Genomic DNA, 227351 nt, shown 5'->3' on the forward strand with positions numbered 1-227351 from the left:
CGGAAAAACTCAGCGAAGAAAACCAGCGGCTCGCCAACGAAGACAGCCTGACCGGATTGCCGAATCGGCGACGGTTTTTCTCGCTGCTCGATCAGGGCCTGGCGCAAGCTCGGCTGGACGGGGCGAAACTGGCCATCGGACTCATCGACCTCGATGGCTTCAAGCCGGTGAACGATGTTTATGGGCACAGGGTAGGGGACAAGCTGCTGTTTCAGGTCGGGCAGCGTCTGCTGGAATTCGTGACGGCGGATGTGCAACTGGCGCGGCTCGGCGGCGATGAGTTCGGCCTGCTGGTTCAGCACGTCGAGTCAGAGCAGGACCTGATCGCCGTGGGCGACCGCATAAGCGACGCGCTGCGCGAGCCCTTCATCATCGGCAACATCCAGATCGCGATCAGCGCCTCTCTTGGGCTGGTGATCTTTCCGGACATGGCCAGCGATGCCGTGGAAGCTTACGAATTCGCCGATTACGCGCTGTACGACAGCAAGCGCGCGGGCGCCGGGACACTGTGTCTGTTTTCGACGGCGCACTACCGCGACCTCAAGCGCGACGGCGCGACCGAACAGGGCTTGCGACGGGCCAACATCGTCGAAGAGTTCGATCTGGTGTTTCAGCCCATCGTCGACGTCCACACGGGGCGAACAGTGGCGTTCGAGGCGCTGGCGCGCTGGGTCAGCCCCGATCTGGGACCTGTGGCGCCAGGCCTGTTCATTCCGGTGGCCGAGCGCATCGGCTTCATCAACCGGCTGACGCTGCCGCTGCTGAAGAAAGCCTTGGCCGGTGCTTCGTCCTGGCCCGACGATGTTCGGCTTTCGTTCAACCTTTCAGCCCATGACTGCGGCTCCAGAGACGCCGTGAGCAAGATCATCGGCGTCATTGAGCGCAGCGGTTTCGCGCCGCACCGGTTGGACTTCGAAATCACCGAAACCGCCGTCATACAGGACCTGGATCAGGCCCGCTGTGCGATCAACGCGTTCCGCGAGCTGGGCTGCGGCGTCTCCCTGGATGACTTCGGCACCGGCTATTCCAGCCTGAGTCAGCTTCATGCCCTGGCGCTGACCAAACTCAAGATCGATCGCACGTTCATCAGCGGGATCGAGGGCAATGCCGCCAGCTACAAGATCGTCAAATCACTGATCGCATTGAGCGCCGACATGGCGCTCGAGTGCGTCAGCGAGGGCGTGGAGCGCTTGGAAGAACTTGAGGTGCTCAAGGCATTGGGCTGTTCATTCGTTCAAGGCTATCTGGTCTCCAGACCCATCCCCCTGGAACAGACCGCCGAGTGGCTGGGCAGGCACTGGCGCGCAGAACCTGTCCGTCAACCGGCCTAGGCAACCGGAACCAGCGGCCACTGCGCCACCACGCGGTACTGGCCTTTATGGGATTCGTAAAGCGTGAAGCGGTCCGCTCGCAGCACGAATTCGCAAGGAGTTTCCGCCTCCGGCACCGAGCCCTGATAGTCACGTGTCAGCGTCAAGTGCGGGCGAAATTCCTTGTGCTTCTGATCGCTCGTGAAAGCCAGCATCGCCTGTTCCAGCGCGTAGGACAGGCGCAGCAGCTGGGGAGGGGCATCCTCGGGCGTGAGCACCAGCGCTTTCGATTGACGCCAGGCATCCAGCCGGTCGAGGACCACTGTCAGCGGTGTTCCCGGCACTTTGATCCTGGCTGCGGCGGCGCAAATCTGCGGGATCTGCGCCTTGTCGACGGATCCCAGAAACAGCAGCGTGAGGTGAAAGTTGGCGGTGGGCACCGGCCGACCGCTGCGCAGCGACAACCCTGTTCGCCATTGAGAGATCGACTTCCTCAGCGCCGGCGGGCAACCCAGGGCGAAAAACAGTCGCGATTGCGGTTCATGGCTCAACGTCTTCTCTCCTCACGTTACTGCTGCGGCTCGTCCAGGCCTGTCACCCGTCGAAATGTCATGCGCATGAGATTGACCGCAAGCGGCGTAAATCGTTAACTGTATATACATACAGTTATCCTGCACAAGGCTGCAACATGAGCATCACCTTTCTCGGGCCACTTTCGGCGGGCGGCGAAAAACTGCCGCTCTACTCGTTCCACGTTCCGGCAGGCTTCCCGTCGCCTGCCGCCGATCACATCGAAAAGCATATATCGCTGGACGAGCTTTTCGACATCCGTGCGCCCCATGTGTACCTGGTGAAGATCGACGGAGACAGCATGCAAGGTGCTGGTATCTATCACGGCGACATCGTGATCGTCGATCGCAGTCTCGACGCTGAACATGGCGACATCGTCATCGCCGCGCTCAACACCGAGCCGCTGTGCAAGCGGCTGCACAGGCGTGAGAACGAATTGATCCTGATGTCGGAGAATCCGAAATACCCGCCGCGCCACGTAATGGAGGGCGACGAACTGGTGATCTGGGGCGTGGTGAAATACAGCGTTCGCGATCATGACAAACCCTGAGCCGGTCTTCGCGCTGATCGACTGCAACAGTTTCTACGCCAGCTGCGAGCGGGTCTTCAGGCCTGATCTTGCGAAGACGCCCATCGTGGTGCTGTCGAACAACGACGGTTGCGTCATCGCGCGCAGCTACGACGCCAAGCCTTTCGTGAAAATGGGTCAGCCGTACTTTCAGATCAGAGACCATCTGCGTCGCAACGGCGTGGTCGCGTTCAGCAGCAACTATGCGCTCTACGGCGACATGAGCGAGCGAGTGATGACGATCATCGAGTCGATGGTGCCGGCGCTGGAGGTGTACAGCATCGACGAAGCCTTCGCGGACCTGACTGGCATCCCCGGCGACCTGACGGCCTTTGGACGCAAGATTCGCTCGACCATCTACAAGCGCACCGGCATTCCCGTCGGGGTGGGCATCGCCCGCACCAAGACCCTGGCAAAGCTCGCCAATCACACGGCCAAGCGTCTTCTCGACAAGACCGGCGGCGTGGTGGACATCTGCGAGGCCTTCAAGCGCGACTGGACCTTGCGCAACACTGACGTAGGGGAGGTCTGGGGCATCGGCAGAAGGATGAAGGCTCACCTGGAAGTGATGGGGATCAAAACCGCGATGGATTTGGCGAGGGCGGACGCCTGGACGCTTCGCCAGAAGTTCAGCGTGGTGATCGAGAAAACCGCGCGGGAGCTGGCGGGTACTTCCTGCCTGGAATTGGCTGAGGCGGACGTGCCCAAGCAGGAAATCTGCTGCAGCCGGATGTTCGGCGAGCGCCTGACCGAGATCGCGCCGATCAAGGAAGCGGTGGCCACTTATATGCATCGGGCGGCGGAAAAGCTCCGGGCGCAGAACTCGCTTTGCAAGACGATCCGCGTGAGCATCCGTACCGGCATGTTCAATATGCAAGAGGCCCGGTACGCCAATGGCGCGCTGATAGAACTGCCGTACCCCACCAACGACGTTCGCCTGATGACGAAATGTGCGACCGAGGCCGTCGATCGAGTCTTCCGCCCGGGCTACAAATACAGCAAGGCCGAGGTCCTGCTCATGGATCTGCGCCAGCCTGGCGAGTTCACCGACGACCTGTTCGCCCACGTCCAGACGCAGGCGGCCAGCCGAATCATGAGTGTGCTGGACGGCATCAACGGCCGCTGGGGCCGCGGCACGCTGCGGGTCGCCAGCGTACCCCGAGACCCGGGATGGGCCATGCGCCGGGACCTGATGAGCCAAAGCTTCACCACCCGAATCGATCAGCTGTGGACGGTCAAGGCGAGATGACAGGCGAAGTGGGCAGAGTGTTTTTCATATAACGACAGCGATGCAGGCACTGATCGCTTTTGCGAATCAATAGATGAAAATTCAGCGATTATCGAATGCGTCCGTTTCCCACAGAATCTCCAGTTACAAGCGCTTACAAACACTCTAAAAAACGCTGGAGAACACAATGCAACAGCCAAACCTCGCTTCCAGAGGCGCGTCGAAGGCAGGCATGGTCTTTCGGGTCACGTCCGGAAACTTCCTGGAACAGTTCGACTTTTTCCTTTTCGGCTTTTACGCCACCCATATCGCAGCCGCCTTTTTTCCCGCCTCCAATGAATTCGCCTCGCTCATGATGACCTTCGCCGTGTTCGGCGCGGGGTTTCTGATGCGGCCACTCGGCGCCGTATTGCTAGGGGCCTACATCGATGATGTCGGCCGTCGCAAGGGATTGATCGTCACGCTGGCAATCATGGCCAGCGGCACCTTGCTCATTGTGCTGGTCCCCGGTTACGCCAGCATCGGGCTGTGGGCTCCGGCGCTGGTGCTGCTGGGGCGGCTATTGCAGGGTTTCTCCGCAGGCGCGGAGATGGGCGGCGTATCCGTCTACCTGGCGGAGATGGCGACGCCTGGCCGAAAAGGCTTCTATGCGAGCTGGCAGTCGGCGAGTCAACAGGTGGCCATCGTCGTCGCAGCGGGATTGGGCTACGCCCTGAATCTCTGGTTGACGCCGGTCGATCTGGCGCAATGGGGCTGGCGAATTCCGTTCGGGATCGGCTGCCTGATCATCCCGTTCATTTTCCTGTTGCGTCGCAGCCTGCAGGAGACCGAAGAATTTGCGAATCGCACCCATCGACCGACGATGAAAGATGTGTTCGGCACGCTCTACAACAATGCCAGCATTGTGTTCCTGGGCATGCTGATGGTCGCCATGACCACGACCGCGTTTTACATGATCACCGTGTATGCGCCGACCTTCGGCAAAACGGTCCTGCAACTTTCTACCAGCGACGCGCTGATTGTCACGCTGCTGGTGGGTGTTTCCAACTTCATCTGGCTGCCCATCGGTGGCGCCCTGAGCGACCGCTTCGGGCGCAAGCCGCTGCTGGCGGCCATGTCGTTACTGACCCTGATCACGGCGTATCCCGCGCTGTCGTTCCTGGCTCAAGCGCCTTCTTTCGCACACATGCTTGAGGTCCTGCTCTGGTTCTCTTTCCTGTACGGGATCTACAACGGCGCAATGATTCCGGCACTCACGGAGATCATGCCCGTGGAGGTTCGGGTCGCCGGTTTCTCCCTGGCGTACAGCCTCGCGACCGCGATATTCGGCGGTTTCACGCCCGCCGTTTCAACCTGGTTGATTCACGTGACGGGGGATAAAGCAGCGCCCGCGTACTGGATGATCTTCGCCGCGCTTTGCGCGTTTATCGCGACGCTGGTGTTGTACCGCCGCCTGTCTGCTCAATCTCTTGCAACTGCTTAATCGAAGGAAGTGCTCATGCCATCGTTATTCAAAACTTGCCACGCGTTATTACTGGCTGGATGGGCGTTCAGCGCCGCTGCCCACGCCGAGGAGCTGACCGTGATGACATCAGGCGGCTTTACGGCTGCCTATCAAGGGCTGGCTCCCGCCTATGCAAAGAGCAGCGCCAACACGTTGAACACAGTGCTCGGTCCGTCCATGGGCAAAGCGCCGGAAGCGATTCCCAACCGACTGGCACGCGGGGAGCACGCCGATGTGGTCATCATGGTGGGCTACGCCCTGGATGAGCTGATCAAGCAGGGCAAAGTCGATCCGGACTCGCGCGTCGAACTGGCCGATTCGCGCATCGGCATGGCCGTCAAGGCTGGCGCGGGTACGCCGTCCATTGCCACTGATGCAGAATTGAAAAAGGTGCTCCTCGGCGCAAGATCCGTTGCCTATTCCGACAGCGCCAGTGGGGTCTACATCGAGAACGAACTGTTCAAGAAGCTCGGGATTCAGGATCAGCTTGCGCCCAAAAGCAAGATGATCGAGCGTATCCCGGTGGGCTCGGTCGTCGCGAAGGGTGATTACGAGCTCGGGTTCCAGCAAGTGGCAGAACTGCTTCCGGTGCCTGGCATTACCTTCGTGGGCAAAATTCCGGAAGACGTCCAGTCCGTCACCCGCTTCGCCGGTGGTATCCCGAAAAATGCAGAGCATCCGGCTGAAGCCAGACGGCTTCTGGAGTATCTGGCATCCCCGCAAGCTCAGGTCACCGTTCGCTCCAGTGGCCTGGATTCAGTCCCTCGCTAAGCGCGCAGGCAGTTCGCGTATAAGCCGCTCCAGCGCCAGCGCCGCAGGCGTCAAGGTACGCCCGCGGCGCTTGAGCAATCCCATTTGCCTCACCACTTCAGGTTCCGTGAGGGCGACGCTGGCAAGAATGGGATGGGTCGCCACCGGCATGGCGATGGAAGGCACTGCCGCCAGCCCCAGGCCTGCCTCGATCAGACCGAGGACCGTCGTCACATGACGGGCTTCGCAAACGCTTTCCCTGGCAAACCGGACTGCGGGCAACGCCCGGTCGATGACCAGTCGGTTTCCGGAGGACTTATCCAGGGTGATGTAATCATGCTGATAGGCTTCGGCCCAGGTGATCGAGGTTCTCGAGGCGATCGGGTGATCCTTGCGGCAGGCGATCACATAGCGCTCTTCCATGAGCAGACTGAACTCGATTTCAGGGGCCAGGTTTCCTGTAAAGCTCACGCCGAAATCTGCCTCGCCCGAGGCCACCGCTGCGCTGACTTCATTGGCCGAGGCGTCGATGAGCCTGATCTTGATCCTGGGGTACTGCGAGTGGAAATCCCGGATCGCATGGGGCATGAAGTAGTAGGCGGCGGAGGGGACGCAGGCGATCGTCAGCGTCCCGGTGCGCAAGGCCCCGCCATCACCCACACTCAGCAACGCCAGATCAAGATCGTCGAGCAGTCGTTCCACCTGGGGCAAAAACGCGCGTCCGACATTGGTCAGCGTGACCCTTCGTGTCGTCCGCTCGAAAAGCTTGACGCCCAGCGCAGTCTCAAGCTTCTCGATCCGACGACTCAGCGCAGACTGCGTGATGCGGATCGAGTCGGCCGCGCGCCGGAAGCTGCCTTGCTCGACAACGCCGCGAAAGGCCAACAGGTCGTTTAGATCGAAGTTGATACTCACCGCTTAACCCGCATCTGATCGAATACAGGCATCAATGTTAAAGGGTTGCCGGACAGCTCACCATCCGACTAATCAACAGGGCCCGTTTCAACGCATTGCGGCCGGGCCGCCTTTGGCATGGCCCCAGATGCATGCGGGCGGGGTATAGGCACTGCTTATAGAAAGCATTGTATTTAGGTCTTGGACGTTATAACCGGTGGGGATCACTATCGCTCCAACAGCACATGACACCGAGATCCAACGCCATGAAAGCGCTCATCGAAGGCATCCTGAAGTTTCAGAAAGAAGCATTCCCGCAACGCACCGATCTGTTCAAACACCTGTCGACCACGCAGAACCCTGGTACGTTGTTCATTACCTGTTCGGACAGCCGGGTGATTCCGGAAATGCTGACTCAGCAAGAGCCCGGCGAACTGTTCGTGATCCGTAACGCGGGCAATATCGTGCCTTCTTACGGCCCGGAACCTGGCGGCGTGTCCGCAACGGTCGAGTACGCCGTGGCGGTGCTCGGTGTGACCGACATCGTGATCTGCGGCCACTCCGACTGTGGCGCCATGACCGCCATCTCGCAGTGCAAATGCCTGGATCACCTGCCCGCCGTCGCCAGCTGGTTGCGCCACGCCGACTCGGCCAAGGTCATCAATCAAGGCCGCACGCACCTGTCACCGGCTCACAAACTGAGCTCGATGGTTCGCGAAAACGTGGCGGCGCAGCTGACTAATTTGCTTACCCACCCGAGCGTGCGTCTGGCCCGTCAACAAGGCCGGTTGAACCTGCATGGCTGGGTCTACGATATCGAAAGCGGGGCGGTCGACGCCCTGGATGGCCGCACGAATGAGTTCGTGTCGCTAAGCGCGTATCCCGAAACCTGCGCTTATGGTTCAACGCCGGAAACGGCCGCGGCCTGATTCCCTGAACCGGGCTCCCCATCCACCGATTTCATGCACCACAGCGACACCTCATCTACTTATCGGAGTGAACGACATGACTCAATCCAACGCGTACCAGGATCCATCCCTCGCCCTGACCGCCAGAGTGCTCGACAGCAAGGCCAAGAAAGGCCTCACCTTCGAACAACTCGCCGAAGGCACCGGCCTGAGCCTGACTTACGTGACCGCCGCGTTGCTGGGTCAACACCCGCTGGTGGCAGACGTGGCGACCCTGATCGGCGAGCGCCTTGAACTCGGCGCGGATGAGGTCCGTCAGCTGCAAGCGATTCCTCTGCGCGGCAGCCTGCCGGGCGGCGTGCCGACCGACCCGACCGTCTACCGCTTCTACGAAATGATCCAGGTCTACGGCACCACCTTGAAAGCGTTGGTTCACGAGCAGTTCGGCGACGGCATCATCAGCGCCATCAACTTCAAGCTGGACATCAAGAAAGTGGAAGACCCCGAAGGCGGCTCCCGGGCAGTCATCACGCTGGACGGCAAATTCCTGCCTTACCGGCCATTCTGATCGGCATCATGTCGCGGTGCCTGGCGCTCGCCGGGCGCTGCTGCGGCTGATCGATGCTGTCGGCAGACCTGCTCGAGCGTCGCCATTGCGGCGCTGCTGCTTACAGATCGGCACGGCGCTGTTCGTGGATCAGATCAATCAGCGCTCGCAGTCCAGCCGGGATGTGTCGGTGGCCTGCGTAATAAAGCGAAAGGCCGGGTAATGGCTTGGCCCATTGCGGTAAAACCTCGATCAATCGCCCCTCACGAATATCGTTCTCCACATACCAGCGTGGCATCTGCGCCAGCCCAAGCCCGTTTCTCGCGGCCTCGAGCATCATCAGCGGCGCATCAAGAATCAACGAGCCCTGCACGTCGACGGTGATTGGCCTGTCGTTCTCGCGAAACTCCCAAGGTGAGGCCATGCCACCGGGATAGCGTGCGCGAATGCACGGCAGTGCTTGCAGATCTTCGAGTCGCACGGGCCTTGCATGGGTCGCGAAATAGTCGGGGGAGGCCACGACGGCGATGGGAACACTGTCGGTGATCGGGACGCGAATCATGTCCCCTGGAACGTCCGTGCTCAGGCGCAAGCCGGCGTCGAAACCGTCGGCGACGATGTCCACCCGCTTTTCCTGCGTGGCAATTTCCAGCGTCATGCCCGGGTAGCGGCTCAGAAACTGGCGAACGAGAGGCTGAAACACCATCAGCGCGGCGCCAAGCGAGCTGTTTATTCGTAAGGTCCCGACGGGGACGGGCTTGTGTTCCTGAAGGCTCGTCATCGCCGCGTTGATGTTTGCGACAGCGGGGCGTATCTGCTCGACGAACCGCCGCCCCGCATCGGTCAGTGCAACGCTGCGCGTGGTGCGATGAAACAGCCGTTCACCCAGTCGCGCCTCCAGCCCCCGAAGCGCATTGCTCACGCCGGTGGTGGACATCCCCAGTTCTACCGCAGCGGCGCGAAAGCTCTGCTTATCTGCCACCGCGAGTACGACTTCGAGTTCAACAAGGCCGTGTTTATACATTGTCCCGGTTTTCCAGATGATTCATCCGTATTTGAGCGCGTTATTTCGATTCTCTTCAACTGTTAGATTCAACGCCTTCATGTTTTCGACAGGAGAATCACCGCATGCGCAGTTTCAAGCAGGCTTATATCGACGGGGCATTCGTCCAGGTCCAGGGCAGGGAAACGCTGTCGATCATCAACCCCGCGTCCGAGCAGGTGATTGGACAAGTCACCCTCGCCAATCGCGCCGATGCAGTGCTTGCCATCGAGGCAGCGACGCGCGCGCAGCCCATGCTGGCATCCACCAGCAAGGCGGAACGGATCGACATGCTGCTGGCGTTGCAGCAGGCGGTGCTGTCGAACTCGGACGCCATTCGCGACTCGGCCATTGAGGAGTACGGTGGCGTCCTCTCGCGTAGTCAGTGGGTCAGTCAGTATGCGGCCCAGTGCTTCAAGAACACCGCGCGCGTGATTGACGGATATGAATGGGTCAGAACCATCGGTGAGGCATCGGTCATCATGGAACCTGTCGGCGTGGCCGCGCTGATCGCGCCCTGGAACAGCGTGGCCGGCACGGTCTGCAGCAAGCTGGCCTGCGCCATTGCTGCCGGTTGCGCATCAGTGATCAAACCCAGCGAACTCAGCCCGATTCAGACTCACGTCCTCGCGACGGCCCTCCATGAAGCCGGCCTGCCTGAGGGGGTGTTCAACATCCTGCTGGGCCGGGGGCATGACGTCGGTGACGAACTGACCACCCATCCCGACGTTGCGAAGATTTCGTTCACCGGCTCGACGTCGACGGGCAAACAGATCGCCCGAGCGAGCATCGAGACGATGAAGCGCGTCAGCCTGGCGTTGAGCGGCAAGTCGGCGACACTGTTTCTGGACGACGTCGACCTTGCCTCGGCCGTGCCGCTGGCCATGAACGCGGCGTTCATGAACAACGGACAGGCGTGTATCGCAGGCTCGCGCTTGCTCGTCCCGCGGGCGAGGGTGGGAGAGGTCATTTCTGCCGTTCGGCGACAGGTCGACGCGATGCGCATCGGTGATCCGTCTGACCTGCAGATCGCCATCGGGCCGGCGGTAAGCCAGGCTCACTACGAACGTGTCCAGACCTGCATTCGTCGCGGCCTGGAGCAAGGGGCGACGCTGATTGCCGGAGGCCCGGGTCGACCACAAGGGCTGGAAAAGGGGTACTACGTCAGGCCCACCGTCTTTGCCGACGTCACTGAAAGGATGGACATCGCCAACGAAGAAATCTTCGGGCCTGTGCTTTCCATCATGACGTATGACTCGCTCGATCAGGCCATCGCCATGGCCAACCGCAGCGTCTACGGCTTGCAGGCTTACGTCTTTTCCAGCGATCCGGACATGGCTCGGCGGGTAGCGTCCCGACTGGAGGCGGGAACCGTGCTGATCAACCGTCACACTTCCGAACTGATGGCTCCCTTTGGCGGCAGGAAACAATCCGGGCTCGGTCGGGAATTCGGCGTATTTGGCCTCGAAGCCTTTCTGGAACCCAAGACTGTCGTCGCTGATTAAGAGAGGCGTGGCAAGGCGGGCACTTTCGTCGCGTCAGGCCCGGTTCAGTGAGCACAAAGGGTTTCGCGGACCTGGGCTTCAAACGCTGTGGAGGCCGTGCTCTGGTAAGCGTTTCGCCTCTTCAGCAGGGCCGCCGTGCGGCGCGGCGGGACGTCGGCGAAGTCGATCTTGCGAAGCGAACGGTCGTCGCGGGCGATCGCCTCCGGCAATACCGTGGCGAGAGGAGCGTGCCGGACAATCTCCAGCAATGCATTCACCGAACTTGCTTCGAGGACGACGTTTGGATCGAAGCCGTGGCCGCGACAGTAGTCATCGACGCAGGTGCGTGTGATGAAATTATCGGTCAGCAACGCCAGCGGCAGCGATGCCAGTTCGGTGAGGGTCAACGCCTCCTCGCGGGGGTAGAGCGCATGTGTTTGCCCGACCATGACGGCCAGACGCTCGGTGAACAGGGGCGACCACTCGATATCCGGGTTGCGCACGTCGCTGAATGCGATGGCAATGTCGAGCGAGTCTTCGCTCAGACCCGCTTCGATACTCGCCATGGAGAGCTCGAAAATCTCGAGATGGATACGCGGATAATCGGCAAGAAATTCACGCACCAGAGGACCCGCCAGATAGGCCATGAACGTGGGCGTCATCGCCACCCGCAGATGGCCTCTGGAGAGGTCCTTGACGTCGTGAATTGCGCGCTTTCCTGCCTCCAGCTCCCGAAGTACACGCCGCGCGTATTCGACATACACCGCACCGGCGTCGGTCGGCTGGACCGTCCGCCCGCCACGTTCAAGAAGCTCTGCGCCCAGTGACTCTTCCAGTTGCCTGATCTGTTGCGACAGTGTCGGTTGGGAAACGTAGAGCGCCTGCGCTGCGCGCGTGAAGTTGCCGTGATCGACAACTGCCAGAAGATAACGCAGATGGCGCAGAAGCATCGATGAATACTCACGGGTTGTGTTGACGCGCGCAGCATTGCATATGCGCCGGACAACGAATAGAACCCCTTGCTACTGACAGGGTCTGCTCATTCATCACTTTCGGAATGCAGCCTATGTCAGCGCATCACAGTCTGGTCATCCTTGCACGGGGAGGATATGCCGCCCGCGGCGTGCTTTACCTGATCATCGGCATCTTCGCCTTGTTGGCCGCACAGGACTCGACCAAACCCAAGGACAGCCACAAAAGCCTGGAAGCCTTGCTGGGTCAGCCGTTCGGCTACTTTCTGGTGGGGCTCGTGGTGGCGGGCCTGCTCGCATTCGCTGCGTGGCGCGTCCTGCAGGCGACGCGGGATGTTGACCACCACGGCAAGGATCTCAAAGGGGTGGTCATACGCGCGGGGCTGCTGGCGGGAGGTCTGGTCAACGGCGCTCTGGCGTTTTTCGCATTGGGCCTGTTGGTGAGCGGTATCGGAAGCTCAGGGGATTCCGGAGGGCAAGCCAAAGACTGGCTGGCTCATCTGCTGTCCTGGCGATACTCCAACGTGTTGGTGTACCTGATCGCACTCGTGCCGCTGGGTGTCGGCATCGCTCACATCATCAAGGGGTGGAAGGCGTCGTTCGAGAAGTATTTCGAGGCCGATGAAGAGGTCATGCGCTACGTCCGCCCGGTGTCCAGATTCGGGCTGATCGCCCGTGGCGTCGTGTTCATCGAGATCGCGCTGCTGCTCGCCGTCAGCGGTTCTGCCTACCAGGCCGTGAACCCGCCCGGCATGAAGGAAGCCCTCGACGCCCTGCAGAATCTCCCGGCCGGCTGGCTGTTGTTGATCACGATGGCGCTGGGCCTGATCGCCTTCTCGGTTTACAGCTTTTCCGAGGCTTTCTGGCGGAAGATCAATATGGAAATTCCGGGGGTGACGAGGGGGTAGTGGGGTTGTGAACTCTCCCGGGTACCAACACGCGAGTCCGAGGGTAACTTTCGGTTAATCGGGACCTTGGAGGGCGATTAGGGCGTGAACATCGAGCGAAGGATTGAATCGTAGCGCTCCCGGTGGATGATCATTGCGCGCCGAGCGGTGTGCAATGGTCGTTTGGAGAGCAGCCACGCGCTTGACGACTGCGAGTATCAGCTTTCTCATACTCCAGAATGTGATGCTGCCGAAGACGATTCCGAACATCCTTGGATTGCACTTCACTACATCCTGGACTCTGCAAGAGGTTGGGTCTCGCTTAGATTTCGATGCCGCTGCATTCGCGTACGTATTACCCCGCGCAATGGGTGAGAAATGTCATCCTCGCATCTGCGCCGGGAACGGGCCCCTTGGCTCGCCGACAACAACCACGTTGTGAGTGAGCCGATACAGAGCTGCTATGGTCCCATCCAGCTCCTTCATCGCACGCTGCCTCTGTGTCAAGAGGGATGCTGCGTGTTCTTGAGAAAGGTGAGCGCCAGGAGCAGGAAGGGCAGAGTCAGTAGCCTTACTCCAGCGATCAAACAGATCGCTTCTGAAAAACGATTGCTTAGCAGTCTTGTGCAAGAGGGCGTTCTGTTTTCCCCTGGCCACTACAGAGTTGACATTTGAGTATGTGAAGCGGGATGAGGGGTGGTTCACGACAGCAACAGGTGTGTTGCCAGCGAGCGAGCGAATCCGGCGACCGTTGCGCAGGCTCAGGCACACAATCAAATCAGGAACCAACACGTCCAACACATCAGAAAAGGCATCTTCTCCACTTTTCCAAGAGTTTTCACGTGGAGTAATCCTCTTATCTCTTATGAATTCCTGGATGAAATTGTAATAAGCCACCCGACTCCAAAATTCAGCTTTGTCGTCGCGAGTGGCGTGCCGCCTGGTGTTAGTCACCGCTCTCATGATCTTGGTGAAGTGAGGGTGTCGTCGAAGGCGCTTAGTGGCCAAAGGATGCATTTCACCGAGGGCCAAGGCTTTCACGATTTCAGGTGTCGCCGTCGGGCGCTCGTGTTTTTTTGCCCCATAGTGAGACTCGCAAACAAGTAGGATACGCAAGCCGTCCAGACCATCCACATACTGGCAACCTACCCATGGAGCGAAACGGACGTTGGTGATTTTCATCGTGGACTCTTGTCGTTAAATTTTGCCTCGCGGAAAACAGAATATGGTCGGCAGTTGAATACCGACCTCTTCCCATTTACTAACACCGGAGTGCTCAGTGCTGAGTGCTACGGGATTGCAATCCCCAATGCATTGAGCGTGGGCGTGTCCATGCGGCCGCTGTTGGCGATTCCCGAGTCGGCTTGGAAAGCCATGAGCGAGCCGCGTGTGCCGTTCCCCAAAACTCCATCAATGGCGCCCGAGTAGTATTTTTTAATCATCAATGCCAGTTGCACCCGGCGAACCAGCATGGAGACGTCCGTCGCCGCAGGAGTTGCTGCAACCGGAGCGCTGACCGGCACCGCGCCTCGTGTTGTTGACGCGCGCGGCGCAGTAATCGTGGTAGTGCTCGGTGTGCTAGAGCGATACACGTTGGTAGTCGGGGCAGGAGCGCTGTAATACGACGTGGTAGGTGCAGAGTATCGCGGCGCGCTGTAGCCACCTGAACTGCTGTAGTGGGAGCTGTGCGAACTATGTGAACTGTGCGAGCGATGCGCCGCGTACACGTTTACCGCATCACTGGCGTTCAGAGTGTTTTTGAAAACGGGCGGGGCGCTATTGGGCTGGGGGAGCCAGTCATTCGCTGCGAGCTGCGATTGGCCGGATTCAGCCAGTGGGCTGACGAGCATCGGCGCCAGGGCTAGCGACTGGCCGATCAAAACTTTCCAACGATCAAGCAACTTCATACGGTGCTCCTTGCAGTGTCTCTAATTCTTTTGGTGAAAGCGGATGAATATTCCTGCTCTGCCAACGTGTCGAGTGGGATTTGAAAAAGCCTGCGCACGCTTGCTTTGCCGAGCAGGACTGGCAGGTGTCTATGAATAGGTTTTTCCAGTCAGAGATGCTCTGGCGGTAGAACCGGCCAAGCGTAGGTTCCAGGACGCAGAGCGGAAGATTGTAGACCGATACAGTCAATCCACGAATGTCTAGAAAATGTGCCGCCGATGCCAGCTGAATCTGGTAGTCCGCTGGGTCGATCCAGAGCGCCGCGTAGTTTTTCTTGGCGAGTCCCGTATTTTCGATGCCCATCAGTGCCACGTGGTGGGTAAAGGGCAGATTCCTGAACACGTAGTGGGCCCACTCTGGCAAGCGCGCCACTGTCAGCTTACTCAGGACCATTCTGATTTCGATCCGCTGCCCCGCGCGCTGAAGGTTGTAGAGGCCCGCCATAGTCTCCGCAAAGGCACCCGGCGCATTAACGACTTCGTCGTGGTCTTTCGCGTTGTCTGCGTACAGCGGAATGCCCCAAGTGATGTTGGGGTGGTTGAGTCTTTTCAGATCGGCAATCCAGCTCGCATCGCTCAAGAGGCGGCCATTACTCAGAATGTGCAGCGCCTTTTCGGGCACCGTAGCCGCAGCGTGTCTGATAATCGCCAGCAGGCCATCTCGGTACAAGGTCGGTTCGCCGCCACTGATTCCAAGCTGTTCGGAGCCTGGATCTATAAGGTCCAGCAAGCTCAGGTTCTCATCGATGTGCCAACGGTCATCGACCTCTTTAGGAGGTTGAGAGCACATCAGGCAAAGGCTGTTGCAGCGGTCGGTCATGAACAACAGATTGCTGTTCGCACCTCGACGGTAAACCACTCGAACCACATTCGTATCCGGGCTGACGGCGATCACATCGCCAGGCTGGACGACTTCAGGATCTCTTGGGGAGGCCAGAATGGTTGCGCCGCATGCTGAATATTGCGGAGCAAGCTCTTGGAACAAAAAACCGCCTACGGGCAACGTCATGAGCTGCTCGTGGTGATAATTGTTGCCCGTACCCATCCACAGAATCAGGTCATCAAAATCTGCCTGACCCGCACAAACTCTGGCGCCTTTTTCAATAAGCTCCTCGGGCGTAATGACCTTGAGCAGCTTGGGCGCTGCAACGTAGCGGACATCGAATTGAGTATCTCTACGCAGCATCGTTATCCCCTATACCCAGACGCGGGGAGATCGTACAGCGAGCGGCGGGAAAGCCATGACATCAGCACTTTTTGCGTGACGTCGTCGCCGTCTTTCAACTGGCTGAAGAGGTAGGTGAGCAGTGAGGTGTTCTTCTCGCAGAAGGTGCTGAAACTGCGATGCCCGATGGGGTCTCCTTGCCGTGCGAATTGCTCGATAGGATCGGCACCGCAGTACGGAACCAACGCGCAATCCGAGCAACCGGGCAAGGTCTCTGCGATGCCGGCGGATAGCAGCAAGGCTATAACCGGCGAGCGGAGCAGTTCGTCCAGCGGCTGTTGAACGCTGCCTAATCGCAAACCATCTTCGCCCATCTCCAACAACATGCGTGATTCATCAGACGGATAGACATCGCCGTCGTAGTTGTATACAAGCGTCCCTAGGCCAGCGCCGAGTGGAGATCTCAAATCGACGTAGCCAGATGAAAAGGGTGTCAGCACGCTCGCGAGGAGAAGCGACATGTACCCCTCGGAGAGAAATGTGCCGCTGGCGTTAACGTTGATCAGATGTGCCATTGCCTTCTTATAGAAGTCGATGAAGTCAGCCATGGAATAATCGAGCCGCTTGGCAGACTTTTTTGCAAAACCGTAAGGGCTGAGCGGACGCAGTGAGACGCTTTTGAATCCTTGAGCAATGTACTCGTCGATGATCTCAGTAGGGTGTAACAGACTTTTGGCGGTGAGCGTAGTCAGCGCTGATACCGCTTCATGTCCCAGCTTTGCACGAACCTTATTTATGCCTTCTACGGTCCGCTCGTACGAGTCGCGTCCAGGGGAGGGGCGATTTGCGTTATGCAAAAATGCGGGCCCATCCAACGAGGTCGAGAACTGAATGCGGTGTAGCGCTGCGAAGTCCAGGACGTCATCGGTGAGGTGATGCAACGTGGTTGTGATGACGTATTGGATGTTTCGTTGCTCAGACTCGTTTCGCCGCTCAACCGCCTCAACAACCTGTTTGATCCGCTCAAACGCGAGCAGGGGCTCCCCACCTTGAAACTCAATCGTCAGGACGGGTGACGGCGATTCGAAAACCCGCGCGATGGCATGTTCCGCGTCTTGCTCGGAAAGGTCGTGAGCGCCACCACTGAGAGGGGCACGAGACACCTGGCAGTACTGGCAGGTGTGGTTGCACCGAAGTGTGACGACGAAGATGTGCAGGGCGGGACCGTCAAATATGAAGCTCTTACGGCTTCTGTACTGGGCCGCGATCTCGGGGATTGGATCATGGCCTCCTGGCTCGTAGATAAAATGCCGCGCGAGTAAATCTTTGTACAGGGGCGATCGGTTATCTAGCCGTTTGCTTACCAAAGCTTGCAAAGAGGCTTCAGACACGAACAGGTATTCACCGGTTTCAGCGGTCAGCAAAATGTCTTGCGCGCTGTGGTCGTCCAATCGCAAGAAGCGAAAGGGCAGAAGTTGATAAGCAGTGTCCCGGGCGATGAGGTGTGCGCGCATGATCAGACCCCGGCACCTCGGAGTGCAGCGCTCGCAATAATCTCTCTCAAACCGGAAGTCTCGCGCTGGATCTGTTCTCGGAGGGCAAAGTCGTTCAGATGTCTTTGAATCAACTCGCTGACGGTATCTGACGATAGTGGGGTGTCAGCACCGACAATCACAGTGGGTGCAACAACCATGATAATGCTTGAGCCTGACTGGCTAATGGTGATGTTGAGGCGCGACGCCAGCGCATAGGCGACGCGTTGAACGACATTGAGCGAGTAGACGCTGCTGTCCAGCGTCAGCGTGACATTCAAGTACATGACCGAATCCATTCGTGGCGTTGAGTTTCCAAAGCATGACCTTTGGAAAAGCAAAATGCCACTAACTGTAACAAAAAATTTAATATGGCCGACGATAGGTGTGAGGGGGAGATTGCAGAGGTTGATACCTCCATACGTAGTTGAGTGATTAGCAAGTCTCGACTTTGCCCTGAGCGGCGGAAGCTGCACTCCCGTCCGAGCTTATGCCCTAAGAGTATCCGCACGTCGCCGATCGCTGCATCCCCGGAGAGGCTGCTTTCGAACCGAAGCGGACGCATTGCTGGACTGTAAAAAGGCGAATCCTGGCCTGTATCCAGCGCGGTCCCAGGCTACCGGCTCAGGATCTTTTCCATGATGATCGTGCGCTCGGCGCCGTGAAATGCGTCCCGAACCTTTACGAAGCCTAGAGAAATGTAGAAGCCTTGCGCAGTGATAGAAGAGGGGACACGCAATCGTTCAATGCCCCTCTTGACGGCCACTGACTCGATGGTCGCCATCAGACGACACCCTATGCCTTGTCACTGATAGGCCGGATCGACGAATACACTGCGTACAGTATTTCCTGCAAGACTCCTTGTGGCGACGATATGCGCGTCGATGCAGGCGACGTAAACTTCACGCAGGTTTAGAAATTTCAGGATTTCGGAGGGCGAGAAGCTTTTTACGACCTGGTCAATGACGTTCGGCGGATAATCCTGGGCATTGGATTTAAGCAGCGCGGCCTCGACCACCAGGCTGATCGCTGACGCATCCGTGGTTTTGGCCTTTCTGATCAAGCAATCCATTGAATATCCCTCGCCGATCATAACGATTTCCACATTACTGTAAGTTCAGTAGGTAAGTGTCAGCCGAGAAGTCTTTATCAGAATGCTTTCCATTGCACAGTCCTTCTTGAATAAGCGACAGTCGCCCCAAATCGCTGGGATCACTTAACCACCAGGCTCAACCCGACAACAGCCAGTAACGCGATGTAGATGCGGGCATGCAGTCTGTCGGGGATCTTCCCCGCGAGCGGTAATGCCAGGAGCACGCCTGCCAGGGAGCCGGCGCTGAGCAGTACCAACGCCGGAAGATAGATGTAGCCGAAAAAACCACTGTGCATGCCCGGCATCTGAAGTTGCCCCATCACGCCGTACATCAGCGCGCCTGCCATTGCCACCGGCAGGCTCAGCGGGTTTGCCAGCGCTGACGCCTGGGCCATGCTCAGGCCGGACCTGCGTAGCATCGGCACCGTCATGACACTGCCACCGACACCCAGCAACGCGGCCACGACGCCAATGCCGATGCCTTTCAAGGGCACGCCATGCAGTCGCCGCGCGGTAGGGTCTGACGTGTGCAGAAATCCCTTGCGGAACAGGCAGTCGGCGATGGTCAGCGCGAGATAAGCGATAAACCCTGCACGGACCGCGTCACTGCTCATCGCACTGCCGAGTATGGCCCCAGCCACCGCGCCCAGCGCGATGTACCCGGCGAGTGGCCAGACATAGCCGCCGACCAGTCGGCCTGCGCGCCGCTGTCTGACCGTGGCCACCCATGCGCTGACGACCATGACGGCGGTCGATGTGGCGACCGCGATCTGCATGGCGTTGTCATAGCCGGCGTCGCCGGGGGCATGGCTGGACATCACCAGGTGGTAGACCAGCGGCACCACGACGAAGCCGCCACCGAATCCAAACAGCACCGTGGTGACCCCGGTCATGCAACCCAGCACTGCCAACAACAAAAGGCTCATCCCGTATCATCCATTGCTCAATGTGAATCGAGCGGGCATCTTATTGCCGCGATACAAAACGGACTTTCGCGAACGCGCCTACCGTGTTTTCGTTACGGCCAAGCTTCTGGATCTCGACGATGCGCAACGCTTCTATCTCACTTCTCGACGGCACCCCTCGTTCCGTCGTTGCGATCTGCACCGAGTATGAGTACGGCCATTGTCTGCCGATGCACACCCACCGACGCTCGCAGTTGCTGTATGGATCGAAGGGTGTGATGCAGGTGACGACGAGCCTTGGAACCTGGGTCGTGCCGCCGCAGCGTGCGGTATGGATCCCTCGGGAAGTGCCCCATGAAGTGCTGTTTCTGGGTGTGACGACCCACAGTCTGTACATCGAACACGCGGAGTCAGTGATCGCCGATGAACGTTGCCGGGTGATCGACGTCAGTGTGTTGATGCGCACTCTGCTTCAGGAGGCGGTGGACATGCCGCTGGAGTACGACGAGGAGGGCAGGGACGGCGCCCTGATCAAGCTGTTGCTGCATGAAATAGAGCGCGCGAATCAGCTGGCTCTACAGATTCCGATGCCGTCGCACGAGCGGTTGCTGGGCATGTGCAAAGCCTTCCTGCTGACACCGGACATCAACACCTCGCCGCAGGCGTGGGCTGATGCACTGTTCATCAGTGTACGGACATTCAATCGGCTCTTCAGGGAGCAAACCGGCTTGAGCTTCGGGCAATGGCGACAACGCGCCTGCGCGATCCTGGCCCTTGCACGGCTGGCCGAGGGCCACAGTGTGACAATCATCGCCATGGAAATGGGGTATGACAGCCCCGCAGCGTTTGCCACGATGTTTCGGCGGGTGACCGGCCGGCCGCCTTCCTTCTATCTATCGGCCCAGGACGCAAGGTGATGCCGCCGCGCAGCTTCGCGCCGAGGGACATCTGCGGGCCGATGATTGCCGACCGCCTCACTAGGCGGCAAAACGCAGCACTCACGACATCCGGCCAGTGCGCCGGATGGGATGTGCCTGTCTGTCGGTCACTCCGGGACGCTTTAGACCCGGATAATCGCTAAGATAGAACGCCAAACACCTGCGCAGGCTCTCCAGTGCCATCCATTCAAACTTCTACCGTGCCTGAGAACCGCCTGGTCGTCGGGTTGGGGGCGTCGGCAGGCGGCCTTGAGGTGTTGCAGCGTTTTCTGAGACTGATGCCGGCCGACACCGGCTTCAGCTTTCTGGTGATCCAGCACCTGGCTCCGGCCATGCCGAGTCTGTTGAGCGAAATTCTGGGCCGCGGGACGTCGATGAAAGTGGTCGACGCCCAGCACGGCGTCGCCCTGGAAGCGAATACGGTCTATGTCCTGCCACCCAATCGCGACCTCTGCATCGAGGGAAACACGCTGGTCTTGCAGGCTGCCCGGACGTCAGGCGGTCTGCACCTTCCTATCGACATCTGTTTCGCTTCAATGGCAAGCCAGCTGGGCGCGAACGCCGTGGGCATTGTGCTATCCGGTACCGGGAACGACGGCACTCGGGGCTGCAGGGCTATTCTCGACGCCGGAGGCAGGACGCTGGTGCAATGGCCGGAAGAGGCGACTTACAGCGGCATGCCGAGCAGCGCCATCGAGGCCGGTAACGCCAGTCATGTACTGACGCTGGAGCAGATGCCTGAACTGCTTCTGGGACGTAAGGTCGATCCCGTGGCCAATACTGCAGTGGGCGAGTCGTTGCAGCAGATACTGGTGCACCTGCGCACGGTCACCGGCCACGATTTTACCCAGTATAAGAAAACCACGATCGCCAGACGGATAGAGCGGCGCATGCAGGTCCTGCAGATCGCCAGTGAAGCAGAATATTCGAGCCTTCTGCAGCGTTCTGCGGTCGAGTGCCAGCTGCTGTTCAATGAATTGCTGATCAACGTGACCCAGTTCTTCCGGGACCCGGAGGCGTTCGACGTCATGCGCGACGAGATCCTTGGGCCTATGCTCGATGGCGAGGCGACCGACGACGAGTTTCGCGTCTGGATCGCGGGCTGCGCCAGCGGCGAGGAAGCGTACTCCGTGGCCATCGTGTTGCATGAGTTGCTGCAATCCCGTCAATCCCTGCGCAAAGTGCAGCTGTTCGCGACCGACCTGGACGCGGAAGCAATCAAAGTCGCGCGCGCCGGGCTTTACCCCCCGACGATTGCCCAAGACATGAGCGCCGACCGCCTGAGCCGCTACTTTACGGCGGTCGAAGGCGGCTACCGGGTCAGGAAAGAAATCCGCGAGATGATCGTGTTCGCGGTGCAGAATGTGATCAAGGATCCGCCATTCACGCGGCTCGATCTGCTTTGCTGTCGCAACTTGATGATTTACCTGGGGGCCGCGCTGCAAAACCGCCTGATCCCGACGTTCCATTATTCGCTGAAGCCTCAGGGCGTGCTGTTTCTTTCTCCATCGGAGAGCGTTGGCAGTTACGCCACGTTGTTCAATACGTTGCACCGCAAGTGGAAGTTCTACCGGGTCAACAAGGCCCACAACAACAGATTGATGCAAATGGGCAGCAGTCTGTCCTGGCTTCCTCAAAAAATCAGCCGACCGCCGGACCGTACCTTGACCTTGACCAAAGAAACCAACCTCGCTGAACTGACTCGCCGCGCATTGCTTCAGGATTTCGGGCCCGCGTCGGTCGTAACGGATCTCGCTGGCAACGTGCTCTACGTGCATGGCGATACCGGGAGTTACCTGCGTCCCGCCCCCGGGCAGGCGAGCCTCAATGTGGTCGACATGGCCCGCGAAGGCCTTCAGCTGGAGCTGCGCAGTGCCGTGCGGCGTGCGACGCAAAGCGCAGAGTCGACGTCCGGACACTTGGTCACGGTGACCGGCGATGGCATTGCCCGCCGCGTCAACTTGAGTGTGCGGCGCATGGCGGGGGCTTCGCAGGGCGAACAATTGCTGTTGATCACCTTTCAGGAGACGGCCGACCCGGCATTCGTCGAAACCGACGGGGACACACAATCCGTCGTGGCGCAACCGCCTCCAGACCGTCTGCACCTGCTGGAACGTGACCTGGCCTACACCCGCGAAAACCTGCAAGCCACGATTGACGAGCTGCAGCACACCAACGAGGAACTGGGTGCGGCGAATGAAGAAATGCAATCGACCAACGAGGAGCTGCAATCCTCGAACGAGGAGCTGGAAACCTCCAGGGAAGAGCTGCAGTCGGTCAACGAGGAGCTGGTGACGGTCAATGCGGAGCTGCAGGCCAAGATCGAGCAGTTGGGCGACATGCAGAACGACATGAAAAATCTGCTCGACAGCATAAATATCGGAACTATATTTCTTGACACTCAACTGATCATCCGACGCTTCACCCGGGACGCCGTCAAACTCTACCGGTTGATTCCCAAGGACATCGGACGGCCTCTGGCCGATATTTCCTCGCACATCCAGTCAGTGGATCTGCTCGTTCCCGCACAGGAAGTGCTTGATATGTTGATACCTCAGGAAGTCGAACTGTGCACGGTCTCCGGGGACTGGTTCCTCGCACGTCTGGCGCCGTACCGCACGCTGGACAACGTCATAAGCGGCGTGGTCATGACGTTCCACGACATCAACTCGCGAATTGCCAACGAACGCGCCGTTCAGGCTGCGCGCGAACTGGCCGAGGCCATCGTCGACACGGTGATAGAGCCGCTGTTGCTGTTGGATCAGGACCTGTGCGTCGTGTCCGCCAGCCGTTCCTATTACCGCACGTTCGCCACCAACGAGAGCCAGACCACCGGCCGCCGGCTCTACGAGCTGAACAACGGTCAATGGGACATCGCAGCGCTGCGCATGAAGCTGGGGACCATTCTTGAGGATGACACCAGCTTCGATGGCTTCGAGGTCACCCATCACCTCACGGGCACAGGGCCTCAGACCATCGTGCTCAACGCCCGGCGTGTCACCGGCGAGGGTGCGCGACCGCATCTGATTCTGTTGGCCATGCAGCCTCAACCTTCCATTCTCTAGGCCCTGACCGTCATGAAGCCGACGACTGCCGCGCCCTTTGCTCAGATGCCTCTGGGAGTCGGTGGCCCTGAAGACAGTGATCTTCTAGGCGCGTTGCGGCTTCATCAAGTCGAACTCGAGACGCAGAACGAGGAACTGCGTAGCGCTCAGGCGGCATTGGAGGCTTCGCGGGATCGTTATCTGGACTTATACGAGCACGCGCCGGTGGGTTATCTCACGCTGGATGCCCACGGCGTGATTCAGGCCGTGAACCATACCGGCGAAACGATGCTGGGCTGGCCCAGAAACCGGTTACTGCAGCGTCGTTTCGCCGGACGAATCCTGGAGGCGGATCGCGACCAGTGGCAGCAAGTGTTTGCCAGGCTGTTCAGGGACGGCGTGGCGCAGGAGTGTGACGTGTCTCTGCAGCGTGCCGATGGCAGCCACTGGCAGGCACGGCTCAACTGTATTCGACAACCTGGCGAGGTACCGGCGATACGGCTGACCTTGACCGATCTGACGTCAGGTCGGCTGGTCGAAAGCCGCCTGAAACTGGCGGCCAGCGTTTTCACCCATGCACGCGAAGGGATCATGATCACCGATGCGATCGGGACGATCGTGGAGGTCAATCACGCGTTCAGTACCATTACCGGTTACTCGCGGGCCGATGTCGTGGGAAAAGACCCGCGCCTGCTCGCCTCGGGTTTCACGCCGGCAGCCCAGTATGTGAATCTGTGGGACAGCCTGAAGCGCAAGCATTACTGGCAAGGCGATCTGTGGAACCGGCGGCGCAACGGCGAGTTGTTCGCTGCGCGGCAGACGATCACGGCCATTCTGGACGCTCAGGGCCAGCCTCAGCATTACGTCGCGCTGTTCACCGATGTCACCGAGTCCCACGAACACCAGCGCCAGCTGGAATACATCGCCCATTACGATCCGCTGACCCATTTGCCCAATCGCGTACTGCTGGCGTCGCGCATGCATGAGGCCATGGCCCTTGCGTCAAGTAACGGCACGCAACTGGCCATCGCTTATCTGGACCTTGATGGCTTCAAGGCCATCAACGACGAACATGGTCATGAGGTGGGCGACAGGGTGCTTGCCAACGTATCGCGACGCATGAAGCAAACCTTGCCTGAGGGTTGCACCTTGGCGCGTCTGGGTGGCGATGAGTTCGTTGCGCTGATTGTCGATCTCGATCAGGTCTGCGACAGCGCGCTGGTGTTGGAGCAATTACTGGCCGCAGCAAGCGACACGGTGGGCATCGGTACGTTGAAGGTGACGCTGTCGGCGAGCGTGGGCGTCAGCTACTACCCGCAGGAAGGCGACATAAGTGCCGACCAACTGCTACGCCAGGCCGATCAGGCCATGTATCAAGCCAAACTGGCGGGTAAAGATCGCTTCCATGTGTTCGACGCCAAGAACGATCAGGACATGCGTGGGCACAATGCCCGGCTGGACCGGATCGACAGGGCCATTCGCGAGAACGAGCTGCGGCTTTATTACCAACCCAAGGTCAACCTGCGCACCGGCGAAGTCGTCGGCGCAGAAGCGTTGCTGCGCTGGCAACACCCGGAAAGGGGGCTGCTGATGCCGGACGATTTCCTGCCGCTGATCGAGAGCAATCCGCTGTCGGAAGTGGTAGGCGAGTGGGTGCTGGAAAATGCCCTGATCCAGATTGCGGACTGGCAACGTGAAGGATTGCTGCTGCCGGTCAGCATCAATGTCGGCGCCCGGCAGCTCCAGCGGCCGGACTTCGTCGCCGACCTGATGGATCGGCTGGCCACACACCCGGATGTCGAGCCGCGGATGCTGATCATCGAAATCCTCGAAACGAGCGCGCTGGAAGATATCGAAGGCGTGTCGCTCACGTTGAGCAAATGCGCCTCGCTCGGCGTGCATTTCGCGCTGGACGACTTTGGCACCGGGTATTCGTCGCTGAGCTACCTCAAGCGCCTGCCAGTGGCCCAGTTGAAGATTGATCAGACGTTCATTCACGGGATGCTCGACGCCCCTTCTGACGTGTCGATCCTGCAGGCGATCCTGGGGCTGGCGTCGGCATTCGGACGTGAGGTCATCGCGGAAGGTGTCAACAGCCCTGCGCAGGCGGCTCAGCTCTTACAGCTTGGATGCGAGGTGGCTCAGGGCTACGGCATTGCTCAGCCAATGCCGCCGTCAGCCATTCACGACTGGATAGACCGCTGGTCAATGGACCCCAGACCTTGCTTTTAAATGATCATCGATTGCCCGCGCGTCAGCTTCAATCTTTCGAACTGCAATGCTGGCTGCCGGAACGGCGGTTGTTCTGATTGACGCACTGATTTATTCATCAAACGTCTGTTGCAGCACAATCGTGCAAAGTATCGCGCATGAGTGCTATACCAAGATCTTGAATGGCGAGAGTCTTATGTTCGGTGCAACGACTGGTACTTGCCGGATGTTGCACTGGCGCGCCAGGGATGCCCAATACGGCATGTCGTTCAGCGTGTCTGACTTGCAGTCTCCTCTTATGTTTCATTCCTCATTGACGAGAATGTTCTCGTGACAGCCTGGCACCCTTGCCGGGCTTTTTTTATCTTCCAACTCTCCCTCTTGCGCTTTAACGGGTATCCATGCGCATGCCCAGAATAAGACTCGACTTCAACTTTAAGTAAGTGGTTACTTCATGGATTAACATAATTTGTACGCTTGTGCTTTAGCACATCCGTGCTAGATGCAGCATTTAGCGTTCACTATTGTGGCCGCAACTACTGTTTATTTAATCGCGCGATGATTAATCAGTCATTTATGGCGAATGAGCGTCATTCGCCCATGACGCCCTCTGTTTATTCACGAATTACGGATAGCTGAAATGTCAGACAATTCGAGGCGGAACTTTATAAAAGCCGGTTTGACGCTAGTGCCCGTTGTGACTATCGCGCCTCAGTCCGTGTTCTCGGCGCCCACTGCGCCGCCGCAGGAACTGGTTGAATCCTCAGCCTCCAGCCAGCGATACCTTCCTCGTTTTTTTACTGAATCGGAGTGGGCGTTCATCAATGCTGCTTCGGCGCAACTCATCCCCGAGGATGACATCGGCCCAGGGGCGGTCGCGTGCGGAATTCCCGAATTCATCGATCGCCAGATGGAAACTCCATACGCCCATGGCGCGCTTTGGTACATGCAGGGGCCGTTTCTGACTGACTTGCCTGCGGAGCTCGGGTACCAGCAAAAACTGACGCCCAGAGATATCTACCGTTTCGGCATCCAGGCCAGTAACGCCTGGTGCCAGAAAGCGCATGGCAAGGCGTTCAATGAACTGGCGCCTGAGATGCAAATCGCAGTGCTTCGCCAACTGGAGACGGATGCTGTCGCCATGGACGACATGAAGAGTTCGCTGTTCTTCGGTCAACTGCTGAAGAACTGCAAAGAAGGGTATTTCGCTGACCCTGTCTACGGCGGTAACAAAAAGCTGTCCGGATGGAAAATGATCGGGTTTCCAGGTGCTCGCGCAGATTTTGCGGATTGGATCGATCACCCGAACGAGAAGTATCCGTTGGGCTCTGTGTCTATCGACGGTAAGAGGAGCTGAACCCAATGGCCACTGAACATTCTCCGGTCGATATCGTCATCGTCGGTTTCGGATGGACCGGCGCGATTGCGGCGATGGAGCTGGCTGATTCAGGTCTGGAAATCCTTGCCCTGGAGCGCGGCGAGATGCAGGACACGTCCACCACGGCGAGCTATCCGAACGTGATCGACGAGCTTGCCTACAGCACTCGCGGCAAGTTGCTTCAGGACCTCTCCAAAGAAACGGTCACCATCCGTCATTCCAGCAAGGACGTCGCCGTGCCGTACCGTCAGCACGGGGCTTTTCTGCTGGGGAACGGCGTCGGCGGAGCGGGTTTTCACTGGAACGGCATGTCCTGGCGGGCGTTTACGGCAGACCTTCGGCTGCGAAGCCACTATCAGGAACGGTATGGCAAAGCGTTTATTTCCAGAGAAATGACGATTCAGGACTACCCCGTCACGTATGAAGAACTGGAGCCCTATTTTGCCCAGTGGGAGGATGTTGCCGCCGTTTCCGGCAAAGCAGGGAACATCAACCATCAGATTCTCGCGGGGGGCAATCGCTGGGAGGCTCCCCGCAGTGCCGAGTATCCTTTGCCGCCTCTTCAATCCATTTACGGCGCACAAGTGTTCGGAAAAGCCGCGAATGAGCTGGGTTATCTGTCTTTCCCGGTGCCTGCGGCCAATGCTTCCGGCCCCTATACGAATCAGTATGGCGTGAGACTGGGCCCCTGTAATTTCTGCGGTTTTTGTGAGGGTTACGGTTGCTACATGTATTCAAAGGCTTCCCCCCAGACTTCCATTCTGCCCGCATTGAAGCTCAAGAAAAATTTCACCCTGAAGCCCAAATCACATGTGTTGAAAGTCAATACCGACTCGACCGGGAAGGTGGCTACCGGCGTTACCTATGTTGATCCTCAAGGGCGCGAAATTTTTCAGCCAGCGAAAATTGTTCTGCTGTGTGCGTTTCAGATGCATAACGTCCGGCTTCTCCTGCTTTCGGGTATCGGCAAACCCTACGATCCAGAATCGGGTGAAGGGGTGGTCGGCAAAAATTACGCTTATCACATGAACAGCAGCGTCAACGTGCTGCTGCCCAGGAACACGCAGTTGAACCCCTATATCGGAGCCGGCGCTGCGGGAACCGCGATCGACGATTTCAATGGCGATAATTTCGATCACGGCCCGCTCGGGTTCATTGGCGGCGCCAGCGTCTATCACCTGCGAACGGGCGGCCGCCCCATTGGGCAGAGCAAGGTGCTCAAGGACGGTCCGAACTGGGGGAAGGGCTGGAAGGAAAGCGTGCAGGAAGACTACCAGCGAACGTTGCCTATCTACGCTCAGGGCACTGTGATGTCCTACAGGGACACGTATCTGAGCCTTGATCCCACCTACAAGGATGTTCATGGCCAGCCGCTCTTGAGGATGACATTCGACTGGCACGAAAACGAGTTTGCGATGATCAGGCATGCCATCGACGGTGCTACGCAGATAGGCAAGGCCATCGGTGGCGACATCCAGGTCAACCTTCGTAAATCAGGCACCCATTTCGATACCCGGGCTTACCAGAGCACTCACACCACAGGCGGTGCAATCATGGGGGACAACCCTGCGAGCAGCGTCGTGAATCGTTATCTGCAAAGCTGGGACGTCCACAATCTGTTCGTGATGGGGGCGTGCGCGTTTCCCCAGAACCTGGGGTACAACCCGACGGGTCTGGTGGCAGCGCTGGCTTACTGGTCCGTCGATCACATCAAGAAGCAGTACCTGAAAAGTCCCGGCCCTATGGTTCAGGCTTAAGGAGCCCGACATGACGAAAACGCTTTTCGCAGCGCTTTGTGTCGGTGCGACGCTCTCCGCGTGGGGCGCAACTGATCAGGCATCTCCCGCAGCGCGTGGGGAATACATCGCGCGCGCGGGGGACTGCATCGCCTGTCATACCGTCAAAGGCGGGCAGCCGTTCGCGGGTGGATTACCGCTGGCAACGCCTATCGGGATGATCTATTCCACCAACATCACACCCGATGCAACAACCGGCATTGGTTCCTACTCCTTTGAAGCGTTCGAAAAAGCGGTCCGAAGAGGTATTCGCAAAGACGGGGCGACGCTGTACCCCGCGATGCCTTTTCCGTCGTACGCGCGGATCACCGATGACGATATGCACGCGCTTTATGCGTACTTCATGACCGGCGTCAAAGCGGTGAACCAGCCCAACAGGGACGTGGACATACCCTGGCCGCTGTCGATGCGCTTCCCGCTGGCTTCCTGGCGGTGGTTGTTCGCCCCGGACAAGACGGGTCCCAGTCCAGTGACTACCGATGATCCGGTGCTGCAGCGTGGGGCTTATCTGGTAGAGGGGCTCGGCCACTGTGGTACATGCCATACGCCTCGGGCGATTTCCCTGCAGGAAAAGGCGCTGACGAACGCCGAGGGCGACGAGTTTCTGTCTGGCGGCGCGCCCATCGAAGGGTGGATTGCCAAGGATCTGCGGGGCAGCCCGGTCACTGGTCTGGGTCGGTGGTCGGAGCAAGACATCGTTCAGTTTCTGAAAAGCGGCAGAAACGAACACACCGCTGTGTTCGGCGGCATGAGCGAAGTCGTCGACCACAGTCTTCAGCACCTGACGGACGCCGACCTTACCGCGATCGCCCGTTACCTGAAAACGTTGCCGCCGAGAGCGGGGGAAGCCACGGTGGCTGGAAACGATGACGGCGGGGTGACTCGAAAACTCCATGATCTGCTACCTGATTCGTTGGGCGCGAGGGTTTACGCGGACAGCTGCATGGCGTGTCATCGAAGTAACGGCGCGGGGTATGCGCAAACATTCCCGTCTTTGGCGGGCAACACGGTTCTGAACGATCCCGCGGCCGATTCCGTCATTAAAATCGTCCTCACCGGGTATACCGTTCCGGCGACCAAAAGTGCAGTGACCGAATACACCATGCCGGGATTTGGCTGGAGGTTGGCCGATGATGAAGTCGCCGCTGTGGTGACATTCGTGCGCCAGTCCTGGGGGAACACCGGCAGAGTGGTGACTGCCGAGGAGGTTGCCAGTGTTCGAAAAACGGTCGCCCCGGAAGATATGCAAGCGCCGAATATGTCGGTGCATGATGGTGCGGTTCAGAAGCGATTCAGCAAATAGTGTTGCAACCCGATCTCCATGTTGTTGGAAAGATCAGGCATCACGTTGCGTGATGATCGGGATCGACAGTTTGTAGTGTTGAGAAACTTGATGCCCGAATACGATGGTCCCCAGCGCACGTGTTCAACACTTGATCGCGACTTACCATTGTCTGGCAAGCAGGCAAACATCATTTCGAATAAGGAATGATGGGCAATGGGTATCAGAACCGTTAAATACTTTTTATTGATGTGTGAATGTCCGCTGAGCATCAGCTCTTTCACTCCGATGATACGCGTCTGGACGCTGGGCTCGGAGATTCAACGTAACGCAACTTGAGAAACGATAATATGAAAGCCACCAAGAGTTACACCATTGAGGCAAACGGGATTCGCCAGCACGTCGTCGAGGCGGGTGAGGGGCCTCCCGTCATTTTGCTCCATGGGTTTCCGGAAACAGGTTATGCATGGCGCTTTCAGATTCCAGTGCTGGCGGAAAAGTACCGCGTCATCGTTCCCGATCTTCGCGGTTATGGCGAAACCGATAAGCCGGCCACCGGTTATGACAAGCGCAACATGGCCATGGATATTCGTGAGCTGATGCGTAAGTTGGACATACCTAAAATCGCGCTTGTCGGTCATGACCGGGGCGCCCGGGTCGCCACGCGTTTCACCAAAGACCATCCTGAACTGGTCGACCGCCTGGTGGTGATGGACAACGTTCCAACGCGGATCGTGGCGCGTGATATCAACGCAAAGATCGCCAAGGCTTACTGGTTCTTCCTGTTTCACCTGGTTCCGGATTTGCCGGAAGCATTGATTGCCGGCCGCGAACACATCTGGCTGCGGCATTTTTTCTCCGACTGGTGTTACGACCCGATGGCCATTTCCGGGGAGTCGTTCGACACCTATGTGCGTGCCTATCAGGCACCCGGCGCGGTGAGAGGCGCGATGGCGGATTACCGGGCCAACGCTCAGGACGTGGCTCAGGACCTGGAAGACGGTCACGTCAAGATTGCGTGCCCGACCATGTCGCTGTGGGGGGCCGATTTCTATGCGGTCGGCAAGCTGTTTGACATGGCCCAGGTCTGGTCCGAGATGGCCAGCGATCTTGAAACCCACGCGATCGACCAGTGCGGGCATTTGCCGCAGGAAGAACAGCCAGAGGTGGTCAACGATCTCCTGTTGAAGTTTCTCCAGAACTGGCGCGGTTGATCCTGCCCTTTTGACGAGCCTGTACATCACACATCTGCAACCGCAGTGGAGACATTTATGAAGCTTGTTAGATACGGCGTGCAGGGCGAGGAACGCCCTGCCATCCTGGATGACGATGGCTGTTTACGAGACCTTTCAGAGCATGTCGACGATATTGGCCCACTGACCCTGTCGGCCGCCCAGCTTGCTCGTCTGGCCGCCCTCGACACCCATTCCCTCCCCATTGTGAAGGGCGACAATGTTCGTCTGGGTTCCCCGGTAGGTTTCATTGGCAAGATCATTTGCATAGGCCTGAACTACACAGACCATGCCGCCGAAGTGAACCTGCCATTACCTTCAGAGCCCACCATCTTCATGAAAGGCTGTCATGCCACCGGCCCCAATGATCCGGTCCGGCTGCCGAAGGGCTCGGAGAAAGGAGACTGGGAAGTTGAACTCGGGATTGTCATGGGTAAACCTGGGTTATACATCTCGCAAGACGATGCGCTCGATCACGTGGCCGGGTATTGCGTGGTAAACGACCTCTCAGAGCGTTCTTATCAAATGGACCGGGGAGGGCAGTGGACCAAAGGCAAGAGCTTCCCGGGCTTTGCACCCGTCGGCCCGTGGCTGGTGACGCCTGACGAAGTGGGCGATGTGGGTAATCTTTCCATCTGGCTGGAAGTCAACGGGCATCGTTATCAGGACGGAAGTACACGCAACCTTGTATTCAATGTGCCGCAAATCGTCAGCTATGTTTCCAACTTTTATCAGTTGGAAGCGGGCGATCTGATTATAACGGGGACGCCTGCCGGTGTTGGGCTGGGTCAGAAGCCTCCCGTGTTTTTAAAGCCGGGCGATAGTGTCAGGGCGGGCATCGACAAGCTCGGTATACAACAGCAGGAAATACGGGCATGGAAAGACTGAACGAAGTCAAACGCAGTTTCAGATCCGTATAGACACACATCTCATCCATTCTTGACGGCATCAGGACTTGCTGTTTTTCAGCAGGTCCGAAGCCGCGCGGATACTTCACTCTTTTCTGATTCAGACTTACACGGCGGTGGGTCGGGCTGGCTCGTTGCCGGACAAGATTGTCAAAACTTTCAATGATTCACCGGACAACTATCATGAATGTGCTGTTTTCAGTTGTATTGCCGATATTTGCACTGGTGGCTGCCGGATGGGCTGCAAGACGATACGGCTACCTGGGCCCCGAAGGCGCGCGCGAATTAAACCAGTTTGTCGTTTACCTGGGCATGCCAGCACTGCTCTTTCAAATCATGGCCAATGCAAGCTGGCATGATTTGAACCAGCCGGGGTTTGCCATGGCATTCGGCCTGGGGTGTGCGGTCACCTACGGCGTGACGGTTTACGTGAGGCTGAGGCAGGGGGCGCCGCTGGCAGATGCCAGTCTGGACGGCCTGAACGGAGGCTATGCCAACGTTGGTTTCATCGGGTTCCCATTGTGCCTGGCAGCATTCGGCCCGCAGAGCCTGCCGCTGGTCACCATCACCGCGATTCTGACGGTGAGTGTGCTGTTCGGGATCGCCGTACTGCTCGTCGAAATAGGCATACAGCCCAAGGGCAACATGAAAGCGATCATGGGAAAAGTTGCCATCTCGCTGGCGAAAAACCCCATGTTGCTGGCGCCTGTTCTGGGCGTGCTATATGCCGCATTCGCCCCAGCTCTCCCGGCCGGGCCAAACAGGTTTCTCGGCCTTCTTGCGAGCGCCGCCAGTCCCTGTGCACTGGTATCTCTTGGGGCATTCATCGGCGATTGTCACGGCAGTTTCAACTGGCCACGGGTCAGCGCGCTGGTTGCATTCAAGCTGGTTTTTCAACCATTGGTCACATGGATCATCGCTGCCTTTGTCTTTGGTTTGCCCCACGAGCTGACCGCCATTGCGGTGGTGGTATCGGCGCTTCCGACCGGTACGGGGCCTTACATGCTGGCTAATCTGTACAAGCGCGACGCGGGCACGACTGCCGGCAGCATCCTCACATCGACACTGCTATCCGTAGCCACCATCGCGATTCTGATCTCCCTGTTCAAATGATTCGTCGCAAGGCCGATAGCGCCTGCTTGCGCGCGAACTGACCAGGGTTGACGTTTGAACACGATTCATCTGCTTCGAGATCACGCTGTCGTCGCCACCTGAGTGAGCAATCATGATGTCCGAAAGAACGGCAACCATTCTGATCGTTGATCAGGCAGCTGGAGCGTGCCACAAGATGACAGCGCTGCTGCAACGTCAAGGCTACAAGACGGTGTTGGCATGCAGTGGCGAGCAGACGCTCAACACCGTCAGGCGCACGCCGCCGGATCTGATTCTGCTGTCTCACGCCATGCAGGGACTGAGCGCTCGGGAGATTGCACTTCAACTCAAGAGTTGTGAGTCCAGCGCCCGCATCCCCATCATCATCGTGTCGACCATTGAAGATTGTGAAGCCCGAATCGCCTGTCTGGAGGCGGGGGCGGAAGACTGGCTGTCGAAACCGATAGACAGTCCCGAGCTGCGGTTGAAGATGCGCAACCTCATCAGGCTGAAAGAACTGTCGGATTATTTGAGAAAGCACAGCCTCATGCTGGAAGCCGAACTGCTACAGCGCACCATCGACGTAGAACGTTTTCGCTCTGCGATGGACTCGTCGAGCGAGGCTATTTTCCTGACAAGTCGTACACGCATGGCGTTCATCGAGATCAACGCGACCGCAGCCAGATTATTGGGCTACACCTGCGCCGAACTGCGCTCTATCGGGCCGGCCGAGCTCGGAGAGCTCTCGATACATCAGCTCGAGCAGATTTACGACGCTGTTATCGCTGCACCCGGTAATACGGCTCCCAGTGCGAACAGGATCCGACGCAAAGACGGCAGCTACATCACCGTACAAGTTCACCGCCAGGCTTATCGTTGCGGGGAGGACTGGATCATCGTTGGCAGACTTCGAGAACGTGTCCACGGCCAGTCATTGAGTCACGGCTCACTGGACATGCTCAGCTATGATTTTTCAACCGGGTTACCCAACCGCAAACTGTTCTACACCACGTTGCAGATGGGCCTTTCCCAGGCCTCTCTCAACGGGTGGCGGCTGGCTGTAGTCACCGTCGACATCGATAACTTCAGGATTGTGAACGAAGGTTGGGGACACTTTGTCGGCGATCAGTTGCTCGTGGGGGTGGGTCGCCGGCTGGCCGGTTGCCTTGACATCAGTGACACCCTGGGCCGAATGGACGGTGATGAGTTTGCCCTGATTCATATCATCAGGGACGGCGTGCCCCAAGCGCAGGTGATCGTGGAAAAGATCCGAGAGTCGCTGCGCAAATCTTTCCATATCAACGATTGCACGATCTCAGTGACGGCCAGCATAGGCATCGCGTTTTACCCGGACGATGGATACGAAGCAGCCTCCCTGGTCAGCCACTCGAACGTGGCGCTGAATCGCGCAAAAGGGGCCGGTCAGGATACGTACCGGTTTTATACCGCACAGATGAACAGCAATATTCGTGAACGGCTGGAAATGGAAGTGGCGTTGCGAAAAGCAGTACAGAACAAGGAGTTCGAACTCTTCTATCAGCCCAAGGTGACCCTTTCAAATGGAAGCGTCTGCGGTGTGGAAGCATTGCTTCGATGGCGTCGAGAAGATAATACGCAGACATCACCCGCCGTTTTCGTTCCGCTCCTTGAGAGCCTCGGCCTGATCGAACAAGTGGGGCGATGGGTAATCGTCACCGTTTGCAAGCAGATTTCACTCTGGACACGCTCTGGTCATCAGCCGTACCAGGTTGCAGTCAATGTTTCCGGAAAGCAAATCAGCGAGGGTGATCTCGTCGATGTGATAGGTCACACACTTCAGCTGTACGGAGTGGACGCCCGATGGTTGGAGATCGAACTGACCGAAAGTTCGTTAATGGAAAATACACTGCCGATTATCGAGTGTTTGCAACGTTTAAGGGCATTGGGGATAAAAATTTCAATTGACGATTTTGGCACGGGCTATTCAAGCCTGGCTTATTTGCAACGGTTCCCGATCGATAAAATAAAAATCGACATTGCGTTCATTCGAGACGTGACGACGAATCAAAAGGATGCGGCTATTGTGCGAGCCATTATCGAATTGGCGCACAGTCTGCAACTGCAGGTCATCGCGGAAGGTGTCGAAACGGTGGAGCAGTTGCGTTTCCTGAAGTCCGAATCATGTGATCAGGCCCAAGGCTACTTGTACAGCCGGCCCATACCGCTCTGTGAGCTGGAAGCTTTTTTCGACGATGGCTATCAAATACAGTGGGTGGATGGCGCTTGAGAAAACGTGATGAAGAATGAGCATCAGCCCGGACATCGGGTGCCCTTGGGACAAGGGCACTCATACCGGCTTGCTCGGGTCCGTCACGATCAGCCGTTCTGGCAGCCGTAACCTTCCAGCGTATAAGCGAGGTTATGTTTGACGCCCTTGCTGTCGAGGTAAATCATATGCGCCTCTACCGGGCCGCAGTGGTCAGAAGTCGCAGCGTCGCTTGTCATGTCGATGACTTTGGAAATATCCAGGTGAGTCCCCGGTTGGAGATGTTCAATCGCCGGATTAGGTTCATTGTTCTTACTGTTGGCTGAAGCAAATACACTCACGGCCATCAGTGCAGCGAACGTCAGATATTTCATGATGTTTCTCCAGTGCTTAAGTAGATAAGTAGTTAGAGCAGCGTGTCTGTTGCTCTTGGGACTTATGTTAAGCGCCGTTGAAAGTTTGCAGAAATCCAGCGTGTCAATTCTGACGATCAGCCGCAGTGATGGCTGACCGCTTACCCGTATGTTCGACTGGACGCAGGGGGGAACGGCGACCAGCACGCGGCTTTTACTGTCTCAGCCAGTCAGGCAACTGTGATTCAGGGCAGTATCGATAGCGAACGGCTTTGTCGCCCGTTCCCCAGGTAAAATTCCGGGCGTCATGAACGGTGACGTTTTCCCTTGCGGTGACGCGTGGCCCGTCCCCGGCAGGGGTGTCGATGCACGATTGATCGACGGTGTAGTGATTTCCTTTATGTTCGATCACGGTTGCCAGGCAGAGGTGGGTAGCCGATCCGTGGACGCCTTTACCGTCATAGTGTTTGATACCTGCATTCGCAGGGTCTGCACAACTCTGCCCCTTGGACACGAACACGCCATGCTTGAGCGGGAGCACTCCACGGGCGGAGGAAGAAGTGTCTGCGCTCGCTACGCTCGCTGCCAGCAAAATGCCCAGGCTCAAGCTTCGTACGACCAGACTGACTGTGGAACGAGACATGAGTGGCTCACAGAATTGACGGGTGGATGCGCCCAGTTTAACCACCCTCTAATCAACCGGCCAATGCGCGATGATTCCGATACTCGACGGCGGCCGTGGTGCACTGTTGTGAGGAAGGCCGTCGAGAGGCGAGCGCGGGTCTGACCCGATTGCTGCGTTTACAACGCTGGCATCGGGTGATTTCGACGTGCAACGGTCGTCTCACCCCTCAGCCTCAATCCTGTTCAAATGAATCCCTCGGCCGACTGAAGACCATTTCGGCGTTGTCGTCAGGCTGATAGACAGGTGGGGCGGCGCGGTACTGGGCGCGAAGCGGCAGATCATGTTCCCGCCGTATGCCGTTTTCGCTCAGCGGTTTACCGGCATACCTGCCGATACCGACCGCGCGCTCTTCTTCGATGGCGGCCGGCGTGCCGGACTGGTACCTGTCGCTGCCGTCGCCGCCCGTGTAGGTGCCTTTCATCATGCGATACCCGTGAACAAGTTCGTGCGCCAGCGAAACGAACGCGTGGTCTTCGTCATTGACGAGGCGAGGTCTGCCGTGGGCATCGATGTCCGGATATTCCGACGGATTCCAGTCGACCACCGCAGACGAGCCTTCGGCTTTGCGCCAGCCTGTTTTCCTTGCCAGCGAGGAGGCTGTCCGGTTGTTTTCCTTATTCAGGTCACTGTCCGGAATCCCACGAGCCAATGCCTGGCGGGTGGTCAGCGCTGCTCTGGCAGCGGAGCTTATTTCCGCGCTCGTGACATTGATGCGCAGCGAGCGTCCATGGGTGGAGTATCTGGCGATTTCAGCGAGTAGGTTGGAGCCGTTGGGGCGGCTGGCGATTCGTTGCAAGGCGGTTTCAGCTTTCTGAACGCCTGCCGGGTTGTGAGCCTCGATGCTCACATGAGGAGCGACAGTGCTTTGGATGCGCATGATTTCAGCCCAGTGAGGAAGGGTGCAAGTGCCTGCTCGTCGCACGCTGTTGAAGAGGGTTGGCAAGCGGAGGTCTGCGCACGTTTCTGCCGCAGGCTTCAGCGCGATCGATGCATCGCTGCACGGCCTCGACGCAGTGTGCGAAGCGATCGTACAGATCAACGATCTCGCGCTCGCTGGCCTGAGCGAGATGTTGTTTGGTCCAGACGACAACCTCCCGGGTCTGGGCCACCGCGGCGATGGTGATCGACGGGTTGTGGCTCACGTCCAGATTGGCCTGCAGCAAGTCCATCAACAGGTCCGCAGAAGGCGACGCCGACAGTTTCAGGCTTGCACTGAACGCCACGTAGTCCTCAAGACGCTGGACGTCGGTGGCGACGCCACACTTGAGCGTCAACCTGACTTCGCTCTCGGGCGCTACCGTGGGCTGAGGCTGACCCAATAACCTGAATAGATGAAGAATGACCCGCTCGTAATCCTGCGCTGCTGTCATCACTGACCTCCGATAAATACGCATGTGTGGCACGGGCGTTGGATCAGGTTCCATCGTCCAGCGCGCGCGCAGCGTTATCTGTCGGGGTCAGCGCGAGGCGATTCCGGCCACGCGCTTTGGCAAACCACCACACCGTCCATGCCCCAAGCAAGGTGGCGAGCACGGCGAAGGCAAGGATGACATTGCGGATTCCTAACGGCGCAGCCAGCAACGCCACCATCAAGCCGGCAAATGGCTGGGAGGCGTTGTTGAGCAGCGTGATCACGCCGACCGTCTTGCCGAAATCCTGAGGCGGTATCACCCGCTGCCGGAGGGTGCGCATGTAGACGTTGAACATCTTGTCGAACCCGACGATCAGCAGGAAACCCAGCGCATATCCGGGCAGATTCGGGCTGAGGGCGCAGACGAATGCGCCGATCGCGATCATCGAGTAACCGACACTGCCCAGCAGGCGAAGCGACCACACCTTGCGCGCGAGAAGAAACAGAATCGCGATGGTCGTGACCGCACCGGCCGCTTGCAGCCCGGCGTAAGTGTCCTTGCCGGCGCCGTACTGGCCGATGACCATGGCTGCCGAGGTGGCGAGGGTGACGCCGACGATCAGGTTGACGCCCACCGCCAGTGTGATGATCTTCCTCAGCTCGGCGAAGCTCACGATGTGCCTGAACGCGACACGCAAGGGCTGCAGCCAGACATCGTGATGTTGCTCAAAGGCCGGCAGCGTGATCCGGCTCGAACGTTGCCACGCTCGCAGGCTCAGGTCCGCCAGCAGGAACAGGCCGGCGACCCAGAGCACCACCCAATGCCACGCCCAGACTTCGAGCATCACGGCCGCCAGCACAGGCCCGAGCACCAGCCCGGTCTGGTCGGCAATCTGAGAATAGGACAGGGTCTTGGTGTAGCTGTATTGCTGGAAGATATGTGGCATCACCACTTCGCGCGCCATGATGCCTTGGGTGGTCAACACCCCGCACAGGGCGGACAACGCGATGAGCCAGCCGATGCCGCCCACCATCCCGTAAAGCCCCATCGCCAGCACACAAAGCACTGCTCGATAGATCTGACTGACGTGCAGGATCCTGACCGGCGAGTACTTGTCGCACAGCGCGCCGCACAACGGAAACGCCAGAAATCGCGGCAGCGATTCCACGAAAAAGGCGAGCCCTGCCCACGAGGCGCTGTCGGTCGTCTGGAACACCACCAGCGGCACGATGAATAACAGAATCTGATCCGCCAGCCGCGACAGAAACAGCGAGGTAAAAAAAGCGAGATAATCCTTACGCACATAAACTCCTGTCGTTGAGCGGGCTCGATGCCTTTGGCTGAGCACGCTGGCCGGGCGGTTTCGATGATACGCACTCAAGCACGCCACGGCGGCTCGGGCTGGAATGACTCCTGCAGCAGGCGCATGAAGTTGCGGGTTCGCTCCGGCAGGCCGTCGCGCTGGTGGGTGAGGGCGACGACATCGGCGTCGGGCAGTTTCCAGCCGGGCAGCAGTCGCACAAGCGTTCCCTGCGCCAGGTCGTGGGCGACGTCCCACTCCGAGCGCAGGATGACGCCAAGTCCGTCGCAGCCCCATTGCTTGATGACGTTGCCGTCATTGCTGCTCAGGGAGGCCTGTACCCGCACGCTTTTGCTGTTTCGACCGCGGTTGAAATGCCAGAGGGTGACGTCTTCGTTGTTTTCCCGCAGGGCGATGCATGGCAGCTCGGCAAGCTGTTCCGGAGATTCGATCGGGCCGTGCCGTGCGATGAACGCCGGTGAGGCGCAGACGTACCGGCGGTTGGCTGCGAGGGTTCGACACACCAGGTTCGAGACGCCGAGCTGGCCGATATGGATGACCACGTCGAAGCGATCTTCAACTTCCAGCATCGGCTGATCGGACAGGGTCAGGACGATTTCGACTTCAGGATGCAGGGATTTGAAGGCTGCGACCGAGGGCGCGACATACTGCCGGCCGAAGCCGAACGGCGCATTGATTTTCAGTTTTCCGACAAAGCCCCGGCGGCGTTCCTGCAGGTCTTCGAGCAAGGTATCGAACTGCTGCAACAGGCCTGTGCCCCGCGAGCAGAGCAATTCGCCCTCGTCGGTGAATCGCAGTCGACGCGCTGAGCGGTCCACCAGGCGGACGTCGAGTTTCTTCTCCATCAGCTGAAGTCGCTGAGTGACCGCGGAAGGCGTCAGGCCCAGTTTTCGGGAAGCTTCCAGCAGGCTCTTGCTCTCACGGATGATCAGCAAAAAGCGAATTTCAAAAGCGTCGATCATTAAGAAATACTGAATTATAGAGTGAATGAAACTAACGTTCTGACCGGTAATTTGCGTCTTAGAATAGCGCCATTACCGGAGAGAACACATGCCCGACCTGACTGAAACTCCCTTGCTGTTATTGGACCGTGACCGGCTGGACGGCAACATTCTGCGCATGCGAAACACGTTGGCACCGTTCGACGTCACGTTGCGGCCTCACGTCAAAACCAACAAATGCCTGGAAGTGACCGAGCGCCTGTTCGACGGTGCCAAAGGGCCGATTACTGTGTCGACCCTGCGCGAGGCTGAGTTCTTCTTTGCTGCCGGTTACACCGACATCCTGTATGGCGTGGGCATCGCGCCCAACAAGTTCGCCCACGCAGCGCGCCTGCTGGAACAGGGAGCGGCGCTGAAACTGGTGCTGGACAACCTTCAAACCGCTCGCCTGCTGGCTGACTTTGCCCGCGACTGCGACCCCTCGTTCGAGGTGTTGCTGGAGGTTGACTGCGACGGGCACCGCTCGGGAATCCCGCCGGATTCTCCGTTATTGGTCGACATCGCCCGGCTGCTCGAAGGAAGCGGGGTAAAGGTCAGCGGCGTCATGACCCACGCCGGAAACGCTTATGACAGCCAGTCTCGCTCGGACATCGAAGCTTTTGCCCGCCAGGAACGTGAGGCCGTCGTCAACGCTGCCGGACTGCTGCGAAAGGCCGGCTTCGAGACACCGATTGTCAGCGTCGGCTCGACGCCCACGGCGCTGTTCGCTCAGGACCTGGCCGGTGTCACGGAGGTCCGCGCAGGCGTGTTCGCGTTCTTCGATCTGGTGATGGCCGGGTTGGGCGTCTGTGATGTGCAGGAACTTGCCGTCTCGGTGCTGACGACGGTCATCGGCCATCAGCCGGAAAAGGGCTGGGTCATCGTCGACGCCGGCTGGATGGCGCTGTCGCGCGACCGAGGGACGGCGAAGCAGCGCGTCGATCAAGGCTATGGCGTCGTTTGCGACCTGTCCGGCCGACCCGTCGCAGACCTGATCGTGACGGCGGCGAACCAGGAGCATGGAATCATCACCTCACGCTCCGCGAATCCTGCTGCCGTCCAGGCGCTGCCCGTGGGCACTCAGTTGCGGATCCTGCCCAATCACGCCTGTGCGACCGCTGCCCAGCATGCCGGTTATCACGTCTTGGCCGAGGGGCGTCGTGTCGGTTACTGGCCACGCATCTCGGGTTGGTGAATGGGCGTCTGAAAGCGCTCGTGGCCCGCTTAAACCCATGGCTTTAACGCATGAAGAGGAAAGCATCGATGAAAGTCGTCAACTCAAAAGACCTGCCTGTGCCGGGCGGTCATTACTCGCACGGGGTGGTCTCGGGAAATTTGCTGTTCGTGTCTGGACAACTGCCGTTCAACCCCCACACAGGGACCTTCCCCGAGGGCATGGAAGCTCAGTTTGCCCAGGCCATGGCCAATGTGGAGGCCGTGTTGCAGGCGGGCGATGCAACATTGGCAAGCTTGATCAATGTGCAGATATTCATCTCGGACGTGGAACACTGGCCGCTGGTGAACGCGCTGTACGCCCAGTTTCTCGGCACCCACAAGCCTGCGCGCGCAATCATTCCCTGCGGCCAGTTGCATCACGGTGCCCTCGTGGAAATCACCGCCGTTGCCGAACGCGTCAACCCTGAACAGGAATCGCTGAAATGACTTCCCCTGCGCTGCGATACACAGGTCCCGTCCAGCCCGCCGCGCCGGTTGAACTGGTGCTGTTTGATTTGCTGACCGCCTTGCTCGATTCTTGGACCTTATGGAATTCCGTCGCTGGATCAGAGCAGATGGGGCGAACCTGGCGGATGGCTTACCTGAAAGCGACCTATGGCTGCGGCCGTTATCAGCCCTACGAAACGTTGGTGGAGGAGGCTGCGATCGAAGTGGGTCTGGGCCCTCAGGCCGCTGCCCGACTGGAAGCGCGCTGGGGCGAATTGCAGCCGTGGGCAGAGGCCAAAACCGTGCTGGCAGCGCTCAAGCCTGGTTATCAGTTGGGAGTCGTGACCAACTGCTCGGACAGACTGGGTCACATCGCGGCCGACCTGCTGGGTGTGCCGTTCGACGTGATCATCACCTCTGAGAAAGCCGGTTTCTACAAACCGGATCCTGCGCCTTATCGGCTGGCGTTGGAAACTGCAGGCGTCGAGCCGGCTCATGCCGTGTTCGTTGCAGGTTCAGCCTATGACCTGTTCGGCACGCAGAAAGTGGGGCTGCCGACGATCTGGCACAACCGCATTGGTCTGACGGCGCCCGAGGGCGCTCCTGAACCGCTGATCACAAGGCCCACTCTGGAGAGTCTGCAAGCGGACTTGGCGAGCATCGCGGTGCACGCATAGAACGTACCTTCGGGTCAGCTGTTGAGCGACATCGGTTTTTCGCCGCCCGGCGGCAAGCCAAACACCTTGCGCACGCCGTTCAGGAACGCGCCATAGGGCCGGCCCAGCAAGAGCATCATCAGGGCCGCGCCGAGGGTGCCGCGTACCAGACCGCCTCCCGATGCGCCGCTGAAGGCAATGATGGCCGCGTAGATCGGCACTTGAAAACTGACCAGGGCGATACTGTCCCAGAGCAGCATGGACGCCCGGCCAGGACCGGCGCGCTTCATCAGCCAGTCCCGCCACAGGCCGTAAGGCCTGGCGACGGGAATCATCAGCACGGCGCCGAGCAGGCGCGCATGCAGGACCTGATCCCAGGTCATGCCGGCAATGAAACGCTCATTGATGATCCCGGTGGTCGTGAAAAACAGGATCAACGCCGTGGTGTCCGCCAGAAACGCGGTCCGACGCCGTGTCCGCTCGGTAGGTGGCTGCAAATCCCGTCTCCTTCTGGTTAGGTGCAAGGCGTCAGGCCGGGCGAAACTCGACCGTGAGGTGGCTGACTTCGTGAACCGGTCTGAGCCGTTCGCGAATAGTGTCGGCGGTGGTGGTCGGCTCGCCGATGACGCTGACGATGGCGGCATGGGCTTGGGGCCCCACCCGCCAGACGTGCAGGTCTGTGATGGTGGCGTCCCCCGGCTGCTCGACACGTTCGCGTATTTCCCCTGCGACGTGCGCATCGGTCTGATCCAGCAGCACGCCTGCGGTGACTCCCATCAACGTCCATGCCCAACGCGCAATCACCAGCGCGCCGACGATGCCCATTACCGGGTCCAGCCACACCCAGCCCAGATACCGGCCGGCGAGCAGGGCCGCGATGGCCAGGACCGAGGTCAGTGCGTCGGCGACCACATGCACGTAGGCCGATTTCAGATTGTTGTCGTGGTCGTGCGGCGCATGGGCGCGCTCGCCATGGTCGTGCCCGTGATGATGCTCTTGAGCATGCTCATGGGCGTGTTCGTGAGAATGATCGTGGCTGTGGCCGTGGCCGAGAAGCAGGGCGCTGACGATGTTGACCATCAGGCCGACCACTGCGATCGCGGTGGCGGTGCCGAATTCAACGTGCGCAGGCTGCAACAGGCGCACGACGGATTCGGCGCCGATGCCCAACGAGACCAGGCCGAGAATCAACGCCGAGGCGAAGCCGCCCAGGTCGCCCACTTTGCCGGTGCCGAAACTGTAGCGCTGGCTGCGTGCATGACGTTTGGCGTAGCCGTATGCGGCGGCGGCAATGCCGAGCGCGCCAGCATGGGTCGCCATGTGGAAGCCATCGGCGAGCAATGCCATCGAGCCGGTCAGGTAGCCGGCAGCGATCTCGCCCACCATCATCAACACCGTTAGTGCCACCACCCAGAGAGTGCGTCTGGCGTTCTCGTCATGCGATGAACCCAGGTACACATGGTCGTGCGTGTAAGTAAGGCGGGAATCGTTCATGAGTTTTTACCTTCTGCGCTCACTTGGAGTATCGGCGAATGGCTTCGAGAAGCTCTTCCACGCCCTTGGCCCTCGCTTCTTCACTGAGCGCCGGGTCTGCGACGTGGGCCCGCGCATGCTCCTCGATGATCTCCTCCATCAAGCCATTGATGGCGCCGCGAGTGGCGGCCACCAGGTGCAGCGTCCGGGCGCAATCGAGATCCGATTCCAGCGCTCGCTCGACGGCCTGAATCTGACCGGCGATGCGTTTTACGCGCTTGAGAAGACTGTCTTTGTTGGCTGCTACATGACCCATCGGATAACCCCTGATTCCTGGAGTGACGATCATAGGCATACCCCCTATACCTATGCAATGTCCGCGCATTGGAAACATGGGGCCATTGCGATTGCGTTTCGGGAGCATCAATGCATCAAGTTGGGGCAGCTTCTCCCTCAGACAGTCACCCGTTGCAGGCGTGCCGTAGCAATAGCTTGTCCTTTTATTCACTTTCCGACCCATCAGGACAAGCGACATGTCCAATCGTGACAACGACAAGTCAACTCCAGACAGCGCCCAATAGCTGGTCTGAAAGTGGCAAGTACAGGGTGAAAGCGCCCGCCGATGTGGCGTGACGATACCTTGTAGGAGCAACACGCATGGCCACTGGCAAAATCCCTGTCACCGTCATTTCCGGTTTCCTCGGCGCCGGGAAAACCACCCTCGTGAATCATCTGCTCAGCCAGAACACGCAATACCGGATCGGCGTGGTCGTCAACGAGTTCGGCGAAGTCGGCATCGACGGCGAGCTCATCGTCGCAGAGCAGCAAGCGCTGATCGAGATCAACAACGGCTGCGTCTGCTGCACCGTGCGCGCCGACCTGGTGGCCAGCGTCAAACAAATGCTGACGCTCGCCGGCGACCGTCTGGATCGGCTTATCGTCGAAACGTCTGGCCTGGCGGATCCTGCGCCCGTGCTGCAAACCTTTCTGGCGGATCCGGATCTGCGCAGTCAGGTCGAGCTCGAGTCGGTCATCACGGTGATCGATGCGCTGCACCTGCAGGGCCAGTTGGGCGACGAAATCGTGCGGGAGCAGATCGCGTTTGCCGACACGCTGATCGTCAACAAGGTCGACCTGATCGGCGCCGATACGCTCGCCGACATCAGCGCGCACGTACGCCTGATCAACCGCACGGCTGCGCTGCTACCGGCCCGGCATTCACAGATTGCCGTGGACGTACTGCTGGGGACCAGGCGCTTTTCCCTGCCGAACCTGCTGATGATCGAGCCAGACATCCTTGAAGACGAGGGACATGAGCACGAGCACGATGCCTCGATTTCATCGTGTTCGGTGGTGAGCGGCGGGAGCCTGGATCCCGACCGTTTCAATCGCTGGATCAACCAGCTGGTCAACGACCAGGGCCAGCGCCTGATGCGAATGAAGGGGTTGTTGAATTTCTTGAGCGAAGCCCGACGGTTCCATTTCCACAGCGTGCACATGCTGCTGGAAGCCGTCCCCGGACGGCGCTGGGAAGACGATGAGCCTCGAGACAACCGTTTCGTGTTTATCGGTCGGGATCTGGACAGCGAACAGCTGCGCCAGGGATTCCTCGGCTGCCTGCACGCTGCCTGAATCTTGAATCTGCCCATCACGCCACGCTTCCAACCACAGGAATCATCCCATGAAAAAGCAAGAAGCCTACACCGTCAGTATCGGTCTGCTCGCTGTGCTGGACACCTACTTGACGGCCACTGTCTGGCCGGTTCCGGTCTGGGTCACGTTCATTGCCTGGGCGTCGTTCTTCATCGTCGGCGGCGGCAGCGCCGGGTTTAAGCGCAGCGTCGCGTCCAACCTAACCGGACTGGTCATCAGCTCGCTGGTGCTGCTCGGGATCGCGACGGTCAGTGAAGCGCCATTCTTCATCGCCATCCTCGTCGGGGCGGGCAGTGCGCTGATGGTTCAGGCGTCCAAGGTCCCGTTGCTGAGCATCCTGCCGGCCATTGTCTGGGGGTTCGCTTCCACGGTCGGCACCACGGCGGTTGCCGGCAAACCGATGACCACGCCCGGTCTGGAAAACCCTGCGCTGATTGCCGCCGCCGCACTCATCACAGGCGCGGTGTTTGGCTATGTCTCCGAGCGACTGGGCGACGCACTGACCACCAAGCCGACCACCCAACTGGCCTGATCCACTCATCACACACTGGAGCGCTCGATGAAATTACAACACTACCTCGGCGGCCTTGAAAACCTCGGCCCGGTGGCGTTCGAGAAGCAGGTATTCGTTCAGGAATGGGAAAAACGCATCTTCGGTATCCATACCGTGATGATGGCCGAAAGCGCCCACCTGACCGATGCGCTGCCCAAGTACCCGATCGACACACTGCCCACGGCGTTCAAGAGCGAGTGGACATGGGCATCGCTGCGCACCGGCGCGGAAGGCATGCAGCCGTTCGAGTACTTCAAGTTTCGCTATTACGAGAAATGGCTCGGCGGGATTTCGAGGTTCTTTGTCGACCAAGGCTACATCGAGGGCGAGGAGCTGAAGAACCGCGCCGACTTCTATCGCCAGCAGCCCGATGCGCCGCTGCCGGACAAGCCGAGCGCGCCGTTGAAAGAGCAGATCGTGCGGTACCTGCTGGAAGGCGACTCGGGTCTGCGTCCGTATCAGGGCACTGCGTTATTTCAAACGGGCGACGCCGTGACCATCGCCGATCCGGTGGCGGTGGATCACACCCGCCTGCCGGGGTACCTGCGTCATAAGCCGGGCAAGGTCGTCGAAGTGTATCCCGGCGCCTACGCCTACTTCGTCAACACCGGCGCGGACGGCATTGGCGAGCCGATGCCGGTGTACCGCGTGGCATTCGATGCCGCGGACATCTGGGGCGCCGAGAAGAGCGAACCCAACACGACGATCTACGCGGACCTGTTCGAAGCCTACCTGCAGCCGCCCAAGTGATGCGCGCAACGCTGAACGTCCTTGATAGCAACGGAGCCTTATCATGAGTCAACTGTTCGATTACGAAAAACAGCGCGAGGCCGAAAGCGCGGCCAAAGTGCGTGCCCTTGAAGCGTTGCTGATTGAAAAAGGCGTCATTGGCAGCGACTCGGTAGACACGGTGCTCGCGCACTTCGAGACCGTCGCCGGGCCTTTCAATGGCGCGAAGATCGTCGCCCGCGCGTGGGTCGACCCGCAGTACAAGGCACGCCTGATCGCCGATACCCCCAAAGCCATTGCCGAACTCGATCTCGCTCAGGGCATGGAGGGCGCCGAAGGTGAGCACATGCTCGCCGTCGCCAACGGCCCCGGCGTGCATAACCTGATCATCTGCACGCTGTGCTCCTGCTACCCGTGGCCGATACTCGGTCTGCCGCCGTACTGGTACAAGGATCCGGTGTTCCGCGCCCGGGGCGTGCGTGAACCACGAGCGGTGTTGCGAGAGTTCGGCGTGCCGGTCAGCGAAGACACCGAGGTCAAGGTGTGGGACAGCAGCGCGCAGATTCGTTGGTTCGTGCTGCCCGAGCGCCCGGCCAATTCGGAGCATCTGAGCGAAGAACAACTGGCCGCGCTGGTCACGCCAGAGTCGATGATGGGCGTTGCGTTAGTCCAGTTGCCCGCCGCCTGAGGATCGTCCGATGTTTACCCGATTCGAAGAGTTCGCCGCCAACAGCATGCTGGGCAACAAGGATTCCCCGCCGCGCGCCCAGGGCCGTCTGCACTTCACTCAGGACTGGCAGCGCAGCCTCTACGGCCTCGCGCTGGCGCTGTCCAAAGCGGGGCATTTCGAGTGGGAAGCCTTTCGCCAGAACCTGATCGGCTCCATTTCCAGCTGGGAACAGTTGCCCTGCGATAACCAGCCACCCTGGGATTATTACGAGCGCTATCTGGAGGCCTTGATCCAGGTGCTGCAAGAGCACTCGTTGCTTGACACCGACGAACTGCAATCGCGCTTGAGCGCATTGACACCCAACACCCAACACCCAAAACACTGATTCGAGGAGCATCCTATGAGCAGCACAGTACTGACACACGCCCCCAGCCGCAGCCGTGGCAATCGTCTGGTGGTGACATTCGGATCGATTCTGATGGGCCTGTCGCTGGTCTATTTCGCCGGGTTTTCGCACCTGGAAGTCGTTCATAACGCCGCCCATGACACCCGTCACAGCGCGGGCTTTCCTTGCCACTGATGGACTGATTGCGGAGCACCCGACCCATGTTCAAGCGAATGCTGACCACTGCCTGCTACACCGGCGCCATGGCGGCGCTGCTGCTCACGCTGTTGCAAAGTGCGTGGATCTCTCCATTGATTCTGCAGGCTGAGGTCTACGAGTCAGCCCAGACCGCCCACGAGCCGGCGCAAGGGCAGGGTTCTCACGAACACGCTGCAGGTGCGCACGGGCACGAGCACGACGCGCAGGCCTGGGCGCCGGAAGATGGATGGCAACGCACGCTTTCGACGTTCGGCGGCAATCTGGTGGTCGCGATCGGCTTCGCGCTGCTCCTGAACGCCGTGTATAACCTGCGCGCCCCGCTCAGGGCCTGGCACGGGATCCTGTGGGGGCTGGCAGGTTATGCGACGTTCTGTCTGGCGCCGGCGGCAGGGCTGCCGCCCGAACTGCCGGGCACGCTGGCGGCGGATCTGGGGTCCCGGCAGGATTGGTGGGGCGCAACGGCACTCGCCACCGCACTCGGTCTGGCGCTGCTGGTTTTCGCCCGTCACTGGCTCTGGCGTGTGGTAGCGTTGCTGTTGATCGCAGCGCCACATCTGTACGGCGCGCCACAGCCCGCAGAGCATCACGCTCTGGCGCCGGACGCGCTCCAGGCGCAGTTCCGTGTGGCATCGCTGATGGTCAACGCGGTGTTCTGGATGGCCCTTGGCGGACTGAGCGCCTGGCTGTTTCGCAAGGAGCAATCCGCCGCCAACCAACGCGCCGGGCTGAATGCCCTGACTTGATCGCCGACGCCTGCGTGAATCACCCGGCAAGTGGCGCCCCAGCGGGCTGAGGTGAAGAACCTGAGTGACTCGCGGCCGATCACGATCGGCCGCACAGGCTCGAATCAGCGTGTTTGCAGGCCATTCGGTTTTCCCACTACTGAGTCAGATAACGAGACGGTACTTGATGCGAAAAATCATCGTCGGCATGGTTCTATTTCCCGGTTTCCAGCTGCTGGACATCGCCGGTCCCAAAGATGCCTTCGCCCAAGTCAAAGTCCTGACCGACGGGGCCTGCGAGTATGAAATGCTCACCGTGGGGACGACCCGCAGCCCGTTGTTGTCCTCCAGCGGACTGACGGTGATACCGGATCGCACGATTTTCGACCCGTGTCCCGAGTTCGACACCCTCATCATGCCCGGCGGACTGGGCATCTTCGACGTTTACACCGATTCGGCGTTGTGCGACTGGCTTCGCGTGCAGTCCACGCGTTGCCGGCGTCTGGCGTCGATCTGCAACGGGGTGTTTGCCTTTGGCGCGGCCGGTCTGATCGATGGCAGGTCAGTGACCACCCACTGGATGGACGCGGCGCACCTGAGCGAGTTGTTTCCCACCGCTCACGTCGACCCCGATCATATCCACGTCAAGGACGGCACGATCTACACCACCGCCGGCGTGACGGCGGGGATCGATCTGTCGTTGCTGATGATCGAAGAAGACTTCGGCAAGCGTCACGCCATTGATGTCGCCAAATATCTGGTGGTGTACCTGAGAAGGGCGGGCGGCCAGTCGCAGTTCAGCCCGCTGCTCGACGTGCAGGGCGATGTCGACTCTCAGGTCGAAGCGGTGCAGGAATACCTGTTGGCCAACCTTGAACTGAACCACAGCCTGGCGTCCTTGGCAGCGCGGGTCCACATGAGTCCTCGTAACCTCTCCAGACTGTTCACCAAGGAGGCGGGCATGCCGCCCATGACGTTTCTGGCAGACGCGCGCATCGATGCGGCGCGGCGGTTTCTGGAAACCACGGAGCAATCCATCAAGGAAATCTCCAACCGTTGCGGCTTTGAAAACGCCGACGGCCTGCGCCGGGTCTTCGTCAAGCGGCTGGGCATCAGCCCTGGCGAATACCGCTCCCGATTCCGCTCAGGAACCGCCGGGCCCGCGCCTGCCGATGAAGCTCAGTGGGCGATGAGCGAGTGAATGCCGAGCGGGTTCGCCATTTACTGATGGCAGCGCGTGTCATTCAGACCTCGTTGGAGTCCTTAAGACAGCAAGCGGCGGTAGTCAAATGCACCTGTTTATTTTGCAGGTTATTGATTTATCTAAACTTTAATAATGGCACGCTTCATGTAATCACCCGGTAAGCATTCTGACTACCGAGGTGAAGAAAAATGAAGAGCGAGTTCGGCAATCGTCTGGCAGTGGTCACGGGCGCAAGTTCGGGAATCGGCCTTGCGCTGGTGCAGCGTTTACTCGAGAGCGGCGCATCGGTCGTGGCCATGGCGCGAAGTCGTGGCGGGCTAGCGCCGTTGGAGGAAGTCGCGGGAAGTCGACTTCACGTCATCCAGGGCGATGTGAGGGAGCCTGCCGATCTGCAAAGGGCCGCGTCTTATACTCGAGCCCTCGGCCCGGTGGACTTTCTGGTGCCCAACGCTGGCGTGGCGGTGCTGCAAGACACCCTGGACACGAACGGCTTTGACCGTAACTGGTCAGTCAACGGAGCCGGAGCGCTCAACACGTTGTCGGCTTTTCGGACTCAGCTGGCGTCGCCGGCATCGGTGGTGTTCATCGGCACGTTTCTCAGCGCCCTGGCGTTCCCCGGCCTTGCTGGCTACATCGCCTCGAAAACCGCGTTGACCGCCCACGCCCGCACGCTGGCTGTGGAACTGGCGGGCGCCGGCATTCGTGTGAACGTGGTGTCGCCAGGCCCGACGGCGACACCGATCTGGAGGTCCCTCGGCCTGGACAACGTCAAGCTGACCGCGGTGGCGCAGGCCGTCAACGAGCGGTTGCTCGACGGCACGTTTCTGGAGCCTGAGGCGGTGGCGGATGTGATCATGTTTCTGCTGTCCGGCAGCGCCCGCAGCATCTACGGCCAGGAAGTCATCGTGGATGGCGGGTACACGCTGCGCTAGCGCGTGAACCATGAAGGACCGGCACGGTGCGTTCGACGTCTTCGATGCCGAGTGCCGGTCTTTGATTAATGCTCGAAGGCCAGCGGTCAACCCGCAGCCTTCTGATGCGATGCATGTTGTGCCCCCCGCAACAAGGCCGGGCTCAGCGTCCTCCCTTGATTCGCGCATCGGTCATGCCCGCTGCCTCAGGCCGTGGGCCTGGCTTCCTGAAACCCATGGTCACGAAGAGGATGCCGCCTGCGATCGCGATCACGCCTGCCGTCAGCGATGGGGTCAGGTGCTCGCCGAGCATGGCAACCGACATCAGCAGCCCCACGATCGGTACGCCAAGCATCGCCGACGCCATGCTGGTGCTGGAAAGCCACATGCTTGCCGCATTCACGGCACAGAAACAGAACGCGGTCGCCAGTGGCCCGACGAACAGGATGACCTCCCAGAAGGTGCGTGAGCCGTCCCCTGAAAACGGGCCTTCCACTGCTCGGGCGAGTATCAGCAATGGCGCCGACGCGACGAGCATTTGCCACGGCGCCAATTGATACGCACTGGAGTCTCCCTTGTAGTAGCGCAAGTGGAGAATGCAGATGGCCCAACAGAGTGACGCGCAGAGCAGCAGCAGATTCGCGCGGATGATCAAACCGTTGTTCCAGTCGAGCGCCATCGGATTGAACAGCACCGCCACGCCGGCAATGCCGAGCAACGTGCCGATCAGTTGGGTGCGAGTGAGTCTTTCACGAAAGAACAGCACAGCGGCCGGCAGTACCCAGAGCGGCGTGGTGTAAGCGAGCACCGCTGAACGTCCGGCCGGAATGTCCGCCATGGCCACCGAGCCCAATACGGTGAACGCCAGCATCTGCAAAAGGCCAACGCTCAAGAGCAGCGGCAGATCCCGGCGAGTCGGCAGGCGCAGGGTGCCGGTGATGAGTTGTAACGCGAAGAGGCAGGCGGCGCCGGTGACGAATCGACTCGCGGAAAACCAGATGGGCGTGATGTGAGACAGCCCGGTTTTCATCACTGGCCAGTTGGCCCCCCAGATCAGGATGGCGATCAGCAGCAAGGCCAGGCCGTTGGCTTGTCTGGACCTGAGGTTGAATCGGGTTTGTCCGCCCTGAGTGCAGGCTGCCGCGCCGGGACATTGATCGCTTGCGTTCCCCATGATGCTCACCTCATTAGTTGATGAGGTCATTTTAAATGATGGGTATCAGATTATTTCTCTCAAGATCCTTGCCAATCGCCGCTGCGCAGTATAAATATTCTTCAAAAACGTCCATTTGAAGAGTAAATACCCTATGCATCGTTTGGATCGCACCGATGTGAACATCTTGAATCAGCTTCAGGCAGACGCCCGGATTACCAATGCCGAGCTGGCGCGTGCGGTCAATCTGTCGCCGACGCCTTGCTTCAACAGGGTCAAGGCCATGCAGGAAAAAGGGCTCATTCGTCAGCAGGTGACGCTGCTCGATCCAGAGCCGCTGGGCTTGCACCTGAACGTCTTTATTCACGTCAGCCTGGAGAAGCAGGTCATCGAAGTGCTGGCGCGATTCGAGGCGGCGATTGCCGAGCGCCCGGAAGTCATGGAGTGCTATCTGATGTCCGGCGATGCGGACTATCTGATCAGGGTGCTGGTGTCGTCCATTCAGGCGCTTGAACGGTTCATCCTTGACCATCTCAGCAAGATTCCCGGCGTTGCGAACATTCGTTCCAGCTTTGCTCTCAAGCAAGTGAGGTACAAAACCGCCTTGCCGCTGCCGCCCAACGGAATGACCCTGATTGAAAAGACCTGATCAAGTGGTGCGCATGTTTCAACACGACGCTGAGCTGGCGTCGCCTTAACGGAGGTGCCAGGGCCGTGGGACAGGTGAGGTGCCAGCGCGTGGGAGGCAAGTTGAAGCGATGGACACGCTGCCCGGGTGGCGGACAGCGTGGGAAGGGGGCTGGCTGACTGGCAATTTACCGGGTGGAAGGTTTCGAGACCTCCAGTCTGAATACCTTGAGCGGCCATTGGACCTTCGACGTTCCTCCGTTGAACAGGCCGACCCGATCGACTTGAGCGGCCGGCAGGTATATGCGGCCTTGCGGGTCGAATGCGGGGGCGTCTACCCAATGCAGTGCAGGGTCGGAAACGATGCTTTCAATGTTGCCTGAAACGCTGATGCGCTTGAGGGTATCGGTTGCCAGGTCGCTGAAATAGAAATTGCCTTGCTTGTCCATCGCCGTGCCGCCCACTGGAGGCAGGTCACGCCAGAACTGAACGCTGGCGGAGAGTGACTCAGGCGCCAGCGCGGCATCGTTGAGCAAGCGTGTTTCAACCTTGTACCACGGGCCTTCGAGCGCGGCGAAGTACAGCCATTTGCCGTCGATGCTGGTTTCCAGCGGGTCGGAATGAACGCGCAGTGCCGTGCCATCGGGAGCTCTGACCACCTTGCCGCTCAGGATGATATCTCTGTCTGCCGGTGCGTGGGTCGCCGGGCTGTCCTCCAGAACCCGGCGCATCGAACCGTTCTTCAGGTCCAGCACAACGATGCCTGGCACGCCCGCATCGCTCAAGTAAGCGTGATCGCCGTTGAAGCGGATGTCATCGATATAGCTGCCGTCTTTGGCGATCGTGGAATCGAGCACGATCACTTTGACCGTTTTGCCGGACTGCACATCGACGACCACAAGCTTTGCGCCGCCGGGGATGACATGACCGCCGAAACCGGTGACGCCGGCGTCGACGATCCACAACTGCCCCCGGTCATCCTGATGCAGGGCGTTGACGTTGATGAACCGCTGCGACGCGGGAATCGATGCATCGTCGCTGTTCCAACGGGCGTCTGGAAAAGCAATGGGCTCGCCGCTGGCATTCAGTCTGGATACCGATGGTCCCTTCATCCCTGTCCATTTGGGACCTGATACGTAGACCTTGCCGGCGCCGTCGACAGCGACGGCGTTCCACACCGCCTGCGAGGTATGAGCGACCACCTCGAGCGCACTGTCGGCGGCATTGGCATTGGCATTGGCATAAGCGGCGAATACGCTCATGGCCACGGGAACCAGCCAGCGTTTCCTGAAGGTTGTCATCGGCGAAACTCCGTTGAGAGTTGAAAGTAGAAGACGATGATCGCGTTTCCCGAATATCCTGATAATCACGTCAATACTGGAAAGAATTTCGTCGGTATGAAGAAGATCATCCGTCTGGACGACCTGCACATGTTCGTGACAGCCGCCAAGTTGGGCAGTTTTTCAGCGGCGGCGCGTGCGCTGGACACATCCCCCGCATTCGCCAGTGCGGCCATTCAGAGGCTCGAGGGCCAGCTCGATGTGCGCCTGTTTGTGCGCTCCACCCGGCGTCTGCGCATTTCAGACGAAGGTGAGCGCTACCTGCCTCATGCCGAGGCGGCATTGATTGCGCTGACCAGCGGCGAAAGGGCGCTGGATGAGGGGCGTGACGAGTTGTCGGGGCCGATACGGTTGTCCATGCCGTCGGACCTGGGACGCAACGTGCTGCTTCCGTGGCTCGAAGCCTTTCAGGCCGAGCATCCACTGATCCAGTTGCAACTGCGCATCAGCGACAGCGTGGTCGACTTCTTCACTGACCAGATCGATGTCGGCATTCGCTATGGCCTGCTTGCGGATTCAAGCCTGATCTCGCTGCCTCTGGCGCCGTGGAACCGGCGCACGCTCTGCGCGTCACCCGATTACCTGGCCAGGCATGGCGTGCCGGAAAGCCTGGATGCCTTGGCCCGGCACAATTGCCTGCGCTACGTCATGAGCGAGCAGACCCACGAGCGGTGGACCTTCCATACCAGAAATGGCCCGAAAACCGTGGTGGTGACAGGCGATCGGGTGAGTGATGACGCGGATGTCGTGCGTCGTTGGGCGGTGAGCGGAGCGGGTATCGTTTACAAATCCCGGATCGATGTCATGGCCGACCTCAAAGCCGGACGGCTGGTCGAAGTCTTCGCCCAGGAAGTGGGTCAGCCTGCTCCCTTGCAGATGGTCTGCGCACACCGTCACTCGCTCACGCCTGCCGTGCATAAGCTGCGCACATTTCTCGCGGCGCGGTGCAGCCAGTTGCACGATGTCCCGCGCGACAGCCAGGACATCGCGCACCCGCCGCTGGATCAAGAGGCGGGCTTGATGTAATTGGCCGTACCGTCGATCCAGTCCTGGCGGGCTGGAGTGAAGACATCGACGTCGACGGTGCCGTCCTCCAGCGAACGAAACTCATGGGGCACATTGGCCGGAAACACGATCACTTCCCCGGCGCGGACCACGAAGCGCTTTCCTTGCGAGAAAACTTCAACCGATCCCGCGGTAATCCAGGTGATCTGTTCGTTGACGTGGTGGTGCAAAGGTAAGACAGCGCCTTTGGCAAAAACCCATCTGGCCAGCGTGCTTTGGGCGTTGTGAACGGTTTGACGGGTGATGCCGGCACCCATGTTCTCCACCGGAATCTGACTGAAGTCGTACAGGTCCGGCAGGGCATGCCGGAAGGGCGATATCGTCGGTTGCTGGCCTTTTCCGGGCGCATCGGCGATCGACGGCTCAGCCGCGATGGACTGACCGCTCAGGAGAACGAGTGAGGCGAGGAGCGGAAGGGCGAATGCTTTCATGTTGAAACCCAATAAGTTGCTGCAGGCGCCGAGACTGCGGTGGCGCCCGGCGCAGTGTTCAAGGAATGGCGGTCAGTCTCATTGCACGAGGTCGAGCACTCGGACGTCCAGCGGGGCGGCCAACAGTGGTTCCGCCGTTTTCAGGAACTGCTGGAAGTGGCCTGAAGCGGCGTGCTCGTCGAGTGCTTTTTGATCCCGCCAGATCTCGTAAACGATCAGCACTGTCGAGTCGGCGCGATCGACATGCAGGTCATACCGAATGCAACCCGGCTCCTGCCTCGAGCGTGGGACTAACGTCTGCAGTGCATTCAATAACTGCGTTTGCGCGCCTTTGACCGCCTGCAGTGTGGCAACCAGGTAGAGCGGTGTGGCTGGGCTGGATTGGCTGTTCATCAGATGACCTTCCGGCAGAGTGTGTGAGGTGGCGATCAGCGGGCGATCACGATTTTTCCGATGGCTTGGGCGGATTCCAGTCGATCATGGGCCGCCCCGGCGCCTTCTCGGGTAAACGCAAAACGCTGGTCGATCAGCGGCCGTATCAGACCTCTGTCGACGAGCGCCGCGACCCTGCGAAGGATGTCGCCATGATGCTTTCGTTCGACGTTGTGAATGATCTGAATGGGCATGAACACCAGATCGAGCTTGAGCCCTTTGAAATGCATGTCGGTCAGGTCATAGGTGTCGTAGCCGATGATAGAAACGACGTGACCTTTGAGTTTTGCGGCTTTGAGCGAATTCTGCAGAACCTTGCCCCCGAAGGTGTCGAACACCGTGTCGAAGCCCCTGGAACCGGTAATGCGTTCGCTGTATTGCTCGGGTGTTTCGGCGTTGTACAGCGCGATTTCATCGGCGCCCAGTTTTTGCGCGATGGCCGCCTTTTCGGACGTTGAGACAGTGGTGGTCACCCGTGCCCCCATGGCCTTGGCCAGTTGAATCGCAATATGCCCCACGCCACCGGTGCCGCCCTGAATCAGCACATTATCCATCGGCTTGATCGACGCGCGATCAACCAAGGCTTCCCACGCAGTGATCGATACCAGCGGCAGCGCGGCAGCGTCGGCGAAGGACAGCGACTCAGGCTTGAGAGCGATCAGGTCCGCATCGGCCTCCATCTGCTCAGCCAGTGCGCCCGGAATACCGACGACTCCGCCGGCACAGCCATAAACCGCGTCGCCTGCCTTGAAGCCGGTCACGCCTTCGCCCACGGCGCTGATGATGCCTGCCACATCCATATGCAGAACCGCCGGAAAGGTGAGACCTGCGGTCCCTTCGCTGCCTTGACGGATCTTGGTGTCGACAGGGTTCACACTGGTCGCCTGCACGTCGATGACCACATGGCCGGGACGGGCCTGAATGTCCGGCAGGTCCATGTCTTCGAAGACTTGAGAGTCCCCATGCCGGTTAATGACGATCGCTTTCATCGTTGCTCCAGAAGTCAGTTCACAATGGCTGAAAATTATCATCGAGCATCTGGAACGAATAGGCGATAATCGTTGCGACTTACGGTCCCATTGGTTGCTAATTCATGCTTGATTCCATCGATGACCTGCGGTTCTTCGCCGAGGTCTATGCCAGCGGCTCCATTCGTGCCGCCGCAGAAAAACTCGGCATCAGCCCGGCCGGTGGCAGCAAACGGCTGCTGGGACTTGAAGATCGCATCGGTCATCGCCTGTTCAATCGCACGACGCGCCGCCTGAGCCCGACGACCTACGGCGAACACTTTCACCCCCATGTGCTGACCATCCTCGAAGGCGTCGATGCCGCTCAGCGCGTGCTCGCCAACGATGCCGACATCGCCGGCAGACTGCGCATCACTGCGTCGGCGACGCTGGCGCGCAGTTACCTGTCAGAGGTGGTGAGCAGTTACCTGAATCGCTACCCGAAGGTGTCGGTGGAGCTGGATCCCACAGACCGCATGGTCGACCTGATCGCCGAGGGCGTGGACCTCGCCATCCGCTACGGCGCGCTGGAAGACTCAACCCTCATCGCCCAGCAGATCACGCCCTGCAGACGGCTGGTCTGCGCGTCCCCCTCGTACTGGCGCGACCACGGCATGCCTTCGAGCCCGGCGCAGCTCAGCGCGCACACGGCCTTGATCATCGGGGCGCAGCGGCGTTGGGTCTTCGCCCGTGACGATGTCCAGGAGGCTGTGCGCATGCGAGGACGGTTCGCGGCCAGCATGGGGGAGGTCGTGAAACAGATGGCCCTCGACGGACATGGCGTTGCACTGCTCGCCGACTGGCACGTTGCCGAGGATTTGAGAGCAGGGCGTCTGGTCGAGGCGCTGGCCGACTGGAGCGTAGAGCCTCCGATCGGCATCTTTGCGGTCTACCCGTCGCGAGAAAACGTTTCGCCTGCCGTGCGCAGCTTTATCGCCCACCTCAAACAGCAGGTCAGCGAAAAGCCGTTGGCATGACGTGATGGCCGAGGCCTGTTCAGCCCACGCACTCCAGGCCTGAGCAGGCGCTGCGTGGCAAGGGCCGTCGACCGTCCGGCGTTCAGACACCCGGCGGGAAATCCGTGGAGAAAGCAAGTTCGCGTTGAGCTTCCAGGTCCGCCAGGCGCTTGCCGATTTGCTGATGCATCGCGTTGAAAGCGTCACTGCCCAGCGCAATGCGTCGGGGCGCCGGATGCTGGTCGACGCTGTCGATCATCACTCGCACCATTTTTTCGGGATCACCCTGAGGGACCGCGGTGGCGGCCTCGATCATCTTGCGTGCGAGGTTGGCCGGAGAGTCATCGTACGCCGCAAGCGGCGGCGTGAGCTGCGAATTGGCATATCGAAAACGGGTTCGCGCGCTGCCCGGTTCGATCAACGTGCAGCCGATATTGAACGTGGCGACCTCCATTGAAAGTGCGTCGACGAAGCCTTCAATGCCCCACTTGGCGGCGTGATACAGCGAAGCGCCAGGAAACGCGGCTTGCCCGCCCACGCTCGACAATTGAATGATTCGCCCGCCGCCGGTGTCACGCAGATGAGGCAGCGCCGCGCGAATGACCTGCATCGAGCCGATCAGATTGGTGTTGATCTGATGGAAAAGTTGTTCATCCGTCGCTTCTTCCGCAGCCCCGATAAGCCCGTAGCCGGCGTTATTGACCACAACGTCGATCCGGCCGAGCGCTGCGAAGGCACGGTCGACGACGGAGCGCACGGTCAGCGTCTGGGCCACGTCGAGCTCGGCCAGCCATAAATGTTCAGGGTAACGCGCTTGAAGATCGGCGACGCTGGACAGCGTTCGCACGGTTCCCGCAACCCGGTCGCCGCGGGTCAACAGCTGCTCAGCCATGATGCGACCAAAGCCGCTGCTGATTCCGGTAATGAGCCATGTACGTTGCATCTGGAGTCTCCTTGGAAAAACAGGATGTCCATTTTAGGGGCGGGTATTGTCCGATTGATGAGGTATCCTCTCGTTTTCATGCGCGAAAATCTGATATGCACGCTGATCCCTTTTCTGACCTGTTGTGGATGATGAACGCCCGGACAGTTGCCTCGGGTGGATTGATGGCCGGGGGCAGGTGGGCGCTCGACATTCCCGCTCCGGATAACGTGAAGTTCTGGGGTGTGGCACGGGGCAGTTGCTGGCTGAAAATCAAGGGGGTCAGAAAGCCCATTCATCTGCAGTGCGGTGAAGTCGTGCTGATGACCGCCGCGCAGCCCGTCATCATCGCAAGTGATCTGAAGGCACCGCGGATGGCGCTGCGAGATTTGCTCAGCTCCCGCCAAGGCGCCATTGCTTACCTGGGCAGCGGTGAAGAGTTTTTCATGATCGGCGGTAACGTTCAGCTGGCTCACGCAAACGCCGATCTGTTGTTGAACGCGCTTGCCGGACACGTGCATATCAGCGCCGAGTCAAGGAGAGCGCCAAGCTTGCTCTGGTTGTTGAACCGGATGATCGAGGAGCGCGAAGAGGACATGCCCGGTGCGTCGGCGGCTTCGTCGCAACTGGCGCATCTGCTGTTCATCCAGATCCTGCGCGCCCACCTCGAAGGGGGAGGGAGGGTCGATCCCGGTTGGCTGAAAGCAGTGAGCGACAAGCGTCTGGCTCCCGCCCTTCGTTTGATTCACAGCGATCCCGGACGCACCTGGCCGCTGGAGACGCTGGCCCGCGCGTCGGCCATGTCTCGCGCGGCGTTCTCGGCGTATTTCAAAAGTGTCGCGGGCATATCCCCCGTGGCGTATCTGACGGCGTGGCGAATGAAACTCGCCGAACGAGCGCTGCGCGAGGAGCGGGTGTCACTCAGCGCACTGGCCCAACGACTGGGGTACGGGTCCGACAGCGCCTTCAGCAACGCCTTCAAACGGCTCACCGGCGTTTCACCCAGCCACTACCGGAACGCCCACGCAATCGACGGCGAGGGATGATCGAGCGTTGCTCCGTGATCCCGCTGATCCTGCGCCTCGCCCATACCCCAAAGCACCGCGACGCTGAATTCAGCACGAACCTTCAAGACCCTGTTCCTGCACGGGCGATCATTCCCGCAACACCGCTGTTGCGACGGGCGCAAAGCTTCGTTGCGCGGCGGGGCCATTCTGGCGAGTCGCACGCTCCTCTACGCTGGCATGCCGCTCCAGGCCAGATCCAGCGAGATTGCTGATACTCAACGGCGCCTCAACTGTCTGGTTGGCGGCGCGTCCGGAAAGCTCGTCACAGGGAGAAGGCGTCCTGATGAATCGCAGAACACTTTACGGTGCGTTGCTGGGTGCGGGAGTCCTGGCCGGGGTTTGCGCGTTGCTGATCCTTTGGCGTCCTGCCATCGATCCCGTCACCGTCGTCCCCACGTTCGATGCGCAGCAGATTGCGCGGGGTGCTCGGGTGGCCGAAGCGGGCGACTGCGCCGTCTGCCACACTCGCCCGGGCGGCAAGCACCTGGCGGGCGGTCTGCCGCTAGTGACGCCGTTCGGCACGCTGTACACCACGAATATCACCCCAGACGCTGAAACCGGCATCGGCCAATGGTCGCCGGACGCTTTCACCAGGGCGATGCGCAAAGGCGTCGCCCGTGATGGTCACTTTCTCTATCCCGCATTCCCCTATCTGCACTACAGCCAGATGAGCGACGGCGACATTGCCGATGTGTACGCGTACCTCATGAGCGGGCCGCCGGTTCATGCGCCGGCGATGGAAAACCACATGAACTTCCCGATGAACATCCGCCCACTGGTTGCGTTCTGGAACCTGCTGTTTCTGCACACCGATCCGATCGTCGCCGACCCGAGCCGCAGCGAGCAGTGGAACCGTGGCCGTTACCTGGTGGACGGCGCCGGGCATTGTGCGGGCTGCCATTCGCCGTTGAATTTCATCGGTGCCGAGAAGTCGGGCGAGTACCTTGCCGGCGGCAGCGTTGACGGATGGGACGCACCGTCGCTGCTGGGAATGGCGGCCCGCGCTCAGCCGTGGACCAAGGATCAACTGGTCGGCTATTTGCGCGGCGAGGTCGTGGCACAGCACGGCACGGCAGCCGGACCGATGCGGCCGGTCAGCCTGAGCCTTGGACGTCTTCCGGCCACTGACGCCGAATCGATCGCGGAATATGTGCTCAGCCTGACCTCGAGCGAGCACGTGGCCGAGGTGACCGCGGCGCGTCAAGCACCAGCCGCGCAACAGTCGCTCGGCGAATCACTGTTCGCTGGCGCCTGCGCGGGCTGCCATGCCCAGGCGGCGCCGATGCGCGTCATCGATGGCCGTCCGGGGCTGAATCAGACGTCTGCACTTCGTGCGGCCAGCCCGCGCAATTTCCTGCAGACCGTGCTGCAAGGCATTCCGGCGCTGCCGGGCAAACCGGGTCCGGCCATGCCGCCCTTCGCGGCAAGCCTGGACGATGACCAGATCATCGCGCTCGCCGCCTTCCTGCGTGCGCAATCGAACCCTGCCCAGCCATGGCCAGACCTTTCTGCCACCCTCCACGACTTGCGCCAGGAGGCGAAATGACTCACCTGACTTTGAACGTCAACGGCTCTGCCCATGCGCTGGACCTCGAGCCGGACATGCCGCTGCTGTACGCGCTGCGCAACCATCTGGGCCTCAATGGCGCGAAATATGGCTGCGGCCTGGGCCAGTGCGGCGCCTGCACGGTGCTGGTCAACGACAAGCCGGTGTTCTCCTGCCTCACGCCGTGTGCCGGCATGGAGGGCAAACGGATCCGCACGGTCGAGAGCCTGGGTACCGCGGAGGAGCCGGGCGAACTGCAGCAGTCCTTCATCGAGAGTCAGGCTGCGCAGTGCGGTTACTGCATCGCCGGCATGCTGATGCGGGCGCAGGCACTGCTCGAGCATGACCCGCACCCCGACGAGGAGGCGATTCGTGCGCACATGGCGACCAACCTGTGCCGCTGCGGCACGCACTTGCGCATCATCGACGCGATCAGTCGAATCGCCCGGCGGGAGGTGCCCCATGAGCAACAATGACGCAGTGGGCTTCAGCCGCCGGGCGTTTCTCAGGGGCAGCACGCTGCTGGTCGCTTTTTCCCTGATGCCCGTTGCCCGGCGGGTGCTCGCCGACACCGAGGTCGATACGTTGGGGACGGTGATACTGGCGCCTGATCTGGCGGGCAGTCTGCGCACCAATCCCTACCTCGACGCGTGGATCAGAATCGACCCGCAAGGCATCACGGTCTACACCGGCAAGGTGGAACTGGGAACGGGGGTCAAGACGGCGCTGCTGCAAATCGCGGCGGAGCGACTGGAGGTCTCGCCCAAGGCGATCAACCTGCTGACCGCCGACACCGCGCTGACGCCCAACGAGGGTTACACGGCCGGGAGCCACAGCATCTTCGACAGTGGCACGGCGTTGTTCAACGCTGCCGCGCAGGTTCGCCAGTTGCTGCTGGAATCAGCCGCGCACCGCTGGGGCGTCGACCTGGCATTGCTGAAAACCGTCGAAGCGACCATCCACGCACCGTCGGGCCAGACGATGAGCTACGCCGATGCCGTCGTCGGAGTCGATCTGCATCGCTATGCCCAGCAGCAATCCCCGGCGATGGCGCCTCAGGCTTTCAAGCTCATCGGGCACTCGATACCGCGTCTGGACATCCCGGCCAAGGTCAGTGGCGGCGCGGCGTTCGTGCAGGACATGCGGCTGCCCGGCATGCTGCATGCCCGGGTGATCCGTCCGCCGCGTCCTGGCTGCCGGCTGGAGACTTTCGACAGCGAGGCGATCGCGCAACTGGCCGGCGTGGTCAATGTCATCCGCGATGGCAACTACCTGGCGGTGGTCGCCAAAGACGAGTGGCAGGCGGTCAAGGCGATGCGACTGGGGTACGAGTCGGCTCAGTGGAGCGGCGGCGAGGCTGTGCCGGATTCGGCCTCCATCCACACGCTTTTGAAGCAGCTGCCGGCCCGACGTTATCCCATCAGCCATACGGGCTCATCTTCCCCGGGCGGCGCGAAGACTTACCGCGCCAAAACCACCAAGCAATACCTCATGCACGGGTCGATCGGCCCTTCGTGTTCGGTGGCCTGGTTCAAGGACGGCATGCTGACCGTCTGGACCCACACGCAGGGCGTGTATCCACTGCGCGCCGGTATCGCGCAAATGGTCGGCCTGCCGCTGGAAAAGGTGCGCTGTATCCACGTCGAAGGTTCCGGTTGCTATGGGCACAATGGTGCGGACGATGCGGCGGCCGATGCGGCGCTGATTGCGATGCGATCCTCGAATCTGCCGGTGCGCGTGCAGTGGATGCGCGAGCAGGAGAACCTCTGGGAGCCCTACAGTTCGGCCATGGTCACCGAGCTTGAGGCGAGCCTGGATGCCAATGGCCGCATCGGGAATTGGGCGTATGAGCTCTGGACCACGCCCCACAATGAGCGAATCGTCAATGCCGGGCGGCTGATTCCCGCACGCCTGTTGGCGCGTCCTTTCGCGTCCGCGCCCTCGGTGCCCATCGCGCAACCGGAAGGTGACGGTGATCGCAACGCCATTCCGTTGTACGAAGTGGGCGCCACCCGGATCGACATGAATTTCGTGACCCAGATGCCGTTTCGCACTTCCGCCATGCGCTCGCTGGGTGCGCATATCAACATTTTTGCCATCGAAGCCAGCATCGATGAGCTGGCCCGGCAGGCCGGTGTCGATCCCGTGCAGTTCCGTCTCAGCCACTTGACCGACCCGCGTGCACGCGCAGTCGTCGAACAGGCCCGGGACGCATTCGGCTGGCTGGGCAAACCGGCGGCTGCCGGCTCCGGTGTGGGTTTCGCCTTCGCGCGTTACAAGAACATCATGGGCTACTGCGCCGTGGCCGTTCAGATCAACGTTCACCCGCAGACCGGTGAGATCAGCGTCGAACGGGTCGTCACTGCGGTCGATGTCGGCCAGATCGTCAGCCCTGACGGGCTGCGCAATCAGGTGCAGGGCGGCATTGTCCAGTCGATCAGCTGGACGCTGTTCGAGCAGGTCGACTACGACGCTGGCGGCGTGCGCAGCTACGACTGGAGTGGATACCCGATCCTGCGGTTCCCGCAGCTTCCCCAGGATGTACAGGTCCATCTGCTGGATCAGCCTGGCGAGCCGTTCCTCGGCGCCGCCGAGATCGTGCAGGGCCCCATGGCCGCGGCGCTCGGCAATGCCCTGGCCGACGCAACCGGCAAACGCTGCCTCGACTTGCCGCTCAGCCGCGCGCGCCCGGTGGCTTGAGTGGCTGTCAGCCGGAAAGGTCTGAAGCGGTCATGTCGCGCTGTCGAGAAGGTGCACGCGGCGACGACCGCGCAGGTTTTTGTGCGGGACAAGCTGACAACGTTGGAACCTGCGCAGGAGCGATGTGTCTCAGCGCAATAACCCGATTGGCTTTTGAACTATGACGACTTGGTACAGCAGGTCCCTCGGCACTTCGTCGACGATCTATGCCGCGCTCCATGACTTGAACACGCTATGTACGCGCATATGCCCCACCTTGACGGTTCCTTACCTGCTGGTCATCGATACGGTGACCGTCGAAACCATCGCCTTTTTTGCACCCGAAGACGCCGCGCTCGGCGTAGCCTTTGGCGCAACGCCTTGCGCGGCGCCGGTGATTGACGGGATTCGATTCGTGGATCTGGGGTATTCGCCGTTGCCGCCGTTCGAACTGCAATCCGGGCTCGGGACCACGGGGCAGTCTGGCGGAGCAGGCGAGGCGGGGGTTGCCGCGTCCAGGGCCTCTGCCCACTGCTGAGAGGAGGCCTGATCGCCGGCTTTCGCCGGCGATCAGGGGGTGCTGCCCGAACCGTTTCGGGCAGCAGGTTTTCAGGTCAGAGCGACCATTTCACCGAGAACATCAGATTGCGCGGGTCGCCATAGACACCCGTGCCCGAGGCGTTGGGGATGCCCTGCCAGTAGCGGGTGTTGAACAGGTTGTTGACGTTGACGCGGCCGTCCCAGTGCTCGTTCAGCTTGTAACCGGCCATCAGGCCGACGATGCCGTAGGCGTCCTGGTCCGCAGTGCCCGTTCCAACCCGGTTGAAGGTCTTGCTCTGCGCCAGAACGTCGGCACCGACGCGCCATTTATGCAGCTCGCCAGGCAGCGTGTAAGAGGTCGCCGCTTTGAACAGGTGCTTGGGCTGTTCCGGAGCGAAGAGCTTGCCTTCGTTGTTGTTCGGGTCTTTCTGGAACTGACTCAAGACGTAGGTGTAGGACGCCGAGAATTGCCAGTCAGGCGTCAGCGCACCGCTGATCTCTGTGTCGATGCCGCGACTGCGGACATTACCGGCCTCCGAACAGCTTCGGGCAGGGAAGCCCGGGCAGTTGGCCGAAGTCTGATTGTCGAGCGCGTAAGCACGGTCTTCCTGCTCCAGCTCGAACAGCGCCACCGACGCCTTGAGCGCGCCATTGAAGTACTCACCCTTCAGGCCGATCTCGTAGTTCTTGCCGGTGGACGGCTTGAGCACGCTGCCTGCCGCGTCCAGCTCGCTTTGCGGCTTGAAGATCTCCGTGTAGCTGGCATAGGCAGAGTAGGTGTCGTTCAGGTCGTAAATGACACCGGCATAAGGCGTCACTTCGCGCACGGCTTTGTAGTCGCTGTCGCCCTTGAGGTCGTTGTAGTCGTACCAGCTGACCCGGCTGCCGATGATCACGTGCAGCGGATCGATCGGGTTCAGGCGCGCTGCGGCGTAGATGCCTTCCTCGGTCGCAGTGTTCTGCACGTTGTACAGGCTGGTGTCGACGTCAGGCTTGGGCACCGAGTGAGTCGGGTTGTAGAGGTCGATCGGCGTGCCGTCGGTCCAGCCGCCCCATTGGTGAAACTTCTCCTGGCGATGGCTGACGCCCACGACCAGTTCGTGCTCGCGGCCGAACAGCTGGAACGGGCCGGTCAGCGATGCGTCGAGGTTGGTCTGATCGTCGTCGTCGCGGTATTTGCCGTGGTACTGCTGGAAACCCAGTCCGTCATAGTTGCCGACATAGCTTGAGAAGGTGTCGGCCTCGGCCCAGATTTTCTGTGCGGCGATTTTCGCGGACCAGCCATTGTCGAACCGGTGGGTGAGGTCAGTGAACAGGCTGATGTTGTCTTTGTTCCAGTACGACCAGTCGTTGCTGAGGAAGCTCGAACGCTTGAGGTGCAAGTCTTCGCCGTTCGGGCCGCTCGGCAGTCCGCCCCAGTCCGACGTGTTGTCGTCGCGCTGCTTGGATGCGCCGATTGTCCAGGTCGTCGAATCGTTCAAATCGGCTTCCAGGATGCCGTAGAACGTCTGACGCTGATTTTCGCGAATGTCGGAGAAGCTCTTGTCGTCTTCGTAAGCTGTGACGACGCGCCCGCGCACGGTGCCGGATTCGTTGAGTTTGTTCGAGGCGTCGATCTCGGTGCGATACCGGTCCCAGCTGCCTGCGCTGGTGGTAACGCTGACCTGCGGCGTCGCGGTCGGACGTTTGCGCACTAGGTTGAGCGTCGCCGCCGGGCTGCCGGCGCCGGTCATCAAACCGGTGGCGCCACGCACCACTTCAACGCGGTCGTACATGGCCAGATCGGCACCGGAAATCACGTCTTGCGTGTAGGTGCTGATGCTCGTCGGCAGGCCGTCGTACATGATGTTGTCGATCTTGAAGCCGCGCGACAGGAACTCCTGACGGTCAGACGCGGTTTTGTGCAGCGTCACGCCTGGCGCGTACTTGACCACGTCGTTCAGGTCGTTCATGCCCTGATCTTCCATGCGCTGGCGCGTGATGACGCTGACCGATTGTGGCGTCTCGCGGATCGACAGCGGCAGCTTCGTCGCCGTGTTCATGGAACCCGTCGTATACGAGCCCGAGTTCTCGGTCGTGGCCATGCCGGCGATACCGTAGTCGGCATTGATGTCCACGCTCTGCAATGCAACCTGGCCCTGGCCTGCCGCAGCCGTCTGCGCTGACGGAACGACCCGCGCGGTGTTTCCTTCGATGGCCATGGTCAGCCCGCTGCCCGCCAGCAACTGCTGCAACGCCTGCGCCGGCTCAAGGTCGCCGCGAATGGTGGGCGCCTGCTTGCCCGCGACGGATTTCGCGTCGAAGACCACCTGCATACCGCTCGAATTGCCGACTTGAGTCAACGACGTTGCCAGGGATTGGGCAGGCATATCGAAATGAACAGGTGCAGCGATCGACATCGGGGTGAAGCCGACTGCAACAGCAGTGGCCAGAAGCGAGAAAACTGGGCGGTGCATGAAGAAGCTTCCTGAGGTTTAAAGATCTGCTCAGCTTCCCTGCAGGTGTTGTAAAGCGTGCTCCGTCACGCATAGCAAAGCGCCATGAGGGCCGGATGTTAACAAAAATTTCACATATTACAAATGCAAATCGTTCGCGATCAAAAACAGGAGAGATTCATATTTGATTTTCGGTGTAAGTCTGAAATGCGGACATTCAGACACCCACGGTGCCACCACCGCGGCCTGTCCACGGATCTCGGCAAAGTTATTGGAGCTGCGGCGGGAATCGCGCCGTCAGGCATTCATCAGATTGGCGCGTGCCAGGTCGATGAAGGCTCTGAGCGCAGAGGAGGGATTGCGGCGGTTGGCGTAGTACAGGCACAGGTTGTCGCGAGGAGGCGTCCAGTCTTCCAGCACTCGCTCGAACTGCCCGGCTTCGATCTCGGGAATGACGTCCTGCTCCATGAGAAACCCCAACCCGACGCTCTCCTGCACCACAGCCTTGGCCACGCTCGACTCATCAAGGGTAAGGGGTCCGGTGACATCCAGCCGGGTCGTTTCTCCGTTCTTTTCGAAGTGCCACGGGTAGATCCCGCCGTTTGGCAGACGGATTCGCAGGCAGGGGTGCTTGAGCAAATCGGCCGGTGTATGCGGGCGTCCATGGACCTTGAAGTAGGCAGGCGTGCCCACCACGGCGTAGCGCTGCGACTGGCCGAGGGAGACCACGATCATGTCGCTGGGGATCAGATTCGCCGCCCTCACGCCCAGGTCGAACCCGTCGGCGACAATGTCGACCAGGCGGCCTTCGGTGACCAGGTCGATGTGCACCTGCGGATAACGCCGCATGAACTCCAGCACCAAAGGCAGAAGTGCGGCGCGGGCAGCGGTGGCGAACGCATTGATGCGCAGCACGCCGGCAGGACCGGCATTGTGGGAGCGGACCGCGTCCAGACCGGCGCGCAGGTCCTGTAGCGCAGGCCCGACGTGCTGAAGAAACAGTTCGCCCGCATCAGTCAGCGACACGCTGCGGGTGGTGCGATTGAACAAACGCGTTTCCAGGCTCGCTTCCAGCTTCGCGATGGTATGGCTCAGCGCGGTGGTCGAGATGTCGAGGTCGATGGCCGCCTGGCGAAACGAGCCTCGACGCGCAACCGCCATGACGGCGTCCAGTTCGTTGAGGCTGACGCGAGGATCGGGCATTTGATTGTCCTGAAAAGCGGGATAGGTCGTTAACGATTGGCCCAGTTGAGCAAATTATCCTACAGGCGGCAAGATGGATCGGGCGAACAACACATCAACCTGATCCGGGAAAAACCGCTTATGAATCTTCGACTTCCTGACGTCCAGCAGACGTATTTCGACATCGGTAACGGCTCACTGGGAACCACGCCATGAACCTCGACCTGAACGGCAAGCGAATTCTGGTCACCGGTGGCACCAAGGGTGTGGGGCAGGCGGTGGTGAAGCTGTTCACCGAGCAAGGCGCCCGCGTGCTCACGTCAGCCCGTCAGCCGACTCCTGAACTGCCGGACGAGATGTTCGTGACGGCTGATCTGTCGACGCTCGAAGGTTGCGACGCGCTGGTCGCCGCGACCCGGCAACGCCTTGGCGGGGTCGATGTCATCGTCCACGTGTTGGGCGGCTCATCCGCACCCGGCGGTGGTTTTGCCGCGCTTGACGAAGAGCAGTGGCAGCGCGAGCTGGCCCTCAATCTTTTGCCCGCCGTGCGTCTGGACCGCGCGTTGCTGCCGGACATGCTGCCGCGAAAGGAGGGCGTCATCATCCATGTGACCTCGATTCAAAGTCGGCTGCCATTGCCTGAATCCACCACGGCGTATGCCGCCGCAAAGGCGGCGCTCTCGACCTACAGCAAAAGCCTGTCCAAAGAGGTGTCGCCAAAGGGTATTCGTGTGGTGCGAGTGTCGCCGGGCTGGATCGAAACCGAAGCGTCGGTGGCATTCGCCCAGCGTCTGGCCGATCAGGCAGGCACCGACTACGAAGGCGGCAAACGCCTGGTCATGGACGCCATCGGCGGCATTCCACTGGGTCGACCCTCGACGCCCATGGAGGTGGCGCAGCTCATCGCCTTCCTGGCGTCACCTTGCGCGTCCTCCATTACCGGGAGCGAATTCGTGATCGATGGCGGAACGGTGCCCACGGCCTGGTAAACATCCCGCACGACCCGGCATGAGTTCAGAAAACGAACCCATGCCCCAGCTCACCTTCCATCCACTCGAGAAACCGTCGCACCCGGGGAAAGCTTGAGTGGGCTTTGGGGAACACCAAGTGATGGGCGGCGACCGGTGCGCTGAGCGATTCGGGCGAGACCTCCACCAGTTCCCCCGAGGCCAGGTATTTTTGCGCCAGCAGCGAGCTTTCCAGTGCGAAGCCCAGCCCATGGCTTGCGGCTTCGAGGGTCATGTAGGAGCGATCGAAACTCAGCGCGTAAGGATGTTCCGGGCGTGCCAGGCCGTGTTGGGCGAACCAGGCAGGCCACTTCAACAGCGTGGCTTCTGACAGGATCAGGTCGCGGTCAAGCAGATCCGCGGCCTCCCGGACCGGCCTGCGTGCGAGCAGTTTCGGCGCCGCGAGTACCGCGAACGTTTCGTTGCGCACGGTGCGCACCTCATAGCTGGGCCAGTTGGGCACGCCGTGACGAATGTCGACATCGATCTTGTCCCGGCTGAAGTGCAGCGACTCATACGAGCAGGAGAGGTTGATCTGAATGTCGGGATGAGTCAGGCGAAAGGCTTCCAGCCGCGGCATCAGCCACAGCAGTCCGAAACTCGGCGATGAGTGCAGGCGCAGACAATCGAGACTGACGTCGCTGCTCGCGCGTTCGGTGGCCACGGCAAGGCTGTGCAGCAGGCCGGAAACGTCCTTGAGGTATTGCTCGCCCACCGGCGTCAGGGTCACGCCCCGGGCATTGCGCACGAACAGCTGGCGACCAATCATCGCCTCCAGATTGGCCAACTGATGACTGACCGCAGACGGCGTCAGGTCCAGCGCTTCGGCCGCTCTGGCGACGTTGCCGAATCGCGCGGTCTGCTCGAAGGCCTGAATTGCTCTCAACGGTGGCAGGGACGGTGCGACGTCGGAAGGGGTGGACATACCCGCAAACTCCTTGTTGTTCTTGTTTTCCAGCAGCCTGTATTCAAGCACCGCGCGGGTGGATTTGACGAGAGCTGAATTTCTTTCAGCATCCAATGACTTTTGCGCCATTGCTCGACCTGTCCGTGAGGCAGAAGCTGAGCCCATCGATTCCACAGAATCGAACCCATAACAATAATCAGAGGTTTCGCTCATGCTTCTTCAAGGCAAAGTCGCAATCATCACAGGCGCCGCATCCGCACGAGGAATCGGCCGCGCCACCGCTGCCACCTTCGCCCAGCACGGCGCCCACGTGGTCATTCTGGATCTGGACGAAGCCGCCGCTCGGGATGCTGCTGCATCGCTCGGCGAAGGCCATCTGGGCCTGGCTGCCAATGTCGCCGATCAGGCTCAGGTCAACAAAGCGATCGCGCAAGTGATCGAGCGTTACGGCCGCATCGACGTGCTGGTCAACAACGCCGGAATCACTCAACCCCTCAAAACCCTCGACATCGGCGCCTCCGATTACGACCGCGTGCTGGACGTCAGCCTGCGCGGCACGTTGCTGATGTCTCAGGCGGTCATCCCGCTGATGCGCGAGCAATCCAGCGGCAGCATCGTGTGCATGTCTTCGGTGTCGGCGCAGCGTGGCGGCGGGATCTTCGGCGGACCTCACTACAGCGCGGCGAAAGCGGGGGTGCTGGGTCTGGCCAAGGCAATGGCGCGTGAACTGGGGCCAGACAATGTGCGGGTGAACTCCATTGCGCCCGGGCTGATTCACACCGACATCACCGGTGGCCTGATGCAGGATGAGCGCCGCCACGCGATCATCGACGGCATTCCGCTGGGCCGACTCGGTGAGGCCCAGGACGTCGCCAACGCGGCGCTGTTTCTGGCCAGTGATCTGTCGACGTACCTGACCGGCATCACGCTGGATGTCAACGGCGGGATGCTGATTCACTGAAGACAAGTGGCCGGGCGAACTGCCCGTACTGTTCTGGATCGATGATCTGCCGGGCGACTCGCCTGGCGGTCTATAAAAACAAGAGATCGGACAATCATGATCACCACCATGACGCTCGACGCGGCTTCGACCGTGCGCTCCAACGCCTATCGCAAAACAGCCTGGCGCCTGATGCCGTTTCTCATGCTGTGCTACCTCTGCGCGTACCTGGATCGGGTCAACGTCGGCTTTGCCAAACTGCAAATGATGAATGACCTGTCGCTCAGCGAGACCGTCTACGGGCTCGGCGCTGGCATGTTCTTTCTGGGCTATTTCCTCTGCGAGGTGCCGAGCAACCTGATCCTGCACAAGGTCGGGGCGCGTCGCTGGATCGCCCGCATCATGATCTCGTGGGGCATCATCTCCGCGCTTTTCGCATTCGTCGAAACCGCCTGGCAGTTTTATGCCTTGCGCTTTCTGCTGGGGATCGCCGAAGCCGGACTGGCCCCAGGCCTGCTGCTTTACCTCACTTACTGGTTTCCGTCGTACCGGCGGGCAAAGATGACGGTCCTGTGGTTCGTGGCGATCCCGCTGTCCGGCATGGTCGGCGGTCCGCTCTCGGGCTGGATCATGAACCATTTTGCCGGCATGCACGGGTGGGCGGGCTGGCAGTGGATGTTCGTCCTGGAGGCGATTCCTACCGTCATCGTCGGGCTGTTGGTGCTGACGTATCTGAAGGACGGCGTGCATCAGGCGACGTGGCTCACTGACGACGAAAAGGCGTTGGTCAACAAAGAGCTGGCGGACGACAACAGCCGCAAGGTGACCCATGCATCACCGCGCGAGTTCATCCGCGACCGGCGCCTCTGGTTGCTGGCCTGCATCTACTTCTGCGTCGTCATGGGTCAGTACGCAATCACGTTCTGGCTGCCGACGCTGATCCGCAATGCCGGTGTTTCCGATCCACTGCACATCGGCCTGCTGACCAGCCTGCCGTACATCTGCGCGATCGTCGCGATGCTGTTGATGGGGCGAAGCGGCGATAAACACCGCGAGCGGCGCTGGCATCTCGTGCTGCCCATGATCGCCGGTGCCATCGGCCTCACGCTGGCGGCGCTGATGGGGGGCAACTTGGTGTTCTCGGTATTGAGCCTGTGCCTGGCCGCCGCCGGCGTGCTCTCGGCCTCGTCGTTGTTCTGGATGTTGCCCACCACGCTGCTGGGCGGTGTTTCCGCAGCGGCCGGTATCGCCGGGATCAACAGCTTCGCCAACCTGGCCGGTTTCTGTTCGCCCTATCTGATCGGCTGGATCACCACCAGCACCGGGTCCAGCGCCATCGGCATGTACCTCATCACCGCGGTGCTGTTCGTCGGCGCATCGCTGGTGCTGCGCATTCCGGCCGCGTCGGTCAATCGTTGAGTCAATGGAGTCTTCTCAAATGACGGTTCATGCATCACACACCAGTCTGGCGCCGCTCGCCGAGCGCGCTTACAACATCCGTCGTCATGCGCTGCGCATGGGGCAGGTTCAGGGGCAGGGCTATGTCGGGCAGGCGCTGGGCGCCGCCGATCTGCTGGCCGTCTCGTACTTTCACGCGTTGCGCTATCAGCCGGAAAATCCTGAGTGGGAAGGGCGTGACCGCTTCTATCTGTCCATCGGTCACTACGCGATTGCGTTATACGCCGCACTGATCGAGGCCGGCGTCATACCGCTGGACGAGCTGGAAACCTACGGCTCCGACGACAGTCGCCTGCCGATGTCAGCGATGGCCGCCTACACCCCGGGCATGGAAATCACCGGCGGCTCGCTGGGCCACGGGCTGGGCATTGCGGTCGGTGCTTGTCTGGGCCTCAAGCGCAAGCAATCCGGCTCGTTTGTCTACAACCTGTTGTCCGACGGTGAGCTGAACGAGGGGTCGACCTGGGAAGCCGCGATGTCGGCCTCGCACTGGAAGCTCGACAACCTGATCGCGATCATCGACGTGAACAATCAGCAGGCCGACGGACGCTCAAGCGAAATATTGGCCTTCGAGCCCATCGTCGACCGTTGGCAGGCGTTCGGCTGGTTCACGCAGCGTGTGGACGGCAACGATCTGCAGGCACTGGTCACCGCCTTCGATGCCGCCCGCCAGCACACCGGCAGTCAGCCCCGGGTGATTATCTGCGACACCCGAATGGGCAAGGGCGTGGACTTCCTGGAAAACCGCGAGAAGACGCACTTCATTCGCGTCGATGAAAACGAATGGGATCTGGCATTGGAAAACCTTCGGATCGGGAGCAGCAAATGAGCACAGTCAATACTCCGGCAGGCACCAAGAAGCGTCTGACCACATCGGCCATGATCGCCTCCATCGCCTCGGAAGGGCAGGCCACGCGCTCTGCACCGTTCGGGCACGCGCTGGCAGCGCTGGCCGAGCAACGCCAGGACATCGTCGGCCTGTCCGCCGACCTCTCCAAATACACCGACCTGCACATCTTTGCCAACGCGCACCCGGAGCGTTTTTATCAGATGGGCATGGCCGAGCAGTTGCTGATGAGTGCCGCCGCCGGCATGGCCCGCGAAGGCTTCACGCCGTTTGCGACCACTTACGCAGTGTTCGCGTCGCGTCGCGCGTATGACTTCATCTGCATGGCCATCGCCGAGGAAAACCTCAACGTCAAAATCGTCTGTGGTTTGCCTGGCCTGACCACCGGCTACGGCCCCAGCCATCAGGCGACCGACGACCTGGCGATCTTCCGGGCGATGCCCAATCTGATGATCGTCGATCCCTGCGATGCGGTGGAAATAGAGCAGGCGGTACCCGCCATCGCCGCGCACCAGGGCCCGGTGTACATGCGCTTGTTGCGTGGCAACGTGCCGGTCGTGCTCGACGAGTACGGCTACACGTTCGAGATCGGCAAGGCGAAAACCCTGCGCACCGGCAACGATGTGTTGATCATTTCCACCGGCCTGATGACCATGCGCGCCCTTGAAGCGGCAGAGAAACTCAGAGCCGACGGCGTCGATGCGGCGGTGCTGCACGTGCCGACGGTCAAGCCGCTGGACGAACAGACCATTCTGGCCGAAGCGCGGAAACCCGGCAGGCTGGTGGTTACTGCCGAGAATGCCTCGATCATCGGCGGACTGGGCGAAGCGGTGGCCGGGTTGTTGATGCGCAACAGCGTGACGCCGACCTTCCGGCAGATCGCGCTGCCCGACGCCTTCCTCGATGCCGGCGCGCTGCCGACCCTGCATGACCGCTACGGTATCTCCACTGACGCGGTCGCCGCACGGATCAAAGCCTGGCTTTGAGGCAAACCGGCCCGCGCGGAGCTGCCTGTGTCGGCGGTTCCGCGCACCCGCCACTGAATCAATGGGTATGCCTGTCGTGGGCGCTGCGGGGTTTGCCGCGCTTGCCTTGAACGCCCCAATATCGCTGCATTTCGAGGAACAGAAACGAGGCGGTCCAGGTAATCAGCACCAGCCCGGTCAAGGCTTCCAGGCCGGTCAGAAACTTCAGCGGCCCTGTCGGGGTGATGTCGCCGAATCCGATGGTGGTGAACGTCGTGAACGAGAAATACACCGAATCCATCAGACTGCCGTCGTAGTTGCCGGTCAGCTGCCCCAGGCTGCCGGATGCGTTCATGGCGTAGTACCCCAGCGCGAATATCCACACCTCGATGGCATGAGCGCCCAGCGCGCCCAGCACGCCGAACACCAGGGTGAAGCGGTGCCACAGGTTCAGTCGGGGCATCAGCAGGTTGAGTCGCATCAGGCACTCGTAATGGACGATGACCGCAGTGGTGATGATCAGAACGTTGATCAGGGTGATGAGTAACATGGCAATGCCCTCTGGCAATCTCTGAGTGCGCCTCGCCCCGACAGGCCGAGCGTGCTAAATCCTTGAGCCGGGCGGCCGATACGCTGGTATGACTCTCTGCTGCTTCAATGCCTGGCGATCGCCCATGTCCGAACCTACAGCTCCTATCGTCAGCCTCGCGCTACGCCGCTCAAGTGTCACGATCATTCGTGCATCGCTGTTCAAGTTCGTCGGCCTGCTGACGGGCGTTTTCCTGCTGACCGGTTACCTGCTCGTCTACCTGGCCAATGACCTCGACCAGACCGAGGAGGCCGAAAGCGCGTTCTACACGGAAAAGGCCGTGCGGGCGCTTGAGAAGTCCATTAGCGCCACGGTCAAGGACTACGCGTTCTGGGGGGACGCCTATAAACACCTGCATCTCACCGTCGATACCGACTGGGCGTACGTGCGTCAGAACGTCGGGCCGACACTGTACGCAGACTTTGGATTTCAAGGCGTGTTCGTCGTCAATGATGCGGATCGAACGGTCTACTCGGTCATCAACGGCGAGCTGAAATCCTCGGACGCCTCCAGTTGGCTCAAACAGTCACTGGCGGGTGTGCTGAGCAAGGCGCGCGCCGGCGCAGAAGCGGAGACGCCAACGACCACGTTCGTCAACATAGGCGGACATCCGGCGCTGGTCGGCGCCGCCGCTATCACGCCCGGAACCGACCCGGCGGTGGAGGCCGACGACCGAACCCCTTCGGTCCTGCTTTTCATCGACGTGCTGGAGGGACCGCGCCTGGACACCATCGGCAGGGACTTCGGGGTGGATCGCCTGCGCGTCGCCGCCCCGGACGAGCTTGGCGGCCGATCCGTTTTTGCGCTGGGCGACAACGGCGCTGCCGGCAGCCTGCACTGGAATCCGCCCAAACCGGGTGAACGCCTGCTCGGCATGGGCTTGCCGATGGTGGGCATCGCGGCGCTGCTGGTCTACCTCATGGCGTGGGCAATTTTGCGCCGCACCACGGCCAGTGCCCAGGCGCTGGATGCCAGCTACGAATCCTTGCAAACCAGTCAGTCCGCTCTGGCGATCAGCGAAGCGCGCTTTCGCGATGTGGTTGAAGCCAGTTCTGACTGGGTCTGGGAGATCGATCGCCAAGGGCGGTTCACTTACCTGTCCGAACGGTTCGAAGGGGTGACCAGGCTGTCCAGACAGGCGTGGCTCGGCGCTTCGATGGACGATCTGCTGTGCACGGAACTGGGCTCGGTGTCCCAGTGGTTGAGCATTCCCAATCGTCGGCCGGACATCAGCGTGCAGTGCCGCTTCGTCGACACTCAGGGCCAGCAACGCATCACCCGGCTCTCTGCCAGAGCGATGGGCGAGCTTGGCTTTCGCGGTACGGCGACGGATGTCACCGAGGAGGTCGAATCGCGTCGGCGTATCGAATTCCTGTCCCAGCACGACGCGCTCACTGGATTGCCCAACCGGACCCGGCTCAGAGAGTTTCTGGACGGCAAGCTCAAGACCCTGCCGACGGTCGAGCGCCCGCTGGTCATGCTCAGCCTGGACCTGGACCGCTTCAAGCCGGTCAACGACCTGTTGGGGCATGCGGCCGGCGACGCTGTCTTGAACAAGATCTCCAGCCGTCTGGCCAGCTGTGTCCGGCATGGGGATCTGGTCGCGCGCATCGGCGGTGATGAGTTCGTGCTGATCCTGACGGACGTCAGCGGTCAGGAGGAGGTCGAGACCCTTTGCCAACGCCTGATCGACTCTGTCGAGCGACCGATCCGGATTGGCGAGCAGGAGGTGTTCGTCAGCGCCAGCATCGGTATCGCCATGGCGCCGACCGACGCCAACGAGGCCACCGAACTGCTCCGTTACGCCGACATCGCCTTGTACGAGGCCAAGTCCGGCGGGCGTAATACCTGGCGTTTTTATGCCGGCGACATGAACTCGAAGATAGTCGAACGTCGCCGCCTGGAGAGCGATCTGCGTTTCGCGATCAAGCACGGCGAGCTGCGCCTGCACTTCCAGCCACGCTTTCGCATCGCTGACGCGAAAATGGTCGGTGCCGAAGCGCTGGTGCGCTGGCAGCACCCGGAACGCGGCCTGATTGCGCCGGATACGTTCATTCCCATCGCTGAAGAAACAGGTCTGATCCTGGCCTTGAGCAACTGGGTCATGGAGGCGGCTTTCCGCTACGCGGCCAGCTGGCCGGAACCGCTGTTCGTTTCGGTCAACCTGTCGCCTACGGAGTTCAAGCGGGGCAATCTGGTGGAGCGTGTTCAGCGGGCGCTGCACGATTCAGGGATCGAGCCTTCGCGGGTGGAGCTTGAGATCACCGAAAGCGTCATGCTCGATGATGCGCCCGGCGCGCTGGACGTCATGCGCACGCTCAAGCGGCTGGGCGTTCGCATCGCCATGGACGACTTCGGCACGGGTTATTCGTCGCTCAGTTACCTGCGCACATTTCCGTTCGACGGGCTGAAAATCGATCGCAGCTTCCTGTCCAGGCTGGGAGCCACCGAAGATGACCGGTCCATTATCGAAGCGATCGTCGGGCTGGGGCACGCGCTGTCGCTGACGGTCACCGCCGAGGGGATTGAAACCCCGGAGCATCTGGCGATGCTCAAATCGGTGCTGTGCGACGAAGGCCAGGGGTATTTCCTCAGTCGCCCGCTGGACACTGACGGCTTCAGCGCGCTGGTGCGGGTGACCGAGAGCGCTCAGTCGCCCGACAACGCCTGATCGACGGCGTCGTCGGTCGAGACTGACAGGGCGGGCAGCCGAGGTTGCCTGAGTGCGAGCTCGGGCGTGCTTATTGTTCCGGCGACGCGGCTTTCAGGCCTTCGTTGATCAGGACCATGCTTTGTGGCGAAGACAGCGGAATGCCGAGCTCACGCAGACGCCCCAGGACCGTGAACAGCAGATCGCTTCTCGCACCGCCCACCGAACGCGGGCTGTTGACGTAGCCGCTGACGCTGATGATCACGCCGGTGTTGGTCAGGTCCTTGAAGGTCACCGACGGCGCCGGCGTGTCGAGGATTGCTTCGTGTTCGGTGAACGCGTGCAGCAGCAGCTCGCGGATTTTCAGGACATCGGTGTCCAGCGGCAGGGTGAGGGAGATCCCGACGACGCCCAACGCATTGCCCATGGTGACGTTGCGCACGTTCTGCGTGATGAACTGCGAGTTCGGCACGATCACCGTCGAGCGGTCGGACATCTGGATTTCCGTGGCGCGGACATTGATGCGGCGGATGTCGCCCTCGACCCCCGCCAGGCTCACCCAATCGCCGACCTTCACCGGCCGTTCGGTCAGCAGGATCAGGCCGGAAATGAAGTTCTGCACGATAGCCTGCAGACCGAAACCGATCCCCACCGACAGCGCGCTGACCACCCAGGTCAGGTTGGTCAGGCTGATGTGCAGCGTGGACATCACCACCGCCACGACCAGGACGAAGCCGATGTAACCGATCAAGGTCACCAGCGAGGCTTGCATGCCGGCGTCCATGGTGGTTTCGGGCAGCAGTCGCTCGCTGAACCAGCGCTTGAGCACGCGCACGCCCAGCAGCCCGACCACCACGCAAATCAACGCCATCACGATGTCGCTGGGCACGATGTTCAAGTTGCCCAGCGATTTGGACGTGACGTCGAGTTGCGCGAAGCTGTCGAGCAGATCGCCAGGGCTTGAACCCGAAGGCAGGAACGCGAGCAGCACGGCCGTAAACAGCAGCAAGGTACGGCCGATCCCGGCCAGTACCGTGCTGGCTTGCGCCTGGTGGCGGGGCGACAGGCCCAGTGCCGAACCCAGCGCCATGCCACCGGGCTGCTTGGGCGACAGAAGCGTTTCGCAGATGTCACCGAAGCAGGCGATCAGCAGATAAGCAGTGGCTGAAACCACGCTGATCCAGAGCAGCTTGACCGCCAGAAAATACGCCAGCGTCAGGTAGCCGCCCAGCAGGGCCAGCAGACTCAATCCGGCCCAGACCGCCACGACGAACGGAATCAGCCCGGCGAAACCGGCCAGCCGTTCCAGCTCGAAGCGACGACGCACCCGGCGGTAACGCACCAGCGCCAAAACGAACACCAGCGAGATCACCAGCGCGGTCAGGCCGTTGACTGCAACCGTCAGCGCGAGGCTGCTGGCGATCACGCTGTTGATGCGCTCCTGGGTGCCGATGATCATCAGCGCCAGCGCCAGCACGACCGGGAAGCGGCCCATCGCCGTGGCAATTTCGTTGGGAATCTGTGGCAGCCGCCAGGAAGGGTGGGGCAGCATCAGCAGCGCCCGACCCATGCCGACGATGAAGGCACAGAAGGTGATCAGCGTCTGCACCTGATCGAGCAGATTGACCACGTCGTTGCTGAGCACCGCACCGCTGACAATACCCCAGCGCAGCAGGGAAGTGGCAGTGGTGATGGTGAGAATGGTCGACAGCCCGACGGCCAGTGCCAAAGCGCTTCGACGCAGGCGACCTTCCGGCAGCCAGCGAATCATTGCCCAGATCAGCAAGCGCTCCAGCAACCGCCGCACCACGACCCAGATCAGTACCGCGCCCAGCACGACGCTGAACAGAAACACCCGATTGCCCGGCGCCAGCGCCGTGTTGAATACGCGGCGTACGTCGGTCAGCAAACCATTCATGCGGCCCAGATCGTCATCGGTAGGACGAATCAGCGTGGACCAGAACGCCGAGCTCAACGGGCTGGCCGTCCGTGTGCTGATCTGCGAGTCGAAAAGGCTGCGGCGCAGGCTGAAGATCTGCGTCGCCAGATCCCGCGCGGACTGGCTCAGCGTGTTGGCCTGACGTTCATCGTTGACCAGCGCATTCTTCTGGTTGGTCAGGGTCTTGCGCTGGGCGGTCAGGGTCGACGCTTCGTCGGGTTGCACCGGCCCCAGAATGTTGAGCTGATCGTTCAGGTGCTCGATGTCAACGCCTTGCTGAGCGATCAGCGCATCGGCCTGTTTCTGCACCTGCAACGCCGCCTGACGCAAATTGGAGAGCAGGTCATCGTTGGCGCTGCCCGTGACTTTTTGCCGGATCTGATCCAGTTGCTCATTCAGGTCATCCAGGCTCGGCGCCTCGACGGCCGGCGTCGCGCTGTCAGCGTTATCGACCGAGGGCGCCTGCGCTGGCGCCGATTGAGCCATGGCAGGCGCGATGATGCACAGCAGCAGCGCGAGCAGTCCGGCATAAAAACGGTTGGACGAGACGTGCAGCATTCTCTTTCCTTCTTGCGTTAAGCGGCTCGACCCTGTCCCTGCGTGAAGCCATGAGTGTGAACGTCAGGCGGCGACAGTCGCGCGGCAGCCCGGGCGCGTCAAGCCGACGCCAGGGACAGCGGGCGGCCCAGGCCTTTTTCATAGTGCGACAGAAAATACTGCCACTCCACATCGCTCCAGTAGGAATGACGACGCAACTGCGGAATGTCGTGCCGGGCGGCGCGCAACGTACTGGCGCGACCGTGGGATTTCTCGAGATCCAGCAGCGCCAGCTCGAAATCCGCGCCGTGCTCGGTGTCCAGCGCCTTGATGAAAATATGTTTGGAGCGCATGCAGCCATGCTGCCAGCGGCCCAGGTGCATGCGCGACAGCAGCACGGCGAGCTTTTCCAGGACTTTCAAATGCTCTTCCTGAGTCAGCTGCGTGCGAGCGCCCTGGTCATACCAGGTGTCCAGGTCCTGAAAGCCGTTGAGGTCTTTGGTGACCAGAACGCCGTGCCAGACACCTTTGACTTTTTCTGCGCCGTAGTAGATCGGCTGAGGGGCAGTGACACCCAGTTGCATCAACCTGGAAAGCGCCCGGCCTTCACGCATGACGGTCGGCCGGCCGAGCGGGTATTTCAGGCTGCGGAAAAGGTGGCCGGTCTGACGCTTCACATACACGGTCTTGCCATCATGAACGACACGCTGAACACCACTTGTGCCACTGCGGCGCACATTGGGCTCTTCGACCCACGGACCCGAGGTGCTCCACCAATACGAAAAATCCTGCTCACGTTGGCGCATTGCGCACTCCCGTTTCAAATTATTGTAAATAAATATTCAGGCTGTTATGCCGAACATGGGTGCGAAAGACCGTCACGGTTGCCCCATGGCTTCACGAAAATCGTCCCCTACGCCGCTTTCTGCAGAAGACCCTGCAGATTCGCCAGAGCCTTTACGCCGAGGCAACACTGCGGGCGGTTCAGAGACCTTTGCCGACATCAATAGTTGCACCATCTTAAACTGTAACACGCTGTTGCACCTCATCCTCGACTTATCCCCAGCGCAGGACCGGCTTTAACTGGGAAGGCATCTGACGTCCTGCCGGAATATTTCAGGGTGATCACACGGTCTTCTTCCCGGCTGAAGCCGGTCCTACAACGCGATTCCTGCACACATCGCATCCCCGCGTACACCGCGTACGCCGGTTACGCCGCATTCAAACCCGTAGGACCGGCTTTAGCCGGGAAGGCGCCGGACGCCTCACCGCCAAATCAAGGCGTCAATGCGCGGTGCTGGGAAATGAGCCGCAGTGCTCAAAATCAGAAAGAATCGGATCCAATAGGGAATTAATTCGTCAGCGAAGGCTCTAGGTCGTGGCGCATGGCTTGTCCGTGCGCCAGCCTCACACGCTACAGCGCCGTCTGACGGCGAAGCCAATCCGGACGGCGCTGCTTAATCCACACTGACAGGGATGCAACCTCTTCATGCCAACTACTTCTTCGACGGTGCCCGCCAGCGGCGAACTCCTCGCCACGTTTCGTTATGGCAAAGGCTTTTTGATTTTTCTGTTGATCTTCGGCGCCGTCATGCTCGCCATGGCCGGCTTCGTTCTGTACCTGAGCACCATCCTTCCAGACGCAGCTTCCGGGCCTGTCGCCGTGACGACACGAAGCACAGGCACGGTCCAGTTCTCCAGCACCGTGATGCTGGTCTATGCCACCAGCGCGTTCCTGGCGCTCATCGGCATCGGCGCGTTCGGTGTGCGTGCGTGGCACAAGAAGATGCGTCTGAGCCAGTACGAGCTGTATGAACACGGCATCGCCGAGACTACTCAGGGGAACACGACCTACCTGCCGTACACCGAGATCGAGGACGTCTACCTGTTCAGCTCGGGTCAGGCGGGGTTCTCCGGGCTGATCACCAACCTGGCCTATCGTCGCAACGCCTCCGAGCCGTTGCGTCGGGTCAATGAAGCGTTGAAGGGTTTTCACGACTTTCAGCAACGGTTCCGCGAGTTGTATCTCAAGGCTCGCCAGCCAGTAGTGCTGGAGACCCTGCGCGCAGGCGGCAGCGTAACGTTCAACTGCATCGATTCCGCGCAAGTCTGGCGTAAACGCGCGGCCGGCAATTTCCTGGAGATCAAGACGCTGCCGATCATGGTGTCCGGCGACGTCTTGCAGGTGCAGGGCAGCAGCGTGCCGATGTCCTTCCTTGGCAGCGTCGACCTCAGCGCCTGGAGCGAGAAAGTGGTGATCAAGGACCAGGCCGGCAACGTGGTGCTGTCGACCGTGGCGACCGGCATTCTGAGCCATGACCTGTTCCTCTCCACGCTGGCCTTGCTCAAAGACGGCCAGGCGCAGGAACCCTCCCAAGCTGCGCCTTTGACGGCCTGATCACTGGCTTGAACTGAAACAAACGGAATGGCGGATCAATGTCGGAACACACCATTTACAGCGTCAAAGGGGAAAGCGAGGAACTGAAGGCGGCCGTGGCCAGCGCCCGGATGACCTTCAAGTTCTTCTGGCGAGAGTTGTCGTGGGAATCGCGCAGGATCGTCAAGTGCCTGGATCTGGCGGCGGTCAAACTGTCGTTCACTCTCGACCTGGACGACCCTCAGATACCCGCAGTCGAAAACATGTGGGTGGGCAATGTCGAGTTCGACGGCCAGACCATCACCGGCGTGCTGATGAACGAGCCTCGCTGGGCGACGTCATTGCAGGCGTCGGATACGGTCTCGTTGCCCTTCGAGGCCCTCAATGACTGGATGTACGTACGCAACGGCCACGTCTATGGTGGATTCACCGTGGACGCTTTGCGCGCGGGCATGAGCGAGGACGCTCGCGATGAGCATGACAGGGCGTGGGGGCTGGATTTTGGCACGCCGGGCCTCGTTGAAGTGGTGCCCGCCCCGGATGATCAGCAACCCTGGCTGCTGTCCCGAAACCTGGACAGTGCAGAGGATCGGCAGACGCTCGCGACTCTGGAACACACCGAACACCCAATGGCGTTGAACATGCGCGAAAAGGTGGAGGAGGGATTGCAGGAGCATCCGCACGTCATTCACGACTACGATCCGGCGGGCTGGCTGATGCTGCACCGCGAAGTGCTGGCAGGGAATTATCCGGTGGTTGCTGCGCTGCTGCGCCACGGCGCCGATCCGCTGGCACCCAATGTTCATGGGCAGACCTCACTGGCGCTGGCAAGCGCTGCGGGCTGGCCGCGAATCGTCGACTTGCTGCAACGCAGCGACCCGGAATATCACGGTCAGGTCCCGTCCCGCGGGTTCCCTCTGTGGCCGATCGGCTTTGCACTCATGGCACTCGGGCTGGGCTGGCTGTACTACTTGGTGATTCACCCGCTGCAGGAGACCTGGGGCGGGCGCTCGGTCGAGATCGCCCGTTCATGGGATTTCCTCGGCGCGGTCATGGTGTTGGGTTATGGCATCGTATCCGGCACAGGCCCTTGGTACTTCAGGTTGCGCATGCGCACGCCGCAATGGGGCGGCTCGCGCGTGCTGGATCTGATCGCGCTGCTGATTGGCGCGGTTATCGCCTTCACGCTGCACGACCAGCTTCAACATTATGTGATCGGCTTCCACAACAGCACTCGCTAGTGCCACTCAGACCTGTCAGGCCTTCGATTCCTTGGTCCCCAACACATCGCGAATGCCATCCACCACGTTGCTGTCCTTGATCACGTCGTTCAGCCAGCCTTCCAGCGGCATGTTGCCCCATTTGATCGCGCGCTCGATCAAGTAGGGCACAGGGCTTTGCGGCTCGGTCTGTTTGAAGAACTGCGCCACGCCCGCCAGCAGGGTAAAAGCCTCGTCGCGGGTCAGCGGGGTAGTGCGCAATGGGGCTGGTGCGGTGTCTTTCGCGGTCATGGTCATGGCGCCACCTGAAGTATTCGGGGCCTCGATCGCGGCCGCAGGTTCGGATGGCGCCTGCGCTGCGGGAGCGTTGAGTTCGACGCCACGGTCTTTGAGCAGTTTTTCGGCGAGTTGCGCGGCACGGGAAAGGATTTCGATCAGCGCGGCGAAGCTCGGTGCTTCATGGCCGAACAGTTGATCGGCAGTGGCCTGCAGCTGACGACAGGCGTGCAGGCTGTCGTTGATTTCAGCAGCCTTGCGGACGAAGTGTTCAGTGTCGGTAAGGACCACCGAGCGCTGGAAGATTTCCGCATTGATCTTGCCTTCGTCCAGCGCGATGCGCATGGCCTGCTGATTCTGCAGGGCAAGGTTTTCAATGTGGCGCGACTCGTCGTAGCGCAACAGGCCGAAGCCGTCGCCCTGAGTGATGGGCAGGCCACCGACCACATCGGCCAAGGTGGTTTTCAGCCAAGCCAGACGGGCGGCGCGCTCCTCCAGGCCCTCATCGAGCGCCGGATACAGGCCATCCCAGAACTGCCGCAGGATTCGCTCGGCCAGGGTCAGGCCGAAGGTGATTCCCTGGAAATGGTATTTGTGCGCCAGCGCTTCACTGAGCCAGGCGACGAGCATCAGGTCCTTGCTCTGCTGAGCAAGTCCCTGTGCGGCCAGGGTGATCGTCAGGTCCCAATCCGATGATTTCAGATCGGTCTGCCAGTCACCCTGGGTAAGGTAATCAGGGTCTGCTCGACGAGCCTCTTTGACGTTGTCGAACAGCGTGGAAAAGCTCAGGTCTTCGCCGCTGCCTCCATTGATCGGCGCTGTCAGTTCGGTCAGTGAAAGGTCGTTGAGAAATTCAGACATGGTCAACTCGGAAATGAATGAAAGAACACCATGCCGATCGGATCGGCATGGTGTTGAACAAGGGCCATCGCCATCGGCGGTGGCCCAGGGTGCTTACGCGATCACGCGAAAACCTTGTTGGCGGTACGGTCCCAGCCGCCAGTGACGTTACCGCCACCCTGGCCGTCGGCACGGCTCTGCTGGGTGTAGGTGGTTTTGATGCGTGCGAAGTTGAAGCTGATTTCTTCGATCGGCAGATCGCTCACAGCCTTGTCTTCGCCATCCTGGTTGCCACCGGCGATGGCCTTGACCGACGACACGACAACCTCTTCCAGGTTGATGGTCAGGTAGGTCAGCTTGTCGCCGCCGGCACGGTTGACGTTCAGCTGGATCTTGGCGATGTGAGTGCCTTTGCAGCAGGCTTCGAACAGCTTCGCCGACGCCTTGTCGACGGCTTTGCGAATGCTGAAATCGCTCAGCGCGACGCGCTCGGACGACGCACCACCCGAGGAGCTTGCAGTCGCCGAAGTCGCTTGAGTGGCGCCGTATTCGTAGCCCAGAACTTCGATCCAGTCCTTGTGCTTGTCGTCCAGCACTTCACCTGGAATCCCGTCGATCTGAATATATGCGTCAAATGCCATTTTTTACGTCTCCATTTTCTTACATTTAAGGGCCAGCCTTACCTGCGGCCAGATCTCAGCCCCTTGATTTGACCTCCTTGATCATTCAAGAGAGGTCTGTTGCCGCTGCCTCAGCCTCCGCACGCAGAGGCTCAGGCGCCGGTTTCTTCTGAGCGGTACGCCCACTCAGTTGAGCGCGCGCACCTCGATTTCCACCCGTCGGTTAGGCTCCAGGCATTGAATGAGTTGCGGCCTTGGCAACTGCATGTCGCACTTGACCAATGGTTTCTCGCTGCCTTCGCCCACGGCCTCGACCAGTTCGGCGGGCACGCCCTTGCCGACCAGATAGGTCTTGATGGTCTGAGCACGTTGCCTGGACACCTGCAGGTTGCCTTGCGGGTCACCCAACTGGTCGGCGTGGCCGGCGATGATGATCTTGCCGATGTTCGGGGTGCTCAGCAGCTTGCCGGCGATTGCGCTCAGCTGGCTCTGGCCCTCGGTTTTCAGGCTCTGGAAATCAGCGCGGGCAAACGCGAACAGCGTGTCCGACTCAAGGGTGATCGTCTCGATCGAACGCAGCGACTGCGACAGCAGGCTGTTGATGTAATTGCGCGAGCTGGACGTCAGGAACGCGTTGTCGAGGATCCTCGGCACGTCCGGTTCGTGGATCTGATCGCTGTAGAAATTGACTTGGCGGCTGGCGAGCTCGTAGTCGGTTCCCGCATTCGGGGCGACCGCGTAGGCCGTCATGTTTTTGCCCGTCTGTCGTGCGATGGCGGGGTACCAATAATCCGGAATTCTGGCTTTGAGGAACGCCGGGTCTGCCTTCTCGCGCTGGGAGCGTGACAACATCACGTAGGTCTCCAGCGTGGCCTTGCCGAAGTCGGCAATCGACTGAGCGCGGTTATCGGCCGGCAGGGCTCGGGGCTCGACGCTGTCCACGCCGGTGACCGGCATCAGGTCCTTGGCGTTGCGCTGATACACCTTGATCGTGGTCAGCAGATACAACGACCGGGTCAGGTTGTCGGCGGTCGGCTTGAGCATCACGGTTTCAAGCCGGCTAAAGTAGCGGCTGCGCAATGCTGGCTCGATTTTGTAACCCTGGTACAGGCCCAGACGCAGGCGCAGCGGAACGCCCTGATCGTGATGCCGCGCGTAATAATCGGCGGTCCAGAAACGCAGCCGGTCAAGGGTCTGCCAGGACGTGTACTGCTGCGGCGTGGCTTTGTCCTGCGCCGCTGCTGCGGTTAATTCCGACGACAATGTTTCGATGGCGGACGCGTTGTTCCAGTACGACCAGCCCCACAGACTGCACAGCAGCAGCGCGACCAGACTGGCGCCGCCCACCCACGCCGCCTTGCGGCGACGCTCGCGGAAATTGGTGGTGTACAGCGCGACCAGATGCTGGTCCGGAATGATGACCTTGCGAAACAGGCTGTTGATGAACAGCGGCTGCGGTTGCGCGTTGCCGCTGGCGCTCGCCAGCTCGGCTTGAAGGTGAAAACGCTCGCTGACCTGGCGAGTGTGGCCGCCCAGTTCCGGCGCGTCGGCGTCCAGCGCGCTGGTGAAATAGAAGCCGCGCAGCAGTTCCGCGTTCTGGTACGGGTTGGCGCGCAACAGGGCATCGACGAACTGCTGCAGCCTGGGCTTGAGCGCCGCCAGTTCCAGCGGGAAACGGTAGACGGCGGAGTCCTGCCGAGTGATCTGAATGTCCTGCAACACCAGTTGCTGACTGGCCACTTCCTGCCAGTACCGGGTCAGTTCGTCCATGGCGACGCCGAAGCGCTGACCCCAATCGGCCTTTTCGTAATCCTTGTGCGTGAAGGTCTTGCCCATCACCTCGCCACGGGCGACCTCGTCCAGGCGCCGGTAGAAGGCGCTGAAGCCCGGCACCAGGTCGCATTTGGTGAACACCAGATAGACCGGCAGGCGCACTTCCAGCAACGAGTGGGTTTCCTGAATGCGCTCGCGCAGACGTTTGGCAAGGCGCTCCTGATCCTCCACCGAGCTCTGCAGGATGTCATGAATGCTCACCGTCACGATCAGCCCGTTGAGCGGACGCCGCTGGCGATGTTGACGCAGCAACTGGAGAAACGCGCGCCACTTGCCGGCTTCTTCCTGGTTGTTCATGTAGCGCCCGGCAGTGTCAAGAAGCACGGCCTCGGAGCTGAAAAACCAGTCGCAATTGCGCGTGCCGCCCAGCCCGGCGACCCGCACGCCTTCGCGTTCGGCATACGGGAAATTCAGGCCGGACTGATACAGCATGGTGCTTTTACCCGCGGCCGGCTGGCCCACCACCAGGTACCACGGCAGTGCGTACAGCGCGTCCTTGCTGGCGGTGCCGCGGGGCTTGTTGCTGTGCAGGCGGTCGATGCTCTGCAACAGACGTTCGCGCAGCAGGCTGACTTCTTCGCGGTCGGCAGGGCTGGCGTTGAGCACCGCCTGATCGGCGTCATCGCGCAGCAGGCCTTCCAGGTTGTGGTGCCGCGAAGCGCCGCGATAGAGCAGCAGCACGTAACCGGCGGACAGGACCAGGAAAAGACCGATACCGGCCAGCAGGCTGTGCAGGGAATTGAAGTCCAGCGCGCGCCCGATGGCCCACACCACGAAGATCGTCAGAAAGAAACAGATCCCCAGAATGTAGGGCTGATAACGCAGAAAGTAATACTTGATCTTGTTCATACAGACTTCACATCCGGCGCGTCGACAAAACGGTCGATGACGTCATAAAGGGGGCATTCGGAGTCAGGAAATTCCGGCGGCCGATGGTGTTCGTCGAAGGTCGCGAAGTTCGCCAGTACGTCATAGTTGCCCGTGCTGTCGCCGTTGCCGGTCAGCACGGCGTACAGGCTGTGGGCGCTTCGGGACGGAAAGCAGAACAGCTTCGGGCGCATGAAGTCATCGGCCAGCACGCTCACCTGCGGCGATACCCGGTTCACACTCAGGCGTGTCAGCCAGTCGACCCACAGATCCGCGGTGGGGTTTTTCAGGCCGCGCTCGGCGGGCAAGGGCAGGCACACGCTCGGCGCATCGGCGTGATGCAGCGGGCGGCGCAGAGCATGCAGCCGGGTCAGCACCGCGTGGGTAATGAACTCCGGGTAAGAGTTTTTCAACGCGTCGCTGATGTCGCGCAGGTTGAAGTTGCGCAGAAACTTTTCATGCACCTGGCGGAACAGCGCGAAGTCCTGACCTTGCAACGGGCGCAGCGCCCGGATTTTTTCGAACAGCAGCGCCGGCTGTTCACCCTGCACGCCAAGGTGCAGCAGCGACTTGATCTGCGCGCAGAACAATTCGCTCAGCGTGAACGGGTTGATCAGACGTTCATTTTCCACCGCCTTGAGCGTCTGGAAAATGAAGAACGGATAGCGTCGCTGACTGGCGTCCATCGAGCTGATCAGTCCGCCCAGCAGCCAGTTGCCCGACCGCGCACGGTAGGAAAAGAAACACACCGGCAGGCGATCGAACAGCTTGCGCCAGTCCTCGCGCGGATGAATCGACGCCAGCGAATCCTGCAGCCAGCCGTCGAATTCGCAGACCTCGTCAGCGGCGCCATGCAGGCTGACGAAGTCGGCGCTGGCCGGTATTTTCCCGAAGCAACCGATCATCGGCCAATCCTCAGGTTCAAGGCGTGCCAGCTCACTTGGTTCGCCCGTCCGCAACGTTGACCGAGGTGTTCAACGCGCTGAGCGCCTTGACGTTGGCAAGGTCGGTCAGCTTGACGCCGCCGTAGTTGCGCACGGCAAGGCTCACCTGACCGTTGGCGGTGCTCCAGCTGAAGCGTTGTTGAATGCCGTCCAGATCATCCACACGGGCGCTGTCGTTCATCCGCAGCAAACCCCAGCGGCCCGGGTAATCGAACACGGTGATGCGCTCGCCGGTCAGCGTGACCACATCCAGACGTGCGCCCGGTGCCGTGGTCGTGCCCGGCCAGGAGAAACGGCTCCAGCTGGTTTTGCCGTTGCGGTAATGCTGCTCCTGACCATCCAGGGTGAAGATGATGTCGGTGAAGTAGGCCGACGGTTCGAGCATGATTTCGAAGCCGTTTTCCTTGTCCGACAGGCTGGCGATCACTTCGCCCAGAGAACTGGCCTTGTCGATACTGTTGACCATGTTCGGATTGACCAGCGGTGCAGCCTTGGCGCCGCTGCTCATGCCCAGGCCTTCACCGCCGGAGAGGTTGCCGATTTCGTTGCGCTTGAAGTTCGGCAGCAGGCCGGATTCGGGATCGACGAAACGCTGCAGGTCTTTGACCGAGGCTTCGTTGCGGCTGCCGGCGGCAATCGGGTAGCGGTGCGCCATGACCTGTTCCCACGGCTTGGCGATCTGCTGCGCCCAGGCTTTGGCGATCTGCTGGCCGGCCGGATCGCGCAGGGTTTCCCAGGCGAACTGGATCGGCAGGCTGAACAGGCTCTGCAGCGAAGCCGACAGGCTGCCCTGGCTGGTGTCGACAGTGGTTTCAACGTAGTTGCGTACGTTAGTCACTTCGCTTGGCTGGCCTTCCAGGGTTTCGCTGATCAGCTGCTTGCTGCTCTTGCCCACATCCTGCGAACGCTGGATGTTGTTCATCCGCACCTTGAGCTTGCGCAGTGCCGCCAGATAGCGATCCATGATCGTGCTGTCGGCACCCTCGGAGTTCTGCGCGGCGAACACGCGGGACACCGGCTCGAAGCGTTTCGACAGGCTGCCGTCGTCTACCGGCGGCAGCGGCGACAGCATCGCCATCGACGACTTCTGCGGATCATCGAACAGCCCGGTCACCTTGCCCCAGAACGTGTCTTGCGGCGTGCTGCCAGGTTGCTGCGTTTCACGCGGGGCAGGCAGGTCCCATTGCGTGTTGTCATTGACCGCCGAGAGCAGGATCTTGACCGGCGAGTTCTGCACGTCACTGAGCAACGACAGCTGTTCGGTGGCGTTGGCCATGTCGGTGAAATGCCGAACGCCGACACCGTTGAGCAGGGCGTACCAGACCTGCGCGTAGTCGCGTTTGTAACGCGCCATGAACTCACGCATGAAGTTGGCTTTTTGAACGATGCTGTCGCCGCCCTCGCCATCGAGCACCCAGTCGGATTCGTTGCGCAGATTGCCCGAGACCAGCTTGATCAACTCCGGTTTGACGAAGCCGTCCCAGCCTTGCCGGGTGAAGATGGCCGGCACCGCTTCACTGCCGTAGAGCAATTGGCGGCCGGGCAGTGGCACCAGATCGTTGAGGCTGATGGCCGGGAACTGACGGCTGGATTCCAGCTGCAGGCGAAGGTATTCGCGGTCCACCAGCGAGCTGGAGATCATGAACGACTTCAGGCTCTTGCGCGTGCTGTCGACCAGTTGTTCGTTGCGCGGCAGGGCAGGGGCCTGACCGTTCTTGAGCAACTGCACGTACATCGGCGCGTTGTCCTGGATCACCTGATCGCTGACCGGGCTGGCCTCGGTCGAGGTGCTGGCCCAGGCGACCGGCAGCGCGGCGCTGACGAATTCAGGGTCCGGATGGGCACCGGGCTGCGTCAGCATCAGGTACAGCTTGAGCGAGTTGTACGATTCGATGATCGACGCCACCTGCTGCTCATCCAGACGCCCGAGCATTTCCTCGGACAGCGACAGTCCGCCAGTGGTCGCCGAAAGTTCGGCCGCGTCACTGGCGGTCGCAGGGTTGCGCAGGTCGGCCATGGCGCCGTCGCGGGTTTTGCTGGCGGCGCCTCTGGCCATGCCTTTGAGCCGGTTGCCCGCATCGCCGGCACTGCGCGGAATACTGCTCAGCGTCGGTTTGCCTGCGTTGGCGGCAAGGTTCTGCACGCCCCGTTCGATCAGTTTCTGGCCCTTGCCGGCTTTACCGGTCGCCTTGCCGGCGGTGGCCGGGAAGTCGTTCTGAGGGTCCATGGACTTGGCGAACTCGTTGAACGTGCGCATCTGCATTTGCAGCTTCAATGCCACTGGCTCCAGCGCCTGAGTGCGCAGTTGCTGGAGGTACGCCGACTCGGCGGCAGCGAAGATATCGTCGCCGCGGTACAGGCCTGCGCTCAGTTGCAGCGGTACGCCTTTGGCGCGATGTTTTTCGATCAGCGTCAGTTGATCGCGCAGCAGCTCCAGGCCTTCGCCTGCCGCCATGCGCTGGTCACGATCGGGCGCTGCGTTCAGGTCGCTGATTTTCTGTTCGAGCGCTGCGATCCACGCGCGATTGTTCTGAAATGCCAGCGCCTGCCAGCCGATGAAGGCAAGGCCGGCCAGTGCCGCCAGCGCGATCACGGCCGGGCTCAGCGAGGTGTCGCGGCCGGTGCGCGACTGATAGCGGGTCAGATCACGGTCGGCAAAAATGACGCGACGGAAGGTGTCGGTGATGAAGTAACTGCGGTCGCCGACCTTTTTGCCGCTTGCCTCGCCGACGGTCAGAGGATCCTGACCCGGCAGCAGCGCGAAGGACTCCGCCAGATCGTCCTCGTACACCTGACTCAATTGCTGGTCGGTCTGCAACGCACTGGTGAAATACAAGCCACGCAGCAACAGCGGGCTGCCGTGACTGGCCGGTTGAGTGAAATGCTCGAGGAACTGCTCGAGCACGCCCGACAGCTCGGCGAAATAGTTCGGGAAGTTGAGCAACGCGCTGTTGGCGTCCGCGCCCAGGTGGATCATCTGCGCGTCGACGTGACGCTGAATGCCGTTGTGCAGATTGGCCAGTTTGCTGTCGAGCACGGCGCGCAGGCCGAGGCTGCGGATCTCCGACAGGCCGAACGTCATGCCCAGCGGCTGCTGCCGTTCGGTGAGGTCCAGACCGTCGAACGCCTGATTGAAGCCAGGCAGTTGGTCAGTCTTGCTCAGCATCAGGTAGATCGGCGGGTTGGCGTCCAGGCAACGTGCATATTCTTCGATGCGCGAGACCAGCTGGGTGGCCATTCGCGCGCGCTCATCGGCAGTGGCCGCCAGCAATTCGGGCAGGCTCACGACCAGCACCAAACCGTTGACCGCCGCCTTCTTGCGCTGCTTTTTCAGCAGCTGCAGGAACGCGGTGAATTCGCTGGCCGACTGATCGTCGCGAAGGTAACGCCCGGCAGTGTCGATCAGCACCGCATCGGGGCTGAAGTACCAGTCGCAGTGCTGCGTCCCGCTGTCGTTGTCGTTCTGGCTGCTGGCAATGCTGGCAGACAGGCCCGACCGGGTGAGCAGGGAGGTTTTGCCCGCCGCCGACATGCCGATGACCAGATACCACGGCAAGTCGTACAGGGCCGAAGAACCGCCGCCGCCTGCAGAGCGGTCGGCACGCAGCATGGCGATGGCGTGCTTGAGCCTGTCTCTGAGCACCTGCTGGTCGCGGAATTCGCCATTGGATTTCAGCGAGCGATCGACTTCGATCTGCACCAGGTTTTCGAGGTTGCGCTCGATACGGATGCGCTTGTACTGACGCAGCACGATGATCAGCACGTAGAAGGTGCTGACGATCAGCATGGTTTCGAGCAATTGCTCACGCGACCACTGCACACGCGGGGCGACGAACCCGCACACGACCAGGCTTGCCGCCCACAGCGCGAGGATGAGGAACCAGAAGCTTTTTAACGCACGAAGTAATGTTTTCATGTCTTCCTGACTCGGTTAACTGACCATTGCTCAGGCACTGAACAGCTGGCTGATGTGTTCTGACAGTACGGCGACGTCTTTGCCCAGCAGCCAGTCCAGCGTCAGGTAAACACACACGCAGACCAGCGCGATGAGCGCCAGATAGAGCCAGACCGGCACCTCATGGCGCAGCATCTGCGAGACCTGATCAGGCAGCGCCCAGTCGGGCGACAGCGCTTTGGGCGTCTTGCGGTACCGTGCGATGTCCTGACCGAGGGTATTGGCCAGATAGCGCAGCTGATCTTTCTCGCTCAGGCCGAACTTGCCTTCAAAGCCCAGCGCCAGACACAGGTGGTAAACCTCCAGCACATCGAGATTGTTTTTCACGTCGGCACGCAGCGAGTCGATCTTCTCGAAGAAGCCTTGACCGGCCAGGTGCACGCCGAAATAGCGGAACTGCAAGGGCGACAGTTCGAAGTGGCGGCGCAGCTCGTTGTCACCCGAGCGCAGCACGCTTTCATCAAGGAACGCGCAGAGCGCGTACTGCGTGTCCTTGACTTGGTCGACGCTGTAATTGGCGCTGCGTGCGTCACGCTCCAGCTGGGTGAAGAACCCATCGACGCTGGCTTCGAAAGCGCTGATCGACGTCACCTGGCGACCACGACGCACGATCAGCGCCATGCTGATGAAGTCCTGCACCAGATCTTTCAACGTGGGTTTTGCGACAGTGGCGGTCGTTGCGCCTTGCATCACGGCTTCGTTCATTTGAGGACCGCCATCAGTTCAAGCTTGAGATTGGTGAAGGCACTGGGTGCGTAGAAAGATATGGCCTGGGCGCTCATCATGCGTTCGTAGACGCGGCCATGGGGCTCGATGGAGAAGTAGTGGTTGTCCAGTCGCACCGGGATCGCATTGGGCAGGCGAGTGGAGTGATTGAGCGTGACGCCGGGCATCGCGCTGTTGACGACCACTTCGATGTCTTCCGGCGAGCCGACCTTGAAGGCCCGTGGCACCAGTTCCAGCAGGCTGGAGCCGGGCATGTCGGCGTGCACCGAAATATAGAAGTCGGCTTCGGCGAGGCGCGGATCGTGCAGCTGGCCCTGCCAGTACGATGGCTTGGTCTGGGTCAGGTTGATCATGATGCACTGGTTCGGAATGACGTTATCGAGCAGCACCCGGATCATCTCGTCGAGCTTGACCAGCGAGGCCGCCGGATCGTGATGGTCGTATTCGGGGATATCGTTGAGCTCGGTGTCCAGCGAGAACGTCAGCAGTCCGCCCGCGAGCTCCGCCAGAAACAGATAAAGACGTTCCGGGTGCAGGCGTGGGTGGGCAAGCAGATGCGCCAGGTTCGGGTACGCACGGTTCACGGTATTGAGCAGCCAGAACAGCGTGACATCGCTGGAGCCGAACTCGGCGATCTGGTCCGCACGTTCGCGACGCCGGCCTGACAGTGCCTTGCTTTTGGATTGCAGCGCGCCGAGCAACCGTTTGCCCAGACCGATCAGCGTCTCATGATTGCCCAGGTGCAAGGTGGGGTGCACGAAGTGCGTGTCCAGATTGAAGCCGCCGATGTTATTGCGCGACAGTCGCGCCACCGGGCAGTAGCTGTAGCCGTCCAGCGTGTCGCCGTCGACCAGCATCACCACGTTCAGCCGCAGGCTGGTGATCTCGTTTTCCAGATCCCCTTCGTTCAGGTCGGGCAGGGTGTCGAACTGCTTGCGAAACCGTCGCGCGCTTTTCTGCTCCTGACCGTCCTCGACGTAATTCAGACCGAATGGCTCGGGCAGTTTCAGCGCCGCGTAGACCTTGAAGTCATTGCCCTTGAGCAACTCCCTGAGGTCCCTGGCGGCCGGCAACGGGTCGTGCTGAGGTGCATCGAACAGGCTGCCGTCAGGAAACACCAGCTTCAGTCGTTTGAGCTGCAACGAGCCGTTGGCCAACGCTTCTTCATCGATCTGCAGCGTCTGCACGCCCCAGTGAAACGGCGTGCCGCGCAAGGTCGACTCGGCGAGCTGGTGCTGGTGGAACTCGTCCTGATATTGAAAATGCTGCGGCAGAAGGAACATCCCTTCGGACCACATCACACGGCTCTGCTTACTCATGAACGCCTTCCAGGAGTGAATCGAATTTTGACTGCATGCCTTTCTGCGCGGAGTCGGCGGCGCTGTCCTCGGCTTTCTGAACCACCGCGTCCTGCATTTTCTGCGCGAGGGTCGGGTTGGCCGGGTCCTGCGGCAGGGCGTTGTTTCGGGCGATCTGGGCTTCGGTTGGCGTCTGGCGCAACACATCGGCGCCGCGTACGGCCACCACCTGGTTGTTGTCGACCAGCACACGCAGACCATCGGATGAGAACCAGATCCCGTCCTTGCGCAGCGAGTTAGCGTCGAAGGCGACTTTCCACCGGCTCTTTTCTTCCGAGCGGAAGAAGGCGGCAACGCCGACATAGCCGGTGGCCTTGTTCAACGGCCATTGGTTGTTCTGACCCATGCCCGGCAGCAAGGTGATTTCCTGGCTGTCGATCAGCGTGTTGCCGAGCGCGCGTTGCGGGTCGTCCCACAGGGAGTCGGCGTCGGTGGACGCAAAGCGCTCAAGTGCCGTGAGTTGATAGACCCGCAGCACCACCGACAGCGGTCTTCCCGAGTCGTCCGGGTTGAGCTGATTGCCGCCGTCGGAGGTCAGGATCACCTTCTCTTTATCGCCGAACAGCATGTCGCCCGCCCAAGTGTCGTCGACGCGCTTGCTGGCCCGGTCTGTAATGCCGCAGGCGGTCAGCGCCATCACCATCGTCAGAACGGTGAAACCCTTGATCCAGCCTGCGCTGGCACGTTCCATGTTGTGCATCTTCATGACTACTACCTATGAATGCTCGAATCAGGTCAGGCGGTAGGCGAAGTCGCCGTCGCTGCCCAGTTCGATGTCCAGCCGTTGAATCGGTTTGTCCTGAGCCATGCGTTCGAGCACGTGCTGGGCAAGCTCGGGCATGAGCGTCTTGGACAAAATGTTGTCGATGTTGCGCGCGCCGCTGTCGACCTCGGTGCAACGTGCTGCAATGGCCGCCACCAGCGACTCGTCATAGCCGAGCACGGCCTGATGATTGCGCTCGAAACGCTTGCGGATGCGCTCCAGCTTCAGGGCGACGATGCGTTGCAGAATCGCGTCCTTGACCGGGTAGTAAGGGACGATGGACAGGCGGCCGAGGAACGCCGGCTTGAACACCTGATTCAACTCGTCGCGCAGGCCCTCGACGATTTCGTCAGGCGTCGGCTGCTCGGTCGCGTTCAGGCACCACTGCATGATCCGGTCAGTGCCGGTGTTGGAGGTAAGGATGATCACGGTGTTGCGGAAGTTGATCTCGCGGCCTTCGCCGTCGTCCAGCACGCCTTTGTCGAAGACCTGGAAAAACAGCTCCAGCACATCGGGGTGGGCCTTTTCGACTTCATCGAGCAGCACGGCGCTGTAGGGTTTGCGCCGTACCGCTTCGGTCAGCACGCCGCCTTCGCCATAGCCGACATAACCCGGCGGCGAGCCTTTGAGGCTGGAAACGGTGTGCGCTTCCTGGTACTCGGACATGTTGATGGTGATGACATTGCGTTCGCCGCCGTACAGCGTGTCGGCCAGCGCCAGTGCGGTTTCGGTCTTGCCGACGCCGCTCGGACCCAACAGCAGAAATACGCCGATGGGCTTGTTCGGGTCTTCCATGCGAGCGCGGGAGATCTTGATGCGTTTGCCGATTTCCAGCAGCGCGTGGTCCTGGCCCAGTACGCGCTCGCCCAGAAGGTCCGGCAGGCGCTGCACGGTCTCGATTTCGTCACGCAGCATCTTGCCCAGGGGAATGCCGGTCCAGCCGGAAATCACTTCGCCGATGGTGCCGCCGTCGACCAGCGCGTGAACCAGCGGCTGTTCGCCTTGAACGGCTGCGAGTTCGGCGCGCAACGCCGAAATCTCCTGGGCGTCGGGCGTTTCGCTGGCGCTGGTGCGGGCAAGTTGCTCGACCAGTTCCAATTCGCGTTTCCATTGGTGCTCAAGGGCTTCGCGTTGCTCCAGGGCGGTTCCCAGCTCCTCGTTGAGTGCCGCGAGGCGACGAGCATGATCGCTGCCTTTGGACGCTTCCTGCTGCAATACGGTGATTTCCGCCTCGACGTTTTCAATGAGGCGTTTGCAGTCTTCCAGCGCGCCGGGTTGGGCCGATTGCGCCAGCGCCACTCTCGCACAGGCGGTGTCCAGCACGCTGACCGCTTTGTCCGGCAGCTGGCGTCCGGTGATGTAGCGATTGGACAGGCGAACGGCCTGCACCAGCGCTTCGTCCATCACCGTCACCTTGTGGTGCTCCTGCATTTTGCCGAGCAGGCCACGCAGCATGTGAATGGCTTTGTCTTCGTCCGGCTCTTCGACCTTCACCACCTGGAAGCGGCGGGCGAGGGCGGCGTCTTTCTCGAAATACTTCTTGTACTCCGCCCAGGTGGTGGCCGCGATGGTGCGCAATTCGCCACGGGCCAGCGCAGGTTTGAGCAGGTTGGCGGCATCGTTCTGTCCGGCCTGACCGCCTGAGCCGATCAGCGTATGGGCTTCGTCAATGAACAGGATGATCGGGTGCAGGCTGCGCTTGGTTTCTTCAATGACCGATTTCAAACGATTCTCGAATTCGCCCTTTACGCCGGCGCCGGCCTGCAACAGGCCCAGGTCCAGCGTGTGGATCGCCACGTCCTTGAGCACCGAAGGCACGTCGCCCTGCACGATGCGCAGCGCCAGACCTTCGACCACCGCGGTCTTACCGACGCCCGCTTCGCCTGTGAGGATCGGGTTGTTCTGCCGACGGCGGGTGAGGATGTCCACCATCTGCCGCACTTCAAATTCGCGACCCAGCACCGGATCGATACGGCCTTCGCGGGCGCTCTGCGTCAGGTTGACGGTGTACTGGTCCAGCGCAGGCGTCTTGCCGTTGCCGGCGAGTGGGCGAGCGGCGCTCGCCTCGGACGTGCCCAGTGGCTTGGCCAGTCGCGATTCCGGGCTTGATTCGACCAGCGCTGCAAGGTTGACCCGCAGGTCGTCGGCGTTGATTTTTTCCAGTTCGGCGGCCGAGCCGATCACGACGCGGCGCAGCTCGTCGTCGTCCAGCAGTGCCTGAACCAGGTAGCCGGTGCGAATCTGGCTCTGACCGAACTCGATCGAGGCCAGCAGCCACGCCTGTTCTATCATGCGGGTGATGTGCGGCGACAGAGCGGGCGTGCGGGTGTTGCCCTTTTTGAAGGTGCCCAGCGCCGTGACCAACTGCGCCTGCAAACGCTCAGGCACGACGTCGTAATGCCGAAGAATGGCCGGCAGGTCGTTGTCGTTGCCTTCAAGCAGTTGCAACAACAGGTGCTCGACTTCAACGTCGTAGTGATGCTCGGAAAGGCACAGTGCGGCGGCGGCTTCCGTGGCTGTACGACTGGTTTCGTTGAGCTTGGCGAACAGCGACTTCAGGTTCACAGGGAGACCCCATCAAAAGGAATATGGAAAACGGCACAGCGGGAAGGCTCGACCTCGACGTCCGGGCGTTTGAGCCAGCCCAGCCAGCCCAGCGCAACGTTGCCCTGACGACCCAGGCGGGCGAGGGGCACGGCCTGGCGCGCGAGGGTAGGCGCAATCTGAAAGTCCAGTTGGGCGCCGACGTAAAAACGCACCAGCTCCACCAGTTTTCGGTAGTCCTGTGTGCCTGGCTGGAAGCGCTGGTAATCGGCCAGTTGCAGCGGGCCGATGTCGATGCGCACGCACGACTGATAATCCCAGACGCGATTGCCCGCCACCGCGCTCTGACCGAGGACGGCATTCTTGCGGCCCAGTTGCGTCCACTGGCTGACATCGAGCTTCAGCCAGCGCCCGGCAAACTGACTCACCTTGAACGGCAGCGAGAAATAAAAGCCGAGCATCACCTGCAGGTTCAGTGCGTTGCGCGGCTTCTGCGCGAACATCCCGGAGAAGTAGCTGAACAGCTCCCGACGCAACGGCGAGCCGTTCGGGGCGAACTTCTGTTTCTGCGCCTGAGGCCCGAAACCCACCAGATTGAGCAGGTAACGGTCGAAGTTCGACGTGCCGGTGCGCTCGTACTCGATGTAGAACTTGTACTTTTGCCAGGCCTCGTAAAACAGCGTGGTCATGCGATGCGAAAACAGATCGAGAAAAGCGTGCGCAGCGTCGTCGCGGTATTGAATGTGCCGCTCCATCAGCAGTTCGGTGTAAGGACGCGGCAAGACGCCGGAAGGGCCGACCAGCCCCATGAACGTCACCTGCACCTCCGACAGCGGCAGGCCGGCGGCTGATACATTGCCTTCGCGCTCGAATTTCAGGTCGCTGACTTCACTCGCCGGAAAGTTGAGCGACAACTGCGAACGAAAGCGCAGCGGATCTTCATGCGGCCGCGTCTGCAGGTCCATGCGCCCGTTTCTGCTGTAATGCAGGCGGAGCAAACGCACCAATTGAAAGAACTCGAATCGGTGCGGCTCAGCCCGTGCCTGGTCAATCAGACCAGGGGTTGATCGCCGGTTCGCGGGGGCCATTGGACCACTCTCTTTTCGCGCTGCAAGGTGCGTAGGGTTAATTGGGTAAAGCTGTTGATCGAGCAGTACTGACCGAAGAAATGGTCCAGCACCATGCCGAACAGGAACACACCGCTGCCGGTGTACTGGCTTTCGTCGAAGGTGAGGGTGATGCCGACGCCGCGAACGAAATTGGGCCGCGGATGGCCGATGCGCGCCACCACCGGCTCGCTGGCGACCGAGACGATGCCATTGATCTGCTTACGGATCGCCGAGGTGTTGCGGTAGTTGTACAACGACAACAGTTCCAGCAGCACTTCACGGCCTTTGGACACCAGCGACATGTGGTTCAGCGACAGGTGCGAGATCAGCTTCCAGATCACGCCATTGCCCAGCGGCACGCGAACCGAAGCGGTGGGCTTGCGCAGGCAGCGGATGTCCTTGATCACCGAGCTGGCCGGAATGTTGAAATCGCCACGCGCGCCGCCGAAGGGCAGCATCAGCGGCATGTCGCGGTTGCTGCAGGTCAGTCTGAGGCTCAGCGTGTCGTTGCTGGAGTCGATCAGTTCCAGATCGCGGTCGACGACCCGGATGAACATGTTCGTGCCATCGTTCTGGCGGTTTTGCACCGGGCGACGGCGGGCGATCCAGAAACTGTTGCCTGGCCCTTGCTCGGCCCGCGGCTCGAAGAACGGATGGCAGGTCGCAACCTGATCGATGCCGCCGATATTCTTGACCCGGCGCACGCGATCGATGGACACCACTTCGGCGGATGACTGCAGGCGCACATCGGGGGTGACGGCATATTCGTGCTGCGCGTGGGTCAGCTTGATCGGCTCGGCCTGTTGGCGGAACAGGTTGATGATCGGCGTACAGTTGAGCTTGAAGTTGGTGCGCCCGATGTTCTGCGTCAGCCGCGCCAGGCGGTCGTTCAGGTCGTAGTCGGAAAAGTAGAAGTTGATCTCGACCTTTTCCAGCGCCTTGCCGGCGAGGATGCGGCCAAAGCCGGACAGGTCGAAAAACATGAATTTGTCCGGGAAGGTGAAGTACTCGTGCAGCAGGCGATAACCCAGAAACGACCGTTCCGAGTAATCCACCAATCCTTCGTCCAGCCCATAACCCACGGCCTTGAGCGCACCGGCCGGCAGCGCCACTTCCCGGCTGCGACCTTCGTCCTCGAAGGTGACCGTCGCCTTGGCGAGGTTGTTGAACAGCAACTCATAGAGCTGCAGCATCAAGGTGCTTTCGCCATCGAGGAAGAAACGCAGGCTGTCCATTTCCATCTGGCCGAACAGCGCGTCGGTGGTCGTGCCCAGACTGACACGCAGACGGGCCACCAGATCGGCGCTGTGGCCGTTGAAAGCCGAACGTTCCATCTCGACGAAGGAGGCCTGTTGCACCTCGATTGGCCAGAGCTCCACCGGGTAGCACGTGCGGAATTTGCACACCACGCCGTCCACCGGGTTGGCGTGAATCTCGGTATGCCGGGCGACGCGGTACGCTTCAGTGACATTTTTGCTCTTGCCCATGCTGAACTCGACGATGGACATCGACGGGGTAGGGCGCAGGTAGTGCGGGTACAGCACCTCGAGGAACGACTCGACGATCTCCGGAAACTCGTCATCCAGTTTTTTGTGGACGCGGGCAGCCAGAAACGAAAACGCCTCGATCAGACGTTCGGTATGCGGGTCTTCACAGTTATCGCCCTCGATGAGCAACCGTGAAGCGATTTTCGGATACTGGCTCGCGAACTCCTGGCCCAGAAAGCGCAGGTGCGACAGTTCCTTTTCGTAATAGGGGAGCAGGTCGTCGAGCATCAGTTGAGGTTCTGTACTTTGTATTCCTGGGTGTTGACCTGCAGCACCGCGTCAAACGAAACCTGACGCGACACATCCTGCAGGCGCAGTACGGCGTCGACCCGAAAGGTCAGCATGCGTTGGCCGGTCTGTTGGGCCAGCAGTTGTACTTTCACGCTGCGAAAGCGCCGGTCGCCCACTGAAATCGCCTTCTCCAGCTGGCGCTGAATCAGCAGGCGATCCTGCGGGTCGAGCACACTCTTGCTGGTGAAATCGGGCATGCCGTAATCGAGGATCGTGCCGCTCAACTGGGCAAAGCCGTCGAGCTCTTCGGCGACCAGAGACTGGCGAGTGTTCACCAGAATCTCCAGGTCACGGACGATGCTGGCCTTGTAATCGGCCAGCGAACACAAGCGTTGCGATGACGCTTCGATGGACTGGTGCGGACGGTCGTCCAGCAACCGGTCCAGCAGTGACGGCAACAGCTTGTGTTGGCTACTCATATTGCCTCCCTGGCAACGACATCGATCAGCCGCGTGTGGATTGCGGCAACTCTGCAACCAGGCGCAGGGACGCGGTCAGTTCGTCCAGTTGATAGTGCGGGCGCAGGTACGTCACGGCCTTGTAGACGCCCGGCTTGCCAGGCACTTCAAAGACCTCGGCACGCGCTTCGCGCAGCGGGAACTTGGCCTTGGCTTCCTGGCTTGCGGTGTCGTCGAGCAGTACATAGCTGGACAGCCACTTGTTCAGGAACAACTCGACGTCCTTGCGCGAAGCGAAGCTGCCGACCTTGTCGCGCATGATCGCTTTCATGTAGTGAGCGATACGCGAGGTGGCGAAGATGTACTGCAACTGTGCCGAAAGCCGCGCGTTGGCGTTGGCGATATCGGTGTTGTACTGCTTCTGTTTCTGGGTCGACTGCGTGCCGAAGAACGCGGCATAGTCAGTGCCCTTGCAGTGCACCAGCGGAATGAAACCCAGGTCCGACAGCTCTTTTTCACGGCGGTCGGTGATCGCGATTTCGGTTGGGCACTTGAGGGCGATTTCGCCATCGTCGGTCTTGAATGTGTGAGTCGGCAGGCCTTCCACCAGACCGCCGCCTTCGACGCCGCGAATCGCCACGCACCAGCCGTAACGGGAGAACGCATCGGTCACGCGTGTGCCCAGGGCGTAGGCGGCGTTCATCCACAGGTATTTGTTGTGGTCGCGACCGTCGACGCTTTCGACGAAGTTGAATTCCTCCACCGGCGTGGTATCCGGCCCGTACGGCAGACGACCCAGCACGTGAGGCAGGGTCAGGCCGACATACCGCGAGTCTTCGGAGTTGCGGAAAGATTTCCACTTGGCGTATTCGACGGTGTCGAAAATCTTCGCCAGGTCGCGCGGGCCGGACATGTCGGTGAACGAGTCCCAGCCGAACAGCTCAGGCGATGCTGCGGAAATGAACGGCGCATGGGCCGCTGCCGCGACGTGGGAAATCTCTTCGAGCAGGTACATGTCTTCCGGGTTGCGATTGAACTCGTAATCGCCCAGCAGCATGCCGAACGGCGCGCCACCGAAGGTGCCGTACTCTTCTTCGTAGATCTTCTTGAACAGCGCGCTCTGGTCGAATTCCGAGGACGCCTTGAGGTCGCGCACCAGGTCTTTTTTCGAGGCGTTGAGCAGGTGAATCTTCAGCGTGGTGCTGGTTTCGGTCTGATCGACCTGATATTTCAGGCCGCGCCACGATGCTTCCAGCTGCTGGAATTCGCGAGCGTGCATGATCTCGTTCATCTGCTCGGAGAGCATCGAGTCGATTTCGGCGATCCGGGCATCGAGCACGGCAATCAGGTCTTTGCTCGGCGTCATCTCGCCTTCGAGGACCTGACCCACCAGCTCACCGATCAGGTCGCGGGTGCGGGTGCGCTCGGTTTCGGAACGGGCGACGCGGCTTTCGGAAATGATGCTGTCGAGCAGCGAGGACTGTGGCGCGAAGTTTTCCACTTCAACCAGATCGGCGTCCTGCTGAGCTACGGTTTGTTTATCGTTCATCGTCGTGCTCCTGCTTACTCTTTGGCGTCGGTGGCTGGCACAGCGGCTTCACGGCCGAATTCCTTGCCCAGCGTTTTCAGCTTTTCGGTGTTCTGCAACACGTCCATCAGCAGCTCTTCGAGCTTGTCGTTGCCGCCCATCTTGTTGCGCAGGTCGGCCAGTTTGTTGCGGACCTCCAGCAGCTTGCGCAGCGGTTCGACCTGCTTGACCACGTTCTGCGGTTCGAAGTCTTCCAGGGTGTTGAAGTTGAGCTCGACGCCCAGCTGCGTGCCGTTTTTGGCCAGCGTGTTGTCGACCCGATACGCCAGACGCGGCTTGATGCCCTTGAGCACGCCGTTGAAGTTGTCACGGTCGATGAAGATGAACTTGCGGTCCTTGAGCTTTGGCAAAGGCTCCAGCGGATTGCCGGAGAAATCGCCCAGCACGCCGACGACAAAGGGCAGCTCTTTCTTTTCCTGAGCGTCGCCGATGTCTACGTCGTAAGTGATATGAACCCGAGGGGCGCGAACGCGGTCGAGTTTGTGCTGGGTACTTTCCTTCTTCGCCATCGTGATCTCCTGTGCGAGTGACTCGCTGCAATTCGTTTGCGTGTCGGCCCGACGATGAGCCGGCCGCGTTACAGTCCTTCGATCGTCATCAGCAGGCGCTGACGAATCTCATCTTTCATTTCCATGATGCTGTCGTGGCCCACCAGCTCCTCGAAACTGGCGTTGCCGGCGATCTGGGTGCTGCTGCGAATGACCGAGTCGTCCGGCAGCGTCGAGCGCACCGGCGAGCTGATCACGCAGAAGGGCAGGTCGCCGAAATCTTTCAATCGCTCGAAACTGACCGGGAAGCGCAGCCCTTCGAACAGGCGGCCGAGGCCCGGTGATTTACTGACGCAATAGAACAGCACCAGGTAATGCACGACGAAGCGATACAGCTCGGCACTGCTGCGGTTCGGGTCCTTGATGACCTTGCGGAACTGCGCCAGATCGAACGAGTTGAACCCCACCACCCAACGTGTCGGGCTGGTGATTCGAATGGTCTGGCCGCTGTGTTCCAGCACCTTGTCGTATTCGAGGGGAAACAATTCGGGGGTGGTGCTGATCAGGTTCAGCGGCACTTCCATTTCATTGACCAATTGGAACGGAGACGCCGCGCCAATTCTGTCGTACAGCTCTTTGAGTTCTTTGAAGTGATGCTGGGTTTCACGACCACTGCTGCGCTGGGCGCCTTGCAGGTATTCGCCAAACAGCGTTTGCGGGCGTATCAGCAATGACAGCGTCGCCAGATAATCAGAAGCCTGCGCTTTGAGCACATCGGAAATGGCCCGCGTCTGGCTTCGCAGCTTGATCAATGCTTCTACATCAAACGTTTGAGTCATCGATACATCATCCTTGAACCCTTTCTCCAAACTTGCCGACCAACAACAGGGCAATGAAAGGGCTACACATTTCTCAACCGGCACACCTGCTCGAGAAGTCAGACCGGACAACAACGTCGCGGAAACTGCGTCGCACAATAGGTGGAAGTGGGGTGCTAGCAAATCGATATTGACTAGCCAGTAGCGTCAGCTCAGGCACCATTTTGCGTAGGAAAGTTCCTACAGACGCCAAGTTTTTCTCGTTTCTGTTACACATCGCAATGATGTCCGAGTGCTACTAGTTACGATTTCGATACACATGAACATCGCTGCAGGCCTTATGAATCAAGGGCTGCGGCGGTTTTTTGGATCCCATAACGATTTGGGAATAAAAGATGAAAAAGGTGAACCGGTTCACCTCGCGCGTCACGGATGAGCGTCAACTAAGGGCTGAACTTGGTTTTTTGGGAGGCGTTGATGATGGCAATGGGGGCGGTGGCGAGGCGCTCGGCCGGTCGGACGACAACCGCATTCGAGTCAAAAAACGAGCGTTATTGCCAGGTGCGGGTTACGCAGGGATTGGCATCAAGGTATAACGCCGCCATCGAGCTGGCTGGTTTTGCGTGTTGGGTTGAAGCCCGCCAGAGAGCTCGTTGAAGCCTCGGCATGGATCGACATCGCCGGGTAGCAGCGAATACTTCACAGGAGTTTTACCCATGCAATGGTTGCGTCGCGTCAGCGCTTTTTTGAGTCGCAAGGAAGCTGTCATAGCGTCGCAGGCGAACCGTGTGCAGGAGAACTTGAGCGGGTTACCGGCGTACGAGGTGCGGCAGCCCTTGTTTGTGCCGCCGCCCGGGTGCCCGCCGCTGCGCCGGGAAAATGAGGCGTTACGCAGTCGCTATCTGGCGTTCATCGACCACGCTCAAGCGCATTATCCCAAAGCGCTGACCGATGTTTGCCGTGCTCAGGGGCATGAACTGGCGCAGGCGTTACATTCAAAAGCGCTCGACCTGAGCTATGCCAGAGGGACCGATGGCTCCCTGGACATCTATTGGTTCATGCAGTGTGCGGCATTGGTTTCACTGTTTGCCGATGGCGCCGCGTCGGAGGCGTTCAGCCGTTACAGACAGGACGTGCATGCCTACACGAACAACGAATTGACTCATGGTCAGATCCAGTCTTTTGACTTCTACGTGCGTGCCTTCACCCCTGAACTGCAATCTGGGAACGTGCTGTTGATGCGCCGCATGCAGGACGTCCGGTTGCCCAGTGAGCCCATCCCTCAGCGTACAGACATGGACGAATTGCTTTCGTTTTTGCCACGCCTTTACCCCAAAGGCGTTGCCATCAAAACCTACACGGTCCCCGAAGGTACTCATTGGCCTCTTTACGCTGCAGTGGTAGAGGATTTTTATCGCGCCGTCGCCAAGGAATGCTGGAATGACTTCGATTACTTGAAACATGGCGCCGGATTGATGATCGAAAATGAACGTTATATCGCCCAGGCGAGCCTGGCCGACATACAAAGCATGTTGACCTGGTGCCTCAGAGGCGAGCGCTTTTGCGATGGGCACAACGGCTCGGTGATCGAAGAGGGTCATGTGCTGAATATCTTGCGCAGGCTTCAAGTGCTGCGTGCCGAAATCAAATGACAGTGAAGCGTCGAGAGCAGTCGATGAAGTTCGTCAGTCTCTTTTGTCAGCGGGCGCCCGTCGATGCTTGGTCCAGACATGCATCAAGTGTTGCGATGCCCCGCCAGCTCAGGTTTTGAGCCGCCTAGCGATGGTTCGAGAGGCTTTCTGGAGGCTGGCCATCCGGTAGCTGGATTTTCAGCCCGCGTGCGATCTGGTCACGGATGTGGTCGACGATAGCAAGTGCATCTGAATGCTCCGGATCATCTCGATGGAAATCTTCTGCCGGCCAGACACAGATCTTGAGCCTGTGCAGTTGAGCTTTGTCTGCCTCGACGCCCAACACCACTTTCGTCAAAAATTCAAGGTTGTAGAGCAGGCCGGAATACACGGCGTCCCTTGAGCCCGTTTCCAGTCTCGACCGCGTGATGCTGATGGCTTCGTCGATGTAATCGATGGCTTTTTTCAAGTCGTAAGTTCCTTGGTGTTAGTCGTGCATTCAAACGCTAGATGGCAGTGCCTCTGTTCCATCCTGGTTTCTGTATCAACAGCTCGTCGAGTTCATGTCGGCGGCATCGGTTTACGAATTCGACAGCGGCGTCCACATCGTTCTGGAAGCATTCGAACGTCTGTTGGTCTATTGCGTAGTACTCTTCGTAATCGGTTAACCGGTTGCTTACCGGAAAAGAAACATAGAATCTGCCGGACGTTTCCTGAATGCCGAGAGAAAAGAATTCTTTGGGGTTTACATAAGTGTCAGTGAATTTCATGCTCGACCTTCAAGTCTTCGCCACGCCACGAGTGTAGCAATGGTACGGGGATGTATCGTGGTGATCGAGCTAGCCCGACAACTAAATGCCAGAGTTTTGTTAAATTTTTGGCCGAAGTGCAATCGGTAAGCGTCAGCGCTATGCGAATACATCCCATAGCTTTCGTCTGATTTCGTCAAGCCTGGCATTCGCAGCGACGCGCTGTGCAGCGGTGTCACCATCAACATACACGTCAGAGAATCCCGACTTCGACCCCGCCATACCTCGGTAGATAGAAGAGGCTTGGTTCCATTCTAGGCTATGAAGATCGGGTTTATTTGTATCATACGAATGATCGCATCCATTCCGTTGTCAAATTCTTCACACCGTTGGTGGTGGTAAATTTGTTTCAGCTCAATCAATAATCTAATGTCTCACTGGATTCATAAGATCTGTCCCTCTGTCTTTGCGGCGTGCAAGGTTACTTGTCAAACGCATAGACTGTTATCTTTCCATTGTCTGGGTCGATCAAATAGTTGACGCCGTTCCAGTTTGCTGCGAGCAGCGCTCCATCTGTGTTTATAAGTATGTTGATATAGGGCTTGTCCTGTTGAGTCCCGTGCTCGCTTTCTTGAATCTGCCAGCGGAGCTCACCATTTTTGGAAAAACCGAATACGTTTCTATTGAAGATAGTTCCTGCTGGTGATTCGACCTTCACGATAATCAAGTCTAGATAGGTTATGGCCTCGGTTACCGGGTGGGGAAGGAAAAGCACTTTTCCTAGGACGGATATTTTTCCATCGGATATTTTGAAGGTGTCTGTAGTCATCGCTTAGCTGCTGCAAGCAGGAATCGGTCGAGAAAAGGGTGGGCCATATTGACATCCCTTGGCGATGTTTCGGTTAGGTTTCGCTGGCCTAGTCATCCTGAGACCTGAATTCACGCATCCATTTCAGAGCTGGCGTCTCACCTCCCGTGAGCTCAATGCAAAAAGTTGCAAACGCCTGCTCTAACTGTTCGTACGCCTGAAGCCCTCTTTCGCTGAACCGGTATCGTCCTGGAATCTGTCCCCACTGCCAAGGCGTGGTGATTACCTCATCCTTGACAAGTTTCAGCAACGGCTTCAAATCAGCATATAGTGCTGAGGCCTCGACGTCTTTATCTGCAAATGCAATGAGTAATTCTTCTAATCTAAGTGCTGAAATTTGAAGATCTGTTGTGTTCACTATCCGTTTCCTATGCTGTCGATCTGTTTCAATCGCGTCCATCAGCTTAGTTTGGAACCAAATCTTGCATTGCGTCGCACGTTCGTTCCATGATGCGCTGCCGGGCCGAGCTTAATCGTCGACGCTTGGAGGCACGCTCGGCGCCCCCCCCAAAAAAACTGCGTCATTCACAATAAGAACGTCGCATCTGCTCCCTGTCGTTCGTTCAGAATTCAAAATCTGCCAGTTGTTTAGAGTGCTGGTGACTCTGTATTCAAATTGCTTTATAAGCTTGCTCCGCCTCAACAATAGTCGCGCCGAGGGCGAGGCTGTAAGGCCATTGGTCTGTAATTAATTTCGCGATGCCGAGTTCGCGATAATCACGATCCGGCACGTTGTCTTCCATAATTTTCACTAACGCTTCTAACAAACGCTCTTTGAAATGCTCTAGCTGATTTTCGCTCGTGACGCTCAATATTTCTATCGAGGGCTGATGTAGGGCGTCGTCAATAGCACGGATTGCTTGTTCGGTTTTTCGTCTGGCTATGTTTTGGCGGCTCATGGTATTGTCAGATCCGATAAATTTAAAGCGTATTTTTGAATGTGTCCGCCGGACAGTTCCACTCCTTGGGATGATGCGCGTCCTTCCATAGCCGGATTTTCCCAAAATTAGTCGCTATTTGTCGAAAAAACGATCCATTAATCGCGCATGTGCCGATTTTCCACACAGTTTCCCGTGTTATGCGCCTCGGTGCGGCATGTTGATCGGAGCATCCTTAAGCGCACGTACCAGAGACGAAGGTATTGCTACGATTGTGTAGATATCAAAAAAGCCGATTTCGGATTCGTCACATTTCGCTAAATAGAGGAAGCTTCGCATCGTTCAACGCTGTCGAGGGGCCTTCTAGAAGTATTCGGCGATGGCGGCCAAGCCTAAATCCATAGGATTCGTAGCGCTTCAGTGGCTTGCTCGGGCTCGAGGGTGATCAAACCCAATAATAGGGAGTACGGTCGCCGCCTGCAATGATCCTAACCATACCGAGCTAGCGATAACTGCTAAGGCGTCATTTCTGATCGTACACTCTACGCTTTGCTCGGCACCGTCCGGGCTTATATGGTCTAGCTGCACATATTTCCTTAGTATTAGTGCCCTACGAAATCATTGCCCCAAATTGCGGGAAACCTACCTTCAAACGCGCTTTTAGAAGATGACAAAGTCATCATTTGCACGATGGCTATCCCGACATATGTCGCATTGTCATTTTCTGGATTCTCGGAATAATTTAAGTGCCGGTGGCTCGCCTCCCGTCACTTCAATCGCGAACTTAGCAAAGGCATCTTCTAATTCTTCATATTGTTGAAGGTTCCTCTCCGTAAAGCGATACCGCCCGGGAACGTCCCTCGTTTCAAGTGGAGCCAATATCTTTTCAGCTTTCGCTGCCTCCAATAAAGGTTTGAGATCAGAGTGCAAACCTATTGACTCTGGGTCTATCTTTGAGTGTGCAACAAGCTCCTGCTCCAATCTAATTGCTAGTTCTTTAATTTTGAAGATGTTCATGGCTATTTCCTATGAAACCTATTGGTTTTGCTGGAGTCCAGAGACCTCGGTTTGGTACAACATAATGAATCGCTTCACCTGTGCGTTCCACTATTCCACCTAGCTCAATCGTTGGCGCAATGCTCTCCATGCTGTTCATCAAGCCGACATTCATCTGCCCGCGTGTCAGGTACGTCACGATGGCTGTCAGCAGCAACAACACCAGTTGCTCTTGCCCGCGAGCGAGTTGCCGGGCAGCACGTTCGGTTCTTTCCTGGATAACCGCTGCCGTGCCGCCAGTAGGATCAAGCCCCACGGGCTTACGCCAGCCTCGGCAGTTCATGCCGTTGCAAGACCTTCCTGCAATGTGGACAGGCAAGCCGGGAGGCCTTCGTAGAAATATTCGGCGATGGCCGCGAGTCCCAGGCCCATGACCATCACGCCCGGTCCAGCGCCAACACAGAAAGCGAGTGAGCCCACAGCGCCCCGATGGCGCTCTAAACGGCCACACTCCCCCTAAAATCAGCACCTGCCGGCCGCCTGGAACTTGATACTGCCACAATTTTTGCCTGCGTTAATTTTAAGCATTTGTGGGTACGTAATCAGGACCGCCTAACTTGTCGCGCACGTGCAGGGCAGTACGCACCAAAGGCTCCCATAGGCCATATTTGCTATTCCAAGTAGCGCCAGCCCAGCGAGTGTCCTCAATGAGTTCAGCTTTGTTAGCTTCCATTTGTCGTTTCAGTACGATGGAAGGGGCGGTTAGATCTATGTCCGGGAGGGCGGCATAGACTCCTTGAGGTTGGGCGTTTCGTTTTGATATGCAGAACCTGTAATACCAGATCCAACGCTGAGCCATATAAATTGCTCGATCTCGGTCCGGATAAGTTTCAAGCATTTTAACTAGAGAAGTGACAAGCGTCGCCTGAAACAGTTTATCGCCTGAGCGAAAGTAAGGCATGAACAAAAGATCGAATGCCACAACGACATTTTGAGGATCATCATTGTCGTCTTTGGTCTCAAAAAAATAAAATGGTTCGCCTACCAGAAACTTATCAAGTTCACCATTGGCTAGCGCAATCGCTAGGATGTCATCCGGATCATTGCTCATTGAATTTTCAGTACCTTTTGGCTACGCATGATTGTATCTATACTATTGTTGTGAGGGATAGATACGTTGTCTAACACTGCTTCACGCATCCGCCAGGAAAAGTTAATCCCCCAGGACGCCGTAGCGAGACCTTCCTGCAACGTGGACAGGCAAGCCGGGAGGCCTTCGCAGAAATATTCGGCGATGGCCGCCAGTCCCAAGCCCATGAGGATCAGGTTGCCGACTTGCAAACCGATTTTGCCGCCGACCATCACGCCGGGGCCAGCGCCGACACCGAAAGCGAGAGAGCCCACAGCGCCCCCGATGGCACCGCCAACGGCCACGCTCCCCCCGAGAATCATCACGACTTCCTGCACCAGCTTGAGCAACACCGGCAAGATGCCCGCGATGTTGATCGGCGCCCATTTGCGGAAAATGGTAAACGGGAGGATAAATGAACGCGTATTGGCAGCACGCGCGCCGGTATCTATAAGCCAGTGCTCGGGACCTTTATACCAATTATCTGTCCTTTACACTGTGCTCGGGCACTTTGCAAGCTCAATCTTTCTGAAACTGAAATATGACTGCGTCAGAGTACGGGCCGCGTCAGTGTTGCATGCAAAGCTCGAATAACTGTGTTCGCAATTTGGCAAGCTCATTGTTTTCACTAATTTGAGGCTGTCCGTTGTGGTACAAAACAATATCGGTGAGAGACCCCATTCCGCCATATAATCTGATTATGTGCGAGAGTGCGAAGTCATAGTCGATAGATAATTCTGCACGGTAGTCATCAAGTCGTTCGGCCCACGATTCTTTGTTTCCAGCACGCAGCAGGGCAGACATCCGGATCATAATGACATTTATTTGGCTTAGATTTTTCATTTTAAAGGACTCGAACTTATTACTTGAACCCCTTCGATCATCCATGGATTAACTACCACGATTTGCGGGGTGCCGCCCATATAAAAACCTCACTGTGATCCTACCTCACCAATGTAAACCTCCGTGCCTGCGGGGCAGTGATCCCAAAAATGCCTGCGTCTGCTAAGTCGGAGAGCGTCAATTGTATAAAATGGCCGCTTCCAAGTTTGCTCTGGAGAACTCTCTACGGCTGATTAGATTGGCATCCGGCATGATTATAGATCCGATCCAACGGCCGAACCCTACCATAGCTTATTTTTGGCTCCTGAACGCTTTTATCATGTCCTCCATCATTTTATATGACTCTGAGCCACGGACTCCGATAAGTTCGATATAGAAGGTGCTGTAAGCCTCCGAAAGGTCTTGATATTTTCTAAGGTTTGACTCATCCATAATCTTACTACCTGGTATGTCTCTAGGCTCAACTGGAATGGTAATTTCGCCTCGCTCCGCCGCAGATATTAAATGCTCCAAATTCTCATGCAGGGCCACCGCTGCTGGCTCTTTTTTCTTATAAATTTCCAGATTTTTCCGCAGCTCTACTGCGGATTTTTTTAAGGCCAGAATGTCCATGATTCTCCCGGTTATCTGCGGAAATGCGTGTCATCGTCGAGATTGTTGGAATGGTATCTGTCATATCGAGGGTTCTGAAATTGTAAATGCCTTTTCATCGCAAGAATCACCAATTACATTTTTGGACAGGTCTCCGGGCCGAAGGTTATCTCGGTAATCGGCTCTGCCTGGGTGCTGGAGTAGCTGTAGGTGATCGTATTCCCAAGCTCAAGCAAGAGTAGATAGGCCGTCTGGCTACACAGCGCTTTCTGGATCTGCTGAGTCAGGTAGCTCTCGTAGTACACCCGCTCGCCAGGGCGATTTTTATAGTTATAAAGCGAAATTTTGTACATCACGTTGTGATTGGCGTAGCTGATGTTGTCGATCCGGGTTATCGGGTCGAGCATGATGGGAAGCTGTTTTTGTTGTTCGGCAATGACGCTGCGGAGCGTTCGTTCGCTGTCCCGAGCATAAGTCGGTGTGATGCAGAAGAGGGTAGCTGCTAATGCAAGCAGGAGTCGGTTTAGGATGGGCCTGGCCATATTGACATCCCTTGTCGGTTTTTAGTTGGGTTTCTCTGACCTAGTTATCCTGAGACCTGAATTCACGCATCCATTTCAGAGCTGGCGTCTCACCTCCCGTGAGCTCGACGCAGAAAGTTGCAAACGCCTGCTCCAACTCTTCGTACGCCTGGAGCCCTCTTTCGCTGAACCGGTATCGTCCTCGAATCTGTCCCCACTCCCAAGGAGTGGTGATTACCCCGTCCTTCACAAGCTTCAGCAACGGCTTCAAATCAGCATAGAGCGCTGATGCCTCGACGTCTCTTTTCGCAAATGCGATGAGTGATTTTTCTAACCTAAGTGCTGATATCTGAAGATCTTTTGCGTTCACTATCCATTTCCGATGCTGTCGATCTGTTTCACTCGCGCCTACCAGCTTAGTTTGGAATCAAATCTTGTATTGCGTCGCGCGTTCGTTCCGTAATGCCGCTGCCGGGCCTAGCTCAATCGTCGGCGCTTGGAGGCACGCCTTGCGCCCCACCCCAAAAAAAATAAGCTGCGTCTTTCACGATAAGAACGTCGCATGTGCTCCCTGCCGTTTGTTCAGGATTAAAAATCTGCCAGTTGTGTAGAGTGCCGGTGGCTCTGTATTCATATCGCTTTATAGGCATGCTCCGCCTCAACAATAGTCGCGCCGAGGGCGAGGCTGTAAGGCCATTGGTCTGTAATTATTTCGCGATGCCGAGTTCGCGATACTCACGATCCGGCACCATGTCTTCCATAATTCTCACCAACGCTTCTAACAGCCGCTCCTTGAAATGCTCTAGCTGATTTTCGCTCGTGACGCTCAATATTTCTATCGAGGGCTGATGGGTGTCGTCAACAGCACGGATTGCTTGTTCGATTTTTCGTCTGGATAAGTTTTGGCGGCTCATGGCATGGTAGATCCGATAAATTTAAAACGTATTTTTGAATGTGTCCGCCAGACAGTCCCACTCCTTGGGATGATGTGCGCCTCGGTGCGGCAAGTTGATCGGAGCATCCTTAAGCGCACGTACCAAAGACGAAGGTATCGCTAAGATTGGGTAGATATCAAAAAAACTGATTTCGGATTCGTCCAATCTCGCTGAATAGAGGAAGCTTCGCATCGTTCAACGCTCTCGAGTTATGAAAAGCTATCATCCGCTTTAGGGTTGTTTTCTAACATGTCTTTAATGATCTGATAAGCCTTGGTGTTGCGGCCGTCTGTAAGTTCCAAATAAAATTTGCTGTATGCCTTTGACAAGTCGTCATATTGTTGCAGGCTGGTATCGACTATCAATCTATAGCCCGGAATGTCTCTCGGTTCGAGTTTATCTTTAATGAGCCCCTGTTCGGCCGCCAAGAGTAAGGGTTCTAAATCAGCGTATAGAGCTACCGCCGCACGATCGGTTAATTTATAGAAGTCAAGCCTTTCACGTAGGTGCTTGGCTGCTTGTTTAAGAAGGTTGGTGTCCATAATGGTTCCTAATTGTCAATTTCGCCAATGAGCTTTGCGGCGGACCATTCCTTCCGGTTTGGCACCAGAAATTGCGTACCCCCGCCTGTTCTCGCTATATTACCTCCGAATTCTGTTGTTGGTGCAATTTCGTTAACGAAGACCTCCGTTGGACTCAGGGGCGTGATTTCATAAATTTTATACTTTGCATCTTCACTTATTAATGGCAATCCAAGTGAGTCTGCGAGCGTTTTATCAGAGCTGGCTGCAGCCTTCAATTCCTTCATCGTCGTAAAGAAGGGAGAGAAATCACTGATTTTTTCTTCCGTTACAGGCGCTATTTTTACTAGTGGGCTGTTCAAATTGACAACTTTCGGAATTGTACTGCCTGACCCTATTTGTCCATATGCCCTTGCATATATTTCTTCTAGATTTGCCTTGGGATCTGCTGCAATAAGCTTGGCTAAGTATTTTTTTCCGTCTGAGGTGGCTAAGTAATCATCGATTTGCTCGCCGCTAAGACCAATTGGTTTAAAAGTGATGGTTTTCTTGCGCAACGTATCCGTTGATACGAAACCAGGATCTTGCTTCGCGTAGTGTTCCCGCATTGCCTCGAGTTCAGGGTCTATCTTTCCTAATGGCGTCGCATTCCTGATCTGCAACTCCGGCTCCGCCAGAATCCTGCTCTGATTCTTACCCAGCCAGCTCGCAAACTCCTTGTTCGAAATACTCGCCTGAAGCGTGGCACTGCGCGTCGCAATGCTCTCCACGCTGTTCATCACGCCCGCCTTCATCTGCCCGCGTGTCAGGTACGTCACGATGGCTGTCAGCAGTAGCAACACCAGTTGCTCCTGCCCACGGGCGAGTTGCCGGGCAGCACGTTCGGTTCGTTCCTGGATAACTGCTGCCGAGCCGCCAGTGGGGTCAAGCCCCGCAGGCTTTACGCCGTTTTCGGCATTCCATGCGGTGGCGAGACCTTCTTGCAGCGTGGACAGGCAAGCCGGTAAACCCTGATAGAAATATTCGGCGATGGCCGCCAATCCCAAGCCCATGAGGATCAGGTTGCCGACTTGCAAACCGATTCCACCGCCGACCATCACGCCGGGGCCAGCGCCAACACCAAACGCAAGTGAGCCGACTGCGCCCCCGATGGCGCCACCAACGGCAACGCTCCCCCCGAGAATCATCACGACTTCCTGCACCAGCTTGAGTAACACCGGCAAGATGTCCGCAATGTTGATCGACGCCCATTTGCGCGAGAGGTCCGACTGCATGATCGGGTAGGAGAGGGCCATCGCCTGCCGGACATAGTCTATCCGGTGGCCGCCCATGGCGCCGTACGCCTGGCTTGCGCCGTTACTGACTCGGCGGGTGAAACCGTCCCAGCCGTCATGGGCGCTCTGCAAACCGTGGCTGACGCTCTGGTTCAGTTCGCTGAATTTATGGTCCAGATTTCGTTCGATGTCGTCCCAACTGGGCACGTGGGCTAAAAGATCCATTTACACATCACTGTCCTTGGTTGAGAGCCGGTCGTAGAGACGGGTCGCGATACGGCGAATGACTCGATATCAGGTAGCCACTAGTGCCGGTCAGACCGCTACTTGAACATTAAATTTCCAGAAGCGCTGCATTTTTCTCAAATGCGTTACACTCGGCAATGATGTCATATGGATAGCACTTCTCTCATATAGCCCGTTAATCCGCTGTTATGGCTCGAATTATTCTGCTTTTGCCAGACTGAATATCCGGCAATCTCACCACATCAGTGAACGGGTGCACTGCGAATGACTTCGCAAAAACCGGTCAGCGGGTTGACATGACACCGCCCGGGAGTGTCTCCTTCCTCGCTTTCGGACACTTGTAACAATTATGAGACTGTGACCCTGTTCGCTTTTCTGGCGCGCTAGTGGCACTTTCACATTGTTTCGCGGTCGCATTGTCCAGCGTGTACGCAGAGCGTCGAAGCGTCGAGACGAATGCAGCCTGCCAGTGGTTTTAATTCATCGTTATTCGCAGTTCGCCGGCGAATCTTGCGCTGACATATGGATTACACATTCGGGTAGTTAATGTCCTACGAAGCGTTCGGAACAAGGCTACCGGAGTCGGTGCATGTTGCAGTACTGCGCAGTCGGTGAATCAGCGATGGTGCTGCAGGGGTCTTGATCCCTTGTTGCTCGTAACCTGTTGTTGCTGAGCATGGCGGTAGCGTTGTCCCCCATGCCCCAAGGAGATACACATGTCGATGGACCTTGCCGCGTTGCTCTCGCCTCAGAACCGGCGTCTGTTCAAGTTCAACAACCTTGCCAATCCTGAGCAGCAACTGCTCATCGAATCCTTCAAAGGGCGCGAAGGCTTGTCGCAGGCCTACAGCTTCGAACTGCTGCTGGTCTGCGAAGATTCCGGGGTTGAGCTCAAGTCCATGATGGGCCAGTTGGTCACCATCGAAATCGAGCTCGCCTCTGGTTCGCCACGTTATCTGGCCGGTTATCTCACGCGCTTCGCCAGCATCGGCAGCGACGGCGGCATGGCCCGCTATACCGCAACGCTGAATCCCTGGTTCTCGATGCTCAAAAACCGCTTCGACACGCGGATTTTTCAGGGCAATACGGTCGAGGAAGTCGTCACCCAGGTATTCGCGCTTTGCCCGGCGTTCTCCCGCCATGAGTTCCGTCTGACCAAGCCTCAGAAGCGCTACACCTACATCACCCAATACCGTGAAACCGACTTCAATTTCGTCCAGCGCCTGTTGGAAGAAGAAGGGATGTTTTACTACTTCGAGCACACCGCCGAAGGCCACACCATGATCATCTGCGATGACTCCAGCACGCTGGTGCCATTGCCTGAACAGCCGCAGATCCGCTTCCACACCGCTTCCGTCACCGAGACCGCAGACTCCATTACTCAATGGAGCGGCAACCGCCAACTGCAGTCCGGCAAGATCGCCGTTCAGACCTTCGATTACCGCCAGCCGAACAACCGGCTGCCGGTGACGATGAACAGCCTGAACAAACAGGGCGATGTCCAAAACTTCGAGATCTACGACTTCCCCGGCCAGTACACCCACGGCACCTACGACGAGGGCGAGGCGCTGGTGCGTCTGCGGGTCGAAGCGCTGGAGCTCAAGGGCAAAAGCTTCAGCGGCGCGAGCAACTGCCGTGCGATGAAGCCTGGTTACACCTTTGAGTTGTTGCAGCATTACGACCACGATCAAGGCTCGGCCGAAGACCGTCAGTTTCTGCTCATGGGCGTTGAAAGCGAAGGCCACAACAACTACCTCAACGGCCACCCCGCGAGCTACTACAACACCTTCACCTGCGTGCGCAAAAAGATCTCGTTTCGTCCGCAACTGTCCACGCCGCGCCCGACGATTCCCGGTCCGCAGACCGCCATCATCGTCGGTCCGCCCGGCGAAGAAATCTTCACCGACGAATTGGGTCGGGTAAAAATCCAGTTCCACTGGGATCGCAACGGGCAGTACAACGACCACAGCTCCTGCTGGGTGCGCGTCGCCCAATCCGGCGCCAGCGGCGGTTTCGGCAGCATCCAGATCCCGCGGGTGGGTGACGAAGTCGTGGTCGTCTTCCTCGACGGCAACCCCGACCGCCCGCTGATCATGGGCAGCCTCTACAACAGCCAGAACACCCCGCCGTGGTCGCTGCCGGCGAACAAAACGCAGAGCGGGTTCTTGACGCGGTCGATGAAGGGCGACGGCGGCACTGCGAACTTCTTCCGTTTCGAAGACAAGTCTGGCGCCGAGCAGATCATCATGCACGCCGAACGCAACATGGACACCGAGATCGAGGTCGACGAGAGCCATCACGTCGGCGCGAACCGGACCATTACCGTGGGCGGCACTCACACCGAGACGATCAAGAAAGACACGGTGATGAACGTGCAGGAAGGCTCGTTGACGATTCAGGTCGACAACCAGTTCATCCAGGTCAGTGCCAAGCAGCACATCATTCTTCAGGTGGGCGAGAGCAGCATTACGCTGACGCCTGATGGAATCGAGATCAAAGGCAACGCCATCGATATTCTCGGCAAAAACACCTTCGTTAAAGGTGATCGAGTCGATATCAACAAGTGAGAAGTCCGACGATGGCCAGAACCAGTATTTATGACCGCATCTCCGAAAAGCGATTGGCAGCCGAAGCCCTCGCCCGTCAGCAAGCAGAAGAAGCCGCTAATGCTCCTGCTGTGGTGATCGAACCTGAGCCGGTACCCGTGTTGCCTCTGCAACCTGCCCGCAATGAGTTGAAGGTTGCGGGGTTAGCGCTCCTGATGCCGCAAGGTTTCAACTTTCGGGATATCGACACCACGCTGGAGAGAGACGGCCACCCGGTCACGTTCGGCGCCAAGCGTCGCCCGGCACCTGAAGGCCTTACCTTGCAACGCTCGGCAGATATTTACGTGGATAATCTTCGTAAATACCACCCCGACATCACTATCGTCCGCCAGAGCGATTGTCTGCTGGCCGGAAATCCGGCGATCTCCGTGGACTACATATTCGCCGCCAATCAGGAGCGCCGTCATGGTCGGGCGATCAGCGCGATCATCGACTCGGCGAACGGCAGCGAACGGCAATGGTTCAGTGTCTCCACGGTAATCAATCCCGATCTTCCAGCGCTGGCGAGTTGGCTGATCGACTTCGACGAGATGCTCAGCGACATCGTGGCCGGCTGAACCTTTCACCCACTTCACTCATGGAACACGTCTCCAATGGACTACCAACTTCAGGAAGGATCTATCGTATTGCCAGAGGGTTTTCAGGACCGCACGGTGAATATGTTCGTGCTTGGCAACACGATTCCTGCGCCCCTGAATGTCACTGTTTCCCGTGACAATATGCTCCCGGCTGAAGATCTCAAGGCATACATTGATCGCCAGGTAAAACTGATCGCTTCAAAACTGCGCGGCTACACACTGCTCGGTAAACAATCCGCTACGTTGTCAACGGACCAACCCATCGCGGGCGTTCAGGTGGATGCTTACTACATGAATGAAGGTCGTCCGGTTTATCAGCGCCAGGCCGCCTTTGAAATCGAGTCGGGTCGGATCCTGGTTTTCTCGACGACAAGCCAGGCTGATTTTGGCGCTTCTCAAAACGAAAATTGGCTTCGACTGCTCGCCAGCTTCCAGCCGCGTCACCGTGCTGCGCCACCCGCCGAAACATCCGGGCAGGAATAAGCTATGTTCGAAGCCGCGCGATGGAACGACGGAATTGAACACACTGGTGCCTTGGGCGGATTTCTGGCTGGTGCGGTAATCGGGTTAGCTATTGCGACATACGCCGCATTCTCGATTTGTACTGCGGGCATAGGCGGCTTGTTGCTGGGGCTCGCAGTCGGGCTGATTGCAAGCGCGGTACCTATGGCCGGCGAGTGGTTAGGAGGGCTTTTAAGTTCACCTTCTGGAGGGATAGAACTTTCGGGGTGTTCGACCGATGTATTCATCAACAGTCGCAATGCTGCTCACGCCACTTTAAGCATCGGCCGGTGCGAAAAGCATCCGGCACCGGTGATGGTGGCGGAAGGTTCATCCAACGTTTTTATCAATAGCGTGGCGGCGGCGCGTAAGGGCGACAAGCTGACCTGCGGAGCGAAGATTTCAACGGGCTCGAACAATGTTTACATCGGTGGCGGTACTTATCGCTACCTGGATGTCGATGAGGAAATTCCCGATAAGCTTCGTATCGCCGTTGACGTCTTGATGATCGTCGCTTCGATGGGGCGCGCGGCACTTTCGGTCGCCAAGTTAGGCTTGATGCAAGGCCTGAAGGCCGCAGGACCCTGTGCCTTGAAATTCGGTGCGACCGTTGCCGGCAGCTATCTCGCCGGACGCTTCATCGTTGGGCCAGCCATCGAGCGTGCCATTGGTGGTCTGACGGGCCACCCGGTGGACCTCACTACCGGGCGCAAACTTCTCCTCGACTCAGGCGAAACTGATTTTGTCCTGCCGGGTTTGATGCCCATCGAGTGGTCACGTTTTTACGCCAGTGATCTGACCGTGGACAGCGTTCTGGGCCGAGGCTGGGTGCTGCCGTGGGAGCAGAGCCTGCGCCGGAGTGGCAGTTTCGTCTACCTCACCGACAATCAAGGCCGAAGCGTTCCGTTTGTCGATCTGGAACCGGGTGAGCGTATCTACAACCCCTATGAGCAGATCTTTCTGGTTCGAACCGAAGGTGGCCACTATCTGCTGCAAACCCTCGACAATATCTTTTTCTATTTCGGGGAAGTGCCCCACGACAATACAGCGGTCCCTCTTCAAAGACTGGAAAATGCATTAGGTCATTACCTGCATTTCACACGCAGCGAGGGTGGGAAACTGACGGACATCAGTGCCCCCGGTGGTGTGCGCGTTCATTTGCATTACGACAATCCGTTAGGCCGCCTGACCGACGTGAAGCGTGTAGTCGACAACGAGGCCGTTGAGACGCTGGTCCAGTATCGCTACGACGACAACGGCCAGTTGATCGAAGTCATCAACCGCAATGGCGACTCGATGCGTCGTTTCAGTTACGCCGAAGGTGTCATGGCGACCCATAGCAATGCGTTGGGGCTGAGCTGCAACTATCGCTGGGAAACCATCGACGGCCAGCCGCGCGTGGTCGAGCACTGGACCAGTGATGGCGAGCATTTCCACTTCCGCTACGACTTCAGGAACCGCACATCCTGGGCAACCGACGTGCTGGGCCGCGAGCTGGAAATTCATTACAACGAAGACCGACGAGTGACTGCCAGCCGAGACTTTGGCGGCGAGCGCTACGGCATTGAACTCGACGAAGCTGGCAACATGACCGGGATCAGCCTGCCAGACGGCAACCGACTGATCTTCAAATACGACGATTTCTCCCGCCTGATCGAAGAAACCGACCCGCTAGGCCGCATTACCACATACAAGCACCACCTTGGCACCACGCTGATTACCGAGACGACATTTCCGGACGGCAGCGTCTGGCAGGCGCGCTACGACGACAAGGGCAACCTCATCGCCGAAACCGACGCCCTCGGCCACAAGACCGAATACCTCAACAGCGACGACGGCCTGCCGCATACCATCATCGACGCGACGCGCAAGTCGAAATATCTGTGGTGGAATGGCTTGGCTCAGGTCGAGCGCTTTCAGGACTGCTCGGGGAAAAGCACCTTTTACACCTACGACGACCGCGCTCACTTGGTGGCCGTCACCGATGCGTTGAATCAGACCACCAGGCTTGAGCGTAAGCCTGACGGCGAAGTACTGCGCATCGATCACCCGGACGGTACTGCCGAGTCCTTTACCTACAACGCCCTCGGTCAGGTGCTGACGCACACCGACGGCAAAGGCCAGGCCACGCGTCTGCTGCGAACCGCGCGCGGATTGCCGAGCAGTCGCCAGGACGCCAAAGGCCAACGAATTCGCTACGAGTACGACAAGGCCATTCGCCTCACTGCACTGGTCAATGAAAACAACGCCGCCTATCAGTTCGCCTACGACGCCTCGGATCGTCTGATCGAAGAAAAACGCATCGACAACCTGACGCGTCGTTTCAGCTACAACCTTGGCGGGCATCTGACGCGCGTCGATGAAATCGGCTACGGCGAACGGGCGGAACGACCACAGCGCAGCACCGAATTCGAACGCGATTCGATAGGCCGTCTGCTCGCCAAACTCAACCAGGATGCACGTCAGGATTACACCTACGACGATGTGGATCGCCTGCTGTCGATTGCGCGGCTGCCTACATCGATCGGCAAGAAACTCGGCATTGGGGAAGAAACGCTCGCGTTCGAGTACGACCTGCTGGGCCGTCTGATCAAAGAGACCACGCCCCAAGGCGCGCTGGACTACGAATACGATCCGCTGAGTAACCTCACCACGCTGACATTGCCGACAGGCCAGCACCTCAACCATCTGTACTACGGCAGCGGTCATCTGCACCAACTCAACCTCGATGGCCTGCTCATCAGCGACATGGAGCGTGACGACCTGCACCGCGAGGTGCTGCGCACCCAGGGCAAACTCACCAGCTGCTTCGGCTATGACGCAATGAGCCGCAAGAGCTGGCAGTTTGCATCGACGATGCCGGCTGACAAGCTCTCGCAGATTCACAATCCCGGCGACAACAGCCTGTTGGTTGAACACGGCCAGAACCCGATTCATCGCCGCCACGAATACGACCCGGCTGGCGAATTGATCCGCACCCTCGACAAACTGCGCGGCGAGATCAAGTACGAATACGAAGCCAACGGCCAGCTGCACAGCCGCGATACGGGCAGACTCGTCGACAGCGAGGAGTTCCGCTACGACGCGGCCGCCAACCGATTGAACTTCAACACCAGCCAGTTCGACCAGGTCAAAGACAACCGCATCAAACGCTGGCGCGATCAGGAATATGCCTACGATGCGTGGGGCAATCTGATTGAAAAGCGGGTAGGGCTGAACACGCTGCAGACGTTCGCCTATGACTGCGAAAATCGTTTGGTTCGGGCTGAAACCCTCGCCAATGGCAGACTGGAGAGTGTCGGCACCTACCGCTACGACAGCCTTGGCCGACGCGTTGGCAAAACGTCCGAAATCAACGGCCAGACCGAACACAAACACTTTTTCTGGCAAGGCCTGCGGATGCTGCGGGAAGAAACGCCGTGGCAGAGCAGTCTTTACATATACGAGCCCGGCAGCTACGCGCCCCTTGCGCGAGTGGACCAAAACGAAGGCGAGTCCGAACAGAAGCTCTACTACTTCCACACCGACCAGATCGGCACGCCGCTGGAAATGACCGACGTTGAGGGCAGCATCGTCTGGCAGGCGACGTACAAGGCGTGGGGTGAGATTGAGGCGCTAGTCGTCAATGAGGTCGAGCAGAACCTGCGGTTCCAGGGTCAGTACTTTGACGACGAGACGGGGCTGCACTACAACACGTTTCGGTATTACGATCCGCAGGTAGGGCGGTTTTTTACGCAGGATCCGATTGGATTGGTAGGTGGATTCAATCTATATCAATACGCGCCTAGTGCTACCGGTTGGATAGATCCATTTGGATGGATGGGCACGCGGATAGATAATGTCTACCATTCCTTCGACAGTTTTGCCGTCCCTTCAGATCTTCGCTACTCGAGTGACGGAGTGCAATTCAACCGTGCAAACCAAAACTTCATCGGCAAAATGAATACAGACGCGTCCTTCCGCCGAGACATGCTCGGACGATACCCTGAACTGGACACGTGGATGAAAAAACCTAATATGGCTGGCAGCCCGGCAGGGCTCACTTGGCACCATCATGAGGATGTTGGCGTGTTAAAACTCGTGGATCGAGCTGATCACGCATCGAAGCATGGGATCTACCATCCCACAGGTAAGGGTGGGCGTGATATATGGGGCGGAGGCAAGGATGGGAGAAAAGGTAAACTCAACGGTAAAACTGGGCAACCACTAAAAGGATCTTGCGGATGAGTAAACTTAATATTCAAGAGCGGGCGGAAATTGGCTTAATTATTCAGGCTGTACTTGCAGGGGACATCGTTATGGATGATCTTTGTGTCTATGCCGAAGAGGATGTTGGTGAAATATCGCAAAGTCTTGCCTGTTATTTAGATCGATATCCAGAAATTGTTGATGACACCGAGGTCCACAGTGATTTTGTGTGCAATAATAATCTGGAGCTACTTTATTACGGTCAGCAATTTAAAGATGTTGTAGATCATGTTTATGATCAGAAACCATCTGCGACTCTGGGGGATGTCATTGCGGCACTAAATTATTATATGGATCATGATGACTTTCTAGGCTTTGACTGATGGTTTGATGACTAGTCAGTCTATTGAACAGATATTTTTATTAAGTCCTGTTTTAGCTCGCATGTCAATATTCTACTGTATAACTGGTATTTCAAATATTTGACGAGGTCAAAGACAACCGCATCAAACGCTGGCGTGATCAGGAATATGCCTACGATGCGTGGGGCAACCTGATTGAAAAGCGGGTGGGCTTATCCAAGCTGCAGACATTCAGCTACGACTGCGAAAATCGGCTCGTCAAAGCTGAAACGTTGGTGAACGGCAAACTACAAGGCATCGGAGCCTATCGTTACGACAGCCTTGGACGGCGCATCGGCAAGACGTCCGAGATAAACGGGCAGACCGAACACAAGCATTTTCTCTGGCAAGGTCTGCGGATGCTGCGCGAAGAGACGCCGTGGCAGAGCAGCCTTTATGTTTACGAGCCCGGCAGCTACGCACCCTTGCGCGAGTGGATCAACAGGAAGGTGAGGCCGAACAGAAGCTCTACTACTTCCACACTGACCAGATCGGCACGCCGCTGGAAATGACTGACGTTGATGGCAGCATTGTCTGGCAGGCCACCTACACGGCGTGGGGTGAGATTGAGGCGCTAGCAGTCAACGGGCTCGAGCAGAATCTGCGGTTCCAGGGGCAGTATTTCGACGACGAGACGGGGCTGCACTACAACACGTTTCGGTATTACGATCCGCAGGTAGGGCGGTTTAATACCCAGGATCCGATTGGGTTGATGGGGGGCTTGAACCTATATCAATATGCATCCAACCCGATGGTATGGCTCGATCCTCTCGGATGGGCCTGCTGGAGCCCCAAAAATGTCGCCGGTAGGAAGGTTTATCAAAGGAACGATATTTTTGACCCCAATCATGTAGATGATTTCGGCAGGACAAATATTCAGCGTATGAAAAAGGGCGATGCTCCGATAGGAAAGGATGGTAGCGAAGTGAATCTTCATCACCTGACTCAGGATGAGCCTGGATCAATGGCAGAAATTCTTAGTAGTTTCCATTCTAAGAACGACCGCGTATTGCACATGTATTCAAATCAGTGGGATAAAAGCTGGGTAGGTTCTGATGGATTAAGGCGAGTTTATAATAGCGCGCCTCCAAGCATGAATCGCGGTCCGTTTAATACGTGGAAAAAAACTTACTGGAAAGAAAGGTCTTTAGATTTTTAATGGGGGTTTTATGAGTTATATCGAGGTTCTCGATGCCGAAATAAAGGCGAGTGGTGAAGATCCGGCATTCTCGGGTCCTACCAGCGAGCAAGCTATCGCTGAGTTTGAAATGGCATTAAATTTGATATTTCCAGAAAGCTATAAACTTTTTTTGAGAAAGTACGGTGCGTTGTCTTTTGCAGGAGATACTTATTATGGGATTACTAAAAGCGGAGTGGCGGCTACAGCAGTCCCAAGCGTGCTATTTGCTACAAAAGCCGCGCGGGATCAGGGCGATGCTGATAGCGGGATGATTGTAGTTAAAGCGTCAGGGTATGGCCCGATTTACTCTATAGATACCGCATGCCTCGGTCCGTCTGGCGAGCCGGTTGTGGTAGAAACTGAGCTTTCATTTAAACGTGATGGAGCCAAAACTGTGCTGTATCAAAGCTTTGGGGATTTTCTATGTGCTAGCGTCAGACAAGCAATTGCAGAACTGTGAAACATTGCTCACTGGTGACTCGTGTTGAGCAACAATACCCTTCGGTCAGGCGGGGCTTTAGAGTAATGATCGCCCCAAATTTGACAGGTCAAGACAACCGCATCAATCGCTGGCGCGATTAGGAATATGTTCACGACGCTTAGGGGGACCTAATTGAAAAAGCGGTAAGGGGCTGAGCCAGCTGCAAATCTTCAGCTACGATTGCGGAAACCGGTGGGTCCAGGCTGAAACGCTCACCAACGGCCGGCTTGAAAGCATTGGCACCTATCGTTACGACAGCCTCGGGCGATGTGTGTTGGCAAGACGTCCGAGATAAACGGCCAGACCGAACACAAACACTTTCTCTGGCAAGGCCTGCGCATGCTGCGGGAAGAGACGCCGTGGCAGAGCAGCCTGTATGTCTACGAGCCGAATAGCTACGCGCCACTGGCCCGAGTCCATCAACAGGAAGGTGAGGCCGAACAAAAGCTCTATTACTTTCACACTGACCAGATCGGCACGCCGCTGGAAATGACCGACGTTGAGGGCAGCATCGTCTGGCAGGCGGCGTACAAGGCGTGGGGTGAGATTGAGGCGCTAGCAGTCAAAGGGGTCGAGCAGAACCTGCGTTTTCAGGGGCAGTACTTCGACGACGAAACGGGGCTGCACTACAATACATTTCGGTATTACGATCCGCAGGTGGGGAGGTTTGTAACTCAAGATCCGATTGGGTTGGATGGGGGGATGAACCTCTATCGATATGTTCCCAACCCAACAGGGTGGATTGATCCCTGGGGCTGGGAATGCTGGAGCAGTGCGCGTAAGAACTACTGGAAGGCTGAGTCGAATGCGCCGAGTCAAGTGTACTCCCCTGCCAATATGGCTCGGATGGCCGAGGGTCAGGCTCCGAAAATGACCGTTGAGGTAATGAGTCGTAGGACCTTTGAAGTAAGTCAGAAAGATGTTTCTATGGAACTGCACCATAACAGCATACCTCAGTGTGTAGGTGGGGCTGGTGTACATGACGCTTCAAACTTGCTCTCACTAACTCCGTGGGAACACGAGGCCGTAGATTCATTCCGACATGTAGGCTCAAGTTTAATCAGGATTGTTAAAGGGGTAGACGTTTGGTAACTACAAATCCGGAGTTGGCGAAGCTAATTGTAAATTCAGCTTATTATGATATGTTGGTGGGTGAGCTTAGGGCTGAGTTGAACATAAAGGTATTAGATGCTTATGAGGAGGTGTTTGCGACTATGGATAGTGCTTCAATCAGTCGCTTAGACTTGAAGCCTGATGAGTTGGAGAAAATATTTGTCGAGGATGGAAAAAGTTTGAAAGCGTTCTCTGTTTTAAAGTATAGAGCGCTAAATAACTTGCCAGACGAGCAGGACTATCTTCCAGGAGAAGAACCTGATGAGTCGGATAAAGATAGCAACATTATTTCTAAAGGATACGCGCGCGGTTTTCTGTTGGGCAACGCTATCGAGTTTCTGCTTGCAAAAAAAAGCAGGAATATTTTAGAGGCGTATCTGAAGTCTTCTAGAGTCCCTAAGGCAGCCGCGTATGCGAAACAAGTGATGAGTTGGATACCATAGGACATATAACAACATTGGTTTCGCATCTGATGGCATGAAAAAAGATGTCGGCATTTTTGACTGACATCTTATTTTCATCGCTTATTCAACTTTCTGGTTGCTCAAGCGTGCGGTAAAATTTTGGGAATGCTGCAATGGCCGGCCCATTGAAAAAAAGCGTTGGAGGGTTTCATCTGAAGGGAAAGCTATACAGCCAGCATTACCTACTACTTATTGAACGCTTCTGGAGGCATATGAATGCGGCGATAAAAAACGCTGTGAAGTATGCTCAACCAGCAGCAATGGAGCCGTTGGTGCGCGCCGATCAGCAAGTGTGTGAGGCTGAACAAAGAGTTTATTATTTTCACGTCCCTCAGATCGGCGCGTCGCTACAAATAATATGCTTCTAACCCTATAAATGGATAGATCCCGCTAGGTTGGTCTGACTGAGAAGAAACTAAGCCTTTAGGTGTATTTGATGTTTTTCATGAGAAAACTCTTGTGGTTTCCGAGTGTACGCTTGGCGATGTTGAAAATTTCAGTAGGGTGCACAAATCACTTTATGAGCGTATGAGTGTTGATCCTGATTTCAGAGTTACTTTAGAGGCTAAATGTCCCAGAGTTGTTCAGCATGTCCAACCAAGAGTGGATGATTCCTTTTCAGAAGCTCTCCGCCAAAGTGAACTTGGCATCATGGGGACAAACCCTGTTTCTCCAGCTGGTCGATAGACTAGATCACAGAACGTACCACAAAGTTTACCCTTTAGGTGGTACAGGTGGTGGCCGCAATAAGTGGGGCGGTGGCTCCGCATGTAGATGATGGATAAATATGAAAGTATACAATGGGTTTTGCGAGCTTTTGCAAGAAAGAGAAGTGCTTCCAGAAACTGGTTGGGTTTTTGTGGATAAGGGCCAGGATATCGATTCTTTAGCGGTAGCTCGTGATGCCAAATATTACGTTGCTGAAACCGAACTAGAGGAGATTGAGTTTGAAGGAAGTAAACGAACCTTTGTGGAGTGTCCTTCACTTATGGATGTCGTATCTGTCCTAGAAAAACGGCAGTTGAAAGCTAGTGCTGAAGCCTATTTGGACGCGGTTATCTTTTACCGTAAAAATGACTCCTTCAAGGAGTAGTATTGATTGGTGAGGTTTGACCAAGACTGGGTAGTGATGCCGTACGTTTAGATGCGCTTTGCCACCCTCGACAAGCTGCGTGGCGAGATCAAGTACGCATACGGAGCCAATGGCCAGTTGCACAGCCGCGATACGGGCAGACTCGTCGACAGCGAAGAGTTCCGCTACGACGCTGCCGCCAACCGACTGAACTTCAACACCAGCCAGTTCGATCAGGTCAAAGACAACCGCATTAAGCGCTGGCGCGATCAGGAATATGCCTACGATGCGTGGGGCAACCTGATCGAAAAGCGGGTAGGGCTGAACAAGCTGCAGTCCTTCAGCTATGACTGCGAAAATCGCCTTGTCAGAGCCGAAACCCTCCTCGACGGCAAGCTTCACAGTACCGGCACCTATCGTTACGACAGCCTTGGACGACGCGTCGGCAAGACGTCCGAGATAAACGGCCAGACCGAACACAAGCATTTCCTGTGGCAAGGCCTGCGGATGCTGCGCGAAGAGACGCCGTGGCAGAGCAGTCTTTATGTCTACGAGCCGGGTAGCTATGCACCTCTGGCGCGAGTGGACCAAAACGAAGGCGAGTCCGAACAGAAGCTCTACTACTTCCACACCGACCAGATCGGCACGCCGTTGGAGATGACGGACGTTGATGGGAGCATTGTCTGGCAGGCGACATACAAAGCGTGGGGTGAGGTTGAAGGGTTTGCCGTCAATGAGGTCGAGCAGAATCTGCGGTTCCAGGGGCAGTACTTCGACGACGAGACGGGGCTGCACTACAACACGTTTCGGTATTACGATCCGCAGGTGGGGCGGTTTATAACGCAGGATCCGATTGGGTTGGCAGGGAGTGTCAATCTTTATCAACAATCACCAAATCCTGTCGGGAGGGTCGATCCATTAGGTTGGACCTGCTCTACGACATTGAATGTTAACAAGCCCAAAATACTTAGCAGCCCTGATCTGTCGAGCGCAGAACGTTCGTTTCTTCAAAGACAGTTTACAAAAAAACAGAATGCACTGATCCGAGCAGCCAATCGAGGCGAGTTGGTCTGGTCACCGGGCACGCATGACGTTAGGATATCCTCGCTCCAAGGATCATATAGGAAAGCAGTTGCAGCGCGTTTTGAAAGAATGTTTGGACATGCCCCAGATTTGACTAAGCTCAATGCAGATCACCCAGTCGATCTAATCGTAGGTGGATCAGCGACACAAAGGTTGCAGATGCTTGACGAAACTATCAATAAAAGCGTAGGTAGCTCTATAAAGAATGCTGGTAGACGAGCGGGTCTAAGCCCCGGCGATAAAATTAGTGCTATTATTTTTAACTGAGGTTTTAAGATGACTCAATATATTTCCGTTATAACCGATACAGCGACAATCGTGGTTTTCGATCTGATGGCCATCAAGCACAGGATTTCTGACACTCCGGATTGGTGGAGTATTCAACAGGATGAGGTGGATGAGGTGAATAAGGGTAATATCACCTTTTTAAATGTTGGTCAAGATGGTGTATACAGTATAAGCATTGTTGACAATATAAGTGATGAGGATGGGAGTGTGTATATAGGATTTCCCTCCGGTCATATCTTTATTGGTGCAGGTGAGGATACCACTGGAGGGGATTTGGAGCCTGATGGGTCGGACGCTATTCAAGGTAAAGTGATACAATTTACTCCCGGTAACTACAAGTTGAAATATAAAAAAATTGGCAATGATGTAGTTTTGTCGTTTTCATCCTCAGAAACAAAGTATAACTCTATTGTGGAATCCATACGGATTTAATTCTTTTGATAGATGTCAGGTGGGTTTATCTCTTAGAGTTCGACGTCGGGTAAAGTCGTGCGGTGTGTGCTGCTTCTATGAGAGTTTATTTTACTGAATTGGTTGCGGAGCTGCCCGCGACTTAAATTCTTTTAAGACCTGCCCTGTCGTTCGACCTGCGACTTCGGCTGGCATCTGACCCGCGTCTATTATATCGGCTACTGAGAGCATGCCGAACGTTCACAGTTCAGTGACGAATTCGAACATGACTCAATTAGCCGCTTGTTGGCGAAGTTCAATCAGGATGCGCGTAAGATTACGCCTACGGCGAAGGCGATCGCCTGCGATCGATCGCGCGGCTGCCTGCATCGACCGGCAAGAATCTCGGCGTTGGTGAATAAACGCTCTAATTGTTCTATGATTCGGTTGATCGGATACTTCGAGAGACCACGCCTCAGGAACTCTGGACTACGAATACGACCCGCTAAGTTAGCGGCAAGCTGCCGATGGTAAGGTCCTACCGTTACGACAGCTTGGCCTATGTATTGGCAAGTCAGCCGAGATAAGCGGCCAGACCGAACACAAGCATTTTCTCTGGCAAGGCCTGCGCATGCTGCGGGAAGAAACGCCGTGGCAGTCTAGCCTTTATATCTACGAGCCGAATAGCTACGCGCCACTGGCCCGGGTCGATCAACAGGAAGGTGAGGCCGAACAGAAGCTCTATTACTTCCATACCGACCAGATCGGCACGCCGCTTGAGATGACGGACGTTGATCCTTGGGGGCTGGAGCGCAAAACCTTCTCACTCTCCAGATTTGTCTAAATGGTTTGAAAAAGGCGGCTCCGTTCATTCGGAGATAGAGGGACGGACTTGGGTATATAGTGACTGGGAAGGCAATACTGTGAGATACCCTAATGGGCATCCAGACTTCACTCCTTTTGAACGTCAGCAGATAGACGTGCCTGACCTAAAGGGGAACCATGGCAAAAATCCTGGTGGAGACTTTGGGAAAGCCGATGCTCTTGCGCCTAAAGGGCCTGCAGATTACACCAAAAATACTTGGCACCGTCATGAAAATATGAAAACAATGCAAGAAGTTCCTAAGAAGATTCACAACAGATTTACCCATTCAGGTGCGGTAAAGAATATGAAGTCTACATGTTGAATGAGGTGAGTTATGCCGATTTTATATAAGAAAGGTCTCGTATCTACTGTTGTTGATTTTATTGAGGTGGAAATCGGTAAGAAGTTACCTTCTGGCTGTCGAGATTTTCTCTATAAAATGAACGGACTTTATTTTTCCTCCCCGCATTATGCTCAGATACCGTTGAAGGCTGTTGATGAAGGTGTTATCAGTTTTGATAGGTTTTTTGGATTTTTGCCCGATGAGGAATGCAACGACATTGTTAGCTTCAACAAAGAATTTATTGATGAGCTTAGGTTTCTTCCGAATGCCATCGCTATCGGCGAAGATGGTGGTGGGAACCCCTATGTTCTTATAGGCGGGGACAAGAAGGGCGTGTACTACTGGGATAGAACGCATTTGCATGAGTCTGACTCTATAAATTTCTATGATATCGCAGAGCAGGAAGATAGCGGAAATCTCTTCTTAGTTGCATCAACGTTTAGTGAATTTTATTCGCTTGTTGTAGAGAGTGCGAATGGTAATCCAGATTTTGTAGAGGAAATTTGATCTGCTGCTGATGTAAACCTAGATAGATAGGCATATGTCAGCGGGTTTTTATTTTGGATTTGTACCGGGTGCCTGGTGGTATGACCGCCTTTGGGTATGGCAATAGCAACTACTAGTCTATAGGGGGTAGATTATTAAATGAAAGGGTAGTACGGCACTTCAACAAGCAACAGCGTACGGGCCCCGGGCGGGCATCTGACGCGCGTCTACGAACTCGGCTACGGCGAACGGGCCGAACAACCACAGCGCAGCACCGAATTCGAACGCGATTCGATAGGCCGTCTGCTCGCCAAACTCAATCAGGATGCACGTCAGGATTACACCTACGACGATGTGGATCGCCTGCTGTCGATTGCGCGGCTGCCTACATCGATCGGCAAGAAACTCGGCATTGGGGAAGAAACGCTCGCGTTCGAGTACGACCTGCTGGGCCGTCTGATCAAAGAGACCACGCCCCAAGGCGCGCTGGACTACGAATACGATCCGCTGAGTAACCTCACCACGCTGACATTGCCGACAGGCCAGCACCTCAACCATCTGTACTACGGCAGCGGTCATCTGCACCAACTGAACCTCGATGGCCTGCTCATCAGCGACATGGAACGTGACGACCTGCACCGCGAGGTTCTTCGCACCCAAGGCAAACTCACCAGTTGCATCGGTTACGACGCCATGGGCCGCAAAAGCTGGCAGTTCGCATCGACGATGCCGGCTGAAAAGCTTTCGCAGATCCTCAACCCCGGCGACAACAGCCTGTTGGTCGAGCACGCGCAAAACCCGATCCACCGCCGCTACGAATACGACCCGGCCGGCGAACTCATCCGCACCCTCGACAAACTGCGCGGCGAGATCAAGTACGAATACGAAGCTAACGGCCAGTTACACAGCCGCGACACAGGCAAGCTCGTCGACAGCGAAGAGTTCCGCTACGACGCGGCCGCCAACCGACTGAACTTCAACACCAGCCAGTTCGATCAGGTCAAAGACAACCGCATCAAACGCTGGCGCGATCAGGAATATGCCTACGACGCTTGGGGCAATCTGATTGAAAAGCGGGTAGGGCTGAACACGCTGCAGACGTTCGCCTACGACTGCGAAAACCGTTTGGTCCGGGCTGAATCCCTCGCCAATGGCAAACTGGAAAGTGTCGGCACCTACCGCTATGACAGCCTTGGACGGCGCATCGGCAAGACGTCCGAGATAAACGGCCAGACCGAACACAAACACTTCCTCTGGCAAGGCCTGCGCATGCTGCGGGAAGAAACGCCGTGGCAGAGCAGTCTTTATATCTACGAACCGAATAGCTACGCGCCCCTTGCGCGAGTGGACCAAAACGAGGGCGAGCCCGAACAGACGCTCTACTACTTCCACACCGACCAGATCGGCACGCCGCTGGAAATGACCGACGTTGATGGGAGCATTGTCTGGCAGGCGACATACAAAGCGTGGGGTGAGGTTGAAGGGTTTGCCGTCAATGAGGTCGAGCAGAATCTGCGGTTCCAGGGGCAGTACTTCGACGACGAGACGGGGCTGCACTACAACACGTTTCGGTATTACGATCCGCAGGTGGGACGGTTTATTACGCAGGATCCGATTGGGTTGGATGGGGGGATGAACCTCTATCGATATGTCCCTAACCCAACAGGATGGATTGATCCCTGGGGCTGGGAATGCTGGAGCAGTGCGCGTAGGAACTATTGGAAAGCTGAGTCGAAGGCGCCGAGTCAAGTGTATTCTCCTGCCAATATGGCTCGGATGGCCGAGGGTAAGGCTCCGAAAATGACCGTTGAGGTAATGAGTCGTAGGACCTTTGAAGTAAGTCAGAAAGATGTTTCTATGGAACTGCACCATAACAGCATACCTCAGCGTGTAGGTGGAGCTGGTGTACATGACGCTTCAAACTTGCTCTCACTTACTCCGTGGGAACACGAGGCCGTAGATTCATTCCGACATGTGGGCTCAAGTTTAATCAGGATTATTAAAGGAGTAGACGTTTGGTAACTATAAATCCGGAGTTGGCGAAGCTAATTGTAAATTCAGCTTATTATGATAAGTTGGTGGGTGAGCTTAGGGCTGAGTTGAACATAAAGGTATTAGATGCTTATGAGGAGGTGTTTGCGACAATGGATGGTGCTTCAATCAGTCGCTCAGACTTGAAGCCTGATGAGTTGGAGAAAATATTTGTCGAGGATGGAAAAAGTTTGAAAGCGTTCTCTGTTTTAAAGTATAGAGCGCTAAATAACTTGCCAGACGAGCAAGACTATCCTCCAGGAGAAGAACCTGATGAGTCGGATAAAGATAGCAACATTATTTCTAAAGGATACGCGCGCGGTTTTCTGTTGGGCAACGCGATCGAGTTTCTGCTTGCAAAAAAAAGCAGGAATATTTTAGAGGCGTATCTGAAGTCTTCTAGAGTCCCTAAGGCAGCCGCGTATGCGAAACAAGTGATGAGTTGGATACCATAGGACATATAACAACATTGGTTTCGCATCTGACGGCATGAAAAAAGATGTCGGCATTTTTGACTGACATCTTATTTTCATCGCTTATTCAACTTTCTGGTTGCTCAAGCGTGCGGTGAAATTTTGGGAATGCTGCAATGGCCGGCTCATTGAAAAAGAAGCGTTTGAGGGTTTCATCTGAGGGGAAAGCTATACAGCCAGCATTACCTACTACTTATTGAACGCTTCTGGAGGCATATGAATGCGGCGATAAAAAACGCTGTGAAGTATGCTCAACCAGCAGCAATGGAGCCGTTGGTGCGCGCCGATCAGCAAGTGTGTGAGGCTGAACAAAGAGTTTATTATTTTCACGTCCCTCAGATCGGCGCGTCGCTACAAATAATATGCTTCTAACCCTATAAATGGATAGATCCCGCTAGGTTGGTCTGACTGAGAAGAAACTAAGCCTTTAGGTGTATTTGATGTTTTTCATGAGAAAACTCTTGTGGTTTCCGAGTGTACGCTTGGCGATGTTGAAAATTTCAGTAGGGTGCACAAATCACTTTATGAGCGTATGAGTGTTGATCCTGATTTCAGAGTTACTTTAGAGGCTAAATGTCCCAGAGTTGTTCAGCATGTCCAACCAAGAGTGGATGATTCCTTTTCAGAAGCTCTCCGCCAAAGTGAACTTGGCATCATGGGGACAAACCCTGTTTCTCCAGCTGGTCGATAGACTAGATCACAGAACGTACCACAAAGTTTACCCTTTAGGTGGTACAGGTGGTGGCCGCAATAAGTGGGGCGGTGGCTCCGCATGTAGATGATGGATAAATATGAAAGTATACAATGGGTTTTGCGAGCTTTTGCAAGAAAGAGAAGTGCTTCCAGAAACTGGTTGGGTTTTTGTGGATAAGGGCCAGGATATCGATTCTTTAGCGGTAGCTCGTGATGCCAAATATTACGTTGCTGAAACCGAACTAGAGGAGATTGAGTTTGAAAGAAGTAAACGAACCTTTGTGGAGTGTCCTTCACTTATGGATGTCGTATCTGTCTTAGAAAAACGGCAGTTGAAAGCTAGTGCTGAAGCCTATTTGGACGCGGTTATCTTTTACCGTAAAAATGACTCCTTCAAGGAGTAGTATTGATTGGTGAGGTTTGACCAAGACTGGGTAGTGATGCCGTACGTTTAGATGCGCTTTGCCACCCTCGACAAGCTGCGTGGCGAGATCAAGTACGAATACGAAGCCAACGGCCAGTTGCACAGCCGCGATACGGGCAGACTCGTCGACAGCGAGGAGTTCCGCTACGACGCGGCCGCCAACCGACTGAACTTCAACACCAGCCAGTTCGACCAGGTCAAAGACAACCGCATCAAACGCTGGCGCGATCAGGAATATGCCTACGATGCGTGGGGCAATCTGATCGAAAAGCGGGTAGGGCTGAACACGTGGCAGACGTTCGCCTATGACTGTGAAAACCGGCTCGTCAAAGCTGAAACGTTGGTAAACGGCAAACTGCAAGGCATAGGCACCTATCGTTACGACAGCCTCGGGAGGAGGATCAGTAAAACCTCCGAAATGAACGGCCAGACCGAACACAAACACTTTCTCTGGCAAGGTCTGCGGATGCTGCGCGAAGAGACGCCGTGGCAGAGCAGTCTTTACATATACGAGCCCGGCAGCTACGCGCCCCTTGCGCGAGTGGACCAAAACGAAGGCGAGTCCGAACAGAAGCTCTACTACTTCCACACCGACCAGATCGGCACGCCGCTGGAAATGACTGACGTTGAGGGCAGCATCGTCTGGCAGGCCACCTACAAGGCTTGGGGTGAGATTGAGGCGCTAGCAGTCAACGGGGTCGAGCAGAATCTGCGGTTCCAGGGGCAGTATTTCGACGACGAGACGGGGCTGCACTACAACACGTTTCGGTATTACGATCCGCAGGTGGGGCGGTTTATAACGCAGGATCCGATTGGGCTTGGCGGTGGAGTTAACCTGTATGAGTATGCCTCCAATCCTGTTGATTGGATTGATCCGCTCGGATTAAGCTGTGAAAGCCTAAAGGGAAGTTATACTGAAACCGAAAAGGCTTCACTTCCAAGTTGGGTGGCAGAGTCATTTACTAACGGTGAATATAAGACGGTCATAACCACAAAAGATATTTACGCATATCGAGTGTTTGGGGGTAATGCCAAGCCAGGCGGTGCTTTTGTATCTACCTCTCCAGCATCTAGTCGTATACAGGCGAAATTAGATGCAGCCCTTTTGCCTGAGTGGAAAAACACAAGGCAATTTGAAGCTAAAATACTTATACCAAAGGGAACTACGCTAAATATTGGATCGGTAGCCCCGCAGATTACCAAGTCCGGAACGATATTCGAGGGTGGTGCAGACCAGATCCTCATGCCGCAAAATTGGCCTCGGTTGTTGGTGTCAGGAATATAGGTTCTATATAGAGAGGTTGTGATGGGTAAAAATGAACTGTTGTGTTTGCTGAAGGACGTGCTCGCGGGTTTGAGACTCGTAGAGATTGAGCGCGCTGAAAACGTTTTGCATTCAATTATAAAGAATTACGAGTTAGCAATATGCAAGTTGATGAGTGATGATTTAACTGAAAACCTGATAAAAAATTCACCACGTGAGTATCTGGAGATTTATAGTGATTATGAGAATCCGCTGCTTCAAAAGATGGACGATGCACAAAAGGAATTAAACATGTTTATTGTGGCTAATCCCTGAGTTTTAAAGATTGTCACCCAGTTCGATTGCTTTCAGGACTGTTCGGGCAAAAGTACCTTCTACACCTACGACGACCGCGCTCACTTGGTGGCCGTCACCGATGCGTTGAATCAGACCACCAGGCTTGAGCGTAAGCCTGACGGCGAAGTACTGCGCATCGATCACCCGGACGGTACTGCCGAGTCCTTTACCTACAACGCCCTCGGCCAGGTGCTGACGCACACCGACGGCAAAGGTCAGACCAAGCGTCTGCTGCGAACCGCGCGCGGATTGCCGAGCAGTCGCCAGGACGCCAAAGGCCAACGGATTCGCTACGAGTACGACAAGGCCATTCGCCTCACTGCACTGGTCAACGAAAACAACGCCGCGTATCAGTTCGCCTACGACGCCTCGGATCGCCTGATCAAAGAAAAACGCATCGACAACCTGACGCGCCGTTTCAGCTACAACCTTGGTGGGCATCTGACGCGCGTCGATGAAATCGGCTATGGCGACCGGGCGGAACGACCACAGCGCAGCACCGAATTCGAACGCGATTCGATAGGCCGTCTGCTCGCCAAACTCAACGAGGATGCACGTCAGGATTACACCTACGACGATGTGGATCGCCTGCTGTCGATTGCGCGGCTGCCTACATCGATCGGCAAGAAACTCGGCGTCAGCGAAGAAACGCTCGCGTTCGAGTACGACCTGCTGGGCCGTTTGATCAAAGAGACCACGCCCCAAGGCGCGCTGGACTACGAATACGATCCGCTGAGTAACCTCACCACGCTGACATTGCCGACAGGCCAGCACCTCAACCACCTGTACTACGGCAGCGGCCACCTGCACCAACTCAACCTTGATGGCCTGCTCATCAGCGACATGGAACGTGACGACCTGCACCGCGAGGTGCTGCGCACCCAGGGCAAGCTCACCAGTTGCTTCGGCTATGACGCAATGGGCCGCAAGAGCTGGCAGTTTGCATCGACGATGCCGGCTGACAAGCTCTCGCAGATTCACAATCCCGGCGACAACAGTTTGCTGGTCGAGCACGCCTACAACCCGATTCATCGCCGCTACGAATACGACCCGGCAGGCGAACTGATCCGCACCCTCGACAAACTGCGCGGCGAGATCAAGTACGCATACGAAGCCAACGGCCAGTTGCACAGCCGTGACACGGGCAGACTCGTCGACAGCGAGGAGTTCCGCTACGACGCGGCCGCCAACCGATTGAACTTCAACACCAGCCAGTTCGATCAGGTCAAAGACAACCGCATCAAACGCTGGCGTGATCAGGAATATGCCTACGATGCGTGGGGCAATCTGATCGAAAAGCGGGTGGGGCTGAACACGCTGCAGACGTTCGCCTATGACTGTGAAAACCGGCTCGTCAAAGCTGAAACGTTGGTGAACGGCAAACTGCGAGGCATCGGAACCTATCGTTACGACAGCCTTGGACGGCGCATCGGCAAAACGTCCGAGATAAACGGCCAGACCGAACACAAGCATTTCCTGTGGCAAGGCCTGCGGATGCTGCGCGAAGAGACGCCGTGGCAGAGCAGCCTTTATATCTACGAGCCGAATAGCTACGCGCCCCTTGCGCGTGTGGACCAAAACGAAGGCGAGTCCGAACATAAGCTCTACTACTTCCACACTGACCAGATCGGCACGCCGCTGGAAATGACTGACGTTGATGGCAGTATTGTCTGGCAGGCCACGTATAAGGCTTGGGGTGAGGTTGAAGCGTTTGCCGTCAGTGAGGTCGAGCAGAATCTGCGGTCGCAGGGTCAGTACTTCGACGACGAGACGGGGGGCTGCACTACAACACATTTCGGTATTACGATCCGCACGTGGGACGGTTTATAACGCAGGATCCGATTGGGTTAGATGGAGGGATGAACCTCTATAGATATGTTCCTAACCCGACAGGTTGGATAGACCTTGGGGGTGGTGCAAGACAAAGGGTATGGGAGTCTGCAAGTCTGGCCACCACGTCCCCGCTGTTAGGAAATCCGTTGGTCGGCCATGATTGTCAGGGTTATTTTCCAAAATTGGCTCAATTCAATAAGGTTGAACAGACTGTCGCCGATCCGAAAGCGATCAGAACTTTCAAGCCAGATGTACCGTCGAAACCATTTTGAGGTCAGAATGAACGAGAAGTCCGAACTATTAGTTGAAAAGCTTCTCGATGAGGTTAAAAGGTCATCTTCCGGTGAGCTAGGACTTCCTTTGAGGCGACTGTTGTGGAGCACAATTACAACAGAGAAGTCGGATGCTGAAAAAATAATAATTTTGACGACGCTTGATGTCATATGCGTGAAACACGCGGGAGCAGTCTGGTCTAAAAAGTTTGGGAGTGAAGACGGATTGGTTTCGATCTTGTCAGTTGCGTCTAGTGTCGCTGCGAAAACTATCCCACAACACAAGGCGTTGAGTATCCGGGACGAATTCTATGTATTCGTGATGGAGGACCAAGAATATGAGGATGATGAATATCCAGCGATGTTTGTCGGCCACGCAGCTGCAAATAGTATCTCGACCGCAATAGATGATTTTTCATTTGATCCTTCTGACCTCAGAAATGACCAGGATCTTGATCCAGAGGCGTTTGAGCCTAGTTATTTAGTGGCTTCTGCTTTTGCCGGTGGCTTAGGCGATGATGGAGACACCGAGCGTCGTCGGCATTTTTGGGAATGGTATCTAAATATCGCTGTTCCGCAGGTTGTCTGAACAAAATTCTTTTTGTTGGACGATTTTGAGGGGAGAAAACTCACCATTTGTCTCGCCGCAGAATAATTGTGATCTAGTTTGTCAGATCCGATATCGCTACGACGACAACTGCTACCTCATCGAAGCAATTAGCCGCAATGGCGACTCGACGCGTCGACTCAGCTAACCCGAACGCGTCATGGCGATCCATAGCAATCCGTTGCGGCTGAGCTGCAACTGCAGCTGGGAAACCATCGGCGGGCAGCCGAGACTTTGGCGGCAGGCGCTACGGCATTGAACTCGACGAAGTTGGCAACATGACCGGCATCAGCCACGATTTCTCCCGCCTGATTGAGGAAGCCGACCCGCTAGGCCGCACTACCACGTACAAGCACCACCTTGGCACCACGCTGATTACCGAGACGACATTTCCGGACCGCGACGTCTGGCAAGCGCGCTACGACGTTGATGGCAACTCCATCGCTGAAACAGATGCCCTCGGCCGCTAGACCGATTATCTCAACAGCGACGACGCGCTGTCGTATATCATCCTTCCCCGAACGTTGCACTTCGAATACCCGGGATGGAACGGGTCTGCGCACATCAAAAGCTTTCATACTGTTAAGGCAAAAGGATTATGGCTAATGATTTTCGACTCCGATTATCTTAAACGCGGTGCTTGGGTATGTTTCAGTGTGCTTGTATTTGCCATGATTCTCGGCCTCTCTGTTGTACCGTTCTTCTGGTCTGTCTATTTATTTATTTTTATCTTGAAGCTAAGTTGGTTTCTTTACTTGATCTATTTTTGTGAGAGGTTCACATTTTATCTGTGGTCAGTATTAGCCAGTGTGCAGGGTTTTCTGATCATACCGGCGAGCAGCATGGCCTATTCTATCGCCGCTGACGTATGGGGGGCGGTAAGTGCTGGAGCCTCAATTGCAGGATTGTTACCTGCGGCTTTAGTGCTTCTGGTTTTTTATGTAATTGCTCACACAGAACCGACGTTTCATCCATTTGAATACAGCGGAAACAAGGTGAAGGTGGTGCCGAAAGTTAGCAAGGATTCATCGGCAAGGTATTTTGTTGCTTTGTCGGCTGGTGCATCTACGCTAGCCGCGAGTGTCTTTATTAAATTTTTTGGAGTTTCGGCGGCGGGGGTCATTGGTGCGATTGTTCTAACCATCTGCGCCTTAGTAATTCTTTACCATATGCGTCATACAGTGAGAGCGCTGCGCACTTTAAGCATAAAGCAAAACACCACATCAGTGGCCTACACATTTATGGAGATCGAGGAAATTCGCCAAGCGCGTAGTCGCTGGTGGATCAGCAGATTTTTCAAGTGGGTAGGTTTCCGGCGCAAGTCCCCGAGTGCTTGATTGACGCTGATTCTGGCGCGCAGGTTTGTCCCCTGATCGCGTGCTACTGGTTTAAGGAGTAGTTGAAACGATGGAGCTCTCGTCGCTGTTTTCTGCACAGAACAGGCGCCTGTTTAAGTTGACCATGGCCCTCAAGGGTGGCCAGGAGCTGTTGGTTGAGTCCTTTGCGGGGAGTAAAGGGCTGTCGACGGATTTCGGGTTTCAGCTTGAACTCATTTCCGATGACACTGGCGTGAAGCTAAAGTCCGCGATTGGGCAGGCTGCGACCATCGAGATGGGACTTGCCTCGGGCGGCCGCCTATCCATCAATGGTCACGTGGTGAGCTTCGGCAACAATGGCATTGACGGTGACATGTCTCGCTATTCTGCCTACGTGGGATCCCGGCTAGCCGCAATGGCGACCCAACACGTCGATTCAGCTAACCCGAAGGCGTCATGGCGACTCATAGCAATGCGTTGCAGCTGAACTGCAACTGCAGCTGGGGAACCATCGACTGCCAGCCGAGACTTTGGCGGCGAGCGCTACGGCATTGAACGACGAAGCTGGCAATATGACCGGGATCAGCCTGCCAGACGGCAACCGACTGATTTCAAGTACGTCGATTTCTCCCGCCTGATCGAAGAAACCGACCCGCTAGCCCGCACTAATCACGTACAAGCGCCACCTTGGCACCACGCTGATTACCGAGACTACATTTCCGGACGGCAGCGTCTGGCAAGCGCGCTACGACGACAAGGGCACTACACTCCCGCCCAACTCAGTACCCCACCTCCATCAATCAAATCCAACCGACCAAACCCCAAACAAAATTGTCCCCTCCACCCGTCGGCGCCAAGGCACTTGCCTGTGAATGTCGTCTCACATCTATACGCGCAGACATCCTGCGCCGTAGACGGGAGAATCGTTATGGCGATTGAAAACAACGGGCCGGAAGCCGCGTATCCTGGGCCGGATGAAAAAAGCCCGGACACGGGCGAAGACCATGATTCGGGGCTTGAGCGCACCAGTTCCGAACCCAAGCAGGGCACTGGCGAAAGACCGGTGGACTGGAATCCGCCGCCGGGTAATCCGGGTTCTGATCAGGATGCTCAGGTCCCTCGGGAGAACGGCAGCGCCAGGACAGACAGCCTGATCGATTCCGAGTAGTGCCGCTGTCAACCTCAAAGCCCAGGCATGCACCTGGGCTTTTTATTTGGCTCGCCGGTCAAGACACAGAAACGATGCCAGCCTTTGCTCAGGCGAGCGCGCTTGCAGGGACATAGCGCTGGTGATCTGGGCATCAGCCTTGATACCCGTGATTGCACATCAGGTAGGCGGGCGGTCTGGGTTGAACGCCTCGACCAGGTATTCGATGACTTTACTCACGCGGGCGGTGTGGCGCAGGTCTTTGTGGGTGACGAGCCAGACGTCGTAGGTCTGCGTGCGGGTGCGTTGCGGCCACACTTGCACCAGTCCGTCGCGTTCGCCCATGGGGATCGGGATTTCCCCCAGCCCGAGCCCCGCTGCGAGCGCCGTGCGCACCAGCAGGCTGCTGTTGGCGCTGGCAACCACGCGTGCGGCCTGAACGGTTTCCTGTGCCAGGTTGTAGCGTTCGCCAGCGTCGACATGGGCCTGGAACCCGACGATGTCATGCCCGGCGAAGCCGCTGCCGATGTGGGGCGTGCCGCGCTGTTCGAGGTATTGCTGTGAGGCGAACAGGCCGATTGGCCAGCTGGCGAGGCGACGGACGAGGAGGTCCGGGTTGTCCGGTTTGACGGTGCGCAGCGCGATGTCCGCTTCACGCTTGGCCAAGTTGAGCATCTCGGTGCCGGCTTTGATTTCTACCCGAACGTCAGGGTACGTGTCATGCAGGCGGGCAATGGCGGGGATCACGAATTCGATGGCCAGCGAGTCCGTGGAGGCGATACGCACGAGCCCGACAGGCCGGTCATCCAGCCCCTCGATGCGCCGCTGCAGTTCATGACTGGCCTGTTCCATCTGCTCGGCGGCGTCCAGGGCGGCCTCGCCTGCGTTGGTGAGCGTATAGCCCTCGGAGGTGCGCAGAAACAGCGTTGCGTTCAATGCCTGCTCCAGCGCTGCGACCCGTCTGCCCACCGTTGCCTGATCGACATTGAGAGCGCGCGCCGCGCCGCGCAGGGTCGCCACCCGCGCCACTGCCAGAAAGAATCTTGCGTCATCCCAATTCATAGCGTCCACGCCTGCTGCAAATATGCATCGCCAGTATGCTGAATCGCTGCATTATTTCCTACGCCGGTGTGGTTATCCTGAATGCCTTTCACGGGCCGGTGTCACAGCCTGTACCGATCACTCCTACGAGGTGCTCCATGAATTTGCCTGAACGCATGAACTACATTCAGATCACTCAACCCGGCGGTCCGGAGGTTCTGCAACTGGCGCAGGCCGACGTGCCTGTTCCGGCTGAGCGCGAACTGCTGATCAAAGTCCACGCCGCTGGCATCAACCGCCCGGATGTGCTGCAGCGCGCCGGCAAGTACCCGATGAAGCCCGGCATGAGCGCAGTGCCCGGCCTTGAAGTCGCCGGTGAGGTCGTAGGCGTGGGCAGCGCAGTGACGGATTTCAAGGTTGGCGACCGGGTGTGCGCGTTGACCAATGGCGATGGCTACGCCGAATACTGCACCGTCATCGAAACCCAGGCGCTGCCGATCCCTGACGGCGTGGACATGATTCATGCGGCGGCCATACCGGAAACGTTTTTCACAGTCTGGGCCAATCTGTTCGAACTGGGACAGGCGCGGGAGGGCTCGACGGTGTTGATCCACGGTGGCACCAGCGGCATCGGCACGACCGCGTTGATGCTCTGCAAAGCACTGGGTATTCGCGCATTCGCCACGGCGGGCAGCGAGGAGAAGTGCGCACAGATCCGCGCCCTGGGCGGTGAAGCGATCAATTATCGCGAGGCTGACTTTGCCAAGGTCATCGCCGAGCGCACTGACAACAACGGCGTCGACGTCATCCTCGACATCATGGGTGGCAGCTATTTCGCCGGCAACGTGGCGTCCCTCGCACGCCGCGGCCGGCTGGTCATTATTGGCTTCCTGGGCGGTGCGTCGGTGAAAGACTTCAATCTGCTGACCCTGCTGGACAAGCAGGCATCGGTCACCGGCTCGATGATGCGTTCACGCAGCGCGCAGGAAAAGGCCGACGTGGCGCAGGGCGTCAGGGACAATGTCTGGCCGTTGCTGCAAGCGGGTCAGTGCCTGCCGATCATCGACCGTGTCTTCCCCCTCGCTGACGCAGCCGGTGCCCATCAGCGCATGGAGCAGGGCGACCACATCGGCAAGATTGTGCTGAAGGTCGTTTGATCCGGACGCACATTGCCGACGGGACCCTGCGTATCAGCCCCTCAGCGGCCTGAAGAATGCCCTGATTTCCTCAGCCAGCAGCTCAGGCTGTTCGAGTGCCGCGAAGTGGCCTCCACGGGGCATGTTTTCCCAGCGGTGGACATCGAAGACTCGCTCGACCCAACTGCGCGGGGGCATCGGCAGCTCCTTGGGGAAGACCGCCACGCCCAGCGGCGTCGCAACCCGCTCGTCAGCCTGAAACACCAGCGGGTTCTGGCGGTTTTCCTTGTACAGCCGCAGGCTGGCGTCGAGCGTGCCGCCGAACCAGTACAACGCGATGTCGCCGAGCAGCGTGTCCAATGGCACCACGGTTTCAAGGTCGCCTGGGTGATCGACCCAGGCGTGAAATTTTTCGGCGATCCAGGCGGCCAGGCCGGCGGGTGAGTCGGTCAGCGCAAACGCCAGGGTCTGCGGCTTGGTGCTGTGCAGCGCAGCATAGGCGCCTTCGGACGCCGCGAACTGACTGCTGCGGGTGAGGAAGTCCTGCTCCTGCTCAGTCACTGCGTGTGGGCCATCGTCGGTGTGCGGCCTGAAGCTGCCGGGAATGTAATTGACGTGCACGCCCGAAAGCATCGCGTGGTTGTCGCGGGCCAGCCACATCGACACGCCCGCCCCGATGTCGCCGCCCTGCGCGCCAAAACGCGTGTAGCCCAACGTCCTCATCAGCGACGCCCAGAGCCCTGCAATCTGCCGGGAACTGACGCCCGGCCTGGCAGGCGCAGGCGAGCAGCCGTAGCCCGGCAGCGACGGCACCACCACATCAAAAGCGTCTGCTGCATCGCCGCCATGGCTGGCCGGATCGGTGAGCAGCGGCAACAGCCGCTCCAACTCCAGAAAAGAGCCCGGCCAGCCATGGGTGATGATCAGCGGCATGGGCTTGGGGCCGTTGCCGCGCTGGTGCACGAAGTGGATCGGCTGGCCGTCGATGTCGGCAATGAATTGCGGCAACTGGTTGATGCGCCGCTCGACACTGCGCCAGTCGAAGCGCTCGCGCCAGTGATTCAACAGCCGTTGAACGAACGCCGTCGCGGTGCCGTCGTCCCAGCTGTGCGGGTCCAGGCCTTCCGGCAGACGCACGCTGCGCAGGCGCCGTTGCAAATCTTCCAGCTGTTCGCTGGGGACGGCCAGGGTGAACGGGCGGATAGGCATGACGATGTCCTGTGCAGTGACCGGATGCGGTGGATGTTCAGGTTGGCTGAATCAACGTTGCTCCACAAGGTTGAGAAAGCGCCGCGTGCGCTCGTTGTCGGGGTTGACGAGGATCTGCTCGGGCGAACCGTCGGCCACGATCTTGCCCGCTTCCATGAACAGCACGCGGTCGGCGATATCCTGAGCGAACTTCATTTCGTGAGTCACCAGCAGCATGGTCATCTGCTGCTCGTGGGCAATGGCACGAATCACCGCCAGCACTTCGCCGACCAGTTCGGGGTCCAGCGCTGAGGTAACTTCATCGAACAGCATCACCTGCGGACGCATCGCCAGCGCCCGGGCAATCGCCACCCGCTGCTGCTGGCCTCCGGACAGCTGCGCTGGCCAGGCGTTGGCTTTGTGACCGAGGCCCACCCGTGCGAGGTACTGGTGGGCGCGCTCGTGCGCCTCCTCGCGGCTGAGCTTCAGCACCCGAAACGGCGCCTCGGTGACGTTTTCCAGCACCGTGAGGTGCGGAAACAGGTTGAATTGCTGGAACACCATGCCGATCCGGTGCTCCACCGGCGCCTTCTTCGTGCCAGGCCAGCGCCAGCCCGATGAACGCGCCGGCACCGATGCGCCCGCCACTTCGATGCTGCCTTGCTGGTAAGTCTCAAGCCCTTTGATCAGTCGCAGGACCGTGGATTTGCCCGAGCCGCTGGGGCCGATCAGCGCGACTTTCTGGCCTTGTGGAATGCTCAGGTCCAGATGGTCGATCACCCGGTTGGCGCCGAATTGCTTGACCACCTGTTTGAGGACAATCTGCGGCGCACTCAGAGGTGAGCCGTGTGCGAGATCAGACATGACTGCGCCTTTCGAAGTATTTGAACAAGAGAGAAGTGGGGATGCTGATCGCCAGAAACATCAGCGCCATGACCGTGTACGGTTCGTTGTAGCGATAGGTCATGCCGGCGATCTGTTTGGCCGCCTGGAACAGTTCGGGAATGGTGATCACGGCCAGCAGCGGGGTTTCTTTGAACATGCCGATCAAGTAATTGCCAAGCACCGGCAGCATCGGCTTGAGCGCCTGCGGCAGGATGATGCGCTGCCACGTGGTGGCGGCGTCGAAATCCAGCGCACACGCCGCTTCCCATTGTCCCGCCGGCACGCCGTCGATGGCGCCGCGGAACGCTTCAGCGATGTAAGCGCCGTAATACAACCCCAGACCGATTACCCCTGTGGTGATTGCCGGCAACGTGATGCCGGCCGACGGAAAGGCGAAGAACAGCACGTACAACTGCACCATCAGCGGCGTGTTGCGAAAAAAGCTCAGGTACGCGGCGCTCAGGCGACGGACCGCGGCAAAGCGCGTGCGTTGGGCCAACGCCAGCAGCAGGCCGACCAGCACGGCGAGCAGGAATCCCAGCACGACCACCTGCACGGTGACCACCAGGCCGGCGAGCAGGTCCGGAACGATCGACCAGGCGAATGCGTAATCGAAGTTCATGCAGCCACCCCGCGACGCCAAGAGGTAACGCGTTGTTCGTAGCGTCTGACCAGCCAGCTCAGCGGCCAGGCCATGGCGAAATAACACACCAGCACGATGCTCCAGATCAGTGTCTGCTGGCCCAGCGTGGTGATCAGTTGACCGCCGGAGAAGGTCAGGTCGCTCAGGGTGATCAGCGACACCAGCGACGTGGTCTTGAGCAGTTCTACCAGTTGGTTGCCCATGGGCGGCAGCATGAAGGGCAGCGCTTGCGGCAACACGATGCGGCGCAACGCAGTCAGCGCGTCGAAGTCCAGCGCGCGAATCGCATCGCGCTGACCGCGACTGACGTTGCTCAGCGCCGAACGCACGATTTCCGAGCCGTAGGCAGAGAACGTCAGGCCAAGCCCGAGAATGCCGGTGACCATCGGCGACAGGCTGATGCCGAACAGCGGCAGGATGAAAAACAGGTAGAACAGCAGGACCAGGGCAGAGATACCCCGCAGGATTTCCACGTACGCCGTGGCTATCCAGCGCAGTGCCCGCCAGGGCGACAGGCGCATCAGGGCGATGACGAAGGACATCACCACCACGATCAGTTGCGCGAAAAACGTGATCTGCAGCGTCACCAGTGCGCCGTTGGCAAGCTGACGAGCAATGAAGCGTGCCGTTTCCACGGCAGAAGGATCGATGAACATGGCCGTACTCGTGTGGGTCGGGGCCGGATCAGGCGTGCGGATGGTTGAACTTGCCACTGAGGTAGAGCGGACACAGGCGTTCTGTGGGAGTGAGCTTGCTCGGGGCCGCCATCGGACGAAGACGGGCTGCCAGGCTTTGCATTTGCAGTGCATGTCCCGGCCCCTTCGTGAGCAAGCTCACTCCTACAGTGGAGGGTTCGTCAATCCAGCCACTGTCATTTTGCTGATGGGCCTTAACGGTTGCAGCGTTGCTCGGCGGTGACGTCAGCCGGTGGCAGCTCGTTTTCGGTGTAGCCGTATTTCTGCAGAATCTTCAGCAGCTCGCCGGAGGCGCGCAGTTTGGCCAGTTGCTCGTTGAACGCCTGGGTGAATTCCGGATCGTTCTTGGGCAGGCCGTAGGCGTGGTAATTCCAGGTCGGCTTGCCTTCAGCATCGGGAATCTGGTCGAACGGCAGCGCACGCTCAATGGCCGGGCTGTTGGCTTTCTTGACCAGGCTGATGATTTCCGCATCCGGGAAATACACCACGTCGACGCGATCGGCCTGCAGCGCCGCGAGGGCTTCGGTGTCCTTGTCGAACAGCACGACGTTGCCGGTGGCAATGCCGCTGTCCTTGGCTTCCTGAACCTGATTGCTGCCGGGCTGGGTGGCCAGGCGCGCCTTGCCGTTGGCAGCGACGTCTTTGAGGCTGTGCAGCTTGAGCGGGTTGCCGGCCTTGACGATGAAGGCGCCGCCGGAGCGGGTCACCGGGTTGGAATAGCCGATCACCTTGCAGCGCGCCGGGTTGATGAACAGTCCGGCGCCAATCAGATCGAAGCGGCCTGCGGCCAGCCCCGGCACCAGCGAGCCGAATTCGGTGATGGGCGTTTCCACCTTGGTGATCCCCAATTGCGAGAGGATCGCCTGGAGAATCTCGACGTTGGCGCCCACGGTCTTGCCATTGGTGTCGATGTACGCGTAGGGCTGCTCGTTGGCAATCCCGGCGGTCAGGCCCTGAGTGCGACCTTTTTCCAGCAGACCGGCGCTGGCGGAGGAGGCAAGGAGGGCGTTCAACAGCACGGCGGAGCCGATTAAAGCAGACAGCGATTTAAGGCCTTTCATGGGAATGCTCGAAGTCAGAGGCTGAGGTGAGGGTAAGGGGTCGATGCCAGGTTCAGGGTTTCCAGATGCCGACGTCCTTGGCGTCCACTGCCTTGGGCAGCAGGCCTGCGGCGAAGAACGCGTCGGCGATCTTCTGCTGTTCGCCCAACTGGTCCGCTTTCACAGGCTCCACCTGATAACTGCGGTGGGCGTTGGCGGCTTCCACGGTTTGCACATCAAGGTTGCCCCACAGCGGGCCAAGCACCTGAGCGGCGTCGCGCGGGTTTTTCTTGATCCAGTTGCCCGCTTCCTGAAGCTGCTGATACACAAGCTTGAGCACCTCAGGATGCGCAGTCGCGTAGGCGGTGCTGGTCAGGTAATAGCGTTTGTAACTGGCAAGGCCGGCGCCATCGGCGAGGGTTCGGGTCGGCAACTGGCGCTGAACGCTGGTGAGGAAGGGTTCCCACGTCACCCACGCGTCGACCTTGCCGTTCTCGAAGGCAGCGCGGCCATCGGCAGGCGTGAGGTACGCCGGCTGAATGTCGGCGAAGGTCAGTCCGGCCTTGTTCAGCGCGGCGATCAGCAGGTAGTGCGTGCCGGCGGCCTTGGTCACCGCGACCTTCTTGCCCTTCAGGTCCGACAGTTGCTGAATGGGCGAATCCTTGGACACCACGATCGCTTGCGCACTGGGCGACGGTGATTCTTCTGCGAAATAGGTCAGTTTGGCCTGCGCGGCCTGGGCGAAGATCGGCACGGTGTCGGCGACATCGGCGCTGATGTCGACATTGCCGATGTTCAGCGCTTCCAGCAGCGGCAGACCGCTGGGGAACTCGTGCCAGCTGATGTCGATGTTGTCCTTGGCGAGGGCCTTTTCCAGCGTCCCCTGAGCTTTGAGCAGAGTGATCAGGGTCGACGATTTCTGGTAGCCGATGCGCACGGTTTCCTGCGCCTGCGCCAGGAGGGGCAGTGCAGAGGCCAGTGTAAAGACCAGGGCAATCGCCAGGCCTGCGAACAACGGACGACGAAGCATCGATGAGGAGCGGTCAGGTGCGAAGTGCATGGTTGAACTCACGATCGGTTGATGGCTGGCTGGCGGTAAGCCATCGATCATAGAGTTCTAAAAAATATTCTTTAAATACCTTATGGCTATTAGCTTATGCAGGCTTGTACAGGTTCGCCATTTTTGGGGGTCACGGTCAGCCACGTCCTTGAGCCGTCGGTGGCTGTAAAGCGTCGACCGGCCTCTCTCAGATCGGCGACGAGACGCTAGCGCTTCTCGTGCTGCTTGCGATAAGCGCCCGGCTGCACGCCCTCGGCCTTGGTGAAGGCGCGTGTAAATGCCGACACCGATTGGTAACCGACTGCGCCGGCGACATGCTCCACGGTCTGGTTAGACTTGAGCAGTTGCGCGGCGTGGCGCATGCGCAGGGCGAGCAAGACGTTGCCCGGTGACTGCCCGGCGATTTCGTTGAAGCGTTTGAAGAACGCCGAACGCGACAGACCGGTACACGCCGCCATGCTTTCCAGTGTCCACGGCTGCTCAGGCCGCTCGATCATCTGTTGCAACAGTGCCGCGAAGCCGGGCTGGCGGGCCAGTGCCACCAGCCCGCCGAGCGTGGGGTTGTCGCCCACGTGCTGGCGCAGCACGTACAGAAACAGAAGATGGCTCAGGCGTTCGAGCAGAGCAGAGGACGGGCCGGGCACTCGCTGGCATTCCTGCAGGATCAGTTCGAACACGCTGCGGGCCGCGCTGGATGAAGGCTCATCGGCGCGCAGGATGATGAAGTCGGGCAGGGCGTCGACGATCAGCGAGGACAGCCCCGAGTGAAAATGAAAAAAACCGCAGACCAGACCCACGCCGTCGCTCGCGCCATTGTCCAGTGCGAGCATTTCCATGCGTGGCTGACGTTGGGCGGCGTCCGCACCGGCTTCACTGGAAAGACGATACGGCAGGTCGCGCAGCAGGAACACCGCGTCACCGGTGTCCAGCCGTTCGGCATCGTCGTGGCCATCGACGTGCAACCAGCACCGCCCTTGCACCAGCACATGAAAACTCGAGCGTGCCAGCCCGTGCGTGCTGGCATGCCAGCCGCCGCAATAGCGGCCCACGTGGAAAACACTGGCGTCGAGTTCAAGGCTTTCTAATAACCAATCAATAAGCGGGCTGGCTGAATTCATCTAAGGGAAACACTCTGGAGCAAGTAATCGCTACTTTAGAATATGGTTCGGAATTTTTATAACCAACACACTTGCCGGACGCCCATCAACAGGAGTCCACCATGTCGCGCGTCACTGTTCAAACCCTGGAAAGCGCCCCGCAAGCCGCCCGGCCGTTTCTGGAAAACGCCCTCAAGGCTAACGGTTACCTGCCCAATCTGCTCGGCGTGCTCGCCAATGCGCCGGCGGCGCTGGAAACCTACCTGACGGTGTCGGCCATCAACGGCAAGGCTGAGCTAAGTCTCCCGGAAAGGGAAGTGGTGCAACTGATCGCCGCCACTCGGCATGGCTGCTCGTTTTGTGTCGCCGGTCATACCGCCGTCGGCCTGAACAAGGCACGCCTGCCGGTCGAAGTGGTCGACGCACTGCGTGCCGGGACCGAACTGCCCGAGGCGCGGCTCGAAGCACTGGCTGAATTCGCCCGCGAAGTGATCGCCACCCGCGGCAATGTTTCTGAACCCACGTATCAGGCGTTCCAGGCGGCGGGTTACAGCGAAGGCAACGCACTGGAAGTGATTCTGGGCGTGAGCCTGGCAACGCTGTGCAATTTCGCTAATGTCTTTGCTCAGACCACCCTCAACCCCGAGCTTCAGAAATACCAATGGCAACGCCCGGCGCAGTGAACGACGCAGACCCGGCACTGGATTGACAGACAAGGAGAAGGCTCATGGTTGACCCGGTACTCGGCAACTGGCTGGACGCACATGCACACGGGCTGGACCTGGGCAGCGACGACCCCGAATCGGTGCTGCCGCAACTGGCACGCTCAGGTGCCTTGCGCACAGGCATCGGCAGGGAAGACGGAGGCTCGGGGGGCACGCTGGCCGACGCGGTGGAAACGGTGGCCGCCATCGCCCGCCATTCGGTAACGGCTGCGTTCGTCTTCTGGGGCCAGCGCGCGTTCATCGAGTACCTGCTGCACAGTCCCAACGTGCGCCTGCGCGAGCGTCTGCTGCCGGAATTGCTCGATGGCACGCTCGCCGGCGCCACGGGACTGTCCAACGCGATGAAGTTTCTGTCCGGCATCGAGTCGCTGCAAGTACGGGGCGCCGAGGGAGCGGAGGGCTGGTCGCTGGAGGGGCGCCTGCATTGGGTGACCAACCTGCGCAAGCAGCGTTTCGTGGTCGCCGCCGCCATCGAGTCCGAAGCGGGCGGCAAGCCCTTCATCATGGCGATCCCGTCGACGGCCGATGGCCTGCGGCGCTCGGACGATCTGCAGCTGATGGGCCTGCAGTCGAGCAACACGGCGGCACTGGATTTCGATCGTGTCGAGCTGTCCCGCGACTGGCTCCTGCACCACGACGCACGGCAGTTTCTGCCATCGGTTCGCCCGGGTTTTCTGGGCTTGCAGTGCGGGCTGTCGATCGGCCTGGCACGCCGTTCGCTGGAAGAGGTGCAGCGTCATCTAGAAGGTACCCGCTCGGTCTTGAACGATGAATACCACGAGCAGCGACAGCGTCTGGAGTCGGTGGTCGGCGATCTCGAGGCCGGTCTGCTCGATGGCCGGTTTCTGACCCAGGCCGCCAGCTTGTTCCGACTGCGCATCGCCCTGGCGCAGTCGGTCAGCAGCGCCGTTCAGCTGGAATTGCAGGCCAGCGGCGGCAAGGCATTTCTCAGCGAGCACGGCAGTGGCTTTGCCCGACGCTGGCGTGAGTCGGCGTTCATTCCGATCGTCACGCCGAGCCTGGTGCAGTTGCAGGCCGAGTTGCAGCGTCAGGCCCGCGAGTCCGCCGCATGAGTGCACCGGCGAATGTGGCATTGAGTGCCACCGGCATCAGCCTGGGATACGTGCGCGAACACGGCTGGCAGAGCGTGCTGGAGGGCTTCGACCTGCACGTGCGGGCAGGCGAGGTGGTGTCGATTCTGGGCCCCAGCGGCGTCGGCAAGTCGAGCCTGCTGCGCGTGCTCGCCGGTCTGCAGGGCGCGCATGCGGGCCAGGTGAAAGTGGCCGGCGAGCCGCTCACCGGGCCGCACCCTCGGGTGGCGGTGGCGTTCCAGGACCCCAGCCTGTTGCCGTGGCTGACCCTGGAAAAGAACGTCGCGTTCGGTCTGGACTTCGCCAGCCAGCCATCGTTGAGCGCGGCCGAGCGTCAGTCCCGGGTCGATCAGGCCATCGCCGAAGTGGGCCTGACCCACGCGCGGACCTATCACCCGGCGCAGCTGTCCGGCGGCATGGCGCAACGCACCGCGCTGGCTCGCTGCCTGGCGCGTCAGCCATCGGTGCTGTTGCTGGACGAACCCTTCGGCGCGCTGGATGAAGTCACCCGTGCCGACATGCAAGACCTGCTGCTTGAGGTGACGACCAGGCATGACACCGCCGCGGTGCTGATCACCCACGACATCGACGAAGCCTTGCTGCTCTCCAATCGTATTCTGCTACTGGGCGATTCCCCGGCGCGGACGGTGGGCGAGTGGCACATCGATCTGCCGCGGCCCCGGGCCGAACTGGTCGAGGAAATGGGCGCGTTGCGTGTCGACATTCTGAAAACCCTTCGGCGGGCGAGCCGCAACCCACACCCTCGAACTGAATCGCTGGAATCGCCGGAGAATGGCCATGTGCCTGGACGACTTCAATCACACCCGTCGTGATTTTCTCAAACTGAGCGCCATGCTCACTGCTGCGGGCGCCTTGCCGCTGCTCAACAGCCTTCAGGCCCGCGCGGCCGCCGAACCCGATGCGCCCGTGCGCATCGGTTACCTGCCGATCACCGACGCCACGCCGCTGCTGGTGGCGCACAACAACGGTCTGTTCGAAGCCGAGGGCATCCAGGCCGAACGCCCGGTGCTGTTGCGCAGTTGGGCGCAGGTGATCGAGGCGTTCATTTCCGGGCAGGTCAACGTCATCCATCTGCTGTCGCCAATGACCGTCTGGGCGCGTTATGGCAGCAAGGTCCCGGCCAAGGTCGTGGCCTGGAACCACGTCGGCGGTTCGGGTCTGACGGTGGGCCCCGAGATCAGTGACGTCAAACAGCTGGGCGGGCAGTCGATTGCCATCCCGTTCTGGTATTCGATTCACAACGTGGTGGTGCAGCAGCTGTTGCGCGACAACGGTCTGACCCCGGTCAGCAAGCCGGCAAGCGCGCAGCTGGCGTCCAGCGAAGTCAATCTGGTGGTGCTGCCGCCATCGGACATGCCGCCAGCGCTGGCCAGCAAGCGCATAGCCGGGTACATCGTTGCCGAGCCTTTCAACGCCTTGGCCGAAGACCTCAAGGTCGGTCGGGTTCAGCGTTTCACCGGCGACATCTGGCGCAACCACGCCTGCTGCGTGGTGTTCATGCATGAACATGACCTGAACAACCGTCCCGAGTGGTCGCAGAAGGTGGTCAACGCCATCGTCAAGGCGCAGGTCTGGACCCGTGACAACAGGGCCGAAGCCGCCCGACTGCTTTCCAAAGAGGGCAACAACCGCTACACGCCTCACGCGCAGAGTGTGCTCGATCGCGTGCTGTCGCCTGCGGCGAGCGAGCGTCAGGGGTATCTGGCCAGCGGCGCCATCCAGCATGCGCAATGGGACGAGCATCGCATCGATTTTCAGCCTTATCCGTTTCCCAGCTACACCGAAGAACTGGTACGCCGCCTGAAATCCACCCTGATCGAGGGTGACAAGGGCTTTTTAGCCGGACTCGACCCGCAGCAGGTGGCCAGCGATCTGGTGGACGACCGGTTCGTGCGCAACAGCATCGCGGCAGTGGGCGGCCTGAAGACTTTCGGCCTTGCCGAGAGCTTCCAGCGCAGCGAGGAGTACAGCGCTTGATGCCGCGCAAACGGGCCTCGTTGCCGCATTGGCCGCTGGGGCTGGCAGGTCTGTTGTGCCTGCTGGTCCTCTGGTGGCTGGGGATTCGACTGCTGGGGGATGCCAACGGTTTATCGGCGCGGTTTTCGCCTCAGGCGACGTTTGTCAGTCTGTGGAGCCTGCTCGGCAGCCCGGAGTTGTACGGCCACGTGCTGGTCAGCCTCAAGCGCATTCTGGTGGGGCTGTTGCTGGCGTTGCTGATTGGCGTTCCGTTGGGTCTGCTGATTGGCAGCTCGCGTAACCTGGAAGCCGCGACCACGCCTGCGTTTCAGTTTCTGCGCATGATCTCGCCGTTGTCCTGGATGCCGGTGGTGGTGATGCTCATGGGCGTGGGCGATCAGCCGATCTATTTCCTGCTGACCTTCGCGGCGGTCTGGCCGATCCTGTTGAACACCGTGGCCGGGGTCAAACAGCTCGATCCGCGTTGGCTGCAACTGAGCCGCAGCCTAAGCGCCAGTCGCTGGGAAACCCTGAGCAAAGTCATCGTGCCGGGCGTACTCGGCCATGTGCTGACCGGTGTGCGCCTGTCGATCGGTATCCTCTGGATCGTGCTCGTCCCGTGCGAAATGCTCGGCGTCAGCGCAGGGCTTGGCTACTTCATCCTCGACACCCGCGACCGTTTGGCCTATTCGGAACTCATGGCCATGGTCCTGCTCATCGGCGTACTCGGCTTCCTCCTCGACGCGTTGGCACGCGGACTTCACCGCCGCTGGGCGCATTGAACCGAGGTGTCGTTTTTTTCGTGAGCACACTCCCACAGGGATTTCCGGGCGTTCTTGAATATCTGGTATGCCACAAATCCTGTATGACGAGTTTGCTCGGGGCCGCCATCGGAGGAAGACTGATTTCCAACCACTGCCCTCCACAGCATGCACCGGCCTCTTCCCGGCTGAAGCCGGTCCTACGGACGCCGCAAGTTTTTCGTAGGACCGGCTTCAGCCGGGAAGAGGTCGGTGTTACGCCAAAGAGGGCCGCATGCACCGGCGTATCGTGAGCAAGCTCACTCCTACAGGAATTTCCGGATATCGCTCAGCGGGGTTTTCGCAGTTCGCTTGGGGTTAAGCCCATGTGGCGTTTGAACAGACGGGCGAGGTAGGAAGGGGAGTCCAAACCGACGGCGAGGCTGACTTCCAGGGCCGTCAATGACGTGCCGCAAAGCAGCGCGGCGGCGGTGTCGACGCGGGTACGGTTGGTGAAATCCAGCAGCGTTTCGTTGGTTTCCGCCTTGAAGATCCGGGTCAGGTGCCGTCGCGACAAGTGAAACTGATGACCGATCGATTCGATGTTCAGATCCGCGTCCAGATTCTCCCGTACATAACGCTGGATATCGCGGACCAGCAGCGCCTGCTGGCGGGATTCACCGACCGGTTGCCGGGCTGGCTGGCAGGCAATGACCCGTGCGCACTCCTCGAAGAGCAGCGCATTGAGATGAGGCAACTGACGCTGGAAGGCTTCCGGTGCGGCCTGCTGTTGCAGCTGATCGTGCAGACGCAGGATGCTGTCGAGGGTTTCGCTCGTCTGCCAGATGCCCGTCCGGTCGACCTGATTGGCGAAGTTCTGAAAACCCAAAGCATGACCCTGGTGCTTGACGTAATCCGGGTCGACATACAGCGTCATATGCTGCTCGCGGCCGGGCGCGGCCTGGGTCGCGTGCGCGAAATCAGCGGGAACGAAGGAGATCGACTGTCGCGCCACATGGGTGGTCCGGCTGCTTTCCGTTGACAGCAACAGCCCGCCCTGACGCGGCAACAGCAACATGTGGCAGTCATGGGCATGCCAGTCGACGGCGTAGCCGGTGGTGTCGCTGGTTTCTAGGAGGAAGACGTCCGCCGAAGGACCGTTGAACTTGGGCGACATATAGGCCATCGAGCAATTCCCTGAGTATCAGCGCCGCAGCATGGTAGTGATAACGTACCTCATTATCATACCTGCGTTGCGCGAGTACCGAGAATGCTCCATCCAACGGTCAATGCCGCTGACCGCGCATCGGCGAAGATTTGCCAGTCTGCATTCAGCTCCCTCAGGCCGGCTGCTTACTCAACGCGCGCGCTTTACCCGGCGTCATCCCGAACTGCTGCGAGAACATCCGGGTGAAGTGCGGCTGATCGGAAAACCCGCACTCAAAGCCCACCTGAGAGATCGCGACATCGGTCTGTTCCAGCAGGTCTCGAGCGCGGGACAGTCTGGCCCGTTTCAGCCAGTCGCGAGGTGCCTGTCCGGTCGTATTCTTGAAGGCGCGGGAAAAATGGCTGCGCGACAGCGCACATTCCCTGGCGATGGTCGCGATCTGGATGCTTCGGTCGAGGTTGTCCAGCATCAGCTTTTTGGCCGTTCGTTCCTGCCACGAACTGAGTGTTGCCGGCTCGCGCTTCAGCTCGAACAGCCGCAGGCAGGCGCGGGCGACGGTGGTGAGCTGATCTGTGCTCAGCCCGGCGGCGTCTCGTCCGAAAACAGCCGTGACGATGTCTGCACGATGCGCTTGGTTCATGGTTGACCTCTGAATACGGGAGCTGAGGTCATTCTGGCCAGATCCTGTACAGGCAGGTCGCACGATCGGGCCGCTCAGGCGTCCGATCGGGCCATGAAGCACGGATTTCGTCCTGCGGATGTGAAAAATAGTTGCCGTGGGCGCGCGACTGCCCAACGCACCCGCAATAAATCTGGACGAGGCGGGCGGCCGTCTGTAGCGTTCGATTGAGCATCGCGGTGCCGCAACGGTCACAGGCAGCAGGGTCGGTGACGGAAAAGGCAGCCGTGGATCCTCGGCCGCGGCTATGCTCCGCGTGTCTGCTCGCGCGACGTATCGCGTCAGGCGTGAGGGCGACGGTTTTACCAACAGGGAGGTGAGTGTGCAGATGCAAGCCCAGGCGCTGGAAATCCTGGTGGTCGACGACCAGGAGGAAAACCTCGCAGAAATGCAGGAATTACTCGAAGAGTTGGGCCGCACGGTCCGTTGTGCCGACTCAGGCGCCGAGGCGCTGGCCTGCCTGACGGCGGGCAATATCGGGCTGGTGCTGATGGACGTGCAGATGCCCGGCATGGATGGCTTCGAAGTCGCGCGCAGAATGCGTGCCGATCCCGCCACGCGCTTCACACCCATCATTTTCATCTCGGGGATGCGCCAGACCGAGGAAGTGCTCAACCAGGGTTACGCGGCAGGCGCCGTCGACTTCATGACCAAGCCGGTGCACCCCAATCTGCTGCTGCACAAGGCGCGTGTGCTGCTCGAACACGATCACTATCGGCGGGACCTTTTCCAGACCAGCCAGCAACTGGAGCGCGAACGGGCGTTCAACGCGTCGATTCTGAACAACACCGCCGAAGGCATTCTGGTGGTCGACGACGCAGGTGTGATCCGCTTTGCCAATCCGGCCATCACGCGCCTGCTCGGGTGTTCGGATGATGAGCTGAAGGGACGCGCGTTGCTCGACTGGATCGAAACCCCTCACGACGACGACTGGCAGAGCTCGGTCTGGCTGGACCATTTCAAGCGCGGCGAAGGCCTGCGCCTGCATGACGCCAACTTGCGCAACCGCGACGGGCAGAGCATTCCGGTGGCCCTGTCGGCGTCGCCTCTGCCTGAGGGGCAGGCCGCGATGACGATTCTGGCGCTGGACATGACCTCCGTGCGCGAACTGCACCACAAGCTTGAAGTCATGACCATCACCGATGCGCTGACCGGCCTGCTCAATCGCCGGGGCTTCGTTCAGGCGCTGCAGGGCGCCATTTCGCGCAATCAGCGCTCTGGCCGTCTGAGCGCGCTGCTGTATCTGGACCTGGACGGTTTCAAACAGATCAACGATCAGTTCGGCCATGACCGCGGCGACGAGGCATTGCGCTGGGTCAGCAGCCAGTTGCAGATGTGCCTGCGGCCTTATGACCGGCTGGCGCGGATCGGCGGCGACGAATTCACGGTCATCATCGAAGGCGTCAACTGCCCGGACGATGCGGCTGCGGTGGCGGAGAAACTGATCGCGCAGGTTTCGGCCGATCAGGAGCGGTTTCGGCTGGGCGCGAGCATCGGGATCGCCTGTCTGCCTGCCAACGGCGGAACCGTCGAAGACCTGATGCGCGCAGCGGATGCGGCGATGTACCAGGCCAAGCGCGGCGGCAAAGGTCAGTATCGCTTTGCCCCGGACCCTTGACCGGCTTCATCTGAACGGCGCTCTACCGGCGCGAGGGAGTTGGACGGCGCATCCAGCGCCAGACAGGGGGACGGGCAAGCCGTCCCCCTGGACGATCACGTCGTGCGTGCTCCCCATTCTTGCGCCCGGGCAGTGCGCTTACCCTTCGGCGGTCTTGTTGGCCTTTTCAGGATTGAAGCCGTCGAAACTGTCGAACACGCCCATGAAGCCCGGAACAGTGGCTTCACGCGCCCAGTCGCGCTGCAGCTCGCAATACATCTGCACGCGGCTGATGAGCTTCACACCCGCTTGCTCCATGCGCCGCAGCGCCGCCTCGTGCGCGGCGACCGACGTGCCGCCCACCGCGTCCACAGGCACATAGACTTCGTAGCCTTCCTGAATCGCATCCAGGGCAGGGAAGGTCAGGCACGCTTCGGTCCACAGCGCGGTGATGATCAGCTTGCGCCGACCGAGCGCCTTGACCGCCTGCTTGAATTCGGTGTCTTCCCAGCTGTTGATCGAGGTGCGATCGTACGTCGGCAAATGCCCCAGCACGTCTTGCAGCTCCTGGATCGGCGGCTTGTTGCGGCCGGTCTGGACGTTGACCGTGGAGTGGATGATGGGGAGGTTGTAGTTCAGCGCGGCCTTGGCGACGCTGGTGATATTGAAGACCAGCTCCTGACGCGGCATCGAGCGGATCGATGAGACCTGGATCGGCTGGTAATCGATGATGATCAACGCCGAATTGTCGGGCGACAACAGCTGATCGGTGAGGGGATTGCGGAGAGTTTCGCTCGCCATTACGAGGTCCTTTTTTGTGGTTGCGATGCGCGCTTGCGCGGCAATTGGATGGGGCTCTTCCCTGGGCGAAGGTCGCTCGTCAGCGCTGCGGCCAATGGCGACCCGGACCTTGCGGGTCTGGCGTTACCGGGCGACCTCGCTTGAGGAACGACATTGTGCTGTTGCTCCACATGCTCCGGTAGTAGCATTCCGAGGCAAGCTGTGTTGCCAAAAGGGGAACAGTGATTTGGATATCGAAGAGCTCCGCACGTTTGTAGAGGTGGCCGATGCGGGGGGCGTTTCGCCTGCCGCGCTTCGGCTGGGTGTCGCCAAGTCGATCGTCAGTCGCAGGCTGGCCAGGCTGGAAACCGAGCTGGGCGTGCAGCTGCTTGCCCGCTCTACCCGCAAGACCGCCCTGACGGAAGCCGGCGCGACGTTTCGTGATTACGCGGCGCGGGTCTGCGCCGAAATGGACGTCGCCAGAGAAGCGATCCTGCCGGCCGGTGCCTTGCGTGGCCGCCTGCGTGTTGCCGCGCCGCTTTCTTTCGGACCCACCCATTTCGCGCCATTGCTGGCGGAAATGGCCCGGCGTCATCCCGAGTTGCATGTCCAGACCTGCTACAGCGACCGCTTCGTCGACCTCATCGCCGAGGGCTACGACTGCGCGATCCGGGTGGGCTACTTGCAGGATTCCAACCTGATGGCGCGCTGCATCGGGCCGATCAACACCCGGCTGGTCGCCAGTCCGCGCTACGTCCAGACTCACGGTGCGCCGCAGTCGCCGGACGAACTCATCGCCCATGAAGCGTTGATGAAGGGCACCGAAGCCTGGCAATTCATGGACGGCAACAAGGTGATTTCGGTTCGTCCGCAAGGGCGGTTCAAGGCCGACAGTGGCGTGGCTCTGGTCGCCGCGGCCGTGGCGGGGCTGGGCGTTGCCTACCTGCCCGATTGCCTGACATACGACGGTATCGCATCAGGCGCCCTGGTGCCGATCATGCCGGACTATCCGCCGCCGCCTGCGGGTGCGTACGTCGTGCGCCCACCGGGCCAGCATCCGGCACAGAAGATTCGCGTCCTGACTGAACTGTTGATCGAATACTTCGGGGAGTCGCCGCACTTTGCCGCGGATCTGGCCGCCGGGCCCGAGGTGTAACGGGGCTGTCGACGAAGGGTAGAGGGCACAAGCAACGAACGGCCTGTCGGTGAGCGACAGACCGTTCAAGTCACACGGGATTGTTTGATCCCCGATATCAGAACAGCAGCTTGAACACTGCGATGACGACGATCAGGCCGATCAGAAAAATGATGCCAACGGTACCGCCCAGAAACTTCAGCATAAAACTTACTCACGACAAATGGATTCATAATGCTTGACCGTCCGGGCCGCCGCTTGGTTCGGTTTTTTTCGTTCTCCATGCCCGTCCTGAGTGCCACATCGCGTCGGGCTTCAATCTCTTGATCAAGGCGTAAACCATGCAGCGACTGATTTTTCTGGCAGGGATGTTGTTAGGCACGCAAGCGATGGCCAATGGCGCCGTTGAACCGGTGGTGAAGTGGACCCTTCTCGATCAGAACGACAAGGCCTATACGCTGGACAGCCAGGCGCACGTGCTGCTCGTGGCGCGGAGCATGTCGGCGGCCAAGCTCGTCAATGCCGCCGTCGGCGACGCCCCTCAGGGATACCTCGAAGAGCGGGGTGTGGTTTACGTGGCGGATATCGAGATGATGCCTTCGCTGGTCAAGATGGTCGCGGTGCCGGCGATGCGCTCGGCCAAATACCGGATTCTGCTGGACCGCGACGGCAGGGTCGCCCGGCAGTACAACGGCGACAGAGACTCGGTTCAGTGGCTGACCTTGCAAGACGGCGCCGTTGTGCAGGAAAAGCGTTTCACCGACGGCGCAGCGCTCAAACAGGCGGTCGCGCAGCAGGCGCAGCCCTGATCAGGCACAGACCGCCGCGCGCTCGAAGATCGTCTTCATGTAGCCGGAGATCATCGTTGAGTCGCCAAAGATCTCCCGCAGGCTGAGCTCGGCGTTGGCCAGGTGCAGGTGCAGTTGCTCCTTGACTCGGGCTTCGCCGTACAGGGAAACGAACGTGCTTTTGCCCGCGTCCTTACCCTGATCCTTGTCGCTGTCGGGGCAGCTGTCTCGCAGATCGTCATACATCTGAAAGGCCTGCCCCAGTTCCACGGCAAACACCTGCAACTGCGGCCTGACACTTTCGCCTGCGTCGCTGATCAGCCAGGCCATGTCGACGATGGCGCCGAACAGAACGCCAGTCTTGAGGTTGTTGGTCACGGCAATTTCTTCAGGGCTGCGCGGGTGCTGACCGTCGCGCAGGTCCTGGAACTGTCCGCGCACCAGCCCTTGCATGCCGACGGCATTGGCGGCCAGTTCGACCAGCTGGGTCCGGGTCGCCGGCGCCAGGTCGCTGATCGAGGCGATGACCCCGAACGCGCGGCTCAACAGTGCCACGGCGGTGAGGATGGCAACGTCTTCGCCGAACTTCAGATGCACCGTGGGCCGGCCGCGCCTGAGGGCAGCGTTGTCCATGCACGGCATGTCGTCGAGCACCAGTGAAGCGGCGTGGATCATCTCCACCGCGCAGCCCAGGTCCAGCCCGCACGTGCCGTCATGCCCCAGGCCCTCGGCCGCGAGCATCAGCAGAATGGGGCGCATGCGTTTGCCCGGCGCCAACGTACACTCACGCATGGCCAGGGCGACCAGATCGCGTTCGTTGCCACTCTCCGGCAGCAACTCATCGAGTCGCTTCTCGATGGATGCACGTACGTGAGAGAGACGCTCAGTGAAGCCGTGATCGAGGGAAGCGTCTGTGTCGATGGTCATCGGGAGGTGCACCTCAGCCTGTTGCGAATGAACGTAGCGATTGAACGCTGCTACCGGATCCTTTGACCTGCAGCCTGAAAAACGCGGAACGACTCAACGTTCCAGCTGCCTGAGTCTGGGTAAAACTTGTACAAAATATGCGTCGATTGGCATTCTTGTACAAGTTCCGTCAGCTAGATGACCACGCCGGGTGCGAAATGATTCAAGAATGTGGGGCTTGTGATGAGTGACAGCGATCTGAGTCGACGCAAAGACGATCATCTGAACATCGTGCTGGACCGGCGCGCAAGCGGTCACGGCGCAGGTACCGGCTTTGACGCCTGGCAATTCGAACACTGTGCGCTGCCTGAACTGGATCTGGCTGCGATCGATCTGCGCAGTGCGCTGGCGGGCAAGCCGCTCAAGGCGCCGCTGCTGATCAGTTCGATGACCGGCGGGGCGCAGCGGTCGACCGCCATCAACCGTCATTTGGCCGAAGCGGCTCAGGCGCTGGGCATTGCCATGGGCGTCGGCTCGCAGCGCGTCGGCCTCAGAAGCGGCAACGATCAGGGGCTGACCCGCGAGCTGCGGCGCCTGGCACCAGACGTTCCGCTGCTGGGCAATATCGGCGCTGCGCAGTTGCTGGAGCGCGACGGGCTCGATCTCGCACGCCGCTCGGTCGACACGCTGCAGGCAGACGCCCTGATCATTCATCTCAATCCGTTGCAGGAAGCGGTGCAGACCGAAGGTGACCGGGACTGGCGCGGCGCGCTGGAGGCGATTCGCCGCACCGTTGAAACCGTCGGCGTGCCAGTGATCGTCAAGGAAGTCGGCGCGGGGATCTCCGCCGCCGTGGCCCAATCCCTGGCCAGTGTCGGCGTGCAGGTCATCGATGTCGCCGGCATGGGCGGCACCAGTTGGGCGGCGGTCGAGGCCGAACGGGCGGTGTTGCCCGCCGACCGCGCGGTGGCGGCGGCCTTCACCCACTGGGGCATTCCCACGGCTACCAGCCTGCGCAGCGTGCGCGAGGCGCTGCCCCAGATGACGCTGATCGCCTCCGGCGGCATCCGCGACGGCGTCGACGCGGCCAAGGCGATCTGTCTGGGCGCCGACCTGGTGGGCCAGGCGGCGGGCGTGCTGCGCGATGCGACGCTGTCGACCGCGGCGGTGATCGAGCATTTTGAAATCATGATCCGCCAGCTGCGGATTGCCTGCTTCTGTACCGGGTCGGCGGATCTGGCGGCGCTTCGTAACGCACGCCTGTTGCCACGCGAGCCATGGCGCATGACGCCTCCATGAGCCACTTCGGCGTGGTGGCTCCCGCGTTCTACAGTCATTTCCAGACCTTTCAGGCGTTGGCGTCAGCCCTCATCGATCGTGGCCATCGCGTCACGTTCTTTCAGCAGGCCGATGCCCGCCGCTGGCTGGCGGATCCGCGCATCGCGTTTCATGCGCTGGGCGCGACCAGCCATCCGCCCGCAAGCCTTGGGCCGGTATTGCAACGCGCCGCGGCGTCCAATCACCCGTTGCGGCTGCGCGGTGTGATCCGCGACCTGTGCAACAGCACCCGCATGCTGTGCGCCGAGCTGCCCGACGCCCTGCGCGAACGGGGCGTCGATGCGTTGCTGTGCGACCAGATGGAAGCGGCCGGCGGCCTGGTTGCCGAGGCGCTCGGGTTGCCGTTCATCTCGGTGGCCTCAGCGCTGCCGGTCAATCGCGAGCCACGGATTCCGTTGGCGGTCATGCCGTTCGCTTACGCCGAGGACGAGCGTAGCAGGCGCATGTACGAAGGCAGCGAGCGGGTCTATGACTGGCTGATGCGACCTCTGAGCCGGGTCATCGGCGACGCCTGCCGACAGCTGTCCATCGAGCCGCGCGGCGGGCTTCATGAGTGCCTGTCCCCGTACGCGCAGATCAGCCAGACCTTCGACGGCTTCGATTTCCCGCGAGCCCGATTGCCCGCCACCTTCCATGCCGTCGGGCCGTTGCGCACGCCGGGGCAGCAGGCGGCAGGCGAGTGGCACATCGATCCTGACCGGCCATTCGTGTTCGCCAGCCTGGGCACGCTTCAAGGCGGGCGCATGGGCATGTTCACCCAGGTGGCCAAGGCCTGTGCGCGCCTCGACGCGCAGCTATTGATCGCCCACTGCGGTGGCCTCGTCCCGGCGCAGGAACAGCAGCTCAAACGGATCGGGGCGACATGGGTCACCGATTTCGCGGCACAGCAATGGGCGCTGGAGAAAGCCAGCGTGGCCGTGACCCACGGAGGCCTGAACACGGTGATGGATGCGATCAAGGCACGCACGCCCATGCTGGTCATGCCCATCGGCTTCGATCAGCCGGGCGTTGCCTCGCGGGTGGCTTACGCGGGCGCCGGGCTGCAGTTGAGCCGTCGCGCGCGCGCGGGCACGATCCACGAGGCGCTGAGGCGTCTGCTGGATCATCCTCCCGAGCCACTGGAGCGTCTGGCGGCAGAACTGGATCGGGCCGGCGGCACCCCGCGCGCCGCTGACATCGTCGAGTCGGTGATCCGCAGCGGCGCGCTGACAGCGGCGCGGGAGACCCCATGACTTACGACCTGATTTTCGCCGGAGGCGGCCTGGCCAACGGTCTCATTGCCTGGCGGCTCAAACAGTTGCGTCCCGAGCTGAATATTCTGTGCATCGAAGAGCAGCCGAACATGGGCGGCAATCACACCTGGTCGTTCCACGCGCAAGACCTCAGTGCCGCTCAGCAGCAGTGGATCGCTCCCTTGGTGGTGCAGCGATGGCCTTGCTACGACGTGCATTTTCCCGGCGGCGCGCGGCGGCTGTCTTCGGGGTACGCCAGCGTCACGTCCGAGCGTTTCGTGCAGGTCATCGAAACCGCGCTTGGCGATGATGTGCGCACCGGACAAACGATCGCCGAGGTCGGTCCCCGTTCATTGCGGCTGGCCAGCGGCGAGACGCTTCATGCCAGCGCCGTCGTCGACGGGCGAGGGGTCAAAGACAGCCCGCACCTGGTGCTGGGCCAGCAGGCGTTTCTCGGCCAGTTGCTGCAATTGCAGGCGCCTCACGGGCTCGAGGCACCAATCATCATGGATGCGCGGGTGGCGCAGGGCGACGGTTACCGGTTCGTCTACGTGCTGCCGTTTTCAGCCGATACCGTGCTGGTTGAAGACACCCATTATGTGGATCAGCACGTGCTGTCCATCGAGCAACTGCGTCGCCACATCGACGAGTACGCCCAGGCGCAGGGCTGGACCGTCGCCGCGTGCCTGCGTGAGGAGCAGGGCGTGTTGCCCATTACGCTGGCCGGCGACTTCGATCGCTTCTGGGCGCAGGGGCAAGGGCAGCCGCGATCCGGCCTGCGCGCCGGGCTGTTCCACTGCACCACCGGTTATTCCTTGCCCGACGCCGTCAGGCTGGCCGACTGGTTCGCGTCGCAGCGCAATCTGCAAGCGGATGCGCTCGCCGACGGTATCCAGACATTCGCTCGGCAGGCCTGGCGCCGTCAGCGCTTTTATCGCCTGCTCAACCGCATGTTGTTTCTGGCGGGACGACCTCAGGACCGCTGGCAGGTCATGCAGCGTTTTTACCGCTTGCCGGAAGGATTGATCAGCCGGTTTTACGCCGGCCACAGCCGCCTGGCGGACAAGGTTCGTATCGTCTCCGGCAAACCGCCCGTTCCTGTGGGCGCGGCAATACGCGCGATGCTCCGTTTCCTGCCCAGCCACTACGAGAACCGAGAATGACCGAAGCGAAGAAAGCCATCGTGATTGGCGCAGGATTTGGCGGTCTGGCATTGGCCATCCGTCTTCAGGCCGCTGGCGTGCAGACCACGTTGCTGGAAAAGCGCGACAAGCCCGGCGGACGCGCCTACGTGTACCACGACGAGGGGTTCACCTTCGACGCAGGCCCCACGGTGATCACCGACCCTACCGCCATCGAAGAATTGTTCACCCTGGCGGGCAAGTCGATCGCGGACTATGTCGAGCTGCTCCCGGTAGCGCCGTTTTATCAGCTGTGCTGGGAGGACGGATCGCGATTCGATTACGCCAACGACCAGGCCTCACTGGACCGTCAGATCGCCGCGTTCAACCCGCAGGACGTCGCCGGCTATCGGGATTTTCTGGCGTATTCCAAAGCGGTCTTTCGCGAGGGCTACCTGAAGCTGGGCACGGTGCCGTTCCTGTCGTTCCGCGACATGATCCAGGCCGGTCCGCAACTCGCCCGATTGCAGGCCTGGCGCAGCGTCTATTCGATGGTCTCCAGATTCATTCAGGACGACAAACTGCGGCAGGCGTTCTCGTTTCATTCGCTGCTGGTGGGCGGCAATCCGTTCGCCACCTCGTCGATCTACACGCTGATCCACGCCCTTGAACGGGAGTGGGGCGTGTGGTTTCCCAAGGGCGGCACCGGCGCGCTGGTCAATGCACTGGTGAAGCTGTTCGAGGACATCGGCGGGCGCATCGAACTCAATGCCAACGTCGCGGGCATCGACATCGAGGTTAATCGCGCCACCGGCGTGCACCTTGAAGATGGCCGCCGGATCGCGGCCGACAGTGTCGCCTCGAATGCCGACGTCGTGCACACCTACGCCCGATTGCTCGGTGACCACCCGCGCGGCGTTCAGGAGAGCGCGCGGCTCAAGGGCAAGCGCTACAGCAATTCGCTGTTCGTCATTCACTTCGGCCTGAAGCGGCCGCAGCCGCAGTTGCAGCACCACACGGTGTGTTTCGGGCCTCGTTATCGCGCGCTGATACAAGAGATCTTCAAAGGCGATGCGCTGGCCGAAGACTTTTCCCTGTACCTGCACGCGCCCTGCGTGACCGATCCAAGCCTGGCGCCCGCTGGATGCTCCAGCCATTACGTCCTGTCGCCGGTGCCCCATCTGGGCAATGCGCCCATCGACTGGACGACCGAGGGGCCGCGTTACCGGGACCGGATCTTCGACTACCTTGAAAAGCACTACATGCCTGGCCTGCGCGACGATCTGGTGACGTCGCGGATCTTCACGCCCGACGATTTCCAGAGCGAACTGAACGCTCATCTCGGCTCGGCATTTTCCCTGGAACCGATCCTGACTCAGAGCGCCTGGTTTCGACCGCACAACCGCGACGCCAGCCTGCACAATGTCTATCTGGTCGGCGCCGGCACTCATCCCGGCGCGGGAGTGCCCGGGGTAATCGGCTCGGCCAAGGCCACCGCAGGCGTGATGCTGGAGGATCTGCACCGTGAACGCCCATGACGCTGACGATCAGCATTTGCTTGACCACGCCACCACCAGCATTGCCGTAGGCTCGAAGAGTTTTGCGGCGGCGTCGCGCCTGTTCGACCCGCTCACGCGGCGCAGTGCCGTGATGCTCTACGCTTGGTGTCGGCATTGCGACGATGTCATCGACGGGCAAGAAGCGGGGCATTCGGCCACGCTGGTCGGGGAGCAGGAAGTACAGCGCCGACTGGCCGATCTGGTGGCCCAGACCCAAGGCGTTTACGCCGGGCTGCCGGTAGAGACCGAAGCCTTCGCGGCGTTCCGCGACGTGGTCATTCGCCACCGGATCAAGGAAACCTATGCGCTGGAGCACTTGGCCGGTTTTGCGATGGATGTTCAACAGCGCCAGTACCACCGCATCGACGACACGCTGGAATATTGCTACCACGTGGCGGGCGTCGTCGGGCTGATGATGGCTCAGGTCATGGGCGTTAGCGACGAAGCCACGCTGGACCGGGCGTGTGATCTGGGCATGGGGTTTCAGCTGACCAACATCGCCCGCGACATCGTTGAAGACGCCGGCGTCGGCCGTTGTTATCTGCCTCAGGACTGGCTCGACGAGCTTTCGATCCCTCGCGAGCGGCTGGCCGAGGCGCAATACCGCGACGCGCTGGCGGTATTGGCCAGACGACTGGTCGACATGGCCGAGCCTTTTTACATCAGTGCCGAGGCAGGTCTGACGTCCTTGCCCTGGCGCTCGGCGTGGGCAGTGGCGACGGCCAGCGGCGTCTACCGCGAGATTGGCGTCAAGGTCCGCAAGCAGGGCAGTGGCGCCTGGGATGCGCGGGTGTCCACCAGCACCGTCGACAAGCTGCGTCTGGTGCTCGCCGGACTCGGGCGGGCGATCAGCTCCCGCGGCCGTCGCTGGCCTGAGCGCCAGGCTGAGCTTTGGCAGCGTCCGCGTCATGCTTCTTCAGAGAGCCGCCATGAAGATCGCGCAGCTGCTTGCGAAGGCTCGACGTAGAGGGCGCGTAGAGAAAGCCGAAGGACACGCAGCGATCCTTTCCCGATACGGCGTGGTGCATCAGGTGCGCCTGATAGAGCCGCTTGAGGTAGCCATTTCTGGGCACGTACTTGAGCGGCCAGCGCTTGTGGACCAGCCCGTCGTGCGCCAGAAAATACAGGAAACCGTACGCCGTCATGCCCGCACCGATCCACTCCAGTGGGTGCATCCCTTGTGTGCCAAGGGCAATCAGCACGATGGCGAAGCCTGCGAAGACCACCGCGTACAGGTCATTTTTTTCGAACCAGCCGGTTCGGGGCTCATGGTGGGACCGATGCCAACCCCAGCCCCAGCCATGCATCACGTATTTATGCGCGACGAACGCGAAGCCTTCCATGCCGATGACCGTGGACAGAAAAACCAGTGCGTTCAACATCATTCGAATCGCTCGAGGGAAGCCAGACTATTCAGACCGTCCCGGGCGATGGAACGTTCTGAGTTTATGCGCCGCCGCGCCGCCCGGCTCACGCGGGTTCGACCACAAACACCAGGCTGGGCGGCCTGCCCGGAACGTCATCCAGCGTCCCGCTGCGGTGCATGCCGATTTTTTCCAGCACCCTGATGGAGGCCAGGTGGTCCGGCCGGACCACGGCCCAGACACGCTCGATGCCAGGCTGAGCGAACGCCGCCTGCAGCGCGAACCTGCCCAGTTCTGTCGCATACCCCTTGCCCCAAGCGTCGCTGGCGAAGCGATAGCCGATGTTGAGCCGCGGCTCGCCCAGATAATCGTAATGACCCACGCCGCCAAAACCTGTCAGCCGGTGCGGCGCCACCTTTTCCGCGATGGCCCACCAGCCGAAGCCGTGCTGCTGCCAGTGTTCGATCCATGTACGCACGAGGGCATCGGCTTGCGCCAAGGATGTCATCGGTCCGGCCGGATTGAAGCGCTGGGTGTCGGGATCGCTGTAGATGTCGAACAGACGGGCGGCGTCGCCCGGTTCAGGAGGGCGGTAGATCAGGCGGTCACTTGAAACGGGCATGGTATCGGCTCGGCAGTGGCGTGGGTTCACGCCGCGCAGTATAAGCGGTGCGGATGCCCCGCGCCCGGCCGTATCGCCGGGCCTGATGGCTGCCCGGACTGCCAGCCGGATGCAGGCTCAGTGAAGGGGCCTCACAGTTTTTCGTGGGCCAGTTCGATGTCGGCCGGCGCGACCGGGCGAACGCCGCCTGCGCGGGTGATCGCATGCAGCACAACCCCGACGAGAAGCAGGGCACCGGCGCGCAGCCAGGTGTCCAGACTCTGCTGACTGAGCAGCAAAAGGCAAGAAGCGATACCCAGCACAGGCACCCAGGTCGGCACCCGAAAGTGCGGTGTCTGCACTTTGTCCTTGCGCAGCACCAGCACCGCCAGGTTGGTGCTGATGAACACGAAGAGCAGCAACAGCACGACGGTCTGCGCCAGCGTGGCCAGCGAGCCGGTCAGCGTCAGGATCACAGCCAGCACCGAGGTGACCAGAATGGCCACGCCGGGCGTGCGCCGCGTCGGCAGCACATAGGTCAGCGGCCCTGGCAGCAAGCCCTGACGCGCCATGCCGTACGCCAGCCGACTGGACATGATCATCGTCAGCAGCGCGCCATTGGCCACGGCGACCAGGGCGATGAAGGCGAACAGACGTGGCGGTATGCCCAGCCCCGACGCTTTCACCACCTCCAGCAACGGCGCCGAAGAATGCAGTAATTGCTCGACAGGCATGACAGCCGCGGCGGCGATGGCCACGCCCATGTAGATGGCGCCGGCGACCAGCAGCGCACCGAACAGCGCTCGCGGATAAGTGGTGCGCACGTTGCGAATTTCTTCCGCCAGGTTGGCAGACGTCTCGAAACCGACGAACGAATAAAACGCCAGCAACGCTGCGCTGAGCACCGCGACGGCGGGGTCGATCCCGGCCTTGAAGGTCATGGCCCTGCCAAGGTCCGCTTCACCCGAGCGGAAAAACCAGGCCGCTGCGAATATCACGATCAGCAGCCCGGAGATTTCGATCAGCGTCATGACCAGATTGGCCGACAGCGATTCCTTGATCCCGCGCGCATTGAGCAGCGCGATCACCGCCAGAAACGCCAGCGCCGCGTAATGAGGCGAAACCTCGATGAACGGCGACAGGTAATCCCCCGCGAACGCCAGAGACAGGCCGGCGGCGCTGGTCACGCCCGCAGCGAGCATGCAGAAACCGACAAGAAACGAAATCAGCGGTGATCGGAACGCCTTGCCGGCGAACACCGCCGAAGCGCCAGCGTGAGGGTATTTGGTCACCAGCTCGGCATAGGAGCCTGCGGTCAGCAAGGCGAACAGCAAGGCAATGAGCAGCGGCACCCAGACCGCGCCGCCGACCTGGCCGGCGATGGTGCCCGCCAGCGCGTAAACGCCTGCGCCCAGCACGTCGCCGAGGATGAACAACAGCAACATCGGGCCTGAAACGGCCCGCTTGAGTGCTGATGAGGATTGACTGATTGCGCTCGCCATTGCTGCTCCTTGCCCTTTGTCTGGTCCGTGGTCGGGTGTCGCCGACGCGTTGCGCCTCACCTCACGGCTATTCAAAGGATCGTGGGGGCGCAAGAAGATTCAGGACATTTGTCAAACCCTGGACCACGGACTGTTTCGTTGCAGCCCAGCGCGGTGGGCGAAGTGGCAGGCGTATTGCTGCAAAAAGATGACTGCTCGGCGCGGTGTGACCTATCTTTTCAAAGGATCGACTGGCGACCACGGGCAGGGCGCCCACAGGCAGTGTTCTTTCAGAGGTTGAATATGGTCGGGCTTCGTGGGTGCAGAATCATGTGTGTGGCGGTCACGATGCTGGCGCTGCCCGGCCTCGCGCTGAGCGAGCCGGCGTGCGAGCACCTGACAGCCACGGGCAACGCCGAGTACCCACCTTATCTGTGGCGCGATCCCCACGACCCCGGTCGCCTGATCGGTGCCAACGCCGACCTGATCAAACATCTGGGCACGCTGTTGGGGCTGCGGATCGATGTAGTGTACGGCGGGCCGTGGTCTCGGGCGCAGGAAGAGGTGAGGGCAGGACGTATCGACATGCTCGCCGGGTATTTCCTCACGGCCGACCGTGAGCAGACGCTGAGTTTCGTCAAACCGGCGTTCCTGTTCACGCCCAGCATGGTCTGGGTCAGGCGCGACGAGGTCTTCCCCTATAAGCAATGGTCTGACCTCACAGGGCGCAGCGGCGGAACGCTGGTCAACAACAGCTTCGGTCAGGCCTTCGATGATTACGCCAGGGCCAATCTCTCGCTCGAGGAGGTGCCCACCGCCAGCCAGGCGTTCCAGAAGCTCATCCTCAAACGCAACGATTACGTGATCTTCGAACAATTCCCCGGCATGGCGCTGGCCAGGAAGCTCGGCATTGAAGGCGATGTCGTTGCGCTCGAGCCGCCGATCAACAGCGAAGGGCTCTATCTGGCGCTGTCAGCCAAGGCGCCCTGCATCTCGGCGTCGCTGCGCAAACAGATCGACAGCGATATGCAGAAGATTGTCTCGAGCCCTCTGGCGCAGGATCTGGTGAAGGCTAATCTGGCGCTGTGGAACGCCCAGCAGAAGGCTGGTCTGAACCCTTGAAGCGCACCGACATGGCGTGGTTCAAGCACCTTCACGGTGCGCAGGATCCGCATCGCGCAATGCCCCCTGAATCAAAACGGCAAATGATGCGATGGCGTCATCCATGCCATAGCGACCTCGAACCAACGCGCCCGCCAACGCTTCGCCCGCGCCGACCAGACCGGTGCAGCGTCGCTCCAGTTCATCTGCCGAAAACGCCGCATGGGGTTTCAGCACGGCCATGAACATCTGCACGCAGTTATCAAGCAACTCCTGAAAGACAGCGGCTTTCTCCTGACTGCCTGCCAGCGCGGCGCCCACCGCGTGGAACTCGTCGGTGTTGTCGGCCGCGCACTGGATATAGGCGCTGGCCAGCACCTGTGCGGTCTCCTGCAACGTCCGCGTGCCGTTGGACATGGCGTCACGGAAAGCCGCGACGCGTTCGGTATCGATCCATGTGTACAGCTCGATCAGCAGGCTGGAGCGCGTGGGGAAATGATCGTAGACCACCGGTTTGGAGACGCCGGCGCGGACGGCCAGATGGCCCAGCGTCAGCCGGTCTGCGTCCTCTTCGCGCACGATCAGCAGGGCGGTGTCCAGCAGCTGTCGGCGCCGCTCGGCTTTTGAAAGCCGCCGCGATGATGGCTGGGCGGCGGTGTCGTTACTGTCTTCTTGCACGGCATGTGTCCCTGAATAATAAAACCTACCAATGGTAGGTTACGGTGCTAAAGGGGCGTGTTAGGGTGCCTACTAGTAGTAGGTTGTTACCGAGAAAACAAGGAGAACAGACGATGTCCTTGCATCCAATTCTACTGATGGGCGGTTCTGGCGCCATTGGCCACCAGACCGCACGGGCTTTGCGCGCCATGTATCCGGACGTGCCGTTGCTGATCGGCGGCCGCGACCTGAGCAAGGCCGAGCAGGCCGCCGTGCAGATGGGCGGCGCCGAAGGTGTGAAGATCGACGCTGGCGCAGACGATCTCGGCTTGGGCGAGCGTCGCATCAGCGGCGTCGTGGTCTTCTACATGGATCACGCCCTCGCGGGGCTGCGTTATGCGCAATCGCGCGGCGTCCCGCATTTGAGTATCTCTTCTGGCGTGTTCGAAATCGCACCGGAAATCGCCACCTACATGCACCGGCCTGACGCTGCCGCCATCGTACTCGGTTACGAGTGGATGGTCGGCGCAACGACGGTCTCGACCCTTGAACTGGCGCGGGCGTTCGGTCGCGTCACTGACATCGCGATTTACGCGCTGGTCGACGAGCAAGACACGGGCGGCCCCACCGTCGCCAGCGATTTCGAGCACCTCAACCGCATGCTGCCTGCCGCGCTGACGCGTCGCGATGGCGTGTTCGGATGGCGCGAAGGGGAGCAGGCCAACGTCAGCTTTGACGCGGTGGACGGTACGCCGATCCAGGCGTCCGGATTTTCGTCCATCGACGTCACAGGCCTTGCTGCCGCGACCGGCGCCGCCAATGTGCAATTCAATCTGGCGACGGGGGTGAGTTCGAGCCGACGGCGGGGCGGGCCGATGTCGACCGAAATCATCATCGAGCTGGCGGGTGAAGACCTGCGGGGCAAACCGCTGAGCACGCGTCACGCGGTGGTGCACCCGGCGGGTGCCGCGGCGCTTACCGGCCTGAGCGTCGCCATGGTGCTGGAGCGCCTACTGGGGCTGGACGGCCAGCCGGCAACGCCCGCGGGCCTGTATTTCCCCTATCAGGTATTGAACGCAGACAGGTTTCTCAAGCGTCTGACACAAGAAGGCGGAGAGCTGCGCGCGCTCTGAGCAATTGCTTCGTTGAGCACGGTCGGCACACGCGCTGGCCGTGACCCTTTGTCCAGTCGCTTTGAATGGCGCACGCCAGACTGCCTGCCGTTCACTGTCGATCGCGCCGATGCGAGATTTTTTTCAAGTTATTTCCTTACTTCCCATGCCCCCAGACGCCGCGCGCTGCAGGCCTGACAACCGGGCACGTTGTCGCAGGTCGCGGCCGCTCAAGCGGTTGTGCTGAATCGGTTCAACTGGCATAAAAGAAAGGGCGTCGGGCTGCAACACCCGGAAATACACGGGTGGCGGGTCGAGACAAGCCTTGTAACGAATGACCCGCACTGACGACACCGTGGCGAACTCGCCCTGTCATCCGATGCACCTGCCAATGCGGCAATCTGCGCTATCCAGCCTGCCTTTCAACCTCATAGAGGCCATTCATTCGGCGTGCCCAAACGCCGTGCTGCAAAAAAGGAACGGACCATTGAGCGATCAATCCACTCCGAACTCTTCACTCGCCAGACTCTGCGACAAAATCGGTATCCCTTACCCCATGTTCTGGGGCTTCGTCGGCCTGTTGATCTTCATGATCGGCGACGGCGTCGAACTCGGTTACCTGTCTCCCTTCCTCAGCCAACGCGGCATGCCCGGTGATGAAGTCGCCATGGTGTTCACCCTCTACGGCGTCACCGTCGGGATCTCTTCCTGGCTCGCCGGCGCGCTTTCCAACATCTGGGGCCCCAAGCGGGTCATGTTTCTGGGCCTGATCATCTGGAGCGTGTTCGAGGTGCTGTTTCTCGTCTATGGCCTGCAGAAACTCAGCTATTCGATGATCCTGCTGACATACGGCCTGCGTGGCTTCGGGTATCCGCTGTTCGCCTATGGCTTTCTGGTATGGATCGCCGCGGCCACGCCGCCGCGCAAGATGGGCATGGCGGTCGGCTGGTTCTGGGTCGCGTATGCGGCGGGACTGCCGACGCTGGGTTCGCTGGTGGCGAGCGTCAGCATCCCATTGATCGGCGCGTTGCAGACATTCTGGCTGTCGTTCGGCCTGGTGGTCATCGGCGGCGCGATCGGCCTGATCGGCATGCGCGACGCCGCGGGCCTGCGTCGCCTGGCGCCGGAGGGGGAGCGGCCGATGGTGTCGATGGCCAAGAACATCACCATCATGTGGACGCGCCCGAAGGTGTCGCTCGCAGGGCTGGTGCGGGTCATCAACACCTCGTCGATGTTCGGCTTCCTGGTGGTCATGCCCGGTTTCTTCATGCACACCGTCGGCTTCACGCTGGAGCAGTGGCTGCGCCTGCTGACCATCGTGTTCGTGTTCAACATCATCGGCAATCTCACCTCCAGCGTGATCAGCACCCGGATCGGCTATCGCAACACCATCCTCTGGCTGGGCGCGGTGGGCAGCACGATCAGCACGCCGCTGTTCTTCTTCATGCCGCAGATGTTCCCCAATAACTTCCTCATCGCCTCGGTCTTTGGCGCGTTCTACGGCCTGACGCTGGCCTGCTTCGTGCCGCTCTCGGCACTGGCGCCGGCCCTTGCCCCGCAGAACAAGGCCGCCGCGCTCTCGGTGCTGAGCCTGGGTGCGGGGGCTTCGACCTGGGTGGGGCCGGCGGTGGTGGCGATTTTCAACGATCGCTTCGGGCTTGAGGGCGTGGTCTGGGCGTTCTGTGGGCTGTATGCGCTGAGCGCGGTCATGACGGCGTTTCTGCGTGATCCAGAGCCGGTGCATGAGCCGATCCTCATCAAGATCAAACGCAAGATCAAAATCCGCGCACCGCGTCTGGACTACCGCTGGGCCCACGCCGAAGAGCCGAAATAGCCCGCTTCGGTCAATCCGGTCGAGCCCTGCGTGAAGAGGGCTTCGACCGCACGCCCGCGTCAGCGGCAGCGCGGGCAGCGGGTTCAGGCGGTGATTGAACGCTGGTCGGAAACGCTTCGCGGTAGAAGGTTTTCAGCGTGTCGATGAACTCCTCCGCGAGCCGGGTGCGGGCAGCCAGGGGCGGCCAGATGACGTAGGTCGGGAACAGGACGTCCGGCGCGAAGGGCCGGATCGCGATCTCGCGGTGACGGTAATCCTGAGCCACCAGCGGGTGGGCGAGGGTGATGCCCATGCCCAGCGCCACCATCTCGCAATTGATCGCGCTGTATTGCGCCTCGACCGCCATGACCCGCTCGACCCCCGCCTGTTCGAACAACCCGTCGACCAGCGAGCGAGTGCCATCGCCGTGGCAGAGCGAGACGAAGGTCTCGCCTTCGAGATCGGCGAAGGTGATCTGCTCGCGGCCTGCCAGCGGGTGAGCGGCGGGCAGAACGCACACCGCCGGAATCATCGCCAGCAACTCGATCTGTTCGCTGCTGACATCGCCGGGGTGGACCACGATGCCGATGTCGCAGAACTGCGATTTGACCCACTGCTCCACCGTCGGCGAGGAGTTCACGTGCAGCGACACCGTCAGTTCGGGTCGCGACTGGGTGAAGGTCTTCAAGGCTTTGGGGATCACGCTGAGCCCGGTTGAAGGCACGGCCGCCACCCGTAAACGGCCGGTGCCGAGATTGCGGATGTTCTTCGCCGACAGGCGCAGGCTGTCCATGCCGACATACGCGCGCTCGACTTCCTGGAAAAACGCCTGGCCCTCTTGCGTGGGGATCAGTCGCACCCCGGCACGCTTGAACAGCGTCAGTCCGGTGCTCAACTCCAGCTGTGAAATGAGCCGGCTGACATTGGGCTGCGAGGTGTACAGCACCTCGGCCGCCGCGGTCATGGAACCCAGCCGCATGACGCTGCGGAACGCTTCGATCTGTCTCAGATTCATGCTGCCTTCCATATCAAATATGAATAACTAACCCGCATATCCGTATTTGACCATATGGGAGGGGCCTCGCAATACTCGGGTCAGCCATTCATAGCGCACATGAAGATGCGCCACCCCGCGATGGATTCGCCGGGAGCATGCACCGTGCATGCATGGCTCCGGTTCAGGCCGGAGCGACTGACGCATTGTTCGATCTGCCCCATGCACTTCGGAGATAGTCTGTGATTAGCCTTAACTCGTCCCCCGCAGCACAGCCGTTTCGTCCTTTCAACCGTCTCGCCTTTGCCGTCAGCCTGACGCTCGCCGGCCTGTGCAGCAGCCCGGCGTTCGCCGAACCCACGCTGTACGTCGCCGGCGTCGGCGGTTCCACCGAGCAGATGTACAAGACCAAGGTCATTCCGGCTTTCGAAAAACAGCACAACGTCAAAGTCGTCTACGTCGCCGGCAACTCCACCGAGACGCTGGCCAAGTTGCAGGCGCAGAAAGGCCGTCAGCAGATCAACGTGGCGATGATGGACGACGGTCCGATGTACCAGGCGTTGCAGATGGGCTTGTGCGAGAAGCTCAGCGACGCGCCGGTGTACAAGGATCTCTATCCCGTGGCGCGCTTGAGCCCTGAAGCCACCGGCATCGGCGTGGTCGCCACCGGCATCGGCTACAACGAGGAGGCTTTCAAAAAGCGGGGCTGGGCAGCACCGGACTCATGGGAAAACCTCACCGATCCGCGTTACCGGCAACTGCTGGGCATGCCCCCAGTGACCAACACCTACGGGTTGCACACGCTGGTTGAAATGGCCCGCTTGCGCGGTGGCGGCGAGAAGAACATCGACCCGGGTTTCAAGGCTCTGAAAGATGAGATCGGCCCGAACGTGCTCGCCTGGGTGTCGGCGCCGGGTGAGATGGACGGCATGATGCAGAACGGCGACGTGGTCATGGCGGTGTATGGCAGCGGGCGTGCCGTGGCGTTGCAAGGCACCGGGTTCCCGCTGAAATTCATTTACCCCAAGGAAGGTGGCATCGCCCTGCAGATTGCCGCCTGCAGCGTGACGCCGAACGCCCAGTCGGAGCTGTCCCAGGCGTTCATCCAGTACGTGCTTTCGCCTGAGGTTCAGCAGATTCAGGCGCAGGAGAACGGCTTCGCCCCGGTCAATCAGACCGTCACCCTGACCCCCGAACTGGCCGCGCGGATGCCCTATGGCCCGGAGAAGGTCAACGCGCTGATCAAGGTGGACTGGGACACGATCAACCAGCAGCGCGGCGAGTGGACGACCCGCTGGAATCGCACCGTCGAGCGTTGATCGCGATGGCTGATCGTTGATCGGGCCTGGCCCGGTCACTCCGATAACCTTTCTGGAGACGCAGGTTCTCCTGCGTGGCACGCCCATGGCATTCCTCACACTCGAAGGCATCGTCAAAGAGTACGGCAGCTTCAAGGCCATTGACGGTCTGAATCTGGAAGTCCGGCATGGCGAATTCGTCGCCTTGCTCGGCCCGTCCGGCTGCGGCAAGACCACCACGTTGCAGTCGATCGCCGGTTTCGTGCAGCCCACCCACGGGCGAATCATCCTCGACGGCCGGGACATCACCCACGTGCGGCCTGAGCAACGCGGGCTGGGCATCGTGTTCCAGAGCTACGCGCTGTTCCCGCACATGACCGTTGCGCAGAACATCAGCTTCGGTCTGGAAATGCGCGGCGTGGCCAAAGCCGAGCGCGCCGCGCGGATCGACGAGGCGCTGGATCTGGTCCGGCTCGTCGGGCTCGGTGATCGTTACCCCAAGGCGCTGTCCGGCGGGCAGCGTCAGCGCGTCGCCATTGCCCGGGCACTGGCCATCCGGCCGAACCTGTTGTTGCTCGATGAGCCGATGTCCAACCTGGACGCCAAACTGCGCGAAGAGATGCACATCGAACTGCGGGCGATCCAGCGCGAGTTGGGCATCACCACGATTCTGGTGACCCACGATCAGGTCGAAGCGATGACCATGAGCGACCGCATCGCGGTGATGCAGAAGGGCCGGATCGTGCAGATCGACACGCCGTTCGAGGCCTACGAGCGGCCGCATTCGCCATTCGCCTCGGCGTTTCTGGGCAAGACCAATGCCTTTGCCGGCGCCGTGCAACTGCGCAACGAACGCTGCTGCCACGTGCAGGTGCACGACACGCTGCTGCACGTGCCCCATGAAGATCGCTCGCTGGGCAACGACGTCAATGTCTACATCCGCCCGGAGAAAGTGCGCCTCACGGCAGTCGGCAGCGGTCGTCTGAGCGGGCGGATCCGTGTGCGGGTGTTCCTCGGCAATCTCTGGCTGATCGCTGTGGAAAGTCGTCTGGGGCTGGTGCACATGACACAGCCGAACCTCGGCGCGCCGCCGCCGGAAGAGGGGACCGAGGTCGGTCTGGACTGGTCGGACGACGATCTGCGCCTGCTCGATCGGGAGGTCGCCCATGGTCAGGTATGACGCCGAACGCGTGGGCGCTGCGCCCTGGATGTTGAGCGGGCCGGCGCTGCTGGTCTTCGGCGCGCTGCTGCTGGCGCCATTGCTGCTCACTGCCGTGTTGTCCCTGAACCTGTTCAGTGACAGTGCCGGCGTGATGCCGGGCTACAGCCTGGGTAACTACGTGGAGGTTTTCCGCGACAGCTATTTCCACGAAATCTTTCTGCGCACCGGCGCCATGGCGCTGGCCGTGACGGTGCTCTGCGTGCTGCTCGGCATTCCGGAGACCATCATCATTGCGCGCATGGCGCCGCGCTGGCGTTCGCTGTTCTTGATGGTGGTGCTCGGTCCGTTGCTCATTTCGGTGGTCGTGCGCACCCTCGGCTGGGCCATTCTGCTGGGCAACAACGGCCTGATCAATGATGCGCTGCAGGCGCTGGGCATCGTCGATCAGCCGGTGCGGATGCTGTTCACCCAGGTCGGCGTGATCATTGCGCTGACCCACGTGCTGGTGCCGTTCATGGTCATCGCGGTCTGGGCGACGTTGCAGCGCCTGGACTTGCAGGTCGAATGGGCCGGGCTGTCGCTGGGGGCATCGCGCCTTACGGTGTTCCGCCGGATCATCCTGCCGCAGATCATGCCCGGCGTGCTGTCGGGGTCGATCATCGTCTTCGCGCTGGCGGCGTCTGCCTTCGCCACGCCGGCGATCATCGGTGGCAGACGCTTGAAGGTGGTCGCGACGGCGGCTTACGACGAGTTCCTCGGCACCCTCAACTGGCCCCTCGGCGCCGCCATCGCGATGCTCCTGCTGCTGGCGAATCTGATCATCATTCTGGGTTGCAGCAAGCTGGCCGAGCGCCGCTTCAAGCAAGTGTTCGAGTAAACCGCCATGCACAAGAACGGATTTTTCTCGCTGTTTTTCCACACCGCGTTCGTCATCTTCATTGTCGCGCCGCTGGTGGTGGTGATCGCCATGGCGTTCACCAGCAAGGGCTACCTGTCATTGCCCACCGATGGCCTGTCGCTGCGCTGGTTCAGCGCGCTGCTCGACAATCAGGAAATGATCGACGCGTTCACGCTGTCGATCCGGCTCGGGCTGGCGTCGGCGACCCTGGCTGCGTTGCTGGCCATCCCGGCGGCGCTGGCGATCAGTCGCTACGACTTTCCGGGGCGCGGCGCGGTGACGGGTTTTCTGCTCTCGCCGCTGATGATTCCCTCGGTGGTGCTCGGCATCGCGTTTCTGCGTTTCTTTTCGCTGGCGCAGATCGGCGGGTCGTTCTGGGCGCTGACGCTGACCCACGTGATCGTCGTGTTGCCCTATGCGCTGCGCCTGACCCTTGCCTCGACCATCGGCCTTGAACGCGATATCGAGCAGGCCGCGATGTCGCTGGGCGCCAGTCGCTGGACGGCGTTCTACCGCGTGATCCTGCCGCGCATCCGCACCGGTGTCATCGGCGGCTGGATGCTGGCGTTCATCCAGAGCTTCGACGAACTGACCATGACGGTGTTCGTCGCCACGCCCGGCACGACCACGCTGCCGGTGGCGATGTACAACCAGATTTCGCAGACCATCGATCCGTTGATTACGGCCGTTTCCACGGTGCTGATCATCGGCACGCTGCTGTTGATGCTGATACTCGACCGCCTGGTCGGACTTGACCGGGTTCTGATCGGAGAGGGCAAATGAAGCCGCACACGCAGGGCGACACACACGCGGACGTCATCGTCGTCGGTGGCGGGCTGGTGGGCACAGCCGTCGCGTACGGCCTGGCACGGCTGGGCACCGACACGGTGGTGCTCGATCAGGGCGACGACGCCTTTCGCGCCTCGCGAGGCAACTTCGGTCTGGTCTGGGTACAAGGCAAGGGCCACGACTTGCCGGATTATTCGCGCTGGACACGTTCGTCCGCGACGCGCTGGGCCGGGTTCGCCCAGGCACTGCTCGCGGACAGTGACATCGACGTTCAGCTCAGGCAGCCCGGCGGATTTCACATGTGCTTCAGCGACGAAGAACTGTCCGAACGCCAGTCGCGCCTGCAGTCCTTGCAGGACGCGCTGGGCGATTACCCCTTCCAGATGCTCGACGCCGCCGACCTGAAAGCGCGGCTGCCGCTGATCGGCCCGGCGGTGGTCGGCGCCAGTTACACGCCACAGGACGGCCACGTCAATCCGTTGAAGTTGCTGCGCGCGCTGCACACCTCGGCGCAGGCCAAGGGCGCCCGGTTTCACAACGGCATGCAGGTGGAGCGGATCGACTGCGCGGCAGGCGAGTTCAGCGTCACGGCGGGCGGGCGCCGGTTCACGGCATCGCGCATCGTGCTGGCCGCCGGTCTTGGCAATCCCGGACTGGCGCGTCAGGTCGGCCTGCACGCGCCTGTCGCGCCCAATCGCGGGCAGGTGCTGATCAGCGAGCGGGTCCGGCCGTTTCTCGATTACCCCACGATCAACGTGCGGCAGACCGACGAAGGCACGGTGCAGCTGGGCGACTCGATGGAAGAGGTGGGCTTCGATGATAGCACTTCCACCCAAGTGCTCGCGGCGATTGCCCGGCGCGGGGTGTCGACCTTTCCGCTGCTGCGTGACGTGCGCCTGATCCGCGCCTGGGGCGCCTTGCGCGTGATGAGCCCGGACGGCTTTCCCATTTATCAGCAATCGGCCGCTCATCCCGGCGCTTTCGTGGTGACCTGCCACAGCGGCGTGACCCTCGCCGCCGCCCACGCCCTGCGCATCGCACCGTGGATCCTGGGCGGCGCGATGCCTGATGAACTGGGCGTGTTTACCGGCGAGCGTTTTCTGACTGACAAGGTGTTTTCCCATGCGCACTGATCCGCTTTTCACACCGGTCGCCAGCGAGGTCAGCTCGACGCGAACCGTGGCCCTGACCTTCAACGACCAGCCGCTCAATGTCCCGGCGGGCAGCAGCGTTGCCGCCGCGCTGCTGATGTCCGGCATCACCCGGTTCCGCGGCACGCCGGTGAGCGAATCGCCCCGTGCGCCGTATTGCATGATGGGCGTGTGCTTCGAATGCCTGGTGGAAATCGACGGCGTTCCCAACCGTCAGAGCTGCCTGATCGAAGTCGTCGACGGCATGCGCATACGTTCGCAGGAAGGCGCCCGCGACCTGATTTTCCAACCGGTCAGCGTGCTGACTCTCGAGGTGCAGTCATGAGCGTTATCAACGTCGATGTCGCGGTGATCGGCGCGGGCGCCGCGGGCATGTCCGGGGCGGTGGCGCTTGCCGGTCTGGGCCTTGAGGTGGTTTTGCTGGACGAGCAGGGCAGTCCTGGCGGACAGATCTACCGCGGGATCACGCTGGCGCCGTTGTCCCGGCGCGACATGCTCGGCGCCGATTACGCCCATGGCAACACCCTGGCGCAGGCGCTGGCTTCGTCCACCGTGCGCTATGAAAAAGGCGCCGCGGTGTGGCAGGTGACCCGTGATCATCAGGTCAGTTATCTGCGCGACGGTCGCCTGCACACCTTGCAGGCCAAGGCGGTGCTGCTGGCGACCGGTGCGATGGAACGGCCTTTTCCGATTCCCGGCTGGACCTTGCCCGGCGTGATGAGTGCGGGTGCCGCGCAGATTCTGCTGAAGAGTTCCGGCCTTGCGCCGTCCGAACCCGTGGTGCTGGCCGGTTGTGGTCCGCTGCTCTATCTGCTCGGCTGGCAGTACCTGCGCGCCGGCGTGCCGATCAAGGCACTGGTCGATACCACGCGGCCTGAAGATTACTGGCGTGCGCGTCGTCATCTGTTCGCCGCGTTGCGGGCCTGGCCTTATCTGCGCAAGGGCCTGGAGCTGATGCGCAGCCTGCGCAGCGCCGGCATCGCGCATTACACTGGAGCCGAGCAGCTGGCTGTCGAAGGCAGCGACGCGGCGAGCGCGCTGACGTTCAGCGTGGCCGGCAAAACCCGACGCATTCAGAGCCGCTGCGTGCTGTTGCATCAGGGCGTCGTGCCGAACATTCAGTTCAGCCAGTCGCTGCGGGCTCGACATGACTGGGACGACGAGCAGTTGTGTTTCAGCCCGGTGGTCGATGCCTGGGGCGAACTCGATGTGCCCGGCATCTTCGTGGCCGGTGACGGCGCCGGCATTGGTGGGGCTCAGGCGGCTGCGTTGCAGGGCGAACTGGCGGCGTTGGGGATCGCCGCACGGTTGCACCGCATCGATGAACAGCCGCGCGACGCCCGGGCTGCGGCCCTGCGCAGCGGTCTGGAAGCCAACCTCAGAATCCGGCCGTTCCTCGATGCGGTGTACCGCGCCAAAGACGAAAACCGTATTCCTGCGGACGAGGTCATGGTCTGTCGCTGCGAAGAAGTCACCGCAGGCGAGCTGCGCAAGTTCGTGGCGCTGGGCTGCTCGGGGCCGAATCAGGCCAAGTCGTTCGGCCGCTGCGGCATGGGACCTTGCCAGGGGCGCATGTGTGGCTTGACCGTGACCGAGGTCATCGCCCACGCGCGCGGCGTGTCGGCGCAGGACGTTGGCTATTACCGGATTCGCCCGCCGATCAAGCCGATCACCCTGGGAGAGCTTGCCGGTGAGTGAATCGAGCGCGCAGCAGCGTGACGTGCTGGTGATCGGTGGCGGCATTCACGGCCTGAGCACTGCGTTTCATCTGGCGCAGCGTGGGGTCACCGTCACGGTCCTCGAGGCCGACTACTGCGGACGCCACGCTTCCGGCGTGAATGCTGGCGGGGTGCGCACCCTCGGGCGTCACGACGCCGAGATCCCGCTGGCATTGTCTTCCCGCGCACTCTGGCACCAACTCAAGCATACGCTGGGCGACGACGGCGGCTTCGTGCCGAGCGGCCAGTTGAAACTGGCGGAAAGCCAGGCCGAACTGGACGAGTGCCGCGCGCGGGTGCAGCACCTCCAGGCGCTGGGCTTCACTCACGAAACACTGATCGATGACCGGCAGGTGTTCGAGATCATTCCCACCGTAGCGCGGCACGTGGTCGGCGGCATCTGGGTCAAGGACGACGGCTACGCGGTGCCCTACAAAGCCGTCACGGCGTTTCGTCTGGCCGCCGAAAGGCTCGGCGTGCGGGTGCTCGAAGGCACGCCGGCGCGGCGCATCGAGCAACGCGGCAGCCGGTGGCAGGTGGACACAGAGCGCGGCCTGTTCAGCGCCGAGCATCTGGTGATCACCGCAGGCGCATGGGCCAGTGAACTTGCGGCGCAGATCGGTGAGACGGTGCCTGCCCATCCGGAGGGCCTGATGCTGATGGTCACCCACCGTGTCGCGCCGTTCTGCGGGCCGGTGCTGGGTGCGACCGGCCGCTCGCTGTCGTTCAAGCAGTTCGCCAACGGCACCGTGTTGATCGGCGGCAAACTCATCGGCTCGCTGGACTTTGCAGCGCGTCACGGCGAAGTCGACATGGCGCGCCTGGGCACCAGCGCGCGCACCGTCACCGACCTGTTCCCGCACTTGAAGCATCTGGGCGTCAATCGCGTCTGGGCCGGCGTCGAAGCGTTCACCGCAGACGACCTTCCGGTCATCGGCGCCAGCCGCAAAGCCAGCAATCTCAGCTATTCGTTCGGTTTCTGCGGCAGCGGATTCCAGATGGGCCCCGGCACGGGGAAGCGTCTGGCTCAGCAGATTCTTGGCGAGCATTCGGACATTTCCCTGGACGCCTTCGACATCGGCCGCTTCGCCGCCATAGCCGGCGCGTCGGCCGCTTTTCCTCAACCCGCTGTTTCCATTCCCAACCCTCAGGAGTTCCCATGCTGGACATCACCCGAATCGAAACCAACCAACGCATGAGCCGTGTCGTGCAGTGCAACGGCTTTACCTTTCTGGGCGGGCAGACCGCCACGGACCGCACGCTGGACATCAAGGGCCAGACGGCGCAAGTGCTGGAGAAAATCGACAATTATCTGGCCAAGGCCGGCCTGGACAAGACACGCATCCTCAGCGCGCAAGTCTGGCTCTCGGACATCCAGGCCAATTTCGCAGGCATGAACGAAGTCTGGGACGCCTGGGCGCCGGAAGGGCATGCACCGGCGCGCGCGACCGTCGAGTCGCGACTGGCAGCGCCTGAATTGCTCGTCGAAATCACCGTTGTGGCGGCGGGCTGAGAGGCTTCGGGCAGCCCCGCCGCGCAGGGCTGCCCGTCTCCGACGTCGACGTCGGGTCGATTCATCGGCCCGCTCGACGTCCTCCACAAATGACTGAACTGTTGCGCAGGTTCGGGGCCTCAACTTAACCCCAGCATGCGGAGACCGTCAGATGAACAACGATCAATTCAATCAATACGATGCCGAACGCCTTCACCAACGCGTCGCGGCCGAACTCGGCCTGACCCCGGACGAGCTGAAGACCTGGATGATCAACGACATCGAGCGCGTGACCGAAGGCGGCGAGGAAGTGGGCCACATGGTGGTGTTCCGCGAATCCACCCCGGCGGACATCCTCGACAAAGTCCAGCACAAGCAAAGCACGTTCACGGCCATGACAGGCGTGATCAAGCCTGACTGAACGGGCGTCGGCCTCAGGGCGACAGCAGCGACGAAAACAGCTCTGACTGCGTGTTGATGCCCAGCTTGCTGTAGATGTGACGGCGATGGGTTTTCACCGTGTCTACCGAAATCACCAGCAAGTCTGCGATGCGCTTGCTCGAATGGCCGCTGAGCATCAACTGACAGATATCGAACTCTCTGGGCGTCAACGTCGCGCGCAGGGTTTCCAGACCATGATGCGACGGCGTGCGCAGCGGTGGCTCGGCCTGCGGGCTGCGGGCAATGTGCTGGTCGATCAAGGCTTCCATCCACGGCTGAAACAGCGCCAGGTGCGCGACTTCATCGTTGCTGATGGACGTGCGCGACCCAAACGACAGACACACCAGGCGGCGTTCATCGATGCGGCAGTTGAACTGGATTTCGTCGGCCACCACGTTGAGGTGGAAGTAGCGCTGGTAATACTCGGTCTGCTCGAAGCAGTCGGGGGCCACGTCGCGCAACTGAAACAGCCCGCTTTGCGCCTGCTCGCAATTGACCCGGTAAAACGGATCGATCAGATAAATGCCGCGCAGGTAGTCCTGAAACAAGGGGTCCGGACCGCCATCCTCGGCAGGTGATTCGTCCAGCAGGTAAGGCCGCCCGTCTTCGAACAGCAGCGCGACCCAGTTATCGAAGTGCAAGACGTCGCTCACCCTTCTCACCACCGTCTGCCAGAAGTTCGGCTGGCCGATGGCGCCAATCAGAATTCCAAACGTTCGATGCCAGGCAATCTCCTGCAGCGTCGGCGTCATTGTCACTCCTTGGGATTACCCTTGATGTGTGATTACCCCTCGGGCGGCAGGCATTGATAATACCCTACGGAATGAGGCCGGCAGCAGCCGGAATTTTGTGGAGAGCCATGCATGAATGTAGAACTTGCCCAGGTCACCGGCCGCGACGGGGATGTGCCATACAACCTTGCGCGCACCCTGGCGCTGATCGAAGCCTGTGCCAGCGACACCGAGCTTCTGGTGTTGCCGGAAACCTACCTCACGGGATTTCCTACCCGCGATAACGTCGCCCGCCTTGCCGAGCCGCTGGACGGGCCGATGCTGGCGCAGGTCCATCAGGCGGCGAAGGCGCGTAACATCGCCGTCGCCGTGGGCTTCGCCGAGGTTCATGAGGGCCGGTACTTCAATACCACGGTGCTCATCACCCCCGAACACGGCGTCGCGCTGCATTACCGCAAGACGCATCTGTGGTCGGGCGAGCGCGATGTCTTCGAAGCCGGCGACCGGATGTCCACGGTGCTGTGGCGGGGCGTGCGTGTCGGCTTGCTGATCTGTTACGACATCGAATTCCCCGAACCTGCACGCGCACTGGGTCAACTGGGTGCGCAACTGCTGCTTGTCACCAACGGCAACTTTGATCCGTACGGGCCGACTCACCGCACTTGTGTGATGGCGCGGGCGCTGGAAAACCAGGCATTTGCCGTGATGGTCAACCGTGTCGGCGCAGGCGATGACAACCTGGTGTTTGCCGGTGGCAGTGCGGTGGTCGACCCGTTCGGCGACCTGTTGGTCGAAGCCGGCCGTGACGAAGCCACCCTGCGATTGACCCTGGACATGAACCTGCTGGCCAAGGCCCGCGAGCCCTACATCTACGATCGCCATCAACGCATGCGCCTGCGTGGCGAGGTCATCGAAACCGGCGACCGCCGCGACCTGCTGATTTCACCCTGAGCCTGATTGCCGTCGTTACCGAGCACCCGCAGCGGGCGCGCCTTGCGCACGCTCCGTCGAATAATTACAAGCTGTTGACGCCTTGCCACTGCCCACTATCCGGCTCGCCTCGTGCGGACGACTAAAAATATCATCGGAGACGCTAATGGCTCATTTGAAACGCACGTTGTCACTCGGCACCCTGGTCATCTTCGGCGTAGGTCTGATGACCCCGATCATTGTCCTGGGCACCTTTGGCATTCTCGCGCAGTCCAGCGACGGGCACGTGCCCATGGCGTACCTCGCGGCGCTGGTGGCGATGCTCCTGACCGCCATCAGCTACGCGCACATGGCCAAGGCTTTCCCGGTGTCGGGCTCATCGTATACGTATGTGAGAAAAGCCATCGATGCCCGGCTTGGCTTCATGACCGGCTGGGCGATCCTGCTGGATTACCTGTTCCTGCCCATGGCGATCTGGCTGATCGGCACCGCGTACCTGAACTCGGCATTCCCGGCGGTGCCGCAGTTCATCTGGTTGTTGGCGTTCATCGCGCTGACGACGCTGATCAACATCCTGGGGCTGAAGATCGCCACGGCCGTAAACGTGCTGCTGTTGCTGGTGCAGGTGCTGATTCTCGCGGCCTTCATCGCACTCTGCATCCACTACACCCTGGGGGATCCTTCCAGGCCACTGTTCACCCTGACGCCGTTCGCCAGTGGCGGCGTGCAGTGGTCGATGATCATGAGTGGCGCGGCGATCGCCTGTTATTCCTATCTGGGTTTCGACGCCGTGAGTACGTTGACCGAGGAAACCCATGACCCGGAGCGCAACATGCCACGGGCGATTCTGTGGGTGACGCTGATTGGCGGGCTGATTTTCGTCGGCACTTCCTACGTGGTGCAGGTCGCTCAGCCCTCGCTGCAGTTTGCCAATGTCGATTCGGCGGCGTACGAGATCGCGAAGAACATCGGCGGCGATGTCTTCGTGTCGATCTTCCTCATCGGCCTGGTGATCGGCCAGTTCACCTCGGGCATCGCTGCTCAGGCCAGCGGATCTCGCCTGCTTTACGTGCTGGGTCGGGACTCGGTCTTGCCCAAGGGCTTCTTCGGCTATCTGTCGCCACGCTTCGGCACGCCGGTCGGCTGCATCCTGCTCAGCGCGGTGGTTGCATTGCTCGCGCTGAAGATGGACGTGACGACCTCGACCTCGTTCATCAACTTCGGCGCGTTTCTGACCTTCATCCTGGTCAACCTTTCAGTCATCTTCCATTACTGGATCGGGCAAAAGCGACGCGGCCTCAAAGCGCTGGTTCTTTACGTCCTGTTGCCGCTGGCGGGGATGGCGGCGGACCTGTGGCTGATGTTCAGCCTGGACGCCAACGCCGTCGAACTGGGCCTGTCGTGGTTGGCCATCGGCTTCGTTTACCTGATTTACCTGACCGGTGGGCTGCGCCGTCAACCGCCGGAGCTGACGCTGGAAGACGCCATCTGAGAAAATACAGTCGGGCGGTAGGTCGGTGCTGACCGCTTACCGCCCGCGTGGTGCGGATGCGACCGGACGAATGCGCAGGTTCAGTGACAGGATGTCGACTGACCTGCGCATTTGTCTTTTCATGCGTCTGCGAACAGGGCGCTGAGGTTTCGTGCGGCTTTGTCGAACGCCAGCTTCATCGCTTCGATCACTTCATCGTCGTGCTCGAACGAGATGTAAATGCGCCCATAAGGGGAGGGCATCATCAAGACACCGGCCTCGCGCAGGGCCAGGTGCAGGGCTTTGCTGAAGGCAGGATTGGCAATACGCGATGCCTGTTCGTAGGTAACCGGTGCAGTCGCGGCACGCCAGATGCCGAAAACATTGCCATAGCCGCTGGTGGTCACCGTGATGCCTTGGGCTTTGAAAAGACTTTCCACGGCGGCACGCAACGCTTCACCCCGGCGGATCAATTGCGCATAGTCGCTCTGATCCAGTAACGCCAGGGTGCTGCTCACCGCAGCGCAGGCCAGCGGGTTGCCACTGAAGGTTCCCCCCCGGGCCACGCGCCCTTCCTCGAACCCCGCAAGGATGTGCGGCTTGCCGACCACTGCTGAAACCGGCACGCCGTTGCCGATGGCCTTGCCGACGCTGGCCAGGTCAGGGTCCAGACCGTCCAGCAGTCCGGCCAGGCCAGCGTGCAGGCGAAAGCCCATCAGCACTTCATCGCAGATCACCAGGGCACCGTGTGCGTGGGCGATCGCCTGTACGTGTTTCAGGTAACCCGGCAGCGGCATGATGCAGCCAGCGTTCGCCAGCATCGGCTCCAGTATCACCGCGGCAATGTCGGCGTCCTCGGCGAACAGCCGCTCGACATCGTCGAAGTCGTTGAAGCGCAGCAAGGTGGTGCGTGGGGTGGAAGGGCGTTCGCCGTCTGCGAAATGCGCCTCGTCCGAGGTCACGTTGCCGAAACTCACGTCGTCGAACCAGCCATCGAAACCGGCGGCCATCTTGGCGATCTTGCCGCGACCGGTGTAAGCGCGCGCCGCCCGACACGCCAGGTGCACCGCTTCGCTGCCGGAGTTGGTGAACATCACTTTCGTCAACTGGCCGGTGTGCGCCGCCAGTGCCGTGGCGGCCGCATGTTCGCGCACGTGAGCCCAGGAGGGCGCTGCGCTGTCGCCGAGCGCCTCGGTCACCGCAGCGTTGACCCTGTCATCGGCGTGGCCGAGCAATACCGCGCCAAAGCCCAACGCGGTATCGATGTACCGGCGCCCGTTGTCGTCCCAGAGCCAGGCGCCCTTGCCCTTGCGAATGAACAGTTTCTCGCCGTTCAGCTCCGGCAGGATGCGCGCGGCACTGGATACATCGCCCACTAGATTAGCCATTCTCAACCTCTGAAATCCGGACAGTAGTGCGCCGTCCGGGAATGGCCCGGAAGGCAGCATGTGATGTTTCAATGCGTCCAGAGGGACGCGATTACCGATTTATTGTTGTTTGACCTTGAGCTTCTCATTGCGCCGGCGCAGCACCTCCAGCGTCAGCAGCATCAGCACGGACAGCACGACCATGATGGTGGCGACCGCGGCAATGTTCGGGCTGATGTTTTCCCGAATGCCGGCAAACATTTGCAGCGGCAGGGTGCGTTGTGAGGGGCTGGCGAGGAACAGCGTCACCACCACCTCATCGAACGAGGTGGCGAAGGCGAACAGCCCGCCTGAAATGACCCCCGGCGCAATCAACGGCAGCACCACCCGGAAGAACACCGTCAGCGGCGGTGCGCCAAGGCTGGCCGCCGCGCGACTGAGGTTGGTGTTGAAGCCCTGCAGGGTGGCGTTGACGGTGATGACCACGAACGGCACGCCGAGCATGGCGTGGGCCAGCACCAGGCCCAGGTAGCTGTTGAGCAATTGCAGTCTGGCGAAGAAGAAATACAGCCCGACCGCGACGATGATCAACGGCACGATCATCGGCGAGATCAGAAAAGCCATGACCACGCTCTTGAAGCGGAAGTTGCCACGGCACAGACCCACCGAGGCCATGGTGCCGAAAATCATGGCCAGCAGGGTCGCACCCGGGGCGATGACGAAGCTGTTGCTGAACGCTTGCCGCCATTCCGCGGAGGCTATCAACTCCTGATACCAGCGCAGGGAAAACCCGTCCATGGGGTAGGTGAGGAACGAGGATGCGTTGAACGACAGCGGAATGATCACCAGGATCGGCACGATCAGAAACAGCAGGATCAGAATCGAGGCAGACACCAGCCCAAAACGGGCGAGTTTTTCGGCAGGGGATGCGTAGGGTTGCAGCATGTCGATTACCTCGCCTGAGTCGTGTTGGTGAGCTTGCCGTAAACACCGTAGAGCAACAGGGTGGCGATCAGCAGCAGGCTGCCCAGGGCGGAAGCCATGCCCCAGTTCACGGTTTTATTGGTGTAGAACGCGACGAAATAACTGACCATCTGATCGGCCGCGCCGCCGACCAGCGCCGGGGTCACGTAATAGCCGATGGCGAGGATGAACGTCAGCAGTCCGCCGGCGGCCAGTCCTGCAAAGGTCTGCGGCACGTAAACGCGCCAGAACGCCACGAACGGGTGCGCGCCCAGCGAAATGGCCGCACGCACGTAATTGGACGGGATGCTTTTCATCACGCTGTACAGCGGCAGGATCATGAACGGCAACAGCACGTGGGTCATGGCGATGATCACGCCGGTGCGGTTGAACACCAGTTGAAGAGGGGAATCGACGATGCCGAAGAACATCAGCGTGCGATTGATCAGCCCGTCCGATTGCAGCAGCACGATCCACGCCGCCGTGCGTACGATCAACGAGGTCCAGAACGGCAGCAGCACGCAGATCATCAGCAGATTGCTTTTGCCTTCCGGCAGCGTCGCCAGCCAGTACGCGACGGGAAACCCGAGCAGCAGGCAGAGCACCGTGACGATGGCGCCGATGTAGAACGTACGGGCGAAGATATCGACGTAGATCGACTGGTTGGCATCCGCCTTGACGAGGCTGCCCGAGGCTGGGTCGATGCGATGATCGAGCGAGGCCAGCAGGTAATAAGGTGTCAGTTTGGCCGAAGCCTGTTTGAGTGCCTTCCAATAGGTGAGATCGCCCCAGGCTTTGTCGACGTCGATCAGGGCCTGGCGTTTCGACGCGACGTTTTCATCTGGCAGCTTGCGCAATGTCTTGGTGATGACCGCGCGGTAGTCGGGAATTTCATAGCTCAGGCGTTTGCTCAGCGCCAGGATCTGACCGTTTTCCCTGGCGTCGGCCAGGTCCTTGATCAGCGCGGCGTAGGTGCTTTCATCCGGCAGGGCATTGCCCTTCCATGCGCTCAACGCCGCAGTTGTGGCCGGCATGGCCAGGTTCACGTCAGGGTTGTCGACACTGCGACTGAGCATCGTGCCGATCGGGAACGCGAAGCACACCAGCACGAACAGGAACAGGGGGGCGATCAACGCCAGCGATTTGAACGTATACGCGCGTCGGGACCGTTTCAGCTTCGCCATCAGGTCGGCGCTGTCCTCGTCGTGCTGCTGCAGAATGGCGCTCTGGCTCATGATCGGCGCCTCAGTGAGCAAGGACGTCGAGCGCACGGATGTGCTCGGGCGCCCACGCAAGGGAAATGCTGCTGCCCACGGTCCAGCCGGGGTCCATCCGGGTCGCTGGCAGCTTGATCATGAAGTCCGGCTGGCCGGCGATTTCGGTGATCATGCGCACGTGGTCGCCCAGGTAGATGTATTCGCGAATGCGCGCGGTCAACGGCGTGCTGCCGGCGGGGCTGACGAGGACCCGCTCAGGACGGATGCACAGGGTTACGGACTCACCCGGCTTCGCTGCGGTGACGGTGATGGCCTGCACCACGCTGCCGTCCTTCAGGCGCACGCTGGAGTGGCTGGCATCCTGCGCAAGCACCGTGCCGTTGAGCGTGTTGTTCTCGCCGATGAATTGCGCGACGAAGATTTTCGTCGGGTTTTCATAAATGGCGGCGGGGCTGTCGATCTGCTGGATCACGCCGTCGTTGAACACCGCCACACGGTCGGACATCGTCAGCGCTTCGCTCTGATCATGGGTGACGTACACCACGGTCAGGCCCAGCTGTTTGTGCAGGTGTTTGATCTCCAGCTGCATATGTTCGCGCAGCTGCTTGTCCAGCGCGCCGAGCGGTTCGTCCATCAGCACCAGCTTGGGCTCGAAGACCAATGCGCGAGCCAGCGCGACACGTTGCTGCTGACCGCCGGACAATTGCGCCGGATAACGCTTGGCAAAGGCTTCAAGCCTGACCATGTCCAGCGCGCGACGGACTTTTTCCGCACGCTCGATGCGGTTCATCTTGCGCACCGACAGCGGAAACGCGAGGTTTTCCTCGATGGTCATGTGCGGAAACAGCGCGTAGTTCTGGAACACCATGCCGATGTCGCGCTTGTGCGGCGGCAGGTTATGCAACGGCTTGTCTTTGAGAAATATCTCGCCCTGCGTGGGCGTTTCGAACCCGGCGAGCATCATCAGGCTGGTGGTCTTGCCTGAGCCGGAGGGACCGAGCAGGGTGACGAACTCGCCTTCCTTGATGTCCAGGTTGAGGTCTTTGACGACAGGTCGGAAGCCGTCGTAGGTCTTTTGAATGTTCTTGAAACTGACCAGATGTTGCATGTCGCGGCCTCATTCAGGGAGTAGGCAGGGTCTGTCGTCGCTGCTCATCTGCCTGTTCCCGCAAAATGAAGAGCAATCCGAAGTCGCACTTCGCGAGCGACGCGAGGTGACAATCCTTCAAGTGTGAAGCCGCCGCCCTGAAACGGGCGGCGGCGAATCGAGCGTTACTTCTGGGCGATCCAGGCGTTGAAACGCTCGGTCAGCGACTCGGTGTTGTCGACCCAGAACTCGACGTCCAGCGGCAGCGCAGCGGCCAGGTTGTCCGCAGTGGTAGGAAGATCGGCCTTCAGGTCCGCAGGCACCAGGTCATTGGCTTTCTTGTTGGGCAAGCCGTAGGCAATGAACTTCGGCAGTTTCGACAGGTTTTCCGGCTTGCTTGCAAACGCAATGAAGTCCATCGCGGCGGCCTTGTTCTCGCTGCCCTTGAGCACGGTCCAGGAGTCGATCGCCGAGACACTGCCGTTCCAGAGGAACTGGAAGTGCTTGCCTTCGTTGCGGTTGAAGCCGGTGATGCGACCGTTGTAGGCCGAGCTCATGACCACGTCGCCGGCGGACAGCATCTGCAGCGGCTGGGCGCCGGCTTCCCACCAGACGATGCTGGATTTGATGCTGTTCAGCTTGTTGAAGGCGCGGTCGACGCCTTCGGGCGTGCGCAGCACCTTATACACGTCTGCAGGCTTCACGCCGTCCGCGATCAGGGCGAATTCCAGGGAGTATTTCGGGCCTTTGCGCAGGCCACGTTTGCCGGGGAATTTGCCGGTGTCGAAGAAGTCGGCCCACGAGGTCGGCGCGGTTTTCAGTTTGTCGGCGTCCCAGGCCACCCCGGTGTTCCACACGATGGCGCCGACCCCGCAATCGTTTACCGCTTCAGGAATGAAGTCGGCCTTGTTGCCGATCTTTGCCCAGTCGATTTTTTCATAGAGCCCGGAATCGCAACCCAGCGCGAGGTCCTCGGCCTCGACTTCGACAACGTCCCAGTTCGGGTTGCCCACTTTCACCTTGGCGTCGAGCACTCCAACGCCACCGTCCCAGCTCTGGTCGAGGACTTTCTTGCCGGTCTGCTCGCCAAACGGTTTGAAGAAGATCTCCCGCTGTGCGTCCTGGAAGTTTCCGCCCCAGGACACGATGGTCAGGTCGCGAGCGCTTGCAGACTGGGCAGCGGCCAGCCCGGCAACGGCAAACGCGAGAGCGGCTAGAGCGTGGCACGGCTTGTGCTTCTTGTGCATTTGAAACCTCGACGCAGATGATGTGTGTGTGGGTGGTAAAAATATTTACCACTGCAAAATCCGCGAAGCAAGTTTTATTTGCTGGCGCCATCCTGAAATCCGAACTGCCTGCGTTCGGTAAGCGATTGATTTTCCTCGCCCGACACCCGATATTCACCGGGGCCATCCTGCGCGTCCGGTTTGTCCGCGCTTTTTGCGGGGCGCGCCACGGGCACATCGCCCGGTCATGGCTTGTTACTTTTGCGCTTGTCAGCCGAGCCGTGTTGGTGCGAAATACCCAACAAGGTGCGCCGCTGGCCGTTCATTCAGCCTTGCCGCCTGCACATCCAGACGCCGCACGCCGTACCGGGCAGCGTTCATTCGAGGAAAAATCCGTGACCGATACACCGGCGATCATCCGCAACCCCCACGCGCCGGAAGAGCCGCCTGAAGAGCCGATAACCCCTGAAGACAGCGCCTCGGTGGGCGAGCGCCTCAAGGCCCTGCGCCAGAGTCGCGGTCTTTCGATCCGTGGCCTGGCCGAGCTGGCGGGCGTACCGCATGCCACGTTGTCGATCATCGAACGCGACAAATCCAGCCCTTCGGTGAGTATCCTCAAGCGCCTGCTCAAGCCGCTGAACGTCACCCTCAGCGTGTTCTTTTCGGATTCGGCGGTGGTCGACCGCGCGGTGTTCTACAAAGCCAGCGAACTGGTCGAACTCGCGGACGGCAAGATGCTGTCGTACCGACAAGTGGGCGCTAACCTGGCCAACAGCTCGATGATGATCCTGCACGAGCGCTACGAACCCGGTGCCGACACCGGTCAGGAAGGCGAAGAGCTTTACTCTCACGAAGCCGAGGAGGGCGGCATCATCATCGAAGGCCGGCTGGAAATGACCGTCGGCGATGAGGTGCGCGTGCTGTCGCCCGGCGACGCCTATTATTTCGACAGCCGCTTGCCACACCGCATGCGCAACCCGTTCGATGAAGTGTGCGTAGTGGTCAGCGCGGTCTCGCCTCCGACCTTCTGATGCTCTCGGCCCATGCTCATGCCCACCGCTGCGCCTTGAGCCGGTCTTCCAGAAAATCACGAAACACCCGAATGCGCGGGCTCAAGTGTTTCCTGTTCGAATAGATCAGATAAATCGGCTCCTGGTCAGGCAAGCTGAAGTCAGTCAGCAGAGGGATCAGACGGCCGTCGCGGAGATCGGCGCCGATGTGAAACTGCGCCAGCCTGACGATTCCTGCGCCGCTCAAGGCCATTTCCCGCAGCAGGTCACCCTGCGAGAACACGGCCTTGGGCGTGATCGGCACCGTGCGGATCACGCCCTCCGGGCTGAGGAATTGCCAATTGTTCCACGCACTGTGGAAGCCGAAATTGAAGCAGTCATGCCCGAGCAGCTCGTCAGGCCGGGTTGGCGTTCCCCGGCGCGCCAGATACTCCGCTGACGCGCATGTGACCCACGCGCTTTCCCCGATCTTGCGCGCGACTCTCGAAGAGTCGGGCAGGCCGCCGCTGTGGATGGCGATGTCCAGGCCCTGATCGAACAGGTCAACGTATTGCGGGCCAACCTGCACATCGACGGTCAAGCCGGGGTAGGCCGCCAGAAAGTCAGGCAGCCAGGGCAGGATCTGATGCTTGGCGAACGTCGTCATCGTGTGGATACGCAAGGCACCGCTCACGCGATCCGGGAACGCCTGCGCCAGCGAGTCGGCCTCGGCCATGGCGTTGATCACCGCCCGCGCGCTCACCCGGTAGGCTGCACCTTCGTCGGTCAGCGTCAGGGTTCGGTTGCCTCGCTGGAACAGTCGCACCTGCAGCCGGTCCTCGAGCCGCGTGATCAGCTTGCTGATGGCCGAGGGCGTCAGGCCGTTGGCCCGTGCAGCCGCTGAAAAGCTGCCATGTTCGGTCGCCCACATGAAGGCCAGCATCTGAGAATAATTGTCCATTTGCACGCTCGTGACAGACTGCGATCGTCACGCAGCCTGCCAGCAATCAACCCTTCGAACAACCGGCTCGCCCTGCGCTCCGGACGCAGATATCAGCGAATGAACCGCTGGATGTAGTCGTCCGGCAAGCCCAGCGAGGCGTAATGCTTGCGCGCCGCTTCCAGCTTGGTGAACACGTCTTCGAAGCCCACCGCGACACCTTGCGGATCGACGTAGGTGTAGCCGCCCTGAACGTGAAACCAGGTAATCATTTCATCTACGCCTTCAGGCACGAACAGGGTGTGGGTTTCGCCCGGCGGTTCGTAGGCAAACGAACCCTGTTCGGCGACCCAGTCGTGCTCCAGGTAGTACCAGCGGCCCTTCAGCACCAGCGCATGAACGCCGCCGCTGTGACGATGGCGGGACAGCACACCGCTCTGACGGACGCGCAGCAGGTTGATGTAGTAACCGCCGGTGGTGCTCAGCAACAGTGGCTTGAAAGACACCGATGCGGTGACCGGCACCCAGAGCGCGTCATCTTCCAGCCAGTCGGTCAGGACGCCGGGGTGAACCATGTCCGGCGTCATGAACGGCACTTGTGGCAGTTGATAGGGAATCGCGAGTTCGTCTGGCTTGGTGGGCGTGCTCATCGGTCTGCTTCCACGGTCGGTTATCGAAAGTCCCGGCGACTTGAATGGCCGGGTCGAGAACAGAGTAGGCCAGCAACGTCTTCGGGAGAACCGTCCGGCGGGCACAGTGGCTGTGAACCTACGTCACAGCAGAAGGGCTGATCAGGTTATGGGTTTGCCGGATGAGCGCAGCCAGCGAGCGGACAGATACAGCGCTAGCTCAGGCCCGACCCCGGCTTTCCTGGACGATCCTTCCGGCATCGCGTCCCGGCGGCACGCCAAACACCTTGGCGTAATCCCGGCTGAACTGTGTCGGGCTTTCATAACCCACTTCATACGCGGCGGCCGTCACGCTTCTGGCGCTGCCCACCATCAATGTGCGGGCCTGAAGCAGGCGCACGCGTTTTTGATATTGCAGCGGACTGAGCGTGGTCACGGCCTTGAAGTGGCGATGAAACGCCGACACGCTCATGGCCGCGCGCTGCGCCAGATGCTCCACCCGGAGCGGCTGAGCGAAGTCCCGGCGAATCCACTGAATGGCCTTGTTCACGCGGGCCATGGCGGTGTCCGGTGCCGCGATTTCCCGCAGCATCCAGCCGTGCGGGCCCTGCAGAACGCGAAACAGGATTTCGCGTTCATAGGCCGGCGCCAGCGCCGTGATCCCATCGGGATCGCCCATCAGGCGCAACATGCGCACCCAGGCGTCCATCAGTTCCGGGGTCACTGCCGCCACCGAGAATCCGGGGTCGCTGTCGTGGCGTGCGGCAGGTTCAGGCAGGTCCGCGAGCAACGTCGCGAGGATCACCGGATCCAGCGTGAGGCTGACCGCCAGATAAGGTTCACCGGTCGCGGCAGGGTGCACCGTGCCGATGGCCGGCAGTTCGATGGACATCACAAAGTAGGTGGCCGGATCGTAACGCAGGGTCCGGTCGCCCACCGTCATGCTCTTACTGCCCTGCAGAATCAGGTTGATCATCGGGTCGTACACCGCAGCCAGCAGGTGTTCCGGGATCTTCCCCTGGACCATGGCGACACGCGGTATGCCGGTCTCGGTGAGACGGTTCTCAGCGGCGGCAGTCAGTGTGCGAAGTTCATTCAGTTGATTTTCCATGGCCGCCATGCTGACGGCTGCGTGAGCACAGGCGCAAGTGAAAAGCAGAAACAGGCAGGATCGGGGCAGGAACGGTTGCGTCCGCCGGTGCCGATACGCCTACCGTGAACGCTCTTTCAGCAACCCTCGTGGAGAGCATCATGGGCGTCATCGTCATTACCGGAGGCAGCCGTGGCATCGGCGCCAGCACCGCCAGACTGGCCGCCCAGCGCGGCATGGGAGTCATCCTGACGTACAACGATCAGCCAGAGGCGGCGGCAGATGTCGTGCGCAGCATCGAGGACGCCGGTGGCAAGGCCGTCGCGCTCAAACTCGATGTCGCCGACACCGGCAGCTTTGCAGCGTTTCGTGCAACGCTCGTCGGCACATTGAACAAGCATTGGGGCGTCGACAGCCTGACCGGGCTGGTCAATAACGCAGGTTACGGGCTGTTCAATCCGCTTGAATCGGTCACCGAGGCGCAATTCGACGGCCTGTTCGGCGTGCACCTCAAGGGCCCGTTTTTCCTCACGCAGGCCTTGCTGCCGTTGCTGGCGGAGCAGGCCAGCATCGTCAACCTCACCAGTGCCACGACGCGGGTGGCCACCGCAGGCGTCGCGCCGTATGCGGCGTTCAAAGGTGGACTGGATGTCCTCACCCGGTACATGGCCAAGGAGTTCGGCGAACGACGCATCCGTGCCAATGCCGTTTCACCGGGTGCCATCCGCACCGATCTGGGTGGCGGACTTACAGACGAATTCGAAGCCTTGCTGGCTTCGCAGACGGCACTCGGCCGTGTCGGCGAGCCCGATGACGTGGCGCGGGTCATCGTCATGTTGTTGAGCGAAGAGGGCGCGTGGATCAACGCGCAGACCCTGGAAGTCGCGGGCGGCTACATCATCTGATAACAAGGGGAAACACATGCTGGATCATATTTTTCTGACGGTCAGCGACATCGCCCGATCCGTTGCATTTTACGAAGCGACGCTGTTGCCGCTGGGCATCACTGCCCGGCTGGATTACGACGGCAAGGATGGCCCACCTGGCCATCCGGACCTCAAGGGTTTCGGCGCCAACGGCCGGATGTTTTTCTGGCTGCGCGAGGGCGTGGTGGAAGGTCGCGCCGCCCACGTGGGGTTCGTCGCCGACGGCCAGGCGCATGTGCAGGCCGCGTATGCCGCCGCCATGGCGAACGGTGCAACGGACAATGGCGCGCCCGGCGCGCGAGTGCATTACGACCCGGATTATTACGCCGGCAATGTGCTCGACCCGGACGGCTACAGCCTGGAATTCGTCTACAAGAAATGGCAGCACGGCGCATGAATACATTGCTCATTTACGGAGCGACCGGCTACACCGGGCGCATGGCCGCCCGTCGCGCCAAAGACCTCGGGCTGGCGTTCGAAATCGCCGGTCGCAATCGCCAGGCGCTGGCGTCTCTGGCCGAAGAGCTGGGCGTCGGCTACCGCGTCTTCGAGGCCAGTTCCGGTGCCACGCAGGCCCTCGACGGTGTTCGGGTATTGCTCAACTTTGCCGGTCCCTTTGCCCATACTGCGCCAGCCCTGATGCAGGCGTGCATCGAGGCAGGCGTTGATTATCTGGACATCACCGCCGAGATCACTGTCTACCGGCTGGCTGAGCGACTGGGCGACCTGGCCAGCGAAGCCGGCGTGATGCTGATGCCGGGTGTCGGCTGGGATGTCGTGCCGACCGACAGTCTGGCGGTGCGGTTGGCCCGGCGAACGCCCGATCCGCGGGCACTGCGCATTGCCCTGCAGGTTCCGGGTTCGATGTCCCGTGGCTCGGCCATGAGCGTGGGCGAGATCGTCGCCGCCGGTGTGATGGCGCGGGTCGACGGTGAACTGGTGGCCACCCCCGATGCAGCCGCGCAACCGTTCGATTTCGGTGACGGTCCGGTTCTCTGCGAGCCATTGTCGTTCGGCGATCTGGTGACGGCCTGGCATTCGACGCAGATTCCTGACATCGCCATGTACGTGCATATTGCCGCTGACGCGTTTCCCCAAGGCGACCTTGCGTTGCTTCCCGACGGGCCGACGGCCGCCGAACGCGAAGCCCATCGCGCTCGCGCAGTGGTCGAAGTGACGGCGGCAGACGGCGCGGTTTCGCGTTCGGTGATCGAGACCGTCAACGGTTACACCTTCACGCCGCTGTCGGCCATTGAAGCGGCGCGCCGCGTCTTGATCGGCGAACGGCAGCCTGGCTTCGAAACCCCTGCACGGGTATTCGGCAGCGATTTTGCCGAATGTATCGAAGGGACCGTTATCAGCGACGATTAGCCCTGGCGTGCGCGCTCACGTCGGGGTGGCACCTCAATGCCCGGGCGTGATGTCGCGGCCGGGATCTTGAATCGCGCGGCGTCGCGCGCAGGTGGCAGACCGAACAGGCGGGCGTATTCACGGCTGAACTGCGATGCGCTCTCGTAGCCCACGGTGTAGGCGATAGATGTGGCGTCCAACGTGTCGAACAACAGCAGCCAGCGAGCCCTTAACAGGCGCAAGCGCTTCTGATACTGGATCGGTGTCATGCCGGTCACCGATCTGAAATGCCGGTAAAACGCCGCGACGCTCATGTCCGCCATGCCCGCCAGCGGTTCTACCCGGAAAGGTTCGGTGTAATGTTCGCGAATCCAGTGCGTGGCGCGGCGGATCTGCGCCAGGCGACCTTCGGGCCGCGCCATGTCGCGCAGCATTTCGCCCAACGATCCCTGCAGTGCGCGAAAGAGGATCTCCCGCTCGATCATGGGCGCGAGCACGCCAGCTTCATCGGGACGGTCCATCAAACGCATCATGCGCAGCCACGCGTCGATCATTTCCGGTGACGCCGTCACCGCGTCGAAACACGCATCGCCCGGCGCGTTCGAGGCCTTGCCCTCGTCCAGCAACAAAGCGGCGATCACCTCGCTGTCCAGGGTCAGGCTGACCGCAAGGTAAGGCTGGTCTTGATCTTCGGCGTGCACCTGCCCGGTCGCCGGCACATCCACTGAAACCACGAAGTAGCTGCCTGCGGGATATCGCCGCACGTCATCGGCGATCGACAGGGTTTTGCGGCCTTGCAGCACCAGATGCAGCATCGGCGGATAGACCTGATCGGCGCACGCCTCAGCGCGGACCATTGCCACGCGCGGCAGTCCGGTGTCGGTCCATTTGTCATTTGCGCGCATCACCAGACTGCGCAGTTCCGCCAGTGCATTTTCCATGTCTGCGACCATGGGCCAGTTGCCGGGGCCGCGCAAGCGTTTGAGAAGAATAGGCAAGGATGCGCGACAAACCGGCACGCTGCACCAGAGCGATGAGCGAATACTGGGTCAATGCGCTGCGTCGATTCGCGACGGCAGGTGCAGGGCGGCCACGGGCCGCTCTCGGGTACTCTCACTTAACAGAAGGTCGTTGCCATGAAGCTTCAAGGAAAAACCGCATTAGTCACCGGGGCCTCCAAAGGCATCGGCGCAGGCATCGCCCGAGCACTGGGCGCGCAGGGTGCGACAGTGATCGTCAATTACGCCTCCAGTCGACGTGAGGCCGAGGCGGTGGTGGCTGACATTGCCTCGAACGGCGGGTCGGCTTTGGCGATGCAAGCGGACATGAGCCGCGAGGCGGACGTCGTGCGCCTGTTCGAGACCATCCGGGGCGAATTCGGCACGCTGGACATCCTGGTCAATAACGCTGGCGTTGCGGTGTTCCAGCTCATCGATGACCTGACCGAAGAGGCATTCCACAAGCAATTCAATCTCAACGTGCTCGGCTACTTGCTGGCGATTCGCGAAGGCGTGAAGTTGCTGTCGTCCAAGGGCAGTGTGATCAACATCAGTTCCATCCTCAGCACTGACCCGTACCTGGCGTCCAGCGTCTATTCCGCGACAAAAGGCGCCGTCGATACATTGACCTTCGCGCTGGCCAGAGAGCTGGGGCCGCGCGGGATTCGGGTCAATTCAATTCTGCCGGGGCATACCAACACGCCTGCGACCGACGGACATTTTGCCGGTGAGCTGGGCGAGAAGTTGATTGCTGGCACTCCGTTAGGGCGCTTTGGCGAGCCTGAGGACATCGCAGGGCTGGCGCTGTTTCTGGCGTCGGATGATGCGCATTGGGTGACCGGCGAATCCATTCGCGCCTCCGGCGGCGTTCGGGGCGTGGGCTATTGATCGCGTTTGGTTGATCGAAGCAGAGGCTAGTCGAAGCAAAGGCTAATCGAAGCAGAGGCGAATTCGAGCAGGACGACAGGCAAAGCAGCTGACTGGCCAGCGTCAGGCAGAACGTCTGGCCAGTCTGAGCGCTGAGTCAGGAACCGCTGCCGGAGCGGGTGCCGGAAGTGCCCGTGCTGTCGGAACTCGATCCTGCGCCGGACGGTGTCTTGTTGCCCGGGCTTGAGTTGCCGCCGCTGCCAGCTTCGCCGCCGGAGCCGGGCAATGCGGTGCCATTGGTGTTGGCGCCGTTGGTGCCACTTGGACGCGAGGAACTGTCAGACGTCGAGCCGCTCGTGCTGCTGCCACTGGAAGTGCCCGAGCCGGTGCTGCTGGTGGCGGCCATCAACGGCATTGACAGCGCGCAGGTCAAGCCGGCGATCGCGAATGCAAAACTCATCTTGTTTTTCATCTAGTAAGCCTCTTCGCAAGAATGAACAAAGGTCAAAGCTGGCAGGGTTGCCAGTTGCTCTCAGTGTGTGACTCATCCGGTGTGCAGAAGAGTTTGCAAAAATAAATAATCCGCGATGAACGGTCAGGTGCCGGTGTCATTGAGTGAATGTTTCCCGGCGTCGCAAAAACCGTGATTGATATATGCACCACTGATCAACTAGAGTTGTGGGTACTCATCGATATCAGGAGCTACACATGTCCCGCCTTGCCGAATTCCGTAAACTTGAACAGCAGCTCGCCGCGCAACTGGCCGAGCTTGAAACGCTGAAGAACGATTCCGGCCTTCAAAAGGAGATCGAGTTCGAAACCAAACTGCGTAACTTGCTGGGCGAGTACAACTTCAGTCTGCGCGAAATCGTCAGCATCCTCGAGCCGCAGTCCGGCAGCCGCAAGGGCGCACCTGCAGTCGCCGAGAAGTCCACGCGCAAGGCGCGTTCGGTCAAGGTCTACAAAAACCCGCATTCTGGCGAGCTGGTAGAAACCAAAGGTGGCAACCACAAGACGCTGAAAGCCTGGAAAGCCGAATACGGCAGCGCCGAAGTGGAATCTTGGTTGTCCAAGTAACGCCAAGGCTTTCGCCATCGCTTCGAGGACAATAGTCCCCGACGATGTAAAACCTGCCAATACCAGTTGCAAAAGAGGCGCTCTAAAGAGCGCCTCTTTTTTTGCCTGACCCATGGCGCGTGTCTATCTGGCGCAGGCAGGCCCTGCATCGCGTCTTCATGGCAGTGAACTTTCGCAAGTAAACCGTTCGTCTCCGGGTGCATTCCCGGACGAAATTATCCGGTTCTCGCTGCCTCGAAACTTCTGTTGCATCAGCCTTGCGTCTTTTCAAGTCGCCCATCAACAGTTACCGAGGAGTTCAATCATGACCCACTGCATTCGTCACCTGGCGCTTGCCGCAGTTTGCATCTTCAGCAGCCTGAGTTACGCGGCAGAGGAACCCAGCGTCACGCTCGATCGTCCTGGCGCGGGCGTGAAACAGATAAAGGCGGGCGATAATGTGCCTGATGAGTATCAGCGCGAGAGCCTGGCACTCAAGGATTGGCAACAGCGTCACCTGAGTGCGCCGGGCAAGAATGAGCAATGGGTGGAAATTCAGGATAAATATGCGCTGGTCACTATTCCGACCGGCACCATCAAGCAGATGGTCGACAAATCGAAGGTCAAGCCGTAATCCGATGTATGCGTTCCGAACGCCGTGGCCCGAAAAGGACAGGCGTTCGGAGGCAACTTACCCGTGTGACACTGGTTAAATCAATTGGCGGCATTACCACCGTGGGCTTTGGCCAGCGCCTTGGCTTGCTCAAGGTGCGCTTTCAGCTTGGGTAGCGTCGCAGTCGCAAATGCTTTCAGGTCGGCATCCTTGCCATTGTTGGCTTCTTCTTCGAACAGTTTGATCGTCGCTTCGTGAGCATTGACCTGATTGTTGGCGTACGCCTGATCGAACGACTTGGCGCTGCGCAACTCGAGAATCATGGATTTGGCTTTGTCCATTAACTGCGCGTCAGTCGACACTTCGAGCTTTTTCGAACCTGCCAGCGACTTCAACTTTTCATTGGCGGCGGTGTGGTCTTTAACCATCATCTCGGCAAACGATTTCACATCGGCCGAGGAGCCTTTTTCCTGCGCCAGTTTACCGGCCTCGACTTCGGCCACGCCTTTGGCTGAGGCATCTTCAACGAAGTCGTCGCTGTCTTGAGCGGCATAAACGGCTTGAGCACTGAGGGCGATGGCAAGTGCAAGTGCGGAAGTCTTAATGAAATGGGCCATGGGGTCGTTCCTTATTCTGGTGTTGTTTTATGAAGGGTGTTTTTGGGCAATGGCTGCCTTCATGGTTTCGGACTGGGCCCTGTCGGGTTCGTTCAGCGTTTTTGCCGGGACGCGCGTGCGCGGGGGCCGCATAGGGCACTCTGACGCTTGCCCGCCTGCGTATCGACTGCTCGTCCTGTTCGCGCATCAACTGAATGAACTTCATCAATGGCCGCGCATTCTCAAGAGGACACAGAGCGCTTATGACCCTTCGCTGCTTGAGGTCGTTATAGGTAATAACGGGATGCAGTGGAAAAAGGTCTGACACCATGCGATCAGCAGCAGAATGCCAGGTGGGAAAAAATTTCTGCGTAGTGTTTCGACCCCGGTATCCAGAAGCGTGTGGAATATGAAAACCGTTCTGATCGTTGACGACGAATATCTGATCGCCGACATCCTCAGTTTTGCCCTCGAGGATGAGGGCTTCATGACGGTCACGGCCACCAGCGCGCTGAAGGCGCTTGAAATATTGGGGCGTGAGCGCCCGGACCTTATTGTCACCGACTTTATGATGCCCGGGATGACCGGGCTTGAGTTTGCCGAGCGAGTCAAGCAGAACGCCGCGTATCTGCCGACGCCGATCGTGTTGATGAGCGGCGCCCAGGCGCATTTGGGTACGGCGCGGCCGGATCTGTTTCTGGAGGTGTTCGAGAAGCCCTTCGATATCGCCGCGATGGTCGCCAGGATCAAGGCATTGCTGCATGCCTGACGTCCATCACGACGTCAGCCCCTCAGCCCTTGCTGTGCTCCTGAGAAGTGGGGCCTTTGACGATGCCTCTCGGGCCGTACAGGCCCCAGATGATCCAGCCCACCACTGGCAGCGCAAACACCAGGACGATCCACCCCAGCTTCGTGGCCGCCGTTTTCTGGCTGCGCGACACGCTGTAGGCAATCCATGCATCGATCAACAGGACGACGATCACGACGCCCAGGGCAAACATTGTCATTTCCATCACAAAGACCTCCGCAGGTTGCGATACCTGTTGAGAGTCATCGCCAGGCCGGCGGTTTGAAATACCGGCAGCAATGCTGACAGGCGGCCGCCGCGTCGCCACAGCCACCTCGGTGCCCTGGCAGATATCGGCAATCGCCTGCAAATAAATGGAACTCGCCTCAGCACCTGCTGACAAATTGCCACTAGTACTCAGCAGAGGCGAGTTCCATGCTTGAATCCCGTGCCGTGACGCTCCTCGTGACCTTCGTCGATGAACTGGCGTACACCGTTGCGCCGCTGGATTTCACGGCACTTCTGTATTTGCGGGATCAAGGCTACGTGGACGTCTCCATCCAAGGAGGCCGCGTGGTTGCGAGGCGCACCCCTCAGGGCAATCGGTTCGTCAGCGAACGGACGTCGGTTCGCGCGGCGAGACGCAACAGCTGACCCACCTCACACCGTCATCGCAAGCGCCGCGCCTGGAGCAGCGCGGCAAAGGGTGGATCACATCGTGCCCAGCGGGTCACGGCTGGCGACGGTCTGGTCCACCAGCCGAATGCTGTTGCGTCCGCCGCGCTTGGATTCATACAACGCGGCGTCACTCTGTTCAATCAACGCCGCGAGACTGGCGGGCGGCTGCACGAACAGATTCGCTCCGATGCTCAGGGTCACCGGCTCCGGCGTGCTGAAGGCCTGCGATGCGGCTTTGTGGAACTGCTCGCGCAACGTGTCGCTCAATCCCAGAATGCGTTCGCTGGAGGCGTGGCTCAGCAGGATCACGAACTCATCGCCACCCAGGCGCGCCGCCAGCGAGCCTTCGGGCAACACCGCGCGAATCATCTCGCTCAGGGCAATCAACAGGCGGTCGCCTGCGGTGTGGCCATACAGGTCGTTGACCGGCTTGAAGTTGTCGATGTCCAGCAGCAGCAACGCGCCGGGCCGATCGGCACTGACGTCTTCCAGCAGGCGCGGTGCCCGGACTTCCAGCGCGCGGCGGTTGTACAGCGCCGTCAGCGGGTCGCGAGCGGCCAGGCGCGCAATGCGTTTTTCCCGCCGATAGCGCTCCGAGCCTGTCATCGACAGCGCGATGAGCATGATCGCCATGGCGCCTTCGACCAGCGAAATCTGGATGATCTCGCCCCGAAACGCCGCCAGGTCGATCAATGTGCCCGGGATTACGGCCGTCACCGCCTTGGAAAAATAGAAAATGCCGTGGGCGAGCAGCACGTAGCGCAACTGCACCGCGCCTTCGCTCAGCGAACGGCCATGGGGCCGCAGCAGAAAGCTGGCGCGCAACATCAGCAGCGTGATCAGCAGCGAATTGGCGACCAGCATGACCTTCGACCACCAGGGCTGATCCGGCAGAAACAGCAAGCCCAGCCAGACCACGAAGATCAGGTACCAGGCCCGCGACAGCCGCGCCTCGGTAAAGCGCGCCACGCCCAGCAGGAACAGAAAGTGGGCCGTCACCAGCAAGCCGTTGGCGAACCAGATGCCGATGATCAGAATGCCGCTGCTGCGTAACAGCGCCAGTACGCAGCCGACGCTGATCGTGGCGAACCCGGCGCTCCAGAAAAGCAGCGAGGGCTCGCGGACATTGCGCCATTCCACTGCCAGATACAGCGCGGCGGCTGCGGCCAGGGCGATCGAGAGAGTCAACATCGTGGTGGGATCGAGCGCCATAAACTGCCTGGTTAGTCTGCTTGCGGTAAAAAGTGGCGATTGTAAGCGTTTGAGCAGGTTTTTCGGAGCGTCCGTTTGTCTCTTTACCGAACGCCTGCAAGTGGCACCGGAACATTCGATAGAATGACGCTCCTATCCGGCCGGGTGCGATCCGGGACGCAAGCGAGGCGGCATTGATCGAACGAAGAGAATTCAGCGGATGCATGAAGGGCAAGAACCTTCGTTATCTGGATGAGAACAAGCAGCCATCGGCGCAGACCCGGGCGGGATTTCTCCTGCTCGAGCATTTTTCGCTGCCGGCCTTCACCCAGGCACTGGATACCATCGTCACGGCGAACCTGCTTCGTCCCACGCTGTTTTCGTCACGCACGTTCGGTCTGCAGGACGGCGAGGTCACCAGTGATCTGGGCCTGATCATCCGCCCTGACGCGCGGCTCGATGCGCAGGCCCTCAAAGAACTCGACTTGCTGGTGATCTGCGGCGGCTACCGGACCGAACTGAAGGCCAGTGAAGAGCTCATCGATCTGCTGGCGAACGCCGCAGAGCTTGGGCTGACCCTGGCCGGTCTGTGGAACGGGGCCTGGTTCCTCGGGGCGGCGGGCCTGCTCGACGGCTACCGTTGCGCCATTCACCCCGAGCATCGGGCGGCGCTGGCCGAGATATCCAAGGTCGCCCGCGTGACCAGCGAAGCCTTTGTGGTGGATCGCGACCGCCTGACCGCCTCAAGCCCCGCAGGGGCTTTCCACATGGCGCTCGAGTGGATCAAAGGGCTGCACGACAAGGCATTGATCGAGGGCATCGAAGACATTCTCTCCTTCGAAGAGTCGCGCTACAGACGTATCAAGCCCACCCGCCACTTGTCTGTCAGTGCGCCGCTCAGGGAAGTCGTCAATCTGATGGATGCCAACCTGGAAGAACCGCTCGAACTGGAGCAACTGGCCGCTTACGCAGGGCGTTCGCGGCGACAAATCGAGCGCCTGTTCAAGGAGCAACTGGGCACCACGCCCCAGCGCTATTACATGGAACTGCGCATCACCGAAGCGCGGCGTCTGCTGCAGCACACCGAGTTGTCGCAGGTTGAAGTGCTGGTTGCGTGCGGCTTCGTCTCGCCCAGTCATTTCAGCAAATGCTACAGCGCCTATTTTGGCTATCGGCCCTCCAAGGAAACGCGTCTGGTGAAGTGAAGATCCGGCGGGCAGGAATCAGCCGTGTTCGTTGAGGGGTTTACGGCGCAAGCGTGTAGGCTTGGCGCAGTCTGGATCGTGAGAGTACTGATGAGTGAAATGAGCACCAAGATCATTACCGTCGAAGGCCATGCCGCTCTGAAAAAAGAGCTGGATTACCTGTGGCGCGAACATCGTCCGGACATCACCCAGAAGGTGACATGGGCGGCTTCGCTGGGTGACCGCAGCGAGAATGCGGATTACCAGTACAACAAGAAGCTGCTGCGCGAGATCGATCGCAGGATCCGCTACCTGCGCAAACGCCTCGAGGACATGCGCGTCGTCAGCTATTCGCCCGAGCAGGACGGCCGGGTGTTCTTCGGCGCCTGGGTGGAAGTCGAGGACGAGGAGGGCGAAACCAAGAAGTTTCGCATCGTCGGGTATGACGAGATCTACGGGCGCATGGATTACATTTCCATCGATTCACCAATGGCCAGGGCGCTGCTGAAGAAAGAAGTCGGCGACGAGGCGGCGGTGCCCGTTCCCGCAGGCACCAAGCTCTGGTGGATCACCCACATCGAATACCCGAAATAACCCGCCAGCGTGCCAGGGCAGGCGCGCAAGCATTTACAGCCCAGGCGCGCTGGCAATTACAGCCCAGACGCGCTGCCCTGGCGCAATCAACCCTCGCGAAGCACGGTCAGGGGACTTGCGTTGAGCGCCCGGCGCGTGCCGAACACGCCCGCGCCGCCCACCAGCAGTGCGCCGATCAGCGGCAGCAGCAGCAACCAGGCGTGCGGATGCCATTGCAGATTGAAGGCGTAACGGTAGAGCACGAAGCTCACCAGCTCGCATCCCAGTGCCGCCAGCACGCCACTGACGGCGCCCAGCAGTCCGAACTCAATGCGTCGCGCTTTGGTCAGCAACGCGCGGTTGGCGCCCAGTGCCCGTAGCAGCGCGCCTTGGCGGATACGTTCGTCGAGCGTCGCCTGCAACCCGGAGAACAGCACCGCAAGGCCTGCCGCCAGCACGAACAGCAGCACGTACTGCACGGCGAGCGTGACCTGATCGAGAATGCTGCGCAGCTGCTCGAGCAACGCCTCGACCTGAAGGATCGTCACGGCCGGAAACGCCCGCGACAATTCAACGATCTGTTGATCGTTGCCCGGCGCCAGATAGAAGCTGGTCAGGTAAGTGGTGGGGACATCCTCGAGGGTGCCCGGCTGGAAGATCACGAAGAAGTTGGGCTGGAAGGTGTCCCAGTTGATGTCGCGCAGGCTGGTGACCTTGACCTCCCGACTGACCCCGCCGATCACGAACCCGAGGGTGTCGCCCAGCTTCATGTTCAGGCTGGCGGCCAGCTTGGCCTCCACCGATACGCCCGGTGTGACGCCCTCGGCTGGCAGTTGATCGTTCCACCACTGGCCTTGGGTGATGCTGTTGCCTTCCGGCAATCGTGCCGACCAGGTCAGGTTGAGGTCACGCTGGGTCGCGTTTTCGCCACGGGAGTCCTTGGTGACGAATTTGCTCACCGGTTCGCCGTTGATGCTCATCAGGCGGCCCGGAATCATTGGGTACAGGGGCGCGCTGTGGCTGGACAGGCGGCCCATTTGGCCGGCGAAGTTGTCTTTGTCGTTGGGCAGGATGTTCAGCGCAAAATAGTTCGGCGCGTCCTTGGGCAACTGGTTCTGCCAGGTGTCGAGCAATTCGCCGCGCAGCAGCGCGATCAACCCCATCGACAGCAGGATCAGACCGAACGCCAGCGATTGACCGGCCGCCGCCATCGGGTGGCGCAAGAGTTGACCCAAGCCCAGACGCCAGGGCAACGAGGCGCCCGCCAGCAAGCGACGAAGACTGCGCAGGGCCAGCAGCAGGACCGCGCCAAGCACGAGCGCGGCAATCACGCCACCGCCGAGCAGGGCGAAGGTCAGCACCAGATCCAGACTCAAGCGCCACATGATCAGGCCCAGTGCAAGCAGGGCCGCGCCGTAGACCAGCCAGGTGCTCGCAGGAATCGGCAGCATGTCGCGGCGCAGCACGCGCAGCGGCGGAACGCGCCCGAGCGCCGCCAGGGGCGGCAGGGCGAAACCGGCGAGGGCGACGAGCCCGGTGCCGATCCCTGCGAGGGCCGGAAGCCAGCCGCCGGGAGGCACGGCAGCCGGCAGCAGACTGTCGAGCAGGTAAAACAGGCCGAGTTGGGCGAACCAGCCCAGCAGGGCGCCGACGACACTTGCGGCGATGCCGAGCATGGCCAGTTGCAGGCTGAACAGCAGCAACGCTTCGCTGCGCGATAATCCGAGGCAGCGCAGCAGTGCGCTGGCATCGAAACGCCTGACCGCGAAGCGCGCCGCCGAGAGCGCCACCGCGACACCCGCCAGCAACACCGCCACCAGACTCGCCATGTTCAGGTAACGCTCGGCCTTGCCCAGCGCACCGCCGATCTGCTGATTGCCGTCGCGAGCGTCGTCGATCTTCTGATTCGGCGCCAGGCCTGGTTCCACGGCCTTGCGGTACGCCGCAAGCGCCTGCGGCGTGCCGCGCCAGAGGTCCCGATAGGTCACGCGGCTGCCGGGCTGCACCACCTTGGTGGCCTCAAGATCAGCCATGTTGATCATCACCCGCGGCGTCAGGCTGTAGAAATTACCCGCACGATCCGGCTCGTAGGTGAGCACGCGGGTCAGCTTCAAGGTTTTGGAGCCGACGTCGATGCTGTCGCCGACCTTGAGGTCCAGCGCCACCAGAACCCGCGCCTCGGCCCAGGCCTCACCCGGCTGCGGCTCGCCGCCGCTGACCTCCGGCTGATACGGCGCCTCGGCGCTTTTCAACTCACCGCGCAGAGGGTAAGCCGCGTCGACGGCCTTCACGCTGGCCAGTTGAATGCCGCTGTCGGTGGCAACGACGCTGGAGAAAATCACGATGTGCGAATGATCGAGCTTCAGTGCAGTGCCTGCCTCGATCTGTTCGGGTTTGGCCGGCGTGGAACCGCCAAGGATGAGGTCAGCGCCAAGAAACTCCGTGGCGCGCAGCAGCATGGCGCTGTTCAGGCGCGCTCCGAAATAACCGATGGCGGTGCTCGCCGCGACCGCGACGATCAGGGCGAAGAACAGCACCCTCAGTTCTCCGGCGCGGGCATCGCGCAGAAGCTGGCGGGCGGCAAGACTGAGCAGGCGGGCGAACGGCAGGCGTGCCATCAAGGCTCCAGAGGGGCGGCGAGTCGGCCACCTTCAAGTCGGATCAGGCGCCGGCAACGATGGGCCAGGCGTTCGTCATGGGTCACCAGCACCAGCGTCGTATTGCGTTCCTGGTTCAACTCGAACAACAGGTCGCTGATGCGCTCGCCGGTGTGGCTGTCGAGGTTGCCGGTCGGCTCATCGGCAAACAGTACGTCGGGATCGGCGGCAAAGGCACGAGCGATCGCGACCCGTTGCTGTTCGCCACCGGACAGCTGGCGCGGCGTGTGTGTCAGGCGCTGACCCAGCCCGACCCGCTCAAGCAGGTGCCGGGCGCGATCCCTGGCGTCCTTGCGACCTTCCAGTTCCATGGGCAGCATCACGTTTTCCAGGGCATTGAGGCTGTCGAGCAACTGAAAGGACTGGAACACGAATCCCACGTGTTCGGCACGCACTCTGGCGCGTTGGTCTTCGTCGAGCTCGCTCAGGTTGCGGCCCGAGAGCATTACCGAACCGGCGCTGGGCAGGTCCAGACCGGCGAGAAGGCCCAGCAGGGTGGACTTGCCCGAACCCGATGCGCCCACGATGGCCAGCGTGTCGCCCTTGTTTAGTTCCAGGGAGAGTTCGTGCAGGATGGTCAGGTCACCTTCGGTGCTCGGGACCACTTTGCTGAGGTGCCGGGCACTGAGAATACTTTCGCTCATGGAGAATCCGATGCGTGCGTGGTTTTTAAGTGCTGGCCTGGGTTTGCTGCTGTTGTCTCAAGGAGCCATGGCAGGCACGGTGCTGATCGTTGGCGATAGTATCAGCGCCGCTTTCGGCCTGGATACCCGCCTGGGTTGGGTCAGTCTGCTGGAGCAGCGCCTGGCGGATCAAGGTTACAAGGACAAGGTCGTCAATGCGTCGGTCAGCGGCGACACCAGTGCCGGCGGCCAGGCGCGGCTGCCGGCGCTGCTTGCAGCGCATAAACCGGACCTGGTGATCCTCGAACTGGGCGGCAATGACGGCCTGCGCGGCCAGCCGCCGGCGCAATTGAAACAAAATCTTGCATCGATGATCGACAGCTCGCGGGCCGCCGGTGCGAAAGTGCTGTTGCTGGGCATGCAGATTCCACCCAATTACGGCGCCCGCTACACCGATGCGTTCAAGCAGGTATACGCCGACCTTGCGGCCGAGAAGAAGGTCGCGCTTGTGCCGTTCATGCTGGAAGGCGTAGGCGGCCATCCCGAGTACACCCAGGCCGATGGTCTGCATCCGGCGGCCAACGCTCAGGGCAAATTGCTCGAAAACGTCTGGCCGCAGCTAAAACCGCTACTTTAAAGGGCTGCAGGCCTTTTCTGGACGGGGGCTTTCGGCTAATGTGGCGCCCCCGAACTGGAGCCCCCGATGCCGCGCCGTCCCGCCTGGTCACTTTATGCCTATCAACTGATCGAGCCTGACGAGCAGCTTGACCTGTTCGCCTGCCAGGAAGTGCTTGTGCATCTGGTCGCGCGGCAGCTGGAACTGGCAGGTTCCGCCGACCGTACGCTGTGCGGCACGCTGTTGCCCGCTCAGCCACGCTGGTCGGGGGTCGAGCAGGCGATCTACCAGGACGAGCGCCTTTGTCCGCTGTGCCGCGCGATCATCGATGCGCAGCGACGTGGCATGCACCCCATCTGGCCTGAGCTCGAAGCAGGCGTGTAAGCCGTCGCGCCCACTCCCGAAGCCGTTGGCGTGCGTGTACAATCGCGCTCATTCAAGCCTCCCGTTTACCCAAGGATTCCCGGATGTTGTCGCGCATTCCAGCTTTCGCCCGCTGTCTGTCGCTTGCTGCACTGTGTGCGGCCGGCCCTGTTTCTGCTTTGGAATTCCCGCTGCCGCCGCCGGGCGAGGACATCATCGGGCAAGTCCAGACCGTGACCGCCCGCTACGAAGACACCTTCGCCGATCTGGGCACCCGTTACGATCTGGGTTATCTGGAAATGATCGCGGCCAACCCGGGTGTCGATGCCTGGCTGCCGGGCGCCGGTACTCAGGTGGTCCTGCCGACGCGTTTCATCCTGCCGCCGGGCCCGCGCGAGGGGATTGTCATCAACCTCGCCGAGTACCGTCTGTATTACTACCCGAAAGGACAGAACGTGGTGTACACGTTCCCGCTGGGTATCGGCCGCGAGGGCTGGGGGTCGCCGGTGTCCACCACCAAGGTCACGGCCAAGACGCCAAACCCGACCTGGACGCCACCCGCGTCGGTCAAGGCCGAGCACGCCGCAGACGGCGACATCCTGCCCAACGTCGTGCCGGCAGGTCCGGACAACCCGCTGGGGCCGTTCAAATTCGGCCTCGGTCTGCCGGGCTACCTGATTCACGGCTCCAACAAGAAGTTCGGCATCGGCATGCGCACCAGCCACGGCTGTTTCCGCATGTACAACAACAACGTGTTGGAAATGGCGGACATGGTGCCGGTGGGCACCACGGTGCGGATCATGAACGAGCCGTACAAGTTCGGCATCAGCGGCGGCAAGGTCTATCTTGAAGCGCACACGCCGCTGGACGAAAGCGGCAACCCTTCGGTGGTCGACAAGCACACTGCCGTCATCAATGCGCTGCTCAAGCGTGAAGACCTGGCCAATAACCTGCGCATCAACTGGGATGAGGTGCGTGACGTGGTCGCCGCCGAAGACGGCATGCCGGTGGAAATCGCCGTGCCCGGCACGCCGGCTCCGGTGGTCAGCAGCGCGCCTATGACCCTGCAGTAACGACGCCGCGCGCGAGACCCGGCCATCAGGCTTCGCAGCGGAGCAGGGTGGTCGGGTTTTTTGATGCCTGAATGCGTCATGCAGGCAATAAAAAAGCCGACCCGTAACCGGGTCGGCTTTTTAATAATCCCGAAGGGACTATTACTTGCGGCTTGCCTTGTCCAACATGCGCAGAGCGCGCTCGTTGGCTTCGTCAGCAGTCTGCTGAGCTTTCTGAGCAGCAGCCAGAGCTTCATCAGCCTTGCGATAGGCTTCATCAGCACGAGCTTGTGAACGAGCGGCTGCGTCTTCAGTAGCAGTCAGACGAGCTTCGGTTTCTTTGGATGCGCTGCTGCAACCGGTAGCCAGAACTGCGGCCAGGGCCAGAGCAGAGAATTTCAGAACGTTGTTCATCGTGTTCCCCTTAAAGGACTTCTATCAAGTTAGTCATCTCTCGAAAGTGAGAAAATGACCGGCGTACATAGTACCCATTGTTTGTAGTAAGTAAACGGACCCAACGCAAGAACTGCATAAAATTCTTTGCTTTGAAAGTGTTCCGAGCAACTCCTCACGTTTTTTATCGGAAAAAAACCATCGCTGTCAGGCGCAGTCGCCTGTCAGGGATTCGGGCGCAGTCGGTGACGCTTAAATGTGCCCATGGTTGCCGAAGTCGGTCCGCAGTGCCTGATCAAATCCCGAAAGGGATTACATCGAATCGCAGGCGACCTTTTTTGTATAGACGATGATCGTTACAGGCGCATCCTTGACTGTGTTTAAAGTGACTTTGCCGTGAGCAGGGCGTCTCAATGGACATTCGTCGGCGACGTCAGGTTCAACCGAAAGAGCGGTCAGATGTGCGGCAGCGCATTTTGCTGTTGATTCCCTTGAGCAGATTCGACAATGGTGCCTACTATTTGCAGGTGCTCATTTGTTTGAGAACAGCAAAGCTCTTCTCGGTGTCCAAACAGGCACAGGGTGGCGTAGAGGTTCCTTCGCCGGACAAACATCGGTAAGGTAGGGGTCAAAATCCAAGACCCGCGAGGAGTAGTGATGAGCGAGGCGTTGTCCATCCACCATGACGAGACCGGTCACCAGTTCGAGGTGAACATTGACGGTCATCGTGCCTATCTGACGTATATGGACCTGGGGAAACAGACCCTGGATATCTACCGCACCTTCGTCCCTAATGCGTTGCGTGGACGCGGTATTGCAGCGGCACTGACCGAAGTGGCGCTCGATTATGCGGACAGCATGGGCTACACCGTGATCCCGTCGTGCTCGTATGTGGAACGTTACATGGAGCGCAATCAGCGTCAGGCCGCGAAGATCTGACCTGAGACTGAATGAAAAACGCCGAGCATTTGCTCGGCGTTGTCGTTTCTAGCGTCCGGATCAGCCGCGCTGGCGCTTGGGCAGGACGTCCTTGAGCTTGGCGTGCATGCTGCGCAAGGTTTTCTCGGTGCTGTCCCAGTCGATGCAGGCATCGGTGATCGACACGCCGTATTGCAGGTCGGCCAGATCCTTGGGAATGGCCTGGCAGCCCCAGTTCAGGTGGCTTTCGACCATCAGGCCGATGATCGACTGGTTGCCTTCGAGAATCTGGTTGGCGACGTTTTCCATGACCAGTGGCTGCAGCGCCGGATCCTTGTTGGAGTTGGCGTGGCTGCAATCGACCATGATGTTGGCCTTGATTTTCGCCTTGTCCAGCGCCTGCTCGCACAGGGCGACGCTCACCGAGTCGTAGTTCGGCTTGCCATTACCGCCGCGCAGCACGACGTGGCCGTAGGCGTTGCCCTTGGTGGTGACGATGGACACGCCACCTTCCTGGTTGATGCCCAGGAAACGGTGCGGATTGGAAACCGACTGCAGGGCGTTGATCGCGACGGTCAGGCCGCCATCGGTGCCGTTCTTGAAGCCGACGGCGGAGGACAGGCCCGAAGCCATTTCACGGTGGGTCTGGGATTCGGTGGTGCGCGCGCCGATGGCCGACCAGCTGATCAGATCCTGCAAATACTGCGGGGAGATCGGGTCGAGCGCTTCGGTGGCGGTCGGCAGGCCTTTTTCGGCCAGATCCAGCAGTAGCTGACGACCGATGTGCAGACCGTCCTGAATCTTGAAAGAGTCATCCAGGTACGGGTCGTTGATCAGGCCTTTCCAGCCGACGGTGGTGCGCGGCTTTTCGAAATACACACGCATGACCAGATACAGCGTGTCGGACACCTCCGCCGCCAGTGCTTTCAGGCGGTCGGCGTATTCGTGGGCGGCCTTGATGTCGTGGATCGAGCAAGGCCCGATCACGATGAACAGGCGGTGATCCTTGCCATCGAGAATGTCGCGGATGACTTCGCGGCCCTTGCTGACAGTGGCTTGCGCGGCTGCAGTGAGGGGAATTTCGCGTTTGAGCTGATCCGGAGTGATCAGTGTCTCGTTGGAGGCAACGTTGAGGTCGTCAATCGGTAAATCAGCCATCGTGTTACTCATCAGGTCACGGATGCTGGCCGCCAGCGTCCCCGTGCGGCGGAGCCGAGCATTATTGAGCGCAACGGGGGAGCGGAACCTTAGCGCGTTAGCCGGTACTTCGACAATGGGTAATGGCCGCTTTCGACCAACAAACACGGCTTTGCAGGGCGCACCGGGCAACCGGCGGCCGCGAATGAGCGGAATTTGCAAAGCCGGCCTCCGGCAGCGATATAGTGTGCAGCCTGAAACGGGGGAATCACGTGGATCAATTGCAACTGACAGACTTCGACGTCGATCGGCAGCTGTTGTCATTGCCGGGGACGTCGCTGCTGATTTTCACCAGCATCGGCTGTGCCAGCTGCCGTTGGGCGCGGCATCATCTTCCCGGGCTGAATCTTCCCATCGAGCGAATAGCCTGGATCGACGCCGAAGAAAATGGCGGTGCGGTACAGCGCTATGGCGTGTTTCATCTGCCGGCGATGTTTGTTGTGCGTGACGGCGAGTTCTACGGCGCGTTGCGCACGCAGATCGCTGTCGACGCGATCATCCGCGGCCTTGATCAGGTGCTGTCCGGCGAACCTGACGAATTACCATAAGGGGCGTCCATGAACGAAAGCACCACCCAACCCCGTATCGGCATCATCGGCACCGGCGCCATCGGCGGTTTCTATGGCCTGATGCTGGCGCGCGCCGGCTATGACGTGCACTTCCTGCTGCGCAGCGAGTTCAGCGCCGTCTCGCAGAACGGCCTGCGCCTGGACAGTCAGGTGCATGGCCTGCTGACTCTGGAGCATGTTCAGGCGTACGCAAGCGCTGCGGACATGCCGCCTTGCGACTGGCTGCTGGTGGGGGCCAAGACCACCGGAAATGACGGCGTCGCCCCTGCGATCGTCCAGGCGGCTGCGCCCGGCGCCAACGTCTTGCTGCTGCAGAACGGCCTTGGCGTGGAGGACGATCTGCGGGGGCTGCTGCCGGATTCGCTTCATCTATTGGGCGGGCTGTGCTTTATCTGCGTCCACCGCAGCGGTCCGGGCGAGATCGTTCATCAAGCGTTCGGCGCCGTGAACATCGGCTATCACAGCGGCCCGGCCGAAGACGCTTCGGCAAGCCTGCGTCGGGTCGAGCAGGGCGCGGCGTTGTTCCATGCCGCGGGCATCGAGTCGGTGGCAATGGACAACCTCGACAAGGCCCGTTGGCAGAAACTGGTGTGGAACGTGCCTTACAACGGCCTGTCGGTGCTGCTAAAGGCGAGCACCACGCCGTTGATGGCCGATCCCGACAGTCGTGAACTGATTCAAGGTTTGATGGCCGAAGTGGTTCAAGGCGCCGAGGCTTGCGGGCATTCGCTGCCGCCGGGATATGCGCAACAGTTGTTCAGCGTGACCGGGCAGATGCCGGATTATCGACCGAGCATGTACCACGACTACGTCGAAAAACGCGCGCTGGAGCTGGAAGCGATCTACGCCAGACCATTGGCCGCAGCGCTGGCGGCGGGTTGCGACATGCCGAAGATCCGGGCGCTGTATCACGCGCTGGCGTTTCTCGACCGCAGCAATCGTTGAGCGCACGGCGCAATAGAGGCAGGGCAACTCTGTCGTTGAACTCAGTCGTTGAAGGGAGATACCGATGGCCAATGATCTGAGCATGAAATCCGCTGGCGGGAAATTGGTGCTGGCCATTTCTTCTCGCGCGTTGTTCGACCTTCGGGAAAGCCATGCCATTTACATGGCTGACGGCGTCGCAGCCTATCGGCAGTACCAGATCGATCACGAAGACGAAGTGCTGGAGCCGGGGGACGCGTATCTGCTGGTGGAAAAGCTGCTAAGCCTCAATGCCAGCCTTCGCCAGTCCCGCGTCGAAGTGATTCTGGTGTCGCGCAACAGCGCCGACACCGGGCTTCGCGTATTCAATTCGATTCAGCATTACGGCCTGGATATTTCGCGCGCCGCGTTCGTGGGCGGGCGCAGCCCTTTCCCTTATCTGGCGGCGTTCGGCAGCCATCTGTTTCTCTCGACCCACGCCGAGGACGTGCGCAGCGCGCTGGATGCCGGGTTTGCGGCGGCGACCATTCTCTCGGGCGGCGCGCGACGGGCCGCCAGCGCCGAGCTGCGCATCGCGTTCGACGGCGACGCGGTGCTGTTTTCCGATGAGTCGGAGCGGATCTACCAGTCCGGCGGCCTGGAGGCGTTTCAGGCCAGCGAGCGCGAAGCTGCGCGCCAGCCACTGCCCGGCGGGCCGTTCAAACCGTTTCTGGCCGCCTTGAACCTGCTGCAGAGGGAATTTCCCGAAGAGTCTTGCCCGATTCGCACGGCGCTGGTCACGGCCCGGTCAGCGCCGGCCCATGAGCGGGTGATCCGCACTCTGCGCGAATGGGACATCCGTCTGGATGAGTCGCTCTTTCTGGGCGGGCTCGAAAAGTCGGCCTTTCTGGAAGCATTCGCGGCGGACGTGTTTTTCGACGATCAGCCCGGGCACTGCGAAAAGGCCCGCGAAGTGGTTGCCACCGGGCATGTGCCTCACGGCATCAGCAATGAGCTAAAACCTTGAACCTTTAGACCCGAAAGCTGTATCAGACCGGCCGATTCGTCGTCTCGCTGCTACGCTCAATCGTGACTGCGCCTGTGATGGCTGCCTGGAGGTCACATGATCCGCTCGATGCTGTACGCCACGGACCTCGGTCTTTATGCGCCTTACGTGCTGCAACATGCGCTGGAACTGTCGAGGAATTTCAAGGCAGAGCTGCACGTCATTCACGTGGTCGAGCCCATGGGCCTGTTCGCCGAGTCCGTCTTGCAGAGCTATCTGGCCGAGGACGTGCTCAGGGAGTTGCAGAACGAAGGCATCAATACCGTCATCGATGGCATCGAGTCCCGGGTGCTGCGCAGCTTTCGCGAGGAAATGGGCAAGGACAACAAGGATCTCGAGCTGATCTGCAGTCTGCGCGTGGTTCAGGGCGATCCATCCAATGTGATACTCGAACAGGCGCGCAGAATGCGCGTCGATCTGCTGATTGTCGGCAGCCACAGCCACGGCGCCCAGGGGGATACGCTGATAGGCCGCACGGCGGCGCGGGTGCTGCAGCTGTCCGAAGTGCCGGTGTACATGGTTCCGATGGTGCAAAGCCGTTCTGGCGCATGAGCGTGGGGGAGCAAAACGTCGCCTGCTGAAAAAAGCAGCGTGCCATTACCGTTCAAAAGTGATAAAAAGTTCTAGCTTTGTCTTCCTGACCATTAATCCAGTTATATACCGTTGCTGATGCCCGTGGCGTCTTCCGGCTTTGAGGGATACATATGAAGCTTCAACAATTGCGCTACATCTGGGAAGTGGCGCACCACGACCTCAACGTTTCAGCAACGGCGCAGAGCCTGTATACCTCGCAGCCAGGTATCAGCAAGCAGATCCGGTTGCTCGAAGACGAGCTGGGTGTCGAGGTTTTCGCCCGCAGCGGCAAGCACCTCACGCGTGTGACGCCAGCTGGGGAACGGATCATCACCACCGCAGGGGAAATCCTGCGCAAAGTCGAAAGCATCAAGCAGATTGCGCAAGAGTTCTCCAACGAGAAGAAGGGCACGCTGTCCATCGCCACGACGCACACTCAGGCACGCTACGCGCTGCCGCCGGTGATCAGCAATTTCATCAAGCAATACCCCGATGTGGCGCTGCACATGCACCAGGGCTCGCCCATGCAGATTGCCGAAATGGCCGCAGACGGCACGGTGGATTTCGCCATCGCGACCGAAGCGCTGGAGCTGTTCGGCGACCTGGTCATGATGCCGTGCTACACGTGGAACCGCTGCGTGGTCGTGCCTCAGGGACATCCGCTGACCAAGGTGCCGAAGCTGACCTTGGAGATCCTCGCCGAATACCCGATCGTGACCTACGTGTTCGGTTTTACCGGTCGCTCCAAGCTCGACGAAGCGTTCAGCCATCGCGGCCTGACGCCGAAAGTGGTGTTCACCGCGGCCGACGCCGACGTCATCAAGACCTACGTTCGACTGGGGCTGGGTGTGGGTATCGTCGCGAAAATGGCCGTTGACCCCAAACTCGACAGCGACCTGGTCGTCCTCGACGCCAGCGAGCTGTTCGAGGCCAGCATCACCAAGATCGGCTTCCGTCGTGGCACGTTCCTGCGCGGGTTCATGTGCGATTTCATCGAGAAATTCGCCCCGCACCTGACCCGTGAGGTCATGGCCAAGGCTATCCAATGCCACAACAAGCAGGAACTCGAAGAGCTGTTCGAAGGGGTCGTGCTGCCGGAGCATTGACAGCCGGCAGACGCAAAACCTGCATGAGCGCGCTGGCCCGCGATCGCTGACTGTCAGTCACCTGAGTGTGACCGTTGCAGCGCAATCGCGGGCCAGCGCGCTTCTGTATCAGGTCTGTGTCGAATCAGGACTTCGTAATCAGGTTCCCGGCGTGCAGCCCGCATTCCTTCTGCGTGGCTTCTTCCCACCACCAGCGACCTTCGCGCTCGTGCTGATTCGGCAGAACCGGGCGGGTGCAGGGCTCACAGCCGATGCTGATAAAGCCGCGCTCGTGCAGGCTGTTGTAAGGCAATTCCAGCATGCGGATGTAGTTCCACACGTCGGCGCTGCTCATCTGTGCCAGCGGATTGAATTTATACAGCGTGCGCTCCGGCGTCGAAAAGGCGCTGTCGATCTCCACCGCTGCGACGTTGTTGCGGGTGCTCGGGCTCTGGTCGCGGCGCTGACCGGTGGCCCAGGCCTTGACGCTGCCGAGCTTGCGACGCAGCGGCTCGATCTTGCGCACGCCGCAGCATTCGCCATGGCCGTCCCGGTAAAAACTGAACAGGCCCTTTTCCTTGACGAACGGCTCGAGCTTTTCCCGGTCCGGGGAGACGATGTCGATGGCGATGTTGTATTGCTCGCGGACCTGATCGATGAACCGGTAGGTCTCCGGATGCAGACGTCCGGTGTCCAGGCTGAAGACTTTGACGTTCTTGTTGAGCTTCCAGGCCATGTCCACCAGCACGACGTCTTCGGCGCCGCTGAAGGAAATCCACAGCTCATCACCGAAGTGCTGGAAGGCGAATTTGAGAATGTCCTGCGCGGACTTGTTGGCGTAGGTCGCGGCAATGGCGTCGACGTCGAAAGGGTGGCTCATCAGGCGGCTTCCTAATCATGGGCGGCGCTTAAGCGCTCGTAATGGCGCAGATGGTAACAAAAACCTTCCGCCCTTTGCCTGAAACCTGCGTTCGCCCGCTGCTCGCCACGCTGAGAAAGCGTGCCTGGCCGCTGCGTAATCTGCCCGTGCACACGGAACGGGTGACTGCCCGGCAGCCCCCGTTCCTGCGTCAATCAGCTATTTTTTTATGTCCTCGCTCCAGACGTCATACAAGTTCGACGGTGCATCCAGTTGCACTTCGAAACTCAGACCATGCAACGTGTCTCGCGCCGCCAGTTGATAGTTGGGCGCGAACAGCGGAATGAGAAACGCCTGATCGACGGCGCGCTGCTGGATCTGATCCAGTATCGGTTGACGCTGCTTGAGGTCCGAGGTGGCGCGCGCCTGATTGATCAGCCCGGTGATCTGTTCATCGGGCTGAGCCACGCTGCGGTACAGAAAACCGGTGGCGCCAAGCACATCACGCAGCGACAGCGCCGTGTCGGATGGGTTGAGGGTGTTGGGGTAGATGTGCCACGAACCGTCAGCCGTGGACTTGACCCATTCGCCGGTACTGATCAGGCGCAGATCCAGGTCCAGCCCCAGATTCTTGCGCACGGCGGCCTGTATCTGCTGGATCAGCAGGTCACGGTTGTCACGCACGTAGGTCTGCGGATAACCCACCTCGACGCGCAAGCGCTGGCCGTCGCGGGTGCGATAGCCTTCAGCGTCGCGGCCGGTCCAGCCGGCTTCGTCGAGCAGCTTGTTGGCACCGGGGACGTCGTTGCCCCAGGTGTTGACCAGGGCCTTGTTGTAACCGGTGTTGTCCGGGCCGATGTTCGACCACGCGCGCGGCACGGTGCCCAGGTAGATGTTGTTGACGATGGCCGCCAGATCGAAGCCGTCACGCAGGGCGCGGCGCACCCGGACGTCATCGGTGGGCGCCTGGCGGTAATTGAGGTTGAGCGTGAATGAGGTTTCCGCCGACGGACCGGTCAGGAACTGGAAGCCCTCGGCATGCTCGAACAGCGCACGATCGGTGGGCTGCACGCCTTCGATGAGGTCCACTTGCCCCGAACTCAATGCCCCGGCCCGTACGGCGTACTCGGGCAGGAAGCGATACGTGACGGCGTCCAGGTACGCCGGTCCTTGATGCGCGGCATACGCCGGTGGCCAGTGGTAATCGGGGTTTTTCACGAACCGTGCCGACTGGCCCCGGTTGTACTGGTTGAAGATGAATGGCCCGGTGCCGACCAGGTTCGGCCCGCCCTGGCAAAGATCGCCTCCGGCCGCGAGGGTCTTGGGTGACAGAAAGCCCAATTTGACGCTGGACAATGATTCGAGCATGGCTGAGTCAGGCTTGTTCAATACGATGCGCACCTGATGCGGATCGATCACTTCGGTGCGATCGTAATATTCCAGGAAGGCCGCGGCGTTGGCGGTGTGCGCCGGATCTTTGGTGTAGTCCAGGTTGGCCTTGACCGCGGCGCCGTCGAACGGTGTTCCGTCGGTGAAGGTCACGTCATCGCGCAGGACAAAGGTGTACTCGCGGCCATCGGGCGAAACGCTCCAGCTTTTCGCGAGCCACGGGGCGAAGCTGCCGTCCGCCTGTTTGCCGATCAGTGAGTCGACGTAATTGCGAATCACCAGAAAGGCGTTTTGCTGAGAAGAGTTGTGAGGGTCGAAGCAGGCGGGTTCGGTGGTCACGCCGAACGTCACCTCGCCGCCACTGCGCGGTTGCAGCGACGGCTTCTGGCTGGCGCCGTTGCTGGCGGCCGTGGCCGGCGGTGAGGCGTTGTTGTCGCAGGCGCACAGCAGCGGGGCGGCCACGATGGCCAGGCAGAGCAGGGAACGGTGAGCTTTCATGGTGTCCTTATCAAGCGGCGGGGTGCGCGCTCAGTAGTTGCCGGGTGTAGGGATGAGTGGGTGCTTCGAACAGCGGGCCGACCGGGCCTTGCTCCACCAGTTGGCCCTGATGAAACACCAGGACCCGGTCGCAGATGTGGCGAATCACCTCCAGATCATGGGAAATGAACAGCAGAGCAATGCCGCGGCTGGCCTGCAGTTCGCCAATCAGGTCCAGTACTTGCGCCTGCACGTACACGTCGAGCGCGGAAACCGGTTCGTCACAGATGATCAGCGCAGGTTCTGCGGCCAGGGCGCGGGCGATTGCAATGCGCTGCCGTTGGCCGCCCGACAAGGAGCGTGGGTGACGATCGAGGAAGTCGGCATTGAGCCCGACCTGTGTCAGCAATGCGCTGGCTTGCTGGCGGTCGTCACCGCCGGGCAGCAGGTTTTCGGCGATGATCTGCGCCACGGTGTAGCGCGGATCGAACGAGCTCAGCGGGTCCTGCGGAATGTATTGCATCTGCCGGCGCAGAGGCCGGCGTTGCGCTTCCGGCACATGACTCCAGCGTTGACCGAGCAGATGCACGCTGCCGCTATCGGGCGCCAGCAGGCCGAGGACGATGTTGGCGCACGTGGTTTTCCCGGAGCCTGACTCGCCGACGATGCCCAGCACTTCGCCCGCGTTCAGCGTGAACGATGCGCTGTGCAGCGCCGTAAACGCCTGACCCTGCCGGCCGAAGCCGCGACGTCGATAGGACTTGCCGATGCCTTCCACCCGCAGCACTTCCCGGGGCTCGGCGGGCAGGCGCGACGGCAGCGGATCGCGCTCGATCACCAGCGGGTCTTGCTCCCGGACACCGGGTCGCACCCGTGCCGAACTCAGGCGGGTACCACGAGACGCTGCGCCGGGACTGGCGGCCAGCAACTGACGGGTGTAAGCATGGCGCGGTTGCGTCAGCACCTGCTGCGCGCTGCCGGAATCCACCACCTCGCCGTTGTGCATCACGTGCACCCGGTCGGCGATCTGCGCCACCAGGTTGAGGTCGTGACTGATGATCAGCAGCCCGGCCCCCTGAGCGACACGCTCGGCCAGCACGGCGATCACCTGCCGTTGCACGCTGACGTCCAGCGCCGTGGTGGGTTCATCCGCGATGATCAGCCGCGGCCCGGCGGCGATGGCGGCCGCAATCAAGGCTCGCTGACGCAGGCCGCCGGACAATTGATGGGCGAACTGAGTGCTGCGCCACTGCGGATCGGGAATTCCGACCTGGCGCAAGGTATCGAGCACCTGCTGCCCGCGCGCCGCTTCATTCAGCATTCGATGGGTGCGCAGCACTTCGCCGGTTTCCTGCCCGATGGTACGCAGCGGGTCAAGCGACACCAGCGCGTCCTGCATGACGAGGCCGGCAAAGCGGCCCCGAAGCTGTCGCCAGTCCTGAAGGTTGAAGCGCAAGGCGTCACGGCCGTCGATCTGCAGACGCCTGGCCTGAACCTGAGCATGTTCGCCCGCCAACCCCAGCAAACTGCGCGCCGTGAGGCTTTTGCCGGAGCCGGACTCGCCAACCAGCGCCACGCATTCGCCCGGATGAATCTGCAGGTTCAGCCCGCGTACCAGCGGCGCGCCGTGATTGACGTCGGCGAAGCTGATGCGCAGGTCCTCGACGTCGACCAGAGGAGCGCCCGGTTCACTCACCACTCGTGCGCTCATGCTGGCTGCCTCCCTTCGAAGCGGCGCTGGCAGTAGCTGCCCAGCACGGTAAAGCTGATCACGGTCAGGGTGATGGCAAGACCGGGAAACACGCTCGGCCACCAGGCCACGCGCAGCACATCCCGGCCCTCGGCGAGCATCACGCCCCATTCCGGTGTCGGCGGCTGCGGGCCCAGCCCCAGAAAGCTCAGGCCTGACACCGCCATGATCGAACTGCCGATGTCGATGGTCGCCACGATGGGAATCGCCATCAGCACGTTGGGCAGCAAATGGGTGACGAACGTCTGCAGGCGGGAACGGCCGTAGAGCACGGCGTGACGCACGTAATCCGCCTCGCGCACCAGCAGGGTCTGGCTGCGCACCAGCCGGCCGAATTTAGGAATGCCGGCGATGCCGATGGCCACCGCCACGTTCATCAGTCCCGGGCCGATCAGCGCGATCACCAACAGCGCCAGCAAAACGCTCGGAAACGCCGAAAGCACATCGAACAGGCGCGAGGCAACCTCGTCCAGCCAGCGATTTTTCATGCCCGCCACCAGGCCCAGCAGGGTGCCGATGACGAGGCTGATGAGCATGCCCGACAACCCGATCAACAGGGAATAGCGCGCGCCGTAGACCACGCGGGCGAACACGTCCCGGCCCAGCCGATCGGTACCGAACCAGTGAGCCGTACTCGGTGCCTGCAGGCCGACGCTGACATCGCCGGCCAGCGGATCGTAATGAGTGATCCAGAAGGGCACCGCCAGCACTACCGCCAGAACCAGCAGGAACAGGCCACTCACGGTGATGCCCAGGGGAAGGCGGTTGAAGTGGCGCGCGGCGACACGGCTGTCGAGCACCGCATCGGCAGCAGCGGCCAGCGTTGAGGAAGGCAGGGTCATTGGGTTCTCAGCCTCGGGTCAATGAACAGGTAGGCGACGTCCAGCAGGGTCGAAATCACCACATAAATGAAGGCGGCCAGCAGCACCACGGCCAGCACCACCGGCACGTCCTGGCTGGTGATCGCGTTGAGCGTGATGGTCCCAAGGCCAGGGCGGCCAAAGACCTTTTCGGTGATCACGGCGCCGCCCAGCAAACCGCCGATCAGCCAGCCGCCGAGGGTGACGATGGGCAGCAATGCGTGGCGTAACACATGACCGGTGCGCACTTGGGTTTCGCTCAGGCCCCGCGCTCGAACGGTCGTCACGAACGGCTGCTCCAGTGCTTTTTCCATGGCCTCTCGAAGCACCTGCGCGAGAATGCCGGCGGTGGGCAACGCCAACGTGATCGCCGGGAGTACCAGAGCATTGAAGCCATTGGCTCCAGAGACTGGAAACAATCGCCAGTGGAAGGAGAATGCCATCAGCAGCAGAATGCCAATCCAGAACACCGGGGTGGAGGTGAGTACGAG

General features: G+C 59.9%; 216 protein-coding genes and 11 pseudogenes (2 of these 227 only partly in view). 127 read left to right on the plus strand and 100 right to left on the minus strand.

Features of this window, described 5'->3' with window-relative positions:
- Nucleotides 1–1331 carry the 3' portion of an EAL domain-containing protein gene (locus tag AAGQ88_RS11030; RefSeq protein ID WP_342655331.1) on the plus strand. It extends 625 nt beyond the left edge of the window, so 1331 of the gene's 1956 nt are visible here — the last part of the coding sequence; its start codon lies off the left edge, out of view; the stop codon is at nt 1329–1331.
- On the opposite strand, the gene thpR is transcribed toward AAGQ88_RS11030, so the two are convergent.
- The gene (gene thpR / locus AAGQ88_RS11035; RefSeq protein WP_342655332.1) at nt 1328–1861 is read right to left on the minus strand and encodes an RNA 2',3'-cyclic phosphodiesterase; all 534 of its coding nucleotides are present in this window, start codon (nt 1859–1861) and stop codon (nt 1328–1330) included. The two genes, AAGQ88_RS11030 and thpR, sit on opposite strands and share 4 nt — an antisense overlap.
- 137 nt (nt 1862–1998) lie before the next feature.
- Between thpR and umuD the strand changes: the two genes are divergently transcribed.
- From umuD to AAGQ88_RS11055, 4 genes are all read left to right on the plus strand, one after another.
- Complete coding sequence (gene umuD / locus AAGQ88_RS11040) at nt 1999–2430, plus strand: translesion error-prone DNA polymerase V autoproteolytic subunit (protein ID WP_093458193.1); 432 nt, start codon at nt 1999–2001, stop codon at nt 2428–2430.
- Nucleotides 2417–3697, plus strand: coding sequence for a Y-family DNA polymerase (locus tag AAGQ88_RS11045; RefSeq protein ID WP_342655333.1), 1281 nt, complete (start codon nt 2417–2419; stop codon nt 3695–3697). Before umuD ends, AAGQ88_RS11045 begins: the two co-directional genes overlap by 14 nt.
- A gap of 166 nt (nt 3698–3863) precedes the next feature.
- Nucleotides 3864–5159, plus strand: a complete 1296-nt coding sequence (locus AAGQ88_RS11050; protein WP_342655334.1) for an MFS transporter — start codon at nt 3864–3866, stop codon at nt 5157–5159.
- Between the two features lie 15 nt (nt 5160–5174).
- Entirely contained in the window at nt 5175–5951 is a 777-nt protein-coding gene (locus AAGQ88_RS11055; protein WP_342655335.1) for a substrate-binding domain-containing protein, read from the plus strand.
- Here AAGQ88_RS11055 and AAGQ88_RS11060 read toward each other — a convergent pair.
- Nucleotides 5937–6845 carry a LysR family transcriptional regulator gene (locus AAGQ88_RS11060; protein ID WP_342655336.1) on the minus strand — a complete coding sequence of 303 codons (909 nt, stop codon included), beginning with the start codon at nt 6843–6845 and terminating at the stop codon, nt 5937–5939. The two genes, AAGQ88_RS11055 and AAGQ88_RS11060, sit on opposite strands and share 15 nt — an antisense overlap.
- Nucleotides 6846–7090: 245 nt before the next feature.
- Between AAGQ88_RS11060 and AAGQ88_RS11065 the strand changes: the two genes are divergently transcribed.
- Nucleotides 7091–7753 (plus strand): carbonic anhydrase, encoded by a 663-nt coding sequence (locus AAGQ88_RS11065; RefSeq protein WP_342655337.1) that lies wholly within the window; start codon nt 7091–7093, stop codon nt 7751–7753.
- 76 nt (nt 7754–7829) lie between these two features.
- Entirely contained in the window at nt 7830–8300 is a 471-nt protein-coding gene (gene cynS, locus AAGQ88_RS11070; RefSeq protein ID WP_342655338.1) for a cyanase, read from the plus strand.
- Nucleotides 8301–8400: 100 nt separating this feature from the next.
- Here cynS and AAGQ88_RS11075 read toward each other — a convergent pair whose 3' ends face one another.
- Entirely contained in the window at nt 8401–9303 is a 903-nt protein-coding gene (locus AAGQ88_RS11075) for a LysR family transcriptional regulator (protein ID WP_342655339.1), read from the minus strand.
- A gap of 104 nt (nt 9304–9407) precedes the next feature.
- On the opposite strand from AAGQ88_RS11075, the gene AAGQ88_RS11080 reads away from it, so the two are divergent.
- On the plus strand, nt 9408–10826 hold the full coding sequence (locus tag AAGQ88_RS11080; RefSeq protein ID WP_342655340.1) for an aldehyde dehydrogenase family protein: 1419 nt from the start codon (nt 9408–9410) through the stop codon (nt 10824–10826).
- A 44-nt stretch (nt 10827–10870) separates the two neighbouring features.
- Here the strand turns inward: AAGQ88_RS11080 and cynR are convergent, their stop codons facing one another.
- Nucleotides 10871–11755: a transcriptional regulator CynR gene (gene cynR / locus AAGQ88_RS11085; RefSeq protein ID WP_342655341.1), complete on the minus strand. Its 885-nt coding sequence runs from the start codon at nt 11753–11755 to the stop codon at nt 10871–10873.
- A gap of 116 nt (nt 11756–11871) precedes the next feature.
- On the opposite strand from cynR, the gene AAGQ88_RS11090 reads away from it, so the two are divergent.
- Nucleotides 11872–12684 carry a DUF1206 domain-containing protein gene (locus AAGQ88_RS11090; RefSeq protein WP_342655342.1) on the plus strand — a complete coding sequence of 271 codons (813 nt, stop codon included), beginning with the start codon at nt 11872–11874 and terminating at the stop codon, nt 12682–12684.
- Between the two features lie 360 nt (nt 12685–13044).
- Here the strand turns inward: AAGQ88_RS11090 and AAGQ88_RS11095 are convergent, their stop codons facing one another.
- From AAGQ88_RS11095 to AAGQ88_RS11125, 7 genes and pseudogenes are all read right to left on the minus strand, one after another.
- Nucleotides 13045–13845, minus strand: a complete 801-nt coding sequence (locus AAGQ88_RS11095; RefSeq protein ID WP_342655343.1) for a hypothetical protein — start codon at nt 13843–13845, stop codon at nt 13045–13047.
- A gap of 107 nt (nt 13846–13952) precedes the next feature.
- On the minus strand, nt 13953–14570 hold the full coding sequence (hxsA, locus tag AAGQ88_RS11100) for a His-Xaa-Ser repeat protein HxsA (RefSeq protein ID WP_342655344.1): 618 nt from the start codon (nt 14568–14570) through the stop codon (nt 13953–13955).
- A complete protein-coding gene (gene hxsC, locus AAGQ88_RS11105; RefSeq protein ID WP_342655345.1) occupies nt 14557–15795 on the minus strand; it encodes a His-Xaa-Ser system radical SAM maturase HxsC in 1239 nt (412 codons plus the stop codon). The genes hxsA and hxsC overlap by 14 nt, the downstream gene beginning before the upstream one ends.
- Nucleotides 15796–15797: 2 nt before the next feature.
- On the minus strand, nt 15798–17288 hold the full coding sequence (gene hxsB, locus AAGQ88_RS11110; RefSeq protein WP_342655346.1) for a His-Xaa-Ser system radical SAM maturase HxsB: 1491 nt from the start codon (nt 17286–17288) through the stop codon (nt 15798–15800).
- A gap of 2 nt (nt 17289–17290) precedes the next feature.
- Nucleotides 17291–17593: a His-Xaa-Ser system protein HxsD gene (gene hxsD / locus AAGQ88_RS11115; protein ID WP_342655347.1), complete on the minus strand. Its 303-nt coding sequence runs from the start codon at nt 17591–17593 to the stop codon at nt 17291–17293.
- A gap of 329 nt (nt 17594–17922) precedes the next feature.
- Nucleotides 17923–18378: pseudogene (locus tag AAGQ88_RS11120) on the minus strand (GNAT family N-acetyltransferase).
- A 140-nt stretch (nt 18379–18518) separates the two neighbouring features.
- Entirely contained in the window at nt 18519–19325 is an 807-nt protein-coding gene (locus AAGQ88_RS11125) for a sulfite exporter TauE/SafE family protein (protein ID WP_342655348.1), read from the minus strand.
- A 119-nt stretch (nt 19326–19444) separates the two neighbouring features.
- Between AAGQ88_RS11125 and AAGQ88_RS11130 the strand changes: the two genes are divergently transcribed.
- The 10 genes from AAGQ88_RS11130 to AAGQ88_RS11175 all read left to right on the plus strand — a co-directional run bounded on the left by AAGQ88_RS11130 (nt 19445) and on the right by AAGQ88_RS11175 (nt 35451).
- Nucleotides 19445–20221: a helix-turn-helix transcriptional regulator gene (locus tag AAGQ88_RS11130; protein WP_342655349.1), complete on the plus strand. Its 777-nt coding sequence runs from the start codon at nt 19445–19447 to the stop codon at nt 20219–20221.
- A gap of 197 nt (nt 20222–20418) precedes the next feature.
- A complete protein-coding gene (locus tag AAGQ88_RS11135) occupies nt 20419–23307 on the plus strand; it encodes a chemotaxis protein CheB (RefSeq protein ID WP_342655350.1) in 2889 nt (962 codons plus the stop codon).
- Between the two features lie 12 nt (nt 23308–23319).
- Entirely contained in the window at nt 23320–25518 is a 2199-nt protein-coding gene (locus AAGQ88_RS11140) for an EAL domain-containing protein (protein ID WP_342655351.1), read from the plus strand.
- Between the two features lie 619 nt (nt 25519–26137).
- Nucleotides 26138–26854, plus strand: a complete 717-nt coding sequence (locus AAGQ88_RS11145; protein WP_342655352.1) for a gluconate 2-dehydrogenase subunit 3 family protein — start codon at nt 26138–26140, stop codon at nt 26852–26854.
- A 5-nt stretch (nt 26855–26859) separates the two neighbouring features.
- Complete coding sequence (locus tag AAGQ88_RS11150; protein ID WP_342655353.1) at nt 26860–28632, plus strand: GMC family oxidoreductase; 1773 nt, start codon at nt 26860–26862, stop codon at nt 28630–28632.
- Between the two features lie 10 nt (nt 28633–28642).
- On the plus strand, nt 28643–29974 hold the full coding sequence (locus AAGQ88_RS11155) for a cytochrome c (RefSeq protein ID WP_342655354.1): 1332 nt from the start codon (nt 28643–28645) through the stop codon (nt 29972–29974).
- A gap of 329 nt (nt 29975–30303) precedes the next feature.
- Entirely contained in the window at nt 30304–31167 is an 864-nt protein-coding gene (locus tag AAGQ88_RS11160; RefSeq protein WP_285424733.1) for an alpha/beta hydrolase, read from the plus strand.
- Between the two features lie 57 nt (nt 31168–31224).
- Nucleotides 31225–32073, plus strand: a complete 849-nt coding sequence (locus AAGQ88_RS11165; protein ID WP_342655355.1) for a fumarylacetoacetate hydrolase family protein — start codon at nt 31225–31227, stop codon at nt 32071–32073.
- 203 nt (nt 32074–32276) lie between these two features.
- Complete coding sequence (locus AAGQ88_RS11170) at nt 32277–33206, plus strand: AEC family transporter (RefSeq protein ID WP_342655356.1); 930 nt, start codon at nt 32277–32279, stop codon at nt 33204–33206.
- A 115-nt stretch (nt 33207–33321) separates the two neighbouring features.
- A complete protein-coding gene (locus AAGQ88_RS11175) occupies nt 33322–35451 on the plus strand; it encodes an EAL domain-containing protein (RefSeq protein ID WP_342655785.1) in 2130 nt (709 codons plus the stop codon).
- Between the two features lie 89 nt (nt 35452–35540).
- Here the strand turns inward: AAGQ88_RS11175 and AAGQ88_RS11180 are convergent, their stop codons facing one another.
- The 6 genes from AAGQ88_RS11180 to AAGQ88_RS11205 form a co-directional block, all read right to left on the minus strand.
- On the minus strand, nt 35541–35804 hold the full coding sequence (locus AAGQ88_RS11180; RefSeq protein ID WP_285424737.1) for a DUF2790 domain-containing protein: 264 nt from the start codon (nt 35802–35804) through the stop codon (nt 35541–35543).
- 193 nt (nt 35805–35997) lie between these two features.
- A complete protein-coding gene (locus AAGQ88_RS11185) occupies nt 35998–36426 on the minus strand; it encodes a hypothetical protein (RefSeq protein ID WP_342655357.1) in 429 nt (142 codons plus the stop codon).
- A 214-nt stretch (nt 36427–36640) separates the two neighbouring features.
- A complete protein-coding gene (gene xopG, locus AAGQ88_RS11190) occupies nt 36641–37264 on the minus strand; it encodes a XopG/HopH/AvrPtoH family type III secretion system effector (protein ID WP_342655358.1) in 624 nt (207 codons plus the stop codon).
- Nucleotides 37265–37349: 85 nt separating this feature from the next.
- On the minus strand, nt 37350–37838 hold the full coding sequence (locus tag AAGQ88_RS11195) for a hypothetical protein (RefSeq protein ID WP_285424739.1): 489 nt from the start codon (nt 37836–37838) through the stop codon (nt 37350–37352).
- Nucleotides 37839–37881: 43 nt separating this feature from the next.
- Complete coding sequence (locus tag AAGQ88_RS11200; RefSeq protein WP_342655359.1) at nt 37882–39123, minus strand: MFS transporter; 1242 nt, start codon at nt 39121–39123, stop codon at nt 37882–37884.
- Between the two features lie 74 nt (nt 39124–39197).
- Complete coding sequence (locus AAGQ88_RS11205; protein ID WP_342655360.1) at nt 39198–40103, minus strand: LysR family transcriptional regulator; 906 nt, start codon at nt 40101–40103, stop codon at nt 39198–39200.
- A gap of 88 nt (nt 40104–40191) precedes the next feature.
- Between AAGQ88_RS11205 and AAGQ88_RS11210 the strand changes: the two genes are divergently transcribed.
- The 3 genes from AAGQ88_RS11210 (at nt 40192) to AAGQ88_RS11220 (ending at nt 42460) form a co-directional block, all read left to right on the plus strand.
- Complete coding sequence (locus tag AAGQ88_RS11210; RefSeq protein ID WP_342655361.1) at nt 40192–41316, plus strand: alanine racemase; 1125 nt, start codon at nt 40192–40194, stop codon at nt 41314–41316.
- A 68-nt stretch (nt 41317–41384) separates the two neighbouring features.
- Nucleotides 41385–41783 carry a RidA family protein gene (locus AAGQ88_RS11215; RefSeq protein WP_342655362.1) on the plus strand — a complete coding sequence of 133 codons (399 nt, stop codon included), beginning with the start codon at nt 41385–41387 and terminating at the stop codon, nt 41781–41783.
- Complete coding sequence (locus tag AAGQ88_RS11220) at nt 41780–42460, plus strand: HAD-IA family hydrolase (RefSeq protein WP_342655363.1); 681 nt, start codon at nt 41780–41782, stop codon at nt 42458–42460. Before AAGQ88_RS11215 ends, AAGQ88_RS11220 begins: the two co-directional genes overlap by 4 nt.
- A 14-nt stretch (nt 42461–42474) precedes the next feature.
- Here the strand turns inward: AAGQ88_RS11220 and alaE are convergent, their stop codons facing one another.
- Genes alaE through AAGQ88_RS11235 form a run of 3 tightly spaced genes read right to left on the minus strand, consistent with a single transcriptional unit; the run spans nt 42475 to nt 44228 of the window.
- Nucleotides 42475–42936, minus strand: coding sequence for an L-alanine exporter AlaE (gene alaE, locus AAGQ88_RS11225; protein WP_342655364.1), 462 nt, complete (start codon nt 42934–42936; stop codon nt 42475–42477).
- Between the two features lie 31 nt (nt 42937–42967).
- Nucleotides 42968–43933, minus strand: coding sequence for a CDF family Co(II)/Ni(II) efflux transporter DmeF (dmeF, locus tag AAGQ88_RS11230; RefSeq protein WP_342655365.1), 966 nt, complete (start codon nt 43931–43933; stop codon nt 42968–42970).
- 19 nt (nt 43934–43952) lie between these two features.
- A complete protein-coding gene (locus AAGQ88_RS11235) occupies nt 43953–44228 on the minus strand; it encodes a metal/formaldehyde-sensitive transcriptional repressor (RefSeq protein WP_342655366.1) in 276 nt (91 codons plus the stop codon).
- A 341-nt stretch (nt 44229–44569) separates the two neighbouring features.
- On the opposite strand from AAGQ88_RS11235, the gene AAGQ88_RS11240 reads away from it, so the two are divergent.
- The 9 genes from AAGQ88_RS11240 to AAGQ88_RS11280 all read left to right on the plus strand — a co-directional run bounded on the left by AAGQ88_RS11240 (nt 44570) and on the right by AAGQ88_RS11280 (nt 50979).
- Nucleotides 44570–45544 carry a GTP-binding protein gene (locus AAGQ88_RS11240; protein WP_342655367.1) on the plus strand — a complete coding sequence of 325 codons (975 nt, stop codon included), beginning with the start codon at nt 44570–44572 and terminating at the stop codon, nt 45542–45544.
- Nucleotides 45545–45593: 49 nt separating this feature from the next.
- On the plus strand, nt 45594–46097 hold the full coding sequence (locus tag AAGQ88_RS11245) for a DUF1097 domain-containing protein (protein WP_093458239.1): 504 nt from the start codon (nt 45594–45596) through the stop codon (nt 46095–46097).
- 27 nt (nt 46098–46124) lie between these two features.
- A complete protein-coding gene (gene nthB, locus AAGQ88_RS11250; RefSeq protein WP_342655368.1) occupies nt 46125–46868 on the plus strand; it encodes a nitrile hydratase subunit beta in 744 nt (247 codons plus the stop codon).
- 43 nt (nt 46869–46911) lie between these two features.
- Entirely contained in the window at nt 46912–47535 is a 624-nt protein-coding gene (gene nthA, locus AAGQ88_RS11255) for a nitrile hydratase subunit alpha (protein ID WP_342655369.1), read from the plus strand.
- 10 nt (nt 47536–47545) lie between these two features.
- Entirely contained in the window at nt 47546–47902 is a 357-nt protein-coding gene (locus AAGQ88_RS11260) for a nitrile hydratase accessory protein (RefSeq protein ID WP_342655370.1), read from the plus strand.
- A 15-nt stretch (nt 47903–47917) separates the two neighbouring features.
- Nucleotides 47918–48097, plus strand: coding sequence for a CbtB domain-containing protein (locus AAGQ88_RS11265; RefSeq protein ID WP_342655371.1), 180 nt, complete (start codon nt 47918–47920; stop codon nt 48095–48097).
- 26 nt (nt 48098–48123) lie between these two features.
- Nucleotides 48124–48864, plus strand: coding sequence for a CbtA family protein (locus AAGQ88_RS11270; RefSeq protein WP_342655372.1), 741 nt, complete (start codon nt 48124–48126; stop codon nt 48862–48864).
- Nucleotides 48865–49030: 166 nt separating this feature from the next.
- Nucleotides 49031–50044 carry a GlxA family transcriptional regulator gene (locus AAGQ88_RS11275; protein ID WP_093458245.1) on the plus strand — a complete coding sequence of 338 codons (1014 nt, stop codon included), beginning with the start codon at nt 49031–49033 and terminating at the stop codon, nt 50042–50044.
- 191 nt (nt 50045–50235) lie between these two features.
- Nucleotides 50236–50979: an SDR family oxidoreductase gene (locus AAGQ88_RS11280; RefSeq protein WP_285424746.1), complete on the plus strand. Its 744-nt coding sequence runs from the start codon at nt 50236–50238 to the stop codon at nt 50977–50979.
- 142 nt (nt 50980–51121) lie between these two features.
- Here AAGQ88_RS11280 and AAGQ88_RS11285 read toward each other — a convergent pair whose 3' ends face one another.
- Nucleotides 51122–52132: a DMT family transporter gene (locus AAGQ88_RS11285; protein ID WP_342655373.1), complete on the minus strand. Its 1011-nt coding sequence runs from the start codon at nt 52130–52132 to the stop codon at nt 51122–51124.
- Between the two features lie 133 nt (nt 52133–52265).
- Here AAGQ88_RS11285 and AAGQ88_RS11290 point away from each other — a divergent pair, with 133 nt between their 5' ends.
- Complete coding sequence (locus tag AAGQ88_RS11290) at nt 52266–52760, plus strand: Lrp/AsnC family transcriptional regulator (RefSeq protein ID WP_285424748.1); 495 nt, start codon at nt 52266–52268, stop codon at nt 52758–52760.
- A 166-nt stretch (nt 52761–52926) separates the two neighbouring features.
- Here AAGQ88_RS11290 and AAGQ88_RS11295 read toward each other — a convergent pair whose 3' ends face one another.
- Nucleotides 52927–54168 (minus strand): L-dopachrome tautomerase-related protein, encoded by a 1242-nt coding sequence (locus tag AAGQ88_RS11295; protein ID WP_342655374.1) that lies wholly within the window; start codon nt 54166–54168, stop codon nt 52927–52929.
- On the opposite strand from AAGQ88_RS11295, the gene AAGQ88_RS11300 reads away from it, so the two are divergent.
- Nucleotides 54136–55104 carry a LysR family transcriptional regulator gene (locus AAGQ88_RS11300; RefSeq protein WP_342655375.1) on the plus strand — a complete coding sequence of 323 codons (969 nt, stop codon included), beginning with the start codon at nt 54136–54138 and terminating at the stop codon, nt 55102–55104. The two genes, AAGQ88_RS11295 and AAGQ88_RS11300, sit on opposite strands and share 33 nt — an antisense overlap.
- Here AAGQ88_RS11300 and AAGQ88_RS11305 read toward each other — a convergent pair.
- From AAGQ88_RS11305 to AAGQ88_RS11315, 3 genes are all read right to left on the minus strand, one after another.
- Complete coding sequence (locus AAGQ88_RS11305) at nt 55083–55574, minus strand: cupin domain-containing protein (RefSeq protein WP_342655376.1); 492 nt, start codon at nt 55572–55574, stop codon at nt 55083–55085. The genes AAGQ88_RS11300 and AAGQ88_RS11305 overlap by 22 nt on opposite strands.
- Nucleotides 55575–55652: 78 nt before the next feature.
- Nucleotides 55653–55967, minus strand: a complete 315-nt coding sequence (locus AAGQ88_RS11310) for a putative quinol monooxygenase (protein WP_285424752.1) — start codon at nt 55965–55967, stop codon at nt 55653–55655.
- Between the two features lie 35 nt (nt 55968–56002).
- A complete protein-coding gene (locus tag AAGQ88_RS11315) occupies nt 56003–56995 on the minus strand; it encodes a zinc-dependent alcohol dehydrogenase family protein (protein ID WP_342655377.1) in 993 nt (330 codons plus the stop codon).
- Nucleotides 56996–57099: 104 nt separating this feature from the next.
- On the opposite strand from AAGQ88_RS11315, the gene AAGQ88_RS11320 reads away from it, so the two are divergent.
- Entirely contained in the window at nt 57100–57990 is an 891-nt protein-coding gene (locus AAGQ88_RS11320) for a LysR family transcriptional regulator (protein ID WP_342655378.1), read from the plus strand.
- Nucleotides 57991–58072: 82 nt separating this feature from the next.
- Here the strand turns inward: AAGQ88_RS11320 and AAGQ88_RS11325 are convergent, their stop codons facing one another.
- Nucleotides 58073–58912 carry an SDR family oxidoreductase gene (locus AAGQ88_RS11325; protein ID WP_342655379.1) on the minus strand — a complete coding sequence of 280 codons (840 nt, stop codon included), beginning with the start codon at nt 58910–58912 and terminating at the stop codon, nt 58073–58075.
- A gap of 11 nt (nt 58913–58923) precedes the next feature.
- Between AAGQ88_RS11325 and AAGQ88_RS11330 the strand changes: the two genes are divergently transcribed.
- The 5 genes from AAGQ88_RS11330 to AAGQ88_RS11350 all read left to right on the plus strand — a co-directional run bounded on the left by AAGQ88_RS11330 (nt 58924) and on the right by AAGQ88_RS11350 (nt 64721).
- A complete protein-coding gene (locus AAGQ88_RS11330) occupies nt 58924–59937 on the plus strand; it encodes an AraC family transcriptional regulator (RefSeq protein WP_342655380.1) in 1014 nt (337 codons plus the stop codon).
- Between the two features lie 304 nt (nt 59938–60241).
- Nucleotides 60242–61504: a cytochrome c gene (locus AAGQ88_RS11335; protein WP_342655381.1), complete on the plus strand. Its 1263-nt coding sequence runs from the start codon at nt 60242–60244 to the stop codon at nt 61502–61504.
- Complete coding sequence (locus AAGQ88_RS11340; RefSeq protein ID WP_342655382.1) at nt 61501–61980, plus strand: (2Fe-2S)-binding protein; 480 nt, start codon at nt 61501–61503, stop codon at nt 61978–61980. Before AAGQ88_RS11335 ends, AAGQ88_RS11340 begins: the two co-directional genes overlap by 4 nt.
- Complete coding sequence (locus tag AAGQ88_RS11345; RefSeq protein ID WP_342655383.1) at nt 61967–64204, plus strand: molybdopterin cofactor-binding domain-containing protein; 2238 nt, start codon at nt 61967–61969, stop codon at nt 64202–64204. Before AAGQ88_RS11340 ends, AAGQ88_RS11345 begins: the two co-directional genes overlap by 14 nt.
- Before the next feature lie 256 nt (nt 64205–64460).
- The gene (locus AAGQ88_RS11350) at nt 64461–64721 is read left to right on the plus strand and encodes a hypothetical protein (RefSeq protein ID WP_342655384.1); all 261 of its coding nucleotides are present in this window, start codon (nt 64461–64463) and stop codon (nt 64719–64721) included.
- A gap of 76 nt (nt 64722–64797) precedes the next feature.
- Here AAGQ88_RS11350 and AAGQ88_RS11355 read toward each other — a convergent pair whose 3' ends face one another.
- Together AAGQ88_RS11355 and AAGQ88_RS11360 are read right to left on the minus strand one after the other, a co-directional pair.
- Nucleotides 64798–67179, minus strand: a complete 2382-nt coding sequence (locus tag AAGQ88_RS11355) for a TonB-dependent siderophore receptor (protein ID WP_342655385.1) — start codon at nt 67177–67179, stop codon at nt 64798–64800.
- 276 nt (nt 67180–67455) lie between these two features.
- Nucleotides 67456–68361, minus strand: a complete 906-nt coding sequence (locus AAGQ88_RS11360) for a LysR substrate-binding domain-containing protein (RefSeq protein ID WP_342655386.1) — start codon at nt 68359–68361, stop codon at nt 67456–67458.
- 191 nt (nt 68362–68552) lie between these two features.
- On the opposite strand from AAGQ88_RS11360, the gene AAGQ88_RS11365 reads away from it, so the two are divergent.
- Nucleotides 68553–69329 (plus strand): SDR family oxidoreductase, encoded by a 777-nt coding sequence (locus tag AAGQ88_RS11365; RefSeq protein WP_342655387.1) that lies wholly within the window; start codon nt 68553–68555, stop codon nt 69327–69329.
- A 25-nt stretch (nt 69330–69354) separates the two neighbouring features.
- Here the strand turns inward: AAGQ88_RS11365 and AAGQ88_RS11370 are convergent, their stop codons facing one another.
- Nucleotides 69355–70272: a LysR substrate-binding domain-containing protein gene (locus tag AAGQ88_RS11370; RefSeq protein ID WP_285424764.1), complete on the minus strand. Its 918-nt coding sequence runs from the start codon at nt 70270–70272 to the stop codon at nt 69355–69357.
- Between the two features lie 193 nt (nt 70273–70465).
- Between AAGQ88_RS11370 and AAGQ88_RS11375 the strand changes: the two genes are divergently transcribed.
- The 4 genes from AAGQ88_RS11375 to AAGQ88_RS11390 all read left to right on the plus strand — a co-directional run bounded on the left by AAGQ88_RS11375 (nt 70466) and on the right by AAGQ88_RS11390 (nt 74485).
- Nucleotides 70466–71215: an SDR family NAD(P)-dependent oxidoreductase gene (locus AAGQ88_RS11375; RefSeq protein ID WP_342655388.1), complete on the plus strand. Its 750-nt coding sequence runs from the start codon at nt 70466–70468 to the stop codon at nt 71213–71215.
- Between the two features lie 96 nt (nt 71216–71311).
- Complete coding sequence (locus tag AAGQ88_RS11380) at nt 71312–72613, plus strand: MFS transporter (RefSeq protein WP_342655389.1); 1302 nt, start codon at nt 71312–71314, stop codon at nt 72611–72613.
- A gap of 19 nt (nt 72614–72632) precedes the next feature.
- Nucleotides 72633–73481: a transketolase gene (locus AAGQ88_RS11385; protein WP_285424767.1), complete on the plus strand. Its 849-nt coding sequence runs from the start codon at nt 72633–72635 to the stop codon at nt 73479–73481.
- Nucleotides 73478–74485, plus strand: a complete 1008-nt coding sequence (locus tag AAGQ88_RS11390) for a transketolase family protein (protein ID WP_342655390.1) — start codon at nt 73478–73480, stop codon at nt 74483–74485. The genes AAGQ88_RS11385 and AAGQ88_RS11390 overlap by 4 nt, the downstream gene beginning before the upstream one ends.
- Before the next feature lie 58 nt (nt 74486–74543).
- Here the strand turns inward: AAGQ88_RS11390 and AAGQ88_RS11395 are convergent, their stop codons facing one another.
- On the minus strand, nt 74544–75014 hold the full coding sequence (locus AAGQ88_RS11395; RefSeq protein WP_342655391.1) for a potassium channel family protein: 471 nt from the start codon (nt 75012–75014) through the stop codon (nt 74544–74546).
- A gap of 124 nt (nt 75015–75138) precedes the next feature.
- Here AAGQ88_RS11395 and AAGQ88_RS11400 point away from each other — a divergent pair, with 124 nt between their 5' ends.
- Entirely contained in the window at nt 75139–77724 is a 2586-nt protein-coding gene (locus AAGQ88_RS11400) for an EAL domain-containing protein (protein WP_342655392.1), read from the plus strand.
- A 70-nt stretch (nt 77725–77794) separates the two neighbouring features.
- Here the strand turns inward: AAGQ88_RS11400 and AAGQ88_RS11405 are convergent, their stop codons facing one another.
- Entirely contained in the window at nt 77795–80200 is a 2406-nt protein-coding gene (locus AAGQ88_RS11405) for a DUF3772 domain-containing protein (protein ID WP_342655393.1), read from the minus strand.
- Nucleotides 80201–80298: 98 nt separating this feature from the next.
- On the minus strand, nt 80299–80985 hold the full coding sequence (locus tag AAGQ88_RS11410) for a lipopolysaccharide kinase InaA family protein (RefSeq protein ID WP_342655394.1): 687 nt from the start codon (nt 80983–80985) through the stop codon (nt 80299–80301).
- Nucleotides 80986–81668: 683 nt separating this feature from the next.
- Here AAGQ88_RS11410 and AAGQ88_RS11415 point away from each other — a divergent pair.
- Complete coding sequence (locus AAGQ88_RS11415; protein WP_342655395.1) at nt 81669–82577, plus strand: hypothetical protein; 909 nt, start codon at nt 81669–81671, stop codon at nt 82575–82577.
- Nucleotides 82578–82615: 38 nt separating this feature from the next.
- The gene (locus AAGQ88_RS11420; RefSeq protein WP_342655396.1) at nt 82616–83797 is read left to right on the plus strand and encodes a DUF2314 domain-containing protein; all 1182 of its coding nucleotides are present in this window, start codon (nt 82616–82618) and stop codon (nt 83795–83797) included.
- Between the two features lie 15 nt (nt 83798–83812).
- Here the strand turns inward: AAGQ88_RS11420 and tssA are convergent, their stop codons facing one another.
- From tssA to AAGQ88_RS11495, 15 genes are all read right to left on the minus strand, one after another.
- Entirely contained in the window at nt 83813–84913 is a 1101-nt protein-coding gene (gene tssA / locus AAGQ88_RS11425; protein ID WP_342655397.1) for a type VI secretion system protein TssA, read from the minus strand.
- A gap of 101 nt (nt 84914–85014) precedes the next feature.
- The gene (locus AAGQ88_RS11430; protein WP_285424777.1) at nt 85015–85533 is read right to left on the minus strand and encodes a type VI secretion system tube protein Hcp; all 519 of its coding nucleotides are present in this window, start codon (nt 85531–85533) and stop codon (nt 85015–85017) included.
- 165 nt (nt 85534–85698) lie between these two features.
- A complete protein-coding gene (tssM, locus tag AAGQ88_RS11435; protein WP_342655398.1) occupies nt 85699–88194 on the minus strand; it encodes a type VI secretion system membrane subunit TssM in 2496 nt (831 codons plus the stop codon).
- Nucleotides 88191–89117 (minus strand): type VI secretion system-associated protein TagF, encoded by a 927-nt coding sequence (gene tagF / locus AAGQ88_RS11440; RefSeq protein WP_342655399.1) that lies wholly within the window; start codon nt 89115–89117, stop codon nt 88191–88193. The genes tssM and tagF overlap by 4 nt, the downstream gene beginning before the upstream one ends.
- 31 nt (nt 89118–89148) lie before the next feature.
- The gene (locus tag AAGQ88_RS11445) at nt 89149–93072 is read right to left on the minus strand and encodes a type VI secretion protein IcmF/TssM N-terminal domain-containing protein (protein WP_342655400.1); all 3924 of its coding nucleotides are present in this window, start codon (nt 93070–93072) and stop codon (nt 89149–89151) included.
- Nucleotides 93073–93102: 30 nt separating this feature from the next.
- On the minus strand, nt 93103–93816 hold the full coding sequence (gene icmH, locus AAGQ88_RS11450) for a type IVB secretion system protein IcmH/DotU (protein WP_342655401.1): 714 nt from the start codon (nt 93814–93816) through the stop codon (nt 93103–93105).
- Nucleotides 93813–95156, minus strand: coding sequence for a type VI secretion system baseplate subunit TssK (gene tssK / locus AAGQ88_RS11455; RefSeq protein WP_342655402.1), 1344 nt, complete (start codon nt 95154–95156; stop codon nt 93813–93815). Before tssK ends, icmH begins: the two co-directional genes overlap by 4 nt.
- Nucleotides 95149–95886 carry a type VI secretion system lipoprotein TssJ gene (tssJ, locus tag AAGQ88_RS11460; RefSeq protein ID WP_285424817.1) on the minus strand — a complete coding sequence of 246 codons (738 nt, stop codon included), beginning with the start codon at nt 95884–95886 and terminating at the stop codon, nt 95149–95151. Before tssJ ends, tssK begins: the two co-directional genes overlap by 8 nt.
- Before the next feature lie 39 nt (nt 95887–95925).
- Entirely contained in the window at nt 95926–98523 is a 2598-nt protein-coding gene (gene tssH, locus AAGQ88_RS11465) for a type VI secretion system ATPase TssH (RefSeq protein WP_342655403.1), read from the minus strand.
- Nucleotides 98520–99590 carry a type VI secretion system baseplate subunit TssG gene (tssG, locus tag AAGQ88_RS11470; protein ID WP_342655404.1) on the minus strand — a complete coding sequence of 357 codons (1071 nt, stop codon included), beginning with the start codon at nt 99588–99590 and terminating at the stop codon, nt 98520–98522. The genes tssH and tssG overlap by 4 nt, the downstream gene beginning before the upstream one ends.
- Nucleotides 99554–101386, minus strand: a complete 1833-nt coding sequence (gene tssF, locus AAGQ88_RS11475) for a type VI secretion system baseplate subunit TssF (protein ID WP_342655405.1) — start codon at nt 101384–101386, stop codon at nt 99554–99556. Before tssF ends, tssG begins: the two co-directional genes overlap by 37 nt.
- Nucleotides 101386–101868 carry a type VI secretion system baseplate subunit TssE gene (gene tssE, locus AAGQ88_RS11480; RefSeq protein WP_285424787.1) on the minus strand — a complete coding sequence of 161 codons (483 nt, stop codon included), beginning with the start codon at nt 101866–101868 and terminating at the stop codon, nt 101386–101388. Before tssE ends, tssF begins: the two co-directional genes overlap by 1 nt.
- Nucleotides 101869–101893: 25 nt before the next feature.
- A complete protein-coding gene (gene tssC, locus AAGQ88_RS11485; RefSeq protein ID WP_093458282.1) occupies nt 101894–103396 on the minus strand; it encodes a type VI secretion system contractile sheath large subunit in 1503 nt (500 codons plus the stop codon).
- Nucleotides 103397–103410: 14 nt separating this feature from the next.
- On the minus strand, nt 103411–103944 hold the full coding sequence (tssB, locus tag AAGQ88_RS11490) for a type VI secretion system contractile sheath small subunit (RefSeq protein WP_093458283.1): 534 nt from the start codon (nt 103942–103944) through the stop codon (nt 103411–103413).
- A 68-nt stretch (nt 103945–104012) separates the two neighbouring features.
- Nucleotides 104013–104762 carry a hypothetical protein gene (locus AAGQ88_RS11495; protein WP_342655406.1) on the minus strand — a complete coding sequence of 250 codons (750 nt, stop codon included), beginning with the start codon at nt 104760–104762 and terminating at the stop codon, nt 104013–104015.
- A gap of 374 nt (nt 104763–105136) precedes the next feature.
- On the opposite strand from AAGQ88_RS11495, the gene AAGQ88_RS11500 reads away from it, so the two are divergent.
- Together AAGQ88_RS11500 and AAGQ88_RS11505 are read left to right on the plus strand one after the other, a co-directional pair.
- Nucleotides 105137–105337, plus strand: coding sequence for a hypothetical protein (locus AAGQ88_RS11500; protein ID WP_342655407.1), 201 nt, complete (start codon nt 105137–105139; stop codon nt 105335–105337).
- 120 nt (nt 105338–105457) lie between these two features.
- Nucleotides 105458–106393, plus strand: coding sequence for a DUF6508 domain-containing protein (locus AAGQ88_RS11505; protein ID WP_342655408.1), 936 nt, complete (start codon nt 105458–105460; stop codon nt 106391–106393).
- A gap of 124 nt (nt 106394–106517) precedes the next feature.
- Here the strand turns inward: AAGQ88_RS11505 and AAGQ88_RS11510 are convergent, their stop codons facing one another.
- From AAGQ88_RS11510 to AAGQ88_RS11575, 14 genes and pseudogenes are all read right to left on the minus strand, one after another.
- Nucleotides 106518–106841, minus strand: a complete 324-nt coding sequence (locus tag AAGQ88_RS11510) for an immunity protein Tsi6 family protein (RefSeq protein WP_342655409.1) — start codon at nt 106839–106841, stop codon at nt 106518–106520.
- 37 nt (nt 106842–106878) lie between these two features.
- Nucleotides 106879–107142: a hypothetical protein gene (locus tag AAGQ88_RS11515; RefSeq protein WP_342655410.1), complete on the minus strand. Its 264-nt coding sequence runs from the start codon at nt 107140–107142 to the stop codon at nt 106879–106881.
- A 460-nt stretch (nt 107143–107602) separates the two neighbouring features.
- Nucleotides 107603–107950 (minus strand): hypothetical protein, encoded by a 348-nt coding sequence (locus AAGQ88_RS11520; protein WP_342655411.1) that lies wholly within the window; start codon nt 107948–107950, stop codon nt 107603–107605.
- 88 nt (nt 107951–108038) lie between these two features.
- Nucleotides 108039–108347 (minus strand): hypothetical protein, encoded by a 309-nt coding sequence (locus tag AAGQ88_RS11525; protein ID WP_342655412.1) that lies wholly within the window; start codon nt 108345–108347, stop codon nt 108039–108041.
- A gap of 253 nt (nt 108348–108600) precedes the next feature.
- Nucleotides 108601–108888: a hypothetical protein gene (locus tag AAGQ88_RS11530; RefSeq protein ID WP_342655413.1), complete on the minus strand. Its 288-nt coding sequence runs from the start codon at nt 108886–108888 to the stop codon at nt 108601–108603.
- A gap of 696 nt (nt 108889–109584) precedes the next feature.
- Complete coding sequence (locus AAGQ88_RS11535) at nt 109585–109884, minus strand: hypothetical protein (RefSeq protein ID WP_342655414.1); 300 nt, start codon at nt 109882–109884, stop codon at nt 109585–109587.
- Between the two features lie 115 nt (nt 109885–109999).
- Nucleotides 110000–110354, minus strand: a pseudogene (locus AAGQ88_RS11540) (DUF6861 domain-containing protein); the annotation flags it as partial.
- A gap of 89 nt (nt 110355–110443) precedes the next feature.
- Nucleotides 110444–110974 (minus strand): hypothetical protein, encoded by a 531-nt coding sequence (locus AAGQ88_RS11545; protein WP_285424793.1) that lies wholly within the window; start codon nt 110972–110974, stop codon nt 110444–110446.
- Nucleotides 110975–111090: 116 nt separating this feature from the next.
- Nucleotides 111091–111390: pseudogene (locus AAGQ88_RS11550) on the minus strand (DUF6861 domain-containing protein); the annotation flags it as partial.
- Between the two features lie 736 nt (nt 111391–112126).
- Nucleotides 112127–112447, minus strand: coding sequence for a hypothetical protein (locus AAGQ88_RS11555; protein ID WP_342655415.1), 321 nt, complete (start codon nt 112445–112447; stop codon nt 112127–112129).
- A gap of 113 nt (nt 112448–112560) precedes the next feature.
- Nucleotides 112561–112968 carry a hypothetical protein gene (locus AAGQ88_RS11560; RefSeq protein ID WP_285424796.1) on the minus strand — a complete coding sequence of 136 codons (408 nt, stop codon included), beginning with the start codon at nt 112966–112968 and terminating at the stop codon, nt 112561–112563.
- Between the two features lie 686 nt (nt 112969–113654).
- A complete protein-coding gene (locus AAGQ88_RS11565; protein WP_285424797.1) occupies nt 113655–113861 on the minus strand; it encodes a hypothetical protein in 207 nt (68 codons plus the stop codon).
- 230 nt (nt 113862–114091) lie between these two features.
- Entirely contained in the window at nt 114092–114424 is a 333-nt protein-coding gene (locus AAGQ88_RS11570; RefSeq protein ID WP_285424798.1) for a hypothetical protein, read from the minus strand.
- Between the two features lie 8 nt (nt 114425–114432).
- Nucleotides 114433–115902 (minus strand): DUF6861 domain-containing protein, encoded by a 1470-nt coding sequence (locus AAGQ88_RS11575; protein ID WP_342655416.1) that lies wholly within the window; start codon nt 115900–115902, stop codon nt 114433–114435.
- 737 nt (nt 115903–116639) lie between these two features.
- On the opposite strand from AAGQ88_RS11575, the gene tssI reads away from it, so the two are divergent.
- The 27 genes and pseudogenes from tssI to AAGQ88_RS11710 all read left to right on the plus strand — a co-directional run bounded on the left by tssI (nt 116640) and on the right by AAGQ88_RS11710 (nt 142379).
- The gene (gene tssI / locus AAGQ88_RS11580) at nt 116640–118490 is read left to right on the plus strand and encodes a type VI secretion system tip protein TssI/VgrG (RefSeq protein ID WP_342655417.1); all 1851 of its coding nucleotides are present in this window, start codon (nt 116640–116642) and stop codon (nt 118488–118490) included.
- Between the two features lie 11 nt (nt 118491–118501).
- Nucleotides 118502–119086, plus strand: a complete 585-nt coding sequence (locus tag AAGQ88_RS11585; protein ID WP_342655418.1) for a hypothetical protein — start codon at nt 118502–118504, stop codon at nt 119084–119086.
- Nucleotides 119087–119122: 36 nt separating this feature from the next.
- Complete coding sequence (locus AAGQ88_RS11590) at nt 119123–119590, plus strand: DUF1795 domain-containing protein (RefSeq protein ID WP_342655419.1); 468 nt, start codon at nt 119123–119125, stop codon at nt 119588–119590.
- A 3-nt stretch (nt 119591–119593) separates the two neighbouring features.
- Complete coding sequence (locus tag AAGQ88_RS11595) at nt 119594–123835, plus strand: RHS repeat-associated core domain-containing protein (RefSeq protein ID WP_342655420.1); 4242 nt, start codon at nt 119594–119596, stop codon at nt 123833–123835.
- Entirely contained in the window at nt 123832–124179 is a 348-nt protein-coding gene (locus AAGQ88_RS11600) for a hypothetical protein (protein WP_285426624.1), read from the plus strand. The genes AAGQ88_RS11595 and AAGQ88_RS11600 overlap by 4 nt, the downstream gene beginning before the upstream one ends.
- Nucleotides 124180–124277: 98 nt before the next feature.
- Nucleotides 124278–125356 (plus strand): annotated as a pseudogene (locus AAGQ88_RS11605) (RHS repeat-associated core domain-containing protein); the annotation flags it as partial.
- A 10-nt stretch (nt 125357–125366) separates the two neighbouring features.
- Nucleotides 125367–125837 carry an SMI1/KNR4 family protein gene (locus AAGQ88_RS11610; RefSeq protein WP_342655421.1) on the plus strand — a complete coding sequence of 157 codons (471 nt, stop codon included), beginning with the start codon at nt 125367–125369 and terminating at the stop codon, nt 125835–125837.
- Between the two features lie 89 nt (nt 125838–125926).
- A pseudogene (locus AAGQ88_RS11615) lies at nt 125927–126950 on the plus strand (RHS repeat-associated core domain-containing protein); the annotation flags it as partial.
- The gene (locus AAGQ88_RS11620) at nt 126944–127414 is read left to right on the plus strand and encodes a hypothetical protein (protein ID WP_342655422.1); all 471 of its coding nucleotides are present in this window, start codon (nt 126944–126946) and stop codon (nt 127412–127414) included. The pseudogene AAGQ88_RS11615 and the gene AAGQ88_RS11620, both read left to right, overlap by 7 nt.
- Before the next feature lie 808 nt (nt 127415–128222).
- A complete protein-coding gene (locus tag AAGQ88_RS11625; RefSeq protein ID WP_342655423.1) occupies nt 128223–128528 on the plus strand; it encodes a hypothetical protein in 306 nt (101 codons plus the stop codon).
- 63 nt (nt 128529–128591) lie between these two features.
- Nucleotides 128592–129857, plus strand: a pseudogene (locus AAGQ88_RS11630) (RHS repeat-associated core domain-containing protein); the annotation flags it as partial.
- Nucleotides 129858–129866: 9 nt separating this feature from the next.
- Nucleotides 129867–130310 (plus strand): DUF6386 family protein, encoded by a 444-nt coding sequence (locus AAGQ88_RS11635; protein WP_342655424.1) that lies wholly within the window; start codon nt 129867–129869, stop codon nt 130308–130310.
- Between the two features lie 589 nt (nt 130311–130899).
- A complete protein-coding gene (locus AAGQ88_RS11640; protein WP_342655425.1) occupies nt 130900–131112 on the plus strand; it encodes an RHS domain-containing protein in 213 nt (70 codons plus the stop codon).
- A 79-nt stretch (nt 131113–131191) separates the two neighbouring features.
- Complete coding sequence (locus AAGQ88_RS11645; protein ID WP_342655426.1) at nt 131192–131455, plus strand: HNH endonuclease; 264 nt, start codon at nt 131192–131194, stop codon at nt 131453–131455.
- Between the two features lie 12 nt (nt 131456–131467).
- Nucleotides 131468–131983, plus strand: coding sequence for an SMI1/KNR4 family protein (locus AAGQ88_RS11650; protein ID WP_342655427.1), 516 nt, complete (start codon nt 131468–131470; stop codon nt 131981–131983).
- Nucleotides 131984–132169: 186 nt separating this feature from the next.
- Nucleotides 132170–133984: pseudogene (locus AAGQ88_RS11655) on the plus strand (RHS repeat-associated core domain-containing protein); the annotation flags it as partial.
- Nucleotides 133978–134448, plus strand: coding sequence for a hypothetical protein (locus tag AAGQ88_RS11660; RefSeq protein WP_342655428.1), 471 nt, complete (start codon nt 133978–133980; stop codon nt 134446–134448). The pseudogene AAGQ88_RS11655 and the gene AAGQ88_RS11660, both read left to right, overlap by 7 nt.
- Before the next feature lie 809 nt (nt 134449–135257).
- Entirely contained in the window at nt 135258–135563 is a 306-nt protein-coding gene (locus AAGQ88_RS11665; protein ID WP_342655429.1) for a hypothetical protein, read from the plus strand.
- Between the two features lie 63 nt (nt 135564–135626).
- A pseudogene (locus AAGQ88_RS11670) lies at nt 135627–136478 on the plus strand (RHS repeat-associated core domain-containing protein); the annotation flags it as partial.
- Nucleotides 136479–136889: 411 nt separating this feature from the next.
- Nucleotides 136890–137162, plus strand: a complete 273-nt coding sequence (locus tag AAGQ88_RS11675; RefSeq protein WP_342655430.1) for a hypothetical protein — start codon at nt 136890–136892, stop codon at nt 137160–137162.
- Nucleotides 137163–137174: 12 nt separating this feature from the next.
- A pseudogene (locus AAGQ88_RS11680) lies at nt 137175–139087 on the plus strand (RHS repeat-associated core domain-containing protein); the annotation flags it as partial.
- Between the two features lie 208 nt (nt 139088–139295).
- Nucleotides 139296–139877 (plus strand): Imm5 family immunity protein, encoded by a 582-nt coding sequence (locus tag AAGQ88_RS11685; RefSeq protein WP_342655431.1) that lies wholly within the window; start codon nt 139296–139298, stop codon nt 139875–139877.
- Between the two features lie 296 nt (nt 139878–140173).
- Nucleotides 140174–140365: a hypothetical protein gene (locus AAGQ88_RS11690; protein WP_342655432.1), complete on the plus strand. Its 192-nt coding sequence runs from the start codon at nt 140174–140176 to the stop codon at nt 140363–140365.
- Between the two features lie 135 nt (nt 140366–140500).
- Nucleotides 140501–141232, plus strand: coding sequence for a hypothetical protein (locus AAGQ88_RS11695; RefSeq protein ID WP_342655433.1), 732 nt, complete (start codon nt 140501–140503; stop codon nt 141230–141232).
- 124 nt (nt 141233–141356) lie between these two features.
- Nucleotides 141357–141578, plus strand: a pseudogene (locus AAGQ88_RS11700) (contractile injection system protein, VgrG/Pvc8 family); the annotation flags it as partial.
- 41 nt (nt 141579–141619) lie between these two features.
- Nucleotides 141620–141972, plus strand: a pseudogene (locus tag AAGQ88_RS11705) (RHS repeat domain-containing protein); the annotation flags it as partial.
- A gap of 167 nt (nt 141973–142139) precedes the next feature.
- The gene (locus tag AAGQ88_RS11710; RefSeq protein ID WP_285426615.1) at nt 142140–142379 is read left to right on the plus strand and encodes a hypothetical protein; all 240 of its coding nucleotides are present in this window, start codon (nt 142140–142142) and stop codon (nt 142377–142379) included.
- Nucleotides 142380–142538: 159 nt separating this feature from the next.
- Here AAGQ88_RS11710 and AAGQ88_RS11715 read toward each other — a convergent pair whose 3' ends face one another.
- Nucleotides 142539–143420, minus strand: a complete 882-nt coding sequence (locus AAGQ88_RS11715) for a LysR family transcriptional regulator (RefSeq protein WP_342655434.1) — start codon at nt 143418–143420, stop codon at nt 142539–142541.
- A 137-nt stretch (nt 143421–143557) separates the two neighbouring features.
- Between AAGQ88_RS11715 and AAGQ88_RS11720 the strand changes: the two genes are divergently transcribed.
- Nucleotides 143558–144556: an NAD(P)H-quinone oxidoreductase gene (locus tag AAGQ88_RS11720; RefSeq protein WP_342655435.1), complete on the plus strand. Its 999-nt coding sequence runs from the start codon at nt 143558–143560 to the stop codon at nt 144554–144556.
- A gap of 33 nt (nt 144557–144589) precedes the next feature.
- Here AAGQ88_RS11720 and AAGQ88_RS11725 read toward each other — a convergent pair whose 3' ends face one another.
- From AAGQ88_RS11725 to AAGQ88_RS11755, 7 genes are all read right to left on the minus strand, one after another.
- A complete protein-coding gene (locus tag AAGQ88_RS11725; RefSeq protein WP_342655436.1) occupies nt 144590–145744 on the minus strand; it encodes an epoxide hydrolase family protein in 1155 nt (384 codons plus the stop codon).
- 51 nt (nt 145745–145795) lie between these two features.
- Nucleotides 145796–146587 (minus strand): amino acid ABC transporter ATP-binding protein, encoded by a 792-nt coding sequence (locus tag AAGQ88_RS11730; RefSeq protein ID WP_342655437.1) that lies wholly within the window; start codon nt 146585–146587, stop codon nt 145796–145798.
- Nucleotides 146580–147230 carry an ectoine/hydroxyectoine ABC transporter permease subunit EhuD gene (gene ehuD, locus AAGQ88_RS11735; RefSeq protein ID WP_342655438.1) on the minus strand — a complete coding sequence of 217 codons (651 nt, stop codon included), beginning with the start codon at nt 147228–147230 and terminating at the stop codon, nt 146580–146582. The genes AAGQ88_RS11730 and ehuD overlap by 8 nt, the downstream gene beginning before the upstream one ends.
- Nucleotides 147227–147907, minus strand: coding sequence for an ectoine/hydroxyectoine ABC transporter permease subunit EhuC (gene ehuC / locus AAGQ88_RS11740; protein WP_342655439.1), 681 nt, complete (start codon nt 147905–147907; stop codon nt 147227–147229). The genes ehuD and ehuC overlap by 4 nt, the downstream gene beginning before the upstream one ends.
- A 233-nt stretch (nt 147908–148140) precedes the next feature.
- Entirely contained in the window at nt 148141–149007 is an 867-nt protein-coding gene (ehuB, locus tag AAGQ88_RS11745) for an ectoine/hydroxyectoine ABC transporter substrate-binding protein EhuB (protein WP_342655440.1), read from the minus strand.
- A gap of 52 nt (nt 149008–149059) precedes the next feature.
- Nucleotides 149060–150046: an aliphatic sulfonate ABC transporter substrate-binding protein gene (locus AAGQ88_RS11750; RefSeq protein WP_342655441.1), complete on the minus strand. Its 987-nt coding sequence runs from the start codon at nt 150044–150046 to the stop codon at nt 149060–149062.
- 206 nt (nt 150047–150252) lie between these two features.
- Nucleotides 150253–151164, minus strand: coding sequence for an AraC family transcriptional regulator (locus AAGQ88_RS11755; protein WP_342655442.1), 912 nt, complete (start codon nt 151162–151164; stop codon nt 150253–150255).
- Between the two features lie 101 nt (nt 151165–151265).
- Here AAGQ88_RS11755 and AAGQ88_RS11760 point away from each other — a divergent pair, with 101 nt between their 5' ends.
- The 5 genes from AAGQ88_RS11760 to AAGQ88_RS11780 are packed head-to-tail and all read left to right on the plus strand — an operon-like array spanning nt 151266 to nt 155718.
- Nucleotides 151266–151826, plus strand: a complete 561-nt coding sequence (locus tag AAGQ88_RS11760) for a carboxymuconolactone decarboxylase family protein (RefSeq protein WP_342655443.1) — start codon at nt 151266–151268, stop codon at nt 151824–151826.
- A gap of 44 nt (nt 151827–151870) precedes the next feature.
- Nucleotides 151871–152941: an acyl-CoA dehydrogenase family protein gene (locus tag AAGQ88_RS11765; RefSeq protein WP_342655444.1), complete on the plus strand. Its 1071-nt coding sequence runs from the start codon at nt 151871–151873 to the stop codon at nt 152939–152941.
- Nucleotides 152938–153792 (plus strand): ABC transporter ATP-binding protein, encoded by an 855-nt coding sequence (locus tag AAGQ88_RS11770; RefSeq protein WP_285426603.1) that lies wholly within the window; start codon nt 152938–152940, stop codon nt 153790–153792. The genes AAGQ88_RS11765 and AAGQ88_RS11770 overlap by 4 nt, the downstream gene beginning before the upstream one ends.
- Nucleotides 153758–154957, plus strand: a complete 1200-nt coding sequence (locus AAGQ88_RS11775) for an ABC transporter substrate-binding protein (protein WP_285426602.1) — start codon at nt 153758–153760, stop codon at nt 154955–154957. The genes AAGQ88_RS11770 and AAGQ88_RS11775 overlap by 35 nt, the downstream gene beginning before the upstream one ends.
- Nucleotides 154957–155718: an ABC transporter permease gene (locus tag AAGQ88_RS11780; RefSeq protein WP_285426601.1), complete on the plus strand. Its 762-nt coding sequence runs from the start codon at nt 154957–154959 to the stop codon at nt 155716–155718. The genes AAGQ88_RS11775 and AAGQ88_RS11780 overlap by 1 nt, the downstream gene beginning before the upstream one ends.
- A gap of 307 nt (nt 155719–156025) precedes the next feature.
- Here AAGQ88_RS11780 and AAGQ88_RS11785 read toward each other — a convergent pair whose 3' ends face one another.
- Nucleotides 156026–156862 (minus strand): AraC family transcriptional regulator, encoded by an 837-nt coding sequence (locus tag AAGQ88_RS11785; protein ID WP_342655445.1) that lies wholly within the window; start codon nt 156860–156862, stop codon nt 156026–156028.
- A gap of 154 nt (nt 156863–157016) precedes the next feature.
- Nucleotides 157017–157586 carry an AraC family transcriptional regulator gene (locus AAGQ88_RS11790; protein ID WP_342655446.1) on the minus strand — a complete coding sequence of 190 codons (570 nt, stop codon included), beginning with the start codon at nt 157584–157586 and terminating at the stop codon, nt 157017–157019.
- A 265-nt stretch (nt 157587–157851) separates the two neighbouring features.
- Here AAGQ88_RS11790 and AAGQ88_RS11795 point away from each other — a divergent pair, with 265 nt between their 5' ends.
- Complete coding sequence (locus AAGQ88_RS11795; RefSeq protein ID WP_342655786.1) at nt 157852–159141, plus strand: diguanylate cyclase; 1290 nt, start codon at nt 157852–157854, stop codon at nt 159139–159141.
- Between the two features lie 138 nt (nt 159142–159279).
- Here AAGQ88_RS11795 and AAGQ88_RS11800 read toward each other — a convergent pair whose 3' ends face one another.
- Nucleotides 159280–159921, minus strand: coding sequence for a hydrolase (locus AAGQ88_RS11800; protein WP_285424059.1), 642 nt, complete (start codon nt 159919–159921; stop codon nt 159280–159282).
- A 226-nt stretch (nt 159922–160147) separates the two neighbouring features.
- Between AAGQ88_RS11800 and AAGQ88_RS11805 the strand changes: the two genes are divergently transcribed.
- Both AAGQ88_RS11805 and AAGQ88_RS11810 read left to right on the plus strand, forming a co-directional pair.
- Nucleotides 160148–161056, plus strand: a complete 909-nt coding sequence (locus AAGQ88_RS11805) for a LysR family transcriptional regulator (protein ID WP_285424058.1) — start codon at nt 160148–160150, stop codon at nt 161054–161056.
- A gap of 320 nt (nt 161057–161376) precedes the next feature.
- Complete coding sequence (locus AAGQ88_RS11810; RefSeq protein WP_285424057.1) at nt 161377–161844, plus strand: hypothetical protein; 468 nt, start codon at nt 161377–161379, stop codon at nt 161842–161844.
- Here AAGQ88_RS11810 and AAGQ88_RS11815 read toward each other — a convergent pair whose 3' ends face one another.
- Entirely contained in the window at nt 161845–162750 is a 906-nt protein-coding gene (locus tag AAGQ88_RS11815) for a polyprenyl synthetase family protein (RefSeq protein WP_285424056.1), read from the minus strand.
- 222 nt (nt 162751–162972) lie between these two features.
- Here AAGQ88_RS11815 and fni point away from each other — a divergent pair, with 222 nt between their 5' ends.
- The 5 genes from fni to AAGQ88_RS11840 are packed head-to-tail and all read left to right on the plus strand — an operon-like array spanning nt 162973 to nt 168946.
- Complete coding sequence (gene fni, locus AAGQ88_RS11820) at nt 162973–164028, plus strand: type 2 isopentenyl-diphosphate Delta-isomerase (RefSeq protein WP_342655447.1); 1056 nt, start codon at nt 162973–162975, stop codon at nt 164026–164028.
- Nucleotides 164025–165299, plus strand: coding sequence for a glycosyltransferase (locus AAGQ88_RS11825; protein ID WP_342655448.1), 1275 nt, complete (start codon nt 164025–164027; stop codon nt 165297–165299). Before fni ends, AAGQ88_RS11825 begins: the two co-directional genes overlap by 4 nt.
- Nucleotides 165296–166462, plus strand: coding sequence for a lycopene beta-cyclase CrtY (gene crtY / locus AAGQ88_RS11830; RefSeq protein ID WP_342655449.1), 1167 nt, complete (start codon nt 165296–165298; stop codon nt 166460–166462). The genes AAGQ88_RS11825 and crtY overlap by 4 nt, the downstream gene beginning before the upstream one ends.
- Nucleotides 166459–167958 carry a phytoene desaturase gene (locus tag AAGQ88_RS11835; protein WP_342655450.1) on the plus strand — a complete coding sequence of 500 codons (1500 nt, stop codon included), beginning with the start codon at nt 166459–166461 and terminating at the stop codon, nt 167956–167958. The genes crtY and AAGQ88_RS11835 overlap by 4 nt, the downstream gene beginning before the upstream one ends.
- Nucleotides 167945–168946: a phytoene/squalene synthase family protein gene (locus tag AAGQ88_RS11840; protein ID WP_342655451.1), complete on the plus strand. Its 1002-nt coding sequence runs from the start codon at nt 167945–167947 to the stop codon at nt 168944–168946. Before AAGQ88_RS11835 ends, AAGQ88_RS11840 begins: the two co-directional genes overlap by 14 nt.
- Here AAGQ88_RS11840 and AAGQ88_RS11845 read toward each other — a convergent pair.
- The 3 genes from AAGQ88_RS11845 to AAGQ88_RS11855 form a co-directional block, all read right to left on the minus strand.
- Nucleotides 168828–169364 carry a sterol desaturase family protein gene (locus AAGQ88_RS11845; RefSeq protein ID WP_342655452.1) on the minus strand — a complete coding sequence of 179 codons (537 nt, stop codon included), beginning with the start codon at nt 169362–169364 and terminating at the stop codon, nt 168828–168830. The two genes, AAGQ88_RS11840 and AAGQ88_RS11845, sit on opposite strands and share 119 nt — an antisense overlap.
- An 85-nt stretch (nt 169365–169449) precedes the next feature.
- The gene (locus AAGQ88_RS11850; RefSeq protein ID WP_342655453.1) at nt 169450–169965 is read right to left on the minus strand and encodes a GNAT family N-acetyltransferase; all 516 of its coding nucleotides are present in this window, start codon (nt 169963–169965) and stop codon (nt 169450–169452) included.
- A gap of 131 nt (nt 169966–170096) precedes the next feature.
- Nucleotides 170097–171446, minus strand: coding sequence for an APC family permease (locus AAGQ88_RS11855; RefSeq protein ID WP_342655454.1), 1350 nt, complete (start codon nt 171444–171446; stop codon nt 170097–170099).
- Nucleotides 171447–171728: 282 nt separating this feature from the next.
- On the opposite strand from AAGQ88_RS11855, the gene AAGQ88_RS11860 reads away from it, so the two are divergent.
- Nucleotides 171729–172547, plus strand: coding sequence for a transporter substrate-binding domain-containing protein (locus AAGQ88_RS11860; protein ID WP_342655455.1), 819 nt, complete (start codon nt 171729–171731; stop codon nt 172545–172547).
- A 21-nt stretch (nt 172548–172568) separates the two neighbouring features.
- Here the strand turns inward: AAGQ88_RS11860 and AAGQ88_RS11865 are convergent, their stop codons facing one another.
- Nucleotides 172569–173204 carry a TetR/AcrR family transcriptional regulator gene (locus AAGQ88_RS11865; RefSeq protein WP_342655456.1) on the minus strand — a complete coding sequence of 212 codons (636 nt, stop codon included), beginning with the start codon at nt 173202–173204 and terminating at the stop codon, nt 172569–172571.
- Between the two features lie 113 nt (nt 173205–173317).
- On the opposite strand from AAGQ88_RS11865, the gene AAGQ88_RS11870 reads away from it, so the two are divergent.
- A complete protein-coding gene (locus AAGQ88_RS11870) occupies nt 173318–174316 on the plus strand; it encodes an NAD(P)-dependent oxidoreductase (RefSeq protein ID WP_342655457.1) in 999 nt (332 codons plus the stop codon).
- A gap of 466 nt (nt 174317–174782) precedes the next feature.
- Nucleotides 174783–176129 (plus strand): MFS transporter, encoded by a 1347-nt coding sequence (locus tag AAGQ88_RS11875; protein WP_342655458.1) that lies wholly within the window; start codon nt 174783–174785, stop codon nt 176127–176129.
- A 10-nt stretch (nt 176130–176139) separates the two neighbouring features.
- On the opposite strand, the gene AAGQ88_RS11880 is transcribed toward AAGQ88_RS11875, so the two are convergent.
- Nucleotides 176140–177123, minus strand: coding sequence for a LysR substrate-binding domain-containing protein (locus tag AAGQ88_RS11880; RefSeq protein WP_342655459.1), 984 nt, complete (start codon nt 177121–177123; stop codon nt 176140–176142).
- A gap of 221 nt (nt 177124–177344) precedes the next feature.
- Between AAGQ88_RS11880 and AAGQ88_RS11885 the strand changes: the two genes are divergently transcribed.
- The 10 genes from AAGQ88_RS11885 (at nt 177345) to AAGQ88_RS11930 (ending at nt 186031) form a co-directional block, all read left to right on the plus strand.
- Nucleotides 177345–178421 (plus strand): ABC transporter substrate-binding protein, encoded by a 1077-nt coding sequence (locus AAGQ88_RS11885; protein WP_342655460.1) that lies wholly within the window; start codon nt 177345–177347, stop codon nt 178419–178421.
- A gap of 85 nt (nt 178422–178506) precedes the next feature.
- Nucleotides 178507–179580 (plus strand): ABC transporter ATP-binding protein, encoded by a 1074-nt coding sequence (locus AAGQ88_RS11890; protein WP_342655461.1) that lies wholly within the window; start codon nt 178507–178509, stop codon nt 179578–179580.
- Nucleotides 179567–180439, plus strand: coding sequence for an ABC transporter permease (locus AAGQ88_RS11895; protein ID WP_342655462.1), 873 nt, complete (start codon nt 179567–179569; stop codon nt 180437–180439). Before AAGQ88_RS11890 ends, AAGQ88_RS11895 begins: the two co-directional genes overlap by 14 nt.
- A gap of 6 nt (nt 180440–180445) precedes the next feature.
- Nucleotides 180446–181243, plus strand: coding sequence for an ABC transporter permease (locus tag AAGQ88_RS11900; RefSeq protein ID WP_342655463.1), 798 nt, complete (start codon nt 180446–180448; stop codon nt 181241–181243).
- On the plus strand, nt 181240–182382 hold the full coding sequence (locus AAGQ88_RS11905; protein ID WP_342655464.1) for an FAD-dependent oxidoreductase: 1143 nt from the start codon (nt 181240–181242) through the stop codon (nt 182380–182382). The genes AAGQ88_RS11900 and AAGQ88_RS11905 overlap by 4 nt, the downstream gene beginning before the upstream one ends.
- Nucleotides 182372–182725 carry a (2Fe-2S)-binding protein gene (locus AAGQ88_RS11910; RefSeq protein WP_342655465.1) on the plus strand — a complete coding sequence of 118 codons (354 nt, stop codon included), beginning with the start codon at nt 182372–182374 and terminating at the stop codon, nt 182723–182725. The genes AAGQ88_RS11905 and AAGQ88_RS11910 overlap by 11 nt, the downstream gene beginning before the upstream one ends.
- Nucleotides 182722–184098: an NAD(P)/FAD-dependent oxidoreductase gene (locus AAGQ88_RS11915; RefSeq protein WP_342655466.1), complete on the plus strand. Its 1377-nt coding sequence runs from the start codon at nt 182722–182724 to the stop codon at nt 184096–184098. The genes AAGQ88_RS11910 and AAGQ88_RS11915 overlap by 4 nt, the downstream gene beginning before the upstream one ends.
- A complete protein-coding gene (locus AAGQ88_RS11920) occupies nt 184091–185317 on the plus strand; it encodes an FAD-binding oxidoreductase (RefSeq protein WP_342655467.1) in 1227 nt (408 codons plus the stop codon). Before AAGQ88_RS11915 ends, AAGQ88_RS11920 begins: the two co-directional genes overlap by 8 nt.
- The gene (locus AAGQ88_RS11925; protein ID WP_285424034.1) at nt 185278–185631 is read left to right on the plus strand and encodes a RidA family protein; all 354 of its coding nucleotides are present in this window, start codon (nt 185278–185280) and stop codon (nt 185629–185631) included. The genes AAGQ88_RS11920 and AAGQ88_RS11925 overlap by 40 nt, the downstream gene beginning before the upstream one ends.
- A 151-nt stretch (nt 185632–185782) precedes the next feature.
- Nucleotides 185783–186031 carry a hypothetical protein gene (locus AAGQ88_RS11930; protein WP_093458335.1) on the plus strand — a complete coding sequence of 83 codons (249 nt, stop codon included), beginning with the start codon at nt 185783–185785 and terminating at the stop codon, nt 186029–186031.
- 13 nt (nt 186032–186044) lie between these two features.
- Here AAGQ88_RS11930 and AAGQ88_RS11935 read toward each other — a convergent pair whose 3' ends face one another.
- Nucleotides 186045–186803: a helix-turn-helix transcriptional regulator gene (locus AAGQ88_RS11935; RefSeq protein WP_342655468.1), complete on the minus strand. Its 759-nt coding sequence runs from the start codon at nt 186801–186803 to the stop codon at nt 186045–186047.
- A 111-nt stretch (nt 186804–186914) separates the two neighbouring features.
- Here AAGQ88_RS11935 and AAGQ88_RS11940 point away from each other — a divergent pair, with 111 nt between their 5' ends.
- Both AAGQ88_RS11940 and AAGQ88_RS11945 read left to right on the plus strand, forming a co-directional pair.
- Nucleotides 186915–187733, plus strand: coding sequence for a carbon-nitrogen hydrolase family protein (locus tag AAGQ88_RS11940; protein ID WP_342655469.1), 819 nt, complete (start codon nt 186915–186917; stop codon nt 187731–187733).
- Nucleotides 187734–187878: 145 nt separating this feature from the next.
- Nucleotides 187879–189204 (plus strand): APC family permease, encoded by a 1326-nt coding sequence (locus AAGQ88_RS11945; RefSeq protein ID WP_342655470.1) that lies wholly within the window; start codon nt 187879–187881, stop codon nt 189202–189204.
- A gap of 119 nt (nt 189205–189323) precedes the next feature.
- On the opposite strand, the gene AAGQ88_RS11950 is transcribed toward AAGQ88_RS11945, so the two are convergent.
- From AAGQ88_RS11950 to AAGQ88_RS11970, 5 genes are all read right to left on the minus strand, one after another.
- Entirely contained in the window at nt 189324–190571 is a 1248-nt protein-coding gene (locus AAGQ88_RS11950) for an aminotransferase class III-fold pyridoxal phosphate-dependent enzyme (RefSeq protein WP_285424027.1), read from the minus strand.
- Nucleotides 190572–190670: 99 nt separating this feature from the next.
- Nucleotides 190671–191495 carry an ABC transporter permease gene (locus AAGQ88_RS11955; protein ID WP_342655471.1) on the minus strand — a complete coding sequence of 275 codons (825 nt, stop codon included), beginning with the start codon at nt 191493–191495 and terminating at the stop codon, nt 190671–190673.
- Nucleotides 191496–191500: 5 nt separating this feature from the next.
- On the minus strand, nt 191501–192697 hold the full coding sequence (locus AAGQ88_RS11960) for an ABC transporter permease (protein ID WP_342655787.1): 1197 nt from the start codon (nt 192695–192697) through the stop codon (nt 191501–191503).
- A gap of 61 nt (nt 192698–192758) precedes the next feature.
- Nucleotides 192759–193838, minus strand: coding sequence for an ABC transporter ATP-binding protein (locus AAGQ88_RS11965; RefSeq protein ID WP_342655472.1), 1080 nt, complete (start codon nt 193836–193838; stop codon nt 192759–192761).
- 164 nt (nt 193839–194002) lie between these two features.
- Entirely contained in the window at nt 194003–195064 is a 1062-nt protein-coding gene (locus AAGQ88_RS11970) for a polyamine ABC transporter substrate-binding protein (protein ID WP_342655473.1), read from the minus strand.
- A gap of 374 nt (nt 195065–195438) precedes the next feature.
- On the opposite strand from AAGQ88_RS11970, the gene AAGQ88_RS11975 reads away from it, so the two are divergent.
- Nucleotides 195439–196074, plus strand: a complete 636-nt coding sequence (locus AAGQ88_RS11975; protein WP_342655474.1) for a cupin domain-containing protein — start codon at nt 195439–195441, stop codon at nt 196072–196074.
- Between the two features lie 16 nt (nt 196075–196090).
- Here AAGQ88_RS11975 and AAGQ88_RS11980 read toward each other — a convergent pair whose 3' ends face one another.
- The 3 genes from AAGQ88_RS11980 to AAGQ88_RS11990 all read right to left on the minus strand — a co-directional run bounded on the left by AAGQ88_RS11980 (nt 196091) and on the right by AAGQ88_RS11990 (nt 198712).
- Complete coding sequence (locus AAGQ88_RS11980; RefSeq protein WP_342655475.1) at nt 196091–196993, minus strand: LysR family transcriptional regulator; 903 nt, start codon at nt 196991–196993, stop codon at nt 196091–196093.
- A gap of 92 nt (nt 196994–197085) precedes the next feature.
- A complete protein-coding gene (locus tag AAGQ88_RS11985) occupies nt 197086–197622 on the minus strand; it encodes a 2,4'-dihydroxyacetophenone dioxygenase family protein (protein ID WP_342655476.1) in 537 nt (178 codons plus the stop codon).
- Nucleotides 197623–197821: 199 nt separating this feature from the next.
- Nucleotides 197822–198712 carry an AraC family transcriptional regulator gene (locus tag AAGQ88_RS11990; RefSeq protein WP_342655477.1) on the minus strand — a complete coding sequence of 297 codons (891 nt, stop codon included), beginning with the start codon at nt 198710–198712 and terminating at the stop codon, nt 197822–197824.
- Between the two features lie 140 nt (nt 198713–198852).
- On the opposite strand from AAGQ88_RS11990, the gene AAGQ88_RS11995 reads away from it, so the two are divergent.
- From AAGQ88_RS11995 to AAGQ88_RS12005, 3 genes are read left to right on the plus strand one after another with little or no spacing between them, the layout of a single operon-like run.
- Nucleotides 198853–199596, plus strand: coding sequence for an SDR family oxidoreductase (locus tag AAGQ88_RS11995; protein ID WP_342655478.1), 744 nt, complete (start codon nt 198853–198855; stop codon nt 199594–199596).
- A 16-nt stretch (nt 199597–199612) separates the two neighbouring features.
- Nucleotides 199613–200014 (plus strand): VOC family protein, encoded by a 402-nt coding sequence (locus AAGQ88_RS12000; RefSeq protein ID WP_342655479.1) that lies wholly within the window; start codon nt 199613–199615, stop codon nt 200012–200014.
- Nucleotides 200011–200988: a saccharopine dehydrogenase NADP-binding domain-containing protein gene (locus tag AAGQ88_RS12005; RefSeq protein WP_285424020.1), complete on the plus strand. Its 978-nt coding sequence runs from the start codon at nt 200011–200013 to the stop codon at nt 200986–200988. Before AAGQ88_RS12000 ends, AAGQ88_RS12005 begins: the two co-directional genes overlap by 4 nt.
- Here the strand turns inward: AAGQ88_RS12005 and AAGQ88_RS12010 are convergent.
- Nucleotides 200985–201908 carry an AraC family transcriptional regulator gene (locus tag AAGQ88_RS12010; protein WP_342655788.1) on the minus strand — a complete coding sequence of 308 codons (924 nt, stop codon included), beginning with the start codon at nt 201906–201908 and terminating at the stop codon, nt 200985–200987. The genes AAGQ88_RS12005 and AAGQ88_RS12010 overlap by 4 nt on opposite strands.
- Before the next feature lie 195 nt (nt 201909–202103).
- Between AAGQ88_RS12010 and AAGQ88_RS12015 the strand changes: the two genes are divergently transcribed.
- The 4 genes from AAGQ88_RS12015 (at nt 202104) to AAGQ88_RS12030 (ending at nt 204522) form a co-directional block, all read left to right on the plus strand.
- Nucleotides 202104–202853, plus strand: a complete 750-nt coding sequence (locus AAGQ88_RS12015) for a glucose 1-dehydrogenase (protein ID WP_342655480.1) — start codon at nt 202104–202106, stop codon at nt 202851–202853.
- Between the two features lie 173 nt (nt 202854–203026).
- The gene (locus AAGQ88_RS12020) at nt 203027–203308 is read left to right on the plus strand and encodes a hypothetical protein (protein ID WP_177182025.1); all 282 of its coding nucleotides are present in this window, start codon (nt 203027–203029) and stop codon (nt 203306–203308) included.
- 232 nt (nt 203309–203540) lie between these two features.
- Nucleotides 203541–203909, plus strand: a complete 369-nt coding sequence (locus AAGQ88_RS12025; RefSeq protein ID WP_093458349.1) for a histone-like nucleoid-structuring protein, MvaT/MvaU family — start codon at nt 203541–203543, stop codon at nt 203907–203909.
- A gap of 304 nt (nt 203910–204213) precedes the next feature.
- Nucleotides 204214–204522 carry an RcnB family protein gene (locus tag AAGQ88_RS12030; protein WP_342655481.1) on the plus strand — a complete coding sequence of 103 codons (309 nt, stop codon included), beginning with the start codon at nt 204214–204216 and terminating at the stop codon, nt 204520–204522.
- Between the two features lie 80 nt (nt 204523–204602).
- On the opposite strand, the gene AAGQ88_RS12035 is transcribed toward AAGQ88_RS12030, so the two are convergent.
- The gene (locus AAGQ88_RS12035) at nt 204603–205118 is read right to left on the minus strand and encodes a DUF4142 domain-containing protein (RefSeq protein ID WP_342655482.1); all 516 of its coding nucleotides are present in this window, start codon (nt 205116–205118) and stop codon (nt 204603–204605) included.
- Between AAGQ88_RS12035 and AAGQ88_RS12040 the strand changes: the two genes are divergently transcribed.
- Nucleotides 205105–205422, plus strand: a complete 318-nt coding sequence (locus AAGQ88_RS12040) for a hypothetical protein (protein WP_342655483.1) — start codon at nt 205105–205107, stop codon at nt 205420–205422. The genes AAGQ88_RS12035 and AAGQ88_RS12040 overlap by 14 nt on opposite strands.
- An 84-nt stretch (nt 205423–205506) precedes the next feature.
- Nucleotides 205507–205866: a response regulator gene (locus AAGQ88_RS12045; protein WP_285424015.1), complete on the plus strand. Its 360-nt coding sequence runs from the start codon at nt 205507–205509 to the stop codon at nt 205864–205866.
- A 22-nt stretch (nt 205867–205888) separates the two neighbouring features.
- Here AAGQ88_RS12045 and AAGQ88_RS12050 read toward each other — a convergent pair whose 3' ends face one another.
- A complete protein-coding gene (locus AAGQ88_RS12050; protein WP_285424014.1) occupies nt 205889–206110 on the minus strand; it encodes a PLD nuclease N-terminal domain-containing protein in 222 nt (73 codons plus the stop codon).
- Nucleotides 206111–206319: 209 nt separating this feature from the next.
- Here AAGQ88_RS12050 and AAGQ88_RS12055 point away from each other — a divergent pair, with 209 nt between their 5' ends.
- A complete protein-coding gene (locus tag AAGQ88_RS12055; RefSeq protein WP_342655484.1) occupies nt 206320–206538 on the plus strand; it encodes a hypothetical protein in 219 nt (72 codons plus the stop codon).
- Nucleotides 206539–206595: 57 nt separating this feature from the next.
- On the opposite strand, the gene AAGQ88_RS12060 is transcribed toward AAGQ88_RS12055, so the two are convergent.
- Nucleotides 206596–207774, minus strand: a complete 1179-nt coding sequence (locus AAGQ88_RS12060; protein WP_342655485.1) for a GGDEF domain-containing protein — start codon at nt 207772–207774, stop codon at nt 206596–206598.
- 203 nt (nt 207775–207977) lie between these two features.
- On the opposite strand from AAGQ88_RS12060, the gene AAGQ88_RS12065 reads away from it, so the two are divergent.
- Together AAGQ88_RS12065 and greB are read left to right on the plus strand one after the other, a co-directional pair.
- On the plus strand, nt 207978–208958 hold the full coding sequence (locus AAGQ88_RS12065; protein WP_342655789.1) for a GlxA family transcriptional regulator: 981 nt from the start codon (nt 207978–207980) through the stop codon (nt 208956–208958).
- A 99-nt stretch (nt 208959–209057) separates the two neighbouring features.
- On the plus strand, nt 209058–209531 hold the full coding sequence (greB, locus tag AAGQ88_RS12070) for a transcription elongation factor GreB (protein WP_342655790.1): 474 nt from the start codon (nt 209058–209060) through the stop codon (nt 209529–209531).
- Between the two features lie 86 nt (nt 209532–209617).
- Here greB and AAGQ88_RS12075 read toward each other — a convergent pair whose 3' ends face one another.
- Complete coding sequence (locus tag AAGQ88_RS12075) at nt 209618–212128, minus strand: ABC transporter permease (protein ID WP_342655486.1); 2511 nt, start codon at nt 212126–212128, stop codon at nt 209618–209620.
- Entirely contained in the window at nt 212128–212811 is a 684-nt protein-coding gene (locus AAGQ88_RS12080) for an ABC transporter ATP-binding protein (RefSeq protein WP_285424009.1), read from the minus strand. The genes AAGQ88_RS12075 and AAGQ88_RS12080 overlap by 1 nt, the downstream gene beginning before the upstream one ends.
- 10 nt (nt 212812–212821) lie before the next feature.
- On the opposite strand from AAGQ88_RS12080, the gene AAGQ88_RS12085 reads away from it, so the two are divergent.
- The 3 genes from AAGQ88_RS12085 to AAGQ88_RS12095 all read left to right on the plus strand — a co-directional run bounded on the left by AAGQ88_RS12085 (nt 212822) and on the right by AAGQ88_RS12095 (nt 214842).
- The gene (locus AAGQ88_RS12085; protein ID WP_285424008.1) at nt 212822–213427 is read left to right on the plus strand and encodes an arylesterase; all 606 of its coding nucleotides are present in this window, start codon (nt 212822–212824) and stop codon (nt 213425–213427) included.
- A gap of 66 nt (nt 213428–213493) precedes the next feature.
- Nucleotides 213494–213790, plus strand: a complete 297-nt coding sequence (locus AAGQ88_RS12090; protein ID WP_093458361.1) for a hypothetical protein — start codon at nt 213494–213496, stop codon at nt 213788–213790.
- Nucleotides 213791–213873: 83 nt separating this feature from the next.
- Entirely contained in the window at nt 213874–214842 is a 969-nt protein-coding gene (locus AAGQ88_RS12095; RefSeq protein ID WP_342655487.1) for a L,D-transpeptidase family protein, read from the plus strand.
- A gap of 141 nt (nt 214843–214983) precedes the next feature.
- Here AAGQ88_RS12095 and oprI read toward each other — a convergent pair whose 3' ends face one another.
- Nucleotides 214984–215235 (minus strand): outer membrane lipoprotei OprI, encoded by a 252-nt coding sequence (gene oprI, locus AAGQ88_RS12100; protein WP_003199355.1) that lies wholly within the window; start codon nt 215233–215235, stop codon nt 214984–214986.
- 636 nt (nt 215236–215871) lie between these two features.
- Here oprI and AAGQ88_RS12105 point away from each other — a divergent pair.
- Nucleotides 215872–216153 carry a GNAT family N-acetyltransferase gene (locus tag AAGQ88_RS12105; RefSeq protein WP_093458363.1) on the plus strand — a complete coding sequence of 94 codons (282 nt, stop codon included), beginning with the start codon at nt 215872–215874 and terminating at the stop codon, nt 216151–216153.
- A 60-nt stretch (nt 216154–216213) separates the two neighbouring features.
- Here the strand turns inward: AAGQ88_RS12105 and AAGQ88_RS12110 are convergent, their stop codons facing one another.
- Complete coding sequence (locus AAGQ88_RS12110; RefSeq protein ID WP_093458364.1) at nt 216214–217290, minus strand: 3-deoxy-7-phosphoheptulonate synthase; 1077 nt, start codon at nt 217288–217290, stop codon at nt 216214–216216.
- 251 nt (nt 217291–217541) lie between these two features.
- Between AAGQ88_RS12110 and AAGQ88_RS12115 the strand changes: the two genes are divergently transcribed.
- The 5 genes from AAGQ88_RS12115 (at nt 217542) to cysB (ending at nt 221546) form a co-directional block, all read left to right on the plus strand.
- The gene (locus tag AAGQ88_RS12115; RefSeq protein ID WP_342655488.1) at nt 217542–217877 is read left to right on the plus strand and encodes a thioredoxin; all 336 of its coding nucleotides are present in this window, start codon (nt 217542–217544) and stop codon (nt 217875–217877) included.
- A 9-nt stretch (nt 217878–217886) separates the two neighbouring features.
- On the plus strand, nt 217887–218843 hold the full coding sequence (locus AAGQ88_RS12120; protein WP_342655489.1) for a putative 2-dehydropantoate 2-reductase: 957 nt from the start codon (nt 217887–217889) through the stop codon (nt 218841–218843).
- Nucleotides 218844–218925: 82 nt separating this feature from the next.
- Nucleotides 218926–219828, plus strand: a complete 903-nt coding sequence (locus tag AAGQ88_RS12125; protein WP_285424077.1) for a 5'-nucleotidase — start codon at nt 218926–218928, stop codon at nt 219826–219828.
- Between the two features lie 96 nt (nt 219829–219924).
- Complete coding sequence (locus AAGQ88_RS12130; protein ID WP_342655490.1) at nt 219925–220419, plus strand: universal stress protein; 495 nt, start codon at nt 219925–219927, stop codon at nt 220417–220419.
- Between the two features lie 152 nt (nt 220420–220571).
- Nucleotides 220572–221546, plus strand: a complete 975-nt coding sequence (gene cysB, locus AAGQ88_RS12135) for an HTH-type transcriptional regulator CysB (protein WP_093458368.1) — start codon at nt 220572–220574, stop codon at nt 221544–221546.
- A gap of 124 nt (nt 221547–221670) precedes the next feature.
- Here cysB and AAGQ88_RS12140 read toward each other — a convergent pair whose 3' ends face one another.
- The 5 genes from AAGQ88_RS12140 to AAGQ88_RS12160 all read right to left on the minus strand — a co-directional run.
- The gene (locus AAGQ88_RS12140; RefSeq protein ID WP_285424002.1) at nt 221671–222405 is read right to left on the minus strand and encodes a phosphoadenylyl-sulfate reductase; all 735 of its coding nucleotides are present in this window, start codon (nt 222403–222405) and stop codon (nt 221671–221673) included.
- A 198-nt stretch (nt 222406–222603) separates the two neighbouring features.
- The gene (locus tag AAGQ88_RS12145; protein WP_342655491.1) at nt 222604–224271 is read right to left on the minus strand and encodes an ABC transporter substrate-binding protein; all 1668 of its coding nucleotides are present in this window, start codon (nt 224269–224271) and stop codon (nt 222604–222606) included.
- A gap of 10 nt (nt 224272–224281) precedes the next feature.
- Nucleotides 224282–225961, minus strand: coding sequence for an ABC transporter ATP-binding protein (locus tag AAGQ88_RS12150; RefSeq protein ID WP_342655492.1), 1680 nt, complete (start codon nt 225959–225961; stop codon nt 224282–224284).
- Complete coding sequence (locus tag AAGQ88_RS12155; protein ID WP_285423999.1) at nt 225958–226842, minus strand: ABC transporter permease; 885 nt, start codon at nt 226840–226842, stop codon at nt 225958–225960. The genes AAGQ88_RS12150 and AAGQ88_RS12155 overlap by 4 nt, the downstream gene beginning before the upstream one ends.
- Nucleotides 226839–227351, minus strand: partial view of an ABC transporter permease gene (locus tag AAGQ88_RS12160; protein ID WP_342655493.1) — the 3' portion only. Its footprint extends 405 nt past the window's final position; the window shows 513 of its 918 coding nt (coding positions 406–918); the start codon falls outside the window, past its right edge; it ends in the stop codon at nt 226839–226841. The genes AAGQ88_RS12155 and AAGQ88_RS12160 overlap by 4 nt, the downstream gene beginning before the upstream one ends.

It is taken from the genome of Pseudomonas sp. F3-2 (assembly GCF_038804275.1).
Taxonomy (GTDB): Bacteria; Pseudomonadota; Gammaproteobacteria; order Pseudomonadales; family Pseudomonadaceae; genus Aquipseudomonas.

Bases quoted from the DNA above. Each gene is read 5' to 3' on its own strand.
- umuD (WP_093458193.1), top strand. From the start codon at position 1,999: ATGAGCATCACCTTTCTCGGGCCACTTTCGGCGGGCGGCGAAAAACTG.
- AAGQ88_RS11045 (WP_342655333.1), top strand. From the start codon at position 2,417: ATGACAAACCCTGAGCCGGTCTTCGCGCTGATCGACTGCAACAGTTTC.
- AAGQ88_RS11050 (WP_342655334.1), top strand. From the start codon at position 3,864: ATGCAACAGCCAAACCTCGCTTCCAGAGGCGCGTCGAAGGCAGGCATG.
- AAGQ88_RS11055 (WP_342655335.1), top strand. From the start codon at position 5,175: ATGCCATCGTTATTCAAAACTTGCCACGCGTTATTACTGGCTGGATGG.
- AAGQ88_RS11065 (WP_342655337.1), top strand. From the start codon at position 7,091: ATGAAAGCGCTCATCGAAGGCATCCTGAAGTTTCAGAAAGAAGCATTC.
- cynS (WP_342655338.1), top strand. From the start codon at position 7,830: ATGACTCAATCCAACGCGTACCAGGATCCATCCCTCGCCCTGACCGCC.
- AAGQ88_RS11075 (WP_342655339.1), bottom strand. From the start codon at position 9,303: ATGTATAAACACGGCCTTGTTGAACTCGAAGTCGTACTCGCGGTGGCA.
- AAGQ88_RS11080 (WP_342655340.1), top strand. From the start codon at position 9,408: ATGCGCAGTTTCAAGCAGGCTTATATCGACGGGGCATTCGTCCAGGTC.
- cynR (WP_342655341.1), bottom strand. From the start codon at position 11,755: ATGCTTCTGCGCCATCTGCGTTATCTTCTGGCAGTTGTCGATCACGGC.
- AAGQ88_RS11090 (WP_342655342.1), top strand. From the start codon at position 11,872: ATGTCAGCGCATCACAGTCTGGTCATCCTTGCACGGGGAGGATATGCC.
- AAGQ88_RS11095 (WP_342655343.1), bottom strand. From the start codon at position 13,845: ATGAAAATCACCAACGTCCGTTTCGCTCCATGGGTAGGTTGCCAGTAT.
- hxsA (WP_342655344.1), bottom strand. From the start codon at position 14,570: ATGAAGTTGCTTGATCGTTGGAAAGTTTTGATCGGCCAGTCGCTAGCC.
- hxsC (WP_342655345.1), bottom strand. From the start codon at position 15,795: ATGCTGCGTAGAGATACTCAATTCGATGTCCGCTACGTTGCAGCGCCC.
- hxsB (WP_342655346.1), bottom strand. From the start codon at position 17,288: ATGCGCGCACACCTCATCGCCCGGGACACTGCTTATCAACTTCTGCCC.
- hxsD (WP_342655347.1), bottom strand. From the start codon at position 17,593: ATGTACTTGAATGTCACGCTGACGCTGGACAGCAGCGTCTACTCGCTC.
- AAGQ88_RS11125 (WP_342655348.1), bottom strand. From the start codon at position 19,325: ATGAGCCTTTTGTTGTTGGCAGTGCTGGGTTGCATGACCGGGGTCACC.
- AAGQ88_RS11130 (WP_342655349.1), top strand. From the start codon at position 19,445: ATGCGCAACGCTTCTATCTCACTTCTCGACGGCACCCCTCGTTCCGTC.
- AAGQ88_RS11140 (WP_342655351.1), top strand. From the start codon at position 23,320: ATGAAGCCGACGACTGCCGCGCCCTTTGCTCAGATGCCTCTGGGAGTC.
- AAGQ88_RS11145 (WP_342655352.1), top strand. From the start codon at position 26,138: ATGTCAGACAATTCGAGGCGGAACTTTATAAAAGCCGGTTTGACGCTA.
- AAGQ88_RS11150 (WP_342655353.1), top strand. From the start codon at position 26,860: ATGGCCACTGAACATTCTCCGGTCGATATCGTCATCGTCGGTTTCGGA.
- AAGQ88_RS11155 (WP_342655354.1), top strand. From the start codon at position 28,643: ATGACGAAAACGCTTTTCGCAGCGCTTTGTGTCGGTGCGACGCTCTCC.
- AAGQ88_RS11160 (WP_285424733.1), top strand. From the start codon at position 30,304: ATGAAAGCCACCAAGAGTTACACCATTGAGGCAAACGGGATTCGCCAG.
- AAGQ88_RS11165 (WP_342655355.1), top strand. From the start codon at position 31,225: ATGAAGCTTGTTAGATACGGCGTGCAGGGCGAGGAACGCCCTGCCATC.
- AAGQ88_RS11170 (WP_342655356.1), top strand. From the start codon at position 32,277: ATGAATGTGCTGTTTTCAGTTGTATTGCCGATATTTGCACTGGTGGCT.
- AAGQ88_RS11175 (WP_342655785.1), top strand. From the start codon at position 33,322: ATGTCCGAAAGAACGGCAACCATTCTGATCGTTGATCAGGCAGCTGGA.
- AAGQ88_RS11180 (WP_285424737.1), bottom strand. From the start codon at position 35,804: ATGAAATATCTGACGTTCGCTGCACTGATGGCCGTGAGTGTATTTGCT.
- AAGQ88_RS11185 (WP_342655357.1), bottom strand. From the start codon at position 36,426: ATGTCTCGTTCCACAGTCAGTCTGGTCGTACGAAGCTTGAGCCTGGGC.
- AAGQ88_RS11195 (WP_285424739.1), bottom strand. From the start codon at position 37,838: ATGACAGCAGCGCAGGATTACGAGCGGGTCATTCTTCATCTATTCAGG.
- AAGQ88_RS11205 (WP_342655360.1), bottom strand. From the start codon at position 40,103: ATGATCGACGCTTTTGAAATTCGCTTTTTGCTGATCATCCGTGAGAGC.
- AAGQ88_RS11210 (WP_342655361.1), top strand. From the start codon at position 40,192: ATGCCCGACCTGACTGAAACTCCCTTGCTGTTATTGGACCGTGACCGG.
- AAGQ88_RS11215 (WP_342655362.1), top strand. From the start codon at position 41,385: ATGAAAGTCGTCAACTCAAAAGACCTGCCTGTGCCGGGCGGTCATTAC.
- AAGQ88_RS11220 (WP_342655363.1), top strand. From the start codon at position 41,780: ATGACTTCCCCTGCGCTGCGATACACAGGTCCCGTCCAGCCCGCCGCG.
- dmeF (WP_342655365.1), bottom strand. From the start codon at position 43,933: ATGAACGATTCCCGCCTTACTTACACGCACGACCATGTGTACCTGGGT.
- AAGQ88_RS11235 (WP_342655366.1), bottom strand. From the start codon at position 44,228: ATGGGTCATGTAGCAGCCAACAAAGACAGTCTTCTCAAGCGCGTAAAA.
- AAGQ88_RS11240 (WP_342655367.1), top strand. From the start codon at position 44,570: ATGGCCACTGGCAAAATCCCTGTCACCGTCATTTCCGGTTTCCTCGGC.
- AAGQ88_RS11245 (WP_093458239.1), top strand. From the start codon at position 45,594: ATGAAAAAGCAAGAAGCCTACACCGTCAGTATCGGTCTGCTCGCTGTG.
- nthB (WP_342655368.1), top strand. From the start codon at position 46,125: ATGAAATTACAACACTACCTCGGCGGCCTTGAAAACCTCGGCCCGGTG.
- nthA (WP_342655369.1), top strand. From the start codon at position 46,912: ATGAGTCAACTGTTCGATTACGAAAAACAGCGCGAGGCCGAAAGCGCG.
- AAGQ88_RS11260 (WP_342655370.1), top strand. From the start codon at position 47,546: ATGTTTACCCGATTCGAAGAGTTCGCCGCCAACAGCATGCTGGGCAAC.
- AAGQ88_RS11265 (WP_342655371.1), top strand. From the start codon at position 47,918: ATGAGCAGCACAGTACTGACACACGCCCCCAGCCGCAGCCGTGGCAAT.
- AAGQ88_RS11270 (WP_342655372.1), top strand. From the start codon at position 48,124: ATGTTCAAGCGAATGCTGACCACTGCCTGCTACACCGGCGCCATGGCG.
- AAGQ88_RS11275 (WP_093458245.1), top strand. From the start codon at position 49,031: ATGCGAAAAATCATCGTCGGCATGGTTCTATTTCCCGGTTTCCAGCTG.
- AAGQ88_RS11280 (WP_285424746.1), top strand. From the start codon at position 50,236: ATGAAGAGCGAGTTCGGCAATCGTCTGGCAGTGGTCACGGGCGCAAGT.
- AAGQ88_RS11285 (WP_342655373.1), bottom strand. From the start codon at position 52,132: ATGGGGAACGCAAGCGATCAATGTCCCGGCGCGGCAGCCTGCACTCAG.
- AAGQ88_RS11290 (WP_285424748.1), top strand. From the start codon at position 52,266: ATGCATCGTTTGGATCGCACCGATGTGAACATCTTGAATCAGCTTCAG.
- AAGQ88_RS11300 (WP_342655375.1), top strand. From the start codon at position 54,136: ATGAAGAAGATCATCCGTCTGGACGACCTGCACATGTTCGTGACAGCC.
- AAGQ88_RS11305 (WP_342655376.1), bottom strand. From the start codon at position 55,574: ATGAAAGCATTCGCCCTTCCGCTCCTCGCCTCACTCGTTCTCCTGAGC.
- AAGQ88_RS11310 (WP_285424752.1), bottom strand. From the start codon at position 55,967: ATGAACAGCCAATCCAGCCCAGCCACACCGCTCTACCTGGTTGCCACA.
- AAGQ88_RS11315 (WP_342655377.1), bottom strand. From the start codon at position 56,995: ATGAAAGCGATCGTCATTAACCGGCATGGGGACTCTCAAGTCTTCGAA.
- AAGQ88_RS11320 (WP_342655378.1), top strand. From the start codon at position 57,100: ATGCTTGATTCCATCGATGACCTGCGGTTCTTCGCCGAGGTCTATGCC.
- AAGQ88_RS11325 (WP_342655379.1), bottom strand. From the start codon at position 58,912: ATGCAACGTACATGGCTCATTACCGGAATCAGCAGCGGCTTTGGTCGC.
- AAGQ88_RS11335 (WP_342655381.1), top strand. From the start codon at position 60,242: ATGAATCGCAGAACACTTTACGGTGCGTTGCTGGGTGCGGGAGTCCTG.
- AAGQ88_RS11340 (WP_342655382.1), top strand. From the start codon at position 61,501: ATGACTCACCTGACTTTGAACGTCAACGGCTCTGCCCATGCGCTGGAC.
- AAGQ88_RS11345 (WP_342655383.1), top strand. From the start codon at position 61,967: ATGAGCAACAATGACGCAGTGGGCTTCAGCCGCCGGGCGTTTCTCAGG.
- AAGQ88_RS11355 (WP_342655385.1), bottom strand. From the start codon at position 67,179: ATGCACCGCCCAGTTTTCTCGCTTCTGGCCACTGCTGTTGCAGTCGGC.
- AAGQ88_RS11360 (WP_342655386.1), bottom strand. From the start codon at position 68,361: ATGCCCGATCCTCGCGTCAGCCTCAACGAACTGGACGCCGTCATGGCG.
- AAGQ88_RS11365 (WP_342655387.1), top strand. From the start codon at position 68,553: ATGAACCTCGACCTGAACGGCAAGCGAATTCTGGTCACCGGTGGCACC.
- AAGQ88_RS11370 (WP_285424764.1), bottom strand. From the start codon at position 70,272: ATGTCCACCCCTTCCGACGTCGCACCGTCCCTGCCACCGTTGAGAGCA.
- AAGQ88_RS11375 (WP_342655388.1), top strand. From the start codon at position 70,466: ATGCTTCTTCAAGGCAAAGTCGCAATCATCACAGGCGCCGCATCCGCA.
- AAGQ88_RS11380 (WP_342655389.1), top strand. From the start codon at position 71,312: ATGATCACCACCATGACGCTCGACGCGGCTTCGACCGTGCGCTCCAAC.
- AAGQ88_RS11385 (WP_285424767.1), top strand. From the start codon at position 72,633: ATGACGGTTCATGCATCACACACCAGTCTGGCGCCGCTCGCCGAGCGC.
- AAGQ88_RS11390 (WP_342655390.1), top strand. From the start codon at position 73,478: ATGAGCACAGTCAATACTCCGGCAGGCACCAAGAAGCGTCTGACCACA.
- AAGQ88_RS11395 (WP_342655391.1), bottom strand. From the start codon at position 75,014: ATGTTACTCATCACCCTGATCAACGTTCTGATCATCACCACTGCGGTC.
- AAGQ88_RS11400 (WP_342655392.1), top strand. From the start codon at position 75,139: ATGTCCGAACCTACAGCTCCTATCGTCAGCCTCGCGCTACGCCGCTCA.
- AAGQ88_RS11405 (WP_342655393.1), bottom strand. From the start codon at position 80,200: ATGCTGCACGTCTCGTCCAACCGTTTTTATGCCGGACTGCTCGCGCTG.
- AAGQ88_RS11410 (WP_342655394.1), bottom strand. From the start codon at position 80,985: ATGCGCCAACGTGAGCAGGATTTTTCGTATTGGTGGAGCACCTCGGGT.
- AAGQ88_RS11415 (WP_342655395.1), top strand. From the start codon at position 81,669: ATGCCAACTACTTCTTCGACGGTGCCCGCCAGCGGCGAACTCCTCGCC.
- AAGQ88_RS11420 (WP_342655396.1), top strand. From the start codon at position 82,616: ATGTCGGAACACACCATTTACAGCGTCAAAGGGGAAAGCGAGGAACTG.
- tssA (WP_342655397.1), bottom strand. From the start codon at position 84,913: ATGTCTGAATTTCTCAACGACCTTTCACTGACCGAACTGACAGCGCCG.
- AAGQ88_RS11430 (WP_285424777.1), bottom strand. From the start codon at position 85,533: ATGGCATTTGACGCATATATTCAGATCGACGGGATTCCAGGTGAAGTG.
- tssM (WP_342655398.1), bottom strand. From the start codon at position 88,194: ATGAACAAGATCAAGTATTACTTTCTGCGTTATCAGCCCTACATTCTG.
- tagF (WP_342655399.1), bottom strand. From the start codon at position 89,117: ATGATCGGTTGCTTCGGGAAAATACCGGCCAGCGCCGACTTCGTCAGC.
- AAGQ88_RS11445 (WP_342655400.1), bottom strand. From the start codon at position 93,072: ATGAAAACATTACTTCGTGCGTTAAAAAGCTTCTGGTTCCTCATCCTC.
- icmH (WP_342655401.1), bottom strand. From the start codon at position 93,816: ATGAACGAAGCCGTGATGCAAGGCGCAACGACCGCCACTGTCGCAAAA.
- tssK (WP_342655402.1), bottom strand. From the start codon at position 95,156: ATGAGTAAGCAGAGCCGTGTGATGTGGTCCGAAGGGATGTTCCTTCTG.
- tssJ (WP_285424817.1), bottom strand. From the start codon at position 95,886: ATGGAACGTGCCAGCGCAGGCTGGATCAAGGGTTTCACCGTTCTGACG.
- tssG (WP_342655404.1), bottom strand. From the start codon at position 99,590: ATGGCCCCCGCGAACCGGCGATCAACCCCTGGTCTGATTGACCAGGCA.
- tssF (WP_342655405.1), bottom strand. From the start codon at position 101,386: ATGCTCGACGACCTGCTCCCCTATTACGAAAAGGAACTGTCGCACCTG.
- tssE (WP_285424787.1), bottom strand. From the start codon at position 101,868: ATGAGTAGCCAACACAAGCTGTTGCCGTCACTGCTGGACCGGTTGCTG.
- tssC (WP_093458282.1), bottom strand. From the start codon at position 103,396: ATGAACGATAAACAAACCGTAGCTCAGCAGGACGCCGATCTGGTTGAA.
- tssB (WP_093458283.1), bottom strand. From the start codon at position 103,944: ATGGCGAAGAAGGAAAGTACCCAGCACAAACTCGACCGCGTTCGCGCC.
- AAGQ88_RS11495 (WP_342655406.1), bottom strand. From the start codon at position 104,762: ATGACTCAAACGTTTGATGTAGAAGCATTGATCAAGCTGCGAAGCCAG.
- AAGQ88_RS11500 (WP_342655407.1), top strand. From the start codon at position 105,137: ATGAAAAAGGTGAACCGGTTCACCTCGCGCGTCACGGATGAGCGTCAA.
- AAGQ88_RS11505 (WP_342655408.1), top strand. From the start codon at position 105,458: ATGCAATGGTTGCGTCGCGTCAGCGCTTTTTTGAGTCGCAAGGAAGCT.
- AAGQ88_RS11515 (WP_342655410.1), bottom strand. From the start codon at position 107,142: ATGAAATTCACTGACACTTATGTAAACCCCAAAGAATTCTTTTCTCTC.
- AAGQ88_RS11520 (WP_342655411.1), bottom strand. From the start codon at position 107,950: ATGACTACAGACACCTTCAAAATATCCGATGGAAAAATATCCGTCCTA.
- AAGQ88_RS11530 (WP_342655413.1), bottom strand. From the start codon at position 108,888: ATGAGCCGCCAAAACATAGCCAGACGAAAAACCGAACAAGCAATCCGT.
- AAGQ88_RS11535 (WP_342655414.1), bottom strand. From the start codon at position 109,884: ATGAACATCTTCAAAATTAAAGAACTAGCAATTAGATTGGAGCAGGAG.
- AAGQ88_RS11545 (WP_285424793.1), bottom strand. From the start codon at position 110,974: ATGAGCAATGATCCGGATGACATCCTAGCGATTGCGCTAGCCAATGGT.
- AAGQ88_RS11555 (WP_342655415.1), bottom strand. From the start codon at position 112,447: ATGGACATTCTGGCCTTAAAAAAATCCGCAGTAGAGCTGCGGAAAAAT.
- AAGQ88_RS11560 (WP_285424796.1), bottom strand. From the start codon at position 112,968: ATGGCCAGGCCCATCCTAAACCGACTCCTGCTTGCATTAGCAGCTACC.
- AAGQ88_RS11565 (WP_285424797.1), bottom strand. From the start codon at position 113,861: ATGAGCCGCCAAAACTTATCCAGACGAAAAATCGAACAAGCAATCCGT.
- AAGQ88_RS11570 (WP_285424798.1), bottom strand. From the start codon at position 114,424: ATGGACACCAACCTTCTTAAACAAGCAGCCAAGCACCTACGTGAAAGG.
- AAGQ88_RS11575 (WP_342655416.1), bottom strand. From the start codon at position 115,902: ATGGATCTTTTAGCCCACGTGCCCAGTTGGGACGACATCGAACGAAAT.
- tssI (WP_342655417.1), top strand. From the start codon at position 116,640: ATGTCGATGGACCTTGCCGCGTTGCTCTCGCCTCAGAACCGGCGTCTG.
- AAGQ88_RS11585 (WP_342655418.1), top strand. From the start codon at position 118,502: ATGGCCAGAACCAGTATTTATGACCGCATCTCCGAAAAGCGATTGGCA.
- AAGQ88_RS11590 (WP_342655419.1), top strand. From the start codon at position 119,123: ATGGACTACCAACTTCAGGAAGGATCTATCGTATTGCCAGAGGGTTTT.
- AAGQ88_RS11595 (WP_342655420.1), top strand. From the start codon at position 119,594: ATGTTCGAAGCCGCGCGATGGAACGACGGAATTGAACACACTGGTGCC.
- AAGQ88_RS11600 (WP_285426624.1), top strand. From the start codon at position 123,832: ATGAGTAAACTTAATATTCAAGAGCGGGCGGAAATTGGCTTAATTATT.
- AAGQ88_RS11610 (WP_342655421.1), top strand. From the start codon at position 125,367: ATGAGTTATATCGAGGTTCTCGATGCCGAAATAAAGGCGAGTGGTGAA.
- AAGQ88_RS11625 (WP_342655423.1), top strand. From the start codon at position 128,223: ATGAAAGTATACAATGGGTTTTGCGAGCTTTTGCAAGAAAGAGAAGTG.
- AAGQ88_RS11635 (WP_342655424.1), top strand. From the start codon at position 129,867: ATGACTCAATATATTTCCGTTATAACCGATACAGCGACAATCGTGGTT.
- AAGQ88_RS11640 (WP_342655425.1), top strand. From the start codon at position 130,900: ATGCTGCGGGAAGAAACGCCGTGGCAGTCTAGCCTTTATATCTACGAG.
- AAGQ88_RS11650 (WP_342655427.1), top strand. From the start codon at position 131,468: ATGCCGATTTTATATAAGAAAGGTCTCGTATCTACTGTTGTTGATTTT.
- AAGQ88_RS11665 (WP_342655429.1), top strand. From the start codon at position 135,258: ATGAAAGTATACAATGGGTTTTGCGAGCTTTTGCAAGAAAGAGAAGTG.
- AAGQ88_RS11675 (WP_342655430.1), top strand. From the start codon at position 136,890: ATGGGTAAAAATGAACTGTTGTGTTTGCTGAAGGACGTGCTCGCGGGT.
- AAGQ88_RS11685 (WP_342655431.1), top strand. From the start codon at position 139,296: ATGAACGAGAAGTCCGAACTATTAGTTGAAAAGCTTCTCGATGAGGTT.
- AAGQ88_RS11690 (WP_342655432.1), top strand. From the start codon at position 140,174: ATGACCGGCATCAGCCACGATTTCTCCCGCCTGATTGAGGAAGCCGAC.
- AAGQ88_RS11695 (WP_342655433.1), top strand. From the start codon at position 140,501: ATGATTTTCGACTCCGATTATCTTAAACGCGGTGCTTGGGTATGTTTC.
- AAGQ88_RS11710 (WP_285426615.1), top strand. From the start codon at position 142,140: ATGGCGATTGAAAACAACGGGCCGGAAGCCGCGTATCCTGGGCCGGAT.
- AAGQ88_RS11715 (WP_342655434.1), bottom strand. From the start codon at position 143,420: ATGAATTGGGATGACGCAAGATTCTTTCTGGCAGTGGCGCGGGTGGCG.
- AAGQ88_RS11720 (WP_342655435.1), top strand. From the start codon at position 143,558: ATGAATTTGCCTGAACGCATGAACTACATTCAGATCACTCAACCCGGC.
- AAGQ88_RS11725 (WP_342655436.1), bottom strand. From the start codon at position 145,744: ATGCCTATCCGCCCGTTCACCCTGGCCGTCCCCAGCGAACAGCTGGAA.
- AAGQ88_RS11730 (WP_342655437.1), bottom strand. From the start codon at position 146,587: ATGTCTGATCTCGCACACGGCTCACCTCTGAGTGCGCCGCAGATTGTC.
- ehuD (WP_342655438.1), bottom strand. From the start codon at position 147,230: ATGAACTTCGATTACGCATTCGCCTGGTCGATCGTTCCGGACCTGCTC.
- ehuC (WP_342655439.1), bottom strand. From the start codon at position 147,907: ATGTTCATCGATCCTTCTGCCGTGGAAACGGCACGCTTCATTGCTCGT.
- ehuB (WP_342655440.1), bottom strand. From the start codon at position 149,007: ATGAAAGGCCTTAAATCGCTGTCTGCTTTAATCGGCTCCGCCGTGCTG.
- AAGQ88_RS11750 (WP_342655441.1), bottom strand. From the start codon at position 150,046: ATGCACTTCGCACCTGACCGCTCCTCATCGATGCTTCGTCGTCCGTTG.
- AAGQ88_RS11755 (WP_342655442.1), bottom strand. From the start codon at position 151,164: ATGAATTCAGCCAGCCCGCTTATTGATTGGTTATTAGAAAGCCTTGAA.
- AAGQ88_RS11760 (WP_342655443.1), top strand. From the start codon at position 151,266: ATGTCGCGCGTCACTGTTCAAACCCTGGAAAGCGCCCCGCAAGCCGCC.
- AAGQ88_RS11765 (WP_342655444.1), top strand. From the start codon at position 151,871: ATGGTTGACCCGGTACTCGGCAACTGGCTGGACGCACATGCACACGGG.
- AAGQ88_RS11770 (WP_285426603.1), top strand. From the start codon at position 152,938: ATGAGTGCACCGGCGAATGTGGCATTGAGTGCCACCGGCATCAGCCTG.
- AAGQ88_RS11775 (WP_285426602.1), top strand. From the start codon at position 153,758: ATGTGCCTGGACGACTTCAATCACACCCGTCGTGATTTTCTCAAACTG.
- AAGQ88_RS11780 (WP_285426601.1), top strand. From the start codon at position 154,957: ATGCCGCGCAAACGGGCCTCGTTGCCGCATTGGCCGCTGGGGCTGGCA.
- AAGQ88_RS11785 (WP_342655445.1), bottom strand. From the start codon at position 156,862: ATGGCCTATATGTCGCCCAAGTTCAACGGTCCTTCGGCGGACGTCTTC.
- AAGQ88_RS11795 (WP_342655786.1), top strand. From the start codon at position 157,852: ATGCAAGCCCAGGCGCTGGAAATCCTGGTGGTCGACGACCAGGAGGAA.
- AAGQ88_RS11800 (WP_285424059.1), bottom strand. From the start codon at position 159,921: ATGGCGAGCGAAACTCTCCGCAATCCCCTCACCGATCAGCTGTTGTCG.
- AAGQ88_RS11810 (WP_285424057.1), top strand. From the start codon at position 161,377: ATGCAGCGACTGATTTTTCTGGCAGGGATGTTGTTAGGCACGCAAGCG.
- AAGQ88_RS11815 (WP_285424056.1), bottom strand. From the start codon at position 162,750: ATGACCATCGACACAGACGCTTCCCTCGATCACGGCTTCACTGAGCGT.
- fni (WP_342655447.1), top strand. From the start codon at position 162,973: ATGAGTGACAGCGATCTGAGTCGACGCAAAGACGATCATCTGAACATC.
- AAGQ88_RS11825 (WP_342655448.1), top strand. From the start codon at position 164,025: ATGAGCCACTTCGGCGTGGTGGCTCCCGCGTTCTACAGTCATTTCCAG.
- crtY (WP_342655449.1), top strand. From the start codon at position 165,296: ATGACTTACGACCTGATTTTCGCCGGAGGCGGCCTGGCCAACGGTCTC.
- AAGQ88_RS11835 (WP_342655450.1), top strand. From the start codon at position 166,459: ATGACCGAAGCGAAGAAAGCCATCGTGATTGGCGCAGGATTTGGCGGT.
- AAGQ88_RS11845 (WP_342655452.1), bottom strand. From the start codon at position 169,364: ATGATGTTGAACGCACTGGTTTTTCTGTCCACGGTCATCGGCATGGAA.
- AAGQ88_RS11850 (WP_342655453.1), bottom strand. From the start codon at position 169,965: ATGCCCGTTTCAAGTGACCGCCTGATCTACCGCCCTCCTGAACCGGGC.
- AAGQ88_RS11855 (WP_342655454.1), bottom strand. From the start codon at position 171,446: ATGGCGAGCGCAATCAGTCAATCCTCATCAGCACTCAAGCGGGCCGTT.
- AAGQ88_RS11860 (WP_342655455.1), top strand. From the start codon at position 171,729: ATGGTCGGGCTTCGTGGGTGCAGAATCATGTGTGTGGCGGTCACGATG.
- AAGQ88_RS11870 (WP_342655457.1), top strand. From the start codon at position 173,318: ATGTCCTTGCATCCAATTCTACTGATGGGCGGTTCTGGCGCCATTGGC.
- AAGQ88_RS11880 (WP_342655459.1), bottom strand. From the start codon at position 177,123: ATGAATCTGAGACAGATCGAAGCGTTCCGCAGCGTCATGCGGCTGGGT.
- AAGQ88_RS11890 (WP_342655461.1), top strand. From the start codon at position 178,507: ATGGCATTCCTCACACTCGAAGGCATCGTCAAAGAGTACGGCAGCTTC.
- AAGQ88_RS11895 (WP_342655462.1), top strand. From the start codon at position 179,567: ATGGTCAGGTATGACGCCGAACGCGTGGGCGCTGCGCCCTGGATGTTG.
- AAGQ88_RS11900 (WP_342655463.1), top strand. From the start codon at position 180,446: ATGCACAAGAACGGATTTTTCTCGCTGTTTTTCCACACCGCGTTCGTC.
- AAGQ88_RS11905 (WP_342655464.1), top strand. From the start codon at position 181,240: ATGAAGCCGCACACGCAGGGCGACACACACGCGGACGTCATCGTCGTC.
- AAGQ88_RS11910 (WP_342655465.1), top strand. From the start codon at position 182,372: ATGCGCACTGATCCGCTTTTCACACCGGTCGCCAGCGAGGTCAGCTCG.
- AAGQ88_RS11915 (WP_342655466.1), top strand. From the start codon at position 182,722: ATGAGCGTTATCAACGTCGATGTCGCGGTGATCGGCGCGGGCGCCGCG.
- AAGQ88_RS11925 (WP_285424034.1), top strand. From the start codon at position 185,278: ATGCTGGACATCACCCGAATCGAAACCAACCAACGCATGAGCCGTGTC.
- AAGQ88_RS11930 (WP_093458335.1), top strand. From the start codon at position 185,783: ATGAACAACGATCAATTCAATCAATACGATGCCGAACGCCTTCACCAA.
- AAGQ88_RS11935 (WP_342655468.1), bottom strand. From the start codon at position 186,803: ATGACGCCGACGCTGCAGGAGATTGCCTGGCATCGAACGTTTGGAATT.
- AAGQ88_RS11940 (WP_342655469.1), top strand. From the start codon at position 186,915: ATGAATGTAGAACTTGCCCAGGTCACCGGCCGCGACGGGGATGTGCCA.
- AAGQ88_RS11945 (WP_342655470.1), top strand. From the start codon at position 187,879: ATGGCTCATTTGAAACGCACGTTGTCACTCGGCACCCTGGTCATCTTC.
- AAGQ88_RS11950 (WP_285424027.1), bottom strand. From the start codon at position 190,571: ATGGCTAATCTAGTGGGCGATGTATCCAGTGCCGCGCGCATCCTGCCG.
- AAGQ88_RS11955 (WP_342655471.1), bottom strand. From the start codon at position 191,495: ATGCTGCAACCCTACGCATCCCCTGCCGAAAAACTCGCCCGTTTTGGG.
- AAGQ88_RS11960 (WP_342655787.1), bottom strand. From the start codon at position 192,697: ATGGCGAAGCTGAAACGGTCCCGACGCGCGTATACGTTCAAATCGCTG.
- AAGQ88_RS11965 (WP_342655472.1), bottom strand. From the start codon at position 193,838: ATGCAACATCTGGTCAGTTTCAAGAACATTCAAAAGACCTACGACGGC.
- AAGQ88_RS11970 (WP_342655473.1), bottom strand. From the start codon at position 195,064: ATGCACAAGAAGCACAAGCCGTGCCACGCTCTAGCCGCTCTCGCGTTT.
- AAGQ88_RS11980 (WP_342655475.1), bottom strand. From the start codon at position 196,993: ATGGACAATTATTCTCAGATGCTGGCCTTCATGTGGGCGACCGAACAT.
- AAGQ88_RS11985 (WP_342655476.1), bottom strand. From the start codon at position 197,622: ATGAGCACGCCCACCAAGCCAGACGAACTCGCGATTCCCTATCAACTG.
- AAGQ88_RS11990 (WP_342655477.1), bottom strand. From the start codon at position 198,712: ATGGAAAATCAACTGAATGAACTTCGCACACTGACTGCCGCCGCTGAG.
- AAGQ88_RS11995 (WP_342655478.1), top strand. From the start codon at position 198,853: ATGGGCGTCATCGTCATTACCGGAGGCAGCCGTGGCATCGGCGCCAGC.
- AAGQ88_RS12000 (WP_342655479.1), top strand. From the start codon at position 199,613: ATGCTGGATCATATTTTTCTGACGGTCAGCGACATCGCCCGATCCGTT.
- AAGQ88_RS12005 (WP_285424020.1), top strand. From the start codon at position 200,011: ATGAATACATTGCTCATTTACGGAGCGACCGGCTACACCGGGCGCATG.
- AAGQ88_RS12010 (WP_342655788.1), bottom strand. From the start codon at position 201,908: ATGGAAAATGCACTGGCGGAACTGCGCAGTCTGGTGATGCGCGCAAAT.
- AAGQ88_RS12015 (WP_342655480.1), top strand. From the start codon at position 202,104: ATGAAGCTTCAAGGAAAAACCGCATTAGTCACCGGGGCCTCCAAAGGC.
- AAGQ88_RS12025 (WP_093458349.1), top strand. From the start codon at position 203,541: ATGTCCCGCCTTGCCGAATTCCGTAAACTTGAACAGCAGCTCGCCGCG.
- AAGQ88_RS12030 (WP_342655481.1), top strand. From the start codon at position 204,214: ATGACCCACTGCATTCGTCACCTGGCGCTTGCCGCAGTTTGCATCTTC.
- AAGQ88_RS12040 (WP_342655483.1), top strand. From the start codon at position 205,105: ATGAAATGGGCCATGGGGTCGTTCCTTATTCTGGTGTTGTTTTATGAA.
- AAGQ88_RS12035 (WP_342655482.1), bottom strand. From the start codon at position 205,118: ATGGCCCATTTCATTAAGACTTCCGCACTTGCACTTGCCATCGCCCTC.
- AAGQ88_RS12045 (WP_285424015.1), top strand. From the start codon at position 205,507: ATGAAAACCGTTCTGATCGTTGACGACGAATATCTGATCGCCGACATC.
- AAGQ88_RS12050 (WP_285424014.1), bottom strand. From the start codon at position 206,110: ATGGAAATGACAATGTTTGCCCTGGGCGTCGTGATCGTCGTCCTGTTG.
- AAGQ88_RS12055 (WP_342655484.1), top strand. From the start codon at position 206,320: ATGCTTGAATCCCGTGCCGTGACGCTCCTCGTGACCTTCGTCGATGAA.
- AAGQ88_RS12060 (WP_342655485.1), bottom strand. From the start codon at position 207,774: ATGGCGCTCGATCCCACCACGATGTTGACTCTCTCGATCGCCCTGGCC.
- AAGQ88_RS12065 (WP_342655789.1), top strand. From the start codon at position 207,978: ATGAAGGGCAAGAACCTTCGTTATCTGGATGAGAACAAGCAGCCATCG.
- greB (WP_342655790.1), top strand. From the start codon at position 209,058: ATGAGCACCAAGATCATTACCGTCGAAGGCCATGCCGCTCTGAAAAAA.
- AAGQ88_RS12075 (WP_342655486.1), bottom strand. From the start codon at position 212,128: ATGGCACGCCTGCCGTTCGCCCGCCTGCTCAGTCTTGCCGCCCGCCAG.
- AAGQ88_RS12080 (WP_285424009.1), bottom strand. From the start codon at position 212,811: ATGAGCGAAAGTATTCTCAGTGCCCGGCACCTCAGCAAAGTGGTCCCG.
- AAGQ88_RS12085 (WP_285424008.1), top strand. From the start codon at position 212,822: ATGCGTGCGTGGTTTTTAAGTGCTGGCCTGGGTTTGCTGCTGTTGTCT.
- AAGQ88_RS12090 (WP_093458361.1), top strand. From the start codon at position 213,494: ATGCCGCGCCGTCCCGCCTGGTCACTTTATGCCTATCAACTGATCGAG.
- AAGQ88_RS12095 (WP_342655487.1), top strand. From the start codon at position 213,874: ATGTTGTCGCGCATTCCAGCTTTCGCCCGCTGTCTGTCGCTTGCTGCA.
- oprI (WP_003199355.1), bottom strand. From the start codon at position 215,235: ATGAACAACGTTCTGAAATTCTCTGCTCTGGCCCTGGCCGCAGTTCTG.
- AAGQ88_RS12105 (WP_093458363.1), top strand. From the start codon at position 215,872: ATGAGCGAGGCGTTGTCCATCCACCATGACGAGACCGGTCACCAGTTC.
- AAGQ88_RS12110 (WP_093458364.1), bottom strand. From the start codon at position 217,290: ATGGCTGATTTACCGATTGACGACCTCAACGTTGCCTCCAACGAGACA.
- AAGQ88_RS12120 (WP_342655489.1), top strand. From the start codon at position 217,887: ATGAACGAAAGCACCACCCAACCCCGTATCGGCATCATCGGCACCGGC.
- AAGQ88_RS12125 (WP_285424077.1), top strand. From the start codon at position 218,926: ATGAAATCCGCTGGCGGGAAATTGGTGCTGGCCATTTCTTCTCGCGCG.
- AAGQ88_RS12130 (WP_342655490.1), top strand. From the start codon at position 219,925: ATGATCCGCTCGATGCTGTACGCCACGGACCTCGGTCTTTATGCGCCT.
- cysB (WP_093458368.1), top strand. From the start codon at position 220,572: ATGAAGCTTCAACAATTGCGCTACATCTGGGAAGTGGCGCACCACGAC.
- AAGQ88_RS12140 (WP_285424002.1), bottom strand. From the start codon at position 222,405: ATGAGCCACCCTTTCGACGTCGACGCCATTGCCGCGACCTACGCCAAC.
- AAGQ88_RS12145 (WP_342655491.1), bottom strand. From the start codon at position 224,271: ATGAAAGCTCACCGTTCCCTGCTCTGCCTGGCCATCGTGGCCGCCCCG.
- AAGQ88_RS12150 (WP_342655492.1), bottom strand. From the start codon at position 225,961: ATGAGCGCACGAGTGGTGAGTGAACCGGGCGCTCCTCTGGTCGACGTC.
- AAGQ88_RS12155 (WP_285423999.1), bottom strand. From the start codon at position 226,842: ATGACCCTGCCTTCCTCAACGCTGGCCGCTGCTGCCGATGCGGTGCTC.